This is a genomic window from Dokdonia sp. 4H-3-7-5, from assembly GCF_000212355.1.
Lineage (GTDB): Bacteria > Bacteroidota > Bacteroidia > Flavobacteriales > Flavobacteriaceae > Dokdonia.
The window spans coordinates 807,400-1,038,085 of the sequence record NC_015496.1; the positions used below are offsets into that span (position 1 = coordinate 807,400).

Genomic DNA, 230,686 nt, shown 5'->3' on the forward strand with positions numbered 1-230,686 from the left:
CTTACGTAGTAAATGACGTGTATGCACAACAAATTAAACCTGACGCAACGGAAAAGCAGTTAGTCGTTGTAGGTCGCATCACCACAGCCATACTTATGATAGTGAGTGCAGCTATAGCACTGGCGCTTACAAATGCAAAGCAACTCTTTGATATTATACTAATGTTTGGCGCAGGTACAGGACTCATTTTTATTTTGAGATGGTTCTGGTGGCGTATTAATGCGTGGACAGAGATCAGCGCCATGCTTGCCTCTGGTGTGATTTCTATCCTCATAGAGTTTACTTCACTGGGAGAAACGCTTTTTGGAGCTAGCGGAATGTTACCAGCGTATGCAAAATTTCCTTTTGTGGTATTTAGCTCGACGCTTATTTGGGTTGTTGTCACTTATCTTACACAACCAGAAACTAAAGAAACACTTTATGCGTTCTATAAAAAAACACAACCTGGAGGCCCAGGATGGAAGAAAATTATACTTCAAGCAGACCAAGAACAAGTAAACATCATAAAAACTACAGAAAAGTGGAGTGTCCCTATGGGAATTGTCGCCATGTTACTAGGTTGTGTATTAATTTATGGAGCTTTATTTACTACTGGTTACTTCATTTATGGCCAACTTACTAATGCATTCATCGGCCTTAGTATTTGCGCTATATCTGGAGGATTACTGCTTAGTGTTTGGAAAAAAATTAAAGGAAAAGTACTATAATGAGACTATCAATATTTATTACCCTTTTGTGTTTAAGCTTAGGACTACAAGCGCAAGAAACTACAGAGACATATCAAAAGGCTATCTCTTTATTAAAAAAAACGCCAGAGTTCAAACAGACGGGAGCCACAGCTATCACAGCTTCTAAGCAAACAGTGAGTTTTACAAACCAAGCCTATGCCTTCTGGCTAGATGGAATGGACACACGTTTTGCAGATAAGGATTTTGAGAATTTCTTTGGTGATTTATATCAGCCTATTGAGATTCCAGCTTTCAAAAAAGTGCGAGAAAAGAGAAGATCTCGCTACCAGCTTTATGTTTCTGAGACCGAGAATGATATGTTTGTGATAGAAATGCTTTCGCGAAAGCGTAAACGTACCGCAAAGTATCCTACGTTTTATCAAGGAGGAAGTACCTCATTTTTATTTGAAAAAACAGCAACAGGCGTTCGACTTGTTGAAACACTAACGCTGCAGAATAACTAGCGCATGATAGATTGCCAAAACATACTAGACAGCACTTATCAAAAGGTGTTGAAAATGGAAAATAAAGGAGCCGTTGCCAGCTATATACCTGAGCTATCGACAGTGAATCCTGATCAATTTGGCGTTTGTCTCATTACAAAAAACGGAGAACAGTTTACCTGTGGTGATGCCACGGTAAAGTTTTCTATACAAAGTATTGCTAAGGTATTATCCCTGAGCCTGGTGCTATCAAAAATAGGTGATAAGCTCTGGGATCGCATGGATTTTGAACCTTCTGGAACTGCTTTTAATTCGCTGGTACAACTGGAGAGTGAGAATGGGATTCCGAGAAATCCTCTTATTAATGCTGGGGCAATTGTAATGTGTGATATCATTTGTGACCTCTTTGATGACCCTAAAACGGCGTTATTAGATTACGTGCGAGAAGTATCAGGAATTAAGGATTTACAATACGCAACTGATATCGCAGCCTCAGAGCAGGCAACGGGATATCGAAATTATGCACTAGCAAATTTCATAAAGTCCTTTGAGAACATTCATAACACATGTAATCAAGTAACAGATTTATACTTTCACCTCTGCTCTATAGAGATGACGTGCGAGCAGCTGGCTTATACTTTTGGGTTTCTTGCAAATCAAGGTAAGCAGATCAAAACAGATATGAAAGTAGTAAAACCCGCTCAGGCAAAACGCATAAATGCCATTATGCAAACCTGCGGCTTTTATGATGAGGCTGGTGAGTTTGCCTTCCGTGTGGGTCTTCCAGGGAAGAGTGGCGTGGGTGGCGGCATGGTTGCCATTTTACCTAACGCATTTTCTATCGCCGTATGGAGTCCAAAACTCAATAAGCATGGTAACTCTTACCGTGGCATGAAATTCCTAGAGTACTTTACAGACGAGACTCAGGATACGGTGTTTTAAGAATTCCCTACCCTTTTTTACTTTCCTTTTTTGAGCAGAAGGGACATTGTTTATTTTGCGAGGTACCACCCGCTTTACATTACAATTACTCATTACGCTAGCGCTCCATTGCGGGATTTTTATTGCAATCGGGGCTATGGAGTCATGCAGTTGTTTCTTAAAGAAGGTACTTATGTATCGCAGTATCACCAATCATAATTTCTTTTAAAATACAAACTTCGCTCATCACCTACCTAGATTACCCTAAGCACATATCTCACAAACACTTAGAAAAAAATAACTTATAATGTTTGCGTAAAATCAAAATTAAAGTTTAACTTTGAATTTCAAAGTACTTTATTATGGAGTCATCAAAATATCTAGAAGACATTGCCAGCATCAAAACGATGATGAGCAAATCTTCCCGTTTTATGTCCTTAAGTGGATTATCTGGTATACTTGCTGGAGTGTATGCTCTTATAGCTGCCGTTGTTGCACATTATTTAATTCAAGGGCATATTCAATTATTTGCTTCAAGTAGAGAAGATTTTTTAAATCTCATTTTACGCATTTTTGCAACAGCAGAGCTTGCAGGAAACTTAATTATACTATTTCTAGTTACATTACTTCTCGCAATAGGCACTGGTATTATTTTGACCTATAAAAAAGCGGCAAAAAATAAAGAGTCCATCTGGGACAGTTCGTCAAAACGACTTATTGCAAATTTTGCCATTCCATTAGTTACGGGAGGAGTCTTCTCTATCGTACTTATACAATATGGTATAATAGGTCTTATTGCTCCAGCAACACTTATCTTCTATGGCCTTGCCTTAGTAAACGCAAGTAAATACACACTAGGAGATATCAAATACCTAGGACTTGCAAATATTATTATAGGCCTTATTGCTACTCAATTTATAGGATACGGATTGTATTTTTGGGCATTAGGCTTTGGCGTATTTCATATTATCTATGGAGCAATCATGTATAATAAATATGATAGACAAAAAGATGAGAAATAACTTACTACTAATTTTAGGACTTCTTCTTATAAGTTCTTGTTCAGAAAATACGCCGACAATAGTTTATGATGAAGATGACAAAGTCAATACTTCTGAGACAGTAAAAGATACCTTGAAGTATCAAATAGGAGATTTACCTATTAAAATTGATAGTTTAGATTATTTAATTCATCCAATTGGAGAAATAGCAGATTCGGAGAATAATAAAAAAAATACTTACAGTTACGGAGCGGATAATTATACCACCTTCCAACTTGCAACAGAAAGAGGGGATGAGATTTTTGGTCAAATGAAGAATCTATTATTTGAAAACATTAAAAATGGAGAGACAACATTATTGACTGATGAAAATATTGAAATTCAAAAAGTAAATTATTTGAGAGACGTAGCGGAATTATCTGGGAAAAATCACATCACCTATGAGGTAATAGATTCTGATACAAATAATGATCATACTTTAGACAATAACGATATACTTTCCCTTTATTTAAGTAATGGCGATGGAGTTGGCTTTCGAAAATTAACTAAAAAGAATAGCAACTTAATAGACTATAAAACTATACCAGAATTAAATCGTTTGTACTTCAAGAGTGTGTCAGACTCTAATAAAAATAGTGTGTTCGATAGGGAAGATGAAGTAATTTATCAATTTATTATTTTAGGTATTAACAAAATAATAGACTATAATCCAAGCAACTAATATTTTCGCGAAAGCGTAAACTACACACCACAGTAAATAGCCTATTCAAAATCACAAGAATGTCCATCATAAACAACATTAATAAAGCTTTTGATCATCGTATCCGCCTAGGGATTATGAGCGTGCTTATGGTGAATGAAAAAGCAGATTTTAAAGAATTAAAAGAGCTTCTAGGAGCGACAGATGGTAACCTTGCTAGTCACGCAAAGGCATTAGAAAAAGAGGCGTATATCGTTGTTCAAAAATCATTTATAGGCCGCAAGCCTAACACGAGTTATAGTGTTACAACCACAGGTAAAAATGCATTTAAAAAACATATTGAAGCGCTTGAAAAATTACTAGGCAACAACTAACTATATTTTTTTATCATTTTACTTTGAAATACAAAGTACTTTATAATTATGGAGACACTTCGCTATTTATTACTAGAACGCTTATATGAATGGAGTAAAATCCCGTATAGATTGCTTTTTAAAAAAGAAGCTGCTTGGGATATTTCTGTAAGAGAATTACTAGCCTATAGGCCACAGACGTTAGGGTACCATCTAGGTTGCTTCTTACTTATCCATCACTTCACCCCAGAGCCTCAACTTGAAGATCACGACGTCTTTCATGTGCTCACTAGTACTGGTATTGCTGTGCCTGACGAAATTGCAATGCAATGGCTACTCTTTGGTAACGGCAAGCGATCTCTATACCTCTTTATTGTACTCATCGTAGGTTCAACATTATTTATAGATCATTTTAAGTCATTTATAAAAGCTTTCAAGAGAGGAAAAAAAGCAAATCGATTTTATAATCTCAATTACTTAAATCTACTCACAGAACCAATCGCAGATTTACAACATACTTTAAAAATCAAACCTTTATGAAAACTTCAATAATCAGATGTCTAGGCGCTATACTTTTTAGTCTTCTATTTTACGGTCAAAGCCTTGGCCTCAATATGCTATTATTTTCAATAATTGCAGTAGTAGCGGTTCTTATCATTCGTCCGGAAACCAAGTCGAATAAGTCACTTATCTTCTCTGCTGGATTTTATATACTAAGCGCCCTATTTGTATTTACGGTAAATAGTCTCTTGGCTATCACTACTTGCATCATAGCTTTTATTGTATTTGCAGGAAGTATTTCTGGTATTAAAAACGCTGTTTATGTACAATGGCTTAATGGTATTTATCAATCTACTTTGGGTGTTTTACACAGTAAGATGAATCCTAATAAAGACATCCCTAAGGTAAAAAGTAATCACAATTATAAATTTATCATCCTTACCACAGCTATTGTCACTACGCTGGTAGTGGTTTTTGCGATGCTTTACGGTAAAGCAAACCCTATACTAGGTGAATGGATTGCTGCTATAAATCTTGATTTCGTAAACTTTAATTGGATACTTACAGCGGCTATGGGATATTATTTAATTTTAAATCTAACCTCAAAAGCAGAGCTAGACATCATTACTTCTATAGATCGCGATGCTTCCACTACCTTATCTGAACAACCTATATCTACTACTAAAGCTACGAGCCTTCATAGAGAACAGCTACTAGGCACCATTCTATTAGGAGCACTTAATGCGCTTATAGTATTGTTTATAATTACAGATATCTGGTATGTACTTCATGACCCGCTAGCCGATGCAGCAACACTTTCCACCACGGTACACGATGGTGTGAGTGCTCTTATCACTTCTATTATTATTGCGGTGACTACGATATTAATTCTCTTTAGAGGTGATCTCAATTTTTACAAAAAAAGTGAAACACTAAGGCATTTTACCTATGTATGGATTGCGCTTAACATCGTGATTATTTTACTTACTGCTTATAAAAATTATATGTACAGCAGTGGTTTCGGGCTTACTTACAAAAGAATAGGTGTCTTTATCTACCTCGCACTAGGTATTGCCGGTATGATTACCACTTATGTAAAAATTGCTCGTAAACTCAATCTATTATTTATGCTCAAAGCAAATACCCGTACTGCTTTTGTGCTTGTTATCATGAGTTCAAGTTTTAGTTGGGATCGTGCGATTACTACATATAATCTGCATGAAGTAGCCTCTCCAGATGTCAATTATCTCCTCTCTATGGGGAGTAGCAATGGAGATATTTTATACGCTTTCGCGAAAGCAAACCCAGAAAAACCTGTGAATCGTACAAGTATTCAACATCGCTATGAGCAATGGCAAACTTCTTTATCTGAAGAAACCTGGCAATCCAAAACACTTCTAGGCCTACTAAATCCAAACACCTCAACTTATGAAATTACCGACACCGCAGCACGCAATTAATCGATTTGCGATAAAGCTAGCAGCATTTAGTGCCTGTCTTGGAATCTTATTTGTATTTGTATATATGATTACGAATGATAGTGAAGTTGGTATGGCAGGTTATTTACACCTAATCCCAACAGTAATCGTACATCTCGTGGTTTTTATATGGGTATTCTTTAATACTGCAATACATCGCAATGAGCTTCCAGAGCATTTTTTGACACTAGTCATTATGCTATTAAATATTCCGCTAGCTTTTGCATGCGGGGCAATTGTTCTTAATTTTTTATAGTCATGGAAAAAATTATCATCTCAAAACTTAGAGAATTCTATATTCTCATAGGAGGTCTTTTACTATGCTTCATTTTACTTGCAATACGCATTAAGATGACTGGGTCATTTTTCTTTCTCTTTTTAGTGTGGAACCTATTTCTTGCCTTTATACCTTATGCTTGCTCGCTGCTTTTAATATCAAAAGAACAATGGATGCAATCTAGCTGGAAGTGGATTCCTATAGCAGTGATATGGCTGCTGTTTTTACCAAACACTCCCTATTTAATAAGTGACCTACAACATTTACAGCATAGCACTCCAGATGTTATTTGGTACGATATCCTAATGCTTACAGCCTTTGTGTGGTACGCGTTATTTATAATGTGCTTAACGGTAAGTGACATGCAAAAGCTTCTCGTTTTAAAATTGAGATCTCAATATATTACTTATGTTATCATAGGCATATTTATCCTTAGTGGCTTTGGCATCTATTTAGGTAGATTTTTAAGATGGAATAGCTGGGATATTATTCAAAACCCTATGAGCCTTGCTTACGATATATGGTATCAAATAAGGCATCCATTTATAAATAGTAAAACCTGGATAGTCACATTTGGCTACGCAGCTACGATGATACTTTCCTTTTTTGGACTACAATTCACTCATTCAAAACACAAAAACTAATGCGCTTATCACTTAAATACATCATCGCATTTTTAGTATTACTAGCGACGGAAATATACATCGCTATCTACATACACGACGACTTCATAAGACCCTACCTAGGTGATAGTATCGTTGTAGTGTTAATCTATATGCTTACAATGGGATTGTTTAATATTCCGAGAAGTTTTAAAAGCAAAAACATTACGGCGCTGGCGGTATTACTATTTGCTTTTATAGTAGAAGGCCTACAAGCAATTTCCTTTATAAACTACACCGGCCTAGCAGATAATAAATTGGCACGCATTATTCTAGGCACCTCGTTCTCGTGGTGGGATATGCTTGCGTACGTAGGTGGATATCTCTTTATAATAGTTTTTGAAAAGCTTAGAGAACAAGCTTAGTCGCTCTCAACATCTCGCGTTTTCCTGGAGGTCCTGGGAGTCGCTCTACTCGAAAGCCTACTGCTTGCATTGCTCTCCTTGCAGCTCCTTGAGCACAATAAGTTGTCAGAACACCATTTGGTTTTAGTGCATTAAACATTTTTGCAAAGATTTCTTCGGTCCATAATGTAGGTTGAACTCTTGGACCAAAGGCATCAAAATAAATTAAATCGAAAACCTCACTATCAGTAATATCTTCAAAACGCTGCTTGCGCTTTGTCAGCTTAAAATGATCACTTATTTCTATTTGCTTTTCCCAAGCAGCATCGTGTAAGTCATTATAAACGCTTGTAGCATCCTCTTCCTCAAGCTGACTGGCATAATCCATCGCTGCAGCTTCCTCTTGAGAAACGGGATAAGCTTCTGCTCCCAAATAATTAAAAGAAACTTGATATTTATCTCCTTCAAAATAGGTGAGCAATGCATTGAGTCCCGTTCCAAAACCCATTTCTAATATCGCAATTTCTTTTTGATCTCGATGTTGTCCCACGTAGTGCTCTAGTCCTGTCATTAAAAATACGTGACGCGCTTCTTGTATCGCTCCGTGTTTAGAATGATACTGCTCATCCCACTCTGCAATGTGTATCGTCTTTGAGCCGTCTCCTGTCGTGATAATTTCTCTTTTCATTTGTGTTAGATAATACTAGTAAAAAAAGGGTAAGCCTGCGCCTACCCTTTTTTAATGATTTTATAAAATAGGAATTACTCTGCTTTAATTAACACACCATCTGCCATAAAACGCAACTCGCGTTCTGGCTTTGTGATTGCAGCAATCTCCTCTTTGGATTTCCCAGCATCTTCAGCCATGTGACGTAACTCATCTACAGATACTTCTTCTAGATAAGCTTTACCTTCTACAACGGCATTTCCATCTTTAGTATCCGTAGGCACAAAGAATCCGTAATCTTTGAACTTTACAAACACTTGTTCCTCATCTGCTATATCTAAGCGCATCCAGCAACCTTTTGAGGCGCAAACATCATTAATAGGTGCTTCAAATTTCACAACTGCAGTATCACCTTCGGCAAGTGCTGCATATCTTTCTGCTACCTCGCTTTTGGTTAATGAATTTTCTAAAGAAATTGCAGCTCCATAACTCACATACTCATCTTGTAGCGTGGTATTTGCAGATTCCGCTTTCGCGAAAGCGTTATCATTAGCACCTTCATGCTCCTTACAGCTCATTATAGTCAAGGCAATTAAGAATATTGTTGCTAATATCTTCATAATTAGTTCATTTTAGTTTGTACATCGCAAAATTATGCAAAAATCATTCATTGAGGACGGTAAATCGCTAAATTTGTAGTTATGGAAACAACCTCTACACTTCGTATCGAAAAGCGCAACGCCTCAAAAATAGGCGATGTGGACTTTAGTAACCTTGCTTTTGGAAGCGTTTTTACTGATCATATGTTCTCTATAGAATATGCAAATGGTGCATGGCAACAACCAGAAATCGTTCCTTACGGACCGATACCTATGGAGCCTAGTGCTAAAGTTTTTCATTACGGTCAAGCCGTTTTTGAAGGAATGAAAGCCTTTAAAGATGACAACGGAGATGTCTTTTTATTCCGTCCAGAAGATAACTGGGCTCGTATAAATAAATCTTCTGCCCGTCTTGCTATGCCAGAACTTCCTAAGGATATCTTTATGGAAGGACTTACTGAACTTTTAAAACTAGACGAAGCTTGGATAAAGGCTGGTGATGGTAACTCATTATACATACGCCCGTTTAACATAGCAACACAATCTGGAGTTTCTGCATCACCTGCAGATCGTTATAAATTTTTAATCATACTTGCTCCTGCACAGTCTTACTACTCTGGAGAAGTAAGTGTAGTTTTTGCAGAAAAATATAGCCGGGCAGCAAGCGGTGGCGTAGGATTTGCAAAAGCAGCAGGTAACTATGCAGCCCAGTTTTACCCTACTAACCTTGCTAAGGAAGAAGGATACCAACAAATTATCTGGACAGACGCAAACACACACGAATACTTAGAAGAGGCAGGAACAATGAATGTATTTTTCCGCGTAGGAGATACACTTCTTACAGCACCTACTAACGATACAATCCTAGACGGAATCACACGTAAGAGTGTTATCCAACTGGCTAAAGATGCTGGAATCACTGTAGAAGTGCGCCCAGTAGCTGTAAAAGAAATTGTTGCTGCATCTGAGGCTGGAGACCTTAAAGAGATTTTTGGTGTAGGTACAGCAGCAGTAGTGGTTCCTTTTAAAAGTTTTGCTTATAAAGGTGAAGATCACAAACTAAACGCACCAGAAAATAGCTACGGTATGAAGTTTAAGAAAGCTTTAAACGACATACAGTACAACCGTTCTGAAGATAAATATGGCTGGAGAGTTGCTGTAAAGTAACACCCAGTGCACTTATATCAAGTCCCAAATCCCGCAAGGGTTTTGGGACTTTTTGCTTATAAATAAAGGCTATTCATGTATCTTAAATACGAACTAAAGACTTTTTAAGTAACTTAGAGCCACAAATAAATTAACCATCATATTATGAAAAGAGGCAGTGGTCTTAAGATCAGATTACTTATTGGTGTTGCTATTGTTGCTTTTGCACTTTTTAAAAATTGCAGCAATCGCGAGGAAAATCCATATACAGGAAAGGTACAGGCAATAAGTATGTCTCCAGACGAGGAGATAGCAATGGGGATTCAATATGCCCCGCAAATGGCAGAGCAGCATGGCGGTTTACACCCAGACCAGCAACTTCAATCTTTTGTAGACCAAGTGGGAAACAAACTTGTACAAGAAAGTATGGCTCGTGAGACACCTTATAGATATGACTTCCATTTATTGCGAGATGAACAAACCGTAAACGCATTTGCACTCCCAGGAGGGCAAATATTTATTACGTATGCCCTACTTTCAAAACTTGAAAATGAAGATCAAGTCGCAGGTGTTCTTGGACATGAAATAGGTCACGTTCTAGGTAAGCACAGCGCAGAGCGTGCCGAAAACTCTAGCATGTGGTCTACCATCTCTATGGGTGCAGAGGTAGGCGGCGGCATGGGCGGTGCTGCTGGTTCTATAGGTCAGAGTGTGTTACTAGGTAACGGCCGTGATGATGAGTTAGAAAGTGATGACCTAGGGGTACGTTTTATGATACGCGCTGGGTATGACCCATACCAGATGATAGGTGTGATGAAAATACTTAAAGCAGCAAGTGGTGGCAGTAGCCAGCCAGAATTCTCTAGCACACACCCAGATCCAGAGAATCGTATTGAGCAAATAAAGGAGAGTATCCAGAAATATGGTTACACGGGTCCAGCTACAATGTAGCGCAACCGTTTTCGTTAAAACCCTTATAAAACCTCGCTCTCGCGAGGTTTTGTTTTTATCTTTACGTTATAACCTAAGAAAATGAATAAGAAAACAATACTCATGATACTTGATGGATGGGGCATGGCTCCAGACAAGAAAGTATCTGCTGTAGACCAAGCGCAAACGCCATTTATAGATAGCCTTTACAATAAGTACCCACATGCTCAATTACTCACTCATGGTGAGAATGTAGGCCTCCCAGAAGGTCAAATGGGTAATAGCGAAGTAGGCCACATGAACCTAGGTGCTGGTCGTATTGTATATCAAGATTTTGCTAAAATCAATAAAGCACTCAAAGATGATACGCTTAAAGATGAGCAAGTATTGAAAGATGCTTTCGCTTTCGCGAAAGAAAACAATAAATCTGTTCACTTTCTAGGTCTTGTTTCTGATGGAGGTGTACACTCACACATCAACCACCTTAAAGGTCTTATTCTCGCTGCCGAAAATGCAGGAGTTCCTCAATCTTACATTCACGCATTTACAGATGGTCGTGATGTAGATCCAAAATCTGGAAAAGAACTTATAGGAGATATTTCTGCTTTCGCGAAAGCGCACAACGCACAACTAGCATCTGTAATAGGTCGCTACTATGCGATGGATAGAGACAAACGATGGGAACGCGTTGCTCTTGCATATAATCTAATTACCAAAGGTGCTGGAACACCTACTAAAGATGTTGTACAATCTATTCAAGATAGCTACGATGCCGGAAAAACGGATGAGTTTATTGACCCGATATTTGTAACCCAAGATAACGAGAGTATATCTACCGTTCAAAAAGGTGATGTGGTGATCTTCTTTAACTTTAGAACAGATCGTGGTCGCGAACTAACAGAAATGTTGTCTCAAAAAGATTTTCTTGAGCAAGACACTCAAAAGCTAAACTTGTACTACGTTACCATGACAAATTATGATGACACGTTCACAGGTATGAAAGTCATCTATGATAAAGATAACTTAGTAAATACCTTAGGAGAGGTACTTGCAAATGCTGGAAAAAAGCAAATACGCATCGCCGAGACTGAGAAGTACCCACACGTAACATTTTTCTTTTCTGGAGGCCGAGAAGAACCTTTTGATGGAGAGTCTAGATTGCTCGCACCTTCACCAAAGGTTGCCACCTACGACTTACAGCCAGAAATGAGCGCCTTTGAAATACGTGATAAGATAGTTCCAGAAATAAACAAAGGAGAGGTAGATTTTGTTTGTCTCAACTTTGCAAATCCAGATATGGTAGGTCATACCGGTGTTATGGAGGCAGCAATTAAAGCTTGTGAGACTGTAGATATTTGTGTTAAAGACATCGTTACCACCGCCGAAGAAAATGACTACACCGTAATCATCATTGCCGACCATGGAAATGCCGAGGTAATGATTAACCCTGATGGCTCTCCAAATACGGCTCACACAACAAACCCTGTACCCGTAATTCTAGTTGACAAGGATATCAAGAAAATTAATAATGGTATTCTATCTGATATTGCTCCTACGGTTTTAAAACTATTAGGCGTGAATCAACCGGGGGTTATGGATTGCACACCACTAATATAAATTACAAAGACAATGAAACATTTTTATATAACACTCGCACTTCTTGCTCTTATGTCAAGTTGTGATAGCTCAAAAAAAGCAGTAGAAGCCACTCCTACCCCTCAAGTTGCAGAAACTGTAGAACCAAAAAAACCTGCCAAGCCTGCACTCCCAGCGGTAGTGGCAAAACCTGCTCCAAAACAAAAGACTATGCTCGTAGGCAAGGAAGATAGAAGTGCGCTCAAGCAAGCTCCTTTTGATAGTTGGTTTAATCCTAACTATGCAAAATATGTAGTAAATACAGATTACATAAAAGACATAGAGAAAGGGCTAGAAGGTGTTACTATCACTACTTTTATGGGAACATGGTGTGGAGATAGTAAACGTGAGACCCCTAGAATGTTTAAGATACTTGATGAAGCTTCTTTTAAAAATCAAGACTTAGAGCTTATCACAGTAGATCGTACCAAGAAAAAACCTACAATATATACCGACGGGAATAACATCATACGTGTACCTACTTTTATCTTTAAAAAAGATGGTAAAGAAATAGGACGTATTGTGGAGCGTCCAGTAGAAAGTCTAGAAGAAGACATGCTTAAAATTTTAAATGGAGAACCTTATAAACACTCTTATGAAAACTAATATTATTGCCTTAGCAGCCATTATAGCACTCACTTTCTCTTGTAAAGAAAAAACCCCTACCGAAGAAGTTGTGGTGGTAGAAGAAGTAGAAGTTGTAGATAAAAATGTGGACGACAATGGGATTGCCATTCTTTTAGGCGCACAAGAGCGAGAAACCCTAGAGTCTGAACCATATAACGAATGGTTTATGAATAGCTATAAGAATCATACTATAAACATGGAGTCTCTTACGGCTATAAAAGAAGGTCTCAAAGACGTAAGAATTACCATATTCATGGGAACGTGGTGTGAGGACAGTCAGCGTGAGGTACCTGCTTTTTTCAAAATTCTTGATGAAGTAGATTATGAAAGTGAAACTGTAAAACTTATCACTGTTTCAGAGGACAAAACAGCTCCAGAAGAACTAGTAAAAGGAAAAGATATAACAAATGTGCCTACATTCATTTTCATGAAAGATGGTCAAGAACTAGGTCGCATTGTAGAGTATCCTCTAGAAAGCTTAGAGAAAGATATGGCAAAGATTCTATCTGGCGAAGATTATAAGCATGCTTATGCTGAGTAAATAGACGATTAATACTTAATCTTAAAACCCTCATCTTCATGAGGGTTTTATTTTTTTATATAATTTCAAAGGAGCTATGATTTTTATTAGCTTAGCGCCTTAAACATTAATCAAAAAACAATCAATTTATGAAATGGTATTTAAAAGTAGTAAGAGACAATTATGCAAACTTTGAAGGAAGAGCGCGCAGGGAAGAGTATTGGATGTTTGCGCTTTTTAATATTATTTTCGTAATGCTTTCTTATATTCCACTTATTGTTGGAGCAATTATGGAGAGTGAAGCGCTAATGATGATAGGAGGTCTATTACTTTTTCTGTACATAGTCGCTCTATTCATACCTAGTATTGCGGTAGTAGTGCGCAGGCTTCATGACCAGGGTAAAAGCGGCACTTGGTACTTTATAGGCTTTGTGCCATTTATAGGCGGTATTTGGTTATTGATACTTATGGCTACAGAAGGAACTCACGGCCCTAATCAATACGGTTCAGACCCAAAAGGTGACTTGATACAATAACAACTATTTATTTATAAATAAGGGCTTCTAATAATTCATTAGAAGCCCTTTGCTATTATGTATAACTAACCGTTGATCTTTTTGTAATTTTGCATAAACTTTAAAGCAATCGAAACAACAAAAACCATAGCTGTAGATTTTGACGGAACCATTGTAGAAAATGCGTACCCGGGGATTGGTAAGCCTATGTTATTTGCTTTTGATACCCTTAAAAAATTACAACAAGAAGGAAACCGCCTTATTCTATGGACCTATAGAAGTGGCGCTCGCTTAGATGAAGCGGTTCAGTTTTGTAAGGATAATGGCATAACATTTTATGCCATAAATAAAAGCTATCCAGAAGAAGTTTTAAGCGAAGAGATAAGCCGCAAGATCAACGCAGATATTTTTATTGATGATCGCGATGTACGTGGTATGATGGGCTGGGGAGAAATCTATCAAATATTAGGCAGCAGTGCCGAGAAATCACCTACGCTAAAACAGAAACGCAGTAAACCTGCTAGAAATAAAACAAAGAAGAGCTTTATGTCTCGCATAGAGGAGCTTTTTAAAGACGAAAACGCATAATGGCAATTATACAGAAAACAAGAGAAGAGATAGAATTAATGCGTGAAAGTGCGCTAGTAGTATCTCGTACCTTAGGCATACTTGCTGGAGAGGTAAAACCAGGAGTAACCACACTATATCTCGATAAGATAGCAGAAGACTATATACGTTCACAAGATGCGATTCCAGGTTTCTTGGGTTTATACGATTTTCCGAACACACTTTGCATGAGTCCTAATGACCAGGTTGTTCATGGAATTCCTAACAACAAACCTCTTGTAGAAGGAGATATTATCTCTATAGATTGTGGAGCTATCAAAAATGGCTTCTATGGCGATCACGCCTACACATTTGAAGTAGGCGAAGTAGCACCAGAAGTAAAGAAATTACTTGAAGTTACTAAGCAATCTCTTTATGTGGGAATAGAACAACTTAAAATAGGGAATCGCGTAGGTGACGTAGGGTATGCTATTCAGAAATTTACAGAAGATCATGGCTATGGTGTAGTGCGCGAACTTGTAGGTCACGGTCTAGGAACTACCATGCATGAAGATCCAGAAATGCCTAACTATGGTAAACGTGGACGTGGTAAAAAGTTTATAGAAGGGATGGTAGTAGCCATCGAACCTATGACTAATATGGGAACTCGCAATATCACACAGCACAATGATGGCTGGACGATTACTACGCGCGATAATAAACCAAGCGCTCATTTTGAACATGACGTAGCTATACTAGATGGCAAGCCGGAATTACTATCTACTTTTGCTTACATCTATAAAGCACTAGGAATTGAGAGCGATGAGGAAACTCCTTTTCGCCAGCAAGCTTTAGTGCTTTAACTAGTGAAAAAGCTTTTCAAATTTTTCTTAAACGCCATTCCGCGACCTTTATTAATAAGGGCTAGTTATGTGGTGAGACCTATTATGGCTACCTTTTTGAAAGGTGACCGTTACGAGGATCCTATAGACGGAAAAACATTTAAGAAATTTTTACCGTACGGTTATGGTACACCAAGAGAGAATGTACTGTCTCCATCTACGCTCTCACTAGAACGTCACAGACTCTTATGGCTTTGGTTACAACGGGAAACAGATTTCTTTACTTCCCCAAGAAAAGTGTTGCATTTTGCTCCAGAGCAAGCTTTTTATAAACGCTTTCGCGAAAGCGCACACCTTGATTATACTACCACAGATTTAAACTCTCCGCTAGCAGATGTAAAAGCAGATATATGTGATTTGCCTTTCGGCGAAAACAGTTATGATCTCATATTCTGTAATCATGTATTAGAGCATATCCCAAATGATACTAAAGCGATGCAAGAATTATATCGCGTGTTAAGACCAGGTGGGATGGCGATTTTACAAATTCCTCAAGAGCTAGATAGAGCCTCAACCTTTGAAGATGACACCATCACAGATCGTGACGAAAGAGCTAAGATTTTTGGACAATATGATCACGTTCGTGTCTACGGTCGCGACTATTTTGACAAGCTAAGAAGTATAGGGTTTAAAGTAGACGAAGTTGATTACACAAACACCCTATCTCAAGAAGAAGTAGATAGATATAGACTAGCTCAAGGTGAGATACTACCTGTTTGTTATAAGTAATCTACGAGGTTTTAATCCTGAATATATTCCTCAAACCCCTCCGTCATATACACTCCACCGTCATAAACTAAGTAAGCCTCTACGTCTTGACCTTTTAAAGCTTCCTTAGCACGATCAAGGCCCATTGCCATACATGAAGTTGCCCAAGCATCTGCCGTAGCGCAATCTACTGCGATAATGGTTGCACTAAGGACATCACTGCGTTCTGCAGAACCCGTAAGTGGATTTAAAGTATGAACGTATTGCTCGCCTGTAGTTTCATCAATACGATTCTTCCTATAATTACCAGATCCAGCCATTGCCTTGTCTCTTAGACCTACCAATGCGCTATGTGTACGTTTTTCTAAAGGCGAGTCAAGATTTTCTATTCCAACTATCCAAGACTCTTGTTTTCTTTCATTAAATCCAGAAGCCACTATTTCTCCTCCTATATCTACAAGAAAATTACGGTATCCTTCTTCATTCATAAAGATGCCAACTCTATCCACACCATAACCTTTTGCCACAGCATTAAAATCAAAATATATCTCTGGATAAGTCTTTTGGATTTTATCATTTTCACTGAGCGTTACCTTATCCCAACCTACATACTTCATTAATGAATCAAGAGCCGTGCTATCAATTAACTTAAGCGCCTCTGTATCTCCAAATCCATACGCATTACGCAATGTTCCTACTGTAGGGTCAAAATAGCCTGATGTGGCTTTATTAAGCTTTCGCGAAAGCGAATACACATCCTTAAACATATCATCTATTACAATAGTACTATCTCCTCTATTAATCTTAGAAATATCACTATCGGGCAAATAAGTGCTCATTGATTTATTAACTGCATAAATAACAGAATCAATTCCTTTTTTGATACGAATTGCGTCTTGCTCTGGACCAAAATATTTTACTGCATACGTAGTTCCAAATGCATCTCCTTGGATAGTAATCTCATCTGCTACATTATCTTGTTTACAAGAAAAAATAGTAATGGCTAGAAAAAGTAAAAGTAATCTCATTAAGTTATTTCTTGAAGTCCGTTGTATATCTCTCGATAAGGCTTATCCTTCTCTACTGGTAATTGATAATTATCACCATGTCCAAGCCCTACTCCAGCATAAAAAGTGCGGGCTTCAAACTTTATAGCATGATCACGCATTCTTATCATTTGCGCCTCGTCATACAGATTTGCATCTTCTGGGAATGTACGAGCTCGTACGATAACAAAATGTAATTTTTTATCCTTGAGAGCCACAAACTGTGGATCCTTTTTAAGCTTAGAATTTACTGCCATAAATTCGTAGCCTTGACTAGTAAGATCATCTCCCACGATATTCATCGCGAGGTTATGAAGCTCTTGTTCTGTGAGGAGTTCTGCCATAATACAAAGATAATATTCATGTTTATTTCTACCTAACCACCCGTTACTTTTGAAAGCACTCAGGAGGGTAGAAACACAAAACCCGATACATTGCTGTATCGGGTTTTTAGGTTTTCGCGAAAGCGAAATTATATACTATCCTCCAAAGTCATCAAAACGAATGTTCTCATCTGGAATTCCATAATCTTCTCCCATTTTCTGAACAGCGTTGTTCATAAGAGGAGGACCACAGAAGTAAAGCTCGATATCTTCTGGAGCTTCATGTTTACTTAAATATTGATCAATTACTACTTGGTGAATGAAACCAACAAAACCGTCTCCTTCTCCATCTGTAGAATCTTTTACTTTCCAGTTATCTTCTTCCATAGGCTCAGAAAGCGCTAGATAAAACTTGAAGTTAGGAAATTCTCTTTCTAACTCACGGAAGTGCTCAAGGTAGAACAATTCGCGCTTAGAACGTCCTCCATACCAGTAAGTAACAGTACGTCCTGTTTTAAGAGTTTTGAATAAGTGATACAGGTGAGAACGCATAGGCGCCATTCCTGCTCCACCACCTACGTAAAGCATCTCAGACTCAGACTCGTTTATGAAGAACTCTCCATAAGGACCAGAAATTACTACTTTATCACCAGGCTTTTGTGCAAATATATAAGATGAGGCAACCCCAGGGTTAACATCCATCCATTGGTTTTTTGCTCTATCCCATGGTGGAGTAGCAATACGTACGTTCAACATAATCTCACGACCTTCAGCTGGGAAGGAAGCCATTGAGTATGCACGCTCTACGGTTTCATTATTTTTCATGGTAAGTGGCCATAAACCAAACTTATCCCATTCTGCTTGAAACTTATCTGGAGTTTCATGCTCCTCTGGGTGAGCCGTGATATCAATATCTTTATAATTGATTGTACATTCAGGGATTTCAATCTGAATATAACCTCCAGCTTTGTAGCCCATATCCTCTGGAATCTCTACTACAAACTCCTTAATGAATGATGCTACGTTATAGTTACGTACTACGGTTGCATCCCACTTCTTGATCCCAAATACTTCTTCTGGGATAGTGATATTCATATCTTGCTTTACTTTTACCTGACAAGCAAGACGCGCTCCATGAGCAAGTTCTTTACGAGAAAAGTGTGGCGTTTCTGTAGGCAATGCTTCTCCACCTCCTTCAAGAACGTGACACTCACACTGTATACAAGTACCTCCACCTCCACAGGCAGATGGTAAGAATATTTTGTTGTTACCTAATGTAGAAAGTAATGTACTTCCTGAGGCAACCTCTACTTGTTTCTCTCCGTTTATTGTAATTGTTACAGGCCCCGATGGAGATAGCTTTTGCTTTGTAAAAAGCAATAATCCCACGAGCAGTAACGTAAGTACCAAAAAGGCAGCGATTGTCGCGATGACAACGCCGGACATTGATGCGGCTAGTATCATAATTAGTTTTCTTTTTCGTTAGCAATTTTGTCAACAGCGATCATAGCTACCGGTTGACCTTCTTCTTTTACTTCTATCTGTGCAGCTTCTACTGCTGGAGCTTCTTCTTCATCACCTCCAGTAAGCATTCCTCCAAAACTCATAAATCCTATTGCCATCAATCCTGTGATGATAAATGTAATCCCTAATCCTCTTAAAGGCGCAGGAACATTTGAGTAACGTATTTTCTCACGAATGGCAGCAATTGCAAGAATTGCTAAGAACCAACCTATACCAGAAGATATACCGTAGTTGAAGGCAAGACCTAACGTTTGGATATCTCTAGATTGCATAAACAATGACCCTCCTAAGATGGCACAGTTTACTGCAATAAGTGGTAAGAAAATACCAAGTGAGTTATACAGTGATGGCGAGAATTTCTCTACTACAATTTCCACCAGTTGTACCATTGTTGCAATAGTTGCAATAAATAATATAAACGATAAGAAACTTAAGTCATAATCTGCATACTCGGGACCTAACCACGCTAAAGCACCGTCACGTAATATGTACTGATCAAGTAACCAGTTAATAGGCACTGTTACCGCAAGTACAAATATTACTGCAGCTCCAAGTCCTACAGCAGTAGTAACTTTTTTTGACACCGCTAGGTATGAACACATTCCTAAGAATGTTGCAAATACCATGTTATCGATGAAAATGGATTTAAAAAATAATTCAATATGCTCTAACATATCTTTGATTTTATAGGTTTACGCTTTCGCGAAAGCGTGAAAATTAATTCTTAGTTCTCTTCTACTAAAGCAGGATTTCTTGATCTCTGTACCCAGATAATCAAACCTACCACAATAAGTGCCATAGGTGATAGCAACATAAATCCGTTGTTCTCATATCCTATACTGTACAGTCCTGTTTTTTCAATAGGATCTCCAAGTACTTTAAATCCAAGAAGTGTTCCTGAACCTAGGAGCTCTCTAAAGAAACCTACCATAATAAGTATCACACCATAACCAAGTGCATTACCTATCCCATCTAAGAATGATCTATAAGGCCCGTTTCCTAAAGCAAATGCTTCAAAACGCCCCATAATAATACAGTTTGTAATAATCAGTCCTACAAAGACAGATAGCTCTTTACTCAGCTCATAAGCAAATGCCTTAAGCGTTTGATCTACCACAATTACTAGCGTTGCTACAACGATAAGTTGTACAATGATTCGAATTTTTGAAGGAATCACATTACGTAAAAGCGATATTACAACGTTACCAATCCCGAGTACAAAAAGTACAGAAATTGCCATTACAATAGATGCTTTTAATTGCGCTGTAATTGCAAGTGCAGAACAGATACCTAATACTTGAATAGTAATTGGGTTATCATCTGCAAGCGGATCAAGTATAAGTCTTTGATCTTTTTTTGATAGTATCGCCATTATGCTTTGGTTTTAAAATCTTGAATAAATGGAACGTAATTCTTAAGTGTACTCTTAATCATTGCACTTACACCATCACCTGTGATAGTAGCTCCTGCAAGAGCATCTACTTTATTATCTTCTTTACGTTCGTTTTTTGGATCGTTATTACCCTTTGCTACAGTGATTCCAGAATATTGTGTCTTAGACATTATCTGCTCTCCTGTAAAGTCATCCATAAAATAACGCTCCTTGATATTTGCACCAAGTCCAGGCGTCTCACCTTTGTGATCAAAATACACACCTTGTACAATCAAGTTATCGTCTAAAGCAACGTAACCCCAGATAGCATCCCAAAGTCCTTTACCGTACATAGGTACAACATAAAACTTCTGACCATCTTTCTCACCTACAAACAGAGGCATCTTACGCTCATTTTTAGGTAATTTACTTTGCTTCTTCATATCTACAGTAAATGCCTCTTCACTTTGTGTGATTTTACCACTCTGTATAATGTAAGCTTCTTTGATGTATTTGTCATACTCTGCCTCTACCTTATCAGTAGGGATAAAGTTAACACCTCCTTCACCTTCAACATTCTCATTCACACCCATTGCATACAGAATGTTCTGTTGCTTTTCAAAGCGCTCATTTTCTTTAATTGCTGGCTTAAGACCTGTTGCAAGTCCTGCAAGCACTCCTCCTACTACAACTACCATAATAGTTGCAAATAGAATCGTATATCCGTTTCCGTCTGTCTTTGCCATCGTTATGCTGTTTTAAGTTTAAGACGTTTCATTCTCTTCTTCACATTCCCTTGAACCACGTAGTGATCAATAGTAGGAGCAAATACATTCATTAATAAGATTGCAAGGAATACTCCTTCTGGGTATGCTGGGTTAAATACACGAATCATGATAGAGATAAATCCTATTAAGAATCCGTAGATGTATTTCCCTTTGTTAGTTTGTGATCCTGTAACTGGATCTGTTGCCATAAACACAGCACCAAATAAGATACTACCTATAATAAGGTGTTGCCAGAAAGGAACACTCATTAATCCGTAAAACTTACTTGAGCTATCAATCCATCCTGCGTCAACTACACCATTAAAGATAAGCCCCATTACTAGCGCTCCTGCTATCGCAGAAAGTATGATTCTCCAGCTTGCTATCTTTGAAAAGATCAAAAATGCCGCTCCAAAAATGATTAAAAGCTTTGAAGTTTCTCCTACAGAACCTGGTATAAAACCAGCAAACATGTCCCAGTAGTCATAAGCAACAGTACTATTCTGTGCATAACTACCTAAGATAGTTTCTCCAGAGATTGCATCTGGCTGTCCAGCCATATCTACTGCTTGGTGTACCCATACTTTATCTCCAGACATCCAAGTAGGATATGCAAAGAATAAGAAAGCACGGATAGTAAGTGCAGGGTTAAGGATGTTCATCCCTGTTCCTCCAAATACTTCCTTACCTATTACCACACCAAAGATTACTGCTACCGCAAGCATCCATAATGGAATATCAATAGGAACAATAAGTGGCACAAGCATTCCCGTTACTAGGTAACCTTCTTCTACTTCATGTCCTTTTATAACTGCAAAAATAAATTCTACAAGAAGACCTACACCGTAAGAAACCACCACAAGTGGTAATACTGTCCAAGCTCCCATTGCAAAGTTATCCCAGTTCCAGAAATTTCCATCAAAGAAACCTACAGCTTTATACTCTGCTGCTGTTCCAGCTACCTCTGCAACTGCATAGTAATGCTGGTATCCAGCATTAAATATTCCAAATAACAAACAAGGAATCAATGCAATGATTACCGTGTTCATTGTTCGCTTTAAATCATCTACCGCTCTAATGTGACCACCACTATGTGTTGTCTCGTTAGGAGCGTATAAAAAAGTGTGAAGTGCGTTGAAAGCCGGAGCCATCTTCTTCCCTTCATACTTCATTTTAAGCTTATGTAAACTTTCTTTCATTCCCATAACTTATCCTATTTCTTTATACATAACATCTAATCCCTTTCTGATAATTTCTTGATGTGGCTGTTTAGACACACACATGAATTCAGTAAGTGCAAAATCTTCTGGAGCTACTTCATACATCCCAAGTGCTTCCATCTCATCTAGATCTTCTACCATACAAGCCTTAAGGATTTGCATAGGGTAAATATCTAAAGGAAAAACCTCTTCATAGTTTCCTGTTACTACAAACGCACGGTGCTCACCATTTGTATTAGTATCAAGATCATACTTTTTATTAGGCTGCATCCATGAGAACGTAAGTGCTCTAGATGGAGATATCTTATCAAAAACAGGCTTATTCCACCCAAAGAATTCATAATCATCTCCTTCTGGAATAGCAACAAACTCAGTTGCATAAAAACCTAAAGCTCCTTCTGGACTCACTTTACTACCAGTAAGTACATTACCAGAAATAAAACGATTATTATCTCCCTCTACTCCTGCAGCATATGCAAATGTAGAAACCTCTGCCCCTATCATTGTCTTATAATACTTAGGTGCTTTGATAGATGAACCAGATACAGATATTACACGTTGTGCATTAAACTTACCCGTAAGCAACAACTCTCCAATAATAGCTAGATCCTGTGCGGCAATCGTCCATACAGTTTCACCTTTATTAATTGGGCTCGTTTTATTTATTAAAGTTCCAACGTTCCCAGCTGGGTGTGGTCCTTTTACTGTATGAGTTACAACATCTTTAAGTCCAGAAAATATAGAAGAGCTTGCTCCTATAGATACATGAACACCTCCAGAAGTAAGCGTTGCAAGCGCAGAAACTGCTGCTTGTAAGTGCGCCTCCTTCCCTGCAAGAACAAAATCAAGGTCTGCAGCGAGTGGCCCTGTATTTAATCCAGAGATAAAAATCGCCTTTGGAGTTACTGTTGGGTTTGCAACAACATCATAAGGACGTTGCTTGATAAATGGCCAAACCCCTCCCTCAAGTAATCTCGCTTTCACCGCCTCTGCACTTGCAGATGCTCCTAAAGCTCCAAGATCACGAGTAGCACCAGCATAATCTGCTTCAATTACAATATCAGTAATCACACGGCGTGCGCCACGCTTGATTTCTGTAATTGTTCCAGCAACTGGAGATACAAATTTGATTTCTTCTTGAGATTTTGAGTAAAATATTACATCTCCAGCCTGTAGGGTCGCTCCTTCTTTTACGACCATTTTAGGGGTAATGAGATGAAAATCTGAAGGTCTAATAGTAATGGTACGCGATCTAGGCGCTTCAGAAATTGTTTTTTCTGCTTCGCCTACTAATCGGATATCAAGACCTTTTTTGATTCTGATGTCTTTTGACATATGTCAGTAGATTTATGTTATCTAAAATCCTCTTAAATTGAGGTTTGCAAATTTACATAATACCGTCCGTATTTCCGAGTGTGACTAAGTGAAAGTATTATTTATAACATTTCTAAATAATGTTTTACACGACTCATTAAACAAAGCTTCTCAAAACACTATATTTCAAACGTTTTAACCGTAAAAAATATCTCTTTTTAAGATTCTTGTTAAGCCTATTTGGCTCAGACTCCTCAAAATTAATTTTAAAATAACATCAAATTAAGGCGCACAATTCTTAAAAAGGAATGAAAATGCTTGCAATCTTACGTTATGCTCCATTGTTGAGATTCACTTCCCGTTATCACATTTTCGCGTAAGCATTATCATCAAACATCATCATTTGCCACACCATATCGATTAACGCAATATCTCGGCATCAAAATTGTTTATATTTGGTATCCATCCATGTTTTTATGAGACCATATTTCACCATTTTATTGATTGTAATTTCGCTGTCTGCTGCTGCTCAAGTAGCACAAGAACTTCCAGAACCTGCATTTATAAAAACTGTACAGTTTAATGAAAACAGTACTACCGGCACCTCGCTGCCTATTATAAAACTGGGGAGCAGTTTGCGACTTTCTTTTGACGATATTATAGGAGATGAGCGTGATTATTTTTATAAGATAACACATCATAATGCAGACTGGACACCTAGTAATCTCGTACGTTCTGAGTTTATGGATGGCATGGATAATGTGCGTATTCTCGGGTTTGAAAACTCGGTTGCCACTCTACAACTTTACACTCATTACGACCTAAGCATCCCTAACCAGATGACTAAGAGACTTACTAAAACAGGTAATTACCTCTTGAGTATTTATGATGAGGATGACAATCTTGTTTTCTCTCGTAAGTTTATGATTTTTAATCCTCAATATAGTGTGGGAGCAGAGGTTAAGAGGTCTCGCGACTTGAGATACATAGATAATAAACAGGTGCTACGCTTTTTCGTAGACTCTGGTGATGACCTCATTATCAATCCAAAAACTAATTTACATACCGTTCTCATCCAGAATAACAACTTAAAAACTGCTATTACAGGCATAAATCCTCAATATAATATAGGGAGCAAACTTGAGTATCGCTATGATCAAGAAACAGCTTTCTGGGGTGGTAATGAGTTTTTTAACTTTGAAAATAAAGATGTGCGATCTTCTACATTTGCCATACGCAGCATAGAGCTTAAAAGTCTTTACCACAATTATCTATACACAAGTCCCGCTCGTTATGATGAACCATACACTTACAATCCAGACATTAATGGCAACTTCTTAATAAACACCTTACAAGGTCGAACACCACTCACAGAGGCAGAGTATGTGTGGATTCATTTCTCTTTGCAGTATCCAGAAATTAACGAAGGACAGTCTATCCATATCTATGGAAACTTTAATAATTATGTAATCGACAAGAGCACTGCACTAACTTATAATGGTGACTCACGCCGTTATGAATTACCTTATTTACTAAAGCAAGGTTTTTATAACTATCGCTACGTACTAGTGAATGCAGATGGAAGCATAGAAGAAAAAAAGAATATAGACGGCAATTTCTGGCAGACAGAAAATGATTATCAAATATTAGTGTACTACCGCAGACCAGGTGGACGTTTTGATGAACTCCTAGGATATGGCACTACAAATTCTAGCCAGATTACAAATTAATCCTGTTGTAAACAGTTAGTATTACTTCTTTACGCTTTCGCGAAAGCGTATCCTTCTAAAAATCCTATATTTATATCGTGAAGGAAACAGAAATCAAATCAACTAGCCGAAAGGCAATGCGATATAGAGGAGTAGAGTGCTTAAACTGCAAGCACCCTCTAGAACTCTCCGACCGCTTTTGTGCATACTGCGGACAGATTAACACCACTAAGAGACTTACTCTCAAAGATTTTTTCAATGAGTTTATACTGAGCGTGTTTACTTATGATTCTCGTTTTAGATACACTGTAAAAGATTTATTGTTTAAACCAGGCACCATCACTAGGTATTATGTAGATGGCAAACGTCTTAAATATGCAAACCCTTTTCGGTTTTTTCTAAGCGCCTCTATTTCTTACTTTATAATACTAGCCATCATAGGCTTTATAAATGGTAATAATGACTTAGACTTCACAGATGATGGAGCCATCCAGTTCAATGTTGATGAAGCACAAGGAGATATTGACGCAATAAAAGCCATAACGAAAGACATCAACATAAATGAACTTCAAGACCTCAACCAAGAAGATGCAGATCTGCTAGAAGAAAGAATTAATAATACTATAGAAAATAGCGTCTCAAAACTTAAAGAGCGAAAAAAGACAAAGGACTCCACAAAGAGAGCCGTCAAGAAAGTTCCTTACAGCACCCGTTCTGAAGCCTCTATTGACGGGATGTATCTTTCTAAAATTGCAACAAAGGGCGAGATTTTTTATGATTTCTTTGAGTATACAGAAATAAGTGATCCAGTAACTGCTCTCGATAGTTTAAACTTTAGCAAGACTAGAACAAACATTTTTTTATATAGCAAGAATGAAGATATAAAACGTGTAAAAGATAATCCAGCACGTTTTATTAGGTTCTTAGCTTCTAAAATTCCCTTTTTCTTATTCTTTTTCGCACCAATTTTTGCACTCTTTTTGTGGCTGATTTATTCAAAAAAACGATTCAACTATATGGAACATCTAGTGTTCATATTCCATATCTTTAGTTGGGTCTTTCTAGTACTACTCATTGCCTTAATTCCAGACCTACTTATTGGGGATGAAATAGTTGCATCACTCCTACTTCTATTAGTAGGTCCTTTTTACTTTTACAAGGCACTTCGTAATTTTTACAAACAAAAACGAAGGTGGACGTTACTAAAATTTGTATTTTTAAATATCATATTCTATTTAGGAGCAACATTATTTGCCGTGATTTTCTTTGCAATCACTGCATTTTTATTTTAAGAATGGTACAACAAGTTACAAGAGGAATTAAAATTTCTGTAGAGACTACCTTTGAGGGTACATTTTATAAAAATCATAAAATGCGCTATGCCTTTGGCTACAAAATAACGATTGCAAATCAGAGTAAAGATAGCGTGCAACTTATGGCTCGTCACTGGAGAATAACAGATGCCCTTAGCGCACCAGAGACCGTTGCCGGAGAAGGTGTCATAGGTAAAAAACCTGTTCTTAAACCTGGCGAAAGCCACACCTACAGTTCTGGATGCTTGCTCAACTCTGCCTTTGGGGCAATGCAAGGTTTTTACCAAATGGTAAACTTTACTACTACACGTAATTTTAGAGTAAAAATCCCAGTATTTAAGCTGAGTGCACCGTTTGCTTTAAACTAATAGCCGAGAATTCTTGAGAAGTAAGCTCAAGGCGAAAATGTGAATTCCCCTGTTCAAGCGTACAAAAAGCACAATTACTATCGTATACAAAACGATAATTACCCATCACCGAAAAATCCTTTGGAAAAGTGGTCACACCCTCAAAATCCTGCTCACCAAACTCAGTAAATCTTCTAACAATGCCTTTTATCTCAGAGAGAATCTCAAGGTGAAAATAAGCACTACTACCTGTGCCCTCTAGAAAGTAAACGTTTTCTGGCAACACACCCTCATCTTCAACAGTGTATGCAGCGGGAACTCGTCTATCAAAGTAATTTGTAAGATTCTCGCGTAGCGCAGTTGAGTTATATGGAGCAATCACACCGTTAAGAACTTGATAAACTCCTTCTTCTGAAGCGCTTTTCTCAACATTACCTACGGTACTCGGTGTGAACTTCTTGTTACGCTTAAGGTATTTAATAATAGTCTTATCCTCTGTACTAGCTAGTATCGTCTCTGTAACAAAACGAGCGCAATTACTTCCTATTTTTCCAAAGGCTTTATAAGGAACACTGCCCTGATTTTGTAGTGAATGAATGTAAGCAAGTGCTTTCTCATAATTAATAGCCGAGCAAAGCGAAGCTACAAGTCTGCCTGACCCGTGCGTTTTTTCTGGATGTGCATCTAGCCAAAGCAAAAGCTCATCTAGATTTTCAAGTGTTCCACCCTCCACAATAACCGTTACGGGTACTTCAAGCTCTACATCTGTATTAGCTCCTCGCACACGCCCTTTTCCTTTGGGAGTAATATATCTTCCAAAATCAAAATATTGTGCTTTACCAGTCTTATTTTCTATAAGCACAAGTGCCGCATGACCCGCTTTAATGTGAGTACGTGTACCAAGACCCATCAATGGTAAAATTTTACACATGAGCTCATCAGACATTTTTACAAACGTATCTGGAAACGCGAGCACTATAATCTTCCCGTTATATATCACGCAGGTATCATTTCAAATTGAGCGGTGTGAACTTCTTCCTTTTGAAGGTCATTATACGTCATCACGCATGTATCATCTATTTTCTCCACCTGAGTAACACTTACTGTTTTTAAAAGTCCGCGATTGATTTGTAAGTCAACATGCGCATCTCCTTCTCCTGCTTTGGTGTGAAATTCAAACAAACTCTCTTTACTCCAATCTGTAGTTTCTTTAAATGCAGCAAACCACATACGACGTTTTTCTTTCATAGTAGCATCATATAAGGTAGATGAGGACCATATTTTAGGCTCATTATCTAATAATGTTATATGTGCTTTATCACCATCCCAAACTAATTCTGTCGCTTTGAGATCACCACTCCAATCTATAGCAACAATTGTAAAAGGTTCAATACCCTCATAATTGAACGTATCGATAGCCTCAGACAAATCGGCTGCCTTAAGAAGTTCTTTTACAACGATGCCACGGCTCATTCTGTAACTTTCTTTTCTCACGTGTATTTCAAAACCTCCGTTAAGCAAGCATATCATCCTATTTTTTTCGGAAATACCTATCCACGTTCCACCAGCGACGGCGTCTTTTGGGAATAGCATTTTTGTTCCATCTACATCATAAAAGTCTGGAGCGAGCGTAGTTCTACCCACCGCCTCATCACGATTAGACGTAAGAATGAACGTATTATTTTCTTTCGGAATATAAGTTACAGTGCACATTGAGGGATAAGTCGCAGTTTAATGGGTGAAATTACGAAAAAAAGAATGGTACGGTTTCCTTAAACATGTTTCTAAGTTACGCTTTCGCGAAAGCATAAAAACCCCACTTGTTACACTCTTGCCAAAGACCTGTATCATCCTATCTTAAATTTGTAACTTTACAATTCGTAAAAAACAAAACAAAAAAACATCATGGGAAAAGGATTTTTTCAAGTTCCAGTTGCTGTAAACGAAGAGGTAAAATCGTATGCTCCAGGCTCTCCAGAACGCGAGGCGGTAGCAGCAGCTTATAAAGAATTATTTAATGCACATACAGAAGTACCGATGTACATCAACGGTAAAGAAGTGCGCACAAAAAACACACGCACGATCACTCCACCACACGATCACAAGAAAGTGGTAGGTGAGTATCATCTTGCAGAAAAAACACATATTGATCAAGCAATCGCTGGAGCACTAGAAGCTCGTACAGAGTGGGCAGAGCTTCCATGGGAGCAACGTGCAGGAATCTTTCTTAAAGCTGCAGAGCTTATTGCAGGACCATACCGCGCAAAGATTAATGCTGCAACGATGATCAACCAGTCTAAGACAATCTATCAAGCAGAAATTGATGCTGCTTGTGAGCTTATAGACTTCTTACGTTTTAACGTGCAGTTTATGACAGACATCTATAATGAGCAGCCAGAGTCTACTTCTGGAGCTTGGAATAGATTAGAATACCGTCCACTAGAAGGATTTATCTACGCGATTACTCCTTTTAACTTTACCGCAATTGCTGCAAACCTTCCTGCTGCCTGTGCACTTATGGGGAATGTAGTAGTATGGAAGCCTTCTGATAGCCAGATGCTATCTGCTAAGATTATTCTTGACATCTTCCGTGAAGCTGGTGTACCAGATGGTGTAATCCAAGTTGTACACGGAGATCCTATCATGATTACAGATACAGTACTTGCAAGCCCAGATTTTTCTGGACTACACTTTACAGGATCTACACACGTATTTAAGGATATCTGGAAAAAAATAGGTGAGAATATTCACAATTACAAAACATACCCACGTATCGTAGGTGAAACTGGTGGTAAAGATTTTATCGTTGCTCACCCTAGTGCTCCTGCTAAGCAAGTTGCAACAGCAATCTCGCGTGGTGCTTTTGAATTCCAAGGACAGAAATGTAGTGCGGCAAGTCGCGGTTACATCCCTGCTTCTATCTGGAAAGAAGTAAAAAAGTACGTTATAGAAGATGTAAAGTCTTTTAAAATGGGTTCTCCAGAGGATATGACTAACTTCATTACTGCGGTAATACACGAAGGATCTTTTGACAAGCTCGCAAAATATATTGACCAAGCAAAAGAAGATGCAAATGCAGAGATCATCGTAGGTGGTGGACACGACAAGAAGAAAGGTTACTTTATTGAGCCTACTGTTATCGTAACTACAGATCCTAACTATACAACAATGCACACAGAGCTTTTTGGCCCAGTAATGACTATCTACGTATATGAAGATAAAGACTGGAGCGAGATGCTTAAGCTTGTAGACAGCACTAGTGAGTATGCACTTACTGGAGCAATACTAGCAACAGATCGTTATGCTGTACAAGAGGCTACTAAGGCTCTTAAAAATGCGGCAGGTAACTTCTATATTAACGACAAACCTACTGGAGCAGTTGTAGGGCAACAACCTTTTGGTGGAGCTCGTGCATCTGGAACTAATGACAAGGCTGGTTCTATGCTTAACTTATTACGATGGGTAAGCCCACGTATGATTAAGGAAACATTTGTAACTCCTACAGATTACAGGTACCCTTTCTTAGCAAAGAAGTAATACACTAAGACAACTACTAATGATAAAGCCCATTCTTTTAAAGAATGGGCTTTGTTTTTTTACATACTATGATGATTGGCTTACTGTATAAACCCTACTCCAGCTGTTGTATTTGTAATAGGGTCTATGATAATAAATGAGCCTCCTTGTTTATGATCTGTATAACGATCATAAAAAAGTGATTTGGCAAGTTTAAAATGTACCGTTGCAATTTCATTAATTGTTACTTCACTTGCGCCAGCTTCTGGTATAGAAAAATCTGTAGGGATAATTTCTTGTATTTGAGACACCTTTGCAAGTATGCGCTGCGTTGTATGCTGTAGCTCGTACTTTTTACCGGCCGTAAGCACCATGTCATCCATCCAGCATACGGTTGCTGTAAGCTCTTTGGTTTGTTGAGGCACTTCGGTAGACTTCACAATGACATCACCTCTAGTTACATTAATATCATCTTCTAGCGTGAGTGTTATTGAGTTACCAGCTGGCGCTTCTTTAAAAGAATCTTTGTAGCTGAATATATCTTGAACCTTTGAAGATTTTAAACTAGGCAGTACCGTTATCTCGTCTCCTACCGCTATTGAACTTCCATACACCTTACCCGCATACCCTCTAAAATCATGAAATGCATTGGTTTTTGGTCGTATTACCGATTGCACTGGAAAACGCATTGGCGTATCGCTAGCTGCTTCTGGAATTACATTTTCTAAATATTCTAAAATAGATGGTCCTTGATACCAGTCCATTTTCGCGGAAGCGGAAGCCACATTATCACCAGTAAGTGCACTTATAGGAATAAACGTTATCTCTTGATCTTTATAACCACTCTTTGCTCGAAGTGCATCAATGTCATTTTTAATACTATCAAAAACAGACTGATCATAATCTACCAAGTCCATTTTATTTACTGCAATTACCACGTGCTTAACTTGTAAAAGCGCATTGATAAAGAAGTGCCTAAATGTTTGCTCGATAACGCCTTTTCTAGCATCTATAAGAATAATAGAAACAGCAGCATTTGACGCTCCTGTAATCATATTACGAGTATACTCTACATGCCCAGGGCTGTCTGCTATAATGTAACTTTTAGTAGGTGTCGAAAAATAAATGTGTGCTACATCAATCGTGATTCCTTGCTCACGTTCTGCCACTAATCCATCTGTTGCTAGTGAAAAGTCTAGGTAATCATACCCTAACTTTTTACTGCTTTTTTCTATAGCCTCAAGTTTATCATCAGTAAGTGATTGCGTGTCGTATAACAACCTACCTATTAAAGTACTCTTTCCATCATCTACACTTCCAGCAGTTGCCAGTTTCAATACCTCCATAATCTAAAAATAACCTTGTTGTTTACGTTTTTCCATTGCTGCCTCACTTCGTTTATCATCTATACGAGCTCCACGTTCTGAAATACGGCTTACTTTAATTTCGTTTACTATCTGTTGGATGGTAATTGCCTCAGAAGCTACAGCGGCAGTACATGTCATATCACCTACGGTTCTAAAACGCACTACACGATCTTCTACCTCTTCATTGTCATCTCTATACACACAATCTGAAGCACTCCATATCATTCCGTCACGCTCAAACGTTTTTCTTGTGTGTGAAAAGTAAATACTTGGAATTTCAATTTGTTCTTGTTGTATGTAGCTCCACACGTCAAGCTCTGTCCAGTTTGAGATAGGAAAAACGCGCACGTTTTGTCCCAATTCTATATTACCGTTGAGCAAGTCAAATAATTCTGGTCGCTGATTTTTTTCGTCCCACTGTCCAAAATCATCTCGTACCGAAAAGATACGTTCTTTTGCACGTGCTTTTTCCTCATCACGACGAGCGCCACCTATACATGCATCAAACTTAAACTCCTCAATAGCATCAAGTAGTGTAGTTGTCTGTAGACTATTTCTACTAGCATATTTACCAGTTTCTTCTGTCACTTTCCCCTGATCAATTGCATCTTGCACATTACGTACAATTAAATTGAGTCCAAGTTCCTTTACTAAATCATCTCTGAATTTGATGGTCTCTGGAAAGTTGTGACCAGTATCTACATGTAATAATGGAAATGGAATCGCGGCTGGGTAAAATGCTTTTTGAGCAAGTCTCACTAAAGTGATGCTATCTTTTCCTCCCGAAAATAATAACACTGGATTTTCAAACTGAGCAACTACCTCTCTAAATATATAAATGGACTCACTCTCGAGTGCATTAGTCTTTAATATCTCTTTCATATGTCTCTCTGCTTAGAGATGTAAACCACATTCTCTATGTTCTAAAACTTTTGTTGGGTCAGAATAATTATGCTCATTGGGTAATTCATGATCTATTAAGTACTTGTCTAACTCACTATCTGACCAATAGTAAAAAGGGCTTACTTTAAGAACGCCATCTTTACTTAAACTTAAAATATCTAGATTATCTCTATGTGCCGTTTGCCCTTGTCTTAAATTAGTAAACCACACATCTGGCTTATGCACTTCCATAGCTCTACGGAAAGGCTCTAATTTCACCTGCTCTGTAAACTCTTTATGACTTTCATCTGTGACTGAAGGATTACCCATCACTACATCACGATGTGCACGTGTTTGTCGTGGCACATATAAATCAACAGAAAGCGCTAGCTGATTAATAACCTCTTCTGCGTGCTTATAGGTTTCTGGAGTATTGTAACCTGTATCACACCATACTACATTAATCTTATCAAACTCCTGAGAAACCACATGTAAGATGGCTGCCTCATAAGGTCTGAAATTTGTTGTTATTACAGGTCTTCCAGCATGTTCTAATGCCCATTTTACAACGTCTGATGGGCTTTGTGATTTTAAAGCACTATTAAATTGTACTATTTGCTCTTTAGTAAACTTCATTATTTTCCCCATTTTATTAAATTCCAAACACGCTCATGAAAAAAATAGAGCGCCATTTTTGATACTAATTCTACTGCCCCTATACTCAACGCTAAGGCTAGCGTACCAGTTACAAACCACGAAATTGCGATTGTATCAAGAGTCCCTATTGCTCTCCAGCTTATGGACTTCACGATACTGCGCATAGGTTTTTCTGCCGAGGCAGAGGTTTTCTCTTTAGAAGTATTTTTTGATTGTTTTAAAACAAGTGAATCGATAATCATTTCAGAATTATTTATTCCTATAGGATTACTAGGGTTAATCGGCAAATGTAAAATTATTAACTTAGGTTAACAAGAATAATTGTTGTTTTAAAGAAAAAAGCGAGTGAATAGAACTACGAACTAGCAGCCGCTACAAGGTCTGCAAGGGTGTTTTTCTCTAGAACGAGTAATGTATTGTCCCTTATTTGAATCATTAAACTATGAACAGCACATGCATCTTCATCTTTACAATCTGCACAACGTTCATAATAATTAAGAGATACACATGGTAGCATGGCAACGGGTCCTTCAAGTACTCTCATGACCTCAACCATTTTAATATCCTTAGGCTCACGTCGCAGTTGGTAACCACCTCCTTTACCTTTTCGGCTGGATACGAAGCCCGCTTTTTTAAGCGTAAGCATAATGCTTTCAAGAAATTTTTGCGAGATATTCTCACTTTCGGCAATGGTGCCTATTTGCACCAAAGCATCTTCCCGTTGTTCACGGGCAATGTATGTTAGGGCTTTAATGCCGTATTTAGTTTTTCGCGAAAGCATATCTAAAACGAAAGTACTAAAAAACTGCACTTAGAAATAGAGATATGAACAGTATATAAATGATAATATCACAATCATGTAAATTCCCATGACAACATTTCAATTAAAAAACAGCCGCTGCTATCTGTCTAATATTATCACTTTTACCCATAGAATAGTAATGAAGCACAGGGACTCCTGCGGCTTTGAGCTCCTTACTTTGCTGGATACACCACTCTATCCCTACTTGCCGAATTGCTGCAGCATCTTTTGCGTTTACAACTTCCATCACTAATGCATCTGGCACGTCTACGCTAAAGCGTTGCGGAATTAAATTGAGTTGCTTCTTTGTTGCCAGCGGCTTGAGACCTGGTATGATAGGTTTTGTAATACCTGCGGCTCTGCACTTATCTACAAAGTCGAAGTATTTCTGATTATCAAAAAACATTTGAGTTACCACATAACAGGCTCCAGCTTCTAGCTTTTTCTTTAAAAAATGAATATCACTTTCTAGACTTGGAGCTTCTAGGTGCTTTTCCGGATATCCCGCCACGCCTATGCAAAAATCTGTTTTTGCACTGTTCTGCAAATCTTCATCTAAGTAGGTACCGTTATTTAAATCAATGATTTGCTCCACGAGGTCTTGTGCATAGATATTCCCATTTTTATTGGGCTTGTAGTAAGTTTCACTCTTAACTGCATCACCACGTAGAGCCATCACATTCTCAATACCTAGAAAATCCATATCTATCAAAAAATTCTCAGTATCTTCTTTAGAAAATCCACCACATAAAACGTGCGGCACAGCGTCTACTTGATAGCGGTTTTGGATTGCTGCACAAATCCCCACTGTTCCCGGGCGCTTGCGCACTACCTTTTTCTCTAGCAACCCGTCTTCCCGTTCCTTATAAATATATTCTTCACGATGGTAAGTCACATCTATAAAAGGCGGCTTAAATTCCATTAATGGGTCTATATTATCAAAAATGGTGTTGATATTTTGCCCTTTGAGAGGTGGCAAGATTTCAAATGAAAAATCGGTTCTCTTCTCTTCTATTGCCTTTGCTATGTGATCTCTTACTTTCGTCATAATCTACTCTGCTATATTTGGGGTGAGCCATTTTTCCGCTTTCGCGAAAGCAATATTTTTGCGGCTCGCATAGTCCTTTATTTGATCTTCTTTTATTTTTCCTAGTCCGAAATACCTCGCCTCAGGGTGCCCAAAATAATAACCACTTACACTTGCCGCAGGCCACATTGCCAAACTTTCGGTAAGTGAAACACCAATTGATTCTTCCACACCAAGCAACTTCCAGATAGTCTCTTTCTCCAAATGATCTGGACAAGCCGGATAACCTGGCGCTGGACGTATTCCTTGGTATTTTTCTTTAATTAAATCTGTATTTGCTAGTGCTTCTCTGGTGGCATAGCCCCAGTGCTTTGTGCGTACTTCCTTGTGTAAATATTCGGCAAAGGCTTCGGCGAGTCTGTCTGCAAGTGCTTTAATCATAATGGCGCTATAGTCATCTAGTGCATCTTCAAACTCTTTTGCCTTTCTGGCTGTTCCAAATCCTGTCGTGACACAGAAGGCGCCTATATAATCTTGAATACCACTATCGAGCGGTGCTATAAAATCTGACAGTGAAATATTTGGCTTTCCTGCTGCCTTTTTGGATTGCTGGCGTAGCGTTCGGAAAATGACTCCTCCAGCTTCGAAAGGAGACTTTTTATCATCTTGCTTAAAGCCCCTTTCGGGGGTTGGGGGAATTATGATATCATCTTGATGGTTTGCATTTGCTTTAAATAGTCCAAAAGTCGCCTTGGCAGTAAGCCATTTTTCGGCAATGATTTGCTGGAGCATTTGTTGTGCGTCTGCAAAAAGTTCGCTGGCTTGTGTTCCTACCACCTCATCTGTCAAAATCTCTGGATACTTACCGTGTAAATCCCAACTTCTGAAAAACGGACTCCAATCTATAAAAGGCACCAGTTTCTTGAGATCTAAATGTTCCATTACTTGTACACCTAGTTGGTTTGGAGCTACAATATCTTCGGCTTTAAAATCTATTTGATATTTATTCTCCCTGGCTTGCTCAATCGTTACGTATTCTTTGATACGTTGTCTTGAGTTAAAATTTTCGCGAAAGCGTGCATACTCATCTTTTAATTGATCTTTAAAAAGGATACTTGAGTCTTTCTTTAATAAATCACCTACAATAGTCACTGCTCTACTGGCATCATTTACGTGTACAACAGCATTGTTATAATGAGTGTCAATTTTTACAGCGGTGTGGGCTTTGCTCGTGGTTGCACCGCCTATTAACACCGGTATCTTAATATCTAGACGTTGCAACTCCTTAGCTAGATATACCATCTCATCAAGACTAGGCGTAATTAAACCACTTAAGCCTATGATATCTACATTTTCGGAAATGGCTGTCTGAATGATTTTTTCTGGTGAGACCATTACGCCAAGATCAATAATCTCATAATTATTGCAAGCAAGTACTACAGAAACAATATTCTTCCCTATGTCATGTACGTCTCCTTTTACGGTTGCCATGAGTACTTTTCCAGCACTCTGACTTTGACCAGAGGTTCCATTCTTAAGTTTTTCTTCTTCTATAAATGGTAACAAATAGGCAACGGCTTTCTTCATTACTCTAGCAGATTTAACCACCTGTGGCAAAAACATCTTCCCACTTCCAAACAAATCTCCCACTACATTCATCCCCGTCATCAAGTGACCTTCTATCACTTTAATAGGAACATCCACAGATAAGCGGGCTTCTTCTACATCTTCTAGAATATAGGCATCTATTCCTTTTACAAGTGCTCTGGTGATACGACTTTGGATATCTTCTATTCTCCAGGCTTCTGCCTCCTTTTCTGTAATTTCTTTTTGGCCTACGGTTTCTGCAAATGTTAATAATCGTTCTGTGGCATCATCTCTTCTATTGAGAATTACATCTTCTACACGCACTAGCAAATCTTCTGGAATGTTATCATAAATCTCCAGCATAGCAGGGTTTACAATACCTATATTCATCCCGGCCTTTATCGCATGATATAAAAACACAGAATGCATAGCCTCGCGCACTGCGTTGTTACCTCTAAAACTAAAAGAAACATTACTCACCCCACCACTTACAGAACAATGTGGAAGATGCTCACGCACCCATCTCGTAGCCTCTATAAAATCAATGGCATTGCGTTTATGCTCATCCATTCCCGTCGCCACTGGAAAAATATTAAGATCAAAAATGATGTCTTCTGGTGGAAAATTGACTTCATTAACCAAAATCTCGTAACTACGTTTTGAAATCTCGATACGACGATTATAATTATCTGCCTGTCCCTCCTCATCAAAAGCCATGACGACTACGGCAGCGCCGTATCGTTTTATTTTTTTTGCTTGCTCTATAAAATGCGTCTCACCCTCTTTAAGACTTATAGAATTTACTACGCACTTCCCTTGTACGACTTGAAGACCAGCCTCTATAATTTCCCATTTTGAACTGTCTATCATTATAGGAACACGAGAGATGTCTGGCTCTGCAATGACGAGGTTTAAAAACTTAACCATCGCCTCCTTTCCATCAATAAGGCCGTCGTCCATATTGATATCTATAATCTGCGCACCATTTTCTACTTGATCTCTAGCTACAGATAGCGCCTCGTCAAATTTCTCTTCTTTTATAAGCCGTAAAAATTTCTTTGAACCCGCTACATTTGTACGTTCGCCCACATTTATAAAATTACTTTCTGGAGTAATTATTAGTGGCTCTAAGCCTGAAAGACGCATATATCTGGGAGTCACATTCATTATAGCTTACATTTTCTAGGTGTTACATTCTCTACAAGTTGAGCAATAGCTTTAATGTGAGCAGGTGTAGTGCCACAACAACCACCCACTATGTTCACGAGGTTTTTATCGATATATTTTTTAATCTGCGTCGCCATTTGTTCTGGTGTTTCATCATATTCACCAAAGGCATTAGGCAAGCCCGCATTAGGGTGAGCAGAAATCCCGTAGTTAGTAACATTTGCAATGGCTTCGAGGTGTGGTTGTAATTGAGAAGCTCCTAGTGCACAATTAAAGCCAACACTAAGTAGTGGAATATGAGAGATAGAAATCAAAAAAGCTACTGCTGTTTGCCCAGAAAGCGTACGTCCCGAGGCATCGGTAATCGTACCGCTCACCATAATTGGTATGCCTGAGTTGCGTTCTTCCTTTACTTCCTCTATTGCAAAAAGACAAGCTTTTGCATTAAGGGTATCAAACACCGTTTCTACAAGTAACATATCCACACCTCCATCTAGCAAGGCTTCTACTTGTTGTTTATAAGCTACTCTGAGTTCTTCAAAGCTCACTGCACGATAGCCTGGATCATTTACATCTGGAGACATGCTTGCTGTTTTGTTTGTAGGCCCTATACTTCCTGCTACAAATCGTGGTTTGTGCGGTTCTTTTTCTGTAAAAGATTGAGCAACTTCCTTAGCAATTTTCGCGGAAGCATAATTTAAATCATACACGTACTCCTCCATCTCATAATCTGCCATTGCGATAGTCGTACTTGAGAAGGTATTAGTCTCCACAATATCTGCTCCTGCTTCAAAATACTTGCGATGCACCTCTGCAATCGCAGCAGGCTGTGTGAGAGACAGCATATCATTATTACCCTTTACAGAGAGGTGAAAATCCTTAAAGCGCTCTCCTCTAAAATCTTCTTCAGAGAAGTTATATGCTTGCAGCATGGTTCCCATAGCCCCATCAAGAACCAAGATTCTTTCTTGTAATGCGCGTGTGAGTTGGCTTTTCATAATTGATTAAGAGCTTGAAAAATGTCACTTTTAATATCTTCAATATGTTCTAAACCCACAGAAATACGGATTAACCCATCAGTGATTCCTACGGCTTCACGCTCATCTTTTGACAATTTTCCATGAGTAGTACTTGCGGGATGACTTACGATTGTTCTAGTATCTCCAAGATTTGCAGTGAGGGAACACATTGTGATAGCATCTAGAAAGTCACGTCCATTTTCTAAACCTCCGTGTATCTCAATGGTAACAATATTCCCACCAGCTTTCATTTGCTTTTGAGCAAGTTTATGCTGTGGATGCGATGGTAAAAATGGGTAGCGCACCTGCTTCACTTTACCGTGAGATTCTAGCGATATAGCAAGCTTGTGCGCGTTTTTACAATGACGCTCCACGCGCACCGCTAGTGTCTCAAGACTTTTTGAAATTGTCCACGCGTTAAATGGAGATAATGCAGGTCCCGTTACCCTTGCAAATCGATATATTGTATCTATTAACTGCGCACTTCCCACGGTGATTCCTCCCATGGTGCGTCCCTGCCCATCCAGTAATTTTGTCGCAGAGTGTATTACAAGGTCTGCTCCATAGCGTATAGGCTGCTGTAGATACGGTGTTGCAAAACAATTATCTACTATAAATATGAGATTACGCTTTTGCGCAAGCGCTCCCAGACGTTCTAAGTCTGCAATTTCTGTAGCAGGATTTGTGGGAGACTCTACGTATATAATTTTTGTGTTACGTTGTATTTTTGAGGAGATCTCGTCTAGCTCAGTAATATCAAAATAGGTATGAGTGATTCCCCATTTAGGTAAATGTTTTGTAAATAATGTGTGCGTATTCCCAAAAATCGCTCTCGCCGAAAGGACATGATCACCACTATCAAGTAAGGCAGCAAACGTGCTAAAAATAGCACTCATCCCAGTGGCAAAAGTCACGCCTTGCTCTGCTCCCTCTAGCAAACAGATTTTTTCCACCAGCTCTGCACAGTTAGGATTTGTGTAACGGCTGTAGATGTTACGCTTTTTTTCTTCGGCAAAAGAGGCTCTCATTTCTTCGGCGCTGTCAAATACAAAACTCGAAGTGAGATATACCGGCGCGGCATGCTCTTGATGCACAGAGCGCTCAAGTTGCGTGCGTATAGCAAGTGTTTCTGGGTGATGCTTGCTCATTAATTAAGGCTTTGCGTTATTTTAATTATATCACTTAAAACACCTCTTGCCGTAACCGCTTTACCAGCTCCCGCCCCTTGAATCACAAGCGGCTGATCTCCATATGAAGCGGTATAAATCTCAAAAACAGCATCTGCCCCTTGCGTTTGACCTAGTGCTGTAAACTTAGATTCTTGTACTAGTTTTACCTCGAGTTCTTGCGTTTTGACATTGAGTTCTCCCACGTGACGTAGCACTTCGTGTTTTGAAAGTTTACTTTTACTCTCTGTAAAAATGGTGTCAAGTGTTTTTACGCTTTCGCGAAACTGTGATAAAGTAGTTTTTCCATTAAGTTCCTTAGGCACTAAAGATTGAATTTTTACATCTCCAAACTCCTTTCCAAGGCCTATCTCTCTACTTAAAATTAATAGCTTGCGAGCAACATCTTTCCCTGAAAGGTCTTCTCTTGCGTCTGGCTCGGTAAGTCCAAGCGCGTCTGCTTCTAGTAGTATATCTGAAAAGTCTTTATCTTCCTTAGAAAAATTATTGAACAAGTAACTTAATGATCCAGAAAAGACTCCTCGTATCTTATGGATCTCTTCTCCACTTTCATAGAGGTTTTTAATGGTTTCTATAATTGGTAATCCGGCTCCAACGTTTGTTTCGTAACCAAATTTCTTCTTATTAAGTGTAAGAGATGCTCTCAACTTTTTATAGAAATCGTATGACAGTGTGTTTGCAACTTTGTTTGCCGTCACGATATGAAAACCATGCTCTACGAGGTCTATGTAGTTATTTGCAAAGGTTGCGCTAGCCGTTACATCTACTGCTACAAATTCTTGTTCCTGCGTGTGCTCATTATCGTTTTGTTCTTTTATTGTTTTCGCGAAAGCGTAAATATCATCTAGCGTATAAGGCTGCGCTGCGGTCTCAAAATTAGAACTCCAACCAGAGGTGACGTTATCTTTAAATAGCGCCAACTTAGAATTTGCAATACAAAAAATGTTGAGCTTTCTATTTGTAGTTTTTTTATTAAAATCTGTGATCTGCGTGATGAGGGTGCTCCCCACATTACCGATCCCAAAGATGACTATATTTATTTGTGACATAACTGTTTTTGAAAAATAGGTTGTACGATAGCAGCGAGCTGCTCGTATTCAATTAAAAAGGCATCGTGACCATGGATGGAATTTATTTCATGATAGCTAGACGTAATTCCAGTTTCTTGTAGCGCAAGGTGAGTGTCATATATCTCATCTGCTAGAAAAAGTCCGTCGGTATCTATTGCGACAAGGTGCACTTTTGCTGTAAGTTGGCTCACTGCTTCATTAAAGCTTTGTTTACCCTTTGTAATATCTGCCGTAAGCAATAATTGATTCATTAATTTATAAGAAGCAATAGAAAATCGTTCTGATAATCGCTTACCGTGATGATCTAGCCAACTTTGAATATTATATAAAGAAGCTTCTTTTTTAGTGCGATTAAATTTTTCTTTAAAAGAGGCAGGCGTACGATAAAAAGTCATCGCATGGATGCGTGCATCATAGATAGGTTTCTGAGAATGATTTAATAAACTATCTTGAATGTGGCATTGCGCAATCACCCAGTCGGTCGCTTTCCAGTCTGTCGCTATTGGGATAAGATGGTCTGCAAGATTAGGCCTTTGTGTTGCAAGTTCCCAAGCAATCTGACCACCAAGCGAACCTCCTATAATGGCAAAGAGTTTTTTAATATCTAAATGCTCAAGTAAGGCAATTTGAACCTTTGCAATATCACTATTAGTAAATGCTCTATAATTAAGCACAAGATGATTTTGATTATTATCATAACCATTCCCAGGAATATCCATGGCAAGTATGGTATAGCAACTTGTGTCAATCGCTTTATCTACACCAATCAAGTCACTCCACCAACCGTTTTCTCCAGTTATAGAAGAGTTTCCCGTAAGCGCATGATTTACTAGCACGACAGGCGCTGTACCTAATGGCTCACCAAATAATTGATACGTGACATGTAAATGACACGTATATCCCGAGTGTGTTTTAAAATCTTGTAAATCAATGTGTAAAAGCATAGCCTATCTATAAGTTAAAAAAGGGAGTCCCTATGAATAGGGGACTCCCGCACTAATTAATTAACTAAGATTAATTACACTAAGACGTTTTTATCTACTCGCGCAAATGCTGCTACGAGATCTTCTTTTAAATCTGCTATATCCTCAAGACCTACAGAAAGACGTATTAAATCTTTAGTCACGCCTGTGCTTACTTGATCCTCATCACTAAGCTGTTGATGGGTTGTACTTGCAGGGTGAATTATGAGCGATTTACTATCTCCTATATTTGCTAGCAGTGAGAAAAGTTTAGTTTCATTTGAAATTGTTTTTGCACTCTCAAAACCTCCTTTTACACCAAAGGTCACAATCCCACTCTGTCCTTTAGGCAAGTATTGTTTTGCAAGGTCGTTGTACTTACTAGAAGCAAGACCTGGATAGTTTACCCATGCCACCTCATCACGAGTTTGTAACCACTCTGCAAGTTCAAGCGCATTTTTTGAATGTTTCTGCAACCTAAGTTCTAGTGTTTCTAAACCTTGTAAGATTTGGAATGCATTAAATGGACTCAAAGCGGCACCATGATCACGCAATCCTTCTATACGCACCTTAGCAATAAACGATGCTTCCTTAATCACATCCCAGTAAACTAGGCCATGATATCCTGCGGAAGGCTCTGTAAATTCTGGAAATTTACCGTTACTCCAGTCAAATTTACCTGCATCTATAATAACTCCGCCTAGTGCGGTACCATTACCATTTATGTATTTTGTAAGAGAGTGAATCACGATATCTGCACCGTGCTCGAATGGGTTGAGTAGCGCTGGTGTTGCTACGGTGTTATCTACAATGAAAGGGACTTTGTGCGCTTTCGCGAAAGCGGAAATACCTTTTAAATCTAATACATCAAGCTTAGGATTACCTAATGACTCTACAAAGAAAGCTCTCGTATTTTCCTGGGCTGCTTTCTCAAAATTTTTAGGATCTGAAGGATCTACAAATGTTGTTGTAATCCCAAAGCGAGGTAATGTCACACTGAGAAGATTCCATGTGCCTCCGTAAAGACTACTAGAAGCTACAATGTGATCTCCCTGCTTTAGTAACGTAAGTAAAGTCGTGTTAATGGCCGCAGTTCCTGAGGCGGTCACGACAGCTGCTAGTCCGCCCTCTATGTCTGTAAGGCGCTTTTCCAGCACATCATTTGTTGGATTATTGAGACGTGTGTAAATAAAACCTGGCTCAGACAGGTTAAATAGGTTTGCTGCATGGTCTGCATCTTTAAAAACATAAGCCGTGCTCTGGTAGATAGGCACCGCTCGAGTTCCTCCATTTGCTGCATAATCGTGTCCTGCGTGCAACGCTTTGGTTGCTAATTTTTGTGTACTCATTTTTCTCTTTTTTGTCCCAGTACTACTAGGATTAATTTTAGCCATTCACTTCGTGTGAACGGATTAAAAACAAAAGCCAAATATTTCCAATACGAACCCTTATCTCAAGGTCGAGGAAATGTTTAAAGAAAAATATTATAAGAAAAAACATAAGCGCATACCCGTGAGGTACTTGCTCGATGTTATCTATCCTCAAGTTTCGGTAATGAGCGATTCTTGGGTAGAATGTAGCACCTTCTTTCTAAGTGAAAGGGTTGCTAAGGCTTCATAGGGTCATTCCCTCAGCCTTTCTTGATAACATTTATTCTGTTCATTAATGCGCTTTCGCGAAAATCTGAACTGTCATTGAACTTTGTGAGCACAAATATTGTAAAAACAAATCTACAAAAACAAACTTTTTAGAATTTTTTTCTAAAAAGTTTTATTAAAACCACTATTTCAGTAAAATATTCAGCTTAAATTATTTTTACAGTATAATATTCTAATCTAGGTTATGAGAGCTTTAAATTTGCTCTTCAAATTTTCACAAAACAATAACATAACCCTACTAAATTGGTAGGATAATGGATTGTTTATATTATTAAAGTTTCTTTACCTTTGTGCCAAAATTACGAGGACAGATTTGACTGCTTGCAACCTCAATAAAAAATGGCTAAAATCAAACGTAAGACTTTAACGTTTCTTATGTTATGTTTCTACCCAGCATACGTCAAATCTACTTCTTGACAAAAAATTAAAAAATGGCTTACTTATTTACCTCAGAATCTGTTTCTGAAGGACACCCAGATAAAGTTGCAGATCAGATTTCTGATGCACTTATTGATAATTTTCTCGCTTTTGATCCGCAATCTAAAGTTGCTTGCGAGACCCTAGTTACCACTGGACAAGTAGTACTTGCTGGTGAAGTACGATCTAGTGCTTATTTAGATGTTCAAAAAATCGCTCGTGAAACCATTAACAAAATAGGTTATACGAAAGGTGAATACATGTTTGACGGAAACTCTTGTGGTGTATTATCTGCCATACACGAGCAGTCTGACGATATTAATCGTGGTGTAGATCGCGATACTAAGGAAGAGCAAGGAGCAGGAGATCAAGGAATGATGTTTGGCTACGCTACTAAGGAGACAGAAAACTTTATGCCACTGGCACTTGAGCTTTCTCATAAGTTGCTTATTGAACTAGGTAACCTACGTCGTGAAGATGACGAGATTACTTATTTACGCCCAGACGCAAAAGCGCAGGTGACTATAGAGTATAGTGATGAAAACGTACCTCAACGTATTGACGCTATTGTAGTTTCTACACAGCATGATGATTTTGATGAAGACGAAGCAATGCTAGGTCGCATACGTGGAGATATTCAAGATATTTTAATACCTCGCGTAGTAGGTTTATTACCAGAAAATATTGCAAACCTTTTTAATGATGATATTAAGTATCACATTAACCCTACTGGGAAGTTTGTAATAGGTGGACCTCACGGAGATACTGGTCTTACAGGTCGTAAGATTATTGTAGATACTTATGGTGGTAAAGGAGCTCACGGAGGTGGTGCTTTTTCTGGAAAAGATCCATCAAAAGTAGATCGCTCTGCTGCCTATGCAACACGTCACATTGCAAAAAATCTTGTTGCTGCAGGAGTTGCAGATGAAATTCTTGTTCAAGTTTCTTATGCTATTGGTGTTGTAGAGCCTATGGGCATCTTTGTAGACACATACGGTACTTCTAAAGTAAACTTATCTGATGGTGAGATTGCAAAGAAAGTTACTGTACTATTTGACATGAGACCAGCTGCTATTGAAAGCAGGTTAAAGCTACGTTCTCCTATGTATAGCGAGACTGCCGCTTACGGACACATGGGACGTACAAACGAAGTAGTTACAAAAACCTTCAAGAGCTTTGACGGTAAAGAAAAGAATATCGAAGTAGAATTATTTACTTGGGAAAAACTTGATTATGTAGAGAAAGTAAAAGAAGCTTTCAACCTATAGTTGACTTATATGTTTAAAAAAGGGAGCCTAATGGCTCCCTTTTTTGTTTTTGTGTTTTCATAATAGCGATGCGTTAGATTTATTATCACTCGCATGCGCTCACTGTTATGAGATTTCTCGACAGGCTCGAAATGACAAATGACATTCAATTACAATTACCCAGCATTCCCACTATTATCTGATTTATCGGCAGGCTCGAAATGACGACTGATTTCCAATTACAATTACTTAGTCTTCTCACTGTTATGTGATTTCTCGACAAGCTCGAAATGACTTAGATGTAATTACTCGAATACGATTTTATCTACTTCAATCTCAAAATCTGTAGCAGCTTTTGTATTTGAGATCAGTCCGAGGCGAATGATTGATGCTAGGTCATCTTTGTCTGGGTGACCTTCCAAAGGTTCACCAAGTCTATATGTTCCAAAATCTGAAAGATTGTAAGTGACAGTTTTCCACTCACCTTCTGTTATCGGCAAATTGATTCTATAATTCGGTCTCCAGAATCTTTTGTACTTATTGAGCGTAAGTGCAAAGTCTTGCCCTGTAGATTTATATCGCACAGTTACTTTGGTATATGGCGATAAGTCATAAGATTGATACGGAGTTCTCAAGGATGCAAAACCTCCATTATTCTCAAGACTTACGCTTCCGCGAAAGATGATACTTTCTGCAGATTGCTCCACCTCGCCTGTAGATAATCCTCCCATAACACCGTCCAGAACGACGAACCAGTCATCACAATTATCACAAGAGGTTCCAAAATTAAAAGAGAGTGTTGTCGTGTTCATAGTAGTTGTGATCAGTAAGGCTAAGAGATATTTCATAGCTTTTTTCTTTAAAGTTACGCTTTCGCGAAAGCTTAATCCTTCAATTTAAAAGACTTTTAACGAGCTAGATAGCCACAAGCCTTAGCATACTCGTTATAAATTATACTTCACCGTAAACATTGCGATTCTAGGTTGCACAAAATACTCTGTATTTGAGATTGTAAAATCATTTACATTGTTACTTGAAATGGTGTCCACATTCAAGAGATTTGTAGCCTGTATACGGAACTCCCACTGACTATCTGGCTTCTGGTAATACAAGTTTGCTTCTAGAAAAGAATACATATTATCAATCTCTGTACTATCATCATTATCATCATAATTATAAAGACTCCAGTCTGCACCTAATGTAAAGCCTTTACCGAAATTCCACTCTGCGTTTGCAAAAGGTCTGTTTGTAAAGAAGGTTCTATCTGTCACACCATTATCAGAGTTTGTGCTTGTAAAGTTGTAACCTATTTCAAAATTTGGCGCTTCTTTAAAATTTGTCTCTGCACTTGCTCTATAATTCTGTGTTAGGTTTTTTGTGTTTCTATCTTCACCGTTGATAATGTTATTAAGATCACTATAGCTTCCATTTGCACTCACGTTAAGTTTCCACTTCTTAAAACGTTTTGAGAAACGTGCGTTAGCACTTAATGTCTCATCTGCAAAGTTTGTGTTGTTTACTGGACTAGCTACTTGGTTTATCCCTACAAATGACCCAGAAGTCTTTATAGGATCTACTCTGCGAGAATAATTTACTCCTCCAAAGAGACTCGTAAAGTTGAACATGCTAAAGCTAAAGTAATTGATACTTGCATTGTGATAGATAGCATTTTCTATCTCTCTGTTACCACGATATAAACTATTGTAGTTATTAAATAATAAGCCTTCGGCAAAATTATTTACGTCTGTATACTGCGCTGTCATCTGGTAGTTTACTCGTAAACTTTTCCCTTGAGAGAAATCTAATACCGTAAATAAGTCTGGCAGTAGTCTCACATCACTATCTTCTGTTGTTGTGCCTAGTTGCTCACTCTTTGTAGTATAATTATGTAATGTCAATCCTGGAGTAATTGTAAAAATTCCCGTTTTAAGTTTATAGTGAAGTCCTACAAACACATCACTAAAGTTAAATGCAACATCGTTACCTATAATAGTACCATCTAGTGTCTCGGTAAGATCATCTACCGTTCCTGTTTCTAAAATTTGAAATAGATTAGAATTAAAGTCTTGGCGACTTAAGGTTGTTCCTGCAGTAATATTAATGTTACTCTTTTTATTAAGGATGTAATAGTAATCTAATTTTGCGTCTAGCTTATTGGTTTTGATATTTTTGTTTTGATTGATATCAAAAAGACCATTTGCACCAGGCATAAAATCGATAGCGCTTATTTCATTTGTCATATCTGCTGGGTCAGGCGCTGTAAATGGCTCTTGAGAAAGCGTAGCATTATAAAACGGATCTTCATCTTGATACAAATGCTGGATAGTCCCTGAGAATATGTTGTTCTCATCAAGTGTGTAGTACAGATTTACATTCTGATTGATAGAAAATGGTTCATTCTCCTTGTCTTGATCTACCACATCTTCTTGTACAGCTCCATCTCGTGTTACGATACTAGTACCGTCTGAAAATTCTGTTTGCTTGGACTTTTTTACGAGCACATCATAATCAAACTGCAAGTTTGCGTTAGGCTTATATACAGAACTCAGTTTTGCCATACCTAACTGATTGCGCTGATCTGTACTCTCATTGAAACCTTGTGTAAATCCCTGATTGATAAATGTATTTAGCGAGTTATTTACAAAGTTTGTCTTGTTATCTGAAAGTAACGCAAGACCGCTTATATCCCATTTCGGGTTAATCGTATATGTAAAGTTGGCCGCTGCAAAACCCGTTTCAATCTCGTTTGCACGATTATTTTGAGTGGTAAGAAAACCTAGACCACCATCACTTACATTAAAAGAAGTCCCACCTCGCTGATTAAAATTTCTAAAACCTCCGGTAAAATTAAAGTAGTCTCTAAACGTAAATGGAACCTCTCCTGTATTATTAAAATCTGTTATAATATTAATACTCCCTTTAGGGCTATAGTAAAATAGTTTTGCTTTACCTAAATATCTAAACTTCTCTCCATCACCAGCACCTGCTGTAAGATCTCCAAACCAGAAATTTGTTTTACCTTCCTTAAGACGTATATTAATCGCGACGTTATCTTGATCATTACCTAGACCTCGCATTTGAGAGACCTCATTATAGTTTTTAAGAACCTCAACCTTTTTAAGTGCATCTGCAGGGATATTTTTTGTAGCAAGTTTAGAGTCTCCATCAAAAAAATCTTTACCCTCAATCATCACCTTAGAGACAACCTTTCCTTCTACCTCTATCTGTCCATCATCATTAACCTCTATCCCTGGTAACTTTTTGAGTACATCACCTAGCTTTTTCTCATTTCCATTTGTAAAACTATCCGTGTTATAAACAATAGTATCACCTTTAATGGTAACAGGCATCTCATATACCAACTCCACATTATCTAACTGATTAGGATCTTCCTTTAACGTAAAGTCTTTAGTAATATCTTGGGCATCTTGAGCAACGTTTATTTCTTCATTTACAGATTGCAATCCCAAGTAACTCACTTTAATATCATAGGTGATCCCTGTAGTAAGGTCAAGGCGGTAGCGTCCTGATGCATCGGTAATACCATAAGATTCTAATGTACCTTCGGCTTTATTTGTAGCGATGATATTTGCTAATTCAAGTGGCGACCCTATTGAATCTTTTACAACGCCTCTAAGCGTTATAGACTGGGCAAAGAGCGTCAAGGGTAATGCGAGAAGCATTACCAAAATTATTTTTTTTAGTATCATTTGGATTGGTTGGATTAGTCACACCTGTTATCAAAAGATATAAGGTATGATCATTATATTGATTGATGTTATTGTTTGCTCGCTTTCATATTTTGATAAGCTTTTTATAATTTCATTAAAATGAAAGTCTACGTAATTTTAAAAACGTCTTCCTCCTTGCTGCCCTCTTCTATTACCTCCGCCAAAACGTTCTGCCATTTCTTTTGCTTTTTCTTCAACGATGACTTGGTATTCTTCCCTGCTCACTTCTTTCCCTTTTACAGGAGGCTCGATAGCAATAGGCTCCTTAGGATTAAGTACCACTTTTGTACAAAGGATAGTCGTATTGTTTGTGCTAAGCTCTAAAATGAGTCCTGGTAAACCACCAAACTCATCTGGTCCGTGACTCGCAGGGATCATAGGTGTGTACCAAGCAACTATAGTTTCTGTCTTAGGTTCCTCTTCTGCTATTTCAATGTCGCTTGTTGTACTAGCAGTAGCTGTACTATCTTCTTTTTTCTCACGATCTCTCTGCCCTTGTCTCGCTCCTCTTCCCATGCGACTCCACATGTTCTGCTCGATATTTCTAGTCGCTACCGCTTTAAAAACTGGATATTGCCCTATTACTTTACTCTCTTTTACGAGTTCCCAGTTTAAATTGTTTAAGGTGTCTTTTACTAAGAAAATCTTACCCATCATATCATTTTCACGAGCATAATCATTTGATGCACGGTTAGAGTAAATCCCTCCTTGAGTAAATCCTCCTCCAAAACCACGTCCACCTCCACCTTGTCCAGGTGCTTGAAGTTGTTCTTCCTCCTTATAGTAAGACTCGTCTTTATTAAAGCTCAGTGTATATTCCTTTTCTAAAAAGCTTTTCATGCGCTCTGCAATCTGTTTTTTACGAGCTTCTGTTAGTTGTTGCCCACCACGATTAAAGCGCGACATATCTATCGTAGTCTTGGTTTGGTAAGTTGCAACACCTTCTATTTTCTGTGCTTGAACGGCTGTACTTATTGTAAGCGTTACAAACGCAACACACAACCACTGAGATATTTTAAGAGTCATATTTCTAATTATTTATACTTTAGACTTTTAAAGTACCGCATAGTTTGAAAGGTATTCAAATTTTAAGAAAATTTTAAGAACTCTAGTTGCGTATGATTTCTGTGGTTGTAAACACACGACTACCATTCTTTCCTCTTTTACCTCCTTGACGCTCCATCATTTCGTCCATTTTTTCTTCTTGAATCTTATTAAATTCATCTTTGGTAACCTCTTTACCTTTTTCTGGCAGTACTATTTGCACTCCCTTTTTTGGGTTCAAAACTACTTTTGTACACATAAGTGAGAATTTACCATCACTCACTTCTAGTATTAAGCCAGGTAATCCCCAGTACTCATCCGGGCCATGATTTACAGGTATATCTAGTGTGTACCATGCAGTGATTGTTCTAGTCTTAGTCACAGACTCCTCCTCCTCTCCTGTCTCTTCATTAAAAGATGGCTGCTCATACTCTTCAGAGATAGTAGCTTTAAAACAAGTGTATACTCCTATGTTTTTCACCTCCTTTTCTAGAACCCATTCTGGTTTTTTGGGAGAATCTTTTATTAAAAAAAGTTTCCCCATAATTTCACTTTCTTTTAAAAGGAGGTTTTCTGCAAGATTGCGATATGTCACTCCTTTATCTCCGGTCACAGTAATGCTTATTCCATTTGAAGAAGGTGTAGGTACAGCAAGACTTTCTTCTTGTTGATATGAAGACTCTTTACCTTTAAAAGTGAGTATATACTCCTTCTGGAATTGCTTTCTTAATTGTTCTTCTATTTCTTTTTGCATTTCTGACGAAACATTTTTTGCCTTGTTTTCGTCTAGCTTTAGATCGATAGACCGTTGTGATTGATAGGTTGCTACACCACTTAATTGCTGTGAGTTTGCTTTCGCGAAAGCGCACATACATATAATTACCGTTATGATTGTTGTTTTCATCCTTATTTGATGTTTAATCTTTATTAATTTTTTAAATCACTTGAATGTTTGAGCTTTTTTAAAGCGGCTGCTAGCTCTTTTAACTTTGAACTTTCTTGAAGTGTAGTGACAAAGCTGCGTAAATTTTCTTTCAAACTTTCAAATTCTGGGATCTGGAGATCTTTAAAATTTTCAAGCGTAATCGTATCTTTTATGTGTATATGGTAAGAAACTTCAGGTTGATGCGTGCTGTCTTTAAATCTTCTTAATACACGCTTAAAATTGTCTGTAGTATCTTTTATTTTGTATGTGGTAGATACATTACTCTTGTAATGCTTGAGACTGTCCTTGTGAAAAAGAATATCTTCTTCTCCTATCTGTTTTAAACTTTTTACAAGCAACTTAAGTGAGCTACCCTCCTGTCTCTTTTCTGAAACAGTCAGAGTACTATCTTTTAAATTTATTGTGTTTTGAGCCGAAGTCACAGTAGCGACTAAAATAAAACAAATTGCAATAACCGTTTTCATAGATTTCATAATAGATTGATTTTAAAATGTTTGTTTATTGAACAGTACAAATATGGAGAAGATCATCGGCTATTTGAGTTAACAACCGTTAACGAGTGTTAACCGATTTGTTTTAAAGTTCCTTATAAAGCATCTTTGAATTATGAAATCAAATAGATACACTTATATCATTTATTCAATAGCCACTGTTATTTTCATAACTCTTGCTATACAGATCTATTGGAACTATAAAAATTATGAGTCTGGAAAAGAACAACTTAAAAGAGAAGTACAATTATCTCTCAATCAAGCAGTAGATGCTTACTACGAGGAAGTAGCTATTAGAAATACTTTAGGTTTATATAGTTCAGATGACACCCCAGACACTGACGGTATTAGAACTGGTATTTCCTCTTGGATAAAAAGCCTTGATACCATTAACAAACGTGTAACAGGTATCACAATAAATGACACCTCAAATGCAAATGGCTTTTTATCGATTCAAGGAGCCAGTCCTCATCAAATTGATAGTATCATAAATAAATCTAAATTAAAAGTTGAGGAGCGTTTTTCAAAAACCCTAGAGAAAGTTTCCCCTAATTCTTCTAGAAGAACGTCGTGGAAAATCACTGGTGATAATCAAGAGGTCGTTGATTCTTTATACAATAGAATCGAGCAAAACGTCTTAAGAAATAACAAGAAAAAAGGAGAAGGTGATCAAAAAGCCTTAGACTCAATCATTAGAGACACAACTCGTTTAAGTGCTCTTACAGATCTTACGACAAAAATTATTGTCTCTTTTAAAGATGATCAAATAGATGTAAAAAGACTTGACACCATTGTTGTAAATCAACTCAAAGCTATCGGTATTGATAGGAAAGCACATAGCCTTACCTACTCCCCAAAAGGGGATACTATAACTAAAGTAATCCCTGGATCACCAAAATATGTAGACCCAACTTATCAACTCAATGTTATCGCTACATCAAAACTTCTGCCATCAGAGAGTATTTTATCCGTTGGTTTTAATGATGTTACGTCCATTATCCTGAAACGTAACCTGTTAGGGATTTTACTCTCCTTTGTGTTAATGGTTGCAGTTATATCCTCACTGTTATACCTACTCAAAATTATACGAGAACAAAAACAACTCGCCGAGATTAAAAATGATTTTATAAGCAATATCACCCACGAATTTAAAACACCTATAGCCACTATAAGCGCAGCTATTGAAGGCATACAGCATTTTAACAAAGAAAACGACAAAGAAAAAACAGAGAAATACCTTGCCATGTCTACCACACAGCTAGGTAAACTTAATACCATGGTGGAACGCATTCTAGACACCGCAACATTAGACAAAGAAGATTTATCGTTGAAAAAAGAGCGTTGCAACCTAGTGGAAGTGCTTGAACATTTGATTAAAAAATATAAAGAAATTGCACCTGAGATTCCTATAACACTTAAAAGTTCAACATCTTCAATATGGGCTACGGTAGATGTTTTTCATCTAGAAAATGCTATTGATAATCTAGTAGATAATGCCACTAAATACGGTAAACCACCAGTAACCATAGCAATAAGTAATACAAATAGTAACATCCACTTGTCGATTACAGATACAGGAAAAGCACTTACAAAAGATCAAGCATCTCAATTATTTGAAAAGTTTTACCGCGTGCCCAAAGGAAATACTCATGATGTAAAAGGTTTTGGGATAGGACTATACTACACCAAAACTATTATTGAAAAACATAATGGTTCCATAGAGGTGTCTACTGTTCCACAAACTTCATTTAAAATTACAATTCCAAATGGTAATGACTAAACCTTATATCTTACTCGCAGAAGATGAGCCAGCACTTGGACTCATTGTAAAAGAAAGTCTGGAGAGTCGTGGCTTTAATGTAACACTCTGCACAGATGGTGTTCAAGCGATAAATCAATACCAACTTAAAAAGCCTGACATCTTAGTGCTCGATGTGATGATGCCTAAAAAGGATGGGTTTACTGTGGCAAAGGAGGTTCGTGAACAAGATGATGAGATTCCTATAATATTTCTCACTGCAAAGTCTCAAACAGCAGATGTGGTTGAGGGGTTTAGTATAGGCGGTAATGATTATCTCAAAAAACCTTTCAGCGTAGAAGAGCTTATTGTAAGAATTCAGAATTTACTACAACGTAAAACATTGCAACAAAAGGCTGAGGCTATTACCATCGGTAGTTATATTTTTGATTTCACAAGGCAAGAATTACGCTTTCGCGGAAGCGTACAAAAGTTAACCCATAGAGAGGCTCATTTACTATTTCATCTTCATAAAAATCGTAATGCCGTTCTAGACCGATCACTTATTCTTAAGAAATTATGGGGTGATGATGACTTCTTTTCTGCAAGAAGCATGGACGTCTTTATATCAAAACTTAGAAAAAAACTAAAGGACGACGCTACTATAGAAATCGTAAACGTACGTGGATACGGCTATAAGCTCATCTGCTAGTGTGAAGGCTTTGCTTGAAACATATTTACTAGAAAAAAGGTGCCAATCTTACGAGCTCTAAACTTTGCCATCTCTGCCAGTTCGCCCTCATATAGCTCATCTACCGTTTGTACCCAGTGATTAAGCCACACACCAAAGTGTTGCTCATTTATAGTGTAGCCTTCATCCCTATCTACACGTTTGTGCGTTTGTAAAGGTCTTCCCGTAAAAATCTTTTTAAAGAATAAATTGCCCTCCCAGAAATCTGTGAGATGCTCAAAGTGGTGTGGCCAGTCTGTAATGTGTTTATTAAAAATAGGTCCCAAATAAACATCACTACGTATCCGACCATAAAAAGTGGTTACAAGTGTATATACATCTTCTCTATTTTCAATATCCTTTTTCACCTTACAAAGGTATTAACTATAACGGCTAGATTTTTGTACTTTGCTCATTAATGCATAAACTGATTAACATATTACTTTTGCTTGCCACCATCACGGTAACTAGCCAGAATTACACCTTAGAAAAGATTAATGAGGTGACACTCGATACTGATGCCTTTATAGGTGTTGATCCTTTTAATGCGCTGTACCATATCAAAAATGATGTTTTATATAAAGATGATGTTAATGAAGGTTATCAATTTACAGCACTACAGCTAGGTGCTATCACTTCGGTTGATATTCTTAATCCTCTTAAAATAAGTGTGTTTTATGAAGCTACAAATACCGCAGTAATACTAGACAATACATTGAGTGAGATTACCCGCATTAATTTTTCTGCCATAGATGACTTTAGAAACATAAGTCATGTTGCGACAAATGGTGATAGACGTTTATGGGTATTTAATACAGACCTACAACAACTTGAGATTTTTGACTGGAATACAAATCAAATAACCACACAATTTCCACCTATGCCAGTGAACGCTATAACGGTAGCAACTAATTATAATTTTGTATGGGTAGGAAATGAAACTGGGTTATTTCATTATAATAACTATGGAAGTTTTTTAAGTAAAAAAGACTTTAATGACATTACACTCATTTCCCAAAGTGACGGTGCTCTTATCTTGCTCTCACAGGGTAAATTACACTATAAGCCAAAAGAATCTAATGAATTTATAGCATTGAAAACTCCAGATTTTACCATAAAACAACTTTCGTTGAATGGCGAAATCCTGTATCTTTACATCGGTCAAAAGTTAGCTGCTTTCCGACTAAAACTTCCTAAAAAACCTTAACATGCACATTGCAATTGCCGGTAACATCGGAGCAGGTAAAACTACCTTAACTAAACTTTTATCTAAACATTTTAAATGGACTCCGCAATATGAGGATGTAGTGGATAATCCATATCTAGATGATTTTTATAATGAGATGGAACGCTGGTCTTTCAATCTTCAGATTTACTTTTTAAATAGCCGTTTTAGACAATTGCTAGACATAAAAGATAGTAACAAAACGATTATTCAAGATCGTACTATTTATGAAGATGCATTCATCTTTGCTCCTAACCTTCATGCGATGGGTCTTCTTACTAATCGTGATTACAACAACTACAAGTCTCTATTTGACTTGATGGAAAGTGTGGTAGATGCACCAGACTTGATGATTTATTTACGTAGCTCTATTCCTAACCTAGTATCACAAATACATAAGAGAGGGAGAGATTATGAAAATTCTATATCTATAGATTACTTAAGTCGTCTTAATGAACGATATGAGGCCTGGATACATGGTTATAAAAAAGGGAAGCTTCTCATTATCGACGTAGATAATATTAACTTTGTAGATAATCCTGAAGACTTAGGAGATATTATTAATAGAATAGATGCCGAGTTAAACGGTCTTTTCTAGAGTTAAAACAACATTACTACTTGCTTAATTTCAGTTATTTACACATAGAAATGTATTTCTATACATCTGTAAAATGCTTTTCTAATTGAATTAAATAGCCTAGTTTTGCGCCTTGAAAAACTAACAAATATTATGAAAAATCTTAAATTTATTTTAATCCTTGCTATTTCCGTAATGGCTATTTCTTGTGGTAATGATGATGACGGTACACCAGCGGGACCTACATTAACTCCAGCACTTCTTGAAGGAACATATACCTTCACATTTTTTGAAAGTGAGGAGGTAATAGAACAGCAAGTAACAGGAGGGACGGCTACGACAACTATCACTGAGGTAGGTGACACCTTTGGATCATCAAACATCGTTTTTAACGCAAACGGAACTTATAGTACTAACTTCCAATACCGTTTAACAACAACTACTCAACTAGAAAACAACGACCCAGTAGAAGAAACTGAAATAATTGTCGATTCTGATACAGGCAGTTATACTGTAAACGATGCAGAACAAACAATAACTTTTGACGGTGATAGCACAGGTGATGTGACTTTATTTAACAATAGCCAATTGAGAATAGAATTTATGGATGTAGACGTAAGTACAGATAGAACATCTACAACAAATCAAGAATTACGTTTTGAAAGACAGTAGTCACAAAGCAATTTAACAACACACAAAAACGGCTACTTTATGTAAAGTAGTCGTTTTTTTTTCTATTATTTTATAAGCCCTATGGACCTTGCATGCTCCTCTGCAAAAGCACTTTTTTCTACTAGTACCGCAGTAGTAGTCTCATACTGACTCAAAACACTCTTAACTCTAAGCACCTTTTTCTTGTGCTTTACACTACGCAAATACACAGCTATTATTTGTTCTGGGTATTCTTTAGCCACTTCTAGATAAATATCTACATCGTGCTCTCCACTATCTCCTATAAGTACAAACTTAAGATTAGGATATGCATTTAATATATTTCTAATCTCATGCTGTTTATGAGGCTTTTCTGGTTTTGGCGTTTTTTCAAAAGGACCACGTAGATCTCTCAATAAAATAGGGCCTTTGGGGAATTTTTGATTTCTTACAAACGACTCGAGATAACTATATAAATTCCACGGACTGTTACTCACGTAAAACATAGGATTTGCATCTTGTCCAGATTTCCCTCTATGTAATTTTCTATAGAGTTCTGGTGCTCCCTCCAGCGAAGTGCGCTTCCCTACATTTTTAAAAAACGTATTTATAATAACCCTCCATTTTAATAAAGAGGCAACACCAGTGTGTAAGATAGTGTCATCTATATCGCTTATCACCCCATAAGAGGCTGTCTCTGCTGGAATAAGCATCTCAATAGGAAATCTGTTCTCTCCTAGCACAGTAATTCCCTTTTGGACATCATCAAAACTTATCACCATTTGTAGCCAGCCTTCATCATTTGCTATTACTCCTAGCCCATCAACCTTTTCATCAATTTTAAAATATCCTTCGGTATCTGTAATGGTATAAAATGACCTATTGTCTGGCAGTGTCACCTTTAACTTTGTATGTCGTAACTCATCACTATCAAATTGCTTGTAAGCATTTTTTAGAGTAGAGAGAAAGCTTGTTTTCTTAAGATCTACCCCCTCATGCTCAAGCGCTCTACCTATTAAATACAAGTGATTTGATGATCCGTAAGATTGGTATCCGTCTATCTGTATGGGATCAGACTTTGATGAAAAAAACATAGTTTGTGGTTTTTTATAAAATTACGCTTTCGTACTTCGGCAGGCTCAGCATAAACTTCAGCACACTGAAAGCGTAAACTTAAACAATACAAAAAAAAAGGCGTACACATAAGATGGTACGCCTTTTAATATTTTAGGTATGGATTTTACTTTGCTGCTGTAATATCTTTTACCTCCCCTCTTGCAGGATAATCTTTTTTCATAATAAAATCAATCCCCCCTAGAAGGTCATCAAATTGCGGTCTTGCAAATGGCATAGACTGCACTGATGAAAAGAAAAGTGTTCCGTCTGGCTTGATTAGAAATAGTCCAGGCTCTGTAAAGTAATCTGGTTCCTTATCTGAAACTGCTTTAGAAATATACAATCCGTACTCTCTAGCTTTTTCTAGTGATAAGTTATATCCAATAGGCAGTGATGGAACGTCCCAATCTTTCCCAGCTATTTTTGCACGCTTTTCTGTATCTCCACTTATGGCAATTACATTTATTCCTCGCTCCGTAAATTTATCTAATTGTGACGCCAGATCCTCAAGCTGTGCTTTACACACTGGACAGTGTAATCCTCTATAAAAAATAATGAGTGTAAAATTTTCGGCATTCTGCTCACTTAATTTCCAATTTGTATCATTTATTAAAGGCACTTCTAGTGAAGGTACTTTAGTCTTAGGTAATATCATAATCTTGTTTTTTATAAAAATACCCGAGATGAAGGTTAAAGTATATTAATATGACAATAAAGGTTTGTTAAGAAATTATATTACACACACTATTATACCTCCATACCAATTAGTTATAAAAAAGCGAGCCTAATTGGCTCGCTTTAGTTTTGAATTGCCTAGATGTTAGTTTCTTATTTCATTTTCATAGTCATCCATTTGCTGTTTAACCTGAGCTTCTGTACCCGTAAATTCCTTTACCTCTGTAGTTACATCCCCGTTATCATCTGTAATAGTGGTGACTGTTCCTACAAATTGTCCATTTTGTTCGGCTATGGAGAAGCGTACTTCTTTTTGTACCTCTCTAGATTCTACTATACGACCATCTTGAGTAATCTCAACAACGGCTCCATCTTGAGTAGTAATAGTAAGCCCATCTTCACTATGACCACCTAAAATAGGCGCAATTACTAAACCTATAAGGCAGGTTAATTTTATTAATATATTCATAGATGGTCCAGAGGTGTCTTTAAATGGATCTCCGACTGTATCACCGGTTACAGCAGCTTTATGAGCATCTGAACCTTTATACGTCATCTCACCATTAATTTCGACTCCTGCTTCAAAAGATTTTTTTGCATTATCCCATGCGCCTCCAGCGTTATTCTGGAAGATCGCCCATAGCACACCGCTTACGGTCACTCCAGCCATATAACCGCCTAACATCTCTGCAATTGCTTTATGCTCCATGCCAAATAACATAGGTAGAAAGGCTATGACTAATGGAAAACCTATAGTTAGAACTCCAGGAAGCATCATTTCTTTTAAAGAAGCTTTGGTAGAAATAGCAACACATTTATCGTACTCTGGCTTTCCAGTACCTTCCATGATACCCGGAATCTCTCTAAACTGTCTGCGTACTTCCTCCACCATTTCCATGGCTGCTTTACCCACCGCATTCATGGCAAGGGCAGAGAATACTACGGGTACCATACCACCCACAAATAACATTGCAAGAACAGGTGCTTTAAAAATATTAATACCATCTATATCTGTAAACGTTACATAAGCTGCAAATAAAGCAAGTGATGTAAGCGCCGCAGATGCTATAGCAAAACCTTTTCCTGTAGCTGCTGTAGTGTTACCTACAGAATCTAAAATATCTGTTCGCTCACGTACGATAGGCTCTTGCTCACTCATCTCTGCGATCCCTCCAGCATTATCAGATATAGGCCCAAAAGCATCTATTGCTAGTTGCATTGCCGTTGTTGCCATCATGGCAGAAGCTGCTAGTGCTACACCATAAAATCCTGCAAAAGCATATGATGCCCAAATGGCACCTGCAAATAATAGCACGGATGGGAATGTAGAAATCATACCCGTTGCAAGACCTGCAATGATATTTGTTCCAGCTCCTGTGCTTGATTGTTGTACAATTTTAAGAATAGGTGACTTACCTAAGCCCGTATAGTACTCCGTCACAGATGATATAACCGCTCCTACGACTAATCCTACGATGGTTGCATAAAAAACACGTATAGAAGATATTTCTTGTAACCCTTCTCCAAAGAATTCCATTTGCATATTTTCTGGAAGCATCCACTTACAAAGTGCGAAACAAGCGATAGCAACTAATACTATAGAAGTCCAGTTACCTATATTAAGTGCGCCCATCACCTCGGACTCTTTTGCATCGTTAGTTTTAATTTTTACGAGCATAGTACCTATAATAGAAATAATGATCCCTACACCTGCTATTGCCATGGGCAATAGAATAGGGCCTATTCCTCCAAAAGCATCGGTGATGCTTCCCCCCATATCTTTTATCACATAGTTCCCAAGAACCATTGCCGCAAGCACAGTAGCTACGTAAGAACCAAATAAATCTGCTCCCATACCAGCAACATCTCCTACGTTATCTCCCACATTATCTGCGATAGTCGCTGGATTACGTGGGTCATCTTCTGGTATACCTGCTTCCACTTTACCTACAAGATCTGCACCTACGTCTGCTGCTTTGGTATAAATACCTCCTCCTACACGGGCAAATAGAGCGATAGACTCTGCTCCCAGTGAAAAACCTGCTAGCGTTTCAAGAACTACCGTCATATCCATTGTATTAGTCCAAACACCTCCCATAAAAAAGTGAAAGAAGAAGATAAAGAACGCCGTAAGTCCTAATACTGCCAGGCCTGCAACTCCTAGACCCATCACCGTACCTCCACCAAAGGAGATTTTAAGAGCATTAGGCAGACTGGTTCTTGCAGCTTGCGTAGTACGCACATTTGTTTTTGTGGCTATTTTCATTCCTATATTTCCTGCAAAAGCAGAAAAAACAGCGCCGCATATAAATGCGATTACAATGAGCCAGTGTGTAGTGGGAACTACAAAGGATACAATTGCAAGTAAGACACTTACAATAATCACAAAAATAGTGAGTAGTTTATACTCTGCATTTAAAAAAGCTAGCGCTCCTTCATAGATATGATCAGAAATCTCTTTCATCTTACCGTCTCCGGCGTCTTGTTTCATTACCCAAGATTTTTTTACGAGCATGTAGATCAACCCGAGTAATGCTAGTGCGATAGGCACGTAAATCATTATTGATTCCATATATTATTAGGTGTTTTTATAAGGGATTCTTAAATAAATCCTTAAAATATTTAACAACTACTAATGTAGGAAATTAGATAGAACAAAAAAAACAGCTTTTAAGGCTGTTTTTTTAACTATTCTATACTGTAAAAAAGTATCTATTTGATAGTAACTTCTTCTACAGGAATATCAGATTCTTCGTAACGTTCGATACATTTTTGGATAATATCTTTTGCTTCATGAACATCTCCCCATCCTCCTACGTCTACTTTCTTTTCTTCAAGATCTTTATACACTTGGAAGAAGTGCTCAATTTCTTTTATTAAGTGTGGATTACAATCAGAAAGATCTGTAAGCTTACTAGCCGAAGGATCACTTACAGGTACACAGATTACTTTTTCATCTGGTCCTTTCTCATCTGCCATGTGAAATACTCCAATAGGCTTTACTTCGATTACACAACCTGGAAAAGTAGGTTCTGTAACTAACACTAATACATCAAGAGGATCACCATCTAGCGCAAGAGTTTCTGGAATAAAACCATAATCTGCTGGGTACATCATAGAAGAGAAAATCATACGATCATAACGCATTCTCTTTAATTTAAAATCGTACTCATACTTGTTACGGCTCCCCTTAGGAATCTCTACTAATACGTCAAATGTTGTTACTTTATCTGCTGTCATAATATATTATATTTCAAATCTCTTGTACTTAAACACATGAGAAATGTATCAATTAAATCACAATTTCTTAAGCTTACACTTTATTAAACAACTGCATAACAACCATTTACTTTAAAACATATTTCTTAAGGCGTGCAAAAATACGCTGAAATAGCGATTTAGCCAAATATTGGTGCGTTAAGATTAGGTTAGGTGTTTAAAAAAAACTCGCTTTTAAAAAAAGGCTAACAAACTATCCTACAAGAAGTCTCCCCTTAAAAATAAAACCCAAAACTACCCGTCACTCCTATCTTCCTCGCATCTGGAACAGAATTATAATTTCCTCTAAAGTTAAGATCAATACGGAACACCTTAAAAATATTACCCACTCCTACACTATACTCATAATATGGCTCTACAGATGGCGCTATCATGCTCGGAGTAATCGCAGTGACGGGTTGTCCTTCTTCAAAAAGTAAACTCTCAAATGCTGGACGGTTTAAGTCAATATTCCCTTGAGAGATATTACCTATCACCCCACGGACGCTTACAATCTCGCGTAGATTCAAATTTTTAAGTAATGGAATACGATTAAAAATACGTCCTCCAAAATTGTGTTCTAATTGTAGCGAGGCATACTCATCTGTAGTAAACTCATAAAAGTTAAGCTGGCTAAAGGTATTAAAGATTGAAAATAACGACTGGTTACCTGGTACTGGACTTAATAGCGCTAGTGGCACCTCATCAAATGTTTTACCTATTTCTGTAGAGGCTGTTAATGTGCCAAGACCTCCTATACGAATTGCCTTCCTTGCAGAAAATTGCACTTTATCATAAGCAAAATCACTATCAAGTGTTCCTTCTAGGCCACGTGTATAACTTGCATAAAAACTTGGGAACCACTCATTAGTTACTCTACGCTCTACTCCAAACCCTGAAGTTTTCTTTCCTGGCTCCCAGATAGTGGTAAGAACCACTTCTGCTTGTTTTAACTCACCTGTAGTAGTTGTCTGCGTAGCATCTGTAAAATAATCGAGGCTAAAAGTTTCTGAAGCCGACTCTAACGTTCTCAAAGAGAAGTCGGCTCTCACTTGAAGGTTGCGCACAATCTCTACCTCGGCTGCGATATTTGCCAGCTTGATAGAGGTTAGTTTATCATTGGTCGCAGTATTCACTAGTGATGACGAGGCTAGATTTCTTCCAAGCACGTCTCTAGATGTCGTAAGACTCGCTCCTATTTGCTCCACGTCTTGTCTATATCCACCAGAGACGATAAATCTACTTTTCTTATCTAGCAGCCATTTTCCTGAGATTCCAAATTTTCCTTTTTTATCCTTAAATCCGTATGCTAAAAACCCTTCAAGTCTCCATGGATCATTCTGTGAGAAATATGTTCTTCCTCCTGTGCGCACACGTAGTCCTTCTACCTCATTAAACCCAAAGGTTGAAAATATAGGCCCGTAATCAAAGTTTAAACTTGGAATCTCATAGTATCCAGATGCAAGAATGGATCCTAGGTTGTAAAGGTTTTTAAATTTCTTTACCGTTTTTAAGGTGTCAAGCATCTTATAAACTCCTAGCTCATCTTTACTAAGTGCCTCTTTTCTATTTTCTTGCCAGAACTCATCGCTACGATTAAAAACATCCTTATCGTAGTTATATACCTGTCTGTCATAAAAGTCCTTTTCTAGCTTGTTGTCAAAATTATGGTTATCGTATAAGGTAGTGCGCTTACCGTACATACCTCTAGACTCCTCTTTTTCGCGCAAAGCGAAATCAGATAAGAAATAATCTCTTGAAAGTAAAAAGGTGCTATCATTTACGATATCAAATTCTTGCTCCATGTAAATCTCTTTTACCCAGTTTACATTAGCACTTTTAGAAAGCTGCATATTAATTTCCTTAATAGCCCATGTAGAGTCATTCACCCAGAAATCTCCTTTAAAGGTAAGTTCGTTTTTACGTCTAGGGTAGTAGATGATGTTATAACACCACTTATTATTGATGTAAGCACTATCTGCAAGTACGTAATTATAGGTTTGGATACCTGTACGAGAAATTGGACTGGTAAAACTCTTGTCAAAAAACTGTAGGTAGTTGTCATAGATATCATAATCACTATATAGACTTTTTACAAAACCTATAATCGTTTGATTCTCACTAAAACCACTGTTTTTATTTCCTTCTAGAATCTCCTTTTCTTTATTAATTTCATTATCACCATATACTTTTGAGAATGCCTCATTTACAAAAATAGGCAGGTAGGTTTTTCCAGTAATACGGCTCGTGTCTGTTTGCTCAAATATGAACTCCATCCCTCTAAAGATGCGGCTATTGATAAGCGAACTATCAATAGTGTTGAGATCAAACTCTAGCTTTTCATACTTGTCATAAGCATACTGCTTGTACTGTCTTAATCCGTTCTGGCGTTTATTTGCCCATATTTTACGAAGTATATCTACCGCTGGGTTATTTTTCTTATCTGTCTTTCCTGTAAATATGACTACCTCGTCTAGTGCTCCTGCCTCTTCCTCTAGCGTCACTTTCATCTCATAATTCACCTTCTCACTTAGGTCTATCACCTTATTTGAAAAGCCTATAAAAGAAAATCGTACTTGATTCCAAGTCTGGTCAGACTCTAGGTAAAAACGTCCATCCTCATTGGTTATCGTCCCTTCATTAGACCCCACAAATATGACATTTACAAAAGGCAGACCATTACCATCTGCGTCAAAAATCTCACCACTCACTTTGGTTTGACCAAATAAATTTGCAGCGCAGAGCATACTAGCAATAATGATTAAAAAATTATATTTCATAATAAATAATCTATGAGGATAGCCTATAAATTGGGGTCATCATCAGTTTAACATTATATAATGTCAAGACTCTGACATCATATTTATCACAACCTTACTTAAGATTATAATAAATTAAAAAATCCCTTCCGGTTAAGAAAGGGATCAAATATGGTTCCGCTTTCGCGAAAATATTATTTATACATCACCTTTTTAACTGCATTTACTACATCGTCGCTGTTAGGCAACCACTCTTTGAGTAATACTGGTGAGTAAGGCGCAGGTGTATCTGCTGTATTTATACGTTGTATAGGAGCATCTAAATGATCAAAACAATGTGCTTGTACTTGATACGTAATTTCTGTTGAAACGTTCCCAAAAGGCCAAGCCTCTTCAAGAATCACTAGTCTGTTTGTTTTTCTTACAGATTCAAAAATAGCTTCCTTATCTAAAGGTCTTACCGTACGTAAATCAATAATCTCACAAGAAATTCCTTCCTCTGCAAGTTGATCTGCCGCTTTGTAAGCTTCCTTAATAATCTTTCCAAAAGAAACGATAGTTACATCTGTTCCTTCACGCTTAATATCTGCAACACCTATTGGTAATACATATTCTCCATCAGGCACTTCTCCTTTATCACCATACATTTGCTCCGACTCCATGAAAATCACAGGATCGTTATCACGTATTGCTGCTTTTAAGAGTCCTTTTGCATCATAAGGATTAGAAGGCACTACTACCTTAAGACCTGGCGTATTTGCAAACCAGTTTTCAAAGGCTTGAGAATGTGTTGCACCTAACTGTCCTGCAGATCCTGTAGGGCCACGAAAAACAATAGGGCAAGGAAACTGACCACCAGACATCTGTCTAATTTTGGCAGCGTTATTTATTATTTGATCAATTCCCACTAAAGAGAAGTTGAAGGTCATATACTCAATAATAGGACGTAATCCTGTCATTGTACTACCCACACCTATTCCTCCAAAACCAAGCTCTGCAATAGGAGTATCAATAACTCTATCTGCTCCAAACTCGTCTAGCATTCCTTTTGACGCTTTATAAGCTCCATTATATTCTGCTACCTCTTCACCCATTAAATAAACAGATTCATCACGGCGCATTTCTTCGCTCATTGCCTCACAAATGGCTTCTCTAAACTGGATTGTTCTCATAGTATATAAACCGCTCTAGCGGAAATTTAATTAAGGTCTCTCATAACTAGAAGAAACACCTTATTAATATTGTATTCTTTTAACAAGCACAAAAATAAGCATTTCCAAAACCTCAATAAATTACATTTTTGTAAAATTTTACTATGCACGCACAGTAAATTATACTTTTTTGTGTTATTTTTGTTACGAAAACGAAATAGTTTAGGATTACGCTTTCGCGAAAGCGTACCTTTATATAAAATATAAATTCTATGAAAATATTAGTGTGCATCAGTCACGTACCTGATACGACATCAAAAATTAACTTCACAGACGGAGATACAAAATTTGATACTAACGGTGTTCAATTTGTAATCAACCCAAACGATGAGTTTGGATTGACACGTGCTATGTGGTTTAAAGAAAAACAAGGAGCCTCTGTAGACGTGATTAACGTAGGAGGACCAGAAACAGAACCTACATTACGTAAAGCACTTGCAATAGGAGCAGATACTGCCATCCGTGTGAATGTGGAAGCAAAAGATGGTTTTCAAGTAGCAAAGGAACTTGCAAAAGTTGTTCAAGATGGAGGGTATGATCTAGTTATAGCTGGTCGTGAATCTATTGATTACAACGGTGGTATGGTACCTGGAATGCTTGCTGGACTTACAGGAGCAAACTTTGTAAACACATGTATATCACTAGATGTAGACGGCACGGCTGTTACTGCGACTAGAGAAATAGATGGCGGAAAAGAAACCGTAAAGACTTCGCTTCCTCTAGTAATAGGAGGTCAAAAAGGTCTTGTAGAAGAAAGCGATCTACGTATTCCTAACATGAGAGGAATTATGATGGCTCGTAAAAAACCATTAAGCGTAGTAGAACCTTCTGGAGCTGGAACCGAAACAAATGCTGTTTCTTTTGAAAAGCCTGCACCTAAAGGGGCTGTAAAACTTGTAGAAACAGTAGACGAGTTAATCGACCTGTTACACAACGAAGCAAAAGCTATCTAAGTTAACTTATCGAAAGATAGGAGACTTTTTAATCTAATAATAATCCCAAAAAGCAAAACTTAGAGTTTGGCTATTTGGAAATTCTTATAAATATGTCAGTTTTAGTATATACAGAATCAGAAAACGGAGTGTTTAAGAAGGCTTCTTTAGAAGTTGCTTCTTATGCAAAAGGAATTGCAGATATGATGGGAACATCTGTAACTGCAGTTGCCGTAAATGGTGGAGATACTGCACCATTGGGAACTTACGGAGTAGATAAAGTTCTTAACATAAAAGACGCAAAGCTAGATGCATTTAATGCTGCAGCTTATGCAAAAGGAATCGCAGCCGCTGCAAAGGCAGAAGGTGCTCAAGTAGTAGTACTTACACAGAGCGCAAATGCTAAGTATCTTGCACCTCTTCTTGCAGTAGCGCTAGAGGCAGGATATGCATCAAATGTAGTATCACTTCCAGAAAGTGCTTCTCCATTTACTGTAAAGCGTACAGCGTTTACAAACAAGGCTTTTAGCCACACGGAAATCTCTACTGAAATTAAAATAGTAGGACTTGGGCAAAACGCTTACGGTCTTAAAGAAGCTTCTGGAGCTGCTGCAACAGAAGATTTTTCTCCAGAGCTTGGAGATTTTGGTGTAGAAGTACAATCTGTAGATAAAGCAACAGATAAAGTGTCTATTGCAGATGCAGAAGTTGTAGTATCAGCAGGTCGCGGACTTAAAGGACCAGAAAACTGGGGGATGATAGAAGAAATGGCAGATATTCTTGGAGCAGCAACAGCTTGTTCTAAGCCTGTCTCGGATTTAGGATGGAGACCTCATGGTGAGCACGTAGGACAAACTGGTAAGCCAGTAGCATCTAACTTGTATATCGCAATAGGAATCTCTGGAGCGATACAGCACCTTGCAGGGATTAACTCTTCTAAAGTAAAAGTAGTAATCAACAATGATCCAGAAGCTCCTTTCTTTAAAGCAGCCGATTATGGAATCGTAGGTGATGCTTTTGAAGTTGTCCCAGAACTTAACGAAAAATTAAGAGCGTTTAAAGCTGCAAATAGCTAGATAACGACTCCCTAAAATAAAAAATGAGCTTAAATATTTCTTTAAGCTCATTTTTATTTAACCCCTTTCACACTGTAAATCTGATAGATAGCTGCTATTTTTAAGAGTCCAACTCTAGACAGATAAACTTCTTTACTTGTGCAGCCTTTTTCCTATTTTTGCAACTTATGAGCTTAGTGCGTTTAAATATAAAAGGAATATCCTACAGCCAGACTCAGAATGGAGCATATGCTTTGATTCTCACTGAGCAAGGAGGAGAGCGTAAATTACCTATAGTTATAGGAGCCTTTGAGGCACAATCTATTGCAATCGCTTTAGAAAAAGAAATTAAACCACCTCGTCCTCTTACGCACGACCTGTTTAAAAATTTTGCAGATCGCTTTGATGTGGTTATTAAACAAGTGATTATCCATAAACTTGTTGATGGCGTTTTTTACTCTAGCATTATTTGCGAGCGTGATAACATTGAAGAAATAGTAGACGCGCGTACTAGTGATGCTATATCACTAGCCTTACGTTTCCAAGCGCCTATTTTTACTTATAAAAACATTCTAGACAAAGCAGGGATCTTCTTAAAGGGAAACACAAATCCTGAAGAGTTTACAGAAGATGACGAAATCCTAATGGATGAAATCTTATTAGAAGACGAGACATCTTCTAGCGATAGTGATTATAACAAATTGTCACTTCAAGACTTACACGATAAACTTGATCAAGCGGTAAATAGTGAGGACTATGAAACTGCTGCCCAGTTAAGAGATGAAATCTCAAAACGCAACTAACTTACTTATTATATGCGCAAATTACTACTTACCCTATTGGTATTATTAAGTTCATTTACCGCATTTGCGCAAGAGGCACCTCAAGCCATTATAGATGTGGTTCCGTCTCAAGGGTTTTCTCTTGAAAGCTTAGGACGTGGTGTTTTAGGGATGTTCTCGCTTATACTAATTGCCTTTTTATTTAGTAGTAATCGCAAAGCGATAAACTGGAAAACAGTAGCCGTAGGTCTTGCCTTCCAGCTTGTTATTGCCGTAGGAGTACTTAAGGTTACTTTTATAGAAAAGATTTTTGATTTTATTGGAGGAATATTTGTTGCTATATTAAACTTTACGCTTGCTGGTAGTGACTTCCTCTTTCAAGGATTAGTAAGTGACACGTCTACCTTTGGGTACATTTTTGCTTTTCAAGTATTACCTACCATTATATTTTTCTCTGCTCTTACCTCCGTCATGTATTACTTTGGAGTAATACAAAAAGTGGTAAAAGCTTTTGGATGGTTGCTTTCTAAGTTATTAGGCATCTCTGGAGCTGAAAGTTTAAGTGTTGCAGGTAACATCTTTTTAGGTCAAACCGAAGCACCTCTTTTAATTAAAGCTTATTTAGAAAAAATGAACAAGTCAGAGATTCTACTTGTTATGATAGGGGGTATGGCAACTGTAGCAGGAGCTGTGCTTGCTGCATATATAGGATTTCTAGGTGGTGAAGATGAAGCTTTACGTCTTGTGTTTGCAAAACACTTACTTGCTGCTTCTGTTATGGCTGCACCTGGTGCAATTGTGATCTCAAAAATATTATATCCTCAAACTGAAGAGGTAAATACAGACGTAAGTGTATCTAATGATAAAATAGGTGCAAACGTACTTGATGCAATTGCAAATGGAACTACAGAAGGGCTTAGACTTGCGGTAAACGTAGGAGCAATGCTTCTTGTATTTGTTGCATTTATTGCAATGGCAAACGGAGTTTTAGGTTGGATAGGTGAAATCACCACAATTAATGATTGGATTGCAGAAAATTCGGCATATCCTAAGCTTTCCCTTGAAGCTATATTAGGAACTATCTTTGCCCCTCTAATGTGGCTGATAGGTGTTGCAAGTGAAGACACCACAATGATGGGACAACTACTTGGAATCAAACTAGCAGCCAGCGAATTTGTAGGATACATCCAGCTAGCCGAATTGAAAAATACTGCAAATGCAATTCACCTCAACAATGAGAAGTCTATCATTATGGCTACTTATATGCTTTGTGGTTTTGCAAACTTTGCTTCTATTGGTATTCAGATAGGTGGTATTGGATCTCTAGCTCCTGGGCAGCGCACGCAGCTGTCTCGTTTTGGCTTAAAAGCTCTTATAGGAGGCTCTATCGCTTCATTAATTTCGGCGACTATTGCAGGGATGATTATTGGTTAAGAAACCACATCCATTATTGTAAAAAATAGATTTTCTTTTCGTTTATACAAGTCCGCTTTCGCGAAAGCGTGCCTATTCATTGTGCCTTTTTTTAAATCTTAGTTTTAATAAATTAACAGCGAGATTTTCAATATACCATGAAAATATAGTAACTTATAGTACTAAAAAGACTTCTTGCGAATTCAATTAAACTCATTGCTATGAAAACTATTTATAATGTTACCAAATTAGCTTGGGGAAGTATGTTCATGCTATTCCCATTACTCATACTTGCTCAAACTTCCACAACAAACATCACAGGATCCATTAACGACCGCGAAACTAGGCAGGCTATAAGCGGAGCGACTATCACGCTAGTAGGCACAAACATAAGTACCATCTCAAATACCGAAGGAGATTTTGCTTTAAAAATAATGGAAGCCACAACTAGTCCTTCCCTACTTATTGAAGCCTTAGGATATAAAAACAGCATACAAGATATTACAGATGTTGATGATGATATTGACATACGCCTATCTCCAAAGAGCGTAGACCTAAGCGAGGTGCAAGTTGTGGGATATAAATCTGCCAAAGAACTTGTAAAAAAAGTCTTTAATAAGAAGAGAGAAAACTACATAGATGAACCGCTTAAGATGACGGCATTCTATCGAGAGACTATCAAGAAAAAGAACAAAAATGCATCACTAGCCGAGGCTGTTGTCTCTATCCAAAAGGAAGGATACATAAGCAACAAGGAAGACCAAATACGCTTACTTAAATCAAGAAAAAGCACAGATTACGCTAAGCTAGATACTATTGCTTTAAAACTGCAAGGAGGCCCTTTTAGTACATTATACGTAGATGTAATGAAGTATCCAGAATACATCTTTACACCAGAAACCATGGAAGCTTATAATTTTAGTTTTGAAACCCCTACAGAGCTCAATGGAAAAGATGTATTAGTAGTGGGCTTTGAACCAAAACCAAATATAGTAGGTCCTTTATACACTGGTCAACTCTATGTAAGTGCCACATCGCTAGCATTACAAAAAGCAACATTTACTCTAGACTTGGCTAACGAAATTGAAGTCAATAAAATGTTTGTAAAAAGCAAACCCAATGGCGTTCGAGTTAAAGCTAGAGACATCTCTTATGAAGTAGATTATCGCGAGAAAAATGGAAAATGGTATTACGGCTATGGGAAAGCAAATTTATCATTTGAAGTAAAGAAGCGACGACGACTTTTTAAATCAATTTATACACTCTCTTGTGAGATGGCAGTAACAGACTGGAAAGTAACCTCAGCCGATGCATTTAGTAAAGATGGAGAGATATCACCATCAATCATCATGGCAGATGAAAATCTAGGCTTTGGCGATCCAGAATTTTGGGGAGAATATAATGTGATTGAACCCGAAAGATCTATTGAAGCAGCCATAAAAAAGATAAAACGAAACCTAGAAAAAGATGATAATTATCGCGCTTCTCTAGGAGGTAAATAATCTCATATTAATGTAAAGCAACTTTTTCAAGACCTTCTCAGCCTTAATTGAGAGGGTCTTTTTATTGTTATATTTGTATAATTATATTCAAAATAAACAGATACCAGTAGTTCACTAGCTCTTCTTACTTTACAAAGAACATAATAGCCATTTATGAAACAATATCACGACCTCATCAAACATGTCTTAGAAAACGGGAATCAAAAAGGTGACCGCACAGGTACAGGAACAAAGAGCGTTTTTGGGTATCAAATGCGATTTGATCTCTCTGAAGGATTCCCAATGGTGACAACTAAGAAATTGCATCTCAAATCTATTGTATACGAACTGTTATGGTTCTTACAAGGAGATACAAACATCAAATATTTACAAGAAAATGGTGTACGTATTTGGAATGAATGGGCAGATGAAAATGGTGATCTTGGTCCCGTTTACGGATACCAATGGCGCAACTGGAATGGTGATGAGATTGACCAAATAAAAGATATTGTAGAAACTCTTAAAACAAATCCTAACAGCCGTAGAATGCTCGTGAGCGCATGGAATCCCTCTGTGATGCCAGACACCTCGGCATCTTTCTCAGAGAATGTTGCAAATGGTAAAGCTGCGCTTCCACCATGTCACGCTTTCTTTCAGTTTTATGTTGCAGATGGCAAGTTGAGTTGCCAGCTATACCAGCGCAGTGCAGATATCTTTTTAGGAGTTCCATTTAATATCGCAAGTTATGCGCTCTTTACAATGATGATGGCTCAGGTTTGTGGTTATGAAGCTGGAGAGTTTATACACACCTTTGGAGATGCTCATATCTACTCAAACCATATGGAACAAGTTGAGCTTCAACTCTCAAGAGAATTCCGTACTTTACCTACATTAAAAATTAATCCTGACGTAAAGGACATCTTTGGCTTCACTTTTGATGACTTTACATTAGAAAACTATAATCCGCATCCACATATTAAAGGAGCAGTGGCTATTTAATCCCCAAATTAACCCACCTAATGAAAAAAATATTATTTGTATTCGCACTTGTAGCTGGAATCACAACAATGAATGCTCAAGAAGGAGTTTACATGAAAAAGTCTACCACACTGAGACTTGAAGAAGTTCCTCCTACGTGGCCTGGTTGTACTGGATCTATAAATGACAAAAACAATTGCCTAAGACAAAAGCTTGCAACACACGTTGTGCGCAATATGAAGTTTCCAAGTGATTATCAAAAAGGTGCACGTGTTGTAGTAGATATGCTTATTAATAAAGAAGGAAAGCCTGTAGTCAATAATATAACTGGTGGCACTCCCGGAATGCAAAAGGCTGTAAAAACAGCAATTATGACTATCCCACAATTAAAACCTGGAAATATAGGAGGGACTCCTAAGGAGAGTAAGCTCAAACTTCCATTTACATTTTAATGTGCGTTACCTCCTATTAAGCTTAGTTTGTGCATGTACATTTTTTTCACAAAGCGCTCATGGACAAACTAAAAAAGACATTTCATTTACTATAGTAGACACTCCTCCTAGATATCCTGGATGCAAGGGAGCAAATTCTAACTTTCTCAAGGAATGTTTTCGCAACAAAGTTGAATCTCTTATTGCAAATAATTTTAATTTCAAACAATTTGAGGCACTTCTACCTAAAGGAAATCACAGAGTTTTTGTTCAATTAAGGATTTTAGAGGACGGCACTTATGACCAACTATCTGCACGCACACCTTATAAGTCTGTAGAAAAAGAGACACTCAATGTTTTATCAAAATTACCGCGTTTTGAAGGAGCGATGCATAACGACAAACCTAGAAACGCACTATTTGCTACAGCATTTACTGTTGTTGTAAACGAAGGCATTACAGCTACAGAAGACGATAAGAATTAGATTTCTTACACGCTTAGCTATTATAAGGAATTACTCCTGTTTTTTCGTTTGAGTATCTCATCCTGCTCATTTAACAAACATTTATTACGTTATTCTTTCTGTCACGGGCTTCTCACAAGCACGGCATAGTAAAAACCCGTAAATTTATATGACTCATAAAAGTCATATATATGATTGCTATAGAAAACCTTGTCGAATTCTTTATTGAGACTCGAGCACACACAGAGAACATCTGTAAACCACTAGAAATTGAAGATTACGTTGTGCAACCCATTGCAGACGTGTCTCCCCCAAAATGGCACCTAGGCCATACGACTTGGTTTTTTGAAGAATTCATTCTTAAGCATCATAAGCAAGGATACACCCTTTTTAGTGAAGACTTTGCATTCGTATTTAATAGCTATTATGAGAGCGTAGGAAAAAGAGTGGTGCGCACAGATCGGGGCAACCTATCAAGACCAACGGTAGACCAAGTATATGCATACCGTAAATACGTCACTCAAGCACTCCAAGAGCTACTTGAGGAAGAAATTACACCCACGGTAAAAAAGCTACTCACTATTGGCATACACCACGAGAAACAACATCAAGAATTACTTGTTACAGATATTAAATACATTTTAGGCAACAATCCTCTTACGCCTATTTATGGTGGAGAATTACGCTTTCGCGAAAGCGAAAAAGAAACACCATCAAGCTTCATCTCTATTAGAGAAGGAGTTTATGAAATAGGTCACACAGGAAAAGAGTTTTGTTACGATAATGAATTAGGCCGTCATAAAGTATACTTACACGATTATGAAATATCAAACAAACTAGTAACTAATGGTGAGTGGATAGCATTTATTGAAGCTGGAGGTTATCAAGAAACACTCTTATGGCATGCCGAAGGCTGGGACTGGGTAAACACTAACGAGATAACTGCTCCCATGTACTGGCATCTAGTAGATGATAAATGGTACCAATACACGCTCAATAATGGATTACAAAAAATTAATCCAGATGAGACACTTGTTCATATCTCCTATTACGAAGCATTTGCTTTTGCACAATGGAAAGGAATGAGGTTACCTACAGAATTTGAATGGGAGGTCGCTAGCTCCCAACTAGACTGGGGTGATCGCTGGGAATGGACAGAAAGCTCATACTTACCTTACCCTGGCTACACTAAAGAAGAAGGAGCACTAGGGGAATATAACGGGAAGTTCATGGTTAATCAAAAAGTCTTGAGAGGTGGCTCTGTAGCCACGCCAGCTAAACATACAAGACATACCTATCGCAATTTCTTTCAGACCGGATTACGCTGGCAATTTACAGGATTACGCCTCGCCAAATAATATTGAAAGTATTTTTAAAAACACACGACATAAACGTCTATGACGACCAAAACTACTACCATCACATCTGCATTTAGTCAAGAAGTAACAGAAGGGCTCACCTCCTTCCCGAAGTTCCTTTCTTCAAAATATATCTATGATAAAAAAGGCGATAAGCTTTTTCAAGATATTATGGCAATGCCTACTTACTACCTCACAGACTGTGAGTTTGAAATTTTTGAAACGCATAAGGAAGCGATTTCAAAAGCTTTTACAGATAGCAAAGGTTTTGACCTTATAGAACTGGGCGCTGGAGATGGCAAGAAAACTAAAGTCCTTTTAAAGCACTTAATAGAAAGAGGAGATACCTTTGCATATTTACCTATAGATATTAGTCAGAATGTGCTGGATGGACTTAAAAAAAGTGTAGAAAGAGAAATACCAGATATTGTCATAAAACCTCAGCAGGGAACTTATTTTGAAGTCCTTGAAGATGTTGCAGGATACAATGAACGTAAGAAAGTAATCATGGTACTAGGTTCAAACATAGGGAATCTACTACACCCACAGGCTATAGATTTCCTTACAAATATCCAGAAAGCAATGACCCCAGGAGATTTGCTTTATATGGGGTTTGATCAAAAGAAAAATCCGCAGACTATTCTTGATGCTTATAATGATCCAGAAGGTATCACTGAGGCATTTAATAAAAACTTACTGCACCGCATAAATAATGAAATGGATGCAGATTTTAATCCTGATAATTTTAAACATTGGGAAGTTTATGATCCAGAAACTGGCACTGCCAAAAGTTATCTTGTAAGTACAAAAGACCAGTCTGTTACAATAAAATCGCTAGACCTTAAAGTAGATTTTACGGCATGGGAAACCATACATACAGAGATTAGTCAGAAATATGATGATAACATTGTAGAGTGGCTAGCTAGTGAATCTGGACTTGAGATAGTCAATGAATTCTCTGACAGCAAAGCTTATTATAAAAACTACTTATTCAAGAAAAAATAAATAGTTCAATAAGTACAGAAGCAACTTCTCAAATTTTAAAAAAAAATATTATGAAAGCAATTTGGAATGATCAAGTAATAGCAGAAAGTAATGATACCGTTGTAATTGAAAACAATCACTACTTTCCTCATGATGCTATAAAGAAAGAGTTTTTTACATCAAGTGAACTGCAAAGCACCTGCCCATGGAAAGGTGTTGCTTCTTATTACACCGTTACCGTAGATGGAAAAGAAAATAAAGACGCCGCTTGGTTTTATCCAGAAGTGAGCGAACTAGCAAAAGGAATTAAAAACCATGTTGCCTTCTGGCGAGGGATACAAGTAGTTGATTAAAACAACTTGTTTAAACGATATAGAAAAAGCCACTTCTTAATAAGAAATGGCTTTTTCTATGTACTATAACTCAAGGACACTATTTTCTGTAGCAGCATAAGGATTATATTGAAAACGATCTGCTTCTGCTTCATTTACCCACTCACCGTCTACTACATAGCGAAACTCGTAAGAACTCTCTGTAGGAATGTCAAAAGTTCCTTTAAAAGTTCCATTCTTTAATTTCTTAAGAGATGTAGATGTGTCCCAGTTATTAAAATCACCAGCAACAGCTACAGTACTTGCGTGTGCTGCAGGTATTGCAAATGTAACTTTACAAACAGGTTTTGTTTTTAAAAATTTCTTTGTGACTGCCATAATAAGAGGTTTAAAAATACACCCAAATATAGCAGGATATTTACTTAAAAAACATCATATCAATAGTTTAACCTTATTTTTACGATATAACAATTTTGGGAGCTTTAAAATTAAAAAGCCACAAAGCGAAAACGTTTGCACTTCCTAAAAGTGTCGTAATTGTTTATCGAACATCACAAAGTTAGTACTGTATTAATCGTAAACTCTACACGCAACCCTTATTTGATGCTACACAAGAGCTAGCAATTTATTGAGATCTTCTTCTGTATTAAAATAATGAAATCCTACCCGCACACCTTCACCTCGTGCAATAGTTATTATTCCTTCATCCCTTAATCGTGCGACAAGCTGGTCATTTCCCTTGATATTAAAAAATGAACCATGATCTACTCGATCTATAATTTCTTTTGAAATAAGTCCTCTCTCGGCAAAGGCTTCTTTTGCTTTAGCGTTTATAGTTTTTACTTTTTCATCTATGGTTTTCATACCTAGCTGTCGTATCACATCGATGGCAACTCCTAAGCTTCCATAGTTAAGTGTGTCTTGATGACCTGGCTCAAACCTTCCTAAAAAACTACCCTCCTGAGGTTTGTACTTTCCTTGTATAGAATTAAAACCTGTAGTTCTAGGAGCTACACGCTCTGCTACAGACTCTTTAAATAAAAATAATGCATTACCATATCCAGCATTCATCCACTTGTAAGTACTTCCTCCTATCACATCAAATGCAGAATTATCAAAATCAAACATTTCGGTGCCTAGATATTGCGTAGCATCAGCAAAAAATAAGGTGTCGGGATATTTTGACTTTAACTCTTTAAGGAACTCATGATTGATTTTTATACCAGATAACCACTGTACCATAGAAAATGCAAATATATCTGGTTGCGCTTTCGCGAAAGCGGTTGCTATCTCCTCCTCAATAGCACCCTTAATTTTTATATAACTCTGGTCAAAGTCGCGACTCTCAAAAGGCCAGTTTACCGAAGGGTAATCTCCTTCTAAAAGAAGTACTTTTTTATGCGTTGTTATCCCTTCTATAAGCGTGTTGAATCCGTAAGAAAAATTAGGCACAAGTGCGACTCTGTTTGCTTTACATGAAAAAAGCTTGCCTACCTTTTCTCGTACGCCTGTGAGCACTTTTGCTTGATTCTCTTTAAGTATACTACCCTGTATAAGAAAATCGAGATCATGCTCTTGACGCCACTCCATCACAGGCAGTGATAATAAGCCCGATGCCGCAGTGTTGAGATATGCGTACTGTTTTAAAATAGGAAAGAGTTTTGCAAAATTTTTCATAAGCTATTTACTATTGACGCTCAAAATGGCTAATTTTATATAACCATCTAAAGGTCGCATTTTATGTCACTATTTTCAAAGAAAACTACTACTTCTATTGACCCTGTTCAAAAAGAACTTATTGAAAACGCGCAAGCACGCGTGCGTCAAAAGAAGAATCTCTATAGACACTTTGTTACATTTCTTGCTGGCGCAATCTTACTTATTGTTATTAACCAAGTACTTCATGTAGGTGAAGAATTTAAACCATTCCAAAGGCCATGGTTTGTGTGGGCAATACTTATATGGACCTTCTTTTTCCTCATACACCTTATAAACGTATTGCTCATGAGCAAGTTTATGAATAAAGAGTGGGAACAAAAGCACCTCGATAGACTTGTTGCCAAACAGAAAGTACGCATAGCAGAGCTGGAAGAAAATGTCGCTTTATCAAATCCATTACCAGAAAAAAAAAGTCCATTAATGAGGGGGCCATCCCTACCACTAGACAACCAGAATACGCTCCTATGATAACGATGATTGCTGCAGCTGCAGAAAATAATGCTTTAGGAAAAGATGGTAACATCCCTTGGCATTTGCCAGACGATTTTAGACATTTTAAGCAATTAACCACTGGGCACCACATTATAATGGGACGTAAAACGTGGGAATCTTTCCCTAAACCATTACCTAATCGCACGCACATAGTGATCACTCGTGACGTAAATTATAAGGCAGAAAATGCTATTGTAGTACATTCTCTTGAAGATGCACTAGCTTACAGTAAGGATGAAGCTCATACTTATATTATAGGTGGTGGTGAGATTTACAAATTAGGGATGGACTATGCCACACACATAGAACTCACACGCGTTCATAATGAATTTGAAGCAGATGCTTTTTTCCCAGAGATTAACACAAACCAATGGGAGTTAGTAAGCAGTGTTTTTCACGACGTAGATGATAGACATAAAAATGGGTTTACGTTTCAAAGCTGGAAAAAAAGCTCATAACCCTGTCTTATAGTTTTAACGCTTTCGCGAAAACGTAATAACAACAGGTATCTTCTAGGTTTTGTATTTTTACGCCAACTAATGAATTCTAATTTATGAAAGCATATATATTTCCAGGACAAGGAGCCCAATTCTCAGGAATGGGTCTAGATATTTTTGAAAAATACCCTCTTGCACAGAACCTTTTTTTAAAGGCAAACGATGTATTAGGTTTTAATATTACAGATGTAATGTTTGAAGGGTCTGCAGAGGATTTAAAGCAAACTAACGTTACACAACCTGCCATATTCATCCATTCAATTGCTATTAAAACAGTGATGACAGATTTTGAACCTTCTATGGTTGCTGGTCACTCTCTTGGGGAGTTCTCTGCACTAGTGGCAAGTGGTGCGTTAGACTTTGAAGATGGTCTTAAACTAGTAAGTAAGCGTGCTCAAGCGATGCAAAAGGCATGTGAATTACGACCTTCTACTATGGCGGCCGTTTTAGGTCTTGAAGATCACGTCGTAGAAGAAGTTTGTAATGAAATTGCTGGTGTTGTTGTAGCAGCAAATTACAACTGCCCTGGTCAGCTTGTTATTTCTGGTGAGGTAGAAGCGATTAACAAAGCTTGTGAGGCTATGAAGGAAAAAGGTGCACGCCGTGCTCTAGTGCTGCCAGTAGGTGGTGCCTTTCACTCTCCTATGATGGAGCCAGCTCGTGAAGAACTAGCAGCAGCGATAGAGAATACAGTTTTTAAAAACCCAGTATGCCCTATTTATCAAAATGTGACTGCTAGTGCTGTTACAAGTGCTAGCGAGATTCAAAAAAATCTTATCGCACAGCTTACTGCTCCTGTAAAATGGACACAAACTATACAACAAATGATTGCCGATGGCTCAACGGATTTTATAGAAGTAGGACCAGGTAAAGTTTTACAAGGTCTTATGAGAAAAATAAACAGAGATGTGACGGCAAGTAGCGCAGCGCTTCCAGAATAAAGTATCAACACATAGCCATAAAAAAACCAGCCCTAGGGCTGGTTTTTTATTGTCTAAAAATTACAATGTCTTAATACATTATAATTTTTGTAAACTATATATAAATTAGTTTACTGCTTTTTTTACAGCATCACCAGCTTTATTTGCAGCATCTCTAGTTGCATCTGCAGCATCGTTTGCAGCATCTTTGGTTGCATTAGCAGCATCGTTTATAGCATCACCAGTTGCATTCGCAGCATCTTTTGCACCCTCTACAGTTGCATCGGTAGCGTTTTCGATAGCATTTCCAGCTTCATTTGCAGCATCGCCAGCAGCATCAGCAGCTTCACCAGCGGCATCTTTTACAGAGTTTCCTGCGTCATTAAGAGCATCACCAGTTGCATTTGCAGCGTTTTCAACAGCATTTCCAGCCTCGTTTGCTTTTTCTTCCATTTCTCTACAAGAAACAGCTCCTACGATTAATGCTAAAGCAGCAACATTTAAAATAAATCTTTTCATAATTGAAATTTGTTTGGATAATTAGATGCGCGAATTTAACATAATTTCACATTCTCATAGCATGATAGCTCTGTATTATAAGCTGATTATCGACTAAATGCAAAATTCTTAGGTAATATGTCAATATATTAACGATTTAAGAAAAAACTTGATTTGGAATGCATTTCTTGAATTTTTCTAAAAAAATTAATAAAACAATTTATGGTAGGAATTATTCCTAATTTTCATACATTTACCCTATGGGCATAAATGATTTACCTTCAGAAATACGCAGATTTAAAGAAGTACGCGAAGATCACGACTTCACACAGGCAGAATTTGCAGATAAATTAGGAATAAAAAATAGCACGGCAGATATAGAACGTGGTAGAACAAAACTATCTGGACAAGTTATTACTGAGCTATTGAGACTCTTCAATATCAATCCATTATGGATTTATGGCTATAGCAAGCAAAAACATCTCAATACAGACAAAAGTGATGTAAGTCCTAAGGTTGTTGTAGTCGATAAAGATGATAATGAAAACATGGTGCTGGTAAATCAAAAAGCAGCTGCCGGATATCCTAATAATATTGCAGATGTAGAGTGGTATCAAAAACTACCAGCCTTTGATTTTCCTATCCCACAGTATCGTAACGCTACTTACAGAGGTTTTCAAATAGAAGGCGACAGTATGATGCCTAGTTTTAGACCAGACGATTGGGTACTTGCAAAAGGAGTAGAGAGCTTAGACTATGCTAGTGATAATAAAGTGTATGTCATTGTCTTACAAGACGCCGTAGTTGTAAAGAAACTACAGAAAATGCCAGATTCCAAGAAGGTGCTATTAATATCTATAAATGAAGAATATGTGCCTTACGAAGTAGCGGTAAGTGACATTCAAGAAATATGGCAGGTAAATAGTAAGCTCACTTTTAGTCTTGACGAAGGAAGTAGCAATAGTTTACTCAAAGAACTGCAGCAATCAATGCTAGATCTTAAGGCACAGATGACACAATTTAAAGCATAAAAAAAGGTCGATAACTCCGTGAGCTATCGACCTTTTACAATATAAACTTGATAATTAGTTATCAGTTTTTACTTTTACCTCTCCGTCCTCATCTACTTTAACCTTAGTTTCAGAACCGTCTACGCCTTCTACCTTTAATTTGTAGCCATCATCAGTATCTTTTTCCTTAGTTACGTCACCTTTAGCCTTTGCTTCTTCAATAATAACTTCGGCTTCAGTTTTTTTCTCTTTACAAGATGTAAATGATACCGCAAGGATACCAAGAGCCAAAACTCCTATTTTTAATGATTTCATAATTTTAAATTTTGGTTGTTAAAACAAGTGGTTATTAGACTTAATTATCGTCTGTACCACCAGTTCCTGTATTTTCTTTAATCTCGTCAACACCTTCTTCTATAGCATCTCCAGCGTCATCCATAGCGTCCTCTACATCATCCATTGCATCTTCTACATCATCATTGTCTGTAGATACTTCCACAGTTTTATTCTCTCTACAAGAAGTAAGTGTAAATGAGGTTCCTAAAAGAGCTACAAGTGTTAGACTTAAAAAAATTCTTTTCATTTTAAATAAATTAAATAGTTAATTAAGTGATATACGAACGTGAGCGACTTTTAGTTGTCGTCTCCTATTTTTTCTATCTCTTCGTCAATTTCCTCATTTACTTTATTATCTACTTTCTTTGCTGCTCTTTCTAAAATGCCTTCATTGTCTCTTTCAGTTTCTACTTGGACCTCTTTAACAACTGTAGTTTCTTTTACCTCAGTCTCTCTACAGCTTGCTATTGTAAACGATGCAATTAATAGAGCGATGAGTGTGATATTTCTTGTTTTCATAATTTGATGGTTGTTTAGAGTACAAATGTATATTAGTTATACATCCATAAACATAATTTATAACCAATGTTTTCTAAATCATTCGTTAACTTTTGAATATCTAGATCTTTTATAGATAAAAACTGTTAATTTTATTTTATGGATTTTAGAGACACTTACAATTTCTTAGAACAACTACAACAGAACAACTCAAAAGAGTGGATGGATACTCATAGAAATGAGTATCATCATATACGAGACAATCACATCAAATGGCTTAATCACTTAAATGACCAACTCGCGCAATTTGATACTGAGTATTTTGACACCCCAGGTAAAAAAGCAATCAATCGCATCAATAACAATTTGATGTTTCATCCTAACAAACCTATTTACAAAAATCACATAGGTGCCGGACTAGACCAGAAAACAAAACAAGGAGATTTTTATATTGAAATAGGTCTCAGTCAGAATTTACTAGCAGGAGGTTTTTGGAGGCCTAAAAAAGAGATATTACAAAGTATACGCGAAGCCATAGATTATAATGGTGAGGAGTTAAAAGCTATTATTAACAAACCTAGTTTTATAAAAACCTTTGGTGGTTTATGGGAGGACGATAAACTTAAAACAGCTCCAAAAGGATTTTCAAAAGAGCACCCACACATAGATTTATTAAGAAATAAAACGTTTGCAGTAGAAGTGACACTCTCACAAGAACAAGTACTAGCAGATGATTTTGAAAAAAGAATTATAACAGTCTATAAAGAGATGCTCCCCTTTAGAAGATACTTAAGAGAGGCTGTATCTATAGTAACTTAGAAACCGTCATTTAGTTTTGAGTAAACTAATTACTCAAGTAGTCAACAATCGCTTTTGTGGCACCCGTATTACTATTAATAAAGTGTCCCGCAATCATCCCTGTTTGCGCTCTAAATTTTTCATCTAAGATTAATTTGGATAAACGCTCATCAAATTCGGCCTGATTAGTTACGGCATAAAGTCCTGCGAGTTGCTGTAGCTTTTTTGCTTCCGGAAACTTATCAAAATTGCCTCCTGTAATTATGGGTACACCAAAGGTTGCTGGCTCCAGAATATTATGCAGTCCTGTAGTTCCCATCGCTCCACCCACGTAAGCAATATCTGCATAGCTATATATTTTAGTAAGAAGACCTATAGTATCTATAATCAATACATCGCAAGACGCCAGTGACGCTGCACTCATTTGAGAGTATAGGACTACTCTGCCCTTAATACTTGAGGCTAGCAACGCAATTTTATCTGGCTTAATTTCATGTGGTGCTATTATGAATTTTGCTATTCCTTCATTAAGATTAATAAAATTTACAATCACATTATCATCTTCTGCCCAAGTACTGCCGCATACTACACATGTTTTGTCATTCTTAAAAGTATGAACAAAATCTAAAGTGTTATCCATTTCAATTTGATGACTTACTCTATCATATCTGGTATCTCCGCTTACGCTAAAATTTTTAAATCCCAACTTCTGCAATGCAATAGCAGAATCTTCATTTTGTAAAAAAAAGTACTCAAAGCTCTTTAATGATGGCGTCATCCACTTTCCATAAGGCTTAAAAAATGGCTGACTCTCCCTAAATACCCCTGAAATCAAAAACGTACGAATTTTTCGGCGTTTGAGTTCGCTTAAATAGTTCGGCCAGAATTCATATTTCACAAAAAACACCATCTCTGGAGATACTATATCTAAAAACCTAGAAACATTTTTTGGGGTGTCAAATGGCAGGTAAACGGTAGCTTTCGCGAAAGCGTTATTCTTTTTAATCTCATAACCAGAAGGGGAGAAAAAGCTTATTACCATCTGGTGTTCTGGATACTTCTTTTTTAACTCTTCAAGAACGGGCACTCCCTGCTCATATTCTCCTAAAGAGGCTGCATGCATCCAGATAGTAGGCTTGCCAGCTATGAGTTCTCGTTTAAGGGTTTTCAAGGTGTGCCTACGCCCAATTATAGACTTTTTAAGCTTTGCATTAAAAAAACCAGCTACTGGAATTAGCGCTTGAATAAGCGTGATTAAAAGAGAATACAATTTATGCATGGTTTCAAAAATAGTGCTTTGTTCTATAAATAGATTGTTAAGCGGTTGTAGTTTTTGTAATTTCGTTTTGTGTGAAAAATCACATGTATTCATAACTACACTTGCAGGGTTGCCACTTGCTTCCCTCCCACTATACGATGAAAAAAATCCAAATGGTCGACCTTAAAGGTCAATATGCACAGATCAAAGAACGCGTTGATAGCTCAATCATGGAGGTGATTGAAAATACCGCTTTTGTAAACGGACCGGAAGTACACGCCTTTCAAAAAGAACTAGAGGAATACCTAGGGGTAAAAAATGTTATTCCTTGTGCAAACGGCACAGACGCTTTACAAATTGCTATGATGGGCCTAGGTCTAGAGCAAGGTGATGAAGTAATCACTGCAGATTTTACATTTGCCGCTACTGTAGAAGTTATCGCGCTTTTAAAGCTTACACCGGTACTAGTAGATGTTGACCCTGTAAACTTTAACATCGATATTGAAGCCATAAAAAAGGCAATTACTCCAAAAACTAAGGCAATAGTACCTGTGCACCTTTTTGGGATGGCAGCAAATATGGATGCCATTATGGATCTTGCTAAGGAGCATAATCTTTACGTAATAGAAGATAACGCACAAGGAATAGGTTCTACATTTACTGGCCGTGACGGACAGAAAGTTAAAACTGGTGGTATAGGACACGTAGGTACAACGTCTTTCTTTCCATCTAAAAACCTAGGATGCTACGGCGACGGTGGTGCTATTTTTACAAATGATGATGAGCTAGCTCACACCATTAGAGGAATAGTAAACCACGGTATGTATGAGCGTTATCACCACGATGTAGTAGGTGTTAATAGTAGGCTAGATTCCATACAAGCTGCGGTACTTAGAGCAAAATTACCTCATTTAGACAGTTACAATAAGGCCAGAAGAGATGCTGCTCGTAAATACACTGCCGCTTTTACAAATGAGCCTAAAATTATAACTCCATTTATATGTGACAGCTGTGATTGCCACGTCTTTCACCAGTACACACTTAGAGTAAATGATACAGATCGCGATGCGCTAGTAAAACATCTTAATGAAAATGGTATTCCTTGTGGAGTGTACTATCCAATACCATTACACAGCCAGAAGGCGTATAAAGACACTCGCTATAATGAGGCAGACTTCCCAGTGACTAATGCTATTGTGAAGGATTGTATCTCCTTACCTATGCACACAGAACTAGAGGATGATCAAATTGCATTTATAACTAAAACTATTATTGATTTTGTAAATAAATAAGCTATGAAATACCACCTCTCTCTACTACTTGTCGTATTTACAAGTTTTATGCTATCAGGTCAAGAAACCCTTCTCCATTGCGGGAAACTGATTGACACAGAAAATGGAAAAGTTTTAACCGAACAAACAGTAACCATTTTAGGCAATAGCATTATAAAAGTTGAGAAAGGTTACGCTTCCGCGAAAAGTGGCCAGACCATCATTGATCTTAAGTCAAAGACAGTAATGCCTGGCTTTATAGACATGCACGTGCACGTCGAGAGTGAGACCAATCCGAAACAATATCTGGAAACCTTTACTAAAAATGAAGCAGACGTAGCTTTTACTGCTGCCGAAATTGCAGAGAGAACACTCATGGCAGGATTTACTACTGTACGAGATTTAGGAGGAAGCGGTGTAAATGTATCTTTAAGAAATGCTATAAATAACGGCACAACGAGAGGTCCACGCATCTTTACTGCCGAAAAGGCTATAGGAACCACTGGAGGTCATGCAGATCCCACAAATGGCTTTAAAAAGGTTAATATGGGTGATCCTGGTCCGGCCGAAGGAGTTATTAATAGTGTAGACGATGCTAGAAAAGCAGTAAGACAACGCTATAAAAATGGCGCCGACTTAATAAAGATTACCGCAACTGGTGGAGTACTTAGCGTGAGTAAGAACGGAGACAACCCACAGTTTCGCCAAGAGGAGGTAGATGAGATTGTGCGCACCGCCAAAGAATACGGAATGCACGTCGCTGCGCATGCCCACGGAAAAGAAGGTATGCAACGCGCTATCAAAGCTGGTGTACAAACTATAGAACACGGCTCCTTTATGGATGAAGAAACCGTAAAACTCATGAAACAACATGGAACCTATCTAGTGCCTACACTATCTGCAGGAAAATATGTTGCAGCTAAGGCAAAAGTAAAAGGATACTATCCAGACATTATTATTCCTAAGATTGAAAAAGTAGATGCTACACTTAAAAAGACATTTACCATGGTTGCACAATCTGGAGTAAACATAGCTTTTGGAACAGATGCCGGAGTATTTCCTCATGGAGAGAATGCAAAAGAGTTTCGCTACATGACAGAATATGGATGGTCACCTATGTTCGCTATCCAATCTGCTACCATCACAAATGGAAAGCTATTAGATATGGAAGGTAAGTTAGGGGTAATAGCTGCTGGTTATCTTGCAGACATTGTAGCAACAGATGATGACCCAACCCGAAACATAGCAACAACAGAAAGTGTTTCTTTTGTTATGAAAGATGGTGTTGTATACAAGCAGTAAAGACATATAAGTAATATTAATTGACACACATTTTCTTAAGAGTTTAAGAAGCTCGACATTACCCATAAAAAAACCTCGCTCATTACTGAGCGAGGTTTTTTTATAGTTATAGACAGATTTTATTTTGCCATTATAATAAATTCTGACCTTCTATTAAGCTGGTGCTCTTCTTCAGTGCACTCTATTCCATTAGCACACGCATTTGTAAGCTGCGTTTCTCCATAGCCGCGACCTGTGAGTCTATAAGCTTCAATACCTCCTTGTTGCACAATATAACGTATAGTAGATACATTTCTACGTTGAGAAAGTTTCATGTTATAAGCATCTGGCGCACGACTATCTGTATGTGATCTAACGTCAATTTTTAACGCAGGATACTGTTGCATCACTGCTATCACCTTCTCAAGTTCAAGAGAGGCATCTGGACGTATATTTGACTTATCAAAATCAAAATAAATAGGATTAAGTTCTAATATTTTAGAAAGGTCTCCACCTATATCAAGTCTGGCGTCTGGCTTAAGATACAGATCTCTGTTAATAACGCCTCCAACATCCGTACTAGTTGTTAATATCACTTCAAATGGTTCATAATTATCCTTTGTACCTCGCACCACATAAGTTTCATTACAATTTACATCACTAAAAGTAAAATTCCCTAGATCATCACTTGTTACCGTTGCTACAACTTGGTTTACCTTATCTCTTAATGTCACTGTAGTTTGAGGAAGTATTTCATCTGTCTTTACATCTCTTGTCGTACCTACAATATTCTGAGCACAATTAGTTAGGATCTTTCTATCTCTTGTAAAGCTATAAATATCATCATTGCCTAAACCAGATGCTCGGCTTGATGAAAAATATCCAGTTCCTCTAGATTCGCTTAAAATAAGTCCAAAATCATCTGCACTACTATTAACAGGCTTTCCTATATTATATGAAGCTCCTACCTTACCCTCATCACTTAATTGCGTAACAAAAACATCTAATCCTCCAAGACCTATGTGGCCATCTGTGGCATAAAACAATTTGTTGTCGCTACTCACAAAAGGGAAGGTTTCTCTTCCTTCTGTGTTAATCTCGCTTCCTAGGTTTACAGGTGCTCCATAAGTGCCATCTTCATTTATAGTAGACATCCATATATCACTTAATCCTTTTGTTCCTGGCATATCTGATGCAAAGTATAATATTGAACCGTCAGGACTCAATGCAGGATGCGCTGTAGAGTACTCATCACTATTAAAAGGAAGCTCTTCTGGAATGCTCCATGAACCGCCTCGTTTATAGCTATGATATAGTTTTAATTTTGTAGTTCCATCTTCATCTCTTTTGAGTTTTGTTTTTTTACTGTAATTGTTACGCGTAAAATACATCTCATCTCCACTTTCTGTAAAGACAGAGCTACTCTCATGATAAGGAGTGTTTATATTTTTTGAAAATTTTTCAATAGTAGGGTTTTCACCTTTTGCGTTATCTACAACATATAAGTCTAAGAAAGGCTGATTATTCCAATCGTGGATGTAGTCACCAGTGCTACTCTTTCTATTTGAAGAAATTACAACTCTTTCACCAAGAAAGCTTGGACTAAAATCTTGCAATTCTGTATTAAAATTAACCTGCTGTATAGCATATCTTCCAGACTGTGCTTCTATTTCCTTGAGATAGTCACGTTCCTTTTCAAACATTTCCCCTCGAGTATCTGTACCGCTCATTTGTACGAATACAGCCATCATTTTATCTGCCTTGTCGTATTTCTTTATACTTTTAAGTGATTGCGCGTATCTAAAATAATACTCAGGTGCGATATCTCCTCCTGTCGCAATTAACTTTTCATACCATTGTACTGCATCTGCATAGTCTGCTGTAAAATAATAAGAGTCCCCTAGTTTTGAAAAAACCTCTGGAGAGGTAAATCCTCTATTTGCAACTCGTAAGTACAAATCACGTGCATTTACGTATGCAAATTCTTCAAATTTTTCTCCTGCAACTTTAACCTTACCTTCTTGAGCATACCCAAGGGCACCACCAAAAATGAAGGATAAAATAATTATATAGTGGAATACTTTTTTCATAAATATGTGTTTTAAAAATCTTCTACTTACAAAGAATTAAAAGAAACGTGGAGATATTAATTGCTTAGGCTGCTTAAATACTTCAAACCTTAAGAACACTTCATAACTACCATTATTGAATTGTTGTAGCTCTGTGGTCTCCCTATCATAAGCAAATCCTATCATTAAACTATCTGTAATCTGGAAACCTACCAGACCACTTAATGCTGCACTCCATCTATATGCAAGACCAAGTGTTAATTTATCATAGAGTAACGCATTTGCAGTTACATCTACTTGTAGTGGTGCTCCTTGAACAGCTTTTACAAGTCCTGCAGGCTTGAATTTGAAGTCTTGAGTAATATCAAATACGTATCCCGTCGTCAAGTAATAATTGATTCTCTCACGTGCTAGAAACGTCGAGTTTGTGCTGTTTGAGTTATCACTGTCGTCAAAGTGTTCTGTACGCAATAAATTAGGAGCACTTAATCCTAAGTAGTACTTATCTGTATAATAAAACATACCAAGTCCCACTTGTGGAGAAAATTTATTATCAATATTATTTTGAGCCGTAGCTAGATTATCCCCATTTTGAAATGGGTTTGCCTCGCTGTAATTAATATCAAGTAAATGTACACCTCCTTTTAATCCAAAAGCTAGCTTTCCCTCATCACTGGTAGGTATTGTATAGCTAAAATCTACATCTATATATGTCTCATTACTTATAAATATCTCATCATTAGTAATATTTAAACCAAGTCCTACACGTTTTGACTCTCCTACTGGAGAATGTATGGAAACCGTTTGCGTTCTAGGAGCTCCATCTAGACCTACCCACTGACTACGATGTAATCCTAATACACTTAGACCTCCCCTTGCACCGGCATAGGCTGGGTTTATACTCAATGTATTATACATATACTGCGTGTACTGAGCATCTTGTTGTGCTACTGCAGTTTCAGTTGTAAGACCTAAAACGACTACTGCCAGGGCTACTATGGCGATGTATGTTTTTTTCATAGGTGTTTATTTAATTTTGGTACACTTTCTTTTTTGCTTTCGCGAAAGCGTACCAAATATTATTGTTTTATTATCTATTAATATATAATGGTCCTGCCAGTTGCTTGAGTGAACCAGCATCATTTGTGTAGTCAAGTACATAATAATATGTACCTACGGGTAATAACCTGTCTTGATCTACCACTACACGTCCATTAGACTCTCCTCTGAAGTAGACGTTATCTTGTCCATATCCGTCTGCATCCCAAACAAGTACTCCCCATCTATTATAAATGCGCATCTTATTGTTAGGAAACTGCTCAATCCCTCTTATTACGAAGACATCGTTGAGACCGTCTCCATTAGGAGTCATAATATCAAAGACTTCTAATCCGTCTGTTGCATCTGGATTTCCATTATTTACTTCTAGGAAGTCTGGAATACCATTATCATTCTCGTCACCTAATTCATTACCGTTTAAGATACCGTCACCGTCACAATCACCATCAAGGAATTCTAAACTAACATCGAGTGTCTGGCTACCTACTTCTAAACTACATGAGTTATTAGGGTCTGTTCCATCCAATCCTTCTCTACCATCAGAAACTCCGTCACCATCTGTATCAGGGTTAGTAGGATCTGTAGTGTTACCGTTAGGATCTGAAGGAGTAAGCGGATTATCTATTCCAGTAATCTCCTCTTGATTAGTCAACCCATCGTTATCACAATCTGCATTGTTAAACGCTGATGTTGTTGTTACAGTTTGGCTATCAACTATTAAATCACAAACATCAAATGGATCTGTACCATCTGCTATCTCGTCTCCATTAGTTACACCATCGCCATCACAATCAAGGCTCGCAAAATCAGTATCCATAGGCAATGTCACACTGTCTATTAAGAAATCACAAGGACTGTTAGGATCAGTACCATCTTCTGCCTCGTCACCATCAGAAACTCCGTCACCATCTGTATCAGGATTAGCAGGGTCTGTTGTATTACCATTAGGATCTGCAGGAGTATCAGGATCATCAATTCCTGTAATTTCTTCTGCGTTAGTTAACCCATCGAGGTCACAATCAAGATCATTCCACATTTGAGAAGGATCTAGAGATTGACTACTTACTTGTAAATCACAAGGATCATTTGGATCTGTCATATCTCCAGCTTCATCACCATCTGTCACACCATCACCATCCGTATCAGGATTTTGTGAATCTGTTGTGTTACCATTTGGATCATTTGGAGTTGAAGGATCATCAATTCCCGTAGTCTCCTCATTGTTAGTAAGACCATCCATATCACAATCTGCACTGTCATAAGCAGCATCAGTCATTTCTGTCTGATTTGCTACTACTAAACTACAGTTGTCATTAGGATCTGTACCATCAAGTGCTTCTTGACCATCTGTTACACCATCGCCATCGCTATCAATATCTAATGGATCTGTAATATTACCATCAGGATCTCCAGGCGTGGTTGGATCATCGATTCCAGTAAGTTCCTCACCGTTATTTAATCCATCCATATCACAATCAAGATCATTCCATGCCATTGTCGCAGTAACTGTCTGACTTGCAATCTCAAGCGCACAAGGATCATTTGGATCTGTCATATCTCCAGCTTCATCACCATCGGTTACACCATCACCATCCGTATCAGGATTTTGTGGATCTGTTGTATTACCATTTGGATCATTTGGAGTTGAAGGATCATCGATTCCTGTAGTCTCCTCATTGTTAGTAAGACCATCCATGTCACAATCTGCACTGTTATAAGCAGCATCAGTCATTTCTGTCTGGTTTGCTACTACTAAACTACAGTTATCATTAGGATCTGTACCATCAAGTGCTTCTTGACCATCTGTTACACCATCGCCATCGCTATCAATATCTAATGGATCTGTAATATTACCATCAGGATCTCCAGGCGTGGTTGGATCATCAATTCCAGTAAGTTCCTCACCGTTATTTAATCCATCCATATCACAATCAAGATCATTCCATGCCATTGTAGGAGTAACCGTCTGACTAGCTATCTCAAGCGCACAAGGATCATTTGGATCTGTCATATCTCCAGCTTCATCACCATCGGTTACACCATCACCATCCGTATCAGGATTTTGTGGATCTGTTGTATTACCATTTGGATCATTTGGAGTTGAAGGATCATCGATTCCTGTAGTCTCCTCACTATTAGTAAGACCATCCATATCACAATCTGCACTGTCATAAGCAGCATCAGTCGTTTCTGTCTGATTTGCTACTACTAAACTACAGTTATCATTAGGATCTGTACCATCAAGAGCTTCTTGACCATCTGTTACACCATCACCATCAGTATCAATATCTAATGGATCTGTAATATTACCATTAGGATCTCCAGGCGTTGTTGGATCATCTATTCCAGTAAGTTCTTCACCGTTATTTAACCCATCCATATCACAATCAAGATCATTCCATGCCATGGTAGGAGTAACTGTCTGACTAGCTATCTCAAGAGCACAAGGATCATTAGGATCTGTCATATCTCCAGCTTCATCACCATCTGTTACACCATCACCATCCGTGTCTGGATTTTGTGGATCTGTTGTATTACCATTTGGATCATTTGGAGTTGAAGGATCATCGATTCCTGTAGTCTCCTCACTATTAGTAAGACCGTCCATATCACAATCTGCACTGTTATAAGCAGCATCAGTCGTTTCTGTCTGATTTGCTACTACTAAACTACAGTTATCATTAGGATCTGTACCATCAAGTGCTTCTTGACCATCTGTTACACCGTCACCATCAGTATCAATATCTAATGGATCTGTAATATTACCATTAGGATCTCCAGGCGTTGTTGGATCATCTATTCCAGTAAGTTCTTCACCGTTATTTAACCCATCCATATCACAATCAAGATCATTCCATGCCATGGTAGGAATAACTGTCTGACTAGCTATCTCAAGAGCACAAGGATCATTAGGATCTGTCATATCTCCAGCTTCATCACCATCTGTTACACCATCACCATCCGTGTCTGGATTTTGTGGATCTGTTGTATTACCATTTGGATCATTTGGAGTTGAAGGATCATCGATTCCTGTAGTCTCCTCATTGTTAGTAAGACCATCCATATCACAATCAATACTATTCCATTCACTAGTAACGATAGTTAAATCTTGATCCATAGCATTATAAGAACAAGGATCGTTAGGATCAGTACCACCATTTACTTCATCATCATTTGAAACACCATCACCATCACAATCTCCAAATCCTTGTCCATTACATTCGTCAAAAGAAACAGAAACCTCTGTTGGATCACTTATATTCCCATCATTATCCATTACTGTATAAGCGATAGGTGCTGGATCTTCTACAGATAATCCTGTACAAGTAGCATCTGGAATACCCGCAGCAGTACAAGGTGTAAAAGTAATTGCACCCGTTACTGGATCTACACTCCAAACTCCTACTCCAAGTTCAACTAGGTCATCACCAGGATTTGTTGTACCTACAATCTGTACCGTGGTTGGATCTACTACATCTCCATCAACATCATTGGCAAGTACATCTACCACTACTGGAAGACCAGTGTCATTACCAGCACTCACATCCGAGGTTGCAACAGGAACGTAATCAATTGTTACCGTAGCCACATTTGATGGATTACCATCATTATCATCTATCGTATAACTAGCAGGACTTGTTGGATCATCGTTAAAACCAGCCAATGGTATAAAGCTAATTTGACCCGTTGTTTCACTCACTTCCCAAGCTCCTTCGCCAGGTACTGTGTATCCTATAATATTACCATCTGCATCAAGTACCTCCATCGTAGCTCCTACTGGAACTACTAGGCTCACGCTCGTTACATCTAAGGTTCCATCAGGATCTGCATCCACTCCAAAACCATTATCAGCCGTTGGATCTAAACTTACCGTTGCACCAGGTGTATTTGCTAAACTCTCATCATTTTGAGCCACTGGTGGCTCTGCATCATACATCACAGATACCGTAGCTGCATTAGATACATTACCATCATTATCATTTATTGTATAAGTAATGTCTTGTGGATCTTGGGTAGATACTCCAACACAACTAGCATCAGGAACTCCCGCTGCACTACAAGGAGTGAAGGTAATCGCTCCACTTACTGGATCAACACTCCAAACTCCTACGCCAGGCTCTACTAAATCATCTCCAGGGTTGGCAGTTCCCACGATTTGTACAGTCGTCAAATCTAACGTACCATCAGGATCCATATCATTTAATGCAACATCAATAAGCACTGGATCTCCAGTCATATTATTAACACTAGCATCATCCATTGCAACTGGTGGCTCTGGAATAAAACTCACACTTACACTTGCAGGGTCTGTAACATTACCTTCATCATCCGCAACTACATACTCAATATCGGTAGGGTTTGCTGTGAATATCTCAGGACAATCAGGTAATGAAACTACTGTACAAGGAATAAACGTGATGGCTCCACTTACTGGATCAACACTCCAAGTACCTTCACCAACAACCACTAAGTCTTCTCCAGGATTTGCAGTACCTACAATCTGTACCGTTGTAGGATCTACTACATCTCCATCAACATCATTGGCAAGTACATCTACCACTACTGGAAGACCAGTGTCATTACCAGCACTCACATCCGAGGTTGCAACAGGAACGTAATCAATTGTTACCGTAGCTGTGTTTGATGGGTTACCATCATTATCATCAATGGTATAACTCGCAGGACTCGTTGGATCATCGTTAAAACCAGCTAATGGTATAAAGCTAATTTGACCTGTCGTTTCACTCACTTCCCAAGCTCCTTCTCCAGGAACTGTATATCCTATAATATCTCCATCTGCATCAAGAATCTCCATCGTTGCTCCTACTGGAACTACTAAGCTCACGCTCGTTACATCTAAAGTACCATCAGGATCTGCATCTACTCCAAAACCGTTATCAGCCGTTGGATCTAAACTTACGGTTGCGCCAGGTGTATTGGCTAAACTCTCATCATTTTGAGCTACTGGTGGCTCTGCATCATACATCACTGATACCGTAGCTGCATTAGATACATTACCATCATTATCATTTATTGTATAAGTAATGTCTTGTGGATCTTTTGTAGATACTCCAACACAACTAGCATCAGGAACGCCAGCTGCACTACAAGGAGTGAAGGTAATCGCTCCACTTACTGGATCAACACTCCAAACTCCAACGCCAGGCTCTACTAAATCATCTCCAGGGTTGGCAGTTCCCACGATTTGTACAGTCGTCAAATCTAACGTACCATCAGGATCCATATCATTTAGTGCAACATCAACAACCACTGGATCTCCAGTCATATTATTAACACTAGCATCATCCATCGCAACTGGTGGCTCTGGAATAAAACTCACACTTACACTTGCAGGAGATGTGACATTTCCTTCACCATCAGCAACCACATACTCAATATCGGTAGGGTCTGCTGTAAAAATCTCAGGACAATCAGGTAATGAAACTACTGTACAAGGACTAAACGTGATGGCTCCACTTACTGGATCAACACTCCAAGTACCTTCACCAACAACCACTAAGTCTTCTCCAGGATTTGCAGTACCTACAATCTGTACCGTTGTAGGATCTACTACATCTCCATCAACATCATTGGCAAGTACATCTACCACTACTGGAAGACCAGTGTCATTACCAGCACTCACATCCGAGGTTGCAACAGGAACGTAATCAATTGTTACGGTAGCTGTGTTTGATGGGTTACCATCATTATCATCAATGGTATAACTCGCAGGACTCGTTGGATCATCGTTAAAACCAGCTAATGGTGCAAAACTAATCTCACCATTTACAGGATTAACCTCCCAAACTCCTTCACCAGGTACCGTGTACCCTATAATATCTCCATCTACATCCGTCTGAACCATCGTTGCTCCAGCTGGAACTACTAAGCTCACGCTCGTTACATCTAAAGTACCATCAGGATCTGCATCTACTCCAAAACCGTTATCAGCCGTTGGATCTAAACTTACCGTTGCGCCAGGTGTATTGGCTAAACTCTCATCATTTTGAGCTACTGGTGGCTCTGCATCATACATCACTGATACCGTAGCTGCATTAGATACATTACCATCATTATCATTTATTGTATAAGTAATGTCTTGTGGATCTTGTGTAGATACTCCAACACAACTAGCATCAGGAACGCCAGCTGCACTACAAGGAGTGAAGGTAATCGCTCCACTTACTGGATCAACACTCCAAACTCCAACGCCAGGCTCTACTAAATCATCTCCAGGGTTGGCAGTTCCCACGATTTGTACAGTCGTCAAATCTAACGTACCATCAGGATCCATATCATTTAATGCAACATCAACAACCACTGGATCTCCAGTCATATTATTAACACTAGCATCATCCATTGCAACTGGTGGCTCTGGAATAAAACTCACACTTACACTTGCAGGGTCTGTAACATTACCTTCATCATCCGCAACCACATACTCAATATCTGTAGGGTCTGCTGTAAAAATCTCAGGACAATCAGGTAATGAAACTACTGTACAAGGACTAAACGTGATGGCTCCACTTACTGGATCAACACTCCAAGTACCTTCACCAACAACCACTAAGTCATCACCAGGATTTGCAGTACCTACGATTTGAACCGTTGTTGGATCTACTACATCTCCATCAACGTCATTGGCAAGTACATCTACCACTACTGGAAGACCAGTGTCATTACCAGCACTCACATCCGAGGTTGCAACAGGAACATAATCAATTGTTACAGTAGCTACATTCGATGGGTTACCATCATTATCATCTATCGTATATCTAGCAGGATGCGTTGGATCATCGTTAAAACCAGCTTCTGGTGCAAAACTAATCTCACCAGTTACAGGATTAACTTCCCAAGCGCCTTCACCAGATACTGTGTATCCTATAATATCACCGTCTGCATCCGTCTGTACCATCGTTGCTCCAGCTGGAACTACTAAACTCACAGTCGTTACATCCAAAGTACCATCAGGATCGGCATCAACTCCAAAACCATTGTCAGCTGTTGGATCTACGCTTACCGTAGCCCCAGGTGTACTCGGAGTACTTACGTCATTTTGTGCTACTGGTGGAACAGCATAAGCTGCACTTACTGTGGCAGGAATTGTCGTATTACCTTCATTATCTGATACTATATAAGAGATGTCCATCGGACTACCTTCAAATAATCCTGCACAACTAGCGTCTGGAATTCCAGCAGCAGTACAAGGTGCGAACGTAATCGCTCCACTTGAAGAATCAACAGTCCATACTCCTACTCCAGGCTCTACCAAACTTGTCACAGGAACTCCCGGATTTGCTGGGTCTATTATCATTACAGTAGTTGGATCAACAAGGTCACCATCAACATCATTTGCTAATACATCAATTACAGCGTCCATGCCAGGCATAACGTCAGTAATCTCATCTACTGTTGCAATAGGCACATAATCAATTGTTACAGTAGCCTGATTAGAAGTATTACCCGCATTATCATCTATTGTATAAGTGGCAGGAGATGTTGGATCATCATTAAAACCAGCTACTGGTGCAAAACTAATCTCACCGTTTACAGGATTAACTTCCCAAACTCCTTCACCAGGAACTGTGTACCCAATAATATCGCCATCTGCATCCGTTTGTACCATCGTAGCTCCAGCTGGAACAACTAAGCTCACGCTCGTAACATCTAATGTACCGTCAGCATCATCATCTATTCCAAAACCATTATCGGCGGTTGGATCTAAACTTACTGTAGCTCCTGGAGTACTCGGAGCACTTACATCATTTTGTACCACTGGTGGAACACTAGGAACTGCTCCTTGATTATTTGCATCTGTTGATAAATCTTGATTATTGGCAGTATTCGGATCATCTTGATCTGCTTCTACAGTCGCACCATTTGAAAAGGCTCCCTCACTATCAATTGTTGCTGTAACTGTTATCGTCACATCATTAGCAACACCTGCAGCAATACTTGCTATAGTACATGGGAATGCTGTACATCCTCCTCCAGATACATTTGTAATAGTTAAGTTTTCAGGAATATCTGTTACAACAACATTTGTTGCTCCATCAGGCCCTGCGTTACTTACTGTTAATGTATAGGTCACTGTACCCCCCACTACATAAGGACTACTATCAACCAATACTTTATCAATACTTACATCAGCCTGCGCAATAGTAAGCGTCGCTGAACGAGTTTCTGTAAAACAAACATTATCATCATGAGTAACTACAACAAAATACTCCGTAGCATCTAAGCCTGTTACATCATTAACCGTTAAAGCATTTGTATTCTCGCCACTATAATTAGTATCGGCTGCAGTAATAAGAGTTCCTGATGTATCTGGATCACCTATGTACCACATATAGTTTATTCCGGCATTTGCATTTCCAGGAGTTCCGTAATCTGGAACACCTGCTGTAAATCCAGTCGAATTATCTGCTGTTGCCGTAATTGTAAACGTAGCAGACTCACCAGTTGTAGCCGTTTGGTCGGCAGGTTCCATTGCTGTAACATTAACTTGTGTTGCTACAATTTCATTTCCGTTTGCTCCATCATAACCTCCAGTTGCAGGAGAACTTCCTATTACTAGCCCATCACTATCTACCATAGTTGGTATTGCCCCCAATATTCCATCTCCGTTTGGATCAAGACCTCCAGACTCTAAAACATCACTACAGCCATCACCATCTGAATCTAAATCAAAACAATCTGCAATACCATCATTATCTGTATCAGGATTAACAGGCGCCACAAAAATAGTTGATTGAGGGAAAAAATTCCATAACATTACCACAACACTGCCTAAGTTTCTACTATCAAAAATATATTGAGAAACAGTGGTTTGAGGATTATCGAATGTAAATATTGCAGTATGTCCATTAGGAACACCTGTCATATTAAGTAATACGTCTGAAGTGCTATCGTCGACATTAACTAATGTTGTAAAACGTCCTACGTTATTGAGAACATTATTCCCATCTTTATCAGGTATAACAAAAACTCCTACATCATCAATTTGCGCATCATTTACAGTTACAATTGCACCACCTGGATTGGCAGTATCTAATGGGTCAGTATTTATCGACCATACCCCACCTTCGCTCCATGCATAGGCATCTCTGACATCTGTATTATTTAGCGGTGCGGTCAAACTATTGATATTGTTAATGCTCAAACTTGGGATTTGAAAAGGAATAATTGAATTTGTACTAGTCCAAATAAGTTCTACAAATTCATTATCGTTAAGACCAGTAGCGCCATTACCAATCAATCCAGTAGTTAGGTTAAAAGTCGCTGCATTATTCTGACCCGCAGCTTCAACCGTCTGAGGTCCAATATAAATATCAACTGAATAGTTTCCCGACGCATCAGAAACTCTCAATCCAGAAGAGCCACTTGGTATAGTTCCACCTCCTGGAATAAATGCTGATGGAGGTATAGCTGAAATTTGATTGAAAGCAATCGGTGTCCCAGGTTGATTACACCCCTCAGCTACATCTAGTATTCCATCATTATCATCATCTAAATCATTTTCATTTAATACAAGGTCACCATCACAATCTGTAGCAGTACCAACACATTGACCATAAGAGGACAATGTAACACAACCAAATATCGCAAGAAATACAATCATCTTTTTTGAGATAAATGATAATTGCAACTTTTTAATCTGTCCGTAAGGAATAGTAATTTTTCCCATATATATAAATTATAACTTAATTTAACTTTTAATAGAATCTGAGGCTTAAACAAACATCAGATATTAGACTTTTATCTACGTTATCTTAATATCATATTAAATTTAAAAGTAGAACTTCTTTAATCACTTAAGCAAAACTACATGATAGTCTTAAACTTAACTTAAATATAAGCACTTTATCGATTAATTTGATCCCTTTGTAGATAATATACATGTATTTTTCGACCAAATGCACTTTTCTATGGACGAGTGGTATATCACTTGTAAAAATTAATACACTTAATATCAGTTATTTACCAATAATAGCTTTTGACTTTGGCATAATTACAGGTTTTTTCTTACAGAGACAGGATGTAAATATTGATAAAAACAATGCTTATCCCTGCGTATACTCTCTAACTATAGTGATTAAAATAGTTTTAAAAAAAACTAGGAAAACTCTTTGCTAAAACAAGAAAAAGATTAAATTTGCATCCGCTACGAGAAATAGCGTCGTTCTGATAGAATGCAATGCGAAAGTAGCTCAGGGGTAGAGCATCACCTTGCCAAGGTGGGGGTCGCGAGTTCAAATCTCGTCTTTCGCTCTAATTTGAAATTATAACGCTTTCGCGAAAGCGTATAAAAATAAATACCAATTTTTCACGTAAGTGAAAATGCTCGAGTGGTGGAATTGGTAGACACGTTGGACTTAAAATCCAATGTCCATTAGGACGTACGGGTTCAAGTCCCGTCTCGAGTACAAAAGGCTTCCACTAGGAAGCCTTTTTTATTTTTATATATTTCAACAATGGCAACAGTCTACATACTTTATTCTAAAAAGATTAATAGATACTACATAGGGAGTTGTTTAGACTTAGACCAGAGAATAAAAGAACACGCAACAAACAGATACAAAGGGTTTACTACTAAAGCTCAAGATTGGGAGATATTTTTTGAAATAACCAATTTAGAATATCAACAAGCACGGAGCATCGAAAAACACATCAAGAGTATGAAAAGCACAACATACTTAGTGAATATCAAAAAACATAAAGAAATAGCACAAAAACTAGTTCAAAAATATAAGTAACGGGTTCATCCCGATAGCTATCGGGACCCGTCTCGAGTACAAAAGGCTTCCACTAGGAAGCCTTTTTTATTTTATAGTGTTTAATTATTCTTCTAAGAAATAGCGCCACCTTTCTTTTTAACGAGCATTCTCTTTATCTCATTGAGCTTCATGAGCGCCTCTACTGGGGTAAGGGTATCAATATCTATATGTAAAATCTCCTCTTTAATATCTTCTAATAATGGATCATCTAGATTAAAGAAACTAAGCTGCATTTCTTCTTCGCCAGCTTCCTTAAGTTTACCAGTGAGCTCCTCACTTCCATGAGATTTCTCTAGCTTCTCCATCATTTTTGTCGCTCTACGTAAAACCTGTTGGGGCATTCCCGCCATTTTTGCAACATGGATACCAAAACTGTGAGCACTACCTCCTGGAACTAGCTTACGTAAGAACAACACATTATCCTTAAGTTCTTTTACCGAGACATTGTAGTTTTTTATGCGCTCAAATGTCTCGCACATCTCATTAAGTTCATGATAATGTGTAGCAAATAAAGTTTTAGGCCTACCTGGATGCTCATGTAAAAACTCACTTATGGCCCAAGCAATGGATATCCCATCATAAGTACTAGTGCCACGTCCTATTTCGTCTAGTAGGACCAGACTGCGGTCACTTAGGTTATTAAGAATACTTGCCGTCTCATTCATCTCTACCATAAAAGTACTCTCACCCATAGAGATATTATCACTTGCCCCTACTCTTGTAAATATTTTATCTACAACACCTATATGTGCTGCTTGCGCTGGCACAAAACTACCCATTTGAGCTAGCAAGACAATCAAAGCGGTCTGTCTTAAAATGGCACTCTTACCAGACATGTTAGGCCCAGTAATCATAATCATTTGCTGATCACCACTATCTAAATACACATCATTTGTCACATAAGCCTCACCTAGCGGTAGCTGCTTTTCTATTACGGGATGTCGCCCTTCTTTTATATCTATTGCTTGTGACTCGTCTAGCGTAGGTCTCACATAATTGTTTTCTCTAGCGAGCTGTGTAAAGCCTAACAAACAATCTAGTTGTGCTATCTGGGAAGCATTTGCCTGTACTTGAGGAATAAAACTACTCATCCAGTTTACAAGTGCTGCAAATAGTTGCTGTTCTATGGCTTGAATACGCTCTTCGGCTCCTAAAATCTTTCCTTCGTATTCCTTAAGCTCCTCAGTAATGTATCGTTCTGCGTTAACTAGTGTTTGCTTTCTTATCCACTCTTCTGGTACTTTGTCACGGTGGGTGTTACGCACCTCTATATAATACCCAAAAACATTATTTGATGCTATCTTAAGCGAGGTAATCCCTGTACGCTCAGTCTCACGAGCTAACATTTTCTCTAGATAATCTTTACCTCCTTGAGATAATACTCTTAATTCATCTAGTTCGTTATGAAAACCAGCTGCGATTGCTCCGCCTTTTATAATAGAAACTGGAGCCTCTTCTTTAAGTGTTTCCTTTATTTTATCACGTAGCACAACGCAGTCCTGAAGTTGCTCGCCTATGATGTTGAGTGACTCATTATCGGTATTAAGAGCAAGTCCTTTTATAGGAACAATTGCTTCTAGCGAATTCTTAAGTTGTATAACCTCTCGCGGACTTATTTTACCTGTAGCAACTTTACTTATGAGACGTTCTAAATCTCCTATTTTCTTAATGTTAGACTGCATTTTATCAAATATCTCTCCATTATCTGAGAGAAAAGACACCACATCATGACGCCTTTCAATTTCATCAAGACGTTTGAGTGGTAAAGCGAGCCATCGTTTGAGTAAACGACCTCCCATTGCAGAGGTCGTCTTATCTATTATATCTATCAAAGTAATAGCCTTAACACCAGAAGCCGAGTTATATAACTCGAGATTTCTTATAGTAAAGCGATCCATCCACACGTAATCATCTGCCGCAATACGGCGTATTCTTGTGATGTGCTGTAGTTTATGATGTTGGGTTTCTCCTAAATAATGAAGCGCTGCACCAGCCGCAACTACACCTTCAGACAAGTGTTCTACACCGAAGCCTTTTAAGGAATTAACGTCAAAATGCTTGTGTAAAGATTCTGTAGCATAATCTATATGAAACACCCAATCTTCTTGGTAAAAAGTATGATAATCTGAGCCATATGCTTCTAAAAATGCCTTCTTCTGCTTCTTACAAACTAGCAGCTCGCTAGGTGCAAAATTTTGCAATAATTTATCTACATATGCTATATCCCCTTGTGCAGTAAGATATTCTCCCGTGGACACGTCCAAGAATGCCACACCTACTTTTTCTTTATTAAAAAATACAGCCCCAAGGAAATTATTTGTCTTAGCAGAAAGAATATCATCGTTCATCGCAACTCCCGGTGTCACTAGTTCTGTCACCCCACGCTTAACTATTTTCTTAGTCTGCTTTGGATCTTCTAATTGGTCACAAATAGCCACCCTACAACCTGCCTTTACAAGTTTGGGTAAATAGGTATTTAAAGAATGATGTGGAAAACCAGCGAGCTCCGTACGATCTCCACCATTATTACGACTTGTTAATGTAATATTTAAAATGGCAGCTGCTTTTACAGCGTCTTCTCCAAAGGTTTCATAAAAATCTCCTACTCTAAAAAGCAATAGCGCATCTGGGTATTTAGTTTTAATACCATTATACTGCTGCATTAAGGGGGTTACTTTTTTCTTAGCCAAATCATATATTTTAAGAAAAATAAAAGTACGCTATTCTATTGGGTTGGCTTTCTCAAATATGATCAGACTTTCTTAGTTTTTCCACATTTTATATACACGCTTTCGCGAAAGCTTGAAATAAAGCCTTTTAAAAGCATTTCACACTACACTCAAGGATAGCGCTTAAGAAATTTAGGATTCCTTTTCAAATAAGCCTAATTGAAGCCAAATTTAATAGATTTTAATTATGACTACTCAATTTTTAATAAGAAAAATCTAAATCAGCTGTTTTTATTATGAGAGTACTTATTTCTTATCATTATTTTTTTTAAAAATTAAATGACACTTACTCAATAAACTTATTATCAAATGATTAATCTTATATGATTTGAAAAGTTCTCAAAATAAAGCTGATTTATTTGAGAAATCAAGATGATGATTGGCAAATTCGCTTATTTCGTGTAATTTTTAGAATATTATTAGCATATAGTTAAATATTAGCCTAATAAGTTAAATATTATTTATAATTTGGATTGTAAACTAAATCAAAGAACAAATGAAACAAAAGTACCCATTACTCAAAATGGCTTATTTCTTGTTGTTTTTAATTCCTTGCGCCCTGATGGGTCAATCTGTTGTAACAGGAGTTATTAAAGACGCTGGTAATAATCCAATTCCCTTTGTCAATGTTATTGAAAAAGGAAGTTCAAACGGAACTACATCAGATTTTGATGGTAATTACTCCATCACCTTAAATGGTAATTCTGGAACCTTAGAATTTTCATATCTAGGGTATGCAACACAAGAACAAGTGATTTCAAGCTCACAAACATTAAATGTAACTCTAGAAGAATCTTCTGAGTCACTAGATGAAGTTGTTATTTCTGGACTAGCATCTTCAGTAAAGAGATCTAATGCCGCTAATGCTGTGGCATCAGTCTCAGCAGAGCAAATTACTGGTACCACACCACCACCTACATTAGATGGAGCGCTGTATGGTAAATTTGCTGGAGCACTCGTAAGCCAGAATTCTGGAGCACCAGGAGGAGGGCTTTCTATTAAACTTCGTGGAGCTACTTCTATCCAAGGTAACACACAACCGCTTTATATTGTGGATGGTGTTTATGTAGATAACTCTTCTATTTCTGCTGGTCTTAATGCAGTTTCTGCAGCATCGGCTGGAGGAAGTGCTTCAAACCAAGATAACCCTACAAACAGAATAGCAGATATAAATCCAGATGACATTGAAAATATCGAAATATTAAAAGGAGCATCTGCTGCTGCTATATATGGTTCTAGAGCTGCTGCTGGGGTTGTTATTATCACAACTAAGAAAGGTAAAGCTGGAGAAACTCAGTTTAAATTTGGTCAATCTTTTGGGTGGACACAAGTAACAAGGCTTTTAGGTTTACGTAATTATAATGAGCAACGCGTAGAGGATAGCTTTGGTGCGGAAGCTGTGCCGCTTTTTGTAGCCGCTAGAGATGAAGGAAGATTAGTAGATTATGAAGAAGAGATTTATGGAGAAAAAGGTCTTATAAGTAGAACTAACTTTAGCATGAGCGGTGGAGATGTAAAAACTCGCTTTTATGCTGGGGTTACGCACAGTAATGAAAATGGTATTGTAAAAAACACAGGTTATGAAAAGACTTCACTTCGTCTTAACTTAGATCACAGAGCTACAGACTTTTTAAAAGTATCACTTAATACAAACTATATCAATTCAAGATCTAACCGTGGTTTCTTTAATAATGACAACTCAGGTACCACTATTGGTGTGACTTTAACGGGTACAACTCCATGGTTACAGTTATTTCCAGATGAAAATGGTGTTTACCCAGATAATCCTTCAGGAGCATCAAACCCTTTACAAACTAGAGACAGAGTAACTAACAGAGAGATTGTAGATCGCTTTATTATTGGTGCTTCTGCAAATCTAGATATCTTCAAAAAAGAAAAATCAAGCCTTGAATTAATTTTACGTGGAGGTTTAGACACTTACGGACAGAAATCTAGAGCTATTTTCCCAAAGGATTTACAATTTCAAAAACCTGCTAATGGTGGACAAAATGGAGTTGCTGTGCAAGGAGATACTCAAAATAGAAACTACAATCTAGCAGCTTTCTTAGTACATAATTATAGAACGGATAATGATTTATCTTTTAGGACTCAAGCAGGTGTTACAAGAGAGTATTTTGACAGAAATTCTCAACTTATTACTGCAAGTGGACTTGTAGCTTCAGAAACTAATGTTGATCAAGCGGCTAACACTGGAACTAACCAGTTTAGATTACTTCAAGAAGATGCTGGGTTCTTTGTACAAGAAGAAATCAATTTTCAAGATAAGCTTATAGGAGCGATAGGATTAAGAGGAGATAAATCTTCAAATAATGGAGATGCAAACGAACTTAACTATTACCCAAAAGCATCACTCGCTGCAAACTTTAATGAGTTCGATTTCTGGAAAGAAGATAGCTTTGTAGACAAGTTCAAACTTCGTGTAGCTTATGGAGAAGCAGGTAACTTTGCTCCTTTTGGTGCGTTATTCACATCATACACTTCGTTTTCTACAGACGGTCTTTTAGGGATAAGCCTTGTAGGCGTACGTGGAGATGGCGACTTAAGCCCTGAACGCCAAAAAGAATTAGAATTTGGTACAGACCTTAGTATTCTTGATGGTAAAGTAGATTTTTCTGCAACATATTATATTAAAACTGTTGATGACTTAATTCTTAACTCTGCATTACCTCCATCTTCTGGATTTACGAGCGAATTTGTGAATGCAGGTGAATTGCAAAACAAAGGACTTGAACTATCATTAAATAGTAATATTATTGAGTCAGAGGATTTTGTGTGGAATGCTAGTGTAAACTGGTTTAAAAACACTTCTAAAATCACTCGTTTAGATGTTGACCCTTTCAATGTAGGAGCCTTTGGAGCGACACTTGGTACATTTAGAATTGAAGAAGGTTCTAGCGCTACTCAAATAGTAGGAATAGGCCCTAACCCTGGTGCAAATGGATTCCAGAAATTTGGAGATTCAGAGCCAGATTTTCAAATGGCATTCAATAACAGTCTTCAATACAAGGACTTCCAATTATCATTTTTATGGCAATGGAAAAAAGGTGGTGACAACATTAATTTAACTACATTATTATCTGATTTAAACGGTACTAGTGCAGATTATGATGATTCTGGACTTGATCCTTCTGGAGCTCTTGCAAATGGCCCATATAGAGTGAGCCAGCTTGGTTCATCTGCAGATGTATTTGTAGAGGATGCATCTTACTTAAGATTGCGTGAAGTGGGATTATATTACACAATACCTACAACAACTTTAGAAAACTTCTTAGGAGGAAATATAGATAACATTAAAGTAGGATTTTCTGGAACAAACCTAATCAACATATTTGATTACAACAGTTATGATCCAGAAGTTTCAAACTTTGGAGGTGGAGGTATCTTTACAGGTGTAGAGGTTACGCCTTTCCCATCATCAAAGCGTTTCTTATTTAATCTCGCTGTAAACTTTTAAAATAAAAAGATGAAAAAATATATAACTAAAAGCTTACTTGCACTGAGTATTTGTGCTGGGCTTTATTCTTGTGACGTACAAGAATATTCAGACTTAAACAACCCCGAGGTTGATGCCTTTGAAGACAATCTAACTCGCGGAGACTTACAAGACCTAGTGGGCGGAGTGCTATACAGCTCTCGCGTAGGTCTGGGAACTTACTTTGATGATTGTGGCGTTATAGGTAGAGAATACTATAGATTCTCAAGCTCAGACCCTAGATTTACAAGTGATTTACTAGGTGGAGAAAATGCCGTTTTAGATAACAATACCTTCTATATCACAACCCCATGGGCTGCAAGGTATAGAACCGTAAAAAACGCCAATCTTATCTTAGGATTCATTGAAGCACAAGATCTCTCTGCCATATTTACTAACGAAGAGCTTAGTGCAACAAGAGGATTTCTTAATACAATGATTGCACACGAGCTACTGCTCAACCTTAATCTTACAGATGATGGTGGTATACGTATAGATGTAGCAGATGAGACTAATCTAGGACCTATTGTTTCAAAAAGTGAAGCGTTAAGCTTTATAAAATCAACACTAGATGCTGCTGCCTTAGACCTAAGTGCTGGTGGTGATGCCTTTCCATTTGTACTTTCTTCTGGCTTTGGAGATTTTAATACTCCAGCAAGCTTTAGCCAAGTAAGTAATGCGCTTGCGGCACGTGTAGCTGCATATCAAGGCGATTTTGCTGGTGTACTATCATCTCTTGAAGATTCATTTTTAACACTAGATAATAATGAATTAGATTTAGGTGTTTATCACAACTTTTCTCAAGACCAGACAGATATTCTTAACCCTATGTTTTTTGCTCTCAACTCATCTACTGCAGGTGCACGTATCGCACAACCATCTTTTATCACAGATGCCGAGACAGATGACCAACGTCTTGACAAAGTTGTGCTTAGAGAATCTGCTCTTACTCTAGATGGTCTTACTGGAGAGTATGATGTGTTTAGATATACTAGTAACGTAGACCCTATTCCAATCATACGTAAAGAAGAACTACTCTTATTATACGCAGAGGCAAACATTACCATTAATCCTATGGAGGCAGTTACAGCTTTAGATATCATACGCGAAAGCGCTGGACTGGATCCTTATGCTGGAACTACAGACCCTACAGAGCTTACAGATGAGATGTTGACACAACGTAGATATTCTCTATTTGCCGAAGGACACAGATGGATCGATGTACGTCGTTACAATCGCCTTGACGAGTTACCTATTGATAGAGCAAATGATGATGTATTTTCTCAATTCCCAATACCACTTACTGAGAACCAATAAGTAACACCTAATTCATTCAAACCCTCTCAATAGATATTGAGAGGGTTTTTTTATGCTTTCGCGAAAGCGTAATTACTCATTAAAAAAGCGCATTCAGCTTATTGCCGAATGCGCTTTTCTACACTAATTAACTAACTAATTACTTATGCTGCTTCTGGCAGCTCTTTTTCTTCTTCTACCGCATCTTTACCACCTCGTATTTTAAATTTAATACGATATACTATGTAGTATAGTAATGGTACAATAATAAGCGTTAAGAAAGTCGCTATGATTAATCCGTAAATAACTGTCCACGCTAGTGGGCCCCAGAAAATCACGTTATCACCTCCTACATAAATACCTGCATCAAACTCTTGGAACAACCCAAAGAAGTCAATGTTAATACCTATTGCAAGTGGTATCAACCCAAGTACCGTGGTTATCGCTGTAAGTAGTACTGGGCGTAAACGTGCACGACCACCTTCTATAATGAGCTCTTGCATGGTCTTTTTATCAAGCATTTGCTTTCCTTCCAGATCTTGTGCTACTTCTTTACGATCTACAAGTAGCTGTGTATAATCAAGCAATACCACTCCATTATTTACCACAATACCTGCAAGAGATATAATTCCCATCATGGTCATGATAATTACAAATGGCGACCCACTTATGATAATCCCACCAAACACTCCTATAAAACTTAAGAAAATGGCTATCATAATGATGATAGGCTTTGATATGGAACTAAATTGAAATATCAATAAAAAGAATATCAATGCCAGTCCGCCAAAAAATGCACTTACTAAGAAATTCATTTCCTTTGCTTGCTCTTCGATTTGACCTGTATAGTTTACCTTAATATCCTTTGGTATTTCGTCGAAGTTTTTCATCTCCTCTTGTACAGCAGCTACTACCACACCTGCATCTGTAAAACCAGCGGCAAGGTTAGAATATACTGTCACTACACGCTTAGAATCTCTGTGCTTTATCGCACTAAATGAAGATGTGTTTCTTGTAGTGGTTACTGCACTTACAGGTACTTCTTTTACTTGCCCCGTAGCAGGATCTCTAAAAGTGATGTTCTGATTAAATAAAGCCGACTTATCATATCGCTGCTCTTCATTGAAGCGCACGTAAATATCATAATCTTCCCCATCTTTTTTATAAACCCCAGCTTTATCACCAAAGATAGAACGACGTAGTTGCAGCCCTACTTGACCAGTAGCTACACCCAGTTCTCCTGCCTTCTGGCGATCTACAAGAACTTCTGTTCCTGGCTTCCCTCTATTTACATTAATCTTAAGCTCATCTACTCCAGGAACGTTGCGGCTATTAATATAGTTACGCATCTTTTCTGCTGCGATGATGAGTTCTTGATAGTCTTTACCTTCTAGCTCTATGTTAATAGGATATCCCTGTGGTGGTCCTGCAGCATCTTTTTCTACAGTAATCACAACTCCTGGATATACACCTCTCACGGCATCTTGTACCTTAAAACGGAGCTCTTCACTATCTGCTTCATTACGGTACTTATACTCACGCATAGTCGCCGTAATTTTTGCTCTGTGTGGCATCTCAGCAGCGCTTCCTCCATCTGTTTGTGGGTTACCTGCACCTTCGCCTACTTGTGATACAGAAGTTTCTACAAGTGCATTGTAATCTTCACCTTCTAAGTATGCCTCATCATTAAAGACTTTGAACACACGCTGCTCTATCTCTTTAGTGATTGCATCTGTCTTTGTAATTGCTGTACCTTCTGGATACTCAATATAAACCGTAATCTGGTTAGGCTTATTATCAGGGAAGAATTCTATAGCTGTACGACCAGCACTTACAGAGCCTCCAAAAGCCATAAAAGTCAAAATAAGCATTAAGAAAATCCCAGCTACAAATCCTATAGGTTTATAGCCTCTAATCGCCCATCCTAAGAATCTCTTATAAACATCTTCTAGCCACGTTAAGAAACGTTTTTGAAAAACATCGGCAGCACCTTTAAGTACGTATTTATAAATCCACATAAAGATGATGGTAGCAATAACAAGGCTTCCTAGTCCACGTATGCTTCCTCCTAAAAATAATATCATTAACCCAATAGGCAACATGATGAGTGAGGTGCGGATAAGAAATTTTCGCGTAAGCGCTTTCTCATCTGTTTTCATAAACTGTGATACGAGCATCGAGTTTATAAAGATTGCCACAAATAATGATGACCCTAGTACCACAGATAATGTGATAGGGAAGTAAATCATAAACTGCCCCATAATCCCTGGCCAAAGTCCTAATGGCACGAAGGCAGCTACCGTAGTAAGTGTAGATATAATGATAGGGAATGCAATTTCCCCAATACCTTTTTTGGCCGCTTCTATACGTCCCATTCCTTCTTCGTCCATGAGACGATACACGTTTTCTACTACCACAATACCGTTATCTACTAGCATCCCAAGTCCCATAATAAGGGCAAAGAGAATCATGGTATTCATGGTATAACCCATCAAGTTGAGGATCATAAAACTCATAAACATAGACATAGGAATTGCAAACCCAACAAAAAGTGCATTTTTAAATCCTAAAAAGAACATAAGTACACCTACCACGAGAATAATACCAAAGATAATATTGTTTACAAGGTCGTTTACTTGGTTTTCTGTCTTTGCACTCTGATCATTTGCTGTACGCACAACCACATCCGGAGGAAACACCTCTGCCGTAGCATTTGCTATAATCTCGTTGATTTGCTCAACGGCTTCAATCATGTTTTCACCAGAACGTTTTTTTACGTCTAGCATCACTACCGTCTCACTTATCTCTTCATCATTTACCGTATCTCCTTCATATAATGTGAGATCTCTAGCATAGGTAGTTTTGTCCTCTTCAGAAAAAGTCACCTCTGCAATATCTTTAAGATACACAGCACCATTATCTGATTTGATTACAAAGTCTTCGAGCTCTTCTGGGCTCTGAATTTCTCCTATCACACGAATGTTACGACGTTGCCCGCTACTCACAAGGTTACCAGCAGATAGGGTCATATTTTCATTTCCTATAGAAGCAAGTATGTCATTAAAACTTACTTGAGCAGCTATCATTTTATACACATCTACTGCTACTTCTACCTCACGCTCTTGCGCACCACGTATAGTTGCTTCTTTGATTTCCTTAAGGCTTTCTATCTCATCCTGCAGGTACTCTGCATATTCCTTAAGCTTTATAGTAGGGTAATTACCAGATACGTTTACATTAAGAATAGGTGTCTCCTCAGAGATACTTAGGTCAAATACGTTAGGCTCTACCTTTGCATTGTTAAACGTAGGCCAGTCTTCATTTGCTGTTTCTGAGTCTACCTCATCCTTTACTCGTTGCTTTGCCTCCTGTACATCAACTCCTTCCTTAAATTCTATGGTGATGATTGCATAATCTTCTTGCGAAGTAGAAAGCACCTCAACCACATCTGACAAGTTCTGAAGTTTATCCTCCAGCGGATCTACAATGAGACGTTCAATATCCTCTGCGGTGTTCCCAGGATATGGTGCCGAAATATAAATTTTAGTCTCATTGATTTCTGGGAAATTCTCACGTGCCATACCTAAGTATGCACCCATTCCTAAGGCCAGAAACAGCGCCATAAGAACGTAAATAATGGTAGGATTATCAATCGCCCAGCTGGAGATTGCAAATTCCTTATCTACATTTTTCTTTTTCTTATCTGTCATCGCTTAGTATGTTAAGATTTTTACCGCTTGGTTGTCTTTTACAGACCTTGCTCCTTCTACAATTATTTTATCGCCTACTTCTACTCCAGAAAGCACTTCAATGCGATCTCCTTGAGATTTACCAGTAGTAATTATTTTTTGCTGCGCTATCATTTCGTCCGCTTTCGCGAAAGCGATATATACAAATTGCTCACCGTCTGCATTTTCATTAATTACATTGAGAGGGATTAAAATCGCGTTATCTGCTGTATAATCGTTAATAGAAAGTCGCGCAGTAAGGTTAGGTTTTACCTTACCATCTTTATTAGGAACATCTACTTCTATAGCAAAACTTCTGTTTGATGGTTTAATGTAATTACCAGTCTGACGCACAGTAGTCTCAACCGTTTCTCCTAATACAGGAAAATCTACTTTTACCTTTTTACCGGCAGTTACTGTAGGTAAGTAGCTCTCAGGAATCTCTGCAGCTACATACATATTGTCAAGATTTACAATTCTAAATAACGCCATTCCTGGAGCAACTACCGTTCCTTGGTCTGTAATTACTTGGTCTATCACACCAGAAAAAGGTGCATTTACAGTAGTCTTACCCAGCTGACTTCTAATTTGACTCACCATGTTTTGTGATGATTCATATTGAGTTTTTGCTTGTAGGTATTGGATTTCAGATCCTATTTTTTGATCCCATAAACGTTGCTGGCGTTCAAAGGTAGTTTTGGCAAGTGCAAGTTGTGATTCCATTTGTGCTACTTGACTTCCTAAACCTCCATCATCTATGCGAGCTAGTGTTTGTCCTTTTCTCACACGTTGCCCTTCCTTTACAAGGACTCTAGAGAGCGTCCCTTGGTATTCTGGATAAATAAGCACATTTTGCTTAGTCTCCACATTACCTTGTACTTCAATAAAGTGATTAAACAAAGTATCTTTAACCGTCATTGTAGTAATAAGCACCTCTTTCTTGTCTCTTGGTGTTTTTTCTTCTAGCACTTTTTCAATTTGTGCAAGTTGATCATTACTAGTTGTTATCTCTGCCTTAAGTGCTTCTTTCTTAGCTTGAAGCTCTTCTACTGAGCCAGACTCTATGAGTGCTTCTACAGATTTTCCGCTAGTGTCTCCTCCACAAGAAACGAGTGCGATACTTAAGATAGCAAGTGTTATATATTTTTTCATCATTGTTTATTTCTGGTTGGTACTCTATTAAAATTCCTTGTTAAGAAAACTAGTTATTGGTATAATTAGGCACATTAAGTATGGTCTCAAGATCTGCCTTTGTTGTGATTATTTGCAACATTGCTTGTAGCAACTCCTGTTGCACTTGATAAAGCTGTGTCTGAGCTTGTCTCAAATCAAAACTAGTACTTAAGCCTTCTCTAAATTTTACTTGATTTTTATTCTCGATACGCTCTGCTAGCGTGATATTCTTAAGAGATGTATTGTAGTTATCTATGGCAAGCTCATGATCACTTTTGGCAGATGCATATGCAAGTTTAATTTGCTGTTCTGTCTCCTCTTTTTGAGTTTTGGCTTGATCTAGCGCTATTGCCGCTTGCGCAGTTCTTGCATTACGCATACCAGAACTGAAAATTGGAATGTTCAGTTGGAAACCGGTAATAGATTGCGGAAACCACTTCTCGTCACTATCAAAGAAGTTAAACTCGTTACGCCCTGCAAATGTTCCTACATTTATAAAAGCACCTAGTGTAGGCAGCGCTTTACTTTTTTCAAGTTTAAGTTCGAGCTCACGTTGTTCATTAAGATTATTTGCAATCTTGTAATCTACATTTTGCTCTAAGTTTACCGTATCATTAAGAAGTCCTAATGCAGGTAATGCTAGTCCTTCTAGGGTTTGCGTGAGCACCGTTTCTTCATTTACATCAATCCCTATTGCTAGGTTAAACATTTGCTTAGCAATGGTTACCATACGCTTTGCATTTGCTCGTTGATTCTGAAGTGATAAAAACGTAATCTGTAGTTGCTCCACATCCTCCTCCTCTGCAAATCCATTTTTAAAAATGATTCTAGTTTCCCTGAGGTTGTCTTCTAATGTCGCAATATTCTTATCTAATATTGCCACGCTTTCCTCTGCAAGTAGTACTCCTCCGTATGCATTTATTACACCCTTACGAACTTCTAGCTGCGTTTTCTCGTTTGCATTTTTAGAAAACTCAAGAAATGTTTTGGCAGCTTGTAATCCTACAAGGTATGAACCATCAAAAATAAGCTGACTTAATGTTGCCGTTGCAGTAGCATTCTGTTGTGTTCCAAAAACTACAGGAATAAATGTCCCAGGCTCACCACCCGTAAATTCTGCTGGAATAAGCTGTGTAGGCTGTTTTATCTGGTAGTTATAATCTAAGCTTGCGCTTACCTGTGGTAATCCACTGGCGGTAGTTTCCCATTTTTTCTTAATTGCCTTCGCGATGTCTCGGCGGCTATTAATAGCTGTATAATTGCTATCTAAAGCAAAGGTTACAGCCTCTTCTACGGTAAAACTTCTAGTTTGTGCTATTGTTGCAACACTTACTAGTAATAATATCGCTATCGATAATCTCTGTATCATTAGTTGTGGTTAGATTTGATGAGTTTATTTAAAATTTTTCTTCCTTTAGGGGTTACAATACCACGTATGTGATACTCTAGATACATATCATGTAAATCTGAAACGGGGAAAACAGATTTTGGAAAAATAGTTTCATCCTTAATTCCAGTCATTCCCGTGAAGTAAATACTTACTACAAATTCTACACTGATATCACTTATAAATAATCCTTGCTCTATTCCTCTAAGTACATTTCTAGTCACACTACTTTTCATGTAATCATATTGACTCTTTCTAAGGGTCTGATGTATTTTAGGGTAGTACTTTTGAAGCTGATACATAGAGGACGTGCGCTCGCCATTAATATGCTCAAGTACATATTTTTTAATATCATATAACTCTTCTATAGGATTTAACTCCCGTTCAAAAATGGTATCTATTCCTCCACATACATTTGTAAACATTTGCATAGCGCTTGCCGAAACTATCGCCTCCTTATTTGAATAGTAGCTATACACTGTCTTTTTTGACATACCCATCTCTCGGGCTATATCATCCATTGTTATGCTCTTAAACCCCTGGCTTAAAAACAACTCTGTGGCAGTATTTAATAATTGATCTTTCATATTTCGAGCGCAAAAGTACGTAGGAAACTTTTAAAGTTTTTATAGTTTCCAATTTATTTACATAAATTTTAACAGTTGTAGGGATTTACCATACGCTTTCGCGAAAGCGTAATAGGGCATAATCACCTCTTATCACTTATTTTTACAAAAAATTGCAATTCATGCGTAGCATACCAGAATACACAGAGGTATTTATTGATTATTTAAATAAACACACCTTAGAGAAAGAGCCAAAAAATTTATATGACCCTATAAATTATATACTAGGCTTAGGAGGTAAGAGGCTGCGTCCTGTACTTACACTTATGGCTTGTGAGCTGTTTGAAAAAGACCATGCTATCGCCCTTGATGCTGCCCTAGCCATAGAGATCTTCCACAACTTTTCATTAGTCCATGATGATATTATGGATGACGCTCCACTGCGTCGAGGTAAGGAAACTGTTCATGAAAAATGGGATATAAACACTGGAATCCTTTCTGGTGATGCAATGCTTATAAGAGCGTACCAACTCTTTGAAAATTATGAAGGTGATACCTTTAAAGAACTTGCAAAACTCTTTTCTAAAACGGCAATTGAGGTTTGTGAAGGGCAACAGTATGACGTAGATTTTGAGACTCGTGACGATGTTACCATCCCAGAATATATGAAAATGATTGAGTACAAAACAGCTGTACTCGTGGGCGCTGCTCTTAAAATGGGAGCTATAGTCGCTGGTGCTTCAAAAACTTGTCAAGAAGCAATTTATAATTATGGACGTGATTTAGGTCTCGCATTCCAACTACAAGATGATTATCTAGATGCCTTTGGCGATCCAGAGAGTTTTGGGAAGCAAGTGGGCGGTGATATTATAGAAAATAAAAAGACCTTCTTATACCTTACTGCACTTATCAATTCTGATAAAGATGATGCACAACAACTAGAGCATTTCTTCTCTATCTCACCAGCAGATCCTGCAGAAAAAATTGAAACCGTAAAGCAACAGTTTCTCGACTCGGGTGCCGCAAAAGCTACAGAACAAGAAATCGCCAAATACACGCAGAAAGCATTTACAGCACTAGATAACGTTGATATCTCTGAAGATAAGAAAGAGGTATTGCGCCTTTTTGGAGAGAGTTTAATGAAGCGTACTTACTAAGAAAACGTAATGCTATGGTAATGCATTAATTGCCCTTACTCTCAAACTTAATCCCACGCTGTCTTTAACAGGGAGCACGGTAATCTTAAGCTGATTTCTTTCTAGTCCCTGACTTATAAGATATTCTCCTACCTCCCTAACTCTTGCCTGAGCAAGGCAAGCATCTGTGGTGTCACTGGCACTTGATGAATAATAACTTTCTACTTCTAATGAGAGCTTTCGTTCCAATAATAAACGCACTCGTTTATTAATGTAATGTTTATCATAATTAGATAATCGCGGATCCATACTATCACTAAGAATCTCTAAAGTTTGATATTCTTTCCACTCACAGAGTACCGCTTTCCATAGTTTATCTTCTCCTCCACCGTCACGTGAAAGGTAGCAAACCCCTGGTTTTGGGTTAGGAGGACCAAGCGCTATACTTGATTTTGCATTTTCTTGCCCCATCAAAATAGTAGCAGAAAAGCAGAGTAAAAAACTAATTATCAATCTCATAGCATAAAAGTACAATTTTATAAGACTCTCAAAATTTCCTTAACATTCATTTGTGGCATTTCAATTGCTTTATCTTTACTGTAAATCAATCTATTGTGAGATATTCAATTTTTTTATTAGTACTAGCAATTTCTATTAACTCTTGTGCCCAAGTGACCTTTACTCCACAAAGCGTGGCAATAGACGATTCTCTTAATATTGCCATTATCCAAATACCTAAAGGGACCACAGTAACAGATGGAGATTTCCAGATTAATGGGCTATCATATACTCTTAATCTCTCTAGTCAAGACGCTATTTACACTGCTTCTCACCTATTAAAGCGTGGCGATACTACGTATAAAACATATCTTACTTTATACCCACTTATACAGATAGATGCTCCACAGGGGATTGTAAATGAGCCTAAACGTATGGCAACAATCTCTTATGCAGATAAAGACACGCAGTTTACAAGTTATGCAGGGATAGAACTGAGAGGAAGCAGCTCTCTTGTGTTTCCTAAAAAAACCTACGACCTCAACTTTTATAAAGACAGCCTAGGTTTTGAAAATCAAGATTATGAACTTGCAGGTATGCGCAGTGATGACGACTGGATTCTGGATGGGCTTTACAACGAACCGCTACGTATGCGTTCTTACCTCTCTCTCAATTTATGGAATGATATTTACAAACCGCATTATCTAGATAAAGAACCAACAGCCAAAGCTGGCGCAACAGCAGCCTATGCCGAGGTTTTTGTAAACGGGAGTTACCAAGGCATCTTCTTACTACAAGAACAAGTAGATCGCAAACTGGTACAAGTAAAAAAGAATCGTGGCGACACGGTGCGTGGTGAGATTTTTCAAGGGGCGCGCTACCTAGGCGCTAGCTCTTTTGACTCCATACCTCCTAAAAAGAATTTCTTAGCAAGCTGGGGCGGTTATGATATTAAATACCCTTCTGACACTAATACTCCGTGGGATAATGTGTACCCGTTTACAGACTTTGTTGTGAATAGTGATGATGACGCTTTCGCGAAAGGAATTTCAAAACAATTTGTAATCGATAATGCGATTGATTATTTCCTATACATTAACGCTGTGCGCGCACCAGATAATTTAGGTAAGAATTTATATCTCATACGTTACGACGCAGGAGAACCTTACTTCTATGCGCCCTGGGACCTAGATGGGAGCTTCGGGACTATTTTTAGTGGTAAACGAATAAAAACCACTGATGATTTTCTTACAAATGGTCTCGTGAGAAGACTTATAAAAACAAATGCAGATGATTTTAATACGCGTTTTAAAGAACGATGGAAAACACTTCGAGCTCAAGTATTGAGTCAAGAAGAACTACTCACTAGGCAACAAAATGTATATGAAAAACTCTCGTCACATCTAGTTTTTGAAAGAGAACAGCTGGTATGGAAAGATTTTAAATCTGACCGAGAAGGGCTAGACTATATGCAACAATGGACTAAAGAAAGACTTGCGTTTCTAGACGATTATATTTCTAAACTCTAAATTACTCATTTGCAAATTGGTTGATAATAGATAAAAAGTCAGCTCTGTTTTTGACAAAATCTAACTCTGAAATATCAATAATCTTTACATTGAGATTATGTTGAGTCTTTATAAAATCTAGGTATCCTTGATTTATTTTTTCTAAATACGTAGGATCAATACTCTTCTCATAACTACGACCACGCTTATTTATGTTCTTAAGTAAACGCTCTGTATTTTGATAAAGGTACACGTATAAGTCTGGCTGCGGCATATCCTTATACATCATCTCATGGAGACGTTTGTAAAGCAAAAACTCCTCCTCTTGTAATGTTACCTGTGCAAATATGAGCGATTTATAACGATCATAATCTGCGCACATAAAATCCTTAAAAAGATCATATTGTCCTAAATCATCTAGTAGCTGCTGGTATCTATCTGCCAGAAAAGACATTTCTAACGGAAAGGCAAATCTATCTGGGTCTTTGTAAAACTTAGGCAAGAACGGGTTGTCTTTAAAACGTTCAAGAATAAGCTTTGCATTAAACTCATCTGAGATCATCGTGGCGAGGCTTGTTTTTCCCGCTCCTATATTTCCTTCTATGGTGATATAGTTGTAACTACCTAAATCAATACTGTCTTGTGGTTTCTTAAGCCATTTAGCCTGTTTTGTAAGAATACCATCATCGTTACAAGCTTCTAATAACTCTAAATAAGTGACTGGATTTTCAGCTGTAGATAATGCCTCACAAACCTCATCGCCTGCGATATCTGCAAGTGGCTGTAATACAAACAACCGCTCTTGCATATGCTTATGAGGAACCGAGAGTTGCTCTGAAAGCTTTACAACATCGTCATAAAGCAATATGTCTATATCTATTATTCTTGATTGATAAGCTGTTCCTTCCTTTTCCTTACGACCTAGTAATTGCTCTATAGACTGTGTCGTGTCTAAGAGTTTTTTAATAGGTAGTGATGTTTCCATCCTTACCACACAGTTGTGAAAATCTGGCCCATCAAAACCCCAAGCAGGACTTTGATACACAGGAGAAATTTTTACAACCCTACCTACACGCTCAAAAAGCAATTGTATTGCTTTATCGAGTGCTTCATAAGTGTTTCCTTGATTACTGCCTAATGATAAGAATGTGGTATGCAAAGATCTAGCTGTTGAATTACGAGAATAACATTTCACAACAAATTAAGGAAATCAAAATCACAATGCGCTAATTTTGAAATTGAAGTTATCAAGAAAATGCAACTACCCTCTAAATATTTAAATACAAAGGATTTACAACTTGCTTATCGCATTTATGTCATTCTAGGTGCTCTCTTTATCTGTGCATTAGTTGTGTCGAATTTAATATTCCAAAAATTCTTTTCGTGGGATTTTTTCGGAATCTACACCTTTGAGATTTCGGTAGGGATACTTCCCTACCCAATAACCTTTTTAATTACAGATGTCGTAAGCGAGATTTATGGTAAGAAAAAAGCAAACCAGATGGTTACTGCTGGTATTTTTGCCTCATTATTTTCGCTCTTAATCGTTTATGTAGGTAACGCTGTTCCCGCAACAAGCTGGTCTCCCGTAGACGACACGCTATTTACTAAGGTTTTTGGAGTCACTGCACTAGCAGTTTTTGCAAGTATGATTGCCTATCTACTAGCACAATACGTAGATATTCACATCTATCACTTTTGGAAACGCATAACTAAGGGTAAACACCTTTGGCTCAGAAATAATTTTTCTACGTTTTTTTCTCAATTTATAGATACATTTTCGGTCCTTTCTTTACTCTGTACCTTTGGACTCATTGAGTGGCAGTTGTTTGGAGGTCTTCTTTTAGGAGGTTTTCTCTTTAAAGTGATTGTTGCCGCTTTAGACACACCATTTTTATACTTAGCCGTAGGATTATTTAGGAAGAGATTTGAGCTAGAGGAAGGTGAGGAACTAAAGCTACCTATTTAGGAGGTTGTTTACAAGAATTACAGATACGCTTTCGCGAAAGCGTACTAAAAACAAAAAATATTACAATAAAAAAGGATGTAAATCCTACTCGAAAGAGATAACTCATATTATGAAAAAAGCACTAAAAATTACAGGTATTATACTTCTCGTTATTGTGATACTGCTTGTAGCATCACCTTTCCTTTTTAGAGGAAAACTAGAAGGCTTACTCAAGAAGACCATTAATAATAATTTAAATGCACAGGTAGAGTGGTCTTCTCTCGACCTAAGCCTATTTAGGAGTTTTCCTGACGCTACGGTTATAGTAAACGACTTTACGGTAATTAACAACGCACCGTTTGCCGGTGACACACTTGCTAGTGGTAAAGAATTACGCATTGAGATGGGTGTTACTCAACTCTTCAAAAACACAACAGATGAGCCTATTGCTATAGATGCACTATCACTTCTAGAAGCAAACGTACACGTACAAGTAGACTCCTTAGGCAATGCAAATTATGATATTGTAAAACAGACACCGACTACAGAGACTACTACTGAGGAGAGCTCAGAACCTTTTGTTTTTAACTTACAAGAGTACAGCCTCATAGACTCAAAAATAATTTATGATGATCGCTCTACACAAACCCACTTAGAACTTACGGAGGTAAACCATACTGGTTCTGGAGATTTTTCGGCTATTGAGAGTGAACTTGATACGAAGACCCACGCTGTAGTATCTTTTGATTATGGTGGCACACACTATCTAGACGGACACGAGCTCGACCTAGAAGCTGTAATCCAAATGGAGCTAGAAAAACAGAAGTATACTTTTAAAGAAAACCTAGCCAAAATAAATGAACTTCCCCTAGAGTTTAATGGTTTTGTAGAACTTCTAGAAGATGGTAATCTTATGGACTTATCGTTTAAAACGCCTTCATCAGATTTTAAGAACTTTCTAGCCCTCATCCCTAAGGAATATAGAGCAAATCTCGACGGCGTGGAGACGAGTGGCGATTTTCGAGTAAGCGGAATTATAAAAGGAAAAACAACGGAGACTAACATCCCAAATCTTGATATTGAGATTGTGTCTAACAATGCTTCTTTTAAGTATCCAGACCTGCCTAAAAGAATGAACAACATCAATATAGATGTAAAGATTAAAAATGATACAGGCATCACAGAACTTACTTATATTGAGATAAACGACTTACGTTTTAAAATTGACCAAGACACCTTTACTGCAAAGGGAACGCTCAAGAATTTGATGGGTAATATGCTAGTAAATCTAGACCTAGATGGTGTGCTAGATTTGGGTAACATTGACAAAGTCTACCCACTTAATCTAGACCAACCACTACAAGGGAGACTTGTTGCAGATGTGATGACGAGTTTTGATATGAACTCGGTTGAGAAGCAACAGTATCAAAATATAAAAAGCTCCGGTAACGCTACGCTTAGTAACTTCACTTACAGCACTCCAGAACTACCTAATCCCATTGCCATACAAAATGCAGCTGTAAGTTTTAAAACAGGAAATATCACGCTTAACTCATTTGCTGCAACAAGTGGGACTTCAGATATAAATGCAACGGGATCTATTGAGAACCTCATCCCGTTTGTAATGTCTAAGGAAGATTTAAAAGGGCGTTTTGATGTTACCTCAAAGGTGTTTAACCTTGATGATTTTGCGACTAGCACAACAACCACATCTGGCACTACCCAAGCGAGCAAGAGCTCAAGCGACACAGCAATAAAAATTCCAGACTTTCTTGATGCCTCTGTAAACTTTAATGCTACAAAGGTGATTTATGATGGTCTTGAACTTAGCAATACTAAAGGAAGTGTGACCATTGCAAATGAGCAGGCATCATTAAGCAATCTCAACTCTGGCATCTTTGGTGGTGCAGCGGGGCTCTCTGGCTCTGTCACCACACGTGATGGTGCTCCTACTTTTAATATGACTGTAGATTTGAGCAGTATAGATATAGACCGTTCATTTAAGGAGCTAGATATGCTGCAAGGACTTGCTCCTATTGCAAAAGCACTACAAGGGGCGCTCAATACTAAAATACAATTACAGGGACAGCTTGATGATAATTTTAGCCCTATACTTAGCACCATTTCTGGAGATGCATTTGCCGAAATTTTGACTGCAGATGTAGATGCAGATAAGATGCCGCTTCTTAATCTCCTATCGCAAAAACTTGATTTTATAAACCTTGACGACCTTAAATTAGACAAGCTCAAAACCAGTCTTACATTTAATGATGGCCAGGTGGCTGTAAAGCCATTTGATTTTGACGTAAAAGGAATTAATGTGCAGGTAAGCGGTGGACATAGCTTTACAAACGAGATGAACTACACCCTCAACCTTGATCTTCCTGCAAAATATCTAGGAGGAGATGTAAGCGGCTTACTTTCAAAACTCACAGATGCCGAAAAAGAAAATATCCATATAGGCGTGCCTGTTTCCCTTTCGGGAAATTTTACTGCGCCTAAAGTAGACCTTAATCTAAAAGCAGCTACCACAGCACTTACTAACCAGATTATAGAGATCCAGAAGCAACGCGCAAAAGACAAAGTAGAAGATAAACTTACTGATGTGTTAGGAGGTCTATTAGGTGGTAACAAAACAACACCAAACACTACTGCGACAGATAGCACAACTACTGGCACACAAACCCCTCAAAACACCACCACAACCCCAAAAGCCGAGGATGCCATTAAAGATGTCGCAACGGGAATATTAGGTGGTCTTTTGGGGAAAATGAAAACAACTAAAGAAACGGTGAAGGATACGGTTAATTAATGATGTAGTAACTCAAGTTATGATGTGACATATTAATTCTCTGCTTTAGCAAAGGCAGGGTATTACCCCTCATCATCCACCTTAATCTCGTTGAGTTCTTCGTTTTTATACTTGGCATAGTCAAAGCCACTTTGCCACCATATTTTCATCTTTTCTTTGTTAAAAATCAATGAATTTGTGGTGAGTACTGTAGGCGTATAATAGAAGTTAATTATTGCCTCTTTTTGATTTGCTGCATACTTACCTATGGTGATGTTTTGCTTCTCAATACGGTCCATCATGAAACCATGAAGGTTACTAAGCAGAGAAAAAACATTAGTAGAAGGGAGGTTATTGTAATAAGTAACTTCTGTTTCAAGTATGATTACATCGACCTCTGTTGCACCGCGCTCTACGGCTTCCTTAATAGGTACTAGCGCGCCAAAACCACCATCTGCATACTCACATCCGTTTTTTGACGCAAGACTCATAAAAGGGATGTAATTACACGACATCCATACCCAGTCACAAAAATCTTCGTAAGTTTCTTCTTTACTAGATTTATACTCCGTTTTATGAAGTGAGAGATTTGAAACAGTGACTAGCACTTCTTTGCCACTATCTTGTAGTTGTTTATAATTTTCCCTTGTAAAGGTTTTTTCTATAAGTTTTCTCAACTTTTTACTTTCTCCAAAAGTCTTAGAGCCTTTAAGAAAATTACGCAGTACACTCCAGTGATCAATAGCGATGGTTTGCTCTCCCCATTTATCTTTTTTAATTACAAATGGACATACATTAAAAATGGCATTCTGATTAACAGAAGTATACACTTCTTTTATCTTTTCGATGTTTTGAAGTGCAAGATGTGGCACTAGCAAACTGCCTGTAGAAGTTCCCACCAGCATATCATAATCCTTACCCATTTCTTGCATAAGGTATTGGGCTACGCCTCCGCCAAAAGCGCCTTTACTTCCTCCTCCTGAAATGACTAATGCTCGCATTGTGGGTTCTCTTTGAGCTCAGAAAAATAAGGTTTTTAATTAAGAAATAAGTGTTTTGTTGAGGTACGCTTTCGCGAAAGCGTTAAAAGAAGAATACCCCACCATCATTTGTTTCTCCTTTTTTTCCTAGCGTATTGAACTTCCAACTTAGGCTAAGCATAAAGTATTGCTCTAATACGGTGCTCTGTACATCTTGTATAAAGTTTGCATTTGCAGTACGCCTTGCGTTTGTATTTTGATCTAGTACATCATACACTTTCAAGGTTGCGGTAGCGCGCTCTTTGGCAAATGAATAAGCAAGTGTCGAGTTCCAAAACACTGCACTTCGCTGAAAATCTGATGCAATGTTTGGGTTGTAATTATAGTTAATATCATTGCGCCATTCCCAATTTTTGGGAACAAACAAAGCCGTTCCCAATGAAACATTATGAGATATGAAATCTTGATCTTCAAATGCGTCTAGACCAAATTGAGTTTTTGAAATCGAGATGTTATAACTAGGCCTAACCTCAAATAACTTTTTCCATGTGTATGTAAAATTTATACGTGGCGTAAGTGATCTCGTTTTACTAGCATATTGCACTTCGTTATTAAAGTTTACGTTACGTCCAAAGTTCGTGTAAATACCTCCGCCATATTTTATACTACGTAAGGAATCTATTTTTACATTCTTATTATAACCTCCTCCTGCTCCTACGCTATAATTACCATTTACGTTTACATAAGTAGTGCGACTTACTAGGTTATTATCTATGGTCGTTTTACGCACAATAGCATCGTTTGTAAACCTTCCATTTCCATTGAGATACCACCCTCCTCCTTTTTGGAAATCATAATTATTAAATCCTCCATAAAAATTGTAATCATTTGATGGAGCAAGGTTAGGATTACCTTCCACAATATTAAGTGGGTCTGACACATCTACAAATGGATTGAGCTGCGTGACTTCTGGAGGTCTGTTGCTCTTACCTAAACTTGCATACATAGATGCTTTAGGGCTAAACCTGTAATTTACGTACGTATCAAGTTCTAAAGCTTCAAAATTTTGTTTGATATCTAGTTCTGGGCGCAAGTTGTCGTTATTCTCTAAGGTGCGAAAAACGTATCCTGCACTTACGTTTACATTTAGTTTCTCATTGTCGTAATTAAGTCCGAGCTTAGGCGTTGTGCGCGAATTACGACCTTCAAAGTCTGTACTTAATTCTTGATTGAGAATAGCATATTGCTGTGTTACCTCATCAAAGTCAAAGGTGCTTCGCTTGCGCTTTCTACTATCGCTACGGTGACCAAAATCTACATCAAGGAATAACTTTTTGGCAACTAAAGGAACTCTATATGTGAGGTTGAGATTATAACCGTCAAGTTTAGTTTCTCCATCTGTAAACTGATTACGATTAATTACTGACGGGTTATCGCCAAATATCTCTGTGTTTGACACTATAAAGTCTTCACTCTCTTGTCTATTGATTTCGTTTTGTACACGTGCTCTCACATAAGCTCCTTTGTCTCCCCATTTCTTGGTAACACTTAAGGTGTTTTCAAAATTCTTCCCCTCGTCTGTTACAAAGTTGTTTGTTGCCGACTCATTGATTCTCTCACCGTCTTCATTAAGTGACTCCTCTGTACGGCGGAAGCGCGTCTCACTATTTGCAAAAGAGAATTTGGGCTTGATATTAATGAGTAGTGTAGAATCCTTTTTAATATTGATAGTGGTATTAATACTATGGTTATCTGAGTTTGAGTCATTACGAGAATCACTGTTTGTAAAAAACCGTCTGTCTGGTAAAATATTCTCCCGCTCTACACGAGTCTCATCAAAAGAGTTTGCAGCCGAGTAGAAATAATCCATATTGGCATCAAATCCTTTTGCATACTCATCTGTATAATTTGCTCCTACACTGCGGCTATTTACAATTCCTTGTCCACCTCCAAAGCTCCTTCCGTCAATACCAAAGCTTCCGTTGCCATTAAAGTAAACGCTTCTTCCTCCTCCAAACATTTTTCTTATCTCTCCAAAACTAAACCCAGCTGAGTTGATATTGTTACCACCAGCAAGCACGCTGATGCGTCGCTCGTTATCAAAAGCATTTACAATACCTGCATATTCAAAACGATTATCTGTCCCACCACCAGCAGCCACTCTACCAAAGACTCCTTTATTTTTTTCTTCTGAGATAGTGAGATTGATAGTCTTACTCTCTTGATCACCATCTTCGCCTGCAAAAGCCTCATCGTCTGTCTTAGTATCTACTACTTGTATTTTCTCTACGATTTCTTTAGTGAGGTTGCGCGTAGCAATCGTAGGGTCATCGCCAAAGAACGGCTTACCATTAACTAGAATTTTATTTACTTCCTTACCATTTACTAAAATCTTGCCGCTTTCATCTACCTCAACGCCTGGCAGCTCCTTAAGCAAGTCCTCAATATTTGCATCTTTCTTAGTTTTAAAAGAAGAAACATTAAACTCTAACGTGTCTTTTTTTACGGTTACCGGAGCTCTACTTTTTACAATAACTTCGCCCAAGGTGTTTGTAGAAGGTGCTACCTCTATATCTCCAAGCACAATATCACCCGTACTTAAATCTACATTTTTTGTAAAGTTCTCATAACCCAGAAAGGAGATATTTACACGTGCATCTTTCTCTTGTGCGCGACCTTCTAGTTGAAAAAACCCCTCTTGGTTTGTAATCGTATACGTAATGAGTGTACTGTCTTTTACGGTCTCTAAAAATACCGTTGCTGCTTCCAGCGTTTGTTTTGAATCCTTGTCTTTAAGAGTTCCAGTAATTGAAAAGTTTTGCGCCTGCATAGCTACAGATAAGAATAGCCCTATCGCAAGGAGTACTAGTTGATTAATTCGCATTATAAACAGCTGATTGATTGATGTCTATCAAATAAACAATGATTACTTCCAAATGCTATGCTTCTAGTGGGATTTTAATAAAAATTTAACACGCTCTTCTCTTGGAATCTTAAACACATAACAGATTATTAACTCATACAAGAATAAGAGTGATGTAAGTTTACATCACTAACCCTTAAACCAATTATCATGAATAAAATCATTAAAGGACTTATTGCCGCATATGGCGCAAAAAAACTAGGTGGTGGATGCATAAGCACCATCATCATCTTTTTTATTATTTTTTGGCTTCTAGGGTTACTTGGCTAACATTCGGGAGATGTATTACAGGCTGCAAATAGCCATTAGGAAACTATTATAAATAACAAAAGCTATCAGATGTCTGATAGCTTTTTGTTTTATGTTTCGTTTTCACGAAAGTGTACTTTTAATTATTTTTTTCTAAAATAGATAGAAATAGGCACTCCTGAGAAGTCGTAAGCTGCACGAAGTTTATTTTCTAAGAATCTTCTATACCCTTCTTTAAGATACTGTGGCAAGTTACAGAACAACGCAAATTGAGGTTGTGGTGTAGGAAGTTGCATACAGTACTTAATCTTCACATATTTACCCTTAATTGCTGGTGGCGGGAAGGCTTCTACTAGCGGCAAGAAGAACTCATTGAGTTCACTTGTTTTAATACGCTTCGTTTTGCTTTCATATACCTTTACCGCAGTTTCAATTGCTTTAAAGATGCGTTGTTTCTCCAGTACAGAAATAAATACAATAGGTACATCTGTAAAAGGCTCTATCTGTTGTCTGATGTGCTTTTCAAAATTCTTCATAGTGTTGGTCTCCTTTTCTACAAGGTCCCACTTATTTACAAGAATCACGATTCCTTTTCTATTACGCTCTGCTAGCCAAAATATATTTTGAACCTGACCATCAAAACCTCTTGTTGCATCTACTACTAGTAAAATCACATCTGCGTGCTCAATAGCTCTTACAGATCTCATTACTGAGTAAAACTCAAGATCTTCTTTTACTTTTGCCTTACGGCGTATTCCTGCCGTATCGACAAGGTTAAACTCAAATCCAAAGCGATTGTACTTTGTATCCATTGCGTCACGAGTAGTACCAGCGATATCTGTTACAATATATCTGTCCTCACCTATCAGTGCATTAATAAAAGATGATTTTCCTGCGTTAGGACGACCTACTACAGCAAATCTTGGTAATTCATCTTTTTCCTCCTCTTCTACTTGCTCTGGAAGAGCTTCAACAACAGCATCGAGAAGATCTCCAGTCCCACTACCATTTGTAGCGGCAATGGTATAATAATCACCTAGTCCTAAGTTATAAAACTCAACAGCATCTGCTGCTCTTTTATTATTATCTACTTTATTTACAGCAAGGAAAATAGGTTTTTTTGATCTGCGAAGTAGTTTTGCAACCTCTTCATCCATACCCGTTACACCGTGCTCTACATCTACCATAAAAATAATAGCATCTGCCTCATCTATCGCAAGTTCTACTTGCTTATCAATTTCGGCTTCAAAAACGTCATCACTTCCTACTACATATCCTCCTGTGTCAATAACGGTAAACTCGCGACCGTTCCAGTCTGTTTTTCCGTAATGACGATCACGCGTCACTCCACTTACGGCATCTACAATCGCCTCACGACGTTGCACTAGACGATTAAAAAAAGTAGACTTCCCTACATTAGGGCGTCCTACGATAGCTACTATGGTACTCATTGTAAATTTTTTAGGTGTGCAAAGATAGCGTTAATCTACAGTCTTATGCATTTAAATGATTGTTCTCTTTATACCAACATTTTGGAAAGTAAATTTCTTAAATACTAAGGATATGATAAACTCTTGTCAATACATATGGATATAACGTAGCTTTGCTATCTGCTATGATCATTATCGCATACATACTTACACTTTCTATAGGACTTATAGGAGCCATAATTGCCACGCTACCACCTAGCGCGACTAATCTTGCTGTTGTAAAATACACAAGTGATAAAAATCTCACTAAAGGACTCCACCTAGCATATGGAGCTGCGCTAGGAGAGATCATAATCGCTGGACTAGCGCTTGCTTTTGGCGTGCTTGCGAAGAGAATATTTGAAAAATACGAGTGGATACAGATTACTTTTATCGTTATCATGATAGCTGTAGGGGTCTATTTTCTTATTAAAAAGAATACAGATAATGATAATGACTCATCTAGTAGGCCTAAACGATTTATCAATGGTCTTTTATTAGGCGGACTGAACATCCCGATGTTTATTTACTGGACTGCTATATTTTCTATAAGTTCTAGGTATGTTATTTTAGATAAAAACTCCCCATGGCTACTCATCATATTTTTCTTAGTCGGGGTTTTTGCTGGTAAATTTGGACTGCTTTATCTCTACGGTAAAGCTAGCGAGTATATGACTTCAAATTTTTCAAAGTTCAAGGGAACGCTCAATAAAATTATAGGTGTTGTTCTTATTGTTGCCGGAGCAATCCAAGCCATCAAACTCATAATCGATTAAAATTTTAATTATTAAAAGTAAGCTTTCTCAAAAGTGTACCACTAAGTGCTTATGATTCTTACAGCATTACTTCTGGGCATTATGACTACCATTTTGGGAGCACTTCCTCCTGGCGCATCAAATCTTGCTGTAATAAAAACCTCTCTAAATGAATCTCACAGAGAGTCATTAAAAATAAGTTATGGTGCTGGACTAGGAGAAGTATTACTAGCCTTTATAGCATTTTCCTTTGGCATGATTGTACAAGATTTTTTTGAGATGAATCTTTGGGTACAATATGTAGTTGCTGCAGTTCTTGCAACTGTTGGGCTTTACTTTGCTCTTAATAAGAAAGAAAGCACAAGGCCAGAAAGAAAAAAATCATCTAAGTATCTTCTAGGATTTACTCTTAGTGTTATCAATCCACCTGTTCTTATTTATTGGATTTTAGTGTTCTCTCTACTAGGCAGGTGGTTATCAAGTAATGAATCACACTCAGCTTTATGCATCACATTATTCCTTAGTGGTGTTTTTATAGGAAAGGTTGTGACACTATACGGTTATAGTAGATTTGGCACTCATATAAAAAAAAAGCAACATTCATCAGGAAGTAATATTAATCGCTACATAGGTATTACGCTCATAATATTGGCCTGTATGCAAGTCATTAAACTCACTGTTACTTAAGAAAGTACTTCTAAGCGTATTACATATCCTTCCCAGCTACGCACATTAAATACGGTATCATCTTCAAAAATGAGATACTGTCCTTTAATCCCTTTTAGAACACCTTCATAAGCCGGAGTTTTATCAAGATTAAGAGTTTTTAATTTTTCTGGATATTTATCTACCGGAAAGTGAATGTGAGTTTCTTCATTGCTAGCTATAAAATACTGCTGTGCCTCTTCTGGTATATATTTTTTAAGCGCATCCCTATACTCTGTGAGACTTAAGTCTTCTATATCATTTTTGAGCATCTTGCGCCAGTTAGTCTTATCTGAAACATGCTCTTTTAGTGCTAGTTCTGTTATACCCGCCAGGTATCTATTAGGCACTTCAACAATCTCTACTGCTTCATGAGCACCTTGATCTATCCACCTTGTAGGAACTTGGGTCTTACGAGTCACTCCTACCTTTACATTACTTGAGTTTGCTAGATATACAATATGTGGTTGTAGCTGCACCTTTTTCTCATATTCTAGATCTCTCTCTTCTTCGTCTAAATGGGCTTTAGAAAGCTCAGGCTTCATGATCCAATCGGCAGCTTGTGGGACTTTATAAAAGTCATCATAGCAATACCCTTGACGGAAAATCTTTTTATTTTCGCCACAAGCCAGGCATTCGTATTTTACAAATTCCATATGCAACCTTTTTCCTAAGAGTTGATTCATTTGTATGAAGTCACCATCCATTACTAAATAGTAATTTATAGGATCTGTGTGCTCCGTTTGCATTTTTCTAAGGACACCTTGGTATTGCATTTAAGAAAACTTTGATTACAAAATGTGGGGAAATAAGGTTAAATTAGCTTTCGCGAAAGTAATAACCTATCCCGTTATATACGTGTAAATATACCAACTTTATGGCTATCCCTTTAGTGCATTCCATTGCTTCTTGGTTCTTAAAAAAACGCATTCACCAGATGGAACTTTTTATGAAGTACCCCTCTGAGGTTCAAGAAGAATTGCGCACTAAACTCATAGAGAAAGCAAAAGATACCGAGATAGGCAGGGCTTATGACTTTAAATCAATCAAGTCATATCGTGAGTTTGCAGATCGCATTCCAGTAACCTCATATGAGGAAAATCAAGAATATATAGAGCGAAGCCGTAAAGGTGAGACAAACATAATGTGGCCTACACCTATAAAATGGTTTGCACAAAGTAGTGGTACTACAAATGCTCGCAGCAAGTACATTCCTGTAAGCCCAGAATCACTTGAAAACTGCCACTATGCAGCAAGTAAGGATTTGCTGTGCATGTACCTCAATAATAATGAGGGGTCACAATTATTTTCTGGCAAAGGACTAAGGCTAGGCGGCAGCAAGCAGTTGTACCAGGATAATGGAACTGTGTATGGTGATCTTTCGGCTATATTAATTGATAATATGCCTTTCTGGGCAGAGTTCAGCAGTACACCAACTAACGGGGTTTCCCTGCTAAGTGATTGGGAAACCAAGATGCAAGCCATTGTAGACGAGACTATCCAGCAGGATGTAACTAGCCTGTCTGGAGTACCTTCATGGATGCTTGTTTTGTTAAATAATGTTCTTGAGACTACGGGCAGATCAAATTTACTTGAAGTGTGGCCTAACCTTGAGGTGTACTTTCATGGAGGCGTAAGTTTTGACCCTTACATGGAGCAATACCAAAAGTTGATCCCGTCTAATTCATTTAAATATTACGAGATTTACAATGCCTCAGAAGGATTTTTTGCCATACAAGGTCAGAATGACTCTAAGGAATTATTGCTCATGCTCGATTATGGTATTTTTTATGAATTTATACCTATGACTACCTATGGAACTCCTGGGCAAAACGTGATACCGCTTACAGAGGTAGAAGTAGGAGTAAATTATGCGATTGTTATCACTACAAATGCAGGGTTGTGGAGGTATAAAATAGGCGACACCGTAAGATTTACAAGCACCAGCCCATATAGAATTAAAGTTACGGGGAGAACAAAACATCACATCAACGTTTTTGGAGAAGAGCTTATAATTGAGAATGCAGAAGAAGCACTCAAGAGAGCGACAAGCGAGACAGGTGCCGAAATAAAAGACTATACCGCCGCACCTATATTCATGGAAGGAAAGGAAAAAGGTGCTCACGAGTGGATTATAGAATTTAAGAATCCGCCAGATGATATCGCACTTTTTAATCACAAACTAGACCTTGCACTTCAAGAAGTAAACAGTGATTATCAAGCAAAGCGTTTTAATAACACCACCTTAAACGCGCCCACTATCCACAGCGCGAGAGAAAATCTATTTTATGACTGGCTCAGAGAAAACAACAAACTTGGAGGACAGCATAAAGTACCTAGATTATCAAATAAGAGAGATTTTGTAGAAGCACTGCTTGAACTTGCATAATATCAATCAAGTTTTAAAAAAGATCTCACACAATAAACTTCATCACTAACCGAAATCGTTGGTTTTTTTACGCTTTCGCGAAAGCGTACTCACCACAATACATTCTGTTTCTAAAACCTAAAATGCTCACTCAAAACCATAAAAAAAGGCACTCACAAGAGTACCTTTTTAATCTATTTATCTGACCTCATTATTATGAAGCTGCTTTCAATTTTTTGAGCGTAGATTTATTCAATTTACCCTCTGCGTACGTCTTAGTCACATTCAGCGATTTCTCGTCAGAACTAGGAAGATCAAACATAGCGTCTGTAAGGATAGCCTCGCATAAACTACGCAATCCTCTTGCGCCAAGTTTGTACTCAATAGCTTTACCTACCATATAATCCAAAGCTTCATCTGTAATGGTAAGCTCAATATCATCCATACTAAAAAGCTTTTTATATTGCTTTATTATAGCATTTTTAGGCTCTGTAAGGATAGCTCTTAGCGTTCCAGCATCTAATGGGTCCATGTGTGTCAATACTGGCAGACGACCTATGATTTCTGGTATAAGACCAAAATCTTTAAGATCCTTAGGAATAATATATTTAAGCATATTATCCTTCTCTACTACATCTTCACTTTTACTAGCCACAAACCCCATTGCTTGCATATTTAAACGCTTAGAAATGTGGCGTTCAATACCATCAAAGGCTCCTCCAGCGATAAATAAGATATTCTCTGTATCTACCTCAATAAACTTTTGATCTGGATGCTTACGTCCTCCCTTAGGCGGCACGTTTACTACGGTACCTTCTAATAGTTTTAATAACGCTTGTTGCACACCTTCTCCACTCACATCACGAGTAATAGATGGGTTATCACTCTTACGAGCAATTTTATCTATCTCATCTATAAAAACGATTCCCCTCTGTGCTTTTTCAAGATTATAGTCAGCTGCTTGTAAAAGACGTGTTAGTATACTTTCAACATCCTCACCTACATAACCTGCTTCTGTAAGCACTGTAGCATCTACAATAGCAAGAGGCACATTAAGCATACGAGCGATTGTCTTTGCGATAAGTGTTTTACCAGTTCCTGTTTGTCCCACCATCACGATGTTACTCTTTTGGATCTCTATATCATCATCTGTCGCAGGCTGTAATAATCGTTTGTAGTGATTGTATACCGCTACAGACATTACTCTTTTTGTAAATTCTTGACCTATAACGTACCCATCAAGAAACTCTTTAATTTCTTGTGGCTTTCTTAACTTAAGCTCTCCTTCAAGATCATTTGTAGCAACATCCTTAGACTCTTCTATCACAATACCATGTGCTTGCTCGATACATCTATCACAGATGTGCGCGTCAAGCCCAGCAATTAGTAAGCTAGTCTCCGGTTTTTTTCTACCACAAAATGAACATTCTAAATCTTCCTTTGCCATTTTATTTACTGTTTTGAGATATTATACGCTTTCGCGAAAGCATAAACCTCATTAGTCTCTCTTCAATATTTCATCTATCATACCATACTCAAGCGCTTTATCTGCTTTCATCCAGTAATCACGATCACTATCGTTATATACCTTATCGTAATCCTGACCAGAATGCTTTGCGATAATATCGTAAAGTTCCTTTTTAAGTGTCAAGATTTCCTTTGCAGTAATCTCGATATCTGATGCTTGACCTTGTGCTCCACCCATAGGCTGGTGAATCATCACACGGCTATGTGGTAAACCACTACGCTTACCTTTTGCTCCTGCACAAAGTAATACAGCTCCCATAGATGCTGCCATACCTGTACAGATGGTAGCAACGTCTGGCTTAATAAACTGCATCGTATCATAAATACCTAGACCAGCATACACACTTCCTCCTGGAGAGTTGATGTAAATCTGGATATCCTTATTTGCATCTGTACTTTCTAAAAATAGTAACTGTGCCTGTACAATATTTGCAACCTGATCATTAATTCCTGTTCCCAAGAAAATGATGCGATCCATCATTAAACGAGAAAATACATCAAAGATAGCGATGTTCATCTGGCGCTCTTCAATGATATTAGGAGTAAGGCCCTGTGGCAACATACTCGTAATAATTTTATCGTAATAATTAGAGTTTACACCCTGATCTTTGATTGCAAAATCTTTAAATTCTTTTCCGTAATCCATATTTTTATAGCAATATATATTTTAAAAAAAAGCGTTTTACCTATACAAGTAAAACGCTTTAAAGATACTTATTATCTAGGAAGTATTCTAATTGTAAACTTCCTTAACAAATTCGTCAAAGGTTACTTCCTTCTCCTTAAGTTTTACATTTTCTTTAAAGAACGTAAGCATTTTCACATTCATAAGCTGCTCAGATAAACGCTTTACCTCTTCTTGATTACCAAGGATACGTGCTGCGATATCTTCTAGCTCCTTATCTTCAGGGTTCATCTGACCGTATTGCATCATCTGCGATTTGATCATATCTTTTGCGTAATCTTTTAATTCTTCAAAAGTTACTTGAAGTTTATTATCTGTTACTACTTTCCCTTCTATAAGTTGCCATCTTAGGCCTTTTTCAGAACGAGTAAACTCTTCTTTTGCCTCCTCCTCTGTCATAGGCTTCTCACCACTAGACTGTATCCATCTAGCAAGGAATTCTGAAGGAAGATCAAACTTAGTTTCATCTATAAGACGCTCAGTAACGTCATTCATAAGTTGTTGATCGCTCTGCTGTACAAACTGGCGCTCTCCATCTTCTTTAATCTTTTCTTTAAGCTCTGTTGTACTTTTTACAACATCCTTACCAAATAACTTATCAAATAACTCTTGATCAAGGTCTGCTTGCTCACGCTTGTTTGTTTCGGTTAGTGTAAAAGTAAGTTCTGCATTCATTTCTTTTGCTTGATCTTCAGAGATCTTTAAAGCCGCTTGGTAGGTTCCAGGCTCAGAAAATAAACTTTTAGTTTTTAATGTAATTACATCACCAGGTTTTGCCCCTACTAATGCATCTACATTCTTCTTTCCTTTTACTTGCTCTATTTCAAAAGTCGCTTGGTTATCAATTCCTGCTTCTTCGTTTACAAAAGTACCAGTGATTTCACTATTCTTTGCAACTTCAGTTTGAGAAACTAGCGTACCATATTGCTTTCTTATAGTAGTGACTTGGCTATCCACCATCTTGTCATCTACTTTGATTTTATAACTTGTAACGGCTTTCTTTGGCGTAAGATTTACATCAAACTTAGGAGCCATTCCTAATTCAAATTCAAAATTATAATCATCTGTATCCCAATTAAAACCTTCTTGGTTTTTAGGAAGTGGATTACCTAACACATCTAGCTTTTCTTCCTGTAAAAACTTACCTAAAGCTTCTTGAAGTATTTTATTTACCTCATCAACTCTTACAGCTGTTCCGTACTGCTTTTTAATCATTCCCATAGGGACATGACCTTTTCTAAAACCAGGAATATTTGCCGTTTTACGGTAGTTTTTAAGGATAGACTCTACTTTCTCGTTATAATCTTCTTTAACGATTTCTACCTTTACTACTGCGTTCAGGTCGTCTATTTGCTCTTTTGTAATATTCATTATGATGTAATTTTGAGGGCGCAAAAATACAATATTTTTACGAGTACAACAATCTTTTAAGATGTGCTTAACTAGCTCTTGCTGTCGTCTTTAATAAGTGAAAACAATATACTTTGAAAAATACTAAGTAAGATACTAAAGAGTAATGCCACCCAAATACCACTCACCGAAAAGCCTCCTATAAAGTAATCTGCTATCAATATTATGAAAGCATTGATGATAAAAAGGAACAAACCAAAGGTCAAAATCGTTACCGGAAGCGTCAGTATAACAAGTATAGGTCTAACGATAAATTTAAGTAATGCTAATATTATAGCGACAATAATTGCCGTCACAAAACCATCTAAAGCAACACCTGGAAGCAGCTTTGAAAGCATCACTACCGCCACAGCTGTTAGTAAAATTTTGATTATAGATTTCATAAGATTGAATTTTAAGGGTTACGCTTTCGCGAAAGCGTAAATTTACACATAAAAAAAGCGCCTTTAATAAAGGCGCTTTTTAGATATTTTAATTAAACCGATTTTAGTTTACATCATTACTTATCGTTACCGAAGCATAGCCTCCTATATCTACTCCTGGAATCGTTGATCCATAAGTACTATTAATCGCATTAATAACCGCATTTGCAGTAAATGCATAACCTCTAGGCGTTGGATGTACTCCATCTAAAGAGAACGCTCCTCCTGTCACAAATTGTGAAGAAAGAATACCTCCACTAAAAGCCACACCACCATTTGCTACATTTTGTAGCGCAGTTCTAGCATCTACGTAAGCAAGTCCATTAGCATCTGCTAGGGCTTGGATTGTTGCATTGTATTGTGTTTGTGCCGCAGTTACCAGTGCTTGCTCTTGCGTAGTAAGCACAAATTGATCTTGTAATGGTCTAGACACACCGTTTATTGCTAATAATCCAGCTTGTTCTACAGGAACACCTTGAGAAACTAAAAATCCTACATAAGCCTCATCTATAGTTCCTAAAACTCCAGCAGTCGTAAGCGGGACTAAGTCATCATTTGTAGTCTGACGTAACTGAGATAATAAAGCAGCTGTAATAGGATCTAAGTTAAAAGGTGCTCCTTGGACCATAGTTGAAATATCAGTCAAATCTTCATCCTGAATAGTGATAAAGTTTGATCCAGCACTAAAGTTAATTTGACGAGCAGCAGCTTCTTCTGCTGTAATAACCCCAAAAGAAGCAAGTCCTGGCAATACTTGCGTGTTATAAGCTGCAAAACTAGCATTAAGTGTTGCTGCGGTTTCTTCATCTAGCGGTATTGCCTGTGACGGAACCGTAGTAAAGAAAGGAATAGAAGTTACATCTGGAATGTTTACTAATGCCCCCTTTGCTCCCGTACTTGTAAGTGCCGCTACTTCTTGAGCATATACACCTGCAAATAATGTAGGATCTGTAATATCGTTAGGACCATAAGTGGTCGCATCAGGGTTTCCTGTTTGATCTGCACCTGCTCCGCCTGATGTTGCAAAACCTAAGATATCATTGTTACCTATCCATAAAGAAAAGAATGTTGGGTTTGCTGCAAGGGCTTCTGCCATTACAGTCGTGTTTGCTGAACTAGCAAAACGAGCAAAATAAGGGTTTGCTTGACCTGTAGCTACACCAGCAACATTACCGTAACCTGGTGCTACAAGGTGAAAGCTTTTTGCTCCTGGTACACCTACGTTATTAAATGGTCCCGCAACAATGTTTGAAACCTCTGTAGTAGGAGTTCCCGCAAGACGTGCAGGTCCTGGGTTGCCATCTGCGTCTGTAGCAAGTACAAAACGATTTTCTGTAATTTGCATACCTCCTAAAGTAAGTCCACCAAGGTTATCGCTTACTAGTGGTTGAGAGAAACTACCTCCTCCTGCAAGCGCAAACTGTTGCGCCATAATGTTAGGATAAGAGTTTTCTTGACCTGTGATGTACAAAGCTCCATCTGCAAAACCTGCAGTAAGAGAGTTTCCTACAGAAACGTAGCTTGAGAAATCTGCACTACCACTAGTGTAAAAATCCTGATTCTCTGTAATATCGTTGTCAAATTCTGGCTCACAAGCAACTAATCCAAGTGCGAGTGCCGGAAGTGCTATATAATTGAAATATTTTTTCATCAATGCTATTTTTATAATTTATAACTAAGACCTAAACCTGGTGCAAATGCACTTGATTTATAAGTTCCTCCAAAAGGAACACGCTCTCCACCTTCTACATAAGAATCGTAAGAAGCATCAATTTCCTTAAATGTTAAGTAAAGGAAAGAAGCGTCAATTGCTAACTTATCTGTTACATTATAAGTAAATCCTCCTGTAAATCCGTAAGAATCGTTACGTGGAGTTTCTGGAGCAAAGAAACCATCTTGTACTGGAGACTCATCGAAGTAAGCACCTCCACGAAGAACAAATTTAGAACTCACATCAAACTGAGCACCTAGACGGTAACTTGAAGCATTCTTATAATTACGAGGGTTTATAGACTCTAAAGCAAGAGAGCCGTCTGTGTTAAGGAACATAATGTCTAATGCTTCATAAGCATCCCACTCTGCGTAGTTCCAGTCAAAGTTAAGTGTCCACTTATCTGATGGCTTGTAAGAAACTCCTACTGTCCACTCAGCTGGTAAAGGTAATGTTGCTGTAAAATCATAAGTTCCATTTGCAATAGGAGCAAGCGGAGAGTTAGGCACATTTGAGAATACTGCATCACCATCTCCTTGCTCTACATCGATATCGATTCTAGACCTGTAGTTAACACCAAATGACCACTGATCATTAGGAGTAATCATAGCTCCTACAGAAAAACCAAAAGCAGTTAGACCTTGAGAATCAATCGTAACATTTGAGCGATTACCATCAATATCTGTAAGGTTACGAGTAAGATTACGATTAAAGTTTACGCCTCCAATAGCTAGGATAGGCCCTCCTCCAATACTTAAGTCTTCAAGTAATTTTACAGAAACTAAAGGCTGCACAAAAATAGCCGAGAGATCAATATTATTAACTAAATGTGATCCAGACCAATCTGTAGGATACTCTACCGTACTTCCGTAAGGGGTATATACAGCTAGACCTACTGCTAGTTTTTCACTCACGTTATAACTTGCATATAAATACAAAGGCGTTCCTGTAGGACTCTCTGTTTGTGAAGTTTGCCCAAACTCAGCGTTCTGGAACTTTACATCAGAGAATACACCAAAACCTCCTACGGCTATATTCAATTTTCCTTCTAGATGAACTAGACCTCCTGGGTTAAAGAATGCAATCTCTGCATTATTAACCATTGCCACACCAGTGTGACCCATCGCTAGACCGCGTTGTCCTTGTAAACTTACACGGTATCCACCGGCATACGTTACAGCACATACGAGTAGTAGCACAACGACACTTAATACTTTTTTCATAATTTAATTTAGGTTAAGGGAAATGTGTTATTCTTAATAATCCTCCCTCAAAAATACAGTATTTATAAGGGATTCATAGTTTTATTACCAATTTACTATGCATACATAGTAAATTTGCTGAAACAATGTTATAAAAAATTTATCACTTCTTTGTAAAAATCTTTAGGATTTTCTGCATGAAGCCAGTGACCAGCGTTTGAAATGGTAGTTAATTGCGCTTTCGCGAAAGCGTTATAAAGACCTTTTTCATCCTCGTTAAGAATATAATTAGACCTATCTCCTCTTAAAAAAAGCACCTCTCCTCCATATGAAACTCTGTCTGGAAGTGCTTTTCCTATTTGTTCTATATTTCCTATAAGCGCTTTGAGGTTCATTCTAAAACCAAGAACGCCCTTTTCTTTCCAATAAAGGTTTTTGAGCAAAAACATTCTCGTACCATCATCTGTAATATATTGCGAAAGAAAATCATCTGCTCCTGAACGACTCGTCATTGCTGGAGCATCATTTGACAAGGCAGTTAGTCCCTCAAGAATGGTCTGATGATGTTGTGGATATTGTTTTACACCTATATCTGCTATGATTAATTTCTTTACCATATTTGGATGTGTAGTGGCATAAAGCATAGCAACCTTACCTCCCATTGAGTGTCCAAGCAAATAGAATTCTTCAAGTTCATTTTCTAAACAATAAGACTTGAGGTCTTCTACCATTAATTCATAGCTAAACTCGTCACTGTGAAAACTACGACCATGATTACGCTGGTCCACAAGGTGCACTTGAAAACCATCTTCTGCAAATTGTTTTGATAGTGTTTTCCAGTTATCACCCATCCCTAGAAAGCCGTGTAATATGACGAGAGGCTCACCTTCCCCTATGATATTAGAATGCAACATGAATTATTGAAGTTTTTTAAGATAAGAAGTTATCACTGTTTCAAAACCTAGATATAAAGACTCTGCCATCAACGCATGACCTATAGAAACCTCTAGCAAGTCTGGAATGCTATTATGAAAATATTCGATATTATCTAGTGACAAATCGTGCCCAGCATTAATCCCTATTCCTATATCACTTGCATGAAAAGCGGCAGCGATAAATGGCTTTATAGCTTCTTCCTTATTAAGCACGTAACCATCTGCATAGGACTCCGTATACAACTCGATACGATCTGCACCTGTTTCTTTTGCACCCTCAACCATTTCCAATACTGGATCTACAAAAATTGAGGTTCGGATTCCTGCTTCTTTAAACTCTTGAATTACTTCTTGCAAGAAGCTTTTATGTTTAATGGTATCCCAGCCAGCATTACTCGTAATAGCATCTACAGCATCTGGAACGAGGGTAACTTGTGTAGGCTTAGTCTCGAGAACTAGGTCTATGAACTTCTGGATAGGATTACCTTCTATATTAAACTCTGTAGTAACTACATCTACAAGGTCTCTCGCATCTTGATATCTTATATGGCGCTCATCTGGACGGGGATGAATGGTTATTCCTTGAGCACCCATTTTTTCAAGGTCACTCGCTACTTTTAATAAATCTGGAACATTACCTCCCCTTGCGTTACGTAATGTAGCAACCTTATTTATGTTTACACTTAATTTTGTCATAGCAATATGGTATTATTTGATATCACAAAAATACAAAGAGACCGCTGCTAGGCGGTTATTTTTTCATTATTTTGCAGTATGACGTTAACAGATTTCATTATAAATGATATTTCTCCAGTTTCTGAAAAGCAGAATATAGGTGAAGTGCAGTCTATTTTTAGTCAAACTACTTACTCTCATGTTCCTATAGAACGAGAAGGTGTTTATGTAGGATCACTACCTGAAAATGACACACATTGTCTAGATGCAGATACTCCCATAAGTGAATATAGCCACGGATATGAGCAATTTTTTGTGCGTTATGACACAAACTGGCTAGACGTACTTGAGACTTTTGCACAACATGGTTCTAACATGATGCCAGTGCTAGACGAGAAAAACACATATTTAGGCTACTATGAGTTAGAAGATGTAATGAGCTTCTTTAACAGCACTCCTTTTATAAGTGAGCCAGGAAGCGTGGTAGTAATAGAAAAAGGCATCCAAGATTACTCTTTTAGTGAAATAAGTCAGATTGTAGAGTCTAATGATGGCAAAATCTGGGGAATGTTTATCTCTAGAATAGAAAATGACGTTGCCGAAATTTCGATAAAAATTGGTAGATCAAATTTTAATGACATTCTCGCAGCCTTTAGAAGGTATAGCTATAATGTGGTGTCTAGTCACCAAGAAGATACCTTCCTGACAGACTTAAGAGAGCGCTCTCAGTACCTAGAAAAATACCTTAATATCTAATAGATTATGAAAATTGGTATTTACGGTCAGTTTTATCATAAAGAAGCGGGACAATACATTCAGCAACTTCTTGATATTCTTGACAAAAAGCAAGTAGAAGTTATTATAGAAAAAAACTTCCTTAAACTCATACATGAGAATGACGCTATTGAAAGAGACTACAATCATTTTTCTACGTTTAAGGAGTTAGACAACAGTTACAATCTTTTTGTGAGCATAGGTGGTGATGGAACCATACTTAAGACAGTTACCTACGTAAGAGACCTTAACATCCCAATAGTAGGTATTAACACTGGGCGATTAGGTTTTCTAGCAACCATCAAGAGAAATGACATTGAAGCTTCTATTGATAAGATATTAACTGGAAAATATACCATCTCTAAAAGGAGTTTGCTGCAAATCACTACAAGTAAACTCTCAGAAGAAATAGGGGAACTTAACTTTGCACTTAACGAGATTGCGGTGAGTAGAAAAAACACTACTTCTATGATCTCGGTAAAGACTAAGCTTGATGGTGAAGACTTAACAAATTATTGGGCAGATGGACTTATTGTTGCAACTCCTACAGGCTCTACTGGATACTCGCTTAGCTGTGGAGGCCCAGTAATCACTCCGCATACCTCTAGTCTTATACTCACACCTATCGCTCCGCATAACTTAAATGCAAGACCACTAGTGATCCCAGATAACACGGTAATAGAGCTTAGCGTTTCTGGAAGAGAAGAACAACATTTGATTTCGCTTGATTCCCGCATAGCTACACTAGATAATGAGACCATTATCACTTTGGAAAAGGCGCCATTTGAAATAAGCCTCATACGATTGGAAGGAGATAGTTTTTTAAAAACACTTCGTCGCAAACTCCTTTGGGGAGAAGATAAAAGAAACTAAACAATATTTATGCGTTTAATGTGTTTTCTGTAAGGGCAACTAGTACGTATTTAATTACGCTTTCGCGAAAGCGTAAACTAACCGACAACATCTTAGCAACCCCTAATTGCTAGTACCAACACAGAATTGTTATATTTGCAAACTTTTAACGCTATATGAAGTACTTGACGATTATTTTGATCGCCATTTTTTGGAATACTAAAACACAAGCTCAGACTTATGAAATAGGAGGGTTTTTAGGAGGATCTAATGTTGTAAGTGACATAGGGTCTACTAGCTACTTTTCTCCAAATAAGCCTGTTTTTGGCGCTATTTTTAAGTGGAATAGAAGCTCCAGACATTCATTTAGATTTACAGCACTGTTCACAGAGTTGGAAGGAAGTGACGAAGATAGCCATGAGGCTAGGAGACAGAGCAGAGGATTATCCTTTACTAATAGTCTTCAGGAGGTTTCATTAGGCTTAGAATATACCTTTTGGGAATTTGACATGTTTAAAGATCGTAACGCAAACGCGCCATATTTATATACTGGTCTTACAGTCTTTAATCAAGAAAATATTTCAAATATAAATGGTGTTACAGCGAGTGGAAACGCGCTAGACGTTGCAATTCCAATAGTATTAGGTTATAAAGTAGCAGTAAATAGTAAGATGGTCATAGCTCTGGAAGGTGGTGCACGTTATACATTTACAGATAATATAGATGGCAGCGATCCTGCGGGAGAAGATGCGCTAAGTTTAGGAAATAAAAATAATAATGATTGGTATGTATTCACGGGATTAACCGTGAGTTTTACCTTTGGCCGTAGACCTTGTTACTGCGGATTTTAATAATATAATGGACGTACTTGCCCAGATTAATAAAGAAAAGTTACCCCAGCACATTGCCATTATTATGGATGGTAATGGTAGGTGGGCAAAAAAACAAGGCCTTCTTAGAGCTGTAGGTCACAAGAAAGGGTCTAAAGCAGTAAGAGAAGCGGTAGAAGCGGCAGCCGAACTTGGTGTACCTTACCTAACCCTTTATGCTTTTTCTACAGAAAATTGGAATCGCCCTAAGGCAGAAGTAGACACGCTCATGAATCTTCTTGTATCTTCTTTAAAGAAAGAAATTTCTACTTTACAAGACAACGATGTTTCCCTCAACACTATTGGTAATACGAGCTCTTTACCTAAAAAAGCGCAAAGAGAACTCAACGAGGTTATAGAAAAAACGAAGAACAACAAAAGGCTTAAGCTCACACTTGCATTAAGTTACGGAAGCAGAGAAGAACTAATAAAAACTGTCAAAGAAATAAGCGATAAAGTTAAAAATAACCTAATTTCGCCAGCTGAAATAGATGAATCTTGTATAAATGAGCATCTTTACACCCATGATATGCCGGATGTAGATTTGTTAATTCGTACGAGTGGAGAGCAACGAATTAGTAATTTTTTGTTGTGGCAGATAGCCTATGCTGAGTTTTATTTTACAGAAATATTGTGGCCAGATTTTAGAAAGGAACATTTACATGACGCTATTTACAATTATCAGAAAAGAGAACGAAGATTTGGAAAGACAAGTGAACAAATTAAATAGTGCGTCTACTTTTTCAAAAGTGACAGGCAAATGGATGATTTTTTTAGCCCTTTTGAGCTTCACTTTTGCACAAGCGCAAAGAGAATTACCGCTAGATCCTGAAGTTAAATATGAAATTGCAGACATCAAAGTAAGTGGCGTATCCACTTATAATGAGAATACCGTAATTGCATTTACAGGATTACGTGTAGGAGAACAGATATTTCTACCTGGACAAAAGATTACAGACGTAATCAAAAAACTATGGTCGCTAGAACTTTTTTCAGATATTAATCTATATGTTACTGATATAAATGGAAATAAAGTAGACTTACAGCTAGACATCAAAGAAGTCCCAGAGCTTAATGAAGTAAGATTTAAAGGAATTAAGCAGAAAAAAGGGGCTAATTTTATTAAGGACAACGGACTTAATAAAGGGGCTAAGGTTACAGAAAATCTAGAAACTACAGCTAAAAATTACATTGAGAATACTTACAAGAAAAAAGGATATCTTAACTCTAAGGTTTTTATCAATACTGTTCCGACTGCAGATAGTATAGGTACAAATAAAGTCAACATGACTGTAAATATTGATAAAGGTGAGCGCGTAAAAATAGCCGACATCAATATCACAGGGCGCGAGAAGTTAAAAAGAGGAACTCTTTTAGGTTCTATGAAAAAAACCAAAGAGAAAAAAATCTGGCGTGTATGGAAACGATCAAAATTTATCAAAGCAGATTACGAAGAAGATAAAGTTGCTCTTATAAATAAATATAAAGAAAAAGGGTACCGTGATGCACGTGTAATATCTGATACCATTATTAAAAATAATGACAAAAGTATTACTCTTGAAATTAATGTAGAGGAAGGTAATAGATATTACATAGGTGATATCGACTTTATAGGAAACTCTGTGTATACAGATGACCAATTAAGCCGCCAACTAGGACTATTTAAAGGAGATGTGTACAATGGAGTTCTGCTAAAAGAACGTATACAAGATGATACAGATCCAGATTCAGACAACATTGCAAATCTTTACCAAAATAGTGGTTATCTCTTCTCTAATATTAATGCAGTAGAGACAAGTGTCCAAAATGACACTATTGATTTTGAAGTACGTATTTCAGAAGGAAAACTCGCCTATTTTAACAAGGTAACTGTAAAAGGTAACGATAAAACTAAGGATAAAGTAATTTATAGAGAATTACTTACAAAGCCTGGGCAACGTTATAGTAAAGATGCAGTAGTAAGAACAATTAGAGAGCTCGGACAATTAGGATTTTTTGACGCACAACAACTCACTCCTAATTTTGATAATTTTGACGCTGTAGCTGGTACAGTAGATTTAGAGTACAATGTAGTAGAACAAGGTGCCAGCCAGATAGAACTTCAAGGAGGTTTTGGCGGTGGTGGTTTTGTAGGAACACTTGGACTTTCTTTCAATAACTTCTCTATTCAAAACATATTTAATAAGGATGCATATCAGCCTCTTCCTATGGGAGATGGTCAGAAATTCTCTTTAAGAGCACAAGCAAGTCAGTTTTTTCAGACATATAGTGCTTCACTTACAGATCCATGGTTCGGAGGGAAACAACCAGTGCAATTTTCAACCTCTTTTTCACATACGATACAGTATCTATTTACAGGAATTAATAGTGGTAATGCTAGCGATCGTGTTGATAGAGACAGAAAGTTTTTAATTACAGGTGGTTCGATAGGGCTTTCAAAACGTCTTTCTTGGCCAGATAGGAACTTTTTCCTTTCGCATGCTATAAGTTTCCAGCACTTTGATTTACAAAACTATAACACTGGCCTTTTTACCTTTGGTAATGGATCATCAGAAAACTTAGCATATACTGTAGGTTTAAGTCGTCAGGAAGTTTTTGGTGGACGTATTTTCCCAACTGGTGGATCAGAAATAAGTTTTACAGCAAAACTTACACTACCGTACTCTGCTTGGAACGGCACAGACTACAAACAACTTGCTGCAGATCGCGAGGTAGCTGTGGAGAATCAAGATAGTGACGAGATAGGCCGTATTGACCAAGAGCGTTTTAATTGGCTAGAATATTATAAAGTGAAATTTGATGGTAAATGGTATACTCCGATAGTCGGCAAATTTGTCCTACAAACGGGAATTGAATTTGGATGGCTTGGAGCTTATAATCAAGATAGAGGCGTACCTCCATTTGAGCGTTTCTTCTTAGGAGGAGATGGACTAGGTGGTTTCTCACTAGATGGTAGAGAGATAGTGAGACTTAGAGGTTATCCTAATCAAGCAGTGACTCCTATAGATAGAGGAGCCGCACTTTCTAGTACGAATCAAGCTAACGATGGTGCAACTATTTATAATAAATTCAGTTTAGAACTACGCTACCCTATTTCATTTAATCCTCAGGCCACTATTTACGCATTAACTTTTGCAGAGGCTGGATCATCTTATGACAATTTTAGAGACTATAACCCGTTTCAATTGAGTAGATCTGCTGGGGCAGGAATTCGTATATTTATGCCAGCCTTTGGTTTATTAGGATTGGATTTTGGATATGGATTCGACCCAATTCCTGGTACTGTAGGAGCAAATGGATGGGAAACACACTTCATTATTGGTCAGCAGTTCTAATTTTTGGCACGATTATTTCTAATGCAATTCTGAAATTATGAAGACACCTGTTTTTCTTTTACTAATCGCAACAATGTTGCTATCTACTTCACTAGAAGCTCAAAGAGCTAGTGGCGTACGTATAGGATATATTGATATGGATTACATACTTGAAAATGTTCCTGAATACCAAGAAGCATCTACACAATTAGATGATAAAGTAGGAAAATGGAAAGGTGAGATTGAAACTAGACTTGAAGAAGTTGCTGCAATGAAAAAGCAACTGGATAATGAAAGAGCGTTACTCACAAAAGAACTTATTGAGGAACGCGATGAAGAAATTACTTTTGAAAGAGATCAAATACTAGAATATCAACAGAAACGTTTTGGACCAGGTGGAGATTTAGCTATCCAAAGAAGACAGCTTGTTGAGCCAGTACAAGACCAAGTATTTAACGCTGTACAAGAAATATCTGCAGCAAAAAAGTTTGACCTTGTCTTTGATAAATCATCAGACTTAATGATGTTATATACTGCAGACAGATTAAACATAAGCGACCAAGTCCTTAGAAGTATTACTAGAGCTGCAAAACGTAATCAAATCAACAGTAAGAAAGATGAAAAAGATTTTGATATCGATGAGGCAAAAACGGTTGAGCAAGATAAAGCTAGTCAAGAAAGACAACGAGCAATAAACGCAAAGACTGCCGAACGTGATGCAGCACTTGAAGCCCGTAATAAAGATAGAGAAACGCAAAAAGCAGAACGTCAAGCGGCTTTTCAAGAGAGAAGAAGATTATTACTTGAAGAACGCCAGCGCAAGAAAGACTCTATACAAGCTGTGCGTGAAGCAAGGACAACAACACCTAGTGGCAGGGGCACGCCAACATTAGGCACGGATCCTGCAAATGCTAAAGCAGCCAAAGAAGCTGCAATTGCAGATAGAAAAAGAAAAAAAGATTCTATTATTGCTGTAAGAAAGGCAAAAAGAGATTCAATTTTAGAAGCAAGGAAAAAGAAAACTACGCCTCCAGCACAAAATGGAAATGACGGAGACGGTAGATAACCCTTATTAATTATTACACTTAACTCAAATTAGATTAAAATGAAACAGTTTACAAAAGTATTAGCAGCGATTGCACTTATCGTAGGAATGAGTAGCGCTATGCAAGCACAAAGCAAAGTTGCACACATTAACTCACAGTCTCTTGTAGAAGCTATGCCTACATATAAGAATGCAATGTCTGAGCTAGAAAAGCTACAGAAATCATATGACACAGAAATTTCTGCAATGGGTGCAGAGCTTCAAAAAACATACGAGCGTTATAACCGTGAGGCAGAAACTCAAACTGATGAGGAAAATGGAAGACGCATGCAGGAAGTTCAAGAAACTCGTACTAACATTGCAAAGTACCAACAAACGGCATTACAAACACTTCAAACTAAAGAGCAAGAACTCATCAAGCCTATCATTGAAAAAGCAAGAGTAGCTATTCAAAAAGTTGCAAGAGCAAAAGGATATGACTTCGTACTTGATTCTACACCTGGAGCTGGAGGAGTTATCATGGCAGATGGTTATGATTTAATGCCAGATGCAAAAGCTTCTTTAGGAATATAATTTTAAAATATTCTTTCGCTTAAGCGAAAACAAATATTGAAAACTGCCCTTTTTAAAGGGCAGTTTTTTATTTTAGATACATGCAACACAAAGGTAACATTGGACTTTTTGATAGTGGTATAGGCGGCACTTCCATCTGGAAAGAAGTAGTCACACACCTACCGTATGAAAACACCATATACCTTGCCGATAGTAAGCATGCTCCTTACGGTGCAAAATCAAAAGAGGAAATAATTGCGCTATCTGTAAAAAACACAGAAAAGCTTATACAACTAGGCGCAAAAATTATTGTTGTTGCTTGCAATACCGCAACCACTAACGCCATTGACTACCTCAGGAAAAATTATGACATCCCATTTATAGGTATTGAACCAGCTATCAAGCCTGCGGCACTCAATTCTAAAAATAAGACCATTGGTATTCTAGCGACCAAAGGAACGCTAAACAGCACTCTATTTCAAGATACTTCAGAAAAATGGACACAGGGAACTAAAGTTATAGAAGTTATAGGAGAAGGCCTCGTACCGCTTATTGAGAGGGGAGATCTTGAGAGTTCCGTTTTAAAAGAACTTCTTAAGTCATATGTAGCTCCTATGATTACCCAGAAAATCGATTATCTGGTTTTAGGATGCAGTCACTATCCATACCTCATCCCGCTTCTAACTGAGTTATTACCTGAAGAAGTTACTATCATAGATTCTGGACTAGCCGTTGCTCGCCAGACTAAGTCTGTTCTTACAGAAATAAAAGCCTTGGAAACTGCAACGACTGGAAATCATCAATTATTTACAAATGGGGATCCCAGTATTTTAAAAAAAGTATTAGTACGCTTTCGCGAAAGCGTAACACCTCCACTTGATATCACTATCAAGAAACTTGATTTTTAGTCGGATTAATTATTGAAAATACGTGAGTAAGTTTGCTTTTTGACTAGCAGAAACCATCACTTCTTTCCCGCTACTTAATACGACGCTTCCTCCTTTACCCTTTTTATAGGCGGTGATTTCATTTACGTTCACTAAATATGATTTATGAACACGTGCAAATCCAAAATCTGTAAGCGCATCTTGAAAAAACTTTAGTGTTTTACTTACCAATTTCTTCTCGTTATTTTTCAGGAAAATCTCTGTGTAGTTATCATCTGCTTTGCAATATAAAATATCTTGTGCAGATAGTACTTCAAAACCATCTTGTACTGGGATAGTAATTTTACCCTGCTTATCAATGGTATGTGCAGTGAGCACTTTATTATCTAAAGCATTCTCTTTTGTCTTGATCTCACTTACGTAATCTACCGCCTTAATGAGTTCATCTATTGAAACTGGCTTTAGTAAATAGTAAGATGCGTGCGTATTAAGCGCGTCCATCGCATACTGATTATATGCCGTTACAAAAACCGTCTCAAAACTACGGTCGCCTACTTGCTCCAGCAAATCAAAAGCATTTCCCTTAGGCATCTCTACATCTAGAAATACCAAATCAAGTTCATGATTTCTTATGAGTATCAACGCTTCATCAACATTTGCTGCCTCACCTACAATATCAACTTTAGGGCAGTACTTAGTGAGATAGTTACGTAAGATCTCTCTACTAGTCTCTTCATCTTCTACTATAATGGTTTTGAGCTTCATGTATTATACTTTTTTAAGCGTGAGCGTCACTTTTGTTCCTTCTCCTGAATCAAATACATCAGAGACAGTGACAGCGATACGATCACCGTACATCTCATTGAGAATGGCAATTCGCTTTTTAATATTTCCCATCCCCTTAGATTTTTGTTTCTTTTGGTTCTCAGTCTTTAATGCTTTACTACGTGTACGTCCTACTCCATCATCTGAGACGGTTATCATTGCCGTATTTTCATCCTTTTGATCAAAACTAATGCGCAGCATACCTTTCTCTTCTTTGTAACGCATTCCATGCCACACAGCATTTTCTACATAGGGCTGCAATAACATAGGCGGAATCATAAAAGAGCTTACATCTAGCGCTTCATCTACCTCTATCTCATAATCAAAACGATCTTTAAATCTAAAATGCTCTAGCATCGTGTACCTCTTGATAAGATCTATCTCGCTAGATAGCGGTATAAAATCTTCCTCACTATTCTCTAGCACGGCTCTCATGAGGGTAGAGAAATCTGAAAGATATTTATTTGCCGTACGCTCATCATTAGTAGCTATAAAACTATTAACCGAGTTCAACGCATTAAAAATAAAATGCGGATTCATTTGTGAACGCAAACTTTTAAGAGCAAGGAGGTTATTTGCATATTGCTGCTTCTTACTACTTCTATACATAGAAAATGCCGTAAGTAGCAATAATGCTGTAACAAGTATGAGAGATCCAATAATTACTTTTTGCCTGGTATCTCTAGCCTCTACAAGTTCTTGTTCTTGGAAAGCAAGCTGATATCGATTTTCATTAAGCTGTCTGTCTTTTTCAAGACTAATAATTCTATTCTGCTTTTCGGTAATGTCCTTTGCAAAGCGTGTTGCTTGAGAGATTTCTTGCTCCTTGCGACTATAACTAAGGTCTACAATGTTTTTGTATGCTTCGTAAGCTTCCTTTGCTTTATCGATATCGCCCTTATCACGATATACTTCAGAGAGTCTGCGTCTTGCATTTTTCTCGACTACAATGTCTTCCTTATCACGTGCTTCTTCTATACTCTTCTCTAAAAAAGGAATAGACTCTTCATATTTATTTTGTGCTGCCAGGGCAAACCCTATCTTGTAGTTTTGCTTTTGGACAGTGATCACATCATCATTAGCTATAGCATCTGGTGCCACAAGATTAATATCTTCTATAGCAGATTTACGCAGTTCAATCTCTGCATCATAAGATTTATTCCTACTATAATAATCTGCTACTTTTGTCTTTGCTCTTACAGCAGACTCTGTTTTTTCGATATTAGATAACTCGGCAGCCTTAGAGTAATTTAAAGCAGCTGCTTGAGGCGCACCTTGTTGATCATAAGCATCTCCTATCTTTGTATTAAGCCTTGCTGCGTCTGATGGCTTTTGAAGTTGGGTGACTTTTTTCTCCACCTCTTCATAATTTGTAATAGAAGTTACATAGTCTCCAGTTGCAACATAAGCATCACCTAGTCCTTCCTTTACAGTTATTTGTTGTGTTGCAGTAAGATTCATCTCTGCAAGCCTGGTGTATAATCTTATACATTCCTGATAGTTCTTATTATTGTAATATGCCTGAGCAAGCGCAATTTCTACTGCAACACTTGCCTCATTTTTAATGCTCAACTTATAATTAGTCACCGCAAGATCGTACTGCTTCCAGTGACTATAAATATCTCCCAGTAATTTAAAACTTTTAGCTCGTTCACTTGTTGAAATGGTAGGGACAGAAAGTGCTTGTGCAACTTTATCAACCCCAGCAGCAGCATTTTTTTTATAAATCTGCCTTGCTTGATTAATGAGGGAGTTAAAAGTAATAGGTGGCGCTTGAAGATCTGAAACCTCCTCAAACTCCACTATTTTTTCTATAGGTCGCACCTCTAATTTTATGCGTTGTTGATCCTTTATCGTATAAAATACCGTCTCAAAATCTTCACTACGTATTACAAGCTCATCACCTACTTTGGCGGCTATTCTAAATTCACCATCACTCCCTGAGGTGGTGTAGGCCCCACCAGTTACCTCTACATTTGCCTTGGCAACAGGCTTCATATACTCAGTATCAAGTATACTTCCCTTCAATGTAAAAACTCTATTAGTGCTCCTACTAACCGCCTCACGTTCTTGTTGTGCAAAAGCTGTATACGATCCTAATAAAAGAATAAGTATAAATAATATGTTATTTCTAGTTTTCATTGTATTCAAACTTACTCTAAAAAAATAGCATCTTAAAATCATAAAAGAAGCAAACACGCCTATTTTCATGCTTTTACGTACAAAAACGTTCCTTTTACTAATCATCTAAGGTCGTTTACTCATTCATACGTCCTATTCCCTCATTCTACCTAAAATTTGACTTTTCATAATGATAATTTTAAACTCTATTCATCATAAAAATCAGCAAATGAAAACTCTTTTTATCCTAGCAATTACACTAGCTATGCACAATGGACTACTCGCAACAAACTTACATGGGGTTGAGTACGCTTTCGCGAAAGCGGAAAAAAATCATATCCCATCTTTTACAAAAGATCCCGTTCAAAATACCATTAAAGTAGCTCTACTTTTAGATACTTCTAATAGTATGGATGGTCTTATAGATCAAGCACGAGCACAATTGTGGGAGCTAGTCAACGATCTAGCAGAAGCTAAGTGCGGAAATGAAAGCCGTCCAGACCTTAAAATTGCACTTTATGAATATGGAAATGACAGGCTTAATGCTAGAGAAGGATATATACGTATGGTAAATTCCTTCAGTACAGATCTTGATGAAATTTCTAAAAACCTCTTTTCTCTCACAACAAATGGAGGTAACGAGTACTGCGGTAATGTGATTGAAAATTCGCTTAACCAACTAGAGTGGGGTAAAAATAAAAATGACCTCAACCTTATTTTTATAGCAGGTAATGAGCCTTTTGATCAAGGCCCAGTGCGTTACCAAGATGCTGCCAGCAATGCCTGCGGAAAGGATGTCACTATAAACACAATTTTTTGTGGTGATTATAATGAAGGGCTCAACACAAATTGGAAAGATGGCGCATCACTTACTCAAGGAGATTACATAGCAATAAATAGTGATCGCGCTACTGTACACGTACCATCACCATATGACGATAAGATCTTACAAAAGAATGAAGAGCTTAACAAAACCTATGTAGGATATGGAAATCTCGCCTCATCTAAGCTTGCTCTGCAAAGTAGTCAAGACAGCAATGCACAATCTTATGGTAATGCAAATGCTGTAAAAAGAGCAGTAAGTAAAAGCTCTAGACTATATAAAAATACCAGCTGGGACCTTGTAGATGCGATGGAAGAAAATGAAGCTGTGGTAGTAGAACTTAAAGAAACTAGCCTACCTAAAGAACTCAAAGGAAAAACCGAAAAAGAAATAAGAAAGTATGTCTATGAGAAAAAGAAACAGCGAACAAGAATACAAGGGGAAATTGCCAAGCTCAACATTAAACGTAAAGAATTTCTTGAATCTAAAACCAATACTAAAGATAATGAATTGCGCAATGCACTAGTAGACGCTATAAAAAAGCAAGGTCATGCAAAAAACTATAGCTGGGAATAATCAACACAAAACACTCATTATAAACACTTTGCATGACACAGCATCTGCAAGGTGTTTGACTTTGTGATATTCTTAACGTCTACATAAAAACCTCTCACCGTATAACTAAGAAGTAAACACTAAACTAAACACTTATGATTATTTCAAGAGTTACAAAGAATACCCTACTTATTGCAATGACCGCTGGAGCACTTACCTCTTGCGTTTCTAAAAAGAAATACACTCAACTTCAATCTGAGTATGACACTACAAAAGTTACTTTGACTAAAACTAAAGTAGAAAAAGAGGAAATAGAAGCAAAATATGCAGCTATAGAGCAACGTGTAGATGATTACAATACTAAAATCAATTCTCTACGTGACACTAACGTAGATTTGCAAGCTTCTAACGATGCTAAATTTGAAATTACTACGAATGGTACTGTAATGTCAGAAAACACAAAGCAGAAGTTAAGAGCAGCACTCGCAAATGTAGATCCTAGTGAACTAGCACAAGCACAAACTCTAGAGGACTCTATGAATCTTGCAGTTTCTCATAAACTTAAACGTAACCTTAATAAAGATATTTACGGCGCCAATGCACTTGATGATATTAACATTGACATAGATGATACTGTAGTACAGATTTCTATTTCAGATAAAATGCTATTCCGCTCTGGGAGTTATAGAGTAAGCAAGGAAGCAGATGCTCTTTTGAGACGTATTGCTGCCGTTGTAAATTCCGAACCAGCTGTAGAAGTAATGGTAGAAGGTCACACAGATAGCCGTACTGTAAAGAAAGGTTCATACCTCAAAGACAACTGGGATTTAAGTGTACAGCGCGCTACAGCAATCGTACGTGAGCTGCAAACTAAGCACAATGTAGATCCATCAAAACTAATTGCTTCTGGACGTAGTAGCTATGTTCCTTTAGTAGAAAATGATAGTAAAGAGAATATGTCAAGAAATAGAAGAACGAGAATTTTAATTCTTCCTAACCTTGATAAATTTCTAGCACTAATGGCTTCAAATGAATAAGAGCTATATTCCTTTACAGTTAGCAAACTAAAAAATCCCCCGCCATAACTGGCGAGGGATTTTTTACATTTTAAACTAGATTATTTAACCGAATGCTAGTTGATAGCTGGACAGTTACAATCATAAGGCTCTTTATTTTTACCAAGGTTGATACCAAGTGTGATCTGATGAAAACCACCATTAGTAAGCACTACTGAGTTACTTTGATATGAATATGTATAGCCTAACATAAAACGATCATACATACCTCCTACAAAAGGTGTTACATATTGAAGTTTTTGAGTATCTACAGATTCACCATTAGTAGTAAATTCTGCTCCGTCAAAACTTCTTCTATAAGAAAGTCCTCCCCATAATCTACCCCAGTCTGTTTTATAATATGCCTTACCGTTTACATCTAAAGTAGCTTCTCCTGTACTATCTGTTGCCTGAAACATCACTGATGGTTCAAAACTCCATTCAGAATAATTAGGAGAAATCGTATATGCCATAGATAGTAGATAACGACGTTGGTTATTTGGCTCAAAATCCTCACTAAAGATATCACGCTTCACAGGGATTGCATTCTTAACGGTAAAGTGCGTTGAGAAATTTAAAAAATTGTAAGACATTCCAAAGTCTATATTCAAGTAAGAATCACTCTGCTCTATACCAGCTATAATAGGATCAAAATCTGTAAGATCAAAGCTAGTTTCATCAAGCTTACCTTGAATAATTCCTGCACTTATCCCAAAAGAAAGCTGATTTAAATCTACATAGTTACGTCCTAACATTAAGTGATATGCAAACGTAGCATTCACCCCTTGTTGAGAAAAATAGCCATTACTATCATTAAATAGAACACCGCCTACCCCTATATTATCTCCTACTCGACCATTTAAACTTACTGTTTGAAGTGCTGGAGCGTCATCTACACCTGCCCATTGTGATCTAGCGGTCCCTCTTAACTTAGTAGTTTGAGAAGCTCCAGCCATTGATGGATGAAGTAAATATAAATTATCTTGTAAATAATCAAGATATACTGGAATACCTTCTTGCGCCATCGCAAACTGTGCAAAAAACAATGCTATTAGAAAGTAGGATTTCTTTAAACTCATGGACTTTTCTTTTTCTATACGGCTACAAATCGAAGGAATAATGCCTCGTACGACTGTATACTTTTAACTTGAGTAAAATCTATAAAAGACAATACTTCCATAGCTCTCAAATATAGGACTTTTTACAATACCTCACGCCATATAACTCCCCAACTACGACACACATACCCTCAAAAATGGCTATTATTTATTAGTGAATGAACTATATCATGAAGTACACAAAGCATAAATATTCATAAAGCCATTACCTATACTTTATATACCAAGTACGCTCCATCTTCCATACCTTTGTAAAAAAATTATCAATGTCAACATATAGTATATCTGTAGAAGGAACTTCTAACCCTGCTATTAAAAAATTTCAGGCAGATCAGTTTCTAGTTAATCATAACAGCTACGAATTTAAAAATATAGATGAAGCTGCAAATTCGCCGCTTGCTCAACAGTTATTTTATCTTCCATTTGTAAAGACAGTATATATCACTCAAAACTTTGTTGCTATAGAAAAGTACAACATTGTAGAGTGGATAGATGTACAACAAGAAGTTGCAAATCAAATAGAAGACTATCTTAATGACAATGGACTTGTTATCATAGAAGATGTTGCTGCAAAGAAAATACCGGTAACAGTTTATGCAGAGTCTACACCTAACCCATCAACGCTTAAATTTGTTGCAAATAAAAAGCTTGTAACTACAGCTTTTGAGTTTAAAAGTATAGATGACACTGCAAATGCTCCTATGGCAAAGGCTTTGTTCCACCTTCCTTATGTAAAGGAGGTTTTCTTTGATGAAAACTATATTTCTGTTCAAAAATATGATGTTGCAGAGTGGGATGAAGTTGTTACTGAAACTAGAGAGTTTATACGTGATTACATTCAGGATGGTAAAGAAATTGTAACAGCAGCTCAACTTAAAACACCACAGCAAGCAGAAGCAATAGCCGAAGAAAAGTTTGAGACTTTAGACGATATTTCTAAGGAAATAGTAAATATTATTGAAGAGTATGTAAAACCAGCAGTTGCAAGTGATGGTGGTAATATTATGTTCAAAAACTATGATCCAAAAACACAGAACGTCTCTGTGATACTTCAAGGAGCTTGTAGTGGATGTCCTTCTAGTACATTCACACTTAAAAATGGTATAGAAAACATGCTTAAGCAAATGTTACCTGGAAAAATAAATATGGTAGAAGCTATAAACGGCTAACCGTCTTCCATTATATTAAATAAAAATGCCCTTTACAACATTAATGTAAAGGGCATTTTATTTGTGATCTGAACCACTATTTAAAAGCATTCTCGCCTGTGATATCTAAGCCTGTTATCAGAAGGTGAATATCATGTGTTCCTTCATAAGTAATCACACTCTCAAGATTCATCATGTGGCGCATGATACTGTATTCTCCAGTAATTCCCATACCACCTAATATCTGTCGTGCTTCGCGAGCAATTTTTAAGGCCATTTCAACATTATTACGTTTTGCCATTGAGATTTGAGCAGAGGTTGCTCTATCTTCATTTTTAAGTTGGCCTAATCTTAGCGCAAGCAATTGCGCCTTTGTAATCTCTGTGATCATCTCTGCAAGCTTCTTTTGTTGCAGTTGGAATGCAGCAATAGGCTTCCCAAACTGGATACGCTCTTTTGCGTAGCGCAACGCAGTATCATAACAATCCATTGCAGCGCCTATAGCTCCCCAAGCAATACCATAACGAGCCGAATCAAGACAACCTAACGGCGCGCCTAATCCGGATTTATTAGGTAATAAATTTTCTTTAGGAACTTTTACATCTTGAAAAATTAATTCTCCTGTAGCACTTGCTCTGAGTGACCATTTATTGTGTGTCTCTGGAGTAGAAAATCCTTCCATTCCTCTTTCTACTATAAGTCCGTGTATGCGCCCTTCTTCATTCTTTGCCCATACTACAGCCACATCACAAAAAGGACTGTTTGAAATCCATAATTTGGCTCCATTGAGAAGATAGTGGTCTCCCATATCTTTAAAATTTGTCACCATTCCACTAGGGTTAGATCCGTGATCTGGTTCTGTAAGCCCAAAGGATCCCATAAATTCGCCAGAAGCTAGTTTTGGTAAAAACTTGTTACGCTGCTCTTCAGAACCATACTTGTATATTGGATACATAACTAGTGATGATTGTACAGATGCAGTAGATCGTACACCAGAGTCACCACGCTCTATCTCTTGCATGATAAGACCATAAGAAATTTGATCTAAGCCAGCACCACCATATTGTTCAGGAATATAAGGACCAAAAGCTCCTATCTCTGCGAGACCAGGAATGATTGATTTTGGAAATTTTGCATCTTGTGCAGCTTGTTCGATTATAGGAGAAACATCTCGCTTAACCCACGCACGCGCAGCATCTCGTATTAACTTATGTTCTTCGGTAAGAAGGTCATCTATATTGTAATAATCGGGAGCTTCAAAAAGATCTGGTTTCATAGCATATATTTTAGCAAAGTAAAAATAACGAAAACGTTTTCACTGCCCAAAATTCCTACTACATTTTGAGATAGAAGTCTTTAACTAGAGAAATGTAGTCATCTGTATAATCTTGACGTTTATACTCAATAGTAAGTTCTGTGGTGTTTGGTACGCTTTCGCGAAAGCGGAACTCCATCAAACTCCTTTTAATAGGCGAAGTTGGGTTCCCCTTTACTCGTGTAATTCTAGAGGGAAATAAACCAGCACGAGAACATAACAATATAAAGTCATCCTCCCTTTCATGAGGAATAATCACACTAAACGCCCCATCTTCTGATAGTAACTTTGCCACGGCACCTACGAGTAATTCAAAAGGCATTGACTCTTCTAAGCGTGCTTGTTCTCTAGCTTCTATAGCTGCTCCATCTTTAATAGAACGTGAACGCTGCAACGCTGTAGACTCATCATTGAGCGTTTCCATATAAAAGGGTGGATTGCAGACAATGAGGTCGTACTCATCATCTATCTCTGCTGCAAATTCGTATAAATGCGCATGATAACAAAAGAGTCTGTCTCCCCACACACTATTTTCAAAGTTATCTGCGGCCTGCTCATAAGCGCTATCATCTAGCTCTACAGCGTCTACAGTCATAGCATCACTGCGTTGCGCAAGCATTAATGCGATAACACCAGTACCAGTGCCTATATCTAATATACTATCTGGATACTGAGCCACTGAAGTCCAAGCGCCAAGCAATACACCATCTGTGCCTATTTTCATAGCGCAGCGATTTTGGGCTACCGTAAATTCTTTAAATTGAAAAGGTTTTAAAGACATCTACAGGTATAGATCAATCAGTCCATCAGGAAGTTCGAAGTGCATTTGCTTGTTTTCGCGGTCTACTTTCTTGATAAACTCGTCTACCATAGGTATAAGCACTTGACTACCATCTCTGTCAATTTCAAAAATAGCCTGCGTGTTACTATCGTTTACATATGTGATTGTACCTATCTCACCAAAGTCTTTATCTACGGCAGTAAATCCTACTACCTCATGGAAGTAAAATTGATCTCCCTTTAACTCAGGTAGTAAGTCTAGTGGCAAGTACAGACCTGCGCCTATCATATCATCTGCATCCTCTTCTGTATCTATATCTTCAAATTTTACTCGAAGTAAACTAGATTTATGTAACTGAGAAGACTCTATAAAATATGGTACAAGACTAGGACCAAAATCAATAAACACAGAGTCCATGTCTACGTATATTTCTGGTTCGTCAGTATCAAGTTTAGCAAGGAGTTCTCCTTTAAAGCTATACTTTCTAACTATTTTTCCGAGGTAGAAACAATCTTCTTTTTTCATAGGGTGTAAAAATACGGGATATCTTATAAAAAGACGTAAAAGTTAATCGATAAGCAATCTCACATTGCCAGCATATTCTATAAGAGACTTTGCAAGCAATTAAGTGGTAATAAACATAGACCATAAAAAATGCCCCAATAATTAAATTAGGGCATTTTCAAAATGTTGCGAAAGCATTACACTTCCACTAGCTTTTTTTACTCTTCAGAATCTGAAGCTGCTGCTTCACCTTCTGCAGGCGCATCTTCAGTCTCTGCAACCACTTCTGGTTGAGCTGCTGCGATACGAGCCTCATTTACAGCTTTTTCAGCTGCAAGAGCTTCTGATTTTGCTTTTTCTTCTGCTTGAGAAAGATTTCCTTTCTTAGCTTCTACTTTACCAGCTTTCTCCTCTACCCAAGCATTAAATTTTTCTTCTGCTTGCTCTTCAGTAAGTGCACCTTTACGTACACCACCAGCTAGGTGATTTTTAAGCATTGCTCCTTTATAAGAAAGAAGACGCTTTGCAGTCTCAGTAGGCTGCGCTCCGTTTTGTAACCAAGTTACAGCAAGATCAACATCAAGATCAATTGTTGCTGGGTTACTGTTAGGATTGTAAGTACCTATTTTCTCTAAGTATTTACCATCTCTCTTTGCGCGAGCATCTGCTGCTACAACCCAGTAAAAAGGTTTACCTTTCTTACCGTGTCTCTGTAATCTAATTTTAACTGACATAAAAGTTAATTTGTGGGGTACCCGACCCCGTTTTTAAATAAGTCTGCAAATATACTATAATTTTTCTGGCACTCATCACGTTAAATCTTTAATATAAAGTACTTTTGCCCTCTATTTTTGAATTTTGATTATGCGTAATTTTCTTTTTGCTCTCATCTCTATTATCACATTTATTTCTTGTAGTACCATAGAAGATAACACACCTGCACTTCAAGGGGTGCGTGATACTGTGTTACTGCGCACTCAAGACAGTCGAGCAATCTTTAATGAAGACGGTGATTTATTAATACGTGGAGAACGCGGTGCAGAGGTAATAAGCTTTCAAATAAAAAATCAAGCGCAGACTCAAATTACATTTGGCGGTCAGAATAATCCTAGTATCGCAACCTATATAGATGAAAATGGCAAAGTATTCACTACTGAGTCATCACAAGCCAGTGGTTTATTAGACTTTTCATTTAATGGAAGCAGTGCGGTGACTGGTAATTTTAAATTTACTGCATTTACTCCATCTTTTTCAGATACTGTAGTATTTAGTAAAGGTGTTGTTTATAGAGTACCTATCCTTACTCCAGTAGTAATTCAACCAGAAATTGAGGATGTAGATGATAATTTTGAAGCTCTTATCAATACAACGGTTTTTAACTCAATAGTTATCAATCATGTTGTCTCTGGTAATGTTCTTACGGTTTTAGGCCGCACATCTTCAACAAATATAGCGGTAAGTTTTCCTCTTAATAGCAATCCTGGCACTTACAACATAGGATCTAACCCTGATTTTTCTGCCGCTTATACAACTCCTTCTGGAATCTCAAATGCCATATCTGGTGAGATTACAATCATAGCAAATGATCAAGAAAACAATATTGCTGTTGGAACATTTAGCTTTATGACTGCTGAAGGTTTTTCAATTACCGACGGTTCATTCACCATCAATTACTAGTGTACTCAACAATGCGTTTCTCATTTAATGCGTAACTAATTTTATAGGCATCTGCTTTCATCTTATAGCCTCTCGTTCTAAATTAAAATGATTTTCTCCACTAGGTAGCTATCATAATTATCTAACAACTACCCGTATCTTAGGCTAAGAAACCTAAATTATCAAGAAAGACTGTTTACTAACTTATAACCATTCTGTTTTACCAGTGCTACTTTCCATTGCTTCCCGCCTTATCATACTATTAAGACAATTAACATCGATTTACGTTAAAAGAAGCCAATTATAAACCGTTCTGGTTAAAGGTAGTTAAACTACTTCTGTATAGTGTTTTATGCTCATATCTTTACATCAATACTAACAACAAAAACACACATTATGAACTATACAGAAGAAGTTGCAAATAAATTAAATAGTCTATTAACTAAGTCATACGATGCAGAAGCTGGATACAAAAAAGCAGCAGAAAATGTAAAAAATCGCGGACTAAAAAACTTTTTTCAAAACCGTGCACAAGACAGATATAACTTTGGACATGAAATTAAGGAAGAAGTAAGAAGTTTTGGACAAGAAGTAGATAAGGGAACAAGCTTCCAAGCAGATATGCACAGAGCATGGATGGACGTAAAAACTGCCTTTTCTACAGATGATGACGAGTCAACACTAGAAGAAGCGATTCGTGGAGAAAAAGCTTCAGTAGAAGCATATAATGAAGTGCTAGCAGAGACGTCCCTACCTAGCTCAACGAGAAGTATACTAGAGAAGCAACGCAATAGCATTCAGAGTGCATTAAATGAGGTAAAAACTTTAGAAGAGTGGGCATAAGCAATTTATAGAGCTTATATAAAATTTAAAATCCAGCCATAATGGCTGGATTTTTTTTGTGCATAAAAGTTGATAACTCATAGCCGTAATCTCATGTAAAAAGCACTAAAATGTAGTACTTTTCATATCCACTTTTTCTACGCCTATGTACCTTATTTTTGACACCGAAACCACAGGACTTCCTAAAAACTGGAATGCTCCACTTACAGACTCAGATAACTGGCCTAGAGCGATTCAAATCGCTTGGCAGTTACACGATGAGATGGGTAACGTCATAGAGCATCAAGATTATCTTATCAAGCCAGATGGATTTGATATTCCTTATGATGCAGAGCGCATACACGGCATCTCCACAGCACTTGCCGAAAGAGACGGAATTGAACTTTCCGAAGTACTCTCAAAATTTAATATTGCACTTTCAAAATCAAAGTATGTTGTAGGTCAGAATGTTGGTTTTGATACAAATATCATGGGAGCCGAGTTTCACAGACTCAACATAGGTAATGATCTTCAAGAGTTACCAGTGCTAGACACTTGTACAGAAAAAACAGCGACATTGTGCCAGCTACCTGGAGGACGTGGTGGTAAATTTAAATTACCTACGCTTACAGAATTACACAAACACCTGTTTGGCGAAGGATTTGGTGAGGCGCACAATGCCACGGCAGATGTGGAGGCAACTACTCGTTGCTTTCTAGAGCTTATACGCCAGCGAGTTTACACAAAAGAAGAGCTAGACGTTGCGCCAGATTATTTTGAAAGATTCTCTCAATCTAATCCGCAGCCTATTACTTTTATTGGGCTTAAGCACATAAATCTTAAGAAAGCTTCTGCAAAAATTGCTCAAGCGCTCGCTGCTCAAGATGATACTCCAGAAATTTCTAAGGCAGAGATAGAAGAAAATAAAGAACAACTTTCTGATGTAAAGTTTGCTCACCTTCACAACCACTCTCAGTTCTCTATATTACAATCTACTGCGAGCGTTCAAGATATTGTAAAAGCCGCTGCACTACATAAAATGCCTGCTGTCGCTATGACAGACATGGGTAACATGATGGGGGCTTTTCACTTTACAAAAGCGGTAAAAAGTCATAACGCTTTCGCGAAAGCGGAAAATGCAAAACTCACAGAAGCAGGAGAAGCAGAAGAGCATGTACCACTTAAAGCCATCATAGGTTGTGAGTTTAATGTATGTGTTGATCACAAAAACAAGAGCCAAAAGGACAATGGATACCAGATTGTCATTTTAGCCAAAAATAAAAACGGATATCAAAACCTCTGTAAAATGGCTTCTATAGCCTACACAGATGGTTTTTATTACGTTCCTCGTATAGACAAGCAAGTTATTGAGCAGTACAAAGAAGATCTTATTGTACTTACCGGAAATCTATATGGTGAAGTGCCAAGTAAGATTCTTAATGTAGGAGAAAAACAAGCCGAAGAGGCCCTTATTTGGTGGAAAGAACAATTTGGTGACGACCTTTATGTTGAGATCATGCGTCACGGGCAAGAAGATGAAGATCGTGTGATGCCTGTTTTAATTACGCTTTCGCGAAAGCATGATGTAAAACTTATCGCGTCTAACAATACATTCTACATTGATAAGTCTGATGCAGATGCGCATGATGTTTTATTATGTGTAAAAGATGGTGAAAAAGTAGCCACCCCAAAAGGTCGCGGTAGAGGATATCGTTTTGGATTACCTAATGACGAATACTACTTTAAGAGTGCAGATGAGATGAAAACGCTCTTTGCAGATGTACCTGAAGCCATTCTTAATGTACAGGAGGTAGTAAATAAAATCGAATCTTACGAGCTTGCTCGTGACGTACTTCTTCCTGCATTTGACATTCCAGAAGAATTTGTTTCTCCAGAAGATGCTATTGACGGAGGAAAACAAGGTGAAAATGCATTTCTGAAACATCTTGTTTATGAAGGAGCAAAAAAGCGTTACGGAGAAGAACTCTCTGAAGAAGTTATAGAGCGCCTAGACTTTGAGCTAGATGTTATTGAAAAGACGGGTTACCCTGGATACTTTCTGATTGTAGAGGATTTTATACGAGAAGCTCGTAATATGGACGTTTCGGTAGGTCCAGGACGTGGATCTGCAGCGGGATCTGTGGCAGCATACTGTTTATGGATTACAAATATTGATCCGCTTAAGTATGATTTACTTTTTGAGCGTTTCTTAAATCCGGATCGTGTAAGTATGCCCGATATTGATATTGACTTTGATGATGAAGGTCGCGGGCGAGTAATGCAATATGTAATTGACAAATACGGCGCAAATCAAGTAGCACAGATTATCACTTACGGTACTATGGCTGCAAAGTCATCCATACGTGACACCTCCAGAGCACTAGATTTATCCCTAGGTGATGCAGATAGAATAGCTAAGCTCATCCCTACGATGAGTAAGCTTAGAAAGATTTTTGGTAAAACAGATGCAGAGCTACGTAGTGCTTTTAGGTCTGACGATTTACCTAAAGTTCAAGAACTAATTACACTAGAACAAGCAGATAATCTTGAAGGGCAGATGCTACGTCAAGCAAGACAGCTTGAAGGATCTGTGCGTAACACGGGAATTCATGCCTGTGGGGTAATTATCACACCTAGTGATATTACAAATTTTGTTCCTGTAGCACTTGCAAAAGATTCTGATCTCTACGTAACACAATTTGATAACTCCGTCGTAGAGGAAGCTGGGCTACTTAAAATGGACTTCTTGGGTCTGAAGACACTTACTTTAATAAAAGACACTGTAAAGCTCGTGAAGTATCGTCACGACGTAGATCTCGATCCAGAGAGTTTTCCTCTTGACGATGAGAAAACATATGAACTTTTCCAGCGTGGTGATACTGTAGGTATATTTCAATATGAATCACCTGGGATGCAAAAGCACATGCAATCGCTCAAACCTACCGTGTTTGAGGATCTAATTGCAATGAATGCATTATATCGTCCTGGGCCTATGGAATATATCCCATCTTTCGTAAGAAGAAAGCACGGGGAAGAAGAGATAGAATATGACCTTCCTGCCATGGAAGAGTATCTTAAGGAAACGTACGGTATTACTGTCTACCAAGAGCAAGTAATGCTACTTTCTCAAAAACTAGCCGACTTTACAAAGGGTGAGGCCGATGTACTTCGTAAGGCAATGGGTAAGAAGCAAATTGCCGTTCTTGATAAAATGAAGCCTAAGTTTATAGAGCAAGCTTCTGCGAAAGGGCATGACCCAGAAAAACTAGAAAAAATCTGGAAAGACTGGGAGGCATTTGCCGCTTATGCATTTAATAAGTCACACTCTACATGTTATGCATGGATTGCATACCAAACTGCATACTTAAAAGCCCACTACCCTGCCGAGTATCTAGCTGCTGTACTATCTAATAACATGAACGACATCAAGCAAGTTACCTTCTTTATGGAAGAGGCAAAACGTATGGGTCTTGAAGTATTGGGTCCAGATGTAAATGAATCTTTCAGAAAATTTACGGTAAATGACAATGGTGCTGTACGTTTCGGTATGGGTGCCGTAAAGGGTGTAGGTACCGGAGCCGTCGCGACTATTGTAGAAAATAGAAAGGATGGAAATTATAAATCTGTCTTTGACTTTGCTCGTCGTGTAGATTTGCGTGCTGCAAATAAAAAAGCTTTTGAAAGTCTCGCTCTTGCTGGAGGATTTGATGAACTAGATAGAAATACACACCGAGCTCAATTCTTTAACCATGATGGTGATGGTATAACTTTCTTAGAAAAAGCAGTAAAATATGGTGCGCGTTACCAAGAAAATGAAAATAGCTCACAAGTAAGTCTTTTTGGAGAATCAAGCGAAGTCCAAATACCAGAACCCGAAGTTCCTCCATGTGAAGAATGGGGAACAATGGAAAAACTAAAGCGCGAGAAGGAGGTAGTAGGAGTTTATATCTCTGGCCACCCACTTGATGACTTTAAAACAGAAATGGAGACATTTTGTAATGCGACTGTTGCGCACTTTAGTCAGATGGAATCTTTTATAAATCGAGAGCTCACCTTTGGCGGTGTAATCTCTGATGTACAACATCGCGTTTCCAAAAATGGGAAAGGATGGGCCGCTTTTACTGTTGAAGATTTTACAGATACCTTCGAGTTTAGAATGTTTGGAGAAGAGTACCTCAAGATGCGTCACTTTTTAATTCCTAATAGCTTTATACACGCAAAAGTGTTCATAAAAGATGGCTTTACAAATAGGGAAACTGGAAGAAAAAGTGATCCAAGAACGCAGTTTAATAGCATCCAGCAACTGCAGGATGTGATGGAAACAAATGCTAAGAAACTAACCATTAATATTGACATTAATGAAGTTGCAGAAGCTCGTATTGAAGAAATAAAGGATATTCTTGACCTACATGTAGGCGAGGCCAAACTTCACTTTCAAGTCTTTGAACCACTTGAAAAACTCTTTGTAAAAATGCCTAGTAAACGCATGAAAGTAAAAATTTGCCAAGAGCTTCTTGACACCTTAGAAGAAAATAGCGTTCATTATAAATTAAACTAATATGCTAAGCACTTTGTAAAATTTCTTTAGATGACTGAGATACAGCCTCTCTTCTTATTTTAATGGTAACTACATCTCTGTGGCAATCTCCATATACTACATAAGTAGCAGTGTGCACAGCAGAGCTATGTTTTCTATTTAATGAACTATGGTGAATTAAAAATGCAGCATAGTTAGGGTAACGCATGAATTTGCACAGCGACTCGATTATTCTTGATTTTGGGGTTAGCTCTCCCTCATCATTTTCTTTATAATGATTGTAGTAATTTAAAAGTGTTCGTCTTGACACTTGAATTTTGTAATCTTCCCACAATACATCTACTAAATAATTTGCCCATTGGGTTTTTGTAGCTGCTGGTGTTTCTGCATTTGCTTTTGCAAAGGCAGATAACACAATTTCTCTGTACATCATAACGCCTTATTTTTTGGTAAACATCTTTTATGGAATTTCTTTTCCATGAAATTTCCACACACATTAATCTCCTAATTGTTTATTTGTATAAACAATTAGTTTACAGCCATTAAGGTACGTCAAGTCGATAAAATTATATAAAGGAAATACGTAAAAGACTACGCTTTTCTTGAAAATAAATAATTGACTCTAACATTAAATTTCACCAAACCGCCCAAATCAATATTGACTTCACTAAAAATTATTTCTAATTCTAAAATTTACAACACTATGAAAACTACACTTTACTTTTTACTACTAGCTTTTTTTACTATAAATTTTTCATCATGTACTCCAGATGAAATAAGTGATAGGAGCGATCATATTGAGCGAGCAACCGATGTAGGAGGAAATGAGGAAGATCCAGATGATAGCGGTGAATAAGAGGTAAATTAAACGGTACGCTATTTTACTAATTTTGTATTTTAGAGGAATGAAACGTGATGTATCATTCCTCTTTTTAATTGTTTTATTTTGCTCAACTTCAAGCCTTAGTTTTGCATCAAACGTATCGCAATTAGATAGCATAATTAAGTACAGAAAAATAAGTGAAGACAAGAAGTTATCGATAGGTGAAAGGATTAAAGCTATAGATAGCGCGATATACCTAGCACAAAACGCAACAGACTCAACATTACTATCTCAACTTGCCTATAAAACTAGAATCTATAGTAATGGAAAAGATTACGATAGTGCCATTACACAAACTAGATTACTACTAGATAAGTCCAAAACATTAAACAATGCATATTATCAAGCTATAGCATACAATAAACTAGGCTGGTATCTCAATGTAAAGCAAGAACCTATACCAGCTTTTACATCTTATGTAAAGGCCATTGATCTCTTTGCAGAGGTAGGAGATAGCTTAAGTGTTATCAAGGTTTCCAAAAGAGCAAGCTTTATTCAAGCAGATCAAGGAGATTACGACGGAGCAGAGTATACAATAGTTAATGCTTTAAAATATGGCGATGCTGTAAAAAACATATCAGAATTAGCATGGCTCTATGATATTTTAGGCAGAGTATATCGTCAGCGTGCACTTTGGGAAGAGGCTGTAAACTATCATAAAAAAGCACTACAGTTTGAAGATAGCCCCGTATCGAAAGCTTCATTGTTGAATAATTATGGATTGACTTTAATACTTGCAGGTAATTTTGAAGAAGCGATTATACAACTTGAGATTGCTCTTGGATATGGAGAAGTAATAAGCAAGAATACGAGACTAAGACTTTTAGATAACTTTGCTTTCGCGAAAGGGAAACTCGACGATCCAACAGCTATTAGCCTTCTTGAACAAGTGTTATTATCAAGAGGAAAAATAAATGACATAGATGGAGAATATGCAAGTAATATGCATCTCTCAGAAATTCACAAAAGCAGAGGTAATAATGAAAAGTCACGGTTCCATGCACAAGAAGCATATGACCTTGCATTAAAATTAAACAACCCACAAGCTGTTATTAAAGCGCTCGATCTTTTAATTCCCGTCACAAGGAAATCTTCCTCTTTATTTGAAGAATATGTAGTTTTATCAGACTCCCTAAAGAATGCTCAAAACAAAGCCAAGTTTGAATTTGCTAAGCTTCGTTATGATGTAGAAAAAGCAGAGGAGAGAGAATCTATTGCGATACAGTCACAATCTGCTAGTAAACAAAGAGAGGAAACGGCTGTGAGAAAACGTAACTGGGCCTTAACAGCACTTCTTGGACTTGGTCTACTAGCCTTTTTCTGGATATTATATCAAAAAGAGCGCTCAAAGAAACAACGCCTACAAGATCAATACAATACTGAGAAACGTTTGGCCAAAAAACTCCACGATGAGTTGGCCAATGAAATTTATTTAGTCATGTCACAACTGGAAAGTGACACCACCACACCTCAAGTATCCGAAAAATTAGATCATATTTATAAGATGAGTAGGGATTTATCTAGAGAGACGCAACCCATACAAACAGATAGCACATTCCCCAAGGCACTATCTATGAGTTTGCAAACATATATCACAGCGCATAGAAAATTAATTTTGAAAGGCCTAGAATCTGTGCAATGGGACTTAATAGCTCCTACAAAAAAAGTGGAAATTTATCGTGTTTTACAAGAGCTTATGACTAATATGAGGAAGCATAGCAAAGCCTCCTTTATAGCATTAGTTTTTAAACACGAAGACAATATTCTTACTATCAATTACAGTGACAATGGAGTTGGAACAACATTATCACCAGATAAGCGAAATGCTGGACTTAATAATATTGAATCTCGAATAGATGCTATAAACGGTCAAATCACTTTTGAATCTAAGTTGAATGAAGGATTTAGAGCAGCACTTACTGTTACTACATAACTAATATTTATGTTTAAAAAAATATTAATAGCCGAAGATATAGATAGCATACAGCTAGGCGTATCATCTATAGTAAATCAATTTAAAATTCCTACCATCACGCATGCCCAATATTGCGATGATGCGTTCTTATATTTTAAAAATAGTCTAGCAGCAAATGAACCCTACGATTTACTCATTACAGACCTATCATTTAAGGAATCTCATCGCAAAGAGCGATTAACTTCAGGAGCAGATCTTTTAAAAGCCCTAAAAGCAGAGTACCCCTCTATTAAAGTCATTGTATACACCATGGAAGATCACCCTCAAAGATTCGTAAACCTTTGGAATACTAGACTTATAGACGCTTACGTATGCAAAGATCGTCATGGACTAGAAAACCTAAGGGAGGCCATGGAACTAGTTTTTAAAAATGAAACTTACATTACTCAATCACTAGCAGACACAGTAAAACAAAAAAATCTTGTCGAACTCGATAACTATGACATGGAACTCCTCAATCTTCTAGCAAAAGGGGCAACACAAGATGAGATACAATTTCATTTTAAATCTAAGAACATGAAGCCCAATAGCAGAAGTTCCATAGAAAAAAGATTAAGGGAACTGCGCAATGAATTTGGGGCAAAAACCACCATTCATCTCATAAGAATACTTGCAGATTTACATCTTTTGTGATTTTTTTTGAAAAAATTTAGCCCAAATAAAGGAAATGCGTAAAATTTTATCTCCATCCACTACTATCTTTATAACACCCTACAGTTTCTCTTCCAAGAGAATAATTTTATTAAGTACATGTAATTGATTTTTTTGGAAGAAACTGCGTGGCATAATTTGATTATGCTAGTGTGATTATTTTACGGTCCCCCAACCAAAAAACACCTTGTCGATGTACCGACAGGTGTTTTTTTTGCAAACAAAAAAGTCTGCTCGAAAGCAGACTTTTTTGAAAATTTAGATGATATCAGATTACATTTCTAATGCCTTCTTGATATCTCCATTCATTAATATATTGATAGGATCTTCTAACGCCTCTTTTACTGCTACTAAGAATCCTACAGATTCTTTACCATCGATTATACGGTGATCGTAAGATAATGCTACATACATAATAGGCGCTACAACGATACCACCGTCTATTACAACAGGACGCTCTACAATGTTGTGCATTCCTAATATTCCAGATTGTGGTGGATTGATTATAGGAGTAGATAACATAGAACCAAATACACCTCCGTTTGAGATAGTAAACGTTCCTCCTGTCATTTCATCTACTGTAATCTGTCCATCACGAGCTCTTATTGCAAGTCTCTTCACTTCGCTTTCTACACCTCTAAAAGAGAGGTTCTCCACATTACGCATAACAGGCACCATTAAACCTTTTGGTCCAGATACAGCGATAGAGATGTCTTTATAATCAAAAGTAATCATCTCCTTACCATCTATCATACTATTAACAGAAGGATACATTTCTAATGCTCTTACTACAGCTAGTGTAAAGAAAGACATAAATCCAAGTCCTACACCATGCTTCGCTTTGAAGTCTTCTTTGTATTCCTTACGAAGATCAAAAATAGCCTGCATATTTACCTCATTAAAGGTAGTAAGCATTGCAGTGGTATTCTTTGCCTCTACTAGACGCTCTGCTACTTTACGACGTAACATTGATAGCTTAGTACGAGATTCTCCACGAGCTCCAGGTCCAGGAGTTCCCATAGATGGTCTTGCATTTACAGCATCGTCCTTAGTGATACGTCCATCACGACCTGTACCTGTAACAGTTTTAGGGTCGATATCTTTTTCTGCAAGCACTTTCTTTGCGGCAGGGCTAGCAGATCCAGATGCATACGTTTTTTGAGTTTCTGCAGGAGCTTTTGCTCCAGTGTCTGCAGTTTTTGCTTGTTCCTTCTTAAGGTTCTCTTCTACATTTGCATCACCACCACCTTCGTCACCACCTTCATAAGTAGTAGTTGCTGGAGCCTCTGCAGATGTATCAATAAGACACACAACGGCACCAACCTCAACAGCATCACCTTCTTCGGCTTTAAGGGTAATTACTCCACTTGCTTCTGCAGGTAGTTCTAAAGTTGCTTTGTCACTGTCTACTTCGGCAATAGCCTGATCTTTTTCTACATAATCGCCGTCTGCAACGAGCCATTGTGCGATTTCAACTTCTGTGATGGATTCTCCCGGTGAAGGGACTTTCATTTCTAAAACCATAGTTGTTATAATTACGCTTTCGCGAAAGCGGAGTTTAATTCATTATTTTCTACAAAAATCATTTCAATTATCTCTGTAGGCTTTTACTACTTGTTCCTTAAAAAGAACTTTTATTTTAATGTTGCGTCAAAAACGCTATCTATTACTTTTTTATGACGTGCTTTTGATCTTGTACTACTACCTGCAGCTGGTGAAGCATACACGCGGCGTGAGGCTACTCTAAGTTTTACTTGCTCAAAATTCATAAGCATGTAACCCCAAGCTCCCATATTCTTAGGCTCTTCTTGTGCCCATACGTAATCTGTTACATTCGGGTAGCTAGCAATAATCTCTTCTAGTTGTTTTTGTGGTAATGGGAATAGTTGCTCGATACGCACTAACGCGACATCTTCACGCTCATTTTCTGTACGTCGCTCTAATAAATCGTAATAGAACTTACCTGTACAAAATACGAGAGATGTAACCTTCTTCTTATCTACAGTTACATCATCAAAAACTTCCTGGAAGCTTCCAGTCGCAAGTTCTTCTTTACTACTTACTACTAGAGGATGTCTCAATAATGATTTAGGTGTAAAGACAACGAGTGGCTTTCTAAAATTCCACTTCATCTGGCGACGTAGCAGGTGAAAAAAGTTTGCTGGCGTCGTTACATCTGCCATGATTAAGTTATCTGTAGCACATAGCTGAAGATAACGTTCCATACGAGCACTTGAATGCTCAGAACCTTGTCCTTCATATCCATGAGGCAATAACATTACAAGACCATTCTGTGTCTTCCACTTAGACTCTGCAGCGCTTATGTATTGATCTAACATAATCTGAGCACCATTTGAAAAATCTCCAAACTGAGCTTCCCAGATTGTAAGCGTTTTTGGAGATGCCATTGCATAACCATAATCAAAACCTACAACACCATACTCAGAAAGTAGTGAGTTGTAAATATCCATTCTACCTTCAACACCTAAGCGATTGTGAAGATTAATCTCCTCAACATCATCTTCTGTCTTAATAATAGCATGACGGTGAGAGAACGTCCCACGCTCTACATCTTGACCAGATATACGCACATTAAAACCTTCTTCCATTAATGAGCCATAAGCAAGTAACTCGCCCATACCCCAGTCTAACTTATTAGTCTCTCTATATTGTTTATTACGGTCTGCTACAATACGCTGTATCTTACGTATAAATTTTTTATCCTCAGGGAGCTTTGTAATACCATCTGCAATGGTATCAAGCTTTTTCTGATCATAAGTAGTATCGATAGGAGCAAGAATATCTTCTCTACTACCTAACTCATACCCTTCCCAGTCATCTGCAAGAATCTCAGTAATGACTGTTTTATCTTTTTTACGAGACTCCTCTAGATCTTCTTCTAGATCGTCTTTATATTCTTTTTCTAGTTGCTTTACATGACCATCTTGTATAACACCTTCTTTGATAAGGCGCTCAGCATAGATATCTCTTGGGCTTGCATGTTTAGCAATTGCTTTATATAACAATGGCTGAGTAAAACGTGGCTCATCACCTTCATTGTGTCCATACTTACGATATCCTAAAATATCTACAAACACATCACGACCAAATTTCATTCTAAAATCCAATGCAAATGCAAATGCATGACATACAGACTCTACATCATCTCCATTTACGTGTAGTACTGGTGACAGTGTAACTTTACCTACATCTGTACTATAAGTAGATGATCTTGCGTCAAGATAGTTTGTTGTAAAACCTACTTGGTTATTTGCTACAATATGGATAGTTCCTCCAGTACGGTAACCTTCTAACTGTGCCATTTGCACAATCTCATATACAATCCCTTGCCCAGCTACTGCGGCATCACCGTGTATTGCTATAGGTAATATTTTCTTTTCGTCTCCACCTAATTGATTATCAATCTTAGCACGAGACATTCCTTCTATTACTGCTCCTACAGTCTCGAGGTGAGACGGATTAGGCGCTAGATCCATACGGATTTTTTCTCCTTTACTGCTTTCGCGAAAGCTCGTCCAACCCATGTGATATTTTACATCACCATCAAAAAGTTCATCTTCTGCATATTCCTTACCGTCAAATTCTGAGAAAATTGCCTCCGGCGATTTTCCGAAGATATTTGCAAGAACGTTAAGACGTCCACGGTGAGCCATCCCCACTACAAACTGTTCGATTCCATTATCTGAGCCACGCTCGATAAGCGTGTCTAATCCAGGAATCATAGCGTCAAGTCCTTCAACAGAAAAACGTTTTTGACCTACATATTTAGAATGTAAAAATCCTTCAAAAGAAGCTGTTTGATTAAGCTTTTTAAGAATATGTTTTTTCTCTTCGGCAGAGAATTCTGGGTGATTATCGTTTTTGTTAAGCCAGTTTTGTATCCACGCAATCTCTTCTGGGTTGCGTATATACATATACTCTATCCCGATGTGATCGCAGTAAATAGCTTCAAGGTGATTAACAATTTCGCGTAAGCTAGTTCTACCTAGACCTAAAATAGATCCAGCCTCAAACTGTAAAGTCATATCAGCTTGTGACAACCCGAAGTTTTCTATTTCAAGAGTAGGTGCGTACTTACGACGTTCACGCACAGGGTTTGTTTTCGTAAAGAGGTGACCTCTGTTACGATAAGCATCAATCAATTTTACAATTTGAAACTCCTTCTGTATTGCTTCTGGAATAGCAGCTGGAGTTGTTCCTGAATCGTCAGAAACTGGCTCAGCATTCTCCATTCCAAAGTCAAAACCTTGGAAAAAAGCGCGCCAGCTAGCTTCTACACTATCTGGATTTAATAAATATTGATCGTAAAGCTCAGCAAAGTGAGCGGTATGTGCGGCATTCAGAAATGAAAATCTATCCATTTGATATTTTTGTTCTGCGTCATGAGACAATAGAAATGCAAAAATACAATAATTAACATTTTCGCCCATATAATCCTTATATTTATAACACTTAATTATGATACGATTAACAATGAGAGAGAGAATTTCCTGCGCTATATTAATATTGAGTTGCCTGTTTTTAGGAAACAATATTCTTGTTGCCCAACAAACCACTACGACCCAAAAAAGTGATTTCTGGAGTAAGGTCCGTTTTGGTGGTGGATTAGGATTAAATTTTGGAAGAAACAATACTAATATTACAGTGGCACCTAGTGCACTTTACCAACCCAATCAATATGTAGCTTTTGGACCAGGGCTTAATTACACGTATCAAAAATTTGGAGATTTTAAAACAACACTTGTGGGAGCAAGTGCTATTGTAATTTCAAATCCCCTTGATTTCTTACAACTTTCTGGAGAGTTTGAGCAGCTTCGTGTTTTTCAATCTGTATCTGGACAACCAGATATTCCTAACTCTTGGAACACTGCCCTTTTTCTAGGTGCGGGATACCGTCTCAACGTGGGAGGAAATAGCCTAGGCGCTATCGGGGTGCGTTACAATGTGCTTTTTGATAATGATGATTCTGTTTATGCAGATGCATGGCAACCTTTTGTGAGAGTATATTTCTAAAGAGACTTTTATAACAAGTCGTTTTTGCTAAGTTTGCTTGACATTACATGCAAGCTTTATTATGATACGAAAACTTTGCTCTTTCTTACTACTCTCAGCACTCTGTGTTCTCAATTCTTGTGGTTTCTCATCAGAAACTAAAACTCCAATTATAGAACTAAGCGACGCAAATGAGCCTTTCGTAGGCAAAATTGTTCTTGAAAATATTGAAGGCAACACAAAAACCGAAGTTACATTTCACATTGATGTAAAGAGTATACGAAGAGAGCAAACTCACCAAGGCGGTGATGGCTTCCTAGGCGATAAAGCTGGTATCATCGTAAATTATGATAAGGACCAAGTTATCTTATATAACACATATGGAGGAGCAAAATGGACAACATACACTATTGAAGGGTATAAAAATGCATTAGCTAGAGACACCTTCCCATACACTCCTATTGTAGCATCTTACGATTATACCTATAGCTTCTTAAACGATTATACTGCTATTGTCGCAAAAGAAAATGCACTAGAGATTGAATCTCTCCAACTTGACTATAAGCTATACAGCAATCTTAGTATCCGTCAAGAGAATTTTGATACCGATGAGATTAAAGTAAGACGAGAAATGATAGCATTAGTTTTTCCTAACATGCCAGAAAATGTGCACTTCCCATTACTTTTTAAGGTCTCAAAAAACACTGGAGATAATGGGATTGACAATAAAACTAATCTCTCAGAAAAGGGATGGAAAGACAAGATAACCCAAGTCTTTAATGAACTAAACACCAAAGAAAACAAAGTAAAAAGTATACAGCGTAGCGAGGTAGATCCTTCTTTATTTGAGTTTAACGATACAGATTTTATTGAAACGCGTCCAGAATATTTTTTCCAAATTTATAGTGGTGGAAGCTCTTGGGGAGATGATTAACGAAAGATTATACCTCTAACATACTTCCCACAACCACATTCCATTCTTTAATTTCCCATGAAGAAACGATGCCGTTTTGTACATAAGGATCTTTAAAGATAAATTCTTCTATGAGGCTTTTATCAGACACTTTGAAAATTAAGATTCCTTGGTCTGCTGGGTTTTCCGTGGCACCACCTAGTAATAAATAGCCAGCAGCAACTGCTTCTTTTGCTAGTGTAAAATGGTCTGGGCGAAAAGGCGTTCTTTTCTCCAAATAGTCCTCAACGTATTGATATTTGAGAAGGTAATGCTTCATTAGTTCATCATAATTTCTAGAAGACCTATTGCAGCCTCACTAATTTTTGTTCCAGGTCCAAAAACTGCCGCAGCACCAGCATCAAACAGAAATTGATAATCTTGTTGAGGAATCACCCCACCTACAATCACCATAATATCAGGCCTACCTAACGCCTTCAATTCTTCAATTACTTGAGGCACTAATGTTTTGTGACCTGCAGCAAGTGATGATACTCCCAGAATGTGAACATCATTTTCCACCGCTTGTTTTGCTGCTTCCTTAGGTGTTTGAAATAACGGACCAATATCCACATCAAACCCTATATCTGCATATCCAGTTGCTACTACTTTGGCGCCACGGTCGTGACCGTCTTGCCCCATTTTGGCAACCATAATTCTTGGACGGCGTCCATCTTGTTCGGCAAATTGGTTTGCGAGTTGTTGCGCTTTCGCGAAAGCGGGATCTTGTTTCATCTCTTTACTATATACACCACTAAAGGATTGGATTTGTGCTTTGTGTCTTCCATATACATCTTCCAGCGCATCTGAAATTTCTCCTAATGTTGCTCGCTCCTGTGCAGCTGTAACCGCCAGCGCAAGTAAATTATCATTACCCGTGCGAGCCGCTTCTGTAAGTGCTTCGAGGGCTTTTTTTACATTTTCGGTATTACGAGCTTCTCTAATGTCTGCTAAACGCTTAAGCTGCCCTTCTCTTACTTTTGTATTATCTACATCAAGAATATCTAGGTGCTCATCTTCTGTAGGTCGGTATTTATTTACTCCTACAATAATATCTTGAGCACTGTCTATACGTGCCTGTTTTCTAGCTGCAGCCTCTTCAATACGTAGTTTAGGAATCCCTGCCTCAATCGCTTTAGTCATTCCGCCTAGCTCCTCAACCTCTTCAATAAGCTCCCAAGCCCTTTGAGCAATATCATCTGTAAGTGACTCTACATAATAACTGCCAGCCCAAGGATCTACTGTTTTTGTAATATGAGTTTCTTGTTGTAAGAATATCTGTGTGTTTCTAGCAATACGCGCAGAAAAGTCTGTAGGTAAGGCAATAGCCTCATCTAAGGCATTTGTGTGCAAACTCTGTGTGCCTCCAAAGGCAGCTGCAGCTGCTTCAATGGTAGTACGAGCCACATTATTAAAAGGATCTTGTTCTGTAAGGCTCCACCCACTTGTCTGACAGTGCGTTCTAAGCGCTAATGATTTAGGGTTTTTAGGATTAAATTGCTTTACAATTTTTGCCCATAGCATACGTGCTGCACGCATTTTGGCAACTTCCATAAAGTGGTTCATTCCTATTGCCCAGAAAAAAGATAATCTTGGCGCAAAGCTATCAATATCCATTCCTGCAGCGAGTCCAGTTTTAATATACTCTAGACCATCTGCAAGTGTATAAGCAAGTTCTATATCACAAGTAGCACCGGCTTCTTGCATATGGTATCCTGAGATAGATATACTATTAAATTTAGGCATGTTTGCAGCCGTATATTCAAATATATCTGAGATAATTCTCATTGAAGGAGTAGGTGGATATATGTACGTGTTGCGCACCATAAACTCCTTCAAAATGTCATTTTGTATGGTTCCAGAAAGTAATGCTGGATCCACTCCTTGCTCTTGTGCTGCTACAATGTAAAACGCCATAATAGGTAACACGGCACCATTCATAGTCATGGACACAGACATCTTGTCTAATGGAATCTGATCAAAGAGGATTTTCATGTCCTCTACAGAATCTATGGCAACACCTGCTTTGCCTACATCTCCCACCACACGCTCATGATCACTATCATAACCGCGGTGTGTAGCAAGATCAAATGCAACCGAAAGCCCTTTTTGACCAGCAGCGAGATTACGGCGATAAAATGCATTACTATCTTCGGCAGTTGAGAAACCTGCATACTGACGTATCGTCCAAGGACGTCTTACGTACATAGTACTGTAAGGACCTCGTAAATTAGGGGCGACACCTGCGATAAAATCAAGATGCTCTAATCCTTTTACATCGTCCTTTGTATAGCGAGACTTTACATCAATCTTCTCTGCAGTTGTAGTAAGGTTAACTTCTGCAATTGAAGATAAATTTTCTTCTTGAGAAGAAAGTGTGATATGTTGAATATTTCTTCTACTCATTACTTTCTTTTATAGGAAGCTCAGTCATAGTAAGCTGTTGATAATAGGTATCTAAAGCAACATATAATGCTGTATATCTATCTGTTTGAGATTTATATGCAAAATTTCTCATTCGAGAGTTAAATAATTTTGGATCCATTGTGTTGGATTCAACAAGCGCTTCTATCATAAGAGCAAGCTGCGGATCTTCTATATTCTTAAGGACACAAGGAATATTACTATACATTAAATTACTCTTTAGACCTCCATCTTTTATAATCCCTGCTTTCACAAGCTCTTTTCTTATTGCCAAAGTGTGTGGTGTAGCTAGTCGCTCATATTCTGCATCTCCTGAAAAACCCACGTAAACAAAATTTGCGTACGCTTTATTCCTCAATCGTGATTCTGGATCATAAGCACTAATAATGTCTTGTTCGAATTGATACAATGCTTCGTTTAGCAGTGCATTATTTTGATTTTCACAATTAATTATCTGTTCCTTATCTGCGTGTTTATATTCGAGAGAAGACTGGTCTTCACATGACAACACTCCTAATACAATAGCTATCGCAACGCCAAGGCTATATATTTTTTTCATATGATTACTTTTCTGCTTTAATGCGTTCTTGTTCTAATGATTCGGCTAGGCGTTTTGGAATTATAGGCTCAAGCAATGTTTTACGAGGGTTAATTTTTACAAAAGGATAAATTTCTAACTCACCTTTCATAACGTCTTTTGGATTAGGGTGCTTATTTGTTCCTAGAAGAATGAGCTCTCCTTCGTCAAACTTAGCCTGCTCCTTTGCAGCACTTTCTTTTATCTTTCGTTGTATGGTTCCTTCTTTAAGTTGTCTCAAAAATCCTCCTTGCGCTTCTATATCTTTATAAAGCGTAAGTGCTTTTTCAGCCAATTGCGAGGTAAGCTCTTCTACATAATAAGAACCATCTGCAGGGTTTTGAACTACATCAAAATAGCTTTCTTCTTTGAGAACAATGAGCTGGTTACGAGATATGCGCTGTCCAAAGTTATTGGTCTTGTGATACAATGCATCATACGGCATATTTACCACCCAGTTTGCGCCACCTAGCACAGCACTCATACATTCCGTTGTGGTGCGCAGCATGTTTATATTATAATCATAAATCGTTTTATTGCGTCTTGATGGGTGCGCTATAATGTTAATAGCTGCATCCGTATAATTAAATGCAGATAATACTACAGCGGCAAGCTTTCTGAGCGCCCTTAGCTTTGCAATTTCAAAAAAGTAGTTAGTTCCTACCGCGACTTCAAAAGTGACAATATTTATACTAAGCTTCTCTTTTTCACAATGGTTTAAATATTCGGTAAGATGTGCCATACCGTAAGCCAGTTGCTGTACCATGGTGGCACCAGCATTTTGATATGAGGTTGTGTCTACAGTAAGTTTGTTTTCTTCTCCCTGTAATAAACTACTTACTATATCGTGATCATTTTGCAAGTTGTGATACCAGTTACCATCAAGTGCAAGATGATTGATTATATCAAGCTTTGTGGTGATATGATACGCTTTCGCGAAAGCGTGAAAACTTTTATAAAAATCTTCATCAAGAAAACTGAGCTCAAAGTAAAGAGGGATATCTTTGTGCTTTAAACCTTTAAATAACTGCTCAAGATCAAACAGCGTATCTGCCTGAAAGTAAATAGCCTCTGCACCGCTCTCTATAGCTTTATTTGCCGATTGCGCAGACTTAACCGCATCTACAATAAATATTTTCTCCCCAATAAACCATTGTTCGGGAGCTTCAACAGCTACTGATTCTTTTATTTCATCACTGTGATAAAAAGGTTTTACATGTATTCCTTCTAGACTTTGCCAAACAAGCGTCTCATTGTAGTCTGCACCCTTCAGGTCAAACTGTATTTTTTGCTTGAAGGCTTTTGCCGAAACTGCGTCAAACTCTGAAAATAAATTAGTCTTCATTCTCTGTAGATAAACTATCTTGATATTCAATTATATAAATCTCCTCATTGTCCCTCTTCATAAGGTATTCTTCACGAGCAAACCTTTCTAAACCTGCGCTATCTTTAAGTTGTAAGATTTGTGCATTATCCTTTGCTATTTCTTTTTTAAAATAAGCTCTATTACCTTCTAGCTTGTCATATTCTTGATTAAGCTCTCTGTGCAACAGATATGAACTTCCATCAAAAAATAGCATCCAGACTATAAAAATGAAGAAAATGAGCAAATATTTATTACTCATTATTCTAAACCATTTTTTCTGTTTTAGCTCCTTGATGTTCATTGTTGTAAATATAACAAAACCTTAATGTAATCGTTCGTTTATGATACTACGAACGATATCTACAGCCACTGTATTGTACCTATTATTAGGTATAATGATATCTGCAAATTCCTTTGTAGGCTCTATAAACTGCTGGTGCATGGGTTTCAATGTAGTTTGATATCTATTTAACACCTCATCTAGATCACGACCACGCTCTGCAATATCTCTCTTAAGACGGCGTATTAAACGCTCATCACTATCTGCATGCACAAATACTTTAATATCAAAAAGATTACGAATATTAGGGTCTGTCAAAATAAGAATTCCTTCTACCACAAGCACATTCGTAGGACTTGTAAGCACAGTCTCATCAATGCGATTATGCGCAACAAATGAATACATAGGTTGTAAAATATTTCTTCCTTCTTTGAGCTCAACAAGGTGTTGACACAGCAAAGGAAAATCTATTGCATTAGGGTGATCAAAGTTCACCTTCTTACGATCTTCCATCGATAATGCAGAGAGATCTTTATAATATGAGTCTTGAGAAATTACTGTTACTTGTCCTTCTGGAAGATCTGACACAATCTGATCTACAACGGTAGTCTTACCACTTCCGGTACCACCGCCTATTCCTATAATAAGCATATAATATTATTTTGAGGTAAAGGTACTATTTACGGATTAGTCTTTTATGAGAGGTTTCAAAAAATCAAGAATAATAGTAAAAGCTCAACCATCGTTTTTGAGCAAAAAAAATCGAAGGCTTTAAGAAAGCCTTCGATTTTTACAATTATAAAGTATTGTATTATTTACCCTTAAATATTTTTACCTCTTTACCATTACTGTAAAATAAATCTTTGGTAACAGGATCATAGTCATAGACTGGTTTATTAGTATCAACGGTGATTTTATCTAGCTCCTCACCAGTTTCTTTATCTACACGAATAAGAAGCTTCTCTCCATTTTCACCTTTTGCAAAAATGATAGCATACACATCTGTCTCTTGCAGTGCATTGTATCTGTCTTTTACAAACTGACTACCAATATTTCCTGCTATGAAACCTGCTTTTCCTATCTGTCTTGTCTTTTCGTCAAAACCTATTTCGCCAACTTTAGTAAGCTGCTCGTTTCCATTTTCATCTCGTGTAACTTGACTAATCTCAACATTTGTAGTGGCTACGGCACCAGCTGTTTTTACCACAGACATGGTACCTTTCAATAGTTTCCTGCCAAATTCACCTGGTTGCTTGTATTTATTATGAAAAAGCACTTCTCCATCTTCTTTTACACCAATCACTTCACTCTGTCCAGAAATAGATACGTTATTAGGAAAAATCTCCATGCTCGTAATTAACTTCTCATCTTTGAGTTTAAGCTTTGCATAAGGCTTTGGTCTTTCAGTTGAGTTTTCATTGAATCTATATAACTTTTCATCATTGTAGATTACAAAATCACCTGTGTTCTCGTCAAACTTTGCAACCGTAGGTCGCTTTTCGTTTAGCTTCAAGTTCCCACTCCATATTTTCTTTCCTGTATTGTAGTCTACCATATTTGCATAGGTAGCTGTTACATAAAGTACTTTTCCGTTTTTTGTTTTCTCTAAGAAAAAAACTGGATCTTCATCATCATCACAGATTTTTACATCCTTCTTCCACTTTTTCTGCCCGTCCTTATCGATCAACATCATCTCGTTGTCATACACGTAAAGAAAATCTGTTCCCTCTGGGATTACAGATTTAATATTCTTTCCTTTAGGATCTTTTTCCCACACTTTTTCTCCTGTCTCAAAATCATAGAAATTAAATCCCTTATAGTGTGCTAAGAGCATTTTATTTTTCCAATCTTCAAAAAGAACTAGCTTCTTTGTTTTAATAGGGTCTTCCCACACTGGACTTCCATCTTGTGCATTCTTGAGATATAACAATGACTTCCCTGCAAAGAAACCTTTAGACTCATTTAAAAGCACATACGTTGCATCTTGATTAGCATTAAAACCTGCATAATCATTCTCTTCTGCACTCCACAATAAACTACCAGACTCATTATCTAACACATAAAATTTAGATTTTGCTAGTAAGAAAATTTTATCTTCTATAAGCTCTAACTTATCTGTAACTCCTGTTTGATCCTTCCCTGCTGCTGCTGCGAGCTTCGAAAAAACAGTTCCAAAATTTTCTGAAACTTCTGTTTCCCATTGGTACGTTTCATTTTTAAGATCATACTTAGCAATCACTAAGCTTTTATCTTTCATCCCTCTTAATAGCAGTGCATTTTCGTCAAAAAGATATTCTGATTGAAAAAAGAAAACATCACTATCATCTGATGCAAAAATCACATTTCCATCAAAGCTATTTATAATATAAAGTCTGTTATCAAAAAACTTCTGAAGGAAAGGCGTGTCTGGTATCACATCAAAACCTGATCCTTTTCTGTTTGTACTAAAAATACTTTCAACAGATAAGTCAGCATTTAATAGCGCAGACGCGCTACTCGCTTTTGGTATAGGAGTTACCCACAGACTCTCATCTGTATCTGGGTTATACGCATTTAAATTTGTACCGTCAGAAATAACTACAATACCATTAAAAGGCACAATAATTAAGTCCGTGACTTTTCCGTCAAAATCAAGTGTTTCATCTGCAGCTCTTTGCGAAAAGACTGAGCATGATAAAAATAATAAGACAACAAGAGTAAGTTTATTCATATTTATAATTTTGTGGGAAATTACTGAATAATACTTAATAACTAGAAAGTTTTTTTACGCAAAAAAAAAATCGGCCAACTTTTAAAGTTGGCCGATTTTTCTATTACGCTATTAAGAATAAATAACCCTATTCTTCCTCGCTATTTCCTACTTGCTCCTCATATTCTGGATATAAAAATGCATTGTAAGGAAATCTTGTTACGTGAATCTCTCTTACTCGTTCGTAGATTTTCTTTCTGAACTCCTCAAAGTTATTTTTGTTAAGTGCAGATATAAAGATAGCATCACCATTAGTACGAGACATCCATGTTTCTTTCCACTCGTCAAGTGTGTAATGCGCACCAGTGCGCTCTACCATAAGATCCTCATCATCATAAGCCTCTGCCGTATAAGCATCAATCTTATTAAAAACCATAAGCGTAGGCTTGTCCATACTCTCAATCTCATCAAGAATCTGGTTTACAGCATTAATGTGATCTTCAAATTGCGGGTGAGAAATATCTACCACATGCAGTAGTAAATCTGCCTCACGCACTTCATCAAGCGTACTTTTAAAAGAATCTACTAGCTGTGTAGGCAACTTACGTATAAATCCTACCGTGTCTGAAAGTAGAAAAGGAAGATTCCCTACCACCACTTTACGTACGGTAGTATCTAAGGTTGCAAAAAGTTTATTTTCGGCAAATACTTTACTCTTACTTATTACATTCATGAGAGTACTCTTACCCACATTCGTATAACCTACGAGAGCTACTCTCACAAGTGCACCACGATTACCACGCTGCGTAGCCATTTGCTTATCTATAGTAAGCATCTTCTTTTTAAGCAAGGTAATACGGTCACGCACAATACGTCTATCTGTTTCAATCTCTGTCTCTCCAGGTCCACGCATACCTATACCTCCACGTTGGCGTTCAAGGTGTGTCCATAAACCTGTAAGTCTAGGCAACAAATATTCATACTGAGCAAGCTCCACTTGTGTGCGTGCATAACTCGTTTGAGCTCTCTGAGCAAAAATGTCAAGTATCAAATAGGTGCGATCTACAATCTTACATTTTAAGATTGCTTCTATGTTACGTTGTTGTCCAGGAGTAAGTTCGTCATCAAAGATCACAGTACCCACATCGTGCTGCTCTACATATGCAGCAACGTCTTCCATCTTCCCTGTCCCTATAAAAGTTTTGGGATTAGGTTTTTCTAATTTTTGAAAGAAACGCTTTAAAACTTCTCCTCCAGCTGTGTATGCTAGAAACTCAAGTTCGTCAAGGTATTCCGTCATTTTATCGTGTGATTGCTTTTGGGTAACTAGCCCCACCAGCACACACTTTTCATAATCTATTTTTTCTGTTTCGATCATATTAACAAAGGTAGCAAATGGATTGCAGTCTTTTTGACTAAATTGTAACACTCATAGACACTATTCATTATGGAGGATGATTCCGCTTTCGCGAAAGCGCAACAAGAAAAAATACAATGTGCAGTAGGCTTTTACAACCTAGAAAATCTTTTTGACACGACAAACAACCCAGAAACGCTAGACGACGACTTCACACCGAACGGTTTTAAGGAGTGGAATAGCTATAAGTTTAATAAAAAAATAGCCAAACTATCAACAGTCATCTCAAACATAGGAAAGGAGGACACTAAGACCTCACCTTCTCTCCTTGGCGTTGCCGAAGTGGAAAATAGATCCGTACTAGAGTCTCTTATTGCGACAGACAACCTCAAAGATGAAGGTTATGACATTGTTCATTATGACTCCCCAGATGAGCGCGGTATTGATGTTGCTTTATTGTACAAAAAAGCAGACTTTAAAGTCACGGCAAGTGAACCCATCACACTCTACCTAGAAGCCGAAGAAGGTGGCAGAGATTATACTCGTGATATTCTTTATGTACAAGGAGAACTTTTAGGAAATCCTGTTCACATACTAGTAAATCACTGGCCTTCCCGAAGATCTGGTGAGAATGAAACCTCACAAAAGCGCATTACAGCAGCACAGCGCAATAGGGAAGTTATTGATAAACTCATGAATGAAGACCATAAAGTGAAGATTATCATTATGGGCGATTTTAATGACGGGCCACACAGTGAAAGCGTAAAAAACAACCTTGTTAAAACGGAGTTTTACAACCCAATGCTGTACTTAGGAACAAGATATGAAGGAAGCTTAAATTATAGATTTGAGTGGTTCATTTTTGACCAGATAATCTTTTCAAACAATTTTGTACAGCTACACGAAAACACACTTCTTTACGAGAAGTCAGATATTTACAATGACTTTTTCCTCACTGAATATGAAGGGAAGTTTAAAGGAACACCCTTTCGCACCTATGCAGGAAAAAGATATTTAGGCGGCTATAGTGATCATTTTCCTGTGTATAGTATTTTATCTAAAAGACCTGAATAAAAAGATTTTTAATTTGCTTTAATTTGAATCTCGTCAAGTTCATAAGTACCGTCAAAACTTGCATTTCCAGATCCGTTATATCTAAATGCAACATAGCCAGTACCTGTGACACAGGAGAGATCAACAATACCGGAGTCAATCCAGTTTCCAAAGAAATCATTATCTGCTACAATATCTGCTGCTGCTAGGACATCCCAAGTAGAAGCAGCAATTGTTGTGACATCACCATCCCAGTCGTTAGAAAAAAGGATGGTCAACCTACTGCCGTCTGCAAAGCTATTTGATGTTCTAAATCGCAACGTTTCTCCCGTATTTGATGTAAAATCTAACGGCGGAGTGATTAACCAAGACACCGTTCTTGCATCTCCAGAAAAAGCAGATGCAATTCTCGCAGACCTACCCAATGAGGCATTCTGACCAGTACTCGTATAAGCTTCCCATGCTTGGGTTCCTTCTTCATGATAATTAGTCCAGCCATTACCCATTATAGGGTTGTTATTAGTTTGAGTTTCAAAAAATTCTTCAAATAGTATGTTCTCTCCCATTCCACTAGCTGGGCCGCAATCTATTTCTACGGGATCACAACGGTCTGTCTCATCAAAAATAAGGGCTTCTGGATTGTTAATTGCAATATTGTAGGTGTCTCCAAAAAAGTTACGCGTGAGCACTCCCGATATACTCCCACGTCCATCGGGCAGCAATATGGATTTAAAATTTGCAAAGGTACTTGTACTTACAATAGTAGATTGTCCAGTGGCGCAATGCACCAGTTCTCGCTCTCCATCAAACTCATCAAGAGGTTCTCCCGCGTAGGTAACACTCCCATCAATGACATCCTCCTTTATAAACTGAACATCTGTGAGCTTGACGAATATATTTTCTAACTCATTACTAAAGTCTTCTATAGTCACCTCCAGCGGAATTATCTCTTCAATAATGGCTGATCTCTGCATAAAGCTAAACTGTGCTGGCGCTGGAATTTTATCTAGATTATCTGTCATGCCCAGCGTTAATACTCCGTTGCTATCTCCTATCCACAAACCTCCTATGGCTTGATTGTTTAGCGTTGCATTACCTAGCTTTACAAACACCTTGCGACCCACTTCGTAATACGTAAACAATGGACTTTCGTCAATGAGTACGCGGACGCCTGCCGTAGGATTATTTGCTTTATCTTGTATGATGAGCTCCTCAAACCAGTTTCCAGAGGCATCACTACTTATCACAAAACCTTCTACATAACGATTGGTTTCAGCAAGATCAAGTCTAAATGTGCTACGTAAGGCTGTAATATCTGCCTCGCTAGTAGCATTGATACCAAGATTATCTGCTTCAATCAAAACAGCTTGCTCATAGAGATTTACTAGTTGTGCGATGGTGATTATTTCTCCATCTAGATCTGGATCTGTGATTTCAAGTACTGGTGTTGAAAACTCATCATCATTTACGCAACTTACAATTAAGAAGAGTAATACAACAACTAACAGTTTCTGGAATAATTTCATCATCTTAATTTTAAAGTTAGAATCTAACGTAAGCATTTACGTAGTACGTGGTTCCTCTTCCAAAGAATAAACGATCTCCAAAAATGGGAGTCGCTCGCTCAGATTCTTCAAGTTTTGACCTATAATTTACCCTACGAGAATCCTCAAAGCCTGCCGTAATATAATTTTCATTGAGTACGTTGTTTACTGTTGTAAAAAAGCCGACAAAGTAACTTCCTATCCTCCAAGACTTCCCTCCTATAATATTTACGAGATTATAGCTATCTATTTGTGATTGCCTAAGCAAACCCTTAGCCACCTCCGCATCAAAGTCGTTGAATGGTTGACCGTCTATGTCTTGGTTAAAATTTGCTGTACGTGCTAGATTACTAATGTCTATGTAAGCATTAGAAAAGCGATTTACCGTAATGCCAAAATTCCAAAAATCTGGATCTCTATACTCAAGACCTAATTGATAGGCTCTTTCTGGCCCTCCAGCAACATGCAATTTATTGAGTACAACTTTGCCACCTCCAAAGGTTTGAGGCCCATCAAAATCATCAGAGGTATAGTAAATATCTGGGTTATTTGTATAGGTAAATTGACCTACAGATGCAGCTGCCTTCAACTTAAGTGTAGGTAGTACCTGCGCCTCTATGCCTATCTCAATACCTATGTTTTGCCGCTCAACATTGGTAAGTACTTCTTGTACAAAAGATGCCTCCGTTTGCGCTATTGAATTTTGAGTAAAAAAGAATCCTAAATCAGTTCCATTTTGAAAGCCTGTATAAAACCCAGTAACACGTGCTTTTACAATAGGGGATCTATAAATATAGCTAACATCAACACTTTGTATTTGCTCTGATGTTAGGTTATTTACTACATCATTATTTTGTCTAGCATTGCTAAAACTATTTCTAATAGAAGGAGCAGTGGTATAGTAAGCTCCGTTTACTGTTACTATATGTCTACCTGTAAATTTATAAGTCGCACCTGCTTTCAATCCTCCATCTGTAAATGAAAGTTTCTCACTTAGTCCAAAGGAATTCACACCCACAAAATTTCCGTTCTCAAATAATCCCTCTCGCTGATAACTTGTATTACTTGCCGTACCAGAAATAAAGAAATCTGTATCCTTAAAAGTAAACTGTGCTTGAGCAAATCCGCTTATTGTACTTGAATTAATATTATAGTTATACTTATACCGATCTCCTACTTGAACAATTCTGTTAGGGTTGCGCACATCACTCTGTGCGAGATCGCCTTCTTGACCATCCTGACTCTCGCTTACGGAGAAATTATCTATGTCAAGAAATCCCTCACCTCCTAGTAAATCACTTACCTGTGCATAGTTTTCACTCTTCAAATCTCTATAAGAAAGATTTCCATTTATGGTAATTGCATCCGTAAGCTGAGAGTTCAAAATCATAATTGCAGACATTTGCTTATCTCCCACAACGTCATCTTGAAGAATTATTTTTGAGTTACCTCCTCCTACATTAGCCTGATATATGGATTCCCAGTCTAGCTGACCATCATTTATGAAGTCTTGTTGCAATACATATGCTGTTTGAAAATCTCCCGCAGTAGGGCTTGGATCTTGAAGTGCAAAACTGGGCAAGAGCTGATAATAATTTGGTGCTGGATTTCTAAGGCTTCCGTTATCTATTCTACCACTTTTTATGGTGCCTACTTGATACCCTAAGTTTGTATTAATACTTGTCTTATTACTTATATCCCAGTAATGATTAATCATAAATACTGGCTCTTCAATCTTGCGCATTCTACCATTTCGCTGCTCTCCATTTTGCAAACCCCAATATGGATTATAAGTGCGTCCTTTAAGATCAACTTGTTCTTGTGTAAGTGAAGAAGCTCGACCACGCCGATTAGGCGTGTAAAAAGAAGAAAAATTAAGACTGTGGTTGTCATTAATTTTCTTCTCTACAGATAGGTATATGGAGTTTGCATCATATAAAGTGCCATCTTGAAAACCTTCTTTGCCAAAACGACGAGACAACAGCAGACTGTAAGCCCATCCTTTCTGAGATAACCCAGAGTTGTAACTTCCCATTAACCGCCCTTGATAAGAAGCACTAGCTGCGGCATATGAAATCCTACCTCCTTTTCGCTCCTGTGATGCTCGCATGATGATATTTGTTACTCCAGCCAGTCCTCCAAAGCTATATTCATTCGCTTTTAAGCCTTGGGTAAACTCACGGTTGCGTTGCGCGTCATTAAGGCCGCCCCAACTTCCCCATTGAGGCCTACCGTTAAACTGTTTATTCATTTCTATCCCGTTTATAAGTAGCTTACCATTTGCATTATCCAACCCTCTTGGTCGGAAAAAGGTAGCGCTCCAATCAAATGCTGCAGCGCTCAAAAAAGCGTCTCGTCCAGCAGTTAATAAGCCTGAGGTATTAAAAGTCTCTTGTGTATCATCGCTATTAAAATCATTATCTGATAACGAGATTAACCCTATCTGCCGCTGCTCTTCAGTAATATCAATGTCAAGGGTTATTATAGGAAGTTTTAAAATTCCTTTAGCTTTTATAATGACGGGCAGTCTCTTTGTAACAAAACCATTTTTTTCAACAATGAGAATTTGATCTCCATACAACTCGATATTATTGTACACAAATACACCAAGAGCATCAGTTTTTACATTGCTATTTTCTCCTTGAATTATTATACTCACATCGGGAATCGGCTGTGAAGTAATGGCGTCTATTATCGTTCCTTTGAGTTGTGTTTGAGACCATAAAACGCCACTAAACAATAAGAAAACATACCGCAATAAATTGTTATTCATAGCCTCTAATTGACGTAACATTTCAGTTTTAAATATTTCCTAGGAAAAATTATAAATTCGTAACGCACTGAAATTCATTACATTTGAATTGCATATTACGAAAAATCTTACATAAAACACAAATGCTTTCAATAAAATTAAAAACCAAGAGATTATTATTACTTGTGATATTGTTTTGTCTTTACGCTTTCGCGAAAGCGCAACAAACCAATAATTATAGAGCCTACACTATCGCATTTTATAACGTAGAAAATCTGTTTGACACCATCAATGACCCTATCACTTATGATGATGATCGCACTCCTGAAGGTAAGGATCATTGGACCGAAAAGATATATCAAGACAAGGTGAGCAACATTGCCCGAGTAATTGCCGATATAGGAAAAGACGTTACAAAAAATAGCCCCGCAATTATAGGCCTCGCAGAAATTGAAAACAGAAAAACCGTAGAAGCGCTAGCTAATGACCCACAATTACTGCCGAGAGATTACGGTATCGTGCATTACGACTCACCAGATAGAAGAGGTATAGACGTAGCACTGTTGTATCAAAAGAGGCTATTTAAGCCATTATTTACTAGTAAACATGAGTTACTCATTTACGAGATTGATAATCCGTCAAAACGTAAGTATACAAGAGATCAGCTTCTGGTATCTGGCCTACTCGATGGCGATATGATTCACATCATTGTAAACCACTGGCCTTCTAGATCTGGTGGAGAAGCAAAAAGCAGGAAAAAGCGTATGGACGCAGCTTCACTTACTAAGAAAATTACAGATAGCTTACAAAACAATGATCCTTATGCAAAGATTATTATCATGGGAGACCTTAATGATGACCCAACAAATGCTAGTGTAAAAAAGGTATTACAAACACAGCGCAAGATTAAAAAAGTAAGAGATAAGGAACTCTATAACCCTATGGAATCTATGTTCAAAAAAGGGATAGGCACGCTAGCGTATCGTGATGGGTGGAACCTCTTTGACCAGATAATTATAAGTGCGCCGCTACTAGATGATGACTACACCTCTTTCAGATATTATAAAGCCGGTATTTACAACAAAAGCTACTTGAGCAACCCCAAGGGTCGCTATAAAGGATATCCTTACAGAAGCTTTGCAAATGGTGGATATACAGGCGGCTATAGCGACCACTTTCCAGTTTATATTTATGTAATCAAGAAAGAATTTGCCGACTAACAGTACACCCTACATGAGAAAGCCCAAAATCAATTTTGATTTTGGGCTTTGTGCCTCCTAGTACCCTTTCGCGAAAGCGTACTAATAACCTTTATAAATATTTAATCATGGCTTTTAAAACCATTGATTCCATGGTATAATTGCTAGCACTGCGATAAGTGCAAGTGTATAAAAGATAGCTATCTTCTTAAATTTAGGTGTAGATAGGCGTTGTTTTTTATGCTTAGAATAACCAATTGTTACAAGCACCACTGCAATAATCATTAAAAATGGATGCTCTACCGCAAGTTGTCTTGCTTGGCTAGAGAGTCCTCCCATACCATTTGCTTTTATAGCTTGCAATCCGTTAGGTGAAACAAACCATAGCACAACACCTATAAGCAGTTGTATGTGCATCGTTATAAGAGTAAATAAAGCTAAGCTCATATCCTTCCCGCCATACTCTTTTTTTCCAAAGAATTTTGTGAGTGCATTAAATGTGGCAACCACAAGAACGATAACTACAAGGTACGCCCAGTACGAATGGACAAATTGAACAACTGAGTACATAAATAAATGGTTTAATAAGTTTAAAGCTCAAAGATAATCCATAAAAACAAAAGCCGCTACTGTTTCCAGTTGCGGCTTTATTATTGCGTATGCAATTATGTGATAATAGCTCTTAGTTAAAGATATAACGAAGACCTATTTGCATTTGCCATCTTGAAGAGTTAAATCCTGCGTCATCAATCTGATTAAGACCTCTTTCTACACCATCATTAAATGTGTATTGTGGAGTTGTTCCGTCATCTGCAAATCCTGCAAAGTTAACAAGAGAAGCGGTATCAAATCCACTTGTAAAGTATCTTCTACCCCAATCCTTGTTAATTAAGTTTGTGAAGTTAAATACGTCAGCAGATAATTGGAAAGCATGTTTCTTCTCACCGAATTGAAGCGCAAAATCTTGAGTAAACTTTAAATCCACTACATGACTCCATCTTGCTCTACTTCTGTTACGTTCAGCAAATTTCCCTCTACGAGTACTTAGGTAATCGTCACCTTCTATGAATGCGTCAAGCGCAGCCCATTGCTCCTCTGCAGTAGCAGTAACGTTACCGTCTCTATCTGTTTGATCTACAAGATTTGCATCTGCAAAGTTTGCAGGAACAAAAGGTAATGCCGTAAAACTTTCACCCGAATCATTGATTAATCGGTTACTGCTTCCACCACCTACAACGTAGCTATATGGAGTTCCTTCAGCCCCTTCATAGAAAAGACCAATTGATGTTTTGATATTTTCTGACCACTTAATATCTACTACTGCATTTGCAAGTGTTCTATGTCCTTGGCTAAAGTCAGAAACTGAAGTTCCAAGTTGGTTAGATCCATTTACACTTTCGTTAAATGCCCAGTTAGAAATATTCTGAGAAGATGTTCCCTCAAACACTGTAGTTGAACGTCCATAAGAATAAGTAGCACTAGCTCTCACATCTACCATTGTAGAGTAAAAATTCTTAGATAATGTAGCAGATGTATTAAATGCCTCACCATCATTCGTGTTAGAGATTAAGAAAATTCCTCCATAAGTACCGTCTACGTCTTGTCCACCATAATTTGCACGGCTTCCAGCTCCTGTAGTCATAAACTGTGGTCCTTCTAGGTTTAAGTTTTCAAGTTGAAGCCCAGTAATCACACTACTGTGAGAAACCTCGGCAGATACTGTAAATCCATTTCCTAATTTTTGATCAACCGCTAAACTCTTTTTAAATACCTGTGGTAATTTAAGATCTTCAGCAAGTAAATCAATGTTTCCTTGGAACTCACCTTCTTGTTGAAATTGGTTGTTTACATCAGGATTGAAATCTGGAACTCCGTCTCCAAAAATTCTTGTGTTTGCTACAACTGTACCAGTATTGTTGTAAGCTCCTCCTGGCCATACTAATGGTATTCTAGATGTAAATAATCCTAGACCCCCACGTATTTGCGTAGTCTTGTCTCCTTTTACATCCCAGTTAAATCCTAAACGTGGAGAGATATGTGCTGTTGTTTTAGGCCCTTGACCTACACGTGCTCCTTGTAAATCTTTTCCTGCAGCTTCTAATAAACCAACAGTTCTTGTGTTGAAGTCAGAGTTTCCTCTTCCATCATCCCAAACAGGTAAATCTACTCTTAAACCAGCAGTCATTTTAAAAGTCTCAGACATTTGTACTTCGTCTTGAGCATAAAATCCTAATTGGAATAAATCAAACTCAGCAGCTCCAACAGAATCATCACCTACTCCACCTAAAAGTGAGTAACTACTACGGAATTCGTTTGCATCATCATTAAAGAAATCCTCTAATGAGTTATAAGTATACTCTCCAAAGTTACGACCAAAGAATACGTTCTTCACTTTACTGTACTCGTTGTGAGTTCCTAAAGTAACTGTATGACGTCCAGAAAATATCTGAAAGTTGTTTGTTAGTGTGAAGATATCTTGCTCAAGTAAGTTTGCTGTTGAGAAAGGCTCAGATCCAGCAAAAATTCTTGCATCACCATCATTGATTTCAATAGTTGGGAAAGGATCGCCATTAATACCTCTATCATCTCGCACTCTTGTGTAACCAAGTATGAATCTGTTTGCATACTTATTACCAAAAGTAGAGTTAAGCTCTAAAGATGCAGTATTTGTATTAGATTCAAAGTTTTGAGCAGCTCCAGTGAAGTTGATTGTTCTTGCACTAGAACGACCTATTCCAAAGAAATCAGCTTTTACCAAGTTGTTACGTAGAGATAACTTATGATTCTCATTGATGTTCCAATCTAACTTGAAAAGAATTTTATTACTTTCTAATGTTCTAGTATTGTTATCAAATGTTCCTGGGTTGTATCCGTATTCATCAATTAAGAATTGCTTAAAAGTTGCAACTCCTTCTAACCCTGAATCTCCTGCGTAGTTACCATCAAATGGTTGTGGAGTTTCATCATTTTGACCTTCATAGTTTACAAAGAAGAATAATTTATCCTTGATAATAGGTCCTCCAGCACGTATACCAAAAGTCTTTGCTGAAAACTCAGCAAGCTTTTCTCTATCGTTATCATCTTCAAAATCACCAGGAGTTTTTCCTGCAAGCGATTCGTTTCTGAAAAGGTAATAAGCAGAACCTTCAAATTCGTTAGAACCAGATTTTGTTACGGCACTAATCGCACCTCCAGCAAAACCTCCAATAGTTACATCATAAGGAGCAACATTTACTTGAAAAGATTCAATTGCATCAATAGAGATTGGGTTTACACCAGTCTGACCTCCATTTGTTCCTGATCCAGAAAGACCAAATGCATCGTTATTTACTGCTCCATCTACATAAAGAGCATTGTAACGATTGTTTTGACCACCAATAGATAATTGGTTATCACCTCTCACCTGTGCTTCAGGAGTAAGACGTGCAAAATCTGAAATAGATCTAGAAATGTTAGGTAACGCATCTACTTGACGTTGACTAATAGCAGTTTCAGATCCAGTTTTGTTAGCATCAAAAATGCTGTTAGGTTGTGCAGTAATTACAATTTCATCTAGAGAATTTGCATTCTCTGCCATTGTAGTACTAACTCTCTTAGTCTCACCAAGAGTAAGTGAAAAACCATTAAGTGCATAATCCTCAAATCCTACGTAAGTAATCGTAACATTGTAAGGACCACCTGGTCTTAAGTTCGTTAGACGGTAAAAACCATCAAAATCTGTTACTGCTCCATACACAGAACCTGTAGGTACGTGTGTTGCAACAATGTTTGCTCCAGGCAATGGACCTTCTGTGTTGTCTAACACACGTCCAGAGATAGAACTTGTCGTTACCCCTTGTGCTAATGACGATACCGTCACTAGAAACATGGCGATCAATGATAAAAATGTAATTTTCTTCATGATATTTGTTAATAATTAGCGCTGCAAAATTACTCTAAATTTGTGGAGTGCCAATATTAACTTAACGTTAACTTATACACGAAAGTTCTTTCATTTTGTAAAACTAAAAAAACCCTTCAAACATTATCCTGAAGGGTTTATTACTAAAATACTAATAATCAATTATTTACTATCATTCCTTATAGTATTTAATTAAATTCTCAGTAGAATTATCATGATTTTCACTTGTTCCAGTACTAAACTCATTAAGCACTTTTTTTGCAAGTTGTTTCCCTAGCTCCACTCCCCACTGATCATAAGAGTATATATTCCAGACAACACCTTGTACAAAGATTTTATGCTCATACATTGCTACCAGTGACCCTAAGCTCTCTGGAGTAAGCTTCTCCCCTAAAATAGTGGTAGTAGGTTTATTTCCTTCAAAAACTTTAAACGGGGTAAGTTCTTCTATACGCTTTCGCGAAAGCGTACTACCTTCAAAATCCTGCTCCACTTGAGATGCCGTCTTACCATTCATGAGTGCTTCTGTTTGTGCAAAGAAATTTGCCATAAGCTTATCATGGTGATCTTGATTACCGTGAAGTGACTTTCTGAAACCAATAAAATCTGCAGGGATTAATTTTGTTCCCTGATGTATCAATTGGAAAAATGCATGTTGTGAGTTTGTTCCAGGTTCACCCCAAATAATATTTCCAGTTTCATAGGTAACGCGGTCACCGTTGCGATCTACACTTTTCCCGTTACTTTCCATAATTGCTTGCTGCAAATATGCCGGAAGCCTATGTAAGTACTGAGAGTAAGGAATTACAGCTTCTGTCTCTGCACCATAAAAATTATTATACCACACACTTAAAAGCGCAGTTATCACAGGTATATTTTGATCAAATGAAGTGTTTTTAAAATGCTCATCCATTTTAAATGCACCATGAAGTAAACCCTCAAAGTTTTTGTACCCCACAGCAAGCGCAATAGATAAGCCTACTGAGCTCCAAAGAGAAAAGCGTCCTCCCACCCAGTTCCACATAGGAAATACATTATCTGAAGAAATGCCGAAGCTAGCAATAGCTTCCTCATTTGTTGACACTGCAACAAAATGGCTGCCAACTGCTTCTTCTCCTAGTTGGTCTACAAACCACTTTCTTACTGTTGTAGCGTTACTCAATGTCTCTTGAGTTGTAAATGTTTTTGATACAATTACAAAAAGCGTTGTTTCTGGATTAAGATCCTTAATAGTCTCCATCACATGATCACCATCTACATTTGATATAAAATGAGTAGTCAAATGGTTTTTGTAAAACTGCAATGCCTCAACAACCATCACTGGCCCCAGGTCAGAACCGCCTATTCCTATATTTACAACGTCTGTAATCTCTTTACCAGTAGCTCCTTTATGCTTACCAGATATCACTTTTTCTGTAAATAGTTCTGTTGATTTCTTTACCTCATCCACATCTTCCTTAGCAAAGGCATCACTCTTTTCATCACGTAATGCAGTATGCATAACTGCTCGATCCTCGGTTGCGTTTATTGCATCTCCTCCAAAATAACTATCAATTGCCTCTTTCAAGCCAACTTCCTCTGCAAGTTGCACAAGAAGATCTCGAGTTTTTGTTGTGATTCTATTTTTACTATAATCTACATATAAAGAATCCCAAATGATTGTGAACTCTTCTGCACGAGCACTATCCTTAAAAAGATCTACTAATAGCGTATCTTTTGTTTCCTTGTAATGCGTTTCTAATGCTTTCCAAGCTGCCGTCGTAGTTGGGTTTATACTTTTCATTAGGTAGGTTCTTGAGATTATAGTTGTTTTTCTTCTGCTTGCTGTTGTGCAAATTCCATTTCTGCTTCAGACATGAATGGGATATTATCTAGTTGACGTCTGAGAGGCTTGCGTATACTATCGTAAATAGGTTTTAAGTGGTCATCTAGCGGTTTTGATGCTGGAAGATCTTCTTTAAAAGGATCCACTTGTTTTCCATTTTTCCAAAAACGATAACACACGTGAGGACCACCAGAATTTCCAGTCATACCTATAGTTCCTATTACATCTCCTTGACGCACAGACTGACCTACTTTTACAGCTCTTTTTTGCATGTGTAGGTATTGCGTATCATAAGTAGCATTGTGGCGTATTTTTACATAATTACCGTTACCTCCACGTCTTTCAGATTTAGTCACCACTCCATCTGCAGTAGCAAGGATAGGTGTTCCTATAGCTCCAGCAAAGTCAGTACCTTTATGTGGGCGTAACTTATAGCCATAATATTTTATACGTCGCTTAAGGTTATATCTAGATGAGATTCTATTGAATTTGAGTGGCCCTTTTAAGAATGCACGACGTAAGTTGTCTCCATTTTCGTCAAAGTAATCAAAACCTCCAGCTAGCGAGTCATTTGCAAATCTAAATGCGTAAATCTCACGTCCCGCATGTTCAAAAAGAACAGCCTTAATTTTACCTACTCCTGCTGGAATAGTATCATTTACAAAGCGCTCTTCATATATTGCTTTAAAGCGATCTCCTTTTTGAAGCTTAAAGAAATCAATAGTCCACGCATAAATATCTGCCATTTTATAAGCGACATTCACACTTACTCCAAGATCATCAAAAGTGGATGATAGATTGCTGTTTATTACTCCAGAAATCTCACGCTCATAAGTTGTTGTAGGATGCTTTTTTGCAGCTGCTTTTACATTTTCTTGAAAATCGACAACAACATAATCCTCTCTATTTTGCTCATAAATAAATACCTGAGCGGCCTCAAGAGAATCTTTTGATTTAAGTAAGACGTATGGCTTTCCTTTTCTAATACGGCGCGTATCAAAAACTGATTTTACAGAATCAGAAATTTCTTCAATTGTAGCATAATCTACATTTGCATCAAAAAGAATCTTCCCAAAACTATCTCCAGATTGCACGGTATCTCGCTCTACAATATAATCATCAAGCACGTAGCCGTACTCCTTAACTACTTCTGGTGGCGCGATATAAATTTCTTCATCTTCTACCGTATCTGAGGTAGCGTCACCGCAAGCAAAAACTAAAAAACTAAAAAAAACTAAAAGATAGTGGTGGTAATATTTCACAAAAAATAAGTTGTCATTCATTATACATCATGCCCCCAGTTTGCAAGCTCTTCTGCAGTCCAGACTTCTGGAAAGAAAATACGTCGCTGGTATTTAGGGTGCATATATTTTGTCCATTCGCTTCCGCCTGTTGCCTCTACCACTTTCTCACCATTATTTAAGTAGTGATTTGCAGCATGATAATGAGACATTACCCAAGTAACATTTACTGTGTAATCGTAGTGACGCATAGCATCACGTAACTTTTGATTCTCACGGACTTCTTGAGGTAAACTTTTAAAGCGGGCATACAAATTTATAGTATTATATTCTTTTGTAAACGCTACAAAGTCGTTTTTATACTTCTCTTCAAAGGCTGTGAGCAAATAAGATTTTTTACCAGTATGATAATCCTTGCCGGCGGCTTGCCAATATAGATGTTCTAACGCATGTTCGTACGGAGTATTGCGGTCTATGCTTTCGCGAAAGCGATTATCTATAAGATTTATTAAATCTGTACTTGCAAATTCGATTTTTCTATACTGTGCACTTTGAAAACCACTGGCAGGAGTAAGGGTTTTTCTAAATTTCATGTATTGCTCGACATCCATTCCTTCTTGCATAATCGAGAAAGAACTTGTGAGCATATCAAAGTAACGACTTATACGTCCTAAGCGAGAGCTAAAAAAATCTACCGTAAGGTTAGGATGATGAGCTACTTGCTCAATCTCCCATAGCACCATTTTAAAAAGTAACTCATTAACCTGATGATACATGATAAAAACATTTTCATCTGGCATGCTCGTTCGTGGCAACTGCAGGCTTAATAATGCATCCGTATGGATATAGTCCCAATAAGTGATAGGCTTACTTTGCAGTAATCCTTCAAGATGATCATCAAGATCTTGATCTATCTTCTCGTACTTATCATCAAGCTGATTGATAATTTTTTCTATGTCTGGCTGAATGGGCTTTTTCATGAGTAGTTATTGGACCGTAAATATTGAGCTTATCAAATACTTCATATATGATAAACATCAACGCTGTGTTGCCTAATTTATTAAGTGGCAATTTACAAAATCCTTAATCAAACACGATCTCAAAAGGATGCTTAAGTCCTTTATAAGCATCTAGATCTGCTTTAAGTGAACCTACAGATAATTCTGCCTTAATACGTAGTGGTATTTTATTATCGTCGTCACTCACCCATATCGTAAGACTTTCTTTTTCTTGAAAAACCCGACCAGACTGTACGAGTGGTCTAAATACTAATGTCTTTACCTTTCCAAACTTCGTACGAATCGTCTCTCTTTCCAAAAAACGCATTTTAAATGGATAATTTTCTCCATCAAAAAACATGGTGAGATTGACTTCATCACCGGCCTTTAGTTCCTCTGTAGTAAGATTGTTACGCAAATAATACATTGCAGAGACCATATCTTGAATGCCTGGTTCTGTATCAATAGTGGTTTTCTTATTTCGCTTTAAATCGTTTATATGTGCTTTATGTGCCACTTGATCAAACTCTATAACTTTATTTTTGGTGTGACCACCCTCATCTATTTTACGTAAAAACTTATATGGCAAATCTGTCTTTTTATCTACCCAACTCTCATAATAGTCCTCTACACCAAAAGCTAAACCCACAATACCTGTAGTCTCACCAAAACCTTTAATGTGATGCACTGGCTTTCCTTTATAAGTAGCATCTTTAATGTCTATAGTAGCATAACCTCCTGTGAGTAGCCCATAGTGCACTCTAAATTTAAGCCATTCTCCCGCTTGATATGTATCCTTGTGTTTCATAACACTATTACTTACTGGCGCCTGCATAAAGGCAGTACTCACAAGAAATACTATCATTATTAATAAGGCAGGTATGTATTTGTTATGTGACTTCATCTTAGGTCGTTATTTGGTTGTACAAAGCATATAATACAATTGTTATTCCAAAAATAGAATAACAAAAAACTCCGTCCTATTTCTAAGACGAAGTTTTAGTTAAATAATTGTAATTGTGTAAATAACAGCGTTACGCTTTCGCGAAAGCGTACTTAAGAAGTTATAAAGTTCCTCTCTGTGCTTGCTCTCTTTCTATAGACTCAAAGAGTGCCTTAAAGTTTCCTGCTCCAAATCCTTTTGCTCCCATACGTTGTATGATTTCAAAAAATAGGGTTGGTCTGTCTTCTAATGGTTTTGTAAATATCTGAAGTAAATATCCATCCTCATCTGCATCTACAAGGATAGAAAGCTCTTGTAAACGTTCTATATCCTCCTTCATCACCTTCATGTGCTCACCCAGTCTTTGTGGGATATCATCATAATACGTTTGTGGTGGTGGTGGTAGAAACTCGATACCACGAGCCTTAAGCTGCGCTACGGTTTTGACAATATCATCTGTTGCAAGTGCGAGGTGCTGTACACCAGCTCCTTCATAAAAATCGAGATATTCTTCTATCTGAGATTTCTTTGCTGCCTCTGCAGGTTCGTTTATCGGGAATTTAATACGGCCGTTCCCATTACTCATCACTTTACTCATAAGTGCCGAGTATTCTGTGTGAATTTGTTTATCATCAAAAGACAAGAAGTTTACAAACCCCATCACTTCTTCATAAAACTTCACCCATGTATTCATCTGGTTCCAGCCAACGTTACCTACCATGTGATCTACATATTTTAACCCTGTAGGCTCTGGATTGTAATCAGACTCCCATTTTCTAAAACCTGGTAAGAATACACCATTATAGTTTTTACGTTCTACAAACATGTGTACCGTTTCTCCATACGTATAGATTCCTGCGCGTACCGTTTCTCCATGCTCATCTGTTTCTACAAATGGCTCGCAATATGACTTTGCTCCACGTTTTGTAGTTTCTTCATAAGCACTTCTTGCATCTTCTACCCATAAAGCAACCACCTTTACACCATCACCATGCTTTACAATGTGATCGTTTATTGGCGACTTACTGTTAAGTGGCGTCGTTAGTACGATGCGTATTTTATCTTGCTTAAGCACATAACTCACCTCATCACGGGATCCCGTCTCAAGACCTTTGTAAGCATATGATTGAAAACCAAATGCCGTTTTATAAAAGTGAGCTGCTTGTTTTGCATTACCCACATAAAACTCTACGTAGTCTGTCCCTAAAAGCGGAAGAAAATCTTGCGCTCCTTCAAATATTTTTTCTAATCCGTAGTCTACAGATTTTAAGTCTTTGCTCATAGTTGTTACTTTTCGGTGAAGTTAGATTAAGCTATTACTTCACTATTAATACTAATTTATAAGTCTTCTGCCGTAGCAGATTATTATTTGTTTTTGTTACGCTTTCGCGAAAGCGTAATTAATCAATACTATCTCTTTCTGGAAATACCTCGTTTAAGAAAATTGAATCTGTACTTATAGAATCTACTTCTTCTTCCATAAAAACATCATCATTAAAGTCATCTTCGTACTCCCAGTTGTTATCTGTATTGTATGCGTCATTTGTAAAATCATCAAATGCTCCTGTCATGCCCGCAACTCCTAAAAATGCAAGTGCTCCTATCACGATAAGTAAGAATAATGCATTTAAGATGATGGAAATGATATTGAGAACTCGTGCTATGGAAACGTTACTCCTGCTTGATTCAGAAAACTCTTCTGGATTTAAGCGATAGAGTTTCATGCTCTTATTTGCCATCACAAGTCCTGCGATACTTAAGCCTAATGGAATGATTGCTGTAAATCCATAACAGCAGCAACCGGCAATACCTATCACGAGGCCAACGATTCCTAATATTAAGGCAGACGGATCTGCAGGTAATTTATTTTGCATATTGATGTTTAGTGGTCTAGCCAGCTTTGATAATAACTCTCGTCTGCAATTGTCATAGCATCTTTACAAACCATAAGTGGTTTAAAAGTATCTACCATCACTGCAAGCTCTTCCGTTCCCTCTTTTCCTATACTCTTCTCTGCAGTTCCTGGGTGCGGACCGTGAGGAATCCCTGCTGGGTGTAAAGAAATATGTCCCGCCTCTACATCTGTGCGGCTCATAAAATCACCGTCTACATAGTACAACACCTCATCACTATCTATATTACTATGATTGTATGGCGCTGGAATACTGAGCGGGTGATAATCATACTTTCTAGGCACAAAACTACAGATTACAAAGGCATCTGTTTCAAATGTTTGATGCACTGGAGGCGGCTGGTGGATGCGACCAGTAATAGGCTCAAAATCGTGAATTGAAAAAGCATATGGATAGTTATACCCGTCATATCCTACCACATCAAATGGATGAGAAGCATATACCATCTCAAAAATATCGTCTTGCTTTTTCACCTTGATTAAAAACTCCCCTTTCTCATCGTTAGTTTCTAACTCGTAAGGCTGTCTTAAGTCGCGCTCACAAAATGGAGAGTGCTCTAGCAGCTGTCCAAAATAATTACGGTAACGCTTAGGAGTATAAATAGGTCTGCGCGACTCTACTATAAAGAGTCTATTATCATCCGTATCAAAATCTACCTTGTAGATAACTCCTCTAGGAATGAGTAAGTAATCTCCATATTTAAAATCAAGATTTCCTAAGTGTGTACGCAATTTTCCAGTGCCTTTATGAACAAAAATAAGCTCATCTGCATCTGTATTTTTATAAAAATAATCTTGTGTACGTTCTTGGGGAGCAGCAAGTATGATAGTACAGTCGCTATTAGTAAGCACGGCTTTCCTGCTTTCTAAATAATCTTTTTCTGGCTTTATTTGAAAACCACGAAAACGATACGATTGCATGTTATTCTCCTTTGCAATTTCTGGTTTTACCGAGTATTGCTTGCGTATTTCCTTTACTTGCGTAGGTCTGTGTACGTGATAGCTATTTGTACTCATCCCGTCAAAACCTATGGTACCAAACAATTGTTCGGAATATAATGAACCATCTGGTTTACGAAACTGAGTGTGACGCTTATGAGGGATATCTCCCAACTTATGATAAAAAGGCATTGTTGTGTTTTTAGATTGTCTTAAAGTTACTCAAAATCAAGTAAAGCAATCTATTCTGGGTTCCTCTTTATGAGGAAATTAAGAAGTATAGGTAAGTTTATCCAGCCTTGTGCGTTCATGAGCGTAAATATAGGGGATTTTTACCGTGTTGTAAAAATGGAAATTAGAAAGTTCTATCTGGATGAAACATAGCCATATCCATACAAGGTGTTACCTCATCTACAATTTCTTGAACTAACTTCCCTGTGCTAGGTCCTAACGTCCATCCCATCATCGCATGACCCGTAGCGATAGTGAGGTTTTTACATTTTGAGCTTTTACCTATATATGGCATTCCATCTGCAGATACTGGTCGCAAGCCACAGGCAGCAACAGCTTTTTCTTCTGCTGTAATATGTATTTCTGGAAAATACTTATTGACACCATCTGCAATAGCGTCTACTCGAGCCTTATTAATTGTGTGATTGATTCCAGCAATTTCCATCGTTCCTGCAAAACGTGTAAATCCATTCATTGGAGTTATTGCCACTTTTGCTTCTGCAAGTATAGATGGATAGGTAATTCCTGTTTCTTTGGTGGTTTGGACACGATATCCTTTTCCAGCCTGAAGTAGTAGGTTAATGTTTAGCTTTCGCGAAAGCGTACTTGTCCAACTTCCTGCTGCCATCACAACCTCATCTGCTTTAAGAACTTCTTTATCTGTCTTTACACTGATAATTTTACCATTATTGACTTCTAAATCAATCACCTTCTCCTCTTGTCGAATGACAACGCCTTTAGATAAAAGATGCGCTTTCATTTCTTTCATAAATTCGCCAGGAGTACTGTGATAATCACACTCAAAATACGAGGCGCCCACTACATCAAGGGTGGCATCTGGCATCATCTTCTTAACATCTAGCGCAGAAATAGTTTTTGCACTTAGCCCTTCTTTTATTGCAATTTGCACAAGTTCGTCCTCGTGATGAAGTGTTGCTTCTGTTTGGCAGAGCATAAGCAAACCTTTTTTTTCTAAGTGAAAAGAAAATCCTTCTTCTTGTTTGATCTGATGATATAAATCACGACCCTGTACCGCAATTTCTTTCATTACGGGCACAGCGCTATTTACATGTTTCTGAGTACACGACCTGTTAAAAGCTAGCGACCATTTTAAAAAATCTGCTTCAAGACGCGGCTTAATATACAGCGGACTCTTTTTATTAAACATCCACTTTATTCCTTGCCTCATGACACCGGGAGCTGCTAGCGGCACAAGGTGACTAGGCGACATATATCCAGCATTTACATAACTCGCGCCGCCATCCATTTTAGATTGGTCTATTACCGTAACATGATGCCCAGACTTCTGTAGAAAATAGGCACAACTTAACCCTATAATCCCTCCACCTATGATGATAACATTTTTTGCCATAAATACTTCTTTTATCCAATGCTATATTACAGAAAACCCTAAAGCATAGGGATCTTCCTCGTCTATGGTAATGGTATTATGTCCATATATTCTTGCCCATCCTTGTATGCTAGGTACAATGGCTTTTTGATCACCTATCCATGTTTCTTTTGTTACACGACCTATAAATTTTGAACCTATAAAACTTTCGTGTACAAAAGGTTCTCCTACTTTTAATTTCCCTTTTGCATATAATTGTGCGAGACGAGCCGAAGTTCCCGTACCACAAGGGCTGCGATCAATTGCTTTATCTCCATAAAAAACAGCATTGCGCCCATCTGATGTTACATCTATAGGGTTACCCGTCCATAACATATGAGTGACATCCCTTATGGTCTCATTTTCTGGATGGATAAACTGATTAGGATATTGCTCATTAATACGCTCACGCACTACTTGGCTCATTTGTATAATCTGACCAGCCGTAAAATCGTGTACGCCAAGAAAATTCTCTTGCGGATCTACAATTGCGTAATAATTGCCACCATAAGCAACGTCAAACGAAATCTCGCCTAGACCTGGGCAATCAACGGTTAAATTTTCGGCAGCCAGAAAAGAGGCTACGTTTGTGAGACGCACCCAGTCTACTTTATTACCCGTTTGTTGGTATTCAATTTCAACTAATCCTGCTGGGGCTTCCATTTTAATAATGCCAGGTACTTTAGGTGTGATGATCCCTTCTTCTATTGCAATTGTTATCGTCCCGATAGTTCCGTGACCACACATAGGCAGACATCCTGAAGTCTCTATAAAAAGAATAGAGAAATCATTTTCGGGATCATGCGGAGGGAATAAGATACTCCCGCTCATCATGTCATGACCGCGTGGTTCAAACATCAATCCTTTGCGTATCCAGTCATACTCTCTGAGAAAGTGCTGTCGCTTCTCGCTCATCGTTGCTCCTTTAAGATCTGGCCCGCCATGAGCAACAAGTCTTACAGGATTTCCGCAGGTGTGTGCATCTATGCAAGTAAAAGTGTGTTTCATATTAAATAGTTGCTAACTATTTTTCTCAATCCAGTGTTTCACTCGTCTTTCAAGTATAGCGAGTGTTACCGTTCCTTGCTCTAAGATAATCTCATGAAATTCTCTAATGTCAAACTTAGCACCTAGCTCTTTCTCTGCTAGTGTTCTTAATTCTCTTATTTTGAGTTCGCCCATTTTATAAGCAAGCGCTTGTCCTGGCCATGAGATATACCTATCTGTCTCCGTATTAATTTCATGTATGGAAAGCGCTGTGTTCTCAGACATATAATTTACCACTTGCTCCCTTGTCCATCCTTTTGCGTGTAATCCAGTATCTACCACAAGTCTGCAAGCACGCCACATCTCATAAGTGAGTTGTCCAAAACGTTCATACGGTGTTGTATATATTCCCATTTCGGCAGCTAAATATTCACAATACAATCCCCATCCCTCACCATATGCATTTACATACATATTTTTTCTAAATGTTGGAATGCTATCCCCCAGCTCTTGATTAAGCGATCCTTGTAAGTGATGCCCAGGAACGGCTTCATGAACTGTAAGTGATGGCAGCACATACACCGGACGACTAGGTAAATCATAGGTGTTTACCCAGTAGTATCCAGGATTTGTGCTTCCTTTTGCACTACCTACATATCGTCCTGTTGTATACTTTGGAGCAATTGCATCCGGTACTGGCGCCACTCCGTATGGTTTGCGAGGTAAGGTTTTAAAAAATCGAGGTAACTGAGCATCTGCTCTTTTTGCCATGTCGCGAGCAATCATAAGCAGTTCCTCTGGAGAGGTAGCATAAAATTGTTTATCTGTACGCAGAAACTGTAAAAAATCTGCAAAGGATCCTTCGAGGTTTACTTCCATAATAATTTTCTGCATTTCGGCTTTAATGCGTTCAACTTCAGCGAGTCCTTTGTTATGCACCTCATCTGCAGTGATATCTAGGGTGGTGTAATAATTTATTCTGTTTTGATAATATGCTTTTCCATTGGGTGTTTCTGAAACTCCAAGTGTAGTGCGCGTTTTAGGGAGATATTCTCTTTCAAAGAATGTTTTAACCCTTTCAAAAGATGGAACAACTTGTTGTTCTATTACCCTTCTAGCAGCTACCAATAGCGAATCTCTTTGCGAGCCTGAGATTGAACTTGGTAAGTTTGAGAATGGTTCATAATAGAAGCTATCTTTATAATTGGCTACAATTTGTGAATCATACGTACTCTCATATCCATTAAAAATTACGCGCGGCTGTGAGACACCTTTTGCAACTCCTTCTCTCAACAATGGCAAATATTGATCTACAACTTCTGGTAACGCTTTCAGCTTATTGAGGTATGAAACCGCTTGCTTATACGTACTTATGGGACGCACCATATAATTCCAACTACTATGAAAACCCGAATCTGACAACAGCGGATTTAAATAGCTTTCATATTCGTAGTAATCTACCGTTTCCTGAAGTTTAAACTTCAAAAGTTCTAGAGATATACGCTCCGTCTCAGACAATGTTTCTGATGATATAGCTTGTAGTTTTTTAAGTTGTGCTTTCGCGAAAGCGGACTCCTTTTCAAACCGTTCTTTTGAAAATACACCCATAGGATGCTCTTCTGCTAAATCATCTTGCCACTTGAACTCCTGACTATCTTCTATAATTTTTGCAAGCTGCTCCGAAGAATTCTGAGCGCAAACATTTATTGAAATACAGAAAACAAGCAGTATAATTATATGCTTCATAAAGTATTATTTTAGATAATCTGGCAACAGCGTGGAAGGAAAGTCTTGAAAACTAAAAGGTCTCACCCAACGCAAAATACTATGATTCCCTACCGCCGTAAAGCGACTATCTGTACTTGCTGGATATGGTCCTCCGTGTGTCATGCCATCTTCTACCGCAACTCCTGTGGGAACTCCGTTGTAAATGATGCGACCTACCTTGTCTTGTAAAGCTAGTGTAATATCTTGTAATGTTGCAACCTCTTCATCTTGAGCAATAAGAGTAGCCGTAAGCTGCCCTTCTAGATTTTCTATAATCTTTAATAACTCGGCTTCATCTTTTGCAAGCACAACCATAGAAAAAGGACCAAAAACTTCTTTGTGCAGCTGAGAATTATTGATAAAATCTACACCTTTTACAACTGCTAGTGTGGGAGCTGCATGGTTTTCTTTACTGCTCTTAGTACTCATCACAAAAGTGACTTCAGGTACTTTTTCCATTTCTTTCTCTCCGCTAGTAAATCCAGATTGTATACGTGGATGCAACATGCATCCTTCCTCTACCTTGCTCAGATTATTTGCTAGATCATTTACAAAAGCTTGAGCTTCATCACTAGCAACGGTAATAATTAGTCCTGGATTTGTACAAAACTGGCCTACACCTTGCGTAATAGAACCTGCATATGTTTCGGCTATTTGAGAGCCTCTACTTTTTAAAGCCTCCTGCGTTATAATCACTGGATTAATACTTCCCATCTCTGCAAAAACTGGAATAAGAGTATCTCTTTGTGCCGCGAGATTGTACAGTGCACGACCACCAGTATGACTACCCGTAAATCCAACTGCTTTAATTGCCGTGTGTTTTACGAGTTGCTCTCCTACTTCAATACCCGCACTATTAAGATTAGAAAAAACACCCTCTGGCATTCCTGTTTTTTGTGCAGCTTTTATAATAGTAGTTGCCACCATCTCTCCTGTACCAGAATGCATAGGGTGAGATTTTACAATAACAGGACATCCAGCTGCAAGCGCACTTGCAGTATCACCACCAGCCGTAGAAAAAGCCAGCGGAAAATTACTAGCCCCAAAAACTACCACAGGCCCTATAGGAATCAATGCTTTTTTAAGTCCGCTGGTGTTACCAACTCCTATAGGATTACGCCACTTGTCTTGTGACACTAACTCTGCAAACATTCTAAGCTGCCCTAAGGTTCTGCCTAGCTCTCCTTGTGCCCTACCTTCTGGCAGACCGCTTTCTTGCGTATACATATCTGTAAGATCTGAGCCAAGAGCCTCTATCTCGTCTGCAATAGTATTTAAAAAGCTTGCGCGTTTACTTCCTTTTATTTGACTGTAGGGATGAAAAGCGTTGTGAGCAAGCGCGCAAGCTGTGTCTATTTCTTGTTGAGTAGCCTCGTAAAATGCGGTTGGATTTTCCTTATTTAATTGAGGATTTATAGTTTTATAGGTAACGGCGCCCTTAGCACTCTGTGTAAAACCTATTTGATTCTTTCCTGTAATCATAATACTTTAATTTTTTGCTGATGCAGAGCAATACTTAAACAATGATCTTATCTGTAACATTATAAGTTTTTATAGGCAGGCAAACTAGGTCTACTAGCCATTCCACTTTTTATTACTTGCAAGACATGTTCTCTCTCATCTCCAGAAAGTGGCAGCCTAGGTTTACGCACATCTTCTGTCCCTATTCCAGTGTGGACCTCTGCAAGTTTTATGTTTTGTACCAGTTTAGGGTTTATATCTAATTCTAGTAGTGGTAAGAACCAGCGATAAATCTCAATTGCTTCTTTAATTCTACCAGCCTTTTGCAGCTCGTATATTGCTACAGTCTCTGCTGGAAAAGCACATACTAAACCTGCGACCCAGCCATCTGCTCCCATCAATAATGACTCTAGCGCTAGTGTATCAACGCCAGTCATTATTTTAAGCCTATCTCCAAAGTTATTTTTAATGCGTGTTACATTGGAAATATCGCGAGTACTTTCTTTTACAGCTTGAATATTATCATGTTTTAGCAAGGTCTCAAACATGTTAAGAGTGACCTCTATTTTATAATCTACAGGATTATTATAAATCATGATAGGTAAGCTAGTACTACTTGCAACATCTTGAAAATAAGTAACCACTTCAGCATCTCCTGCATTATATCGCATAGGAGGAAGCATCATAAGGCCACTTGCTCCATCTTCCTCAGCTTTCTGTGCGGCAGCGATGGCTCCTTTTGTAGATTGCTCCGCAATATTTATCATAACCGGTACGCTACCATTTACAAGTTTTACCGTCTCCGTAGTAAGTGTGCGCTTTTCATGATCTTCTAGAGTACTTGCCTCCCCTAGTGTGCCACCTAGTACAATACCGTGCACTCCCGCGTCAAGTTGGGCTTTGATGTTTACAGCAAACATGTCAAGATCCAGCTCGTCTTTTTTTGTGAATTTTGTCGTGACCGCAGGCATGACACCTCTCCATTCTATACTCATAATGATATTATTTTGGTCAAAGATAATGGCGCTATAAGCCTAAGATTAAATACTGTTTTATCCATCACTAATAGTATATTATCCAAATTAATTTGACTTGCTAATTATTTAAAACAAAAAAGTACCTTTAAATATGCGTGTACTTCCTTTTAAAATTCCGAAGCCCAGCAATTCTGCTATTCTATTTCAAGTAGATCAAGGTGTTTTATACAATGCACTCCATCATCATGAGGAAATCCAAATAAGCTACATTAAGAAAGGAACGGGAACTCTAGTGGCAGGAGATACTGTTCATTCATTTTCGGCTGGAGAGGTGATTGTTTTAGGCAGCTTTCAGCCCCACGTATTTAATAGTGACACTGCAGATTGCTTGATGTATTCTGTATTTTTTAGTACAGTATCTTTTGGCGATATATTTTTACAACTAGAAGAAGGAAAAGGTATTGCGGATTTTAACGCTTTTGCGAAAGCGGGATTTAAAACATCTATCACTCCTGAAATTGCCTCTTTATTCCAGCATATAAACACGGCTCAAGGAATGCATAGATTAGGGCATTTTATAGACCTAATTACTGTCTTGAAAATTAAGAAAAGCATCTCACTCTCAACGTTTATTTATGAACGTCATATTTCTGAAAAAGATGGAAAACGCATGAGCGCAATCTTTGACTTTACACTAGCAAATTACAGACGAGAGGTGCATTTAAATGATCTCGCATCCTTAACATCTATGACGCCTCATAGCTTTTGCAAGTATTTTAAACAGCGTACCAATAAGTCATATTTTAGCTTTCTTACTGAAGTTCGCATTGCACATGCTTGCTCCTTACTAGAGGCTCAACAAGAAATTTCTATAGCAGATGTTGCAGATCGCTGCGGTTATAAGACCTTGTCGCATTTTAATAAAAGCTTTAAAAAATTGATGAAAATCACTCCTAGCGCCTATAGAAACAAGAATAGATTGTAATTATTTCTATTTTTCCTTTCTTAGATATTTATAAAAATGTTAAGAAACCTACGATATAATATCTCATATCTTTACATAAACAACCTAGACTAACCAAAATGATTGATACTCCACTACGCATACTTATTGTAGAAGACCTAGTATCTGATGCTTTTCTCGTACAAAAACAGATTAAACGCTTTTGTAACAATGTTGAAATCAGCATCTCAGACAAAGAGCTTTCACTCGCTGTAGCTCTCAAACAGTTTTTACCAGACATCGTGGTAAGTGACTTTAATCTTGAGGGATTTACTGGGTTTGATGTGATTAAACAAGTCAAGGAATTTAATAGTGAGATCCCTGTGATTATTATTACAGGAAACCTTAATAACGAAGAGAAAGCAGCAGAGCTTATCTTACAAGGTGCTTCTGGATTTTTCTTGAAAGAAAATCTTCAAAATTTACAACAAAAACTACAACCGCTTTTTGAGAAATTTATTTCAGAAAAGCAAGAGCTTATCACACGTTTAGAAAGACAACGTGAAAAAGATGCTAGAGAGCGCGAGCTTACAGATTACTTGCGTCATCATGACTTTGAAGCTTACGAGCACAAGGAAGCAATAGAATCACTTAAAGACAAAGTTCTCAAATTTTTATCCATAAAATAATCTATGGATACTACTGAATCTAAAAATATAGTCAGGTCTCTTTACTTAAGTTTTTTTTCGACGCTTGCTGTAATTGTTTTAGTTACGCTCTTATATCTCGCGTCACAGTATTCTCAAAAATGGATTGTTCACGCAAATGAAACAACCACTCAAATACACAATGTATCTGAGACATTATTGAAAGCTGAGAGTATGCTACGAGGGTATTTAATTAGTAAAGACCCGGAATACCGTATTGATTACAAAGTTCAAATAGCGAAATTGAGAGGTGAGATTGATCAACTCAAAAAAAAGACGCTAGATAACCCTTCTCAGCAAGAAAACTTAAGAAAGTTTGAAGCACTGGTAAATGAGCGCGTATTGGGTATGGATAACAATATGGAGAATTATGTCCTCCGTACTCCAGAAGAAAATAGAAAACGCACCGGAAGAACAGAAACATTAAGACTTATAGATGCTATTAATAATATGCGTGATATTATGCTTATTGAGGAAAACGCACTCCTTCTTGAGCGTAAGTCTACATACGACACTATTTACGTCTTAAGTCTCATTGCATTGTCAATAGCCCTGTTATTAATGCTATATAACGTATATGCTGTAAGAAAAAGGCTTATACCACTCTTCATAAAACTTGCAGAAAATAATGACGCTCTAATAGAGTTAGTGCATTCTCGAGATCAAGAAATTGCTCTCAAAGAAGCTCAAATGGAAATGAATGAAGATCTCATTCACCAGATGGAAGACAAGAACAAACAGCTCAACCAGTTTGCCTATATAGCCTCTCACGATTTGCAAGAACCCCTGCGCACGGTAGATAACTTTATCGCGCTTTTTGAAGAAGATTATGGTGAGAAATTAGACGGTGAGGCTGGCACATATTTTAACTTTATAAAAGGGGCTACGGCACGTATGAAAAGTCTGATTACCGGCTTACTCAATTATAGTAGACTGGGCCGCTCTGGGACGCGTTCAAAAATAGACCTCAATAAACTTTTAAACGATATTAATGCAGACTTAGGCACTCGTATAGAAGAGAGTGGAACAGTTATTACTAAGGACACACTCCCTACGGTATCTGGTTATCCTGTAGAATTACGACAGCTTTTTGTAAACTTAATAACAAATGCCATCAAGTTTACTCCTCCAGAACGCTCTCCAAAAATTCATATAAGTGTAAGCGACTCGAGACTATATTATACGTTTAAAATTTCTGATAACGGATTAGGTATTAAAAAAGAGCACTTAGATAAGGTATTTAATATGTTTACACGCCTCCACAGTGCAAAAGAATATGAAGGAACAGGTATAGGTCTTGCCTTCTGTCAAAAAATTGTAGAATTACACAAGGGAAAAATAAGTGTTGCATCTACCGTAGGTGAGGGCAGCACATTTACATTTACTTTAAAAAAATAATAGTATGCAACCACTAAGAGAGATATTACTTATAGATGATTCTGAGTCTGATAATTTTGTACACTCACGTGTAATAAAAAAGGCACAAGTGACTGCAAAAGTGACTATCAAATATTCTGGCGAGGAAGGACTTACTTATCTTAAAACTCTTATAGATGAAGATTACCCACGTCCTGATCTTATTTTCTTAGACATCAATATGCCAGGCATGGATGGTTTCGAATTTTTAGAGCATTATGAAGACTTAGAAGATGTGCAAAAAGCAGGAGTAGTGATTGCGATGCTTACGACCTCTACATCTCCAGTAGATAAAAAGAAGGCCGAAAAGTATGACCTATTGCAACATTTTGATAACAAACCGCTTACTCAAGAAAATCTTCTTAAAATTTTAAAAGAGCAATTTCCAGGACGTTTTGACGATTAATTCCCTTTAATCCTTGTCCATAGATTACCCAAAACGGCATCCATGTTTGACGTGTCTGGGCGATCTTCTGTGGCGGTGATGGTACCATTATTTTCCTCTAGCATGTATCTAAAAACAAACTGAGGATTATCTGGATCTATAGTGATAAGTCCAAAGCGGAGGTCATTATAAATCCACTCATTTTGATTTCTTTCTAAAATATACCATCCTTCAGAAATGGTTATAAGCCTTTGTACTTCTGACGTATTGATAAGCGCTTCACTTTCTGAGCGCTTTTTAGGATATGCCTTAAAAGTAATAGGCTTGGAGTCAAGCAGAGAGTAATCACCTATAAGATAATTTTCACCTGCATCTACGTTTATATTCCACAACACAGTATTCATTGGGGCTGGACGCGTTGAAATTTGAGTATATGCTATTTGCTGCTGCTCAAGATTTTGAACCACCTTTTGATGTGCGATATACTTTATTACAACCGTTAATAATAAATATGCAGTGCTTATGTAAATGCCAAGGTTGTTAGTACGCTTTCGCGAAAGCGTACCACATTTTCTAGTAGCTGCAATAAGAACACATATTAAGAAAGGCACGGTATACAATGGATCTATAACAAAGATGCTATTAAAAGCTACTCTCCAGTTAAATGGCCAAAATATTTGTGTTCCCCATGTAGTAAAGGCATCTAGCAATGGATGTGTAAAAAGACCCCAGAAAAAAAGCTTTGACCATCCTTGCCATCCTACATCTGATCTTTTCTTGAGCTGATGAACAAGCCATCCAAGCAAGGGTGCTGCGAGAATAGAAAATACAATACTATGGCTAAAGCCACGGTGCATCTCGGTCGCCGTGATAGTATCTGTAAGATATCTCCATACTATATCAAGATCTGGTATGGTACCCGCTACGGCTCCCCAGAGCATTGCTCTATTACCTATCTTTTTACCAAGTACCGCCTCGCCTACTGCGGCACCAAGGACTATCTGAGTTAAACTATCCATACAAACTTATTAAATACTATTATACCACAATCCCCATTTTCTTCAATAAGAAACTAGCATTCATATTCTGGCAGATACCTTCTTTAAAAGTGTAATCAAAAAAGAGCTCGTCGTTTATTATTTGTGCGTCAAAGTAGTAGTTCTTCACCTCTTTAAGATCATTTGCCGCCTCACATAAACTTAGGTCATGCGTGGCAATAATACCAGTAGCTCCAGCACCTACAAGTTTATCTATAAACTTGCGAGAACCCTCTGCCTTATCTGTACTATTGGTTCCTTTTAAAATTTCATCTAAGATGATAAAGTAACGATCTGTTTCTATCTGATCTACAATAAACTTAAGACGTTTGAGTTCGCTAAAAAAGTAACTCTCATCATCTGTAAGGCTATCTGTGGTGCGCATACTAGTAATTAACTTTATAGGCGTATATGAAGCGCTCGTTGCAAATATGGGCAAGCCAACATTGCCCATCACAATTTGCAGAGCTACCGTTCTTAAGAAGGTACTTTTACCAGCCATATTTGCGCCTGTGATGATAAAGAACTCATCGTTTTTTATAGTGATATCATTACGCACAGCCGTTTTGGGATCTAGAAGAGGATGCGCTGCTCCAGTGGTAACTAGTGTAGTTCCAGTTTCTGTAATCTCTGGAAATACATGAGCTTGATGATTAAAAGCATAATTTCCTAAACTGTTATAAGCATCAAAAAAAGCGATTACTTCAAACCAATCTTCTACTGCATCGCGATGTGTTGCAATCCACCCTTCGATGTTGTGTACAATACTTAAATCTCTAAGAAAAAATCCATTAGATATGAGTCCAATTATAAAATTGTTACGCTGATCAAGTGCGTCCAGATGTTTTGAAAAAGCTCTCAAAATGGACGAACTTGATTGCTCTGATGTAATGACCATTTTACGCTTATTTACTAGCAAATCACTTGTAAATTCTTGCTCTTCTATTCTAGATAATAAGCTCGCATATTGTGTAAATGTGGTTTGAATCTTACCTGTATGTGCAGAGAGCATATTGATTCTACCAAAGAACCTGCCGCTTATTAATAAACCTATCCCAAACACTACAAACACCCACCATCCAGCAATAAATCCTATAAAATAAGCTCCAAGCGTAAGTAATGAGATTACAGAAAATATACGTGAGATAAGTTTCATTTGTTTAGGCACAAAAGAGGTGTACTCTTTTAACCACACGAGCACACTGTCTGCAGAAATGTCTGTGGTGACTAATGATGCTATCGCACTAAATAGTTGTCTCCATTCTGGCAGCTCGCCTAACTCTTTTACAGCTTCTTGCTTTTGTGATATTCCATCAATATCATTTGAAAGAAGCATGGAAGCAAGCTTTGAAGAACCACTATCAAGGGCTGTCCTATTGAAGTACTGAAAGAAGGAGCCACGCCCAAAAAGGTCTATATCTTGGCTAAACACATGCTCTGGATTATGAAATTCACCCCCATCTGGCAGGTCATAAAAATCCCTACTTAGTACTTTTAATTCTGTCTCATTGCGCTCTAGAAGTGCTTTAGAAAGATCACGCTTGTGCTGCAACTGGCTGTGCCGACTCACAAGTAATAAAAAAGAAATAATACCTGCGATTATACAACCCATAAGTAATTGTGTGTTACCTAAAGTAAAGTACACACTTGCTCCTGTAGCTAAGAACACTACAAGTCTTATGGTACTTGAAATATTAAGTTTCCTTTTAATCTCAGATAATTCTTTCTGATATGTTTTAATTTGTCCTTCATAGAAGGCTGTAGGTGCTGTCATATTATAGAGCCGCAAGTTCGGCTTGTTGTTTTTTTGTCATTTTTGATACGACCAGATTGTAAGAATGATCAATAAGCTCTGCTAGTAATTGCGACGGCAACTCTTCTAGAACACAGGTATTCCAGTGAGTTTTATTCATATGCCATCCAGGAATGATAGCTCCATCGTGAGTCTCTCTCAAAATGACAGCTTGATCTGGATCACATTTTAAATTTGCCGAAAGTGGAATTCGTTTCAAAGAGCAAAGTGCAAACATTTTACCCATCACCTTAAAAACTAAGGTGTCTGCATCAAAAGGAAATTCTTCCGTCACTCCTTTTTTATCAAGGCAATATGTTCTAAACGATTCTATATTCACTTGGTAATTATTGTTGCTTCTATGAGTTCATCTTCTACAGGCGGCTCAAACCAAGTTTCCATAAATTCAAAATCTTCTTCCGAAACGTCAAATTCGTAGGTGGCTCCTTGCTCTTGATTGCGCTGTTGTACTCTTTCTTTTCTCACTTCCTTATCAATATCTAGAAAATGGAGCTCGAATGGTATTTGGTGCGCTTTCGCGAAAGCGTAAAAACGTTCCCTTCTATCTCGCTTTGCAAAACCCAAATCTAAAATTGCGGGAGTATCAGCCTCTTCAAGCTGTAATACTAGTGATTGAATCATCTGGTCGCTACGTGCGATGCGTTCTAAAAACCAGTCAACTCCGTCTGTCTCTTGTTTATCATCTAGAAATAATGTTTTATTCCAGTTATCAATGGAAAATAAGACACCATTAACGCTTTTTTTAAGATTTAATGAATACGTAGTTTTTCCAGCTCCTGTATTTCCAGTAATGAGATATATCACTAAGATTCAATTTTCTTAGGCTCTTTACTCGCAGGTATTTCTAGCGATGAGTAGTCTAATTTCCACCCTATAGTTTCTACAAGCTTTTGCATTAACTGTACTGTTTCTAGCGCCTGTGTTTTTGCTTCCTCAAAGAGTCCGCTCTGTGGGATTTTATCGCGTATGTGTTGCTTTGCCTCTCTATTTATCTCTGTAAGATCTGTGCTTGTAAAAGGGTTTGCCCACCCTTCTTTCTTATCATAATACTTAAAATCTGTCTCTACAGATAGTAGTTCTGGCTCTGGGAAATCAAATAGTTTTATGGTTCTATTCTTATCATCTGCCTCCATTTTAATCTTAGTAAGGTCAAAACCTATGTGTGCTTTTGCATCTATGAGGACAATAGCCTTTTTTGAACCTAAGAGCAGGTTCATCCATTTATTTTTTAAACTTTCGTAGTGATATATCTCTGCAAAGTCGCCTTCTACGGTGATAAATTTACACACCGTTCTTATACGCTCCATAAGCACAACAGATTGTGCTTGAGCATCTGGCGTTTTAGATTTTCCAGATATAAAGTTAAATACAAAATAAGAGAGTATCGCTCCTACGGCGAGCCCTATAAATACTAATTCCATAAAGTAAAGATACTAAAAGCCCTCAAAGACTTCACCATATAAAATGCCAGTAACCACAATGGGATACTGGCATCATAATTTAATATCAAGAATCTTTAAGCTAGTCTATTATTTACTCTCAGACTTAAAGCTTTGTATTGCCGCATTAGGCTCCATAATGGTATACCCTTTCCAGAAATCAGGATCATAATTAGACAAGTATGTTGCCTCCATCTCTTTAATTTCTTCTACAGCATCATACGTACTTTGATCAATACTTGTGGTGCTAAAAACAACGAGCTCCTTTTTTGAATAGCTAGTGTTTGCTATTTCAATCTCCATCGCTACTTCATTTTGCTTTCGGCGACCTCCTACATTTTTGTTTTTTTCAATGATTTTTAAAGGCCTATCTATACCAACGCGTTCTCCGTTTTCTATCTCCATAAATCGCAATGAGTAACCACCATTATCATCTTTTGCATAGATGCTTTTACCCTTATACAAGTACTTCTTGTAGCTTATGCCAAACATCCCAAAACTTGACAGCTTACGCACATTTTCATATTCTAGTCGCATTACTGCAAAGTCATCAGTATTTATATAAAGGGTTCCCTTAAAATCTTTTCTTCCCTTAGGTTCAAAGTCTATTACATAAACAATATCATCACCTATTGCCGTAAATTCTCTTTTAGTAAACTGATAGCGATTGGATTTTGTTAAGAAGTCAAGCTTTGTATCCTCCTTATAAAACATAGCCTCAAACAGATCAGAAAGGTCAGATTTTATACTTTCTGTAATGGCTTTCTCCTTGTCATTTTCTTCTTGCTCTGTATCTACCTCTATTTTAAGTCCGCCATTTGAACTGCCCATTTTTGTAGAGTCATCTACTTCAATAGTGGTACCTATGATTCCAGATTTTATTTTAAAGTAAGAATCTGCTTTTACATTTTTCTCAATAATTTCTTCAAGCCTTTTTCCAAAACTCTCCACCCCTACATTTTCTTTAGTTTTGTCGTAGAGCTTTGCGGCTTTATCTATAACGAGCTTTTGATTGTCATAATTTCCAGAAAGTGTTCCTACAGACTCACTGTAGTAATCACTCTTCTTTGCGACAGACCCCACTAGACTATCCATAAAGACTTGGTTAAATTCTGGAATAGTCGTTTTTTCTACTTCGATATCCATTTTATCAATACGATCTGACTCAGACTGTCTGAAGAATATTTTTTTCTCAGTGAGTGCATTGGGATAATTGATAGCAATATTCTCTTTAACGCGCTCTATAATCTCCTCTGCATCTAGCGGATTATTTGTAAGAAACACATTATCTAGTTCGTTTGTTTTCACACGCAGCGATATAATGGTATCCATGACTTTCTTAGGAAAAATAGCCACCTCTTCATATCCCATAGATGAGATATACACAGAGTCCCTAAGTGTAGATAGCTTATGCTCTCCAAGAGTAAAGATGCCTTCTTCATTTGTGATTGTGCCTGTGTTTTTAGATAATTTTACAGTCGCAAAAGGTATGGCCTCTTTAGTCCTTTCATCAATTACGGTTACACTATAAGATTGTGCTACCGCTGTAGTAGCGCAGGTTATTGTAAGTAATGTGAGAATGAATTTTATAAGTGTCGTCATAAGATGGTTATTTAATATATAGACGCTAGAAAAATTAAAATGGTTGTCTAAACTATTAAAATGACGTCTTAATTGTCAATATGTTACGCTCTAAAACTAAAAAAGCGCCCATCTGGACGCTGTTGTTATTCTTCTTCTTTCTCTTTAAGAGCTTTCATCTTTTCTTTTGCTTCGAGTAATCGCGCTTCACTAGCGTCTCTCTTCTCGCGCTCTTTCTTTTTCTTACGATCCATAAGCTTAGAATGCTTAGCTTTATTTTTCGTGTTTTTAGGAGTTCCTCGTTTTGCCATGGTGCAAATATAGTAAAGGTTAGGTATTCGCTTTCGCGAAAGCATTTTTCATCTCAATAAATGCTGCTACAGGATTATCTGCATTCCACACACCACCTAGAGCTCCTACACCTTTGAAGCCAAGTTTTAGTGCTTCTGGAGTAGTAGTTGCATTTATTCCTCCCATACCTACAATATCTTTATTGATGTGACGCACATCAAAACCTCTTCCTTGCATATCACTCTTAGAAATTGCCGAAAACACAGGACTTAATAATGTATACGCAAAACGTACTGCTTGCGATGCAAGATCTTCTGGCTCGTGGTACGAGGAAGATACGCTATTATCTTTGCTGGTAAATGAGTTCACATAGGCTTCTAGACGATCACCTTGGGCTCTCCACATCGCTTCCTCTAGATGCACACCCATAATGTTAAACTGATTACACAGCTCTTTATGAAAGTTATGCGTCATTATACGATTATGATACGTAGCATTAACCATATTCAGGTATGCTATGTGATCATCAAGACTCGCATTTGGTTTTCTAAGATGAAAATGAGATAGCCCAGCTTCAAATAGTTGATGCAGTGTGGCAATCTCGTTTTCACTCGTTTCCTCAGGAGAAATTAATATGATCATCTATGCAGTTTTTACAACATCAATGATAGTATTTTTCTCTAGCACTCCAGATTGTCTCCACACCTGCTTTCCTGCTTTATAAAGAATCATGGTAGGTACTCCTCGCACATTATATTGAGCAGCAAGCGGCTGATTTTTATCTACATCTATTTTTACAATTTTTACTTGATCACCTAGCTCGTCTTTTACTTGTTCTAGAATAGGTCCTAGTGTTTTACAAGGCCCGCACCATGTTGCATAAAAGTCTACTAAGACAGGAGTTTCAGATTGGATTATATCAAAAAAGGATGATTTCATCGTTGTGTATATTTTAGATTTATTGAAATATAATAAAATACCTCTGTACCAATAATGGCTTTAAGAGATTTATAACCTTAGTCGTTTTTGATGTGTGTTCCTTAATATCCAAATTAGCACATTTTTGAATCAACAAACTCTCTCAAAACCACTCACACCTACAGCTCTAATCTTCAAGCACCACTGTTCACATTTTTTAACAATGGATGGTTAAGGTTTATTAATTGCTTCTGTAAAAGACTAGTTTCAAATTATCTTTAAGTGAACATTAAAATTATAATCATGAGTAATACAACACCTAATCCAGAGAAAACAAGCAAGAAAGAACAAGCGATTAATCTAGAGGCAACTCACGGCAAAGAGATTAATAATCAGGTAAAGGATAAAAAAGAGTTTACCCAGCCACGAGATAATCTAAAGAGTTAATCACTTACTATATATATGAAACCCCGAAGAAATAATCTTCGGGGTTTGTTATTTTATAATTGTACGTTGTCTTTTACGCTCTTCACCACCTCGGGATTAAGTAGCGTACTTATATCGCCTAGATTATCTCCATCTCCACAGGCAATCTTACGTAGTATGCGACGCATGATTTTACCAGATCTCGTTTTAGGTAATCCGTTTGTAAATTGGATTTTATTCAGCTTAGCAATCGGTCCTATTTTTTCTGTGATAAGCTGGTTAATCTCCTTGCGTAAATTGTCGTGGTCACGTCCTTCTCCAGATTCCTTTAAGGTTACATAACCATACAAAGCATTTCCTTTAATAGCATGAGGAAAACCTACAATAGCACTTTCGGCAACAGCTGGATGTTCATTAATAGCATCTTCTATAGGTGCTGTACCTAAGTTGTGACCAGAAACGATAATGACATCATCTACACGTCCCGTGATTCTATAATAACCTGTCGCATCTCTTAAAGCGCCATCTCCAGTAAAATACATATTATCAAATGCCGAAAAATACGTGTCTTTATACCTTTTGTGATCTCCCCATATCGTTCTAGCTATGCTAGGCCATGGAAATTTAATGCACAACCTTCCCTCTACTTGGTTTCCTTTGATTTCTTTGCCTTGTTCGTCCATTAAACAGGGTTGTATTCCTGGTAATGGCAAGGTTGCAAATGTGGGTATTGTAGGTGTTGCAAATGGTATAGGACTAATCATAATCCCACCGTTTTCCGTTTGAAACCAGCTATCAACAATTGGACATTTTTTCTTTCCTATATTGTCATTATACCAGTGCCAGGCTTCCTCATTTATGGGTTCGCCTACGGTTCCTAATACTTTAAGAGATGATAAATCATACTTCTCCACATAACTCAAATTCTCCTTTGCAAGTGCTCTTATCGCTGTGGGTGCTGTATAAAATTGGTTTACTTGATGTTTATCTATTATTTCCCAAAAGCGTCCCCAGTCTGGAAAACTTGGAACTCCCTCATAAAGTACAGAGGTAGCACCATTTGCAAGTGGCCCGTAGACAATATAACTGTGCCCAGTAATCCATCCTATATCTGCACTACACCAGTACACATCATCTTCTCTATATTGAAATACATTTTTAAACGTATATGCACTATACACCATATATCCAGCGGTAGTGTGCAACATCCCCTTAGGTTGGCCTGTAGACCCAGAAGTGTATAAAATGAACAAAGAATCCTCTGCTTCCATAGTTTCTGCAAGGCATTCTGTTGATGCTTCCTTTAACAGTGGTGCTATCCATTCATCACGCCCCTCTTTCATTACTACATTGCCACCAGTGCGCTTAACAACAAGTACGCTCTGAACAGATGGAGTATTTTCTAATGCATCATCTACAATACTTTTAAGGTCAATCGTTTTATTACCTCGGTATGAGCCATCACTCGTAATAACCATTTTACAGCTTGCATCATTAATACGAGTACTTAATGCAGTACTAGAAAAACCAGCAAATACCACAGAGTGTACTGCTCCTATACGCGCACATGCAAGCATAGATACCGCAAGTTCTGGTATCATGGGTACATAAATACACACGCGATCACCGCGTGTCACACCTTTAGCCTTAAGCACATTTGCAAACTTGCACACGCGCTCATGAAGGTCTTTATAAGTAATATGTTCGGCAGGATCATCAGGATTATTTGGCTCAAAGAGCAATGCTGTTTTATCACCACGAGCGTAGAGATGTCTATCGAGACAATTTTCTGTAATATTTAATTGGGCTCCATCAAACCATTTTACTTCTGGCTTTTTAAAATCCCAATCTAATACGGTATCCCAGCGCTTACGCCAGACAAAGTTTTCTTCGGCAATTTCTTCCCAGAATTGCTCAGGCTTGTCTACAGACTTTCGGTAGACTTGAAAATACTCTTCTAGACCTTTTATGTGGTAATTACTCATTATGTATCTATTTGATTGATAAAAGATATAGAGTATGAGGCTAATAATGAAAACATTTAACGCTTTCGCGAAAGCGCACCAAAGACAACTCCCATCACAATCTGCTATAAATATAAAATTTTAACTAGTCAAGCTATAAATGTACAACAGAGAGCTTTTTTATAATATGAAAATTATTCAATACTGATAATTACCAGCTTACAAAAAATTTAAAATCAATCTTGATAAACAAAAAACTCATTAAATATCTTAAATAATCGACGAAAAGTAGTATTTTAAAGATTAAAAGAACATTATTAGCTAATTGCATACATTTTATAATATAACAACTACTCTAGGGACATTTGCTTAAATTTTAATTCCCAAATCAATATTTATGACTAGACTAACCATACTACTGCTAGTTGTTTTAAGTACTGTATACTCTTTTAAATCCTACAGTCAAGAGACAATCTCTCAAGAAGAAATCTTATTAATAAAAGAAAAGCAATTCACCGTAGCAGAGATAGACTCTCTGATGCCTACCATACTTGCCTTATTTAATGAGTCCAGTTATGAAAAAGTTATTGAGGTTGTACCACACCTTCTAGATAACGCTAAGAGAGTCAAATCACCTATCACTACATCTCGTTTAAGAAGTATTCTAGGAAATGCATTTATACAAGTAGACAATTTTCAGGGTGCCGAAGATCTTTTTAATAACGCCATAGAGGAAAATAAAAAGTCTAATGACACCTTTAATTTGGCAAGAAATCTTACAAATCTAGGCAACACTTTTTTTGAGAAAGATCCAGACAAGGCAATCACTTATTTTGAAGAAGCACTCGCCATAAGCCCAGAAATTGAGAATAGCATTCTAGTTGATTTTATTGCAAATAATAACCTAGCTGAACTATACGTAATTAAAGAACAGCCAAATGAAGCAGAATATTATCTAAACCAAGCAAAGGAATTGCTTACAAAAGATGACTTTAATGGGAGGAAAAACAACTTTGAGGGAACTGTCTACCACGTTCAAAGTTCTATCTACCTATTACAAAACAAACCCAAAGAGGCAATTAATGCAATTAACTACTCTATGGAGGTCGCTGGTGATGAGCAAGATGACAATTACAAGATTGATAATTATAAAAACTTAATGAAAGCCTATGAAAGCTTAGGTAACTTCGAGCAAGTAAATAACATACGAAAAATCTATGATGTACTCGTCGAAAAGAGATATGAAGCAAACAAGATAAAGCAGCAAAAAAATGCTACTTCTCGCTTTAATCTCAATAAATTTAAACAAGAACTACGAGCTTCAAAATTAGAAAATGAGCTCGCACTTCAAAAGGCTGATGAGGATAAATTACTTTTAAGAACCTCACTTGTGCTAGCAGCTATCTTGCTATTATTTATAGGATTACTGTTACGCGGCAGAAAAAAACGAAAAAGGCTTCTTGAGAATTTAAAATCAAAAAACAAACAATATCTACAAGCCAAAAAGAAATCTCAAAAGTTAGCCAGAAGCAATACCAAATTCCTTTCTACTGTAAGTCACGAGTTAAGAACTCCGCTTTATGGAATAATAGGACTTTCTTCTGTATTTCTTGAAGACCCAGCGCTCAAAAATCATAAGGAAGATTTAAAATCCTTAAAATTTTCTGCTGACTATCTCCTAGCACTCGTAAATGACATATTGAGCTTAAATAAGTTTGCCTCAAAAGAAGGCGAGCGCGTCCAGAAGACTAACTTTAGACTACATAAATTAATACCTCATATAGTACAAACTCTTGAGTTTATAAATAAGAAAAACAATAACACTACAAAGGTGATTATTGACCCTAATATTCCAGACACCTTACTGGGCGATAAAACTAAAATCTCTCAAGTCCTCATGAACTTATCGAGTAATGCCAGCAAGTTTACAGAGGATGGCACAATCACCATAAAAGCAACACTACAAGAAAAGAATAAAGATGTAAACAGTATTCTCTTTAGTATAGCAGACACAGGACAAGGCATTGCCAAAGAAGAACAAGCAAAAATATTTACTGAGTTTGCTCAAGTAGGGGCCAGTTCAGACCATCAAGGTACAGGCCTAGGTCTTCCTATTGTAAAGAAAATTTTGCACATTCTAGGGAGTAAATTATCACTTGTAAGCAGTCCAAATAAAGGATCTACTTTTTCATTTACAATTGACTTAGAAACTGGATCTAACTCCTACCTAGAAGTCCAATCAGATATCTCAAGCTACGAACGTCTCAAAGGCAAAAAAGTACTTATCGTGGACGATAACAGTATCAACCAACTAGTAACTAAAAAGGTACTTGAACAATACGGTATAAAAAACGAAAGTGCCAGTAATGGACAACAAGCTGTGAGCGCAGTAAAGAATAATGCCTATGATTTCATATTAATGGATATCAATATGCCTGTAATGAACGGTATTGATGCCAGCATTGTTATAAGAAAGTTTGACAGCATAACTCCCATCATTGCTCTTACAGCCACCAGTTATAAAGATGGGAATAAAGAACTAACAAAACACGGCATTAATAATAGCATACTTAAACCCTATAAGACAGAAATTCTTTTAGACATGCTCTTAATGTATAGCTCCACGTAATGGGTGAGATATACATTTCACTTAACTTCCTTATTTACTTCTTATAGAATCTGACCTACTTATAATATGGGTTATTTTACTCTTTCCGCTTTCGCGAAAATGGCTCTTTCATTTAAGTTTTCTTCTAGCCTGAATGTTGTTAGAAAGAGGGTGTTTTTCAATAACTAATCCTCTAAAAGATTTTAAAAATCATCAAGTTTTTAAGGATATCCAAGTCTCTTCTTCACTCTATACCAAGCAATTAACCTCTATTCTTCTAAAAATTCTCTAAAACAAGCAGTTCTAACTCAACAAACACCAAAAACCACAACACACTCTAATTCAGTATATTAAAACGTTTTTAAACGTTTACAAATACTTACAAACGACTATAAACGTAAGTAAACGTTTAAAAGTCGGCTAGGGATTATAAGCTGTCGCATATTTGCAGTGTTCTTATTTACAAGTGGTTGTTATAATTCACTCACTAAGAACAAATGATTTTCTCGAGAACGGCTCGATAAAGAAATATAACTCAATTTGGTAGGCTTAACCTACTCAAGAAAAACACATTATTATGAACGCATTACGCAACAAAGTACAGTTAATTGGAAGACTAGGTCAAGAACCCGAAATCACAACATTTCCAGACGGAAATAAAATTGCCAAGTTCTCTATGGCAACAGATGATTCTTATAAAGACAAGAATGGACAGAAAGTAGAACGTGCATACTGGCACAATATCATAGTACGCGGCGGCCTTGTCAAAGTGGTAGAAAGCTACATTCAAAAAGGACAAGAAATCGCAATAGAAGGAAAACTTACTAATCGTTCTTGGGAAGATAAAGATGGTGTAAAAAGATATATGACAGAGATTGTTTGTAACGAGTTATTGATGCTTAGTAAAAACAATTAATATTACATTTTTAATACTAAAGGCGCTCTTACGAGCGCCTTTTCTTATTTTATTTGCTCTAGGATAACAATATCGTAATTACGTATATTTATATCTTAAAATACAAGCGATGAGCAACACCTATAAAACCACCGTAAACGAGGAGCATGAGTTCGAAGTTTCTCGTGATCAGCTATCTCAGTTAGACGCGGTACATACCCCTCAGAATTCTTACCATATTCTAGAGGATAACTCTTCTTTTAAAGCAACTGTAGTCTCTTCAGATTTCAGCAAAAAGACATACAACATTCAGGTAAATAGTAACAATTATGAAGTTGTTATTAAAGACGAAATTGACATTCTTATTAAAGAAATGGGCTTCACGGTAGGAGGTTCAAAGCAGCTCAACAATCTCATTTCTCCTATGCCAGGTCTTATTATCGATGTGCAGGTTACTGCTGGTCAAGAAGTAAAAGAAGGTGACACGCTGGTGATTCTAAGCGCCATGAAAATGGAAAACAGCTTTGTATCCCATACAGACGGAGTTATCAAGGCCGTGCACGTTGTAAAAGATGACGCGGTAGATAAAGGGCAATTACTTGTAGAATTTGAAGAAGAAAAATAGATGAAAACTATAAAGAAAATATTGATTGCAAACCGTGGCGAGATAGCCATCAGGGTAATTCGCACTGCAAAGAAAATGGGTATTAAAACAGTAGCCATTTACTCTACTGTAGACCGTAATGCACCACACGTGCGCTATGCAGACGAGGCCGTTTGCGTGGGCAATGCACCTTCATCGGAGTCGTATTTATTAGGTGATAAAATTATCAAAGTTGCTCAAGAACTTAACGTAGATGCAATCCACCCTGGCTACGGATTTTTAAGTGAGAATTCCGCTTTCGCGAAAGCGGTAACCGAAGCACAAATGATCTTCATAGGCCCAGAGGCACACGCAATAGAAATCATGGGAAGTAAGCTCGCAGCCAAAGAAGCTGTAAAAGCATATGACATCCCGATGGTGCCAGGTATTGATGAAGCCATCACAGATGTAGAAAAAGCAAAAGCTATCGCTGCCGAAATAGGATACCCTATTCTCATAAAAGCTTCTGCCGGAGGTGGTGGAAAAGGGATGCGCGTGGTAGAAAAAGACAGCGAACTAGCATCACAAATGAGTACGGCTATTAGTGAAGCAACTGCAGCCTTTGGTGACGGATCTGTTTTTATAGAAAAATATGTTGCATCACCTAGACACATTGAGATTCAAGTAATGGCAGATAATCACGGTAATGTGATTCATCTCTTTGAACGTGAATGTAGCATCCAGCGTCGCCACCAGAAAGTAGTAGAGGAAGCTCCATCTGTAGTCCTTACTCCGCAACTACGAGAAGAAATGGGGCAAGCTGCAATAAAGGTGGCAAAAGCATGTAATTATCGCGGCGCAGGCACCGTAGAGTTTTTACTAGATGATCAGCTCAATTTCTATTTCTTAGAAATGAATACTCGTTTACAAGTAGAACACCCAGTAACCGAACTTATCTCAGGTACAGATCTTGTAGAATTGCAGATACGCGTTGCTCGTGGTGAAAAGTTATCTATCGCTCAAGAAGATCTCAGCATTAAAGGACACGCATTAGAATTACGTGTGTATGCAGAAGATCCACTCAATGACTTCTTACCTAGCGTAGGAAATTTATCGACTTACATACTCCCAGAAGGAGAAGGTATACGTGTAGATAATGGATTTGAACAAGGAATGGATATTCCTATCTATTATGACCCTATGCTTTCTAAGCTTATTGTTTATGCACCTACACGTGAAGAAGCAATAGAGTTACTCTCTAAAGCAATAGATGATTATAAAATAGAAGGTGTGCAAACTACACTTCCTTTTGGAAAATTTGTTTGTGAGCATGATGCCTTCCGCTCTGGAAATTTTGATACGCATTTTGTAAAAAACTACTATTCTCCAGAAGCTTTGAAAGAAGGGTTTAAAGAAGAAGCACGTATTGCTGCTCTTATCGCTCTCAAACAACATATTAAAGAACAAAATATCTTACGCCTACCAACTGTATAACCTATGGATGCTAACATAAAAACGCTCAACGAAAAAATTGAACTCGCACACCTAGGTGGCGGTCAGAAACGTATAGACAAGCAGCACGAGAAAAAGAAACTTACTGCTAGAGAACGCATACACTACTTATTAGACGATGGCTCTTTTGAAGAAATAGGTATTCTTGTTACACACCGTACTACAGATTTTGGTATGGAAAAAGAGATTTATTATGGAGATGGTGTGGTCACTGGTTATGGTACAGTAAACGGTCGTTTGATTTACTTATTTGCACAAGACTTTACAGTTTTTGGAGGAGCACTCTCTGAGACACATGCTGAGAAGATTTGTAAAATAATGGATCTCGCTATGAAAACTGGAGCCCCATTAATAGGGCTTAATGATTCTGGTGGAGCACGTATACAAGAAGGTGTACGCTCACTAGGAGGTTATGCAGATATCTTTTACCGCAATGTACAGGCATCTGGTGTAATCCCGCAAATCTCGGCTATTATGGGACCTTGTGCCGGTGGAGCAGTTTACTCTCCAGCAATGACAGACTTTACTATGATGGTAGAGAACACCAGCTACATGTTTGTAACGGGACCTAACGTTGTAAAAACAGTGACTAATGAAGAAGTAACCTCAGAAGAACTAGGTGGCGCAAGTACGCACAGCTCAAAATCTGGTGTAGCACATATCACCTCTTCTAATGACGCACAATGTCTAGAAGATCTAAAATCACTGTTGAGCTACTTGCCTCAAAACAATACAGAAACACCTAAGAATTTACCGTTTACACTTAAGGATGAGGTGCGCGACCAGCTTGCAACCATTATCCCATATAGTGCAAACAAGCCTTATGATATGCACGAGGTAATTACGGGTATTATAGATGAAGATTCTTTTTATGAGATCCATAAAGATTATGCTGAGAATATCATTGTAGGTTTTGCTCGTTTAGGGGGTCGTAGTGTGGGTATCGTTGCAAATCAGCCTATGTTTCTTGCAGGAGTACTAGATGTAGATAGCTCTAAAAAAGCAGCTCGTTTCACAAGATTTTGTGACTGTTTCAATATTCCTTTGCTAGTTCTTGTAGATGTTCCAGGTTTCCTTCCAGGTACAGATCAGGAGTGGAATGGTATTATTACAAACGGAGCAAAGTTATTATACGCACTCAGTGAGGCAACCGTACCAAGAGTAACGGTAATTACAAGAAAAGCATATGGTGGTGCTTATGATGTAATGAACTCTAAGCACATAGGTGCAGACCTTAACTATGCATGGCCTAGTGCTGAGATAGCAGTTATGGGTGCAAAAGGAGCCAGCGAGATTATCTTTAGAAAAGAAATAAGCGCAGCAGATAATCCTGAAGAAAAACTACTTGAAAAAGAAAGTGAGTATGCAGAGAAATTTGCAAACCCTTATCGAGCAGCACAACGTGGTTTTATAGATGAAGTGATTATGCCACAAGATACGAGACGCAAACTTATCAAAGCATTTAGTATGCTAGAAAACAAGAAGGTGGAGCTTCCTAAAAAGAAACACGGTAACATTCCTTTATAGCGTCTTATTTAAGATAAATAAACACATCATTACTGTATAAAGAGGCGCTTTAATAAGCGCCTTTTTTAATTGGTATTAATAACTTTGTAAGATGGTTGCAACACAAGAATTACACTCCCTTTTAAAAACTCATTTTGGCTACGATAATTTCCGCCCTAACCAGCAAGAGATTATAGAATCTGTGTGTCGTGGAGATGACGCACTTGTTATTATGCCTACTGGTGGTGGTAAATCCATGTGTTTTCAATTGCCCGCACTTGCGCTAGATGGAGTTGCTCTTGTAATCTCACCTCTTATTGCCTTAATGAAAGATCAGGTAGATGCGCTACGTGCAAACGGCATAAGAGCAGCCTACTACAATAGCACACAACCTCTAGAAGAAACTCAGCAAGTATTATCAGATTTACAAAGCGGCGCCATAGACCTCATCTATGTTGCACCTGAAAGCCTACAAATGTTAGACGGAGCACTTAATGCCGCAACCATTTCATTAATCGCCATAGATGAAGCACACTGTATCTCATCATGGGGTCACGATTTTAGACCTGCATACACGCAACTAGGCTATCTAAAAAGACGCTTTCCACAAGCACCACTTATTGCCCTTACCGCAACAGCAGACAGATCAACACAAGATGATATTGCGGATCAATTAGGAATAAGCAATGCAAAAAAGTACGTCTCTTCTTTTGATAGACCTAACCTCTATCTCGATGTGAGACCTGGCCAAAAACGTAATGATCAGATTCTTGATTTCCTTGAAGAGCACCCTGGAGAAAGTGGTATCATTTACTGTCTTTCTAGAAAAAGTACAGAGTCTCTAGCTGCCAAACTACAAGCTAACGGTTATAAAGCGGCTGCATACCACGCAGGGATGCACGCAGAGCAACGTTCAAAAGTTCAAGAAGATTTTATAAATGATACGACGCCCATAATTTGTGCTACCATCGCCTTTGGTATGGGAATAGATAAGAGTAACGTGCG

199 protein-coding genes, 2 tRNA genes and 1 riboswitch (2 of these 202 running past the window's edge) are annotated in these 230,686 nt (G+C 37.7%); of the genes, 92 read left to right on the forward strand and 109 right to left on the reverse strand.

Annotated features, from left to right (window positions below; translation table 11 throughout):
* The 11 genes from KRODI_RS03540 to KRODI_RS03590 form a co-directional block, all read left to right on the forward strand.
* Positions 1-707 carry the 3' end of a sodium:solute symporter family protein gene (locus KRODI_RS03540; protein WP_013750199.1) on the forward strand. The gene continues 1,105 nt to the left of window position 1, outside the view, so only the last 707 of its 1,812 coding nucleotides appear in the window; its start codon lies beyond the left edge, outside the window; it ends in the stop codon at positions 705-707.
* Positions 707-1,192 carry a hypothetical protein gene (locus KRODI_RS03545; RefSeq protein WP_013750200.1) on the forward strand — a complete coding sequence of 162 codons (486 nt, stop codon included), beginning with the start codon at positions 707-709 and terminating at the stop codon, positions 1,190-1,192. The genes KRODI_RS03540 and KRODI_RS03545 overlap by 1 nt, the downstream gene beginning before the upstream one ends.
* A gap of 3 nt (positions 1,193-1,195) precedes the next feature.
* Complete coding sequence (locus tag KRODI_RS03550; RefSeq protein ID WP_013750201.1) at positions 1,196-2,113, forward strand: glutaminase; 918 nt, start codon at positions 1,196-1,198, stop codon at positions 2,111-2,113.
* Between the two features lie 341 nt (positions 2,114-2,454).
* Complete coding sequence (locus KRODI_RS03555) at positions 2,455-3,114, forward strand: hypothetical protein (RefSeq protein ID WP_013750202.1); 660 nt, start codon at positions 2,455-2,457, stop codon at positions 3,112-3,114.
* A complete protein-coding gene (locus tag KRODI_RS03560) occupies positions 3,089-3,814 on the forward strand; it encodes a hypothetical protein (protein ID WP_013750203.1) in 726 nt (241 codons plus the stop codon). Before KRODI_RS03555 ends, KRODI_RS03560 begins: the two co-directional genes overlap by 26 nt.
* Positions 3,815-3,873: 59 nt before the next feature.
* Positions 3,874-4,167, forward strand: coding sequence for a winged helix-turn-helix domain-containing protein (locus tag KRODI_RS03565; protein WP_013750204.1), 294 nt, complete (start codon positions 3,874-3,876; stop codon positions 4,165-4,167).
* A 48-nt stretch (positions 4,168-4,215) separates the two neighbouring features.
* Positions 4,216-4,686: a Coq4 family protein gene (locus KRODI_RS03570; protein ID WP_013750205.1), complete on the forward strand. Its 471-nt coding sequence runs from the start codon at positions 4,216-4,218 to the stop codon at positions 4,684-4,686.
* Complete coding sequence (locus KRODI_RS03575) at positions 4,683-6,107, forward strand: DUF4173 domain-containing protein (protein WP_013750206.1); 1,425 nt, start codon at positions 4,683-4,685, stop codon at positions 6,105-6,107. The genes KRODI_RS03570 and KRODI_RS03575 overlap by 4 nt, the downstream gene beginning before the upstream one ends.
* Positions 6,076-6,381 (forward strand): hypothetical protein, encoded by a 306-nt coding sequence (locus tag KRODI_RS03580; protein WP_013750207.1) that lies wholly within the window; start codon positions 6,076-6,078, stop codon positions 6,379-6,381. The genes KRODI_RS03575 and KRODI_RS03580 overlap by 32 nt, the downstream gene beginning before the upstream one ends.
* Before the next feature lie 2 nt (positions 6,382-6,383).
* Entirely contained in the window at positions 6,384-7,046 is a 663-nt protein-coding gene (locus KRODI_RS03585; RefSeq protein ID WP_013750208.1) for a DUF1361 domain-containing protein, read from the forward strand.
* Complete coding sequence (locus tag KRODI_RS03590) at positions 7,046-7,429, forward strand: DUF2809 domain-containing protein (RefSeq protein WP_013750209.1); 384 nt, start codon at positions 7,046-7,048, stop codon at positions 7,427-7,429. Before KRODI_RS03585 ends, KRODI_RS03590 begins: the two co-directional genes overlap by 1 nt.
* Here the strand turns inward: KRODI_RS03590 and mnmD are convergent.
* A complete protein-coding gene (gene mnmD / locus KRODI_RS03595; RefSeq protein ID WP_013750210.1) occupies positions 7,413-8,096 on the reverse strand; it encodes a tRNA (5-methylaminomethyl-2-thiouridine)(34)-methyltransferase MnmD in 684 nt (227 codons plus the stop codon). The genes KRODI_RS03590 and mnmD overlap by 17 nt on opposite strands.
* Before the next feature lie 74 nt (positions 8,097-8,170).
* The gene (locus KRODI_RS03600) at positions 8,171-8,695 is read right to left on the reverse strand and encodes a DUF4920 domain-containing protein (protein ID WP_013750211.1); all 525 of its coding nucleotides are present in this window, start codon (positions 8,693-8,695) and stop codon (positions 8,171-8,173) included.
* 81 nt (positions 8,696-8,776) lie between these two features.
* On the opposite strand from KRODI_RS03600, the gene KRODI_RS03605 reads away from it, so the two are divergent.
* The 9 genes from KRODI_RS03605 to KRODI_RS03645 all read left to right on the forward strand — a co-directional run bounded on the left by KRODI_RS03605 (position 8,777) and on the right by KRODI_RS03645 (position 16,224).
* Entirely contained in the window at positions 8,777-9,841 is a 1,065-nt protein-coding gene (locus KRODI_RS03605) for a branched-chain amino acid aminotransferase (RefSeq protein ID WP_013750212.1), read from the forward strand.
* Positions 9,842-9,985: 144 nt separating this feature from the next.
* Positions 9,986-10,771 (forward strand): M48 family metalloprotease, encoded by a 786-nt coding sequence (locus KRODI_RS03610; RefSeq protein WP_013750213.1) that lies wholly within the window; start codon positions 9,986-9,988, stop codon positions 10,769-10,771.
* 81 nt (positions 10,772-10,852) lie between these two features.
* Positions 10,853-12,367, forward strand: coding sequence for a 2,3-bisphosphoglycerate-independent phosphoglycerate mutase (gene gpmI, locus KRODI_RS03615; protein WP_013750214.1), 1,515 nt, complete (start codon positions 10,853-10,855; stop codon positions 12,365-12,367).
* A gap of 12 nt (positions 12,368-12,379) precedes the next feature.
* On the forward strand, positions 12,380-12,991 hold the full coding sequence (locus KRODI_RS03620) for a thioredoxin family protein (RefSeq protein ID WP_013750215.1): 612 nt from the start codon (positions 12,380-12,382) through the stop codon (positions 12,989-12,991).
* Complete coding sequence (locus KRODI_RS03625; protein WP_144782991.1) at positions 12,981-13,553, forward strand: thioredoxin family protein; 573 nt, start codon at positions 12,981-12,983, stop codon at positions 13,551-13,553. Before KRODI_RS03620 ends, KRODI_RS03625 begins: the two co-directional genes overlap by 11 nt.
* 128 nt (positions 13,554-13,681) lie before the next feature.
* Positions 13,682-14,068 (forward strand): DUF805 domain-containing protein, encoded by a 387-nt coding sequence (locus tag KRODI_RS03630; RefSeq protein WP_013750217.1) that lies wholly within the window; start codon positions 13,682-13,684, stop codon positions 14,066-14,068.
* A gap of 108 nt (positions 14,069-14,176) precedes the next feature.
* Entirely contained in the window at positions 14,177-14,635 is a 459-nt protein-coding gene (locus KRODI_RS03635) for a BT0820 family HAD-type phosphatase (protein WP_013750218.1), read from the forward strand.
* Positions 14,635-15,456 (forward strand): type I methionyl aminopeptidase, encoded by an 822-nt coding sequence (gene map / locus KRODI_RS03640; RefSeq protein WP_013750219.1) that lies wholly within the window; start codon positions 14,635-14,637, stop codon positions 15,454-15,456. The genes KRODI_RS03635 and map overlap by 1 nt, the downstream gene beginning before the upstream one ends.
* 3 nt (positions 15,457-15,459) lie before the next feature.
* Positions 15,460-16,224 carry a class I SAM-dependent methyltransferase gene (locus tag KRODI_RS03645; protein ID WP_013750220.1) on the forward strand — a complete coding sequence of 255 codons (765 nt, stop codon included), beginning with the start codon at positions 15,460-15,462 and terminating at the stop codon, positions 16,222-16,224.
* 11 nt (positions 16,225-16,235) lie between these two features.
* Here the strand turns inward: KRODI_RS03645 and KRODI_RS03650 are convergent, their stop codons facing one another.
* The 8 genes from KRODI_RS03650 to KRODI_RS03685 form a co-directional block, all read right to left on the reverse strand.
* Positions 16,236-17,231: an FAD:protein FMN transferase gene (locus KRODI_RS03650; RefSeq protein ID WP_013750221.1), complete on the reverse strand. Its 996-nt coding sequence runs from the start codon at positions 17,229-17,231 to the stop codon at positions 16,236-16,238.
* A complete protein-coding gene (locus KRODI_RS03655; RefSeq protein WP_013750222.1) occupies positions 17,231-17,593 on the reverse strand; it encodes a hypothetical protein in 363 nt (120 codons plus the stop codon). The genes KRODI_RS03650 and KRODI_RS03655 overlap by 1 nt, the downstream gene beginning before the upstream one ends.
* Positions 17,594-17,728: 135 nt before the next feature.
* Positions 17,729-19,036 carry an NADH:ubiquinone reductase (Na(+)-transporting) subunit F gene (nqrF, locus tag KRODI_RS03660; RefSeq protein ID WP_013750223.1) on the reverse strand — a complete coding sequence of 436 codons (1,308 nt, stop codon included), beginning with the start codon at positions 19,034-19,036 and terminating at the stop codon, positions 17,729-17,731.
* Between the two features lie 2 nt (positions 19,037-19,038).
* Entirely contained in the window at positions 19,039-19,770 is a 732-nt protein-coding gene (gene nqrE / locus KRODI_RS03665; RefSeq protein ID WP_013750224.1) for an NADH:ubiquinone reductase (Na(+)-transporting) subunit E, read from the reverse strand.
* Between the two features lie 50 nt (positions 19,771-19,820).
* A complete protein-coding gene (locus KRODI_RS03670) occupies positions 19,821-20,468 on the reverse strand; it encodes an NADH:ubiquinone reductase (Na(+)-transporting) subunit D (RefSeq protein WP_013750225.1) in 648 nt (215 codons plus the stop codon).
* Positions 20,468-21,214 carry a Na(+)-translocating NADH-quinone reductase subunit C gene (locus KRODI_RS03675; RefSeq protein WP_013750226.1) on the reverse strand — a complete coding sequence of 249 codons (747 nt, stop codon included), beginning with the start codon at positions 21,212-21,214 and terminating at the stop codon, positions 20,468-20,470. The genes KRODI_RS03670 and KRODI_RS03675 overlap by 1 nt, the downstream gene beginning before the upstream one ends.
* A gap of 2 nt (positions 21,215-21,216) precedes the next feature.
* Positions 21,217-22,440, reverse strand: a complete 1,224-nt coding sequence (locus KRODI_RS03680; RefSeq protein WP_013750227.1) for an NADH:ubiquinone reductase (Na(+)-transporting) subunit B — start codon at positions 22,438-22,440, stop codon at positions 21,217-21,219.
* Positions 22,441-22,443: 3 nt separating this feature from the next.
* Entirely contained in the window at positions 22,444-23,790 is a 1,347-nt protein-coding gene (locus KRODI_RS03685) for a Na(+)-translocating NADH-quinone reductase subunit A (protein WP_013750228.1), read from the reverse strand.
* A gap of 455 nt (positions 23,791-24,245) precedes the next feature.
* On the opposite strand from KRODI_RS03685, the gene KRODI_RS03690 reads away from it, so the two are divergent.
* The 3 genes from KRODI_RS03690 (at position 24,246) to apaG (ending at position 27,159) form a co-directional block, all read left to right on the forward strand.
* Positions 24,246-25,499, forward strand: a complete 1,254-nt coding sequence (locus KRODI_RS03690) for a type IX secretion system plug protein domain-containing protein (protein WP_013750229.1) — start codon at positions 24,246-24,248, stop codon at positions 25,497-25,499.
* Positions 25,500-25,576: 77 nt separating this feature from the next.
* Positions 25,577-26,770, forward strand: a complete 1,194-nt coding sequence (locus KRODI_RS15050) for a DUF3667 domain-containing protein (RefSeq protein WP_013750230.1) — start codon at positions 25,577-25,579, stop codon at positions 26,768-26,770.
* A 2-nt stretch (positions 26,771-26,772) separates the two neighbouring features.
* The gene (apaG, locus tag KRODI_RS03700; protein ID WP_013750231.1) at positions 26,773-27,159 is read left to right on the forward strand and encodes a Co2+/Mg2+ efflux protein ApaG; all 387 of its coding nucleotides are present in this window, start codon (positions 26,773-26,775) and stop codon (positions 27,157-27,159) included.
* On the opposite strand, the gene KRODI_RS03705 is transcribed toward apaG, so the two are convergent.
* Positions 27,128-28,138 carry a DUF6695 family protein gene (locus tag KRODI_RS03705; protein ID WP_013750232.1) on the reverse strand — a complete coding sequence of 337 codons (1,011 nt, stop codon included), beginning with the start codon at positions 28,136-28,138 and terminating at the stop codon, positions 27,128-27,130. The two genes, apaG and KRODI_RS03705, sit on opposite strands and share 32 nt — an antisense overlap.
* Positions 28,135-28,851, reverse strand: coding sequence for an NRDE family protein (locus tag KRODI_RS03710; RefSeq protein WP_013750233.1), 717 nt, complete (start codon positions 28,849-28,851; stop codon positions 28,135-28,137). Before KRODI_RS03710 ends, KRODI_RS03705 begins: the two co-directional genes overlap by 4 nt.
* Positions 28,852-29,043: 192 nt before the next feature.
* Between KRODI_RS03710 and pruA the strand changes: the two genes are divergently transcribed.
* Complete coding sequence (pruA, locus tag KRODI_RS03715) at positions 29,044-30,675, forward strand: L-glutamate gamma-semialdehyde dehydrogenase (RefSeq protein ID WP_013750234.1); 1,632 nt, start codon at positions 29,044-29,046, stop codon at positions 30,673-30,675.
* An 80-nt stretch (positions 30,676-30,755) separates the two neighbouring features.
* Here pruA and KRODI_RS03720 read toward each other — a convergent pair whose 3' ends face one another.
* The 12 genes from KRODI_RS03720 to KRODI_RS03775 form a co-directional block, all read right to left on the reverse strand.
* On the reverse strand, positions 30,756-32,000 hold the full coding sequence (locus KRODI_RS03720; protein ID WP_013750235.1) for a sulfate adenylyltransferase subunit 1: 1,245 nt from the start codon (positions 31,998-32,000) through the stop codon (positions 30,756-30,758).
* A 3-nt stretch (positions 32,001-32,003) separates the two neighbouring features.
* Entirely contained in the window at positions 32,004-32,903 is a 900-nt protein-coding gene (gene cysD / locus KRODI_RS03725) for a sulfate adenylyltransferase subunit CysD (protein WP_013750236.1), read from the reverse strand.
* A gap of 12 nt (positions 32,904-32,915) precedes the next feature.
* Positions 32,916-33,539 carry a phosphoadenosine phosphosulfate reductase family protein gene (locus tag KRODI_RS03730; RefSeq protein WP_013750237.1) on the reverse strand — a complete coding sequence of 208 codons (624 nt, stop codon included), beginning with the start codon at positions 33,537-33,539 and terminating at the stop codon, positions 32,916-32,918.
* Complete coding sequence (locus tag KRODI_RS03735; protein ID WP_041295612.1) at positions 33,539-33,802, reverse strand: DUF2061 domain-containing protein; 264 nt, start codon at positions 33,800-33,802, stop codon at positions 33,539-33,541. The genes KRODI_RS03730 and KRODI_RS03735 overlap by 1 nt, the downstream gene beginning before the upstream one ends.
* Positions 33,803-33,915: 113 nt before the next feature.
* Positions 33,916-34,341, reverse strand: coding sequence for an RrF2 family transcriptional regulator (locus tag KRODI_RS03740; RefSeq protein ID WP_013750239.1), 426 nt, complete (start codon positions 34,339-34,341; stop codon positions 33,916-33,918).
* 103 nt (positions 34,342-34,444) lie between these two features.
* The gene (metF, locus tag KRODI_RS03745) at positions 34,445-35,410 is read right to left on the reverse strand and encodes a methylenetetrahydrofolate reductase [NAD(P)H] (protein WP_013750240.1); all 966 of its coding nucleotides are present in this window, start codon (positions 35,408-35,410) and stop codon (positions 34,445-34,447) included.
* Positions 35,411-35,413: 3 nt separating this feature from the next.
* Positions 35,414-38,143 carry a methionine synthase gene (metH, locus tag KRODI_RS03750; protein ID WP_013750241.1) on the reverse strand — a complete coding sequence of 910 codons (2,730 nt, stop codon included), beginning with the start codon at positions 38,141-38,143 and terminating at the stop codon, positions 35,414-35,416.
* Positions 38,143-39,141 (reverse strand): homocysteine S-methyltransferase family protein, encoded by a 999-nt coding sequence (locus KRODI_RS03755; protein ID WP_013750242.1) that lies wholly within the window; start codon positions 39,139-39,141, stop codon positions 38,143-38,145. The genes metH and KRODI_RS03755 overlap by 1 nt, the downstream gene beginning before the upstream one ends.
* Complete coding sequence (locus KRODI_RS03760) at positions 39,138-40,310, reverse strand: trans-sulfuration enzyme family protein (RefSeq protein ID WP_013750243.1); 1,173 nt, start codon at positions 40,308-40,310, stop codon at positions 39,138-39,140. The genes KRODI_RS03755 and KRODI_RS03760 overlap by 4 nt, the downstream gene beginning before the upstream one ends.
* Positions 40,310-41,398, reverse strand: a complete 1,089-nt coding sequence (locus tag KRODI_RS03765) for an aspartokinase (RefSeq protein WP_013750244.1) — start codon at positions 41,396-41,398, stop codon at positions 40,310-40,312. Before KRODI_RS03765 ends, KRODI_RS03760 begins: the two co-directional genes overlap by 1 nt.
* Positions 41,386-42,363: an alpha/beta fold hydrolase gene (locus KRODI_RS03770; protein ID WP_013750245.1), complete on the reverse strand. Its 978-nt coding sequence runs from the start codon at positions 42,361-42,363 to the stop codon at positions 41,386-41,388. Before KRODI_RS03770 ends, KRODI_RS03765 begins: the two co-directional genes overlap by 13 nt.
* A 74-nt stretch (positions 42,364-42,437) precedes the next feature.
* The gene (locus KRODI_RS03775; protein ID WP_013750246.1) at positions 42,438-43,730 is read right to left on the reverse strand and encodes an O-acetylhomoserine aminocarboxypropyltransferase/cysteine synthase family protein; all 1,293 of its coding nucleotides are present in this window, start codon (positions 43,728-43,730) and stop codon (positions 42,438-42,440) included.
* A 179-nt stretch (positions 43,731-43,909) separates the two neighbouring features.
* A riboswitch (SAM riboswitch) is annotated at positions 43,910-44,031 on the reverse strand.
* A gap of 439 nt (positions 44,032-44,470) precedes the next feature.
* Between KRODI_RS03775 and metK the strand changes: the two genes are divergently transcribed.
* Positions 44,471-45,724 carry a methionine adenosyltransferase gene (gene metK / locus KRODI_RS03780; RefSeq protein WP_013750247.1) on the forward strand — a complete coding sequence of 418 codons (1,254 nt, stop codon included), beginning with the start codon at positions 44,471-44,473 and terminating at the stop codon, positions 45,722-45,724.
* 284 nt (positions 45,725-46,008) lie between these two features.
* On the opposite strand, the gene KRODI_RS03785 is transcribed toward metK, so the two are convergent.
* The 5 genes from KRODI_RS03785 to KRODI_RS03805 form a co-directional block, all read right to left on the reverse strand.
* The gene (locus tag KRODI_RS03785) at positions 46,009-46,551 is read right to left on the reverse strand and encodes a CIA30 family protein (RefSeq protein WP_013750248.1); all 543 of its coding nucleotides are present in this window, start codon (positions 46,549-46,551) and stop codon (positions 46,009-46,011) included.
* A 96-nt stretch (positions 46,552-46,647) separates the two neighbouring features.
* Complete coding sequence (locus KRODI_RS03790) at positions 46,648-49,386, reverse strand: TonB-dependent receptor (protein WP_013750249.1); 2,739 nt, start codon at positions 49,384-49,386, stop codon at positions 46,648-46,650.
* A gap of 165 nt (positions 49,387-49,551) precedes the next feature.
* Positions 49,552-50,460, reverse strand: coding sequence for a GLPGLI family protein (locus tag KRODI_RS03795; protein WP_013750250.1), 909 nt, complete (start codon positions 50,458-50,460; stop codon positions 49,552-49,554).
* Between the two features lie 82 nt (positions 50,461-50,542).
* Positions 50,543-51,382: a GLPGLI family protein gene (locus KRODI_RS03800; RefSeq protein ID WP_013750251.1), complete on the reverse strand. Its 840-nt coding sequence runs from the start codon at positions 51,380-51,382 to the stop codon at positions 50,543-50,545.
* Positions 51,383-51,405: 23 nt separating this feature from the next.
* Positions 51,406-51,897 (reverse strand): hypothetical protein, encoded by a 492-nt coding sequence (locus KRODI_RS03805; protein ID WP_013750252.1) that lies wholly within the window; start codon positions 51,895-51,897, stop codon positions 51,406-51,408.
* Between the two features lie 133 nt (positions 51,898-52,030).
* Between KRODI_RS03805 and KRODI_RS03810 the strand changes: the two genes are divergently transcribed.
* Positions 52,031-53,695, forward strand: coding sequence for a sensor histidine kinase (locus tag KRODI_RS03810; protein ID WP_013750253.1), 1,665 nt, complete (start codon positions 52,031-52,033; stop codon positions 53,693-53,695).
* Entirely contained in the window at positions 53,688-54,365 is a 678-nt protein-coding gene (locus tag KRODI_RS03815) for a response regulator transcription factor (RefSeq protein ID WP_041295788.1), read from the forward strand. The genes KRODI_RS03810 and KRODI_RS03815 overlap by 8 nt, the downstream gene beginning before the upstream one ends.
* Here the strand turns inward: KRODI_RS03815 and KRODI_RS03820 are convergent.
* Entirely contained in the window at positions 54,362-54,751 is a 390-nt protein-coding gene (locus KRODI_RS03820; protein WP_013750255.1) for a group III truncated hemoglobin, read from the reverse strand. The two genes, KRODI_RS03815 and KRODI_RS03820, sit on opposite strands and share 4 nt — an antisense overlap.
* Positions 54,752-54,828: 77 nt before the next feature.
* On the opposite strand from KRODI_RS03820, the gene KRODI_RS03825 reads away from it, so the two are divergent.
* The 3 genes from KRODI_RS03825 (at position 54,829) to KRODI_RS03835 (ending at position 56,857) form a co-directional block, all read left to right on the forward strand.
* Positions 54,829-55,590 (forward strand): hypothetical protein, encoded by a 762-nt coding sequence (locus KRODI_RS03825; RefSeq protein ID WP_148235981.1) that lies wholly within the window; start codon positions 54,829-54,831, stop codon positions 55,588-55,590.
* A gap of 1 nt (position 55,591) precedes the next feature.
* Entirely contained in the window at positions 55,592-56,206 is a 615-nt protein-coding gene (locus tag KRODI_RS03830) for a deoxynucleoside kinase (protein ID WP_013750257.1), read from the forward strand.
* A 132-nt stretch (positions 56,207-56,338) separates the two neighbouring features.
* Positions 56,339-56,857, forward strand: coding sequence for a hypothetical protein (locus tag KRODI_RS03835; RefSeq protein WP_013750258.1), 519 nt, complete (start codon positions 56,339-56,341; stop codon positions 56,855-56,857).
* Positions 56,858-56,922: 65 nt separating this feature from the next.
* Here the strand turns inward: KRODI_RS03835 and KRODI_RS03840 are convergent, their stop codons facing one another.
* The 6 genes from KRODI_RS03840 to KRODI_RS03865 all read right to left on the reverse strand — a co-directional run bounded on the left by KRODI_RS03840 (position 56,923) and on the right by KRODI_RS03865 (position 65,816).
* Complete coding sequence (locus KRODI_RS03840) at positions 56,923-57,930, reverse strand: App1 family protein (protein WP_013750259.1); 1,008 nt, start codon at positions 57,928-57,930, stop codon at positions 56,923-56,925.
* A 146-nt stretch (positions 57,931-58,076) separates the two neighbouring features.
* Positions 58,077-58,607: a peroxiredoxin-like family protein gene (locus KRODI_RS03845; protein WP_013750260.1), complete on the reverse strand. Its 531-nt coding sequence runs from the start codon at positions 58,605-58,607 to the stop codon at positions 58,077-58,079.
* Between the two features lie 165 nt (positions 58,608-58,772).
* Positions 58,773-61,199 carry a sodium-translocating pyrophosphatase gene (locus tag KRODI_RS03850; protein WP_013750261.1) on the reverse strand — a complete coding sequence of 809 codons (2,427 nt, stop codon included), beginning with the start codon at positions 61,197-61,199 and terminating at the stop codon, positions 58,773-58,775.
* A gap of 140 nt (positions 61,200-61,339) precedes the next feature.
* Positions 61,340-61,867 carry an inorganic diphosphatase gene (locus tag KRODI_RS03855; RefSeq protein ID WP_013750262.1) on the reverse strand — a complete coding sequence of 176 codons (528 nt, stop codon included), beginning with the start codon at positions 61,865-61,867 and terminating at the stop codon, positions 61,340-61,342.
* Between the two features lie 254 nt (positions 61,868-62,121).
* Positions 62,122-64,665 carry a DUF5686 and carboxypeptidase-like regulatory domain-containing protein gene (locus tag KRODI_RS03860; RefSeq protein ID WP_013750263.1) on the reverse strand — a complete coding sequence of 848 codons (2,544 nt, stop codon included), beginning with the start codon at positions 64,663-64,665 and terminating at the stop codon, positions 62,122-62,124.
* Between the two features lie 173 nt (positions 64,666-64,838).
* Positions 64,839-65,816: a pyruvate dehydrogenase complex E1 component subunit beta gene (locus KRODI_RS03865; RefSeq protein ID WP_013750264.1), complete on the reverse strand. Its 978-nt coding sequence runs from the start codon at positions 65,814-65,816 to the stop codon at positions 64,839-64,841.
* 251 nt (positions 65,817-66,067) lie between these two features.
* On the opposite strand from KRODI_RS03865, the gene KRODI_RS03870 reads away from it, so the two are divergent.
* From KRODI_RS03870 to KRODI_RS03920, 11 genes are all read left to right on the forward strand, one after another.
* Positions 66,068-66,808: an electron transfer flavoprotein subunit beta/FixA family protein gene (locus tag KRODI_RS03870; RefSeq protein ID WP_013750265.1), complete on the forward strand. Its 741-nt coding sequence runs from the start codon at positions 66,068-66,070 to the stop codon at positions 66,806-66,808.
* A gap of 92 nt (positions 66,809-66,900) precedes the next feature.
* On the forward strand, positions 66,901-67,863 hold the full coding sequence (locus KRODI_RS03875; protein WP_013750266.1) for an electron transfer flavoprotein subunit alpha/FixB family protein: 963 nt from the start codon (positions 66,901-66,903) through the stop codon (positions 67,861-67,863).
* A 167-nt stretch (positions 67,864-68,030) separates the two neighbouring features.
* A complete protein-coding gene (locus KRODI_RS03880; RefSeq protein ID WP_013750267.1) occupies positions 68,031-68,645 on the forward strand; it encodes a bifunctional nuclease family protein in 615 nt (204 codons plus the stop codon).
* A 12-nt stretch (positions 68,646-68,657) separates the two neighbouring features.
* Positions 68,658-70,058 (forward strand): NupC/NupG family nucleoside CNT transporter, encoded by a 1,401-nt coding sequence (locus tag KRODI_RS03885; RefSeq protein WP_013750268.1) that lies wholly within the window; start codon positions 68,658-68,660, stop codon positions 70,056-70,058.
* 200 nt (positions 70,059-70,258) lie between these two features.
* Entirely contained in the window at positions 70,259-71,539 is a 1,281-nt protein-coding gene (locus tag KRODI_RS03890) for a carboxypeptidase-like regulatory domain-containing protein (protein ID WP_013750269.1), read from the forward strand.
* A 153-nt stretch (positions 71,540-71,692) separates the two neighbouring features.
* Positions 71,693-72,517 (forward strand): thymidylate synthase, encoded by an 825-nt coding sequence (locus KRODI_RS03895; RefSeq protein ID WP_013750270.1) that lies wholly within the window; start codon positions 71,693-71,695, stop codon positions 72,515-72,517.
* Positions 72,518-72,537: 20 nt separating this feature from the next.
* Positions 72,538-72,948, forward strand: a complete 411-nt coding sequence (locus tag KRODI_RS03900; protein ID WP_013750271.1) for a hypothetical protein — start codon at positions 72,538-72,540, stop codon at positions 72,946-72,948.
* A gap of 1 nt (position 72,949) precedes the next feature.
* Complete coding sequence (locus KRODI_RS03905) at positions 72,950-73,411, forward strand: hypothetical protein (RefSeq protein WP_013750272.1); 462 nt, start codon at positions 72,950-72,952, stop codon at positions 73,409-73,411.
* 170 nt (positions 73,412-73,581) lie between these two features.
* Positions 73,582-74,748 carry an ergothioneine biosynthesis protein EgtB gene (gene egtB / locus KRODI_RS03910; RefSeq protein ID WP_013750273.1) on the forward strand — a complete coding sequence of 389 codons (1,167 nt, stop codon included), beginning with the start codon at positions 73,582-73,584 and terminating at the stop codon, positions 74,746-74,748.
* A gap of 39 nt (positions 74,749-74,787) precedes the next feature.
* On the forward strand, positions 74,788-75,753 hold the full coding sequence (locus tag KRODI_RS03915) for an L-histidine N(alpha)-methyltransferase (RefSeq protein ID WP_013750274.1): 966 nt from the start codon (positions 74,788-74,790) through the stop codon (positions 75,751-75,753).
* A gap of 50 nt (positions 75,754-75,803) precedes the next feature.
* Positions 75,804-76,085: a DUF427 domain-containing protein gene (locus KRODI_RS03920; RefSeq protein ID WP_013750275.1), complete on the forward strand. Its 282-nt coding sequence runs from the start codon at positions 75,804-75,806 to the stop codon at positions 76,083-76,085.
* A 63-nt stretch (positions 76,086-76,148) separates the two neighbouring features.
* On the opposite strand, the gene KRODI_RS03925 is transcribed toward KRODI_RS03920, so the two are convergent.
* Both KRODI_RS03925 and KRODI_RS03930 read right to left on the reverse strand, forming a co-directional pair.
* Positions 76,149-76,442 (reverse strand): isoamylase early set domain-containing protein, encoded by a 294-nt coding sequence (locus KRODI_RS03925; protein WP_013750276.1) that lies wholly within the window; start codon positions 76,440-76,442, stop codon positions 76,149-76,151.
* A gap of 228 nt (positions 76,443-76,670) precedes the next feature.
* Entirely contained in the window at positions 76,671-77,741 is a 1,071-nt protein-coding gene (locus KRODI_RS03930) for an aminotransferase class V-fold PLP-dependent enzyme (RefSeq protein WP_013750277.1), read from the reverse strand.
* A gap of 63 nt (positions 77,742-77,804) precedes the next feature.
* Here KRODI_RS03930 and KRODI_RS03935 point away from each other — a divergent pair, with 63 nt between their 5' ends.
* The 3 genes from KRODI_RS03935 to fabD all read left to right on the forward strand — a co-directional run bounded on the left by KRODI_RS03935 (position 77,805) and on the right by fabD (position 79,713).
* Entirely contained in the window at positions 77,805-78,251 is a 447-nt protein-coding gene (locus KRODI_RS03935) for a 2TM domain-containing protein (protein WP_013750278.1), read from the forward strand.
* Positions 78,248-78,733 carry a dihydrofolate reductase gene (locus KRODI_RS03940; RefSeq protein WP_013750279.1) on the forward strand — a complete coding sequence of 162 codons (486 nt, stop codon included), beginning with the start codon at positions 78,248-78,250 and terminating at the stop codon, positions 78,731-78,733. Before KRODI_RS03935 ends, KRODI_RS03940 begins: the two co-directional genes overlap by 4 nt.
* 95 nt (positions 78,734-78,828) lie before the next feature.
* Entirely contained in the window at positions 78,829-79,713 is an 885-nt protein-coding gene (gene fabD, locus KRODI_RS03945) for an ACP S-malonyltransferase (protein WP_013750280.1), read from the forward strand.
* A gap of 105 nt (positions 79,714-79,818) precedes the next feature.
* Here fabD and KRODI_RS03950 read toward each other — a convergent pair whose 3' ends face one another.
* Positions 79,819-80,211: a hypothetical protein gene (locus KRODI_RS03950; RefSeq protein WP_013750281.1), complete on the reverse strand. Its 393-nt coding sequence runs from the start codon at positions 80,209-80,211 to the stop codon at positions 79,819-79,821.
* A gap of 239 nt (positions 80,212-80,450) precedes the next feature.
* Here KRODI_RS03950 and KRODI_RS03955 point away from each other — a divergent pair, with 239 nt between their 5' ends.
* The gene (locus tag KRODI_RS03955) at positions 80,451-81,221 is read left to right on the forward strand and encodes a helix-turn-helix transcriptional regulator (RefSeq protein WP_013750282.1); all 771 of its coding nucleotides are present in this window, start codon (positions 80,451-80,453) and stop codon (positions 81,219-81,221) included.
* 54 nt (positions 81,222-81,275) lie between these two features.
* On the opposite strand, the gene KRODI_RS03960 is transcribed toward KRODI_RS03955, so the two are convergent.
* From KRODI_RS03960 to KRODI_RS03970, 3 genes are read right to left on the reverse strand one after another with little or no spacing between them, the layout of a single operon-like run.
* Positions 81,276-81,515, reverse strand: a complete 240-nt coding sequence (locus KRODI_RS03960; protein WP_013750283.1) for a hypothetical protein — start codon at positions 81,513-81,515, stop codon at positions 81,276-81,278.
* Positions 81,516-81,555: 40 nt separating this feature from the next.
* Positions 81,556-81,783 carry a hypothetical protein gene (locus tag KRODI_RS03965; RefSeq protein WP_013750284.1) on the reverse strand — a complete coding sequence of 76 codons (228 nt, stop codon included), beginning with the start codon at positions 81,781-81,783 and terminating at the stop codon, positions 81,556-81,558.
* A gap of 50 nt (positions 81,784-81,833) precedes the next feature.
* Positions 81,834-82,055 carry a hypothetical protein gene (locus tag KRODI_RS03970; RefSeq protein WP_013750285.1) on the reverse strand — a complete coding sequence of 74 codons (222 nt, stop codon included), beginning with the start codon at positions 82,053-82,055 and terminating at the stop codon, positions 81,834-81,836.
* 138 nt (positions 82,056-82,193) lie between these two features.
* On the opposite strand from KRODI_RS03970, the gene KRODI_RS03975 reads away from it, so the two are divergent.
* On the forward strand, positions 82,194-82,853 hold the full coding sequence (locus tag KRODI_RS03975) for a DUF2461 domain-containing protein (RefSeq protein ID WP_013750286.1): 660 nt from the start codon (positions 82,194-82,196) through the stop codon (positions 82,851-82,853).
* Between the two features lie 25 nt (positions 82,854-82,878).
* On the opposite strand, the gene KRODI_RS03980 is transcribed toward KRODI_RS03975, so the two are convergent.
* Complete coding sequence (locus tag KRODI_RS03980; protein ID WP_041295790.1) at positions 82,879-84,111, reverse strand: 3-deoxy-D-manno-octulosonic acid transferase; 1,233 nt, start codon at positions 84,109-84,111, stop codon at positions 82,879-82,881.
* Positions 84,112-84,248: 137 nt separating this feature from the next.
* Between KRODI_RS03980 and KRODI_RS03985 the strand changes: the two genes are divergently transcribed.
* A complete protein-coding gene (locus tag KRODI_RS03985; RefSeq protein WP_041295613.1) occupies positions 84,249-85,382 on the forward strand; it encodes a DegT/DnrJ/EryC1/StrS family aminotransferase in 1,134 nt (377 codons plus the stop codon).
* A 3-nt stretch (positions 85,383-85,385) separates the two neighbouring features.
* A complete protein-coding gene (locus KRODI_RS03990) occupies positions 85,386-86,663 on the forward strand; it encodes a metal-dependent hydrolase family protein (protein WP_013750289.1) in 1,278 nt (425 codons plus the stop codon).
* 119 nt (positions 86,664-86,782) lie between these two features.
* On the opposite strand, the gene KRODI_RS03995 is transcribed toward KRODI_RS03990, so the two are convergent.
* The 3 genes from KRODI_RS03995 to KRODI_RS04005 form a co-directional block, all read right to left on the reverse strand.
* Complete coding sequence (locus tag KRODI_RS03995; RefSeq protein ID WP_013750290.1) at positions 86,783-88,732, reverse strand: OmpA family protein; 1,950 nt, start codon at positions 88,730-88,732, stop codon at positions 86,783-86,785.
* A 36-nt stretch (positions 88,733-88,768) separates the two neighbouring features.
* Positions 88,769-89,731: a type IX secretion system membrane protein PorP/SprF gene (locus KRODI_RS04000; protein ID WP_013750291.1), complete on the reverse strand. Its 963-nt coding sequence runs from the start codon at positions 89,729-89,731 to the stop codon at positions 88,769-88,771.
* A gap of 70 nt (positions 89,732-89,801) precedes the next feature.
* The gene (locus KRODI_RS04005) at positions 89,802-99,458 is read right to left on the reverse strand and encodes a T9SS C-terminal target domain-containing protein (protein WP_013750292.1); all 9,657 of its coding nucleotides are present in this window, start codon (positions 99,456-99,458) and stop codon (positions 89,802-89,804) included.
* A 512-nt stretch (positions 99,459-99,970) separates the two neighbouring features.
* Here KRODI_RS04005 and KRODI_RS04010 point away from each other — a divergent pair.
* The 3 genes from KRODI_RS04010 to KRODI_RS04020 all read left to right on the forward strand — a co-directional run bounded on the left by KRODI_RS04010 (position 99,971) and on the right by KRODI_RS04020 (position 100,527).
* Positions 99,971-100,042 (forward strand) — tRNA-Gly (locus tag KRODI_RS04010).
* 71 nt (positions 100,043-100,113) lie between these two features.
* Positions 100,114-100,197 (forward strand) — tRNA-Leu (locus KRODI_RS04015).
* Between the two features lie 48 nt (positions 100,198-100,245).
* Complete coding sequence (locus KRODI_RS04020) at positions 100,246-100,527, forward strand: GIY-YIG nuclease family protein (RefSeq protein ID WP_013750293.1); 282 nt, start codon at positions 100,246-100,248, stop codon at positions 100,525-100,527.
* Positions 100,528-100,619: 92 nt separating this feature from the next.
* Here KRODI_RS04020 and mutS read toward each other — a convergent pair whose 3' ends face one another.
* On the reverse strand, positions 100,620-103,211 hold the full coding sequence (gene mutS / locus KRODI_RS04025; RefSeq protein WP_013750294.1) for a DNA mismatch repair protein MutS: 2,592 nt from the start codon (positions 103,209-103,211) through the stop codon (positions 100,620-100,622).
* A 562-nt stretch (positions 103,212-103,773) separates the two neighbouring features.
* On the opposite strand from mutS, the gene KRODI_RS04030 reads away from it, so the two are divergent.
* Both KRODI_RS04030 and KRODI_RS04035 read left to right on the forward strand, forming a co-directional pair.
* The gene (locus KRODI_RS04030; protein ID WP_013750295.1) at positions 103,774-106,752 is read left to right on the forward strand and encodes a SusC/RagA family TonB-linked outer membrane protein; all 2,979 of its coding nucleotides are present in this window, start codon (positions 103,774-103,776) and stop codon (positions 106,750-106,752) included.
* Positions 106,753-106,761: 9 nt separating this feature from the next.
* On the forward strand, positions 106,762-108,087 hold the full coding sequence (locus KRODI_RS04035; protein WP_013750296.1) for a RagB/SusD family nutrient uptake outer membrane protein: 1,326 nt from the start codon (positions 106,762-106,764) through the stop codon (positions 108,085-108,087).
* 143 nt (positions 108,088-108,230) lie between these two features.
* On the opposite strand, the gene KRODI_RS04040 is transcribed toward KRODI_RS04035, so the two are convergent.
* From KRODI_RS04040 to KRODI_RS04055, 4 genes are read right to left on the reverse strand one after another with little or no spacing between them, the layout of a single operon-like run.
* A complete protein-coding gene (locus KRODI_RS04040) occupies positions 108,231-111,776 on the reverse strand; it encodes an efflux RND transporter permease subunit (RefSeq protein ID WP_013750297.1) in 3,546 nt (1,181 codons plus the stop codon).
* Between the two features lie 3 nt (positions 111,777-111,779).
* Entirely contained in the window at positions 111,780-112,946 is a 1,167-nt protein-coding gene (locus tag KRODI_RS04045) for an efflux RND transporter periplasmic adaptor subunit (protein ID WP_013750298.1), read from the reverse strand.
* Between the two features lie 49 nt (positions 112,947-112,995).
* A complete protein-coding gene (locus KRODI_RS04050; RefSeq protein WP_013750299.1) occupies positions 112,996-114,336 on the reverse strand; it encodes a TolC family protein in 1,341 nt (446 codons plus the stop codon).
* Positions 114,336-114,941 (reverse strand): TetR/AcrR family transcriptional regulator, encoded by a 606-nt coding sequence (locus KRODI_RS04055; protein ID WP_013750300.1) that lies wholly within the window; start codon positions 114,939-114,941, stop codon positions 114,336-114,338. The genes KRODI_RS04050 and KRODI_RS04055 overlap by 1 nt, the downstream gene beginning before the upstream one ends.
* 161 nt (positions 114,942-115,102) lie before the next feature.
* Between KRODI_RS04055 and KRODI_RS04060 the strand changes: the two genes are divergently transcribed.
* Complete coding sequence (locus KRODI_RS04060) at positions 115,103-116,077, forward strand: polyprenyl synthetase family protein (protein ID WP_013750301.1); 975 nt, start codon at positions 115,103-115,105, stop codon at positions 116,075-116,077.
* Between the two features lie 12 nt (positions 116,078-116,089).
* Here KRODI_RS04060 and KRODI_RS04065 read toward each other — a convergent pair whose 3' ends face one another.
* The gene (locus KRODI_RS04065; RefSeq protein WP_013750302.1) at positions 116,090-116,575 is read right to left on the reverse strand and encodes an OmpA family protein; all 486 of its coding nucleotides are present in this window, start codon (positions 116,573-116,575) and stop codon (positions 116,090-116,092) included.
* Positions 116,576-116,670: 95 nt separating this feature from the next.
* On the opposite strand from KRODI_RS04065, the gene KRODI_RS04070 reads away from it, so the two are divergent.
* A complete protein-coding gene (locus KRODI_RS04070) occupies positions 116,671-118,083 on the forward strand; it encodes a CotH kinase family protein (RefSeq protein ID WP_013750303.1) in 1,413 nt (470 codons plus the stop codon).
* A gap of 1 nt (position 118,084) precedes the next feature.
* Here KRODI_RS04070 and folK read toward each other — a convergent pair whose 3' ends face one another.
* Positions 118,085-119,221: a 2-amino-4-hydroxy-6-hydroxymethyldihydropteridine diphosphokinase gene (gene folK, locus KRODI_RS04075; RefSeq protein ID WP_013750304.1), complete on the reverse strand. Its 1,137-nt coding sequence runs from the start codon at positions 119,219-119,221 to the stop codon at positions 118,085-118,087.
* A 96-nt stretch (positions 119,222-119,317) separates the two neighbouring features.
* Here folK and KRODI_RS04080 point away from each other — a divergent pair, with 96 nt between their 5' ends.
* Both KRODI_RS04080 and KRODI_RS04085 read left to right on the forward strand, forming a co-directional pair.
* Positions 119,318-120,031: a queuosine precursor transporter gene (locus tag KRODI_RS04080; protein WP_013750305.1), complete on the forward strand. Its 714-nt coding sequence runs from the start codon at positions 119,318-119,320 to the stop codon at positions 120,029-120,031.
* A 109-nt stretch (positions 120,032-120,140) separates the two neighbouring features.
* Positions 120,141-122,822 carry an AsmA-like C-terminal region-containing protein gene (locus KRODI_RS04085; protein ID WP_013750306.1) on the forward strand — a complete coding sequence of 894 codons (2,682 nt, stop codon included), beginning with the start codon at positions 120,141-120,143 and terminating at the stop codon, positions 122,820-122,822.
* A 62-nt stretch (positions 122,823-122,884) separates the two neighbouring features.
* On the opposite strand, the gene KRODI_RS04090 is transcribed toward KRODI_RS04085, so the two are convergent.
* The 3 genes from KRODI_RS04090 to der form a co-directional block, all read right to left on the reverse strand.
* Positions 122,885-123,802 (reverse strand): patatin family protein, encoded by a 918-nt coding sequence (locus tag KRODI_RS04090; protein ID WP_013750307.1) that lies wholly within the window; start codon positions 123,800-123,802, stop codon positions 122,885-122,887.
* A gap of 82 nt (positions 123,803-123,884) precedes the next feature.
* Positions 123,885-126,665 (reverse strand): outer membrane beta-barrel protein, encoded by a 2,781-nt coding sequence (locus tag KRODI_RS04095; RefSeq protein WP_013750308.1) that lies wholly within the window; start codon positions 126,663-126,665, stop codon positions 123,885-123,887.
* Between the two features lie 431 nt (positions 126,666-127,096).
* Entirely contained in the window at positions 127,097-128,404 is a 1,308-nt protein-coding gene (gene der / locus KRODI_RS04105; RefSeq protein ID WP_013750310.1) for a ribosome biogenesis GTPase Der, read from the reverse strand.
* A gap of 164 nt (positions 128,405-128,568) precedes the next feature.
* Here der and KRODI_RS04110 point away from each other — a divergent pair, with 164 nt between their 5' ends.
* A complete protein-coding gene (locus tag KRODI_RS04110; RefSeq protein ID WP_013750311.1) occupies positions 128,569-129,198 on the forward strand; it encodes a LysE family transporter in 630 nt (209 codons plus the stop codon).
* Between the two features lie 51 nt (positions 129,199-129,249).
* Positions 129,250-129,864 (forward strand): LysE family translocator, encoded by a 615-nt coding sequence (locus KRODI_RS04115; RefSeq protein ID WP_013750312.1) that lies wholly within the window; start codon positions 129,250-129,252, stop codon positions 129,862-129,864.
* On the opposite strand, the gene KRODI_RS04120 is transcribed toward KRODI_RS04115, so the two are convergent.
* On the reverse strand, positions 129,861-130,658 hold the full coding sequence (locus KRODI_RS04120) for a DUF2797 domain-containing protein (protein WP_013750313.1): 798 nt from the start codon (positions 130,656-130,658) through the stop codon (positions 129,861-129,863). The genes KRODI_RS04115 and KRODI_RS04120 overlap by 4 nt on opposite strands.
* Before the next feature lie 101 nt (positions 130,659-130,759).
* Between KRODI_RS04120 and KRODI_RS04125 the strand changes: the two genes are divergently transcribed.
* The gene (locus KRODI_RS04125) at positions 130,760-132,271 is read left to right on the forward strand and encodes a GH3 auxin-responsive promoter family protein (RefSeq protein ID WP_013750314.1); all 1,512 of its coding nucleotides are present in this window, start codon (positions 130,760-130,762) and stop codon (positions 132,269-132,271) included.
* Positions 132,272-132,464: 193 nt separating this feature from the next.
* Here the strand turns inward: KRODI_RS04125 and clpX are convergent, their stop codons facing one another.
* The 8 genes from clpX to KRODI_RS04165 form a co-directional block, all read right to left on the reverse strand.
* Positions 132,465-133,697 carry an ATP-dependent Clp protease ATP-binding subunit ClpX gene (clpX, locus tag KRODI_RS04130; protein WP_013750315.1) on the reverse strand — a complete coding sequence of 411 codons (1,233 nt, stop codon included), beginning with the start codon at positions 133,695-133,697 and terminating at the stop codon, positions 132,465-132,467.
* 51 nt (positions 133,698-133,748) lie between these two features.
* On the reverse strand, positions 133,749-134,423 hold the full coding sequence (gene clpP, locus KRODI_RS04135; protein WP_013750316.1) for an ATP-dependent Clp endopeptidase proteolytic subunit ClpP: 675 nt from the start codon (positions 134,421-134,423) through the stop codon (positions 133,749-133,751).
* Between the two features lie 87 nt (positions 134,424-134,510).
* Complete coding sequence (gene tig, locus KRODI_RS04140; protein ID WP_013750317.1) at positions 134,511-135,833, reverse strand: trigger factor; 1,323 nt, start codon at positions 135,831-135,833, stop codon at positions 134,511-134,513.
* A gap of 71 nt (positions 135,834-135,904) precedes the next feature.
* Complete coding sequence (locus KRODI_RS04145) at positions 135,905-136,255, reverse strand: phage holin family protein (RefSeq protein WP_013750318.1); 351 nt, start codon at positions 136,253-136,255, stop codon at positions 135,905-135,907.
* 103 nt (positions 136,256-136,358) lie between these two features.
* Positions 136,359-137,945: an SGNH/GDSL hydrolase family protein gene (locus KRODI_RS04150; RefSeq protein ID WP_013750319.1), complete on the reverse strand. Its 1,587-nt coding sequence runs from the start codon at positions 137,943-137,945 to the stop codon at positions 136,359-136,361.
* An 11-nt stretch (positions 137,946-137,956) separates the two neighbouring features.
* Positions 137,957-139,228, reverse strand: coding sequence for an OmpP1/FadL family transporter (locus KRODI_RS04155; RefSeq protein ID WP_013750320.1), 1,272 nt, complete (start codon positions 139,226-139,228; stop codon positions 137,957-137,959).
* Positions 139,229-139,356: 128 nt separating this feature from the next.
* Entirely contained in the window at positions 139,357-140,121 is a 765-nt protein-coding gene (locus tag KRODI_RS04160; protein WP_013750321.1) for an alpha/beta fold hydrolase, read from the reverse strand.
* A gap of 3 nt (positions 140,122-140,124) precedes the next feature.
* Positions 140,125-140,838 (reverse strand): pyridoxine 5'-phosphate synthase, encoded by a 714-nt coding sequence (locus tag KRODI_RS04165; RefSeq protein ID WP_013750322.1) that lies wholly within the window; start codon positions 140,836-140,838, stop codon positions 140,125-140,127.
* Positions 140,839-140,916: 78 nt separating this feature from the next.
* Here KRODI_RS04165 and KRODI_RS04170 point away from each other — a divergent pair, with 78 nt between their 5' ends.
* From KRODI_RS04170 to murI, 8 genes are all read left to right on the forward strand, one after another.
* On the forward strand, positions 140,917-141,573 hold the full coding sequence (locus KRODI_RS04170; protein WP_013750323.1) for a CBS domain-containing protein: 657 nt from the start codon (positions 140,917-140,919) through the stop codon (positions 141,571-141,573).
* 6 nt (positions 141,574-141,579) lie between these two features.
* Positions 141,580-142,464 (forward strand): NAD kinase, encoded by an 885-nt coding sequence (locus KRODI_RS04175; RefSeq protein WP_013750324.1) that lies wholly within the window; start codon positions 141,580-141,582, stop codon positions 142,462-142,464.
* A 155-nt stretch (positions 142,465-142,619) separates the two neighbouring features.
* Positions 142,620-143,294: a DUF6089 family protein gene (locus KRODI_RS04180; protein WP_013750325.1), complete on the forward strand. Its 675-nt coding sequence runs from the start codon at positions 142,620-142,622 to the stop codon at positions 143,292-143,294.
* A gap of 7 nt (positions 143,295-143,301) precedes the next feature.
* Complete coding sequence (locus KRODI_RS04185; RefSeq protein WP_013750326.1) at positions 143,302-144,042, forward strand: isoprenyl transferase; 741 nt, start codon at positions 143,302-143,304, stop codon at positions 144,040-144,042.
* A complete protein-coding gene (locus KRODI_RS04190; RefSeq protein WP_041295616.1) occupies positions 143,975-146,647 on the forward strand; it encodes an outer membrane protein assembly factor in 2,673 nt (890 codons plus the stop codon). The genes KRODI_RS04185 and KRODI_RS04190 overlap by 68 nt, the downstream gene beginning before the upstream one ends.
* A 37-nt stretch (positions 146,648-146,684) precedes the next feature.
* Positions 146,685-147,692, forward strand: a complete 1,008-nt coding sequence (locus KRODI_RS04195; protein ID WP_013750328.1) for an OmpH family outer membrane protein — start codon at positions 146,685-146,687, stop codon at positions 147,690-147,692.
* 39 nt (positions 147,693-147,731) lie between these two features.
* Positions 147,732-148,244 (forward strand): OmpH family outer membrane protein, encoded by a 513-nt coding sequence (locus KRODI_RS04200; protein ID WP_013750329.1) that lies wholly within the window; start codon positions 147,732-147,734, stop codon positions 148,242-148,244.
* Between the two features lie 80 nt (positions 148,245-148,324).
* On the forward strand, positions 148,325-149,131 hold the full coding sequence (gene murI, locus KRODI_RS04205) for a glutamate racemase (RefSeq protein ID WP_013750330.1): 807 nt from the start codon (positions 148,325-148,327) through the stop codon (positions 149,129-149,131).
* 9 nt (positions 149,132-149,140) lie between these two features.
* Here murI and KRODI_RS04210 read toward each other — a convergent pair whose 3' ends face one another.
* Entirely contained in the window at positions 149,141-149,875 is a 735-nt protein-coding gene (locus KRODI_RS04210) for a LytR/AlgR family response regulator transcription factor (RefSeq protein WP_013750331.1), read from the reverse strand.
* A gap of 3 nt (positions 149,876-149,878) precedes the next feature.
* Complete coding sequence (locus tag KRODI_RS04215; protein WP_041295793.1) at positions 149,879-152,077, reverse strand: histidine kinase; 2,199 nt, start codon at positions 152,075-152,077, stop codon at positions 149,879-149,881.
* 208 nt (positions 152,078-152,285) lie between these two features.
* On the opposite strand from KRODI_RS04215, the gene KRODI_RS04220 reads away from it, so the two are divergent.
* Both KRODI_RS04220 and KRODI_RS04225 read left to right on the forward strand, forming a co-directional pair.
* A complete protein-coding gene (locus KRODI_RS04220) occupies positions 152,286-153,455 on the forward strand; it encodes a VWA domain-containing protein (RefSeq protein ID WP_013750333.1) in 1,170 nt (389 codons plus the stop codon).
* Between the two features lie 134 nt (positions 153,456-153,589).
* Complete coding sequence (locus KRODI_RS04225; RefSeq protein WP_013750334.1) at positions 153,590-154,471, forward strand: flagellar motor protein MotB; 882 nt, start codon at positions 153,590-153,592, stop codon at positions 154,469-154,471.
* Between the two features lie 95 nt (positions 154,472-154,566).
* Here KRODI_RS04225 and KRODI_RS04230 read toward each other — a convergent pair whose 3' ends face one another.
* Positions 154,567-155,568 (reverse strand): type IX secretion system membrane protein PorP/SprF, encoded by a 1,002-nt coding sequence (locus KRODI_RS04230; protein ID WP_013750335.1) that lies wholly within the window; start codon positions 155,566-155,568, stop codon positions 154,567-154,569.
* Positions 155,569-155,873: 305 nt separating this feature from the next.
* Between KRODI_RS04230 and KRODI_RS04235 the strand changes: the two genes are divergently transcribed.
* Complete coding sequence (locus KRODI_RS04235) at positions 155,874-156,776, forward strand: NifU family protein (RefSeq protein WP_013750336.1); 903 nt, start codon at positions 155,874-155,876, stop codon at positions 156,774-156,776.
* 76 nt (positions 156,777-156,852) lie between these two features.
* Here the strand turns inward: KRODI_RS04235 and KRODI_RS04240 are convergent, their stop codons facing one another.
* From KRODI_RS04240 to KRODI_RS04255, 4 genes are all read right to left on the reverse strand, one after another.
* Positions 156,853-158,031 (reverse strand): acyl-CoA dehydrogenase family protein, encoded by a 1,179-nt coding sequence (locus KRODI_RS04240; RefSeq protein WP_013750337.1) that lies wholly within the window; start codon positions 158,029-158,031, stop codon positions 156,853-156,855.
* A 58-nt stretch (positions 158,032-158,089) separates the two neighbouring features.
* Entirely contained in the window at positions 158,090-158,794 is a 705-nt protein-coding gene (locus tag KRODI_RS04245; RefSeq protein ID WP_237699381.1) for a tRNA1(Val) (adenine(37)-N6)-methyltransferase, read from the reverse strand.
* Positions 158,795-158,851: 57 nt separating this feature from the next.
* Positions 158,852-159,376: a ribosome maturation factor RimM gene (gene rimM, locus KRODI_RS04250; protein WP_013750339.1), complete on the reverse strand. Its 525-nt coding sequence runs from the start codon at positions 159,374-159,376 to the stop codon at positions 158,852-158,854.
* A 197-nt stretch (positions 159,377-159,573) separates the two neighbouring features.
* A complete protein-coding gene (locus tag KRODI_RS04255) occupies positions 159,574-160,089 on the reverse strand; it encodes a 30S ribosomal protein S16 (RefSeq protein WP_013750340.1) in 516 nt (171 codons plus the stop codon).
* A 130-nt stretch (positions 160,090-160,219) separates the two neighbouring features.
* Here KRODI_RS04255 and KRODI_RS04260 point away from each other — a divergent pair, with 130 nt between their 5' ends.
* From KRODI_RS04260 to dnaE, 3 genes are all read left to right on the forward strand, one after another.
* Positions 160,220-161,032, forward strand: a complete 813-nt coding sequence (locus KRODI_RS04260) for a DUF6252 family protein (RefSeq protein ID WP_013750341.1) — start codon at positions 160,220-160,222, stop codon at positions 161,030-161,032.
* 375 nt (positions 161,033-161,407) lie between these two features.
* The gene (locus KRODI_RS04265) at positions 161,408-161,854 is read left to right on the forward strand and encodes a ferritin-like domain-containing protein (RefSeq protein WP_013750342.1); all 447 of its coding nucleotides are present in this window, start codon (positions 161,408-161,410) and stop codon (positions 161,852-161,854) included.
* A gap of 145 nt (positions 161,855-161,999) precedes the next feature.
* Entirely contained in the window at positions 162,000-166,391 is a 4,392-nt protein-coding gene (gene dnaE / locus KRODI_RS04270; RefSeq protein WP_013750343.1) for a DNA polymerase III subunit alpha, read from the forward strand.
* 4 nt (positions 166,392-166,395) lie between these two features.
* On the opposite strand, the gene KRODI_RS04275 is transcribed toward dnaE, so the two are convergent.
* A complete protein-coding gene (locus KRODI_RS04275) occupies positions 166,396-166,803 on the reverse strand; it encodes a hypothetical protein (protein ID WP_013750344.1) in 408 nt (135 codons plus the stop codon).
* Between the two features lie 270 nt (positions 166,804-167,073).
* Here KRODI_RS04275 and KRODI_RS15570 point away from each other — a divergent pair, with 270 nt between their 5' ends.
* From KRODI_RS15570 to KRODI_RS04285, 3 genes are read left to right on the forward strand one after another with little or no spacing between them, the layout of a single operon-like run.
* Positions 167,074-167,226, forward strand: coding sequence for a hypothetical protein (locus KRODI_RS15570; protein WP_013750345.1), 153 nt, complete (start codon positions 167,074-167,076; stop codon positions 167,224-167,226).
* Between the two features lie 49 nt (positions 167,227-167,275).
* On the forward strand, positions 167,276-169,186 hold the full coding sequence (locus KRODI_RS15055; RefSeq protein WP_013750346.1) for an ATP-binding protein: 1,911 nt from the start codon (positions 167,276-167,278) through the stop codon (positions 169,184-169,186).
* A 9-nt stretch (positions 169,187-169,195) separates the two neighbouring features.
* On the forward strand, positions 169,196-169,861 hold the full coding sequence (locus KRODI_RS04285) for a response regulator transcription factor (protein ID WP_013750347.1): 666 nt from the start codon (positions 169,196-169,198) through the stop codon (positions 169,859-169,861).
* Between the two features lie 291 nt (positions 169,862-170,152).
* Here the strand turns inward: KRODI_RS04285 and odhB are convergent, their stop codons facing one another.
* Together odhB and KRODI_RS04295 are read right to left on the reverse strand one after the other, a co-directional pair.
* The gene (odhB, locus tag KRODI_RS04290) at positions 170,153-171,403 is read right to left on the reverse strand and encodes a 2-oxoglutarate dehydrogenase complex dihydrolipoyllysine-residue succinyltransferase (RefSeq protein WP_041295617.1); all 1,251 of its coding nucleotides are present in this window, start codon (positions 171,401-171,403) and stop codon (positions 170,153-170,155) included.
* A gap of 110 nt (positions 171,404-171,513) precedes the next feature.
* On the reverse strand, positions 171,514-174,261 hold the full coding sequence (locus KRODI_RS04295) for a 2-oxoglutarate dehydrogenase E1 component (protein WP_041295795.1): 2,748 nt from the start codon (positions 174,259-174,261) through the stop codon (positions 171,514-171,516).
* 97 nt (positions 174,262-174,358) lie between these two features.
* Here KRODI_RS04295 and KRODI_RS04300 point away from each other — a divergent pair, with 97 nt between their 5' ends.
* Both KRODI_RS04300 and KRODI_RS04305 read left to right on the forward strand, forming a co-directional pair.
* Positions 174,359-174,913 carry an alpha-ketoglutarate decarboxylase gene (locus tag KRODI_RS04300; RefSeq protein WP_095522103.1) on the forward strand — a complete coding sequence of 185 codons (555 nt, stop codon included), beginning with the start codon at positions 174,359-174,361 and terminating at the stop codon, positions 174,911-174,913.
* Between the two features lie 61 nt (positions 174,914-174,974).
* Positions 174,975-175,826: a hypothetical protein gene (locus tag KRODI_RS04305; RefSeq protein WP_013750351.1), complete on the forward strand. Its 852-nt coding sequence runs from the start codon at positions 174,975-174,977 to the stop codon at positions 175,824-175,826.
* A gap of 7 nt (positions 175,827-175,833) precedes the next feature.
* Here the strand turns inward: KRODI_RS04305 and KRODI_RS04310 are convergent, their stop codons facing one another.
* The 8 genes from KRODI_RS04310 to hflX all read right to left on the reverse strand — a co-directional run bounded on the left by KRODI_RS04310 (position 175,834) and on the right by hflX (position 184,558).
* Complete coding sequence (locus KRODI_RS04310) at positions 175,834-176,124, reverse strand: YciI-like protein (RefSeq protein ID WP_013750352.1); 291 nt, start codon at positions 176,122-176,124, stop codon at positions 175,834-175,836.
* The gene (gene scpA / locus KRODI_RS04315; RefSeq protein WP_013750353.1) at positions 176,124-178,250 is read right to left on the reverse strand and encodes a methylmalonyl-CoA mutase; all 2,127 of its coding nucleotides are present in this window, start codon (positions 178,248-178,250) and stop codon (positions 176,124-176,126) included. The genes KRODI_RS04310 and scpA overlap by 1 nt, the downstream gene beginning before the upstream one ends.
* Positions 178,243-178,827, reverse strand: a complete 585-nt coding sequence (locus tag KRODI_RS04320) for a hypothetical protein (RefSeq protein ID WP_013750354.1) — start codon at positions 178,825-178,827, stop codon at positions 178,243-178,245. Before KRODI_RS04320 ends, scpA begins: the two co-directional genes overlap by 8 nt.
* 4 nt (positions 178,828-178,831) lie before the next feature.
* Positions 178,832-180,190 carry a methylmalonyl-CoA mutase subunit beta gene (locus tag KRODI_RS04325; protein ID WP_013750355.1) on the reverse strand — a complete coding sequence of 453 codons (1,359 nt, stop codon included), beginning with the start codon at positions 180,188-180,190 and terminating at the stop codon, positions 178,832-178,834.
* Positions 180,180-180,512, reverse strand: a complete 333-nt coding sequence (locus tag KRODI_RS04330; RefSeq protein ID WP_013750356.1) for an FtsB family cell division protein — start codon at positions 180,510-180,512, stop codon at positions 180,180-180,182. The genes KRODI_RS04325 and KRODI_RS04330 overlap by 11 nt, the downstream gene beginning before the upstream one ends.
* A gap of 21 nt (positions 180,513-180,533) precedes the next feature.
* Positions 180,534-181,142, reverse strand: coding sequence for a uridine kinase (gene udk, locus KRODI_RS04335; RefSeq protein ID WP_013750357.1), 609 nt, complete (start codon positions 181,140-181,142; stop codon positions 180,534-180,536).
* A 160-nt stretch (positions 181,143-181,302) separates the two neighbouring features.
* The gene (locus tag KRODI_RS04340; protein WP_013750358.1) at positions 181,303-183,201 is read right to left on the reverse strand and encodes a PQQ-binding-like beta-propeller repeat protein; all 1,899 of its coding nucleotides are present in this window, start codon (positions 183,199-183,201) and stop codon (positions 181,303-181,305) included.
* Positions 183,202-183,328: 127 nt separating this feature from the next.
* Positions 183,329-184,558 (reverse strand): GTPase HflX, encoded by a 1,230-nt coding sequence (hflX, locus tag KRODI_RS04345; protein WP_013750359.1) that lies wholly within the window; start codon positions 184,556-184,558, stop codon positions 183,329-183,331.
* A 69-nt stretch (positions 184,559-184,627) separates the two neighbouring features.
* Between hflX and KRODI_RS04350 the strand changes: the two genes are divergently transcribed.
* Entirely contained in the window at positions 184,628-185,611 is a 984-nt protein-coding gene (locus KRODI_RS04350) for an endonuclease (RefSeq protein ID WP_013750360.1), read from the forward strand.
* An 8-nt stretch (positions 185,612-185,619) separates the two neighbouring features.
* Here KRODI_RS04350 and KRODI_RS04355 read toward each other — a convergent pair whose 3' ends face one another.
* Both KRODI_RS04355 and KRODI_RS04360 read right to left on the reverse strand, forming a co-directional pair.
* Entirely contained in the window at positions 185,620-187,119 is a 1,500-nt protein-coding gene (locus KRODI_RS04355) for a DUF5689 domain-containing protein (protein ID WP_041295796.1), read from the reverse strand.
* Positions 187,120-187,132: 13 nt separating this feature from the next.
* Positions 187,133-189,907: a TonB-dependent receptor gene (locus KRODI_RS04360; RefSeq protein ID WP_148235982.1), complete on the reverse strand. Its 2,775-nt coding sequence runs from the start codon at positions 189,905-189,907 to the stop codon at positions 187,133-187,135.
* A 122-nt stretch (positions 189,908-190,029) separates the two neighbouring features.
* On the opposite strand from KRODI_RS04360, the gene KRODI_RS04365 reads away from it, so the two are divergent.
* Positions 190,030-191,106 carry an endonuclease gene (locus KRODI_RS04365; protein WP_013750363.1) on the forward strand — a complete coding sequence of 359 codons (1,077 nt, stop codon included), beginning with the start codon at positions 190,030-190,032 and terminating at the stop codon, positions 191,104-191,106.
* Between the two features lie 114 nt (positions 191,107-191,220).
* Here KRODI_RS04365 and KRODI_RS04370 read toward each other — a convergent pair whose 3' ends face one another.
* The 14 genes from KRODI_RS04370 to KRODI_RS04435 all read right to left on the reverse strand — a co-directional run bounded on the left by KRODI_RS04370 (position 191,221) and on the right by KRODI_RS04435 (position 209,675).
* Entirely contained in the window at positions 191,221-191,655 is a 435-nt protein-coding gene (locus KRODI_RS04370) for a hypothetical protein (protein ID WP_013750364.1), read from the reverse strand.
* Between the two features lie 112 nt (positions 191,656-191,767).
* The gene (locus KRODI_RS04375; protein ID WP_013750365.1) at positions 191,768-194,986 is read right to left on the reverse strand and encodes a carboxypeptidase regulatory-like domain-containing protein; all 3,219 of its coding nucleotides are present in this window, start codon (positions 194,984-194,986) and stop codon (positions 191,768-191,770) included.
* A 172-nt stretch (positions 194,987-195,158) separates the two neighbouring features.
* Positions 195,159-196,769: a glucose-6-phosphate isomerase gene (gene pgi / locus KRODI_RS04380; protein WP_013750366.1), complete on the reverse strand. Its 1,611-nt coding sequence runs from the start codon at positions 196,767-196,769 to the stop codon at positions 195,159-195,161.
* Positions 196,770-196,786: 17 nt separating this feature from the next.
* Entirely contained in the window at positions 196,787-198,094 is a 1,308-nt protein-coding gene (locus tag KRODI_RS04385; RefSeq protein ID WP_013750367.1) for a M23 family metallopeptidase, read from the reverse strand.
* Entirely contained in the window at positions 198,094-199,032 is a 939-nt protein-coding gene (locus KRODI_RS04390; protein WP_013750368.1) for a tryptophan 2,3-dioxygenase family protein, read from the reverse strand. Before KRODI_RS04390 ends, KRODI_RS04385 begins: the two co-directional genes overlap by 1 nt.
* A 103-nt stretch (positions 199,033-199,135) precedes the next feature.
* On the reverse strand, positions 199,136-199,954 hold the full coding sequence (locus tag KRODI_RS04395) for a DUF3108 domain-containing protein (RefSeq protein ID WP_013750369.1): 819 nt from the start codon (positions 199,952-199,954) through the stop codon (positions 199,136-199,138).
* 160 nt (positions 199,955-200,114) lie between these two features.
* Positions 200,115-201,275: a 4-hydroxyphenylpyruvate dioxygenase gene (gene hppD / locus KRODI_RS04400; RefSeq protein ID WP_013750370.1), complete on the reverse strand. Its 1,161-nt coding sequence runs from the start codon at positions 201,273-201,275 to the stop codon at positions 200,115-200,117.
* Between the two features lie 118 nt (positions 201,276-201,393).
* On the reverse strand, positions 201,394-201,867 hold the full coding sequence (locus tag KRODI_RS15060) for a CCC motif membrane protein (RefSeq protein WP_013750371.1): 474 nt from the start codon (positions 201,865-201,867) through the stop codon (positions 201,394-201,396).
* Between the two features lie 8 nt (positions 201,868-201,875).
* Positions 201,876-203,036: a homogentisate 1,2-dioxygenase gene (locus tag KRODI_RS04410; protein WP_013750372.1), complete on the reverse strand. Its 1,161-nt coding sequence runs from the start codon at positions 203,034-203,036 to the stop codon at positions 201,876-201,878.
* Between the two features lie 163 nt (positions 203,037-203,199).
* Positions 203,200-204,447, reverse strand: coding sequence for an NAD(P)/FAD-dependent oxidoreductase (locus KRODI_RS04415; RefSeq protein ID WP_013750373.1), 1,248 nt, complete (start codon positions 204,445-204,447; stop codon positions 203,200-203,202).
* Positions 204,448-204,468: 21 nt separating this feature from the next.
* Positions 204,469-205,473 (reverse strand): 4-hydroxyproline epimerase, encoded by a 1,005-nt coding sequence (locus tag KRODI_RS04420; protein ID WP_013750374.1) that lies wholly within the window; start codon positions 205,471-205,473, stop codon positions 204,469-204,471.
* Between the two features lie 12 nt (positions 205,474-205,485).
* Positions 205,486-207,198 carry a DUF885 domain-containing protein gene (locus KRODI_RS04425; protein WP_013750375.1) on the reverse strand — a complete coding sequence of 571 codons (1,713 nt, stop codon included), beginning with the start codon at positions 207,196-207,198 and terminating at the stop codon, positions 205,486-205,488.
* Positions 207,199-207,204: 6 nt separating this feature from the next.
* A complete protein-coding gene (locus KRODI_RS04430) occupies positions 207,205-208,701 on the reverse strand; it encodes an aldehyde dehydrogenase (NADP(+)) (protein WP_013750376.1) in 1,497 nt (498 codons plus the stop codon).
* Between the two features lie 59 nt (positions 208,702-208,760).
* Entirely contained in the window at positions 208,761-209,675 is a 915-nt protein-coding gene (locus KRODI_RS04435) for a dihydrodipicolinate synthase family protein (RefSeq protein ID WP_013750377.1), read from the reverse strand.
* A 133-nt stretch (positions 209,676-209,808) separates the two neighbouring features.
* Here KRODI_RS04435 and KRODI_RS04440 point away from each other — a divergent pair, with 133 nt between their 5' ends.
* From KRODI_RS04440 to KRODI_RS04455, 4 genes are all read left to right on the forward strand, one after another.
* On the forward strand, positions 209,809-210,642 hold the full coding sequence (locus KRODI_RS04440; RefSeq protein ID WP_013750378.1) for an AraC family transcriptional regulator: 834 nt from the start codon (positions 209,809-209,811) through the stop codon (positions 210,640-210,642).
* Between the two features lie 98 nt (positions 210,643-210,740).
* Complete coding sequence (locus KRODI_RS04445) at positions 210,741-211,289, forward strand: response regulator (protein WP_013750379.1); 549 nt, start codon at positions 210,741-210,743, stop codon at positions 211,287-211,289.
* 3 nt (positions 211,290-211,292) lie between these two features.
* Positions 211,293-212,705 (forward strand): sensor histidine kinase, encoded by a 1,413-nt coding sequence (locus KRODI_RS15065; RefSeq protein WP_013750380.1) that lies wholly within the window; start codon positions 211,293-211,295, stop codon positions 212,703-212,705.
* Between the two features lie 4 nt (positions 212,706-212,709).
* The gene (locus tag KRODI_RS04455) at positions 212,710-213,129 is read left to right on the forward strand and encodes a response regulator (RefSeq protein WP_013750381.1); all 420 of its coding nucleotides are present in this window, start codon (positions 212,710-212,712) and stop codon (positions 213,127-213,129) included.
* Here KRODI_RS04455 and KRODI_RS04460 read toward each other — a convergent pair.
* The 9 genes from KRODI_RS04460 to trxA all read right to left on the reverse strand — a co-directional run bounded on the left by KRODI_RS04460 (position 213,126) and on the right by trxA (position 220,208).
* Complete coding sequence (locus KRODI_RS04460; protein ID WP_013750382.1) at positions 213,126-214,127, reverse strand: metal-dependent hydrolase; 1,002 nt, start codon at positions 214,125-214,127, stop codon at positions 213,126-213,128. The two genes, KRODI_RS04455 and KRODI_RS04460, sit on opposite strands and share 4 nt — an antisense overlap.
* A gap of 19 nt (positions 214,128-214,146) precedes the next feature.
* Positions 214,147-215,919 carry a MutS-related protein gene (locus tag KRODI_RS04465; RefSeq protein ID WP_013750383.1) on the reverse strand — a complete coding sequence of 591 codons (1,773 nt, stop codon included), beginning with the start codon at positions 215,917-215,919 and terminating at the stop codon, positions 214,147-214,149.
* Position 215,920: 1 nt separating this feature from the next.
* Positions 215,921-216,277 (reverse strand): MmcQ/YjbR family DNA-binding protein, encoded by a 357-nt coding sequence (locus tag KRODI_RS04470; protein WP_013750384.1) that lies wholly within the window; start codon positions 216,275-216,277, stop codon positions 215,921-215,923.
* Entirely contained in the window at positions 216,274-216,762 is a 489-nt protein-coding gene (locus tag KRODI_RS04475) for an AAA family ATPase (RefSeq protein WP_013750385.1), read from the reverse strand. The genes KRODI_RS04470 and KRODI_RS04475 overlap by 4 nt, the downstream gene beginning before the upstream one ends.
* Positions 216,762-217,379, reverse strand: coding sequence for a DUF4230 domain-containing protein (locus KRODI_RS04480; protein WP_013750386.1), 618 nt, complete (start codon positions 217,377-217,379; stop codon positions 216,762-216,764). Before KRODI_RS04480 ends, KRODI_RS04475 begins: the two co-directional genes overlap by 1 nt.
* Positions 217,380-217,487: 108 nt before the next feature.
* Positions 217,488-218,999: a carboxypeptidase-like regulatory domain-containing protein gene (locus tag KRODI_RS04485; RefSeq protein ID WP_013750387.1), complete on the reverse strand. Its 1,512-nt coding sequence runs from the start codon at positions 218,997-218,999 to the stop codon at positions 217,488-217,490.
* A 125-nt stretch (positions 219,000-219,124) separates the two neighbouring features.
* Complete coding sequence (locus tag KRODI_RS15640) at positions 219,125-219,289, reverse strand: hypothetical protein (RefSeq protein ID WP_013750388.1); 165 nt, start codon at positions 219,287-219,289, stop codon at positions 219,125-219,127.
* Positions 219,290-219,308: 19 nt separating this feature from the next.
* Complete coding sequence (locus KRODI_RS04490) at positions 219,309-219,911, reverse strand: thiamine phosphate synthase (RefSeq protein ID WP_013750389.1); 603 nt, start codon at positions 219,909-219,911, stop codon at positions 219,309-219,311.
* Positions 219,912-220,208, reverse strand: a complete 297-nt coding sequence (trxA, locus tag KRODI_RS04495) for a thioredoxin (protein WP_013750390.1) — start codon at positions 220,206-220,208, stop codon at positions 219,912-219,914.
* A 282-nt stretch (positions 220,209-220,490) separates the two neighbouring features.
* On the opposite strand from trxA, the gene KRODI_RS15645 reads away from it, so the two are divergent.
* Positions 220,491-220,634: a hypothetical protein gene (locus KRODI_RS15645; RefSeq protein ID WP_013750391.1), complete on the forward strand. Its 144-nt coding sequence runs from the start codon at positions 220,491-220,493 to the stop codon at positions 220,632-220,634.
* A 53-nt stretch (positions 220,635-220,687) separates the two neighbouring features.
* Here KRODI_RS15645 and acs read toward each other — a convergent pair whose 3' ends face one another.
* On the reverse strand, positions 220,688-222,601 hold the full coding sequence (gene acs, locus KRODI_RS04500) for an acetate--CoA ligase (RefSeq protein ID WP_261375779.1): 1,914 nt from the start codon (positions 222,599-222,601) through the stop codon (positions 220,688-220,690).
* Between the two features lie 373 nt (positions 222,602-222,974).
* Here acs and KRODI_RS04505 point away from each other — a divergent pair, with 373 nt between their 5' ends.
* The 6 genes from KRODI_RS04505 to recQ form a co-directional block, all read left to right on the forward strand.
* Positions 222,975-225,206 carry a response regulator gene (locus KRODI_RS04505; protein WP_013750393.1) on the forward strand — a complete coding sequence of 744 codons (2,232 nt, stop codon included), beginning with the start codon at positions 222,975-222,977 and terminating at the stop codon, positions 225,204-225,206.
* 556 nt (positions 225,207-225,762) lie between these two features.
* Positions 225,763-226,101: a single-stranded DNA-binding protein gene (locus tag KRODI_RS04510; RefSeq protein ID WP_013750394.1), complete on the forward strand. Its 339-nt coding sequence runs from the start codon at positions 225,763-225,765 to the stop codon at positions 226,099-226,101.
* A gap of 109 nt (positions 226,102-226,210) precedes the next feature.
* Positions 226,211-226,705, forward strand: a complete 495-nt coding sequence (locus KRODI_RS04515) for an acetyl-CoA carboxylase biotin carboxyl carrier protein subunit (protein WP_013750395.1) — start codon at positions 226,211-226,213, stop codon at positions 226,703-226,705.
* Between the two features lie 9 nt (positions 226,706-226,714).
* Positions 226,715-228,157 carry an acetyl-CoA carboxylase biotin carboxylase subunit gene (gene accC, locus KRODI_RS04520; RefSeq protein WP_041295799.1) on the forward strand — a complete coding sequence of 481 codons (1,443 nt, stop codon included), beginning with the start codon at positions 226,715-226,717 and terminating at the stop codon, positions 228,155-228,157.
* Between the two features lie 3 nt (positions 228,158-228,160).
* Positions 228,161-229,702: an acyl-CoA carboxylase subunit beta gene (locus tag KRODI_RS04525; protein WP_013750397.1), complete on the forward strand. Its 1,542-nt coding sequence runs from the start codon at positions 228,161-228,163 to the stop codon at positions 229,700-229,702.
* Between the two features lie 91 nt (positions 229,703-229,793).
* Positions 229,794-230,686, forward strand: partial view of a DNA helicase RecQ gene (recQ, locus tag KRODI_RS04530; protein ID WP_013750398.1) — the 5' portion only. It continues 1,198 nt past the right edge of the window; the window shows 893 of its 2,091 coding nt (coding positions 1-893); the start codon lies at positions 229,794-229,796; its stop codon lies off the right edge, out of view.

Coding starts and splice junctions, on each gene's coding strand:
- KRODI_RS03610 (WP_013750213.1), top strand. CDS start 9,986: ATGAAAAGAGGCAGTGGTCTTAAGATCAGATTACTTATTGGTGTTGCT.
- KRODI_RS03685 (WP_013750228.1), bottom strand. CDS start 23,790: ATGTCAAAAGACATCAGAATCAAAAAAGGTCTTGATATCCGATTAGTA.
- KRODI_RS04425 (WP_013750375.1), bottom strand. CDS start 207,198: ATGAAGCATATAATTATACTGCTTGTTTTCTGTATTTCAATAAATGTT.
- KRODI_RS03860 (WP_013750263.1), bottom strand. CDS start 64,665: ATGAAATATAATTTTTTAATCATTATTGCTAGTATGCTCTGCGCTGCA.
- pruA (WP_013750234.1), top strand. CDS start 29,044: ATGGGAAAAGGATTTTTTCAAGTTCCAGTTGCTGTAAACGAAGAGGTA.
- KRODI_RS04460 (WP_013750382.1), bottom strand. CDS start 214,127: ATGGATAGTTTAACTCAGATAGTCCTTGGTGCCGCAGTAGGCGAGGCG.
- KRODI_RS04120 (WP_013750313.1), bottom strand. CDS start 130,658: ATGCAATACCAAGGTGTCCTTAGAAAAATGCAAACGGAGCACACAGAT.
- KRODI_RS04395 (WP_013750369.1), bottom strand. CDS start 199,954: ATGAAGTCACATAACAAATACATACCTGCCTTATTAATAATGATAGTA.
- KRODI_RS04445 (WP_013750379.1), top strand. CDS start 210,741: ATGATTGATACTCCACTACGCATACTTATTGTAGAAGACCTAGTATCT.
- KRODI_RS04525 (WP_013750397.1), top strand. CDS start 228,161: ATGGATGCTAACATAAAAACGCTCAACGAAAAAATTGAACTCGCACAC.
- KRODI_RS03800 (WP_013750251.1), bottom strand. CDS start 51,382: ATGAAAACAACAATCATAACGGTAATTATATGTATGTGCGCTTTCGCG.
- KRODI_RS03955 (WP_013750282.1), top strand. CDS start 80,451: ATGGGCATAAATGATTTACCTTCAGAAATACGCAGATTTAAAGAAGTA.
- KRODI_RS04375 (WP_013750365.1), bottom strand. CDS start 194,986: ATGAAGAAAATTACATTTTTATCATTGATCGCCATGTTTCTAGTGACG.
- KRODI_RS03600 (WP_013750211.1), bottom strand. CDS start 8,695: ATGAAGATATTAGCAACAATATTCTTAATTGCCTTGACTATAATGAGC.
- KRODI_RS03575 (WP_013750206.1), top strand. CDS start 4,683: ATGAAAACTTCAATAATCAGATGTCTAGGCGCTATACTTTTTAGTCTT.
- KRODI_RS04060 (WP_013750301.1), top strand. CDS start 115,103: ATGCGTAGCATACCAGAATACACAGAGGTATTTATTGATTATTTAAAT.
- KRODI_RS04050 (WP_013750299.1), bottom strand. CDS start 114,336: ATGATACAGAGATTATCGATAGCGATATTATTACTAGTAAGTGTTGCA.
- KRODI_RS03965 (WP_013750284.1), bottom strand. CDS start 81,783: ATGAAAAGAATTTTTTTAAGTCTAACACTTGTAGCTCTTTTAGGAACC.
- KRODI_RS04110 (WP_013750311.1), top strand. CDS start 128,569: ATGATCATTATCGCATACATACTTACACTTTCTATAGGACTTATAGGA.
- KRODI_RS04275 (WP_013750344.1), bottom strand. CDS start 166,803: ATGATGTACAGAGAAATTGTGTTATCTGCCTTTGCAAAAGCAAATGCA.
- KRODI_RS03875 (WP_013750266.1), top strand. CDS start 66,901: ATGTCAGTTTTAGTATATACAGAATCAGAAAACGGAGTGTTTAAGAAG.
- KRODI_RS03710 (WP_013750233.1), bottom strand. CDS start 28,851: ATGTGCACTGTAACTTATATTCCGAAAGAAAATAATACGTTCATTCTT.
- hppD (WP_013750370.1), bottom strand. CDS start 201,275: ATGAGCAAAGACTTAAAATCTGTAGACTACGGATTAGAAAAAATATTT.
- nqrE (WP_013750224.1), bottom strand. CDS start 19,770: ATGTTAGAGCATATTGAATTATTTTTTAAATCCATTTTCATCGATAAC.
- KRODI_RS04090 (WP_013750307.1), bottom strand. CDS start 123,802: ATGCGAGCATTAGTCATTTCAGGAGGAGGAAGTAAAGGCGCTTTTGGC.
- metH (WP_013750241.1), bottom strand. CDS start 38,143: ATGAATGTGACTCCCAGATATATGCGTCTTTCAGGCTTAGAGCCACTA.
- KRODI_RS03815 (WP_041295788.1), top strand. CDS start 53,688: ATGACTAAACCTTATATCTTACTCGCAGAAGATGAGCCAGCACTTGGA.
- KRODI_RS04485 (WP_013750387.1), bottom strand. CDS start 218,999: ATGACGACACTTATAAAATTCATTCTCACATTACTTACAATAACCTGC.
- KRODI_RS04365 (WP_013750363.1), top strand. CDS start 190,030: ATGCTTTCAATAAAATTAAAAACCAAGAGATTATTATTACTTGTGATA.
- KRODI_RS03545 (WP_013750200.1), top strand. CDS start 707: ATGAGACTATCAATATTTATTACCCTTTTGTGTTTAAGCTTAGGACTA.
- KRODI_RS04265 (WP_013750342.1), top strand. CDS start 161,408: ATGAACTATACAGAAGAAGTTGCAAATAAATTAAATAGTCTATTAACT.
- udk (WP_013750357.1), bottom strand. CDS start 181,142: ATGCTTATTATAGGAATAGGCGGTGGTACCGGAAGTGGTAAGACTACC.
- KRODI_RS04360 (WP_148235982.1), bottom strand. CDS start 189,907: ATGAATAACAATTTATTGCGGTATGTTTTCTTATTGTTTAGTGGCGTT.
- KRODI_RS03990 (WP_013750289.1), top strand. CDS start 85,386: ATGAAATACCACCTCTCTCTACTACTTGTCGTATTTACAAGTTTTATG.
- KRODI_RS04410 (WP_013750372.1), bottom strand. CDS start 203,036: ATGCCTTTTTATCATAAGTTGGGAGATATCCCTCATAAGCGTCACACT.
- clpP (WP_013750316.1), bottom strand. CDS start 134,423: ATGGATTACGGAAAAGAATTTAAAGATTTTGCAATCAAAGATCAGGGT.
- KRODI_RS03560 (WP_013750203.1), top strand. CDS start 3,089: ATGATAGACAAAAAGATGAGAAATAACTTACTACTAATTTTAGGACTT.
- KRODI_RS03805 (WP_013750252.1), bottom strand. CDS start 51,897: ATGAAATCTATGAAAACGGTTATTGCAATTTGTTTTATTTTAGTCGCT.
- KRODI_RS03835 (WP_013750258.1), top strand. CDS start 56,339: ATGAAAAATCTTAAATTTATTTTAATCCTTGCTATTTCCGTAATGGCT.
- trxA (WP_013750390.1), bottom strand. CDS start 220,208: ATGAAATCATCCTTTTTTGATATAATCCAATCTGAAACTCCTGTCTTA.
- KRODI_RS03730 (WP_013750237.1), bottom strand. CDS start 33,539: ATGAAGTTTACTAAAGAGCAAATAGTACAATTTAATAGTGCTTTAAAA.
- KRODI_RS04300 (WP_095522103.1), top strand. CDS start 174,359: ATGATACGATTAACAATGAGAGAGAGAATTTCCTGCGCTATATTAATA.
- KRODI_RS03585 (WP_013750208.1), top strand. CDS start 6,384: ATGGAAAAAATTATCATCTCAAAACTTAGAGAATTCTATATTCTCATA.
- KRODI_RS03760 (WP_013750243.1), bottom strand. CDS start 40,310: ATGAGCAAGCATCACCCAGAAACACTTGCTATACGCACGCAACTTGAG.
- cysD (WP_013750236.1), bottom strand. CDS start 32,903: ATGAAAGAGATATTAAAGACTAATGCACTCGAGAGTGAGTCCATTTAT.
- KRODI_RS04115 (WP_013750312.1), top strand. CDS start 129,250: ATGATTCTTACAGCATTACTTCTGGGCATTATGACTACCATTTTGGGA.
- KRODI_RS04045 (WP_013750298.1), bottom strand. CDS start 112,946: ATGAAAAAATATATAACACTTGCTATCTTAAGTATCGCACTCGTTTCT.
- KRODI_RS03850 (WP_013750261.1), bottom strand. CDS start 61,199: ATGGAATCAATAATGATTTACGTGCCTATCGCACTAGCATTACTCGGG.
- KRODI_RS04385 (WP_013750367.1), bottom strand. CDS start 198,094: ATGAATGACAACTTATTTTTTGTGAAATATTACCACCACTATCTTTTA.
- KRODI_RS03900 (WP_013750271.1), top strand. CDS start 72,538: ATGAAAAAAATATTATTTGTATTCGCACTTGTAGCTGGAATCACAACA.
- KRODI_RS03620 (WP_013750215.1), top strand. CDS start 12,380: ATGAAACATTTTTATATAACACTCGCACTTCTTGCTCTTATGTCAAGT.
- KRODI_RS04505 (WP_013750393.1), top strand. CDS start 222,975: ATGACTAGACTAACCATACTACTGCTAGTTGTTTTAAGTACTGTATAC.
- KRODI_RS04195 (WP_013750328.1), top strand. CDS start 146,685: ATGAAGACACCTGTTTTTCTTTTACTAATCGCAACAATGTTGCTATCT.
- KRODI_RS03555 (WP_013750202.1), top strand. CDS start 2,455: ATGGAGTCATCAAAATATCTAGAAGACATTGCCAGCATCAAAACGATG.
- KRODI_RS03830 (WP_013750257.1), top strand. CDS start 55,592: ATGCACATTGCAATTGCCGGTAACATCGGAGCAGGTAAAACTACCTTA.
- KRODI_RS04420 (WP_013750374.1), bottom strand. CDS start 205,473: ATGAAACACACTTTTACTTGCATAGATGCACACACCTGCGGAAATCCT.
- KRODI_RS03720 (WP_013750235.1), bottom strand. CDS start 32,000: ATGGAGGTATTGAAACTGGCAACTGCTGGAAGTGTAGATGATGGAAAG.
- KRODI_RS04285 (WP_013750347.1), top strand. CDS start 169,196: ATGTTTAAAAAAATATTAATAGCCGAAGATATAGATAGCATACAGCTA.
- KRODI_RS03975 (WP_013750286.1), top strand. CDS start 82,194: ATGGATTTTAGAGACACTTACAATTTCTTAGAACAACTACAACAGAAC.
- rimM (WP_013750339.1), bottom strand. CDS start 159,376: ATGAAAAAAGAAGATTGTTTCTACCTCGGAAAAATAGTTAGAAAGTAT.
- KRODI_RS04165 (WP_013750322.1), bottom strand. CDS start 140,838: ATGACAAAATTAAGTGTAAACATAAATAAGGTTGCTACATTACGTAAC.
- KRODI_RS04020 (WP_013750293.1), top strand. CDS start 100,246: ATGGCAACAGTCTACATACTTTATTCTAAAAAGATTAATAGATACTAC.
- KRODI_RS04190 (WP_041295616.1), top strand. CDS start 143,975: ATGACGCTATTTACAATTATCAGAAAAGAGAACGAAGATTTGGAAAGA.
- KRODI_RS04065 (WP_013750302.1), bottom strand. CDS start 116,575: ATGAGATTGATAATTAGTTTTTTACTCTGCTTTTCTGCTACTATTTTG.
- KRODI_RS03865 (WP_013750264.1), bottom strand. CDS start 65,816: ATGAGAACAATCCAGTTTAGAGAAGCCATTTGTGAGGCAATGAGCGAA.
- tig (WP_013750317.1), bottom strand. CDS start 135,833: ATGAATATTACAAAAGAGCAAATAGACGACCTGAACGCAGTAGTAAAG.
- KRODI_RS04330 (WP_013750356.1), bottom strand. CDS start 180,512: ATGAACATCAAGGAGCTAAAACAGAAAAAATGGTTTAGAATAATGAGT.
- KRODI_RS03765 (WP_013750244.1), bottom strand. CDS start 41,398: ATGTCACAAATAAATATAGTCATCTTTGGGATCGGTAATGTGGGGAGC.
- KRODI_RS04390 (WP_013750368.1), bottom strand. CDS start 199,032: ATGAAAAAGCCCATTCAGCCAGACATAGAAAAAATTATCAATCAGCTT.
- KRODI_RS04185 (WP_013750326.1), top strand. CDS start 143,302: ATGGACGTACTTGCCCAGATTAATAAAGAAAAGTTACCCCAGCACATT.
- KRODI_RS04340 (WP_013750358.1), bottom strand. CDS start 183,201: ATGAATAAACTTACTCTTGTTGTCTTATTATTTTTATCATGCTCAGTC.
- KRODI_RS15640 (WP_013750388.1), bottom strand. CDS start 219,289: ATGGCAAAACGAGGAACTCCTAAAAACACGAAAAATAAAGCTAAGCAT.
- apaG (WP_013750231.1), top strand. CDS start 26,773: ATGGTACAACAAGTTACAAGAGGAATTAAAATTTCTGTAGAGACTACC.
- fabD (WP_013750280.1), top strand. CDS start 78,829: ATGAAAGCATATATATTTCCAGGACAAGGAGCCCAATTCTCAGGAATG.
- KRODI_RS03735 (WP_041295612.1), bottom strand. CDS start 33,802: ATGATTATCGATTCACTTGTTTTAAAACAATCAAAAAATACTTCTAAA.
- KRODI_RS03755 (WP_013750242.1), bottom strand. CDS start 39,141: ATGAAAAGCCAACTCACACGCGCATTACAAGAAAGAATCTTGGTTCTT.
- KRODI_RS04180 (WP_013750325.1), top strand. CDS start 142,620: ATGAAGTACTTGACGATTATTTTGATCGCCATTTTTTGGAATACTAAA.
- KRODI_RS04435 (WP_013750377.1), bottom strand. CDS start 209,675: ATGAGTATAGAATGGAGAGGTGTCATGCCTGCGGTCACGACAAAATTC.
- KRODI_RS03925 (WP_013750276.1), bottom strand. CDS start 76,442: ATGGCAGTCACAAAGAAATTTTTAAAAACAAAACCTGTTTGTAAAGTT.
- KRODI_RS03740 (WP_013750239.1), bottom strand. CDS start 34,341: ATGCTTTCGCGAAAAACTAAATACGGCATTAAAGCCCTAACATACATT.
- KRODI_RS04000 (WP_013750291.1), bottom strand. CDS start 89,731: ATGAAAAAAACATACATCGCCATAGTAGCCCTGGCAGTAGTCGTTTTA.
- KRODI_RS03775 (WP_013750246.1), bottom strand. CDS start 43,730: ATGAGTACACAAAAATTAGCAACCAAAGCGTTGCACGCAGGACACGAT.
- KRODI_RS15065 (WP_013750380.1), top strand. CDS start 211,293: ATGGATACTACTGAATCTAAAAATATAGTCAGGTCTCTTTACTTAAGT.
- KRODI_RS04510 (WP_013750394.1), top strand. CDS start 225,763: ATGAACGCATTACGCAACAAAGTACAGTTAATTGGAAGACTAGGTCAA.
- KRODI_RS03845 (WP_013750260.1), bottom strand. CDS start 58,607: ATGATATTACCTAAGACTAAAGTACCTTCACTAGAAGTGCCTTTAATA.
- KRODI_RS04295 (WP_041295795.1), bottom strand. CDS start 174,261: ATGGATAGATTTTCATTTCTGAATGCCGCACATACCGCTCACTTTGCT.
- KRODI_RS03680 (WP_013750227.1), bottom strand. CDS start 22,440: ATGGGAATGAAAGAAAGTTTACATAAGCTTAAAATGAAGTATGAAGGG.
- KRODI_RS03840 (WP_013750259.1), bottom strand. CDS start 57,930: ATGTTTTTTTCATCAAAGTCTGATCCCATACAGATAGACGGATACCAA.
- KRODI_RS04480 (WP_013750386.1), bottom strand. CDS start 217,379: ATGGAATTAGTATTTATAGGGCTCGCCGTAGGAGCGATACTCTCTTAT.
- KRODI_RS04145 (WP_013750318.1), bottom strand. CDS start 136,255: ATGAAATCTATAATCAAAATTTTACTAACAGCTGTGGCGGTAGTGATG.
- pgi (WP_013750366.1), bottom strand. CDS start 196,769: ATGAAAAGTATAAACCCAACTACGACGGCAGCTTGGAAAGCATTAGAA.
- KRODI_RS03690 (WP_013750229.1), top strand. CDS start 24,246: ATGAGACCATATTTCACCATTTTATTGATTGTAATTTCGCTGTCTGCT.
- KRODI_RS04455 (WP_013750381.1), top strand. CDS start 212,710: ATGCAACCACTAAGAGAGATATTACTTATAGATGATTCTGAGTCTGAT.
- KRODI_RS15645 (WP_013750391.1), top strand. CDS start 220,491: ATGAGTAATACAACACCTAATCCAGAGAAAACAAGCAAGAAAGAACAA.
- mutS (WP_013750294.1), bottom strand. CDS start 103,211: ATGCAGCAGTATAATGGTATTAAAACTAAATACCCAGATGCGCTATTG.
- KRODI_RS04030 (WP_013750295.1), top strand. CDS start 103,774: ATGAAACAAAAGTACCCATTACTCAAAATGGCTTATTTCTTGTTGTTT.
- KRODI_RS04215 (WP_041295793.1), bottom strand. CDS start 152,077: ATGAAAACTAGAAATAACATATTATTTATACTTATTCTTTTATTAGGA.
- KRODI_RS04370 (WP_013750364.1), bottom strand. CDS start 191,655: ATGTACTCAGTTGTTCAATTTGTCCATTCGTACTGGGCGTACCTTGTA.
- KRODI_RS04225 (WP_013750334.1), top strand. CDS start 153,590: ATGATTATTTCAAGAGTTACAAAGAATACCCTACTTATTGCAATGACC.
- KRODI_RS03630 (WP_013750217.1), top strand. CDS start 13,682: ATGAAATGGTATTTAAAAGTAGTAAGAGACAATTATGCAAACTTTGAA.
- KRODI_RS15055 (WP_013750346.1), top strand. CDS start 167,276: ATGAAACGTGATGTATCATTCCTCTTTTTAATTGTTTTATTTTGCTCA.
- KRODI_RS03580 (WP_013750207.1), top strand. CDS start 6,076: ATGAAATTACCGACACCGCAGCACGCAATTAATCGATTTGCGATAAAG.
- KRODI_RS04230 (WP_013750335.1), bottom strand. CDS start 155,568: ATGAGTTTAAAGAAATCCTACTTTCTAATAGCATTGTTTTTTGCACAG.
- KRODI_RS03785 (WP_013750248.1), bottom strand. CDS start 46,551: ATGAAATATCTCTTAGCCTTACTGATCACAACTACTATGAACACGACA.
- metF (WP_013750240.1), bottom strand. CDS start 35,410: ATGACGAAAGTAAGAGATCACATAGCAAAGGCAATAGAAGAGAAGAGA.
- KRODI_RS03885 (WP_013750268.1), top strand. CDS start 68,658: ATGCGCAAATTACTACTTACCCTATTGGTATTATTAAGTTCATTTACC.
- KRODI_RS15570 (WP_013750345.1), top strand. CDS start 167,074: ATGAAAACTACACTTTACTTTTTACTACTAGCTTTTTTTACTATAAAT.
- KRODI_RS04310 (WP_013750352.1), bottom strand. CDS start 176,124: ATGAAGCATTACCTTCTCAAATATCAATACGTTGAGGACTATTTGGAG.
- KRODI_RS03995 (WP_013750290.1), bottom strand. CDS start 88,732: ATGAAAAAAGTATTCCACTATATAATTATTTTATCCTTCATTTTTGGT.
- KRODI_RS03810 (WP_013750253.1), top strand. CDS start 52,031: ATGAAATCAAATAGATACACTTATATCATTTATTCAATAGCCACTGTT.
- odhB (WP_041295617.1), bottom strand. CDS start 171,403: ATGGTTTTAGAAATGAAAGTCCCTTCACCGGGAGAATCCATCACAGAA.
- clpX (WP_013750315.1), bottom strand. CDS start 133,697: ATGGCAAAGGAAGATTTAGAATGTTCATTTTGTGGTAGAAAAAAACCG.
- KRODI_RS03655 (WP_013750222.1), bottom strand. CDS start 17,593: ATGGCAGAACTCCTCACAGAACAAGAGCTTCATAACCTCGCGATGAAT.
- KRODI_RS03985 (WP_041295613.1), top strand. CDS start 84,249: ATGAAAAAAATCCAAATGGTCGACCTTAAAGGTCAATATGCACAGATC.
- KRODI_RS04355 (WP_041295796.1), bottom strand. CDS start 187,119: ATGATGAAATTATTCCAGAAACTGTTAGTTGTTGTATTACTCTTCTTA.
- KRODI_RS04160 (WP_013750321.1), bottom strand. CDS start 140,121: ATGTTGCATTCTAATATCATAGGGGAAGGTGAGCCTCTCGTCATATTA.
- KRODI_RS04235 (WP_013750336.1), top strand. CDS start 155,874: ATGTCAACATATAGTATATCTGTAGAAGGAACTTCTAACCCTGCTATT.
- KRODI_RS04170 (WP_013750323.1), top strand. CDS start 140,917: ATGACGTTAACAGATTTCATTATAAATGATATTTCTCCAGTTTCTGAA.
- KRODI_RS03565 (WP_013750204.1), top strand. CDS start 3,874: ATGTCCATCATAAACAACATTAATAAAGCTTTTGATCATCGTATCCGC.
- KRODI_RS04430 (WP_013750376.1), bottom strand. CDS start 208,701: ATGATTACAGGAAAGAATCAAATAGGTTTTACACAGAGTGCTAAGGGC.
- KRODI_RS03935 (WP_013750278.1), top strand. CDS start 77,805: ATGTCACTATTTTCAAAGAAAACTACTACTTCTATTGACCCTGTTCAA.
- KRODI_RS04415 (WP_013750373.1), bottom strand. CDS start 204,447: ATGGCAAAAAATGTTATCATCATAGGTGGAGGGATTATAGGGTTAAGT.
- KRODI_RS03590 (WP_013750209.1), top strand. CDS start 7,046: ATGCGCTTATCACTTAAATACATCATCGCATTTTTAGTATTACTAGCG.
- KRODI_RS04440 (WP_013750378.1), top strand. CDS start 209,809: ATGCGTGTACTTCCTTTTAAAATTCCGAAGCCCAGCAATTCTGCTATT.
- KRODI_RS03895 (WP_013750270.1), top strand. CDS start 71,693: ATGAAACAATATCACGACCTCATCAAACATGTCTTAGAAAACGGGAAT.
- KRODI_RS04040 (WP_013750297.1), bottom strand. CDS start 111,776: ATGACAGATAAGAAAAAGAAAAATGTAGATAAGGAATTTGCAATCTCC.
- gpmI (WP_013750214.1), top strand. CDS start 10,853: ATGAATAAGAAAACAATACTCATGATACTTGATGGATGGGGCATGGCT.
- KRODI_RS03670 (WP_013750225.1), bottom strand. CDS start 20,468: ATGGCGATACTATCAAAAAAAGATCAAAGACTTATACTTGATCCGCTT.
- KRODI_RS04055 (WP_013750300.1), bottom strand. CDS start 114,941: ATGAAAGATCAATTATTAAATACTGCCACAGAGTTGTTTTTAAGCCAG.
- KRODI_RS03915 (WP_013750274.1), top strand. CDS start 74,788: ATGACGACCAAAACTACTACCATCACATCTGCATTTAGTCAAGAAGTA.
- KRODI_RS03570 (WP_013750205.1), top strand. CDS start 4,216: ATGGAGACACTTCGCTATTTATTACTAGAACGCTTATATGAATGGAGT.
- KRODI_RS04200 (WP_013750329.1), top strand. CDS start 147,732: ATGAAACAGTTTACAAAAGTATTAGCAGCGATTGCACTTATCGTAGGA.
- mnmD (WP_013750210.1), bottom strand. CDS start 8,096: ATGAAAAGAGAAATTATCACGACAGGAGACGGCTCAAAGACGATACAC.
- KRODI_RS04005 (WP_013750292.1), bottom strand. CDS start 99,458: ATGGGAAAAATTACTATTCCTTACGGACAGATTAAAAAGTTGCAATTA.
- KRODI_RS03940 (WP_013750279.1), top strand. CDS start 78,248: ATGATAACGATGATTGCTGCAGCTGCAGAAAATAATGCTTTAGGAAAA.
- KRODI_RS03770 (WP_013750245.1), bottom strand. CDS start 42,363: ATGCTTTTACACATTGATTTACAAGATTTTAAAACACACTCGGGATAT.
- KRODI_RS04155 (WP_013750320.1), bottom strand. CDS start 139,228: ATGAAAAAAGTATTAAGTGTCGTTGTGCTACTACTCGTATGTGCTGTA.
- KRODI_RS04255 (WP_013750340.1), bottom strand. CDS start 160,089: ATGTCAGTTAAAATTAGATTACAGAGACACGGTAAGAAAGGTAAACCT.
- KRODI_RS04350 (WP_013750360.1), top strand. CDS start 184,628: ATGGAGGATGATTCCGCTTTCGCGAAAGCGCAACAAGAAAAAATACAA.
- KRODI_RS03625 (WP_144782991.1), top strand. CDS start 12,981: ATGAAAACTAATATTATTGCCTTAGCAGCCATTATAGCACTCACTTTC.
- KRODI_RS04325 (WP_013750355.1), bottom strand. CDS start 180,190: ATGAAGACTAATTTATTTTCAGAGTTTGACGCAGTTTCGGCAAAAGCC.
- KRODI_RS04515 (WP_013750395.1), top strand. CDS start 226,211: ATGAGCAACACCTATAAAACCACCGTAAACGAGGAGCATGAGTTCGAA.
- KRODI_RS04080 (WP_013750305.1), top strand. CDS start 119,318: ATGCAACTACCCTCTAAATATTTAAATACAAAGGATTTACAACTTGCT.
- KRODI_RS03855 (WP_013750262.1), bottom strand. CDS start 61,867: ATGACAGCAGATAAAGTAACAACATTTGACGTATTAGTAGAGATTCCT.
- KRODI_RS03920 (WP_013750275.1), top strand. CDS start 75,804: ATGAAAGCAATTTGGAATGATCAAGTAATAGCAGAAAGTAATGATACC.
- KRODI_RS03970 (WP_013750285.1), bottom strand. CDS start 82,055: ATGAAAACAAGAAATATCACACTCATCGCTCTATTAATTGCATCGTTT.
- KRODI_RS15060 (WP_013750371.1), bottom strand. CDS start 201,867: ATGCAAAATAAATTACCTGCAGATCCGTCTGCCTTAATATTAGGAATC.
- KRODI_RS03890 (WP_013750269.1), top strand. CDS start 70,259: ATGAAAACTATTTATAATGTTACCAAATTAGCTTGGGGAAGTATGTTC.
- KRODI_RS04210 (WP_013750331.1), bottom strand. CDS start 149,875: ATGAAGCTCAAAACCATTATAGTAGAAGATGAAGAGACTAGTAGAGAG.
- KRODI_RS04240 (WP_013750337.1), bottom strand. CDS start 158,031: ATGAAACCAGATCTTTTTGAAGCTCCCGATTATTACAATATAGATGAC.
- KRODI_RS04095 (WP_013750308.1), bottom strand. CDS start 126,665: ATGCGAATTAATCAACTAGTACTCCTTGCGATAGGGCTATTCTTATCT.
- KRODI_RS04490 (WP_013750389.1), bottom strand. CDS start 219,911: ATGATCATATTAATTTCTCCTGAGGAAACGAGTGAAAACGAGATTGCC.
- KRODI_RS03960 (WP_013750283.1), bottom strand. CDS start 81,515: ATGAAATCATTAAAAATAGGAGTTTTGGCTCTTGGTATCCTTGCGGTA.
- KRODI_RS03675 (WP_013750226.1), bottom strand. CDS start 21,214: ATGGCAAAGACAGACGGAAACGGATATACGATTCTATTTGCAACTATT.
- metK (WP_013750247.1), top strand. CDS start 44,471: ATGGCTTACTTATTTACCTCAGAATCTGTTTCTGAAGGACACCCAGAT.
- KRODI_RS03870 (WP_013750265.1), top strand. CDS start 66,068: ATGAAAATATTAGTGTGCATCAGTCACGTACCTGATACGACATCAAAA.
- KRODI_RS04260 (WP_013750341.1), top strand. CDS start 160,220: ATGCGTAATTTTCTTTTTGCTCTCATCTCTATTATCACATTTATTTCT.
- KRODI_RS04175 (WP_013750324.1), top strand. CDS start 141,580: ATGAAAATTGGTATTTACGGTCAGTTTTATCATAAAGAAGCGGGACAA.
- hflX (WP_013750359.1), bottom strand. CDS start 184,558: ATGATCGAAACAGAAAAAATAGATTATGAAAAGTGTGTGCTGGTGGGG.
- KRODI_RS03930 (WP_013750277.1), bottom strand. CDS start 77,741: ATGAAAAATTTTGCAAAACTCTTTCCTATTTTAAAACAGTACGCATAT.
- KRODI_RS03605 (WP_013750212.1), top strand. CDS start 8,777: ATGGAAACAACCTCTACACTTCGTATCGAAAAGCGCAACGCCTCAAAA.
- dnaE (WP_013750343.1), top strand. CDS start 162,000: ATGTACCTTATTTTTGACACCGAAACCACAGGACTTCCTAAAAACTGG.
- der (WP_013750310.1), bottom strand. CDS start 128,404: ATGAGTACCATAGTAGCTATCGTAGGACGCCCTAATGTAGGGAAGTCT.
- KRODI_RS03980 (WP_041295790.1), bottom strand. CDS start 84,111: ATGCATAAATTGTATTCTCTTTTAATCACGCTTATTCAAGCGCTAATT.
- murI (WP_013750330.1), top strand. CDS start 148,325: ATGCAACACAAAGGTAACATTGGACTTTTTGATAGTGGTATAGGCGGC.
- scpA (WP_013750353.1), bottom strand. CDS start 178,250: ATGAGTAGAAGAAATATTCAACATATCACACTTTCTTCTCAAGAAGAA.
- KRODI_RS04150 (WP_013750319.1), bottom strand. CDS start 137,945: ATGAAAAAATATTTCAATTATATAGCACTTCCGGCACTCGCACTTGGA.
- KRODI_RS04305 (WP_013750351.1), top strand. CDS start 174,975: ATGATACGAAAACTTTGCTCTTTCTTACTACTCTCAGCACTCTGTGTT.
- KRODI_RS03950 (WP_013750281.1), bottom strand. CDS start 80,211: ATGAAAAGATTTATTTTAAATGTTGCTGCTTTAGCATTAATCGTAGGA.
- KRODI_RS04465 (WP_013750383.1), bottom strand. CDS start 215,919: ATGACAGCACCTACAGCCTTCTATGAAGGACAAATTAAAACATATCAG.
- nqrF (WP_013750223.1), bottom strand. CDS start 19,036: ATGATACTAGCCGCATCAATGTCCGGCGTTGTCATCGCGACAATCGCT.
- KRODI_RS03795 (WP_013750250.1), bottom strand. CDS start 50,460: ATGACTCTTAAAATATCTCAGTGGTTGTGTGTTGCGTTTGTAACGCTT.
- map (WP_013750219.1), top strand. CDS start 14,635: ATGGCAATTATACAGAAAACAAGAGAAGAGATAGAATTAATGCGTGAA.
- KRODI_RS04035 (WP_013750296.1), top strand. CDS start 106,762: ATGAAAAAATATATAACTAAAAGCTTACTTGCACTGAGTATTTGTGCT.
- KRODI_RS04245 (WP_237699381.1), bottom strand. CDS start 158,794: ATGAAAATAGGCACAGATGGTGTATTGCTTGGCGCTTGGACTTCAGTG.
- KRODI_RS04085 (WP_013750306.1), top strand. CDS start 120,141: ATGAAAAAAGCACTAAAAATTACAGGTATTATACTTCTCGTTATTGTG.
- KRODI_RS04125 (WP_013750314.1), top strand. CDS start 130,760: ATGGCTATCCCTTTAGTGCATTCCATTGCTTCTTGGTTCTTAAAAAAA.
- KRODI_RS04220 (WP_013750333.1), top strand. CDS start 152,286: ATGAAAACTCTTTTTATCCTAGCAATTACACTAGCTATGCACAATGGA.
- KRODI_RS04320 (WP_013750354.1), bottom strand. CDS start 178,827: ATGAAAAAAATATATAGCCTTGGCGTTGCGATAGCTATTGTATTAGGA.
- egtB (WP_013750273.1), top strand. CDS start 73,582: ATGATTGCTATAGAAAACCTTGTCGAATTCTTTATTGAGACTCGAGCA.
- KRODI_RS03650 (WP_013750221.1), bottom strand. CDS start 17,231: ATGAGATTACTTTTACTTTTTCTAGCCATTACTATTTTTTCTTGTAAA.
- KRODI_RS03790 (WP_013750249.1), bottom strand. CDS start 49,386: ATGCTTCTCGCATTACCCTTGACGCTCTTTGCCCAGTCTATAACGCTT.
- KRODI_RS03880 (WP_013750267.1), top strand. CDS start 68,031: ATGAGCTTAGTGCGTTTAAATATAAAAGGAATATCCTACAGCCAGACT.
- KRODI_RS03550 (WP_013750201.1), top strand. CDS start 1,196: ATGATAGATTGCCAAAACATACTAGACAGCACTTATCAAAAGGTGTTG.